The following is a 177,033-nucleotide window of genomic DNA, read 5'->3' on the forward strand; positions in this document are numbered from 1 at the left end:
GATCCTGGAGGACGTGCTGCGCAACGTCTCCACCGCGCACGGCTACGGAGACGCCAAGGGACTGCTCGCCGCCCGCCGCGCGGTCGTCATGCACAACCAGACGCTGGGCATCGAGACGGACGTCGAGCACGTCTTCATCGGCAACGGGGTCTCCGAGCTGATCGTCATGGCGATGCAGGGCCTGCTCGACGACGGCGACGAGGTCCTCGTCCCCTCCCCCGACTACCCGCTGTGGACGGCGGCCGTCTCGCTCTCCGGCGGGACCGCGGTGCACTACCGCTGCGACGAGCGGTCCGACTGGATGCCCGACCTCGCCGACATCGAACGCAAGGTCACCGACCGCACCAAGGCGATCGTCGTCATCAACCCGAACAACCCCACGGGCGCGGTCTACGACGTCGAGCTGCTCAAGGGCCTGACCGACATCGCCCGCCGGCACAACCTGCTGGTCTGCTCGGACGAGATCTACGACAAGATCCTGTACGACGGCGCCACCCACACCCCGACCGCCGCGGTCGCCCCCGACCTGCTGACGCTCACCTTCAACGGGATGTCGAAGGCGTACCGGGTCGCCGGCTACCGGGTCGGCTGGATGTCGATCTCCGGCCCGCGCGCACATGCCGACTCCTACATCGAGGGCCTGACGATCCTCGCGAACATGCGGCTGTGCGCGAACATGCCGGGCCAGCACGGCGTGGTGGCCGCGCTCAGCGGACGCCAGTCGATCAATGAACTCGTGCTGCCGGGCGGCCGGTTGAAGGACCAGATCGACACGGCGTACGAGCTGCTGACGCAGATCCCCGGGGTCAGCTGTGTCCGGCCGAAGGGCGCGCTGTATCTCTTCCCGCGCCTCGACCCGTCCGTCTACAAGATCAAGGACGACCGGCGGATGGTCCTCGATCTGCTGCGCCAGGAGAAGATCATGGTGGTGCAGGGGACCGGGTTCAACTGGCCGGAGCAGGACCACTTCCGGGTCGTCACGCTGCCGACCGTGACCGATCTGAAAGACGCGGTGACGCGGATCGGGCGGTTCCTGGACGGCTACGTACAGAAATGAGCGCGGGGCGGCTGACCGACCGTGATCGAACAAGGTCAGTTCTGCAACCTGGATAACTTTAGACGAAATCCAAGCTAGGATGGTTTCCTGTCAGAGCGCAGGAGGCCCTCCTATGTATGAGCCGATCCGCACCAAGTCGGTCCACAGCACCCCCGTGCACGCCTCCGACCTCCCCCACCGCACCCGCGAGGAGGAGCTGGACATCCAGCTCGCCGGACACCTCGCCGCGCTGCTCGCCGTCACCGACGAGCTGCGTACGCTGGCCCCGGCCGGCGACCTGGACCGGGCGGCCGACCAGCTGGCCCACCAGGTGACCCGCCTCAGGGGAGGCCGGCCGCCGCTGCGCATCGCCCGCCCCGCCCCCACGCACTCCCCCACCGCCCTGCACCGCCGCGCCCACGCGCTCGCGGGCCGGGCCCTGGTGGTCGCCGCCTCCCGCGCGGACACCACCTCGGCGATCCTCGCGGCCCAGCGGATGGACGCCCACACGGCGGCCCTCCCCACGGCCGCGGTCTAGATCCCCCCCCCACGGGGTCAAAAACGGCCCCGGCCCGCGCGCACCCGCAGCGACGCGCGGGCCGGGTGCCACCCCCGGCACCCTCGAGAACTCCGAGCACCTGAAAAGGCGAAGGCCCGCCGCGCCTCCCGTCGGGGCTGACGGAAGGTGGGTGCGACGGGCCCCGGCCCCGCACGCCGTTGTACGGGACCTCGCCGGCGGGTTCCGCGGCCGGCCGGTGACGACTGCGTCTGGTCAGGGACTGATCGGTTCGGCCGGCCGCGGGGTCTTCAAGGGGTGCCACCCAACTGGGCCGCACCCGAAGGGATTTACCCCAGGCGGCTCACCAGCGCCCGGTACTCGTCCCACAGTTCCTTCGGCGTGTGCTCCCCGAAGGTCTTCAGGTGGTCCGGCACCAGCGCGGCCTCCTCGCGCCAGATCTCCTTGTCGACCGTGAGGAGGAACTCCAGGTCGCCGTCGGAGAGTTCGAGGCCCTTGGTGTCGAGCGCCGAGCGCGTCGGGAGCACGCCGATCGGGGTCCGCACACCCTCGGCGGTGCCGTCGAGACGCTCCACGATCCACTTCAGGACGCGGGAGTTCTCCCCGAACCCGGGCCACACGAACCTGCCCCGGTCGTCCTTGCGGAACCAGTTGACGTAGTAGATCTTCGGCAGCTTCGCCTGGTCCCGGCCCTTGGCGACGTCGATCCAATGCCCCATGTAGTCGCCCATGTTGTAGCCGCAGAACGGCAGCATGGCGAACGGGTCGCGGCGCAGCTCGCCGACCTTGCCCTCGGCGGCGGCCGTCTTCTCGGAGGCCACGTTGGCGCCGAGGAAGACGCCGTGGTTCCAGTCGAAGGACTCCGTCACCAGCGGGACGGCGGTGGCGCGCCGGCCGCCGAAGAGGATCGCGGAGATCGGGACGCCCTTGGGGTCCTCCCACTCGGGCGCGATGATCGGGCACTGCGAGGCCGGCACGGTGAAGCGGGCGTTGGGGTGCGCGGCGGGCCGGTCGGCGCCCGGCGTCCAGTCGTCGCCCCGCCAGTCGGTGAGGTGGGCCGGGGTGTCCTCGGTCATGCCCTCCCACCAGATGTCGCCGTCGTCGGTGAGGGCGACGTTGGTGAAGACGGAGTTGCCCCACAGCGTCTTCATCGCGTTGGCGTTGGTGTGCTCGCCGGTGCCGGGGGCGACGCCGAAGAAGCCGGCCTCGGGGTTGATCGCGTACAGCCGGCCGTCCGCGCCGAACCGCATCCACGCGATGTCGTCGCCGATCGTCTCGACGCTCCAGCCGGAGACCGTGGGCTCCAGCATCGCGAGGTTCGTCTTTCCGCAGGCGCTCGGGAAGGCGGCGGCGACGTACTTCGGCTCGCCGGCGGGCGGCGTCAGCTTGAGGATCAGCATGTGCTCGGCGAGCCAGCCCTCGTCGCGGGCCATGACGGAGGCGATGCGCAGCGCGTAGCACTTCTTGCCGAGCAGCGCGTTGCCGCCGTACCCGGAGCCGTAGGACCAGATCTCGCGGTCCTCGGGGAAGTGCGAGATGTACTTGGTGCTGTTGCAGGGCCAGGGAACGTCCTGCTCGCCCGGCGCGAGGGGGGCGCCGAGGGTGTGGACGGCCTTGACGTAGGCGCCGTCGTCGCCCAGCTCCTCGAGGACCGCGGCGCCCATCCGGGTCATCGTGCGCATGGAGACGGCGACGTAGGCCGAGTCGGTGATCTCGACGCCGATCGCGGAGAGTTCGGAGCCCAGCGGGCCCATGCAGAAGGGGACGACGTACATCGTGCGGCCCCGCATCGCGCCGCGGAACAGGCCCTGCTCACCGGCGAAGGTCTCCCGCATCTCCGCCGGGGCCTTCCAGTGGTTGGTCGGGCCCGCGTCCTGCTCGTCGGCGGAGCAGATGAACGTACGGTCCTCGACCCGGGCGACATCGGTCGGGTCGGAGGCGGCGTAGTACGAGTTGGGGCGCTTGACCGGGTCGAGCCGTTTGAACGTGCCCTTTTCGACCAGCTCCGCACAGAGCCGGTCGTACTCGGCCTCGGTTCCGTCACACCAGACCACGCTGTCCGGCTGGGTCAGTTCCGCGATCTCGTGCACCCACGAGATCAGCCCGGGGTGGGCGGTGGGGAGGGAGGAGGGAGCCGCGATGTCGCGCGCCACGATTGCTCCTTGATGAGGGTTTTGTTGATGTTCCGCCCCGTGGGGGCATCGGCCCGGACGCTTCGTAGCCGCTCATCCGGTGCCGACCGCACTCATATGATCATCCGCCGCGTCAGCACATCTGTCCAGAGGGCGTCACACATGAGCAAGGTGAGGCTCGCCACGCGTTCATGTGTTCGCCCTGATCGCCCAACCCCGCCCGCTCGCCCGGGAGCCCGTGAGACGATGGCCACTCTTCATCGGTCCAACCGGCCGTACTGATGCGTAACTTACGGTCCCGTAGGTACGATCACGCACATGACTGCGTCCGCCCATCTGGCCGAGCCCCTCAAGCCGAAGCTGCGCGGCTGGCTGCATCTGGGCATGTTTCCGGCCGTGCTGATCTCCGGTCTCGTCCTCACGGCCCTCGCGGACTCCTCGCGCGGCCGGATCGCCTGCGGGATCTACACCCTGACCGCCTGCCTGCTGTTCGGCGTGAGCGCGCTGTACCACCGGGGCAACTGGAACGCCCGGATGGACGGCATCCTGCGACGGCTGGATCACGCCAATATTTTCCTGATCATCGCGGGTACGTACACGCCCCTGACGATGCTGCTGCTGCCGGGCGCGAAGGGGCAGTGGCTGCTCTGGGGCATCTGGGCGGCGGCGGCGGCCGGCATCGTCTTCCGCGTCTTCTGGGTCGGCGCCCCGCGCTGGCTCTACACCCCCTGCTATCTCGCCATGGGCTGGGCGGCGGTCTTCTTCCTCCCCGACTTCCTCCAGACGGGCGGCATCGCGGTCCTCGTCCTGGTCATCGTCGGCGGACTGCTCTACAGCGCGGGCGGCGTCATCTACGGCATGAAGCGCCCGAACCCCTCCCCGCGCTGGTTCGGCTTCCACGAGGTGTTCCACTCGTTCACGCTGGCCGCGTTCGTCGTCCACTACGTGGGGATCTCGCTGGTGGCGTACCAGCACGGGTGACCCCCGGCAGGCAGTCACCCTTCGAGGCCACGGCATCGACGCCGGCGAGGACTCCCCTGACCTGGCCGTACCGCTCGCCGATGCCCGACAATGACCCTCATGGCACCCCCGCGTCCCGCGCTCCCCTCCGACCCGCCCCGGCTCGGCCTGCGTGAGCGCAAGAAGATCAAGACCCGCACGGCGATCCGCGACGCGACGTACGCGCTGGTCGAGGAGCAGGGGTACGACGCGACGACCGTCGAGCAGATCGCCGAGCGCGCCGAGGTGTCGCCGTCCACGGTGTTCCGGTACTTCCCCGCCAAGGAGGACATCGTCCTCACCGACGAGTTCGACCCGCTCCTGGCGGCGGAGCTGCGGGCGCGGCCGGCGGACGAGCCGTGGGAGGAGTCCCTGCGGCACGTCATGCGGACGGCCGTCCGCGCGGGGCTCGAGGACGAGCGGGCCACCCGGATGCGGGCCCATCTGCTGGTGCAGGTGCCCGCCGTGCGCTCGCGGATGATGGAGAGCATGTCGGTCACCAGCCGTATGCTCGCCGACGCCGTCGCCGCCCGCACCGGCCTCGCCCCGGGCGGCCTGGAGGCCCGGGTCTACTCGATGTCCCTGATCGGCGGGGTCGCGGAGATCCTGCTGTACTGGGCGGAGAACGGCTTCCAGGACGATCTGACGGAGCTGCTGGAGCGGGCGATGGACGTGCTGGCGAACGGGGTTCCGGGGAAGGGCTCGGGTCCTTAGGGGGCTCGTAGCAGGCCTGTCGGAAACCCTGGGGTCCCCGCGCCGCCGCCGTGCCATCCTGGCCCGGTGACGACCGCGATCCGTATCCGCCTCGCCCCGGAACTCTCCCTCTTCGTCCCGCACGCCCGCCGGGACGTCACCAGCCAGCTCGCCGTGGACGGCGTCTCCACGCTCGGCCATGTCGTCGAGTCGCTGGGGGTGCCGCTGACGGAGGTGGGCGCGCTGGTGGTGGACGGCCGGGTGCGGCCGGCCGCGCACATCCCGGCCGACGGCGAGTCCGTGGAGGTACGCCCGCACCCGCGCCCGCAGGAGGTCCCGGGGGCGCCGCTGCGGTTCCTCCTCGACGTCCATCTCGGCACGCTGGCAAGGCGGCTCCGGCTGCTCGGGGTCGACGCGGCCTACGAGTCCACCGACATCGGCGACCCGGCGCTCGCGGCCCGGTCGGCGGCCGAGCGGCGGGTGCTGCTCAGCCGGGACCGGGGGCTGCTGCGGCGGCGCGAGCTGTGGGCGGGCGCCTTCGTGTACAGCACCAGTCCCGACGACCAACTCCGGGACGTCCTCGACCGGTTCCGCCCGGCCCTCGTCCCCTGGAGCCGCTGCACCGCCTGCAACGGGCTGCTGCGCCCGGCCACCAAGGAGGAGGTGGCCGGGCAGCTGCGGGGCGGTACGGAGAAGTCGTACGACGTGTTCGCGCGGTGCGGGGAGTGCGGGCGGGCGTACTGGAAGGGGGCGCATCACCGGCAGTTGGAGGTGATCGTGGAGGGGGCGCTCAGCGAGTTCTCCTGAGCCCCCGCTCTCCCCGGCCGCCTAGAAGTCCCCCTTCCCGCAGGCGATCCCGTCCCGGTTGCGGTCCAACCCCAGTGGATCGTCGCGCCCGTTGACCTTCAGCGTCCCGTAGTCGTTCGTCTTCAGCCACGCGCACCGGGCCTTGGCCGTCCTCCTCACGTCCGGCGGGAAGGCCGTCGGTACGCAGACGTTGGCGGAGCCGTAGTGCCGGTCGCAGCCGGAGAGCGTGGAACTGACCTTCTGTGACGGGCGTTTGGCGCCGGGGCCGGTGACCTTGCCCCTCAACTGGCCGGCGAAGTCGTGCACATGAGGTGCCGCCTCCGTCTTGCTCAGCGCGGCGGGGCCGGTGAGGTGGACCCATTTCGCCACCGAGGGAACGCCGTTGGCGTCGACGGCGAAGAGCATGTACCAGCCGGGCGGGGCGAGGTTGGGGTTGCTGGTGACGTTGAGGTCGACGTTGTTGCCGTCGACGGACAGCGGCAGGTCCACGAACCGCTGGTTGGGGTCGGAGGAGTGGGTGACGGCGGCCGGGCGGATCAACTCGGCCTTGGCGATGGGCCGGTCGACGGTGATGCGCTGGGTGTCGCCGTACTTCCACTCGTTGTCGATGAGCGAAGTGATCGCCGGGCGGGGGCCCTTGAGGAGGTAGGGCGGGGTGTAGACGGACACGTTGTGGTTCCAGGTCCCGTTGCCCGGGTTGTCGCCGGTCGTCAGCACCCGCCCGTCGGGCAGGAGTACGGCCGAGGAGTGGTAGCCGCGGGCCTGGGGGTCGGCGGCGACGGGGTCGAAGGTGTTCGTCGCCGGGTCGTAGATCGACGACTCGTACACGGGGTTGGCGCGGTTGTGCAGGGCGCCGCCGGTCTCCAGGACCTTGCCGTCGGGCAGCAGGACCGCCGAGACGTACATCTTGCCCTGGGCGCCGGTCTGCTGGACGGGCCCGTTGCCGAGGTCGACGGTTCCTTGCGGGAGCGGGGGGCCGGCGACGTACGACGGGTTGGCGGCCTTCAGGTCGATGATGTCGGTGAGGCGGTTCGCCTCGGGGTTGGAGTCGATGTTGCCGCCGCCGAGGGTGAGGACCTTCTGGTCCTGCGCCGGGGGCAGCAGCACGGACGCCGACTGGTCCCGCTCGTCCTTGCGCTGCAAGCCGGGGATCTGCGTGACGGTGTTGGCGTCGTAGTCGTAGACGGCCGCGCCCGTGCCGGGGATGTTGTTGCCGAAGACGTGGCTGCCCGTGTAGAAGAGGCGGCCGTCCTGCATGAGGACCATCGCCGGGTACAGGCCCCAGTACGACCAGGTCTGGTGGACCCGGGACAGCGGCAGCCACTGCTGTTCGGCGTCCGACCAGCGCTCGGCGGTCACCGACCCGGAGGAGTCCTCGCGCAGCCCGCCGAAGGACAGCACGTCGCCGTCGCCGAGGACGGTCGCCGAGGGGTACCAGTGGCCGTCGTTCATGTCGTTGGTCTTGCTGTACGTCTCGGTGGCGGGGTCGAAGACGTACGCGTCCTTGAACCCCTCGTAGCCGTGCGAGCCGTCGGCCGCCGGATACGCCTTGTTGCCGCTCATCACCAGGACGCGGCCGTCCTGGAGCTGGACGTGTCCGGAGCAGAACATGTCCTTGGGGGTGGGGATGACCTTGTAGGTGCCGTTCTCCGGGTCGTACACGGCGGAGGTGAACGTGCCGGCCGCGAACTGCTCCTCGCTGTTGCCGGAGCCCGCGATCATCAGGACCTTGCCGTTGTGCAGGACGACGGAGTGCATGGAGCGCACCGGGTTCTGCGTGGGCAGGACGTCCCAGCGGCCGCCGGCGCACTCGGCGGGGGTGGATGTGCAGGTCGCGGGCGGGACGACGTCCGGGACCTGGTCCATCGTGTAGTCATCGGTCGTCGCCGAGCCCGTGCCGTAGACGGAGACGCCCCAGGTGATGCGGTCGGTGCCGGCCGGGATCTCCGGGGTGCGGACGCTCGCCTGCGTCCAACTCGGGGACAGGTCAAGGGTCTTGAGGTCGGTCCAGTACTGCCAGCCGGCGGTGGCGTCGTGCCGGAAGACGGTGACCGAGGTGTCGGGGGTCGTCGACTTGTACCAGAGGGACAGGTCGTACTGCTTGCCGGCGGTCACGGCGGGGGCGCAGGCGGCGGACTCGGTGATGAGGGCCTTGCGGTCGCCGTCGACGCGGCGGGTCAGCTCGACCTTCATGGCCTTGGCGCCGGAGTGGGCGTCGGAGGTGGTGGTGAACGTGAAGTCGTTGTCGCCCCAGCCGGACTTCTCCCAGCAGTACGGCATACCGTCCGGACCGGCCGTCTCGAAACCGGGGTTGAGGATCAGGTTGGCGGCGGAGGCGGGCTGCGGGGTGGTCAGGAGGAGGCCGGCGGTGAGGCCGGTGACCGACAACAGGGCTGTTCTTCTGCGGTACTTGGACGGGTTCTTCATGCGGCTCCCTTGGCTCGGCCGCGCTTCCCGCGCGGCAGGTACACCAGCGCCTCGGTCCCGGCGAAGCGCAGGAGGAACGTGGTCACGAGGGCGAGCGCGGTCGCGGTGAGCGCGCCCATGCCGAACCGGTGCACGAACAGCGCGATGAGCGGGATGCGCAGGACGAGGTCGGCGTTGGCGAGCAGCGCGAACCGGCCGAGCCGGTCCCACCAGCGGCGGTGCGCGCGCCGGTCGCGGAAGAGGAGGTGTTCGATGAGGACGAAGTTCCAGGCCACGCCCGCCTGGCCCGCGATGACCTCGGCCGGCAGGTAGTGCACCCCGGCGGCGGTCAGTGCCCACAGTCCGGCGAGGTTGGGCAGGAAGCCGCTGAGCCCGATCAGCCCGAAGCCCACCATGCGGGCGGCCGGGGAGGCGCTGCGCAGCCCGGCGAGGTGGCGCAGGAACCTGAGGCCCTCCTTCGCCGTGGACTTGGACTCCCCGGCGTGCCGCTCCTGGAAGACGAACGGCACCTCGGCGACCTTGCGGGGCCGGCTGCGCACCGCGAGTTCCATGAGGATCTTGTAGCCGAGCGGCTTGAGTTCATCGGCGGTGACGGCGCTGCGGCGGATCGCGAAGAAGCCGCTCATGGGGTCGCTGATGCCGTGCAGGCGGCGCGGGAAAAGGGACTTGGCGAGCCAGGTCGCGCCCCTGGACACCAACACCCGGTAGTTCCCGGCGAGTCCGGCGCGGCTGCCGCCCTTGAGGTACCGGGAGGCGACGACGAGCTCGGCCCGCTCCCGCTCCCCCGTGGCGACCAACTCCGGTACCAGGGACGGCGGATGCTGGCAGTCGCCGTCCATGACGACGACCCAGTCCGACCCGGCCGCCCTGATCCCCTCGACGACGGCCCCGCCGAGCCCGCCGGTGGCCTCCTCGCGATGGAGGACGGTCACCGGGAACGGGCAGTCCTTGGCGGCGTCCCGGATGACGTCGGGGGTGTCGTCGGTGGAGTCGTCGACGAAGACGACCTCACAGGGCAGCCGGCCTGGCACCGACTCCCTGATCTGGCCCAGGAGCCGGCGGATGTTCGCGGACTCGTTGAAGGTCGGTACGACGACGGTGACGGCGCCGGGTTCGGGGAGGTGGTCGGCGCTGACGCGGGGGACGGGCGCGATGTACTCGTGGGTCATCGGCCCGCTCCGATCCGCCGGATCTCGATACGGTCGTCGCCGATTCCGTAGACGGCGACGGGAGTTGAGTGGTCCAGGGCCGCCTTGACGGTCGGCAGGTCGCGGGCGTCGCGGCGGACCGTCGGGGAGGCGACCACGTAGTCGAGGTCCCGCCAGCCGCGCGGGAGGGTCTTGGTGACGGCCGGGTCGAGGTCGGCCTTGTAGAACCAGATGGCGCCCAGGCCCGGTTCATAGCCGGCGTGGACGAGGTCGAGCCAGAGCGCGTCGTCGACCAGCACCCGTGTGCGGGCGGGTTCTTGGACCTCGTCGGCGAGCCACTTCGCGGCCGACCGGTAGGGCCCGTTGGCGTCGGCGGTGACGGCCGTGCGGTCCCCGTCGTACCAGCGCGGTACGACGTAGGCGCCCGCCGCGAGGACCAGGACGCCGACGAGCGCGTACCGGCCGCCGGTGATCCAGCGCCGTTCCGCGTGGGAGCGGCGGCGGTTGAGGATCATGTGGACGACCGAGGCGGCGGCTCCGGCGAGGACCAGGGCGAGGAAGGGCAGGGCCTGGATGACGTACATCGCGGGGAGGTAGCCGGTGGGGCGCAGGGCGACGGCGGCGAGGATCGCGACGGCGAGGGAGGGTCCGGCGAGGGCGCGGGCGGTGACGGACCGGCGCCAGGTCAGCAGGAGGATGACGGCGCCCGCGAGGCCGCCGGTGATGAGGACGCGGTCGTAGTAGAGCCAGGACTGCAACACCCCGTGCGCGCCGCTGCCGTTGTCGAGGACGAAGCCCGAACCGGGCCTGGTCATCTGGTACTTGATGCCGTCCCACAGCGAGACGTGTCCGGCGCCGGGCAGCAACTCGCCTTTGAGGAGGGCGAAGAGGGGGTAGGCGGCGCCGATCACGACGCAGGCGGTGACGGCTCCGGTGAGGGCGAACTTGCGGGTGTCACGGTGGCTGTGGCGCCACATCGTGACGAGGACGGCGACGAGGACGAAGAGCATCGTCTCTTTGGTGAGGACCGCGGTCGCGGCGGCCACTCCGGCGGCGAAGTGGTGCCAGAGGTGCCGGCTCGGCGAGGCGGCGAGGGCGAACGCGAGGAGCGTCCACATCACGGCGAGGTTGTCGAGGAAGATCTCGCGCTGGAGGACGACCGCGAGCGGGGAGAGCCCGAAGAGGGCCATGGCGAGGGCGGCGGCCCAGCGGGGCAGGGCGAGGCGGCGGCCGACGACGTAGAGGAGGGTCGCGCTGGCCGCCGTGACCAGCAGCATCACGGCGCGCATCGAGCCGACGGTCATCGACTCGGGGCTCAGCAGCTTGGGGATCCAGGTGAGCAGGGCCAACTGGAGCCAGCCGAGCGGGGGGTGGTCGTACCAGTAGGTGTAGTGGGCGAGGCCCTTGCCCTCCTGGACGGCCCAGGCCTGGGCGAGGTAGGTGCCCTCGTCGTCGCTGAGCGCGGGGTAGGCGGCGATGTTCCAGCCCTGGACGACGAGGATGGCTATGAGGAGGGCGCCGCACAGGAGCAGGTCGGGGCGGCGGGAGGGGAGCTTGCGGCGGGCCGGGCGGGGGGCGGGCGCAGGGGTGGGCTGCGCGGGGACCGTGGGGGTGGTCGCCGCGGGGAGGGTGGAGGTCACGCGGGGAGGTCCTCTCGGGCGGCCGAGGGTGAGGGCGCTGGGATCGCGGAGGGCGCTCGGTCCGCGGCGGGCGCCCGGTCCGCGGCGGGCGCCGCGGAGAGGTGCGCTCCGGTGTGTTCGGTCAACTCCCATTCGTTGCGCCCGCGTTGCTCGCGCCAGACCGCGCGCAGGGCCGCTCCGGCGAGGAGGATCTGGTAGAAGGGGCCGCCCACGACGAGCTTGAGGTAGTGGGTGAGGCGGACGCGCAGCCCGTACTGCTTGCCGAAGTCGTGCAGTCCGACGAGTTCGAAGACGAAGGTCACGAGCGCGGTGACGGCCGGCAGGAAGGTGATGAAGGCGATGCCGACGGGCACGTCGAGCAGCAGCGCGACGGCCGCGTTGAGCGGGATGACGACGCCGGAGAAGGCTTGCAGGAACGGCGTCATGAGGGTGTAGCGGGCGAGCAGCCGCTGGCCGAATCCGGGGAGTTGCTTCCAGTCCTTCTTCCGGTAGACCTGAAGGAACCCCTGGTTCCACCGGGTTCGCTGTTTGAGCAGGGACATCAGCGAGCCCGGGGTCTCCTCGCGGGTGACCATGTCGGAGTCGTAGGCGACGACGACCTTCTTGCCGACGGAGGACAGCCGCACCCCCAAGTCGCAGTCCTCGGCGAGGCAGTCGGGGTCCCAGCCGCCCGCTTCGCGCAGGACGCCGGTGCGGACGAAGACGGTGTTGCCGCCGAGCGGGATGAACCCCTTCTGGGCGTGCAGGTGGAGCCGGGAGCGGAACCAGAAGAAGTACTCCAGGCAGTTGCGCAGGCTGTACCAGCTGGAGTGGAAGTTGATGAGCTGGACGCCGCCTTGGACAACATCAGCGCCGGTCTCGCGGAAGGCGTGGTCGACGTGGGCGAGGAGTTCGGGGTGGACCTGGTCCTCGGCGTCGAAGACCCCGACGACGTCGCCGCGGCAGTGCGGCAGCGCCGTGTTCATGGCCTTGGGCTTGTTCTTGGTGGCGTGGGTGTCAACGACGACCCGGACGCGCGGGTCGCGGGCGGCGGCGCGTTCGGCGACGGCGGTGGTGCCGGGGTCGTCATGGCCGACGATGACGATGATCTCGAAGTCGGTGTGGCTGGACTCCAGGAGCCGGCGGATGGTGTGGTCGAGGACGGCCTGTTCGTGCCGGGCGGGCAACAGCAGGGAGAACGAGGTGTGCTGGCCCCCGTCCGGGCGGCCGAAGCGGGTGGAGGCGAGCACTTCGGGTGTTCGCCACGCGTGCATCTGCCACCACAAGGTGAACGCGGCCATCCAGAACAGAGCCAGCGAGACGGCGGCGAGGAAGACGGACGTCAGCAAGGAAAGATCCCCCCAGATCTCATGAACCCCCGGGCGCGACGCAGGTCACCTGTGTCGCGTCACCCGATAGAGGCTAAGAGGAATCTGTGAACTGCGGTAGATCTTCCGATAAATGACGTGTTTCAGTTCTGGCCCGCCCCGAACTGGACCTATCTGAAAAGGAGTTGTTTTATTTGGCCGAAAACTTTCCTGGAACGATCAGTTCCCCTTGTGTTTCAGCTGCTCAGCGCGGCCTTGAGCCGCTCGGGGTCGGTCGTCGGCGCATCGCAGGTGAAGTTGCGGCAGACGTACGCCGTGGGTTCATCTCCTGAAAGCGGTCGCTGTGCGAGAAGCGGAAACTCGTCACTGTCCGTCACACCGTAGGCCACGACCGCGCCGGGTGCCGTCCCCAGCAGCGCCGTACGGTGCAGCGCCCGCGCCGCCGGATCGTCGAACTCAGCGCCCACCACGGCGACTTCACGCGGACCGTCCAGCAGCGCCTCCGCGACCGCGAGCCCCCACCCGACGAACCGCGGCACCCGCGGCCCCAGCGCCTTCACCACCCCCAGCGCCCGCTCGGCCGCCGTGCGGTGCGGTTCGGCGCCGGTGTGCGCGGCGTACGACAGCAGCGCGCCCGCCGCGGCCGTCCACCCCGACGGCGCCGCGTTGTCGGTCGGGTCCTGCGGCCGGCGGATCAGCCGCTCGGCGTCCGCCGCGGTGTCGTACAGCGCGCCCGACTCCGGGTCGGTGAAGCGGGCCAGCACATGGTCGAGGAGCAGCCCCGCGAACTCCAGCCACACGCCTTCGCCGGTCACCGCGGCGAGCGCGAGGAAGCCCTCGGCGACGTCGCCGTAGTCCTCCAGCACGCCCGCGTTGGCGCCGGCCCGGCCGTCCTTGCTGGTGCGGGCGAGGCGCGCGTGGTCGTCGAGGTGGACGCGGACCAGGAGGTCGGCAGCGACGACGGCGGCCTCGGTCAGGTCGGGGCGCTCGAAGTAGGCGCCGGTCTCGGCGAGCGCGGCGATGGCGAGGCCGTTCCAGGCGGCGACGACCTTGTCGTCCCGGCCGGGGGCGGGCCGCTCGGCGCGGGCGGCGAGCAGCCGGTGCCTGATGTCGCTGACCTTCTCGGCGTCGAACACGCCCTCGGTCTGCGGGAGTTGGAGGACGGAGGAGCCGTGCTCGAAGGTGCCCTCCTCGGTGACGCCGAAGTAGTGGGCGGCGAGGCGGGCGTCGTCGGGGCCGAGGACGTCGGCGAGCTGCCCGGGCGTCCAGACGTAGTAGGCGCCCTCGACGTGCTTCCCGCTGCCGTCGTCGCTGTCGGCGTCGAGCGCGGAGGCGAACCCGCCTTCAGGGGTGCGCAGTTCGCGGACCAGGAAGTCGGCGGTCTCCAGGGCGACGCGGCGGGCGAGGCCGGAGCCGGTGGAGCGCCAGAGGTGCGCGTAGGCGCGGCACAGCAGGGCGTTGTCGTACAGCATCTTCTCGAAGTGGGGGACGGTCCACTCCCGGTCGACGGAGTAGCGCGCGAACCCGCCGCCGAGCTGGTCGTAGATGCCTCCGCGCGCCATCCGCTCGCAGGTGTCCTGGGCCATCTGCAACGCGCCCTCGGAGCCGGTGCGGGCGTGGTGGCGCAGCAGGAACTCGATGACCATGGACGGCGGGAACTTGGGCGCGCCGCCGAATCCGCCGCGCGCGGGGTCGTACTCCCGGGTCAGCCCGAGCAGCGCGGCGGCCAGCTCCTCCTCGCCGGGCGGCTGGGCGTCCCCGTAAGAGATCTGCCGCTCGGCGAGATCTCCGACGATCTTCGCGGCGACCTCGGCGACCTCGTCCCGCCGCCCCTCCCACGCCTGCCGCACGCCTTCGAGGACCTGCTGGAAGGAGGGGGAGCCGTGCCGGGGCGCGGGCGGAAAATACGTCCCGAAGTAGAACGGCTCGGCATCAGGCGTGAGAAAAACGGTCATCGGCCACCCACCCTGCCCGGTGGCCGCCTGCACGGCCTCCATGTACACGGCATCAATATCGGGCCGCTCCTCGCGGTCCACTTTGACGCTGACGAAGTGGGAGTTGAGGTAGGCGGCGGTGGCGGGGTCCTCGAAGGATTCGTGGGCCATGACGTGGCACCAGTGACAGCTGGAGTACCCCACGCTGAGCAGCACCGGCCGGTCCGTCCGGCGGGCCTCCTCGAACGCCTCGGCCGACCACGGCCACCAGTCCACCGGGTTGTCCGCGTGCTGGAGGAGGTAGGGGGACGTCTCATGGGCCAGTCGGTTCGGCATGGGGTCCATCCTGCCGTAGCCGGGCCGGGACACCCCCGTGACCCGGCGCGGGAAGCGGTTACATGACTGTGCATCTCGGCGGGCGCTGGAAGCTCCCCCACGGGGTATCTGCTGTAAGCGGTCACGCGACGGCGGCACGGATTCGGCAATGTGGGTGGGGCGGACTCTTCCGGAACGCACCCCTCCCGTTCCCCCGTCCCGCCCCGCACACTTGCCTGACCGACAGACAGCTGCCACGGCCGGAGGGGGACGGACATGCGGGACGAGCACCGGGTGGAAGCGGACCGGCTGTTGATACGGGCCGTCGAGGAGGAGGTGCGGCGCACGGGGGGCCGTACGGACGGGAAGGTGCTGCTGGGGCGGGCGCGCGGGGCGCTGGACGCCATGGCGCGCACCGCGGACGCCGAATACGCCGCGTACGAGCGGGCGTTGGCGGAGGTCGAGGCGGCGACGATCAGCTTCGGACGCCGGTACGCGCGCGAGGGCGGCCGTACGCCGCTGCTGGTGGCCGGGGTCGCGGCGGTGACGACGGCGGTCGCGGACCTGGCCCTCGGGACCGGCACCGGCACCGCGCTCGGCGCCGGCGTCGCCGTGGGCGTCGTCGGGGCCGCCGCGACGGTCGTGAAGGTCGCCGGCACCCACCTCCCCGCCGCGCACCGCCGGGCCGGAGCCGCCGGACAGCCGGGCGGGGCCGAGCAGTTGCGGCTCCAGTGGCTGACGGCGCTCGAAGTCCGCGGTATCCGGCCCTTCCTGGACCAGCAGCGGGTGATGACCGCGTCGACGGGACCGAAGGCGGCGGGCCCGCAGCTGCGCGGCGCCGACAAGAGCGCGGCGGCGCGCGGCCGGACGCTGCTGGAGCAGTCGTACGCCCAACTCCCCTCGCCGGAAGGGGTGTTCGCGGGGCGGCGGCAGGAGATGGTGCGGATCAGGCAGTGGGTGCAGGCGGGGCGGGCCAGCACCCGGACCCGGCCGACCGTGGTGGTGCTGCGCGGCGAGCCGGGCAGCGGGCGCTCCACGCTCGCGGTGCGCGCGGCGCACGATCTGCGCGATCAGTTCCGGGGCGCGTGCGTCGTCGACCTGCGCGGCGCGAGCACGGAGGAGCCGCCGCTGTCGACGCGGGAGGCACTGCTGCACCTGCTGAACCGGCTGGGCGCGCCGCGCGAGCAACTCCTGTTCAGGGAACGGTCGTCGGCGGACCAGCAGGTGAAGCGGCTGAGCGAGCTGTACTACCAGCACCTGACGGGCGTGCCGGTGACGATCGTCCTCGACGACGCCCGCGACCCCGAGCAGGTCCGCGCCCTGGTCCCGGAGCGCTCCGACAGCCTCATCCTGGTCACGACCCGCGAACCGCTCACCCTCCCCGCCGAACTCAACGCGGACGTCCACGAGTTGACCGTCCAGCCGCTGGAGTCGGCCGGCGCGGAGGAGCTGCTCCAGACGGTCGCGCAGGACGAGACGGGCCCGTACGACGCGGAGGCCACCGACCGCATCCTGGAGCTGTGCGGCCGGCTGCCGCTCGCGCTGCGGGTCGCCGGTTCGGCGCTCGGCCCGCGCCCGCCGCGTCAACTCGCCGCGGATCTGGGGGCGTACGGCCCGGTGCACCCCGTCGAGCGGGCGCTGTGGCTGCGCTACACCGATCAGCCCGAGGCGGGCCGGCGGCTGCTGCGCAGGCTCGCGCTGGCGGGCCGCGCGTCCCTCGGCACGGCCGCAGCCTCCGCGCTGCTGGGGGCCGAACGGGCGGAAGCGGCACGGGTGTTGGGCGAGCTGGCGCGGGCCGGTCTGGTGGACCGGGTGCGCGGGGACCGCTACCGGCTGCACGACCTGGTGCGCGCCTTCGCACACGCCCGTCTCCTCGACGAGGAGGAGCCGGCCGAACGCACGGCCGCGCAGCAGCGGCTGATCGTCAGCTACGCCGAACTCGCCGACTCCGTCCTGCGGTTGGTCGACGGCAACATGTCGACCCGCTCCGACCGCTTCACCCCGCACGGCTTCACCTCGCTGGACGAGGCGCTGCGCTGGCTGGACGACGAGTCGAGCTTCATCACGGCGGCGCTGCGGCACGCGGAGGGCGTCGACCAGGGGGCCGTACTGAGTCTGCTGGGTGCGCTGTGCGACTACTGCCTGCTGCGCGGCGACCTCTACCGGCTGGGCGAGATCAGCGAGTTGGCGCAGTCGGTCGACCAGGGGCTGCTGGTGCGCTCGGTGCAGTGGCGCACCGGTATCGCGGCCCGCCAGCTCGGCGAGCTGGACAAGGCGCGCACGACGCTGAGTTCGGTCGTCGACCTGTACTTCCAGGCCCACCACGACGCGGGCGCCGCGCGGGCGCTGTGCTCGCTCGGCATCACCTTCCACCACCAGGGCAACCTGACCGAGGCCGCGGTGAAGCTCCACGAGGCCCTGGACCTGCAACAGGCACCGGAGTTGGCCACCGACCGGGCGTGGACGATGCACGCGCTGGCGGCCGTCGAGCGCGACCGGGGCCGCCTGTCGGAGGCGCTGGACCTCCTCACCCGCTCGCTGGTCCTGCACCGCGAGGGCGGCTCGGTGCACGGCGAGGCGTGGGCGCACTACCAGCTGGGCCAGCTGAACCTGCGGCGCGGCGAAGTCGGGCCCGCCGTCACCGAGTTGAGGCGGGCGATGGACCTGTACGGCCGTACCCGCGACGAGCGCGGCGCGGCCTGGGCGCTGACCCAGCTGGCCCGCGCCCGGCTCTTCTCCGGCGAGTCGGCGGCGGCGGTCGACGAGCTGCGCGCCGCCGCCGCCCGGCACCGGGACAACGAGGACGCGCGCGGCGAGGCCTGGACCGTCTACTACCTGGGCCTGGCCCTGGAGGAGTCGGGCTCCCTGGACCGCGCCGTACGCGAACTGGAGCGCTCACGCACGATGTTCTCGCGGATGCGTGACGTGTACGGGCTGGCCTGCGCCCGGCACCACTCGGCGCGCGTCACCCGCGACCAGCGCGCCGCGCAGACCGGTTCGCTGCGCAACTCCGGCTTCGCCCGCCAGCTGCTGGTCGACGCGCGCGCCGACTTCCAGCGCATCGGGGTCGCGCACGGCGAGGCGTGGACGTGCCTGGAACTGGCCATCGTGGACGCCGGCAACGCGCGTACCGCGCAGGCGCTCGCCCTGTGCGACGAGGCGGCGGCCCTGTTCGCCTCGTACGGCGACCGGCGCGGCGGGGACTGGGCGCGGTTCCTGCGCTGCACCCTGCTGCCGTACGCCTCGCCCGGCGGGGTCGACGTCGGCACGGCCGTCGCGCAGGAGGAGCTGGCCCAGCTGGACCGTGACGTACATCCCTTGCGCGACGGGAAGCTGGAGGAGTTCATCGGGGCCTACGGGCTGATCCTCGAACGGGGGGTGAGCCTGGAGGCGGGCTGGCCGGGGTGGCGGCTGCGGATGGTGCCGGGGCGGCATGCGCGGGAGGTCATGGGGGTGGCCGTGGCGGTGGGGTGAACCCCGCGCCCCGGGTACGCGTAGGGGGCCGACCGGTCGTACCCGGTCAGCCCCTGCCCTCCTGTCGCTCAGCCCTTGCCCGGCTTCGCCCCCGTCGTGCTGTCCTCCGGTGCGGCGGAGGCGTCAGCGGGTTCCTTGAAGTCGACCTTGTTCATGTGCTTGCTCATGGACCGCATCAGCCCCCACACCGCCAGTGCCATCACAGCGAAGACGATGAATCCGAGAACTCCGGGGGTGACCTTGTTCTCGTCGACCTCGGCGGCGAGGTGCGTCATTGCCAGGCTCACGCTTGCGCTCATGTCAGGCATTGTCGCGGATGCCCGCAAAGAGGTCGTCCTCGGGGATGGAGGTAGCGACGAGCGACTTCGCCAGCTCGTACTCCTCGGTCGGCCAGACCTCCCGCTGGAGCTCCATCGGGATGCGGAACCAGCCGCCGTCGGGGTCGATCTGGGTGGCGTGCGCGATGAGCGCCTTGTCGCGGATCTCGAAGAAGTCGGCGCACGGGACGTGCGTGGTCAGGACCCGCTCGACGCGCTCGATCTCGTCCCACCGCTTGAGCCAGTCCTCGTACGGGGACTCCATGCCGCGCGAGATCATCGCCTCGTGCAGCGCGACCGTACGCGCCTTGTTGAAGCCCTGGTTGTAGTAGAGCTTCTGCGGCTGGAAGGCCGGGCCGTACTCGGACTCGGGGTACTTCTCCGTGTCCGCCGCGTGCTCGAAGGCGATCATCGAGATCTTGTGGGTCATGATGTGGTCGGGATGGGGGTAGCCGCCGTTCTCGTCGTAGGTGGTGATCACCTGTGGACGGAACGAACGGATCTTGCGTACGAGTTCCCCGGCCGCCTTCTCCTCGTCCTCCAGGGCGAAGCAGCCCTCGGGGAGCGGGGGCAGCGGGTCGCCCTCGGGAAGCCCCGAGTCGACGAAGCCGAGCCACTCCTGCCCGACCCCGAGGATCTCGCGGGCCTCGTCCATCTCCTTCTTGCGCACCTCGTGGATGTGCTCCTCGATGTACGTGTCGCCCTGGAGCTTCGGGTTGAGGATGGAGCCGCGCTCCCCGCCCGTGCAGGTCACGACCAGCACGTCCACCCCCTCGGAGACATACTTCGCCATGGTGGCCGCGCCCTTGCTCGACTCGTCGTCGGGGTGGGCGTGGACGGCCATCAGTCGCAGCTGGTCAGTCAAGACTCATCCTCAGTCACTACGGCACCCCGGTGTCCCCGGGTGCGATCGGCGCCTTCTATAGTGACCGAACCGGGGGGTGATTTGTTCCGTGGTCCGGAGGGCGGTCATGAGTACGGCGAGTGCGCAGGTGCCCGAGGGCCGCTACGGCCGCAGCTCCGACGCCCGGGCCGATCACCGGCTGAAGATCATGGCCGTCGTCTGCGGGGCTCTTCTCCTGGCGCTGGTCGGCTGGCTCGGCTGGTACTACGTCGGCCAGAACAAGATCTCCGGCGAGCTGATCGCCTTCCAGACGGCCCCCGACTCGGTGCAGGTGCACCTGGAGGTCCGCAAGGACTCCGGCGTCAGCGGCTACTGCACGGTCCGCTCGCAGGCCGAGGACGGCTCCGAGGTCGGCCGCGCGGACTTCCACTTCTCCGGTGCGCAGACGCGCATCGACAAGGTGGTGACTTTGCGTACGACGTCCCGGGGCACGAGCGCCGAGCTGCTGGGCTGCCACCCCAGCTGAGGCCCGCCCGCCTGTTCGGGACGTCACTCGCAGGTAGGCGCTCTGACCTGCGTTGACGGTTTCCTGGTGACTTATGTCCTCCCCCTTCTGCCGTCGAATTGTTAGGCTCGTGGTTTCGCCCATCCCTGAAGGAACATGCTTCTGGGAGGGCGATGCTTTGTATTCCCAGTACCGACGAGGAGCACCTGTGACCCAGACCAGTGAGAGCGTCACCTGGCTGACCCAGGAGGCGTACGACCAGCTCAAGGCTGAGCTGGAGTACCTGTCTGGTCCCGCGCGCACGGAGATCGCCGCCAAGATCGCGGCCGCGCGCGAGGAGGGGGACCTGCGCGAGAACGGCGGGTACCACGCCGCCAAGGAGGAGCAGGGCAAGCAGGAGCTCCGCGTGCGCCAGCTGACCCAGCTCCTGGAGAACGCCAAGGTCGGTGAGACGCCGCAGTCCTCGGACGGCACGGTGGCGCCCGGCATGGTCGTGACGATCGCCTTCGACGGCGACGAGGACGACACCCTGGAGTTCCTGCTCGCCTCGCGCGAGTACGCCAGCTCCGACATCGAGACCTACTCGCCGCAGTCCCCGCTCGGCTCGGGTGTGATCGGCAAGAAGGTCGGCGAGGACGCGCAGTACGAACTGCCGAACGGCAAGAAGGCGTCGGTGCGGATTCTCGCGGCCACGCCTTACAACGGCTGAACCCTTTTTCCGGTCCCCGGTGCCCTCTTCGGCGGCGCCGGGGACTTCGCCATGTGCGGGTCGTCTCAGCTTCAGCCTCAGGTCTCAGGTCTCAGGTCTCAGGCGATGACCGTGTACCCCGCGTCCCGCAGCGCCCGCCCCACCTCGGCGCAGTGCGCAGGCCCCTTCGTCTCCAGGTGCAGCTCGACCTCCGCCTCGGACAGCCCGAGCCGCGGGTCGGTGCGGACATGGCTGACGTCGAGGACGTTGGCGTCGGCCGCCGACAGCACCCCCAGCAGCGTCGCGAGCGCCCCGGGCCGGTCGGTCAGCCGCAGCCGTACGGCGAGGTAGCGGCCCTGCGCCGACATGCCGTGCCGCAGGACGCGCTGCATCAGCAGCGGGTCGACGTTGCCGCCCGACAGCACCGCGACGACCGGTCCCCGGAAGGCGCCGGGGTCGCTCAGCAGCGCGGCGACCGGGCTCGCCCCGGCCGGCTCGACGACCAGCTTGGCCCGCTCCAGGCACAGCAGCAGCGCCGTGGACAGCTCGTCCTCGGAGACCGTGCGCACCTCGTCGACGAGGTCGCGGATGATGCCGAAGGGCACGTCCCCGGGCCGGCCGACCTTGATGCCGTCGGCCATGGTCAGCGGCGCGCGCACGGACACCGGGTGCCCGGCCGCCAGCGACGGCGGGTACGCGGCGGCGCCGGCCGCCTGGACGCCGACGATCCGCACGTCCGGGCGCAGCGCCTTGACGGCGACGGCGATCCCGGCCGCGAGGCCCCCGCCGCCGATGCCGACGACGATGGTGCGCACCTCGGGGCACTGCTCCAGGATCTCCAGGCCGACCGTGCCCTGGCCCGCGATGACGTCGGGGTGGTCGAAGGGGTGGATGAACACCGCGCCCGTGCGGGCGGCGTACTCCTCGGCGGCGGCCAGCGTCTCGTCGACGACCTGCCCGTGCAGCCGCACCTCGGCGCCGTACTCCCGGGTCGCGCTGATCTTCGGCAGCGGGGCGCCCTGGGGCATGAACACCGTCGCGCGCACCCCGAGGAGGGCCGAGGCGAGGGCGACGCCCTGCGCGTGGTTGCCCGCGCTCGCGGCGACGACGCCCGCGGCGCGCTCCTCGGGCAGCAGACCGGCGATGCGGACGTAGGCGCCGCGGAGTTTGAAGGAGCCGGTGCGCTGGAGGTTCTCGCACTTGAGGTGGACCGGGGCGCCGACGAGCTGGGTCAGATGCCGGCTGCCCTCCATGGCCGTCGTGCGGGCCACGCCCGAGAGCATCTTCTGGGCGCCCCGGACGTCGTCCAGGGTGACGGGCCGCAAGGAGTGGGCCGTGCTGTAGCTCATGTCTCCAGCATCGCAGTTCACAGGCGGGAACAGCGGGTGTGACCGAGGCGCGGGACGGGTTTGCGCAGCGCCGGTACGACCGGCCGCCGGGCCGCGTAACCTGTCCCCCAACCCAGCAGCCTTCATGAAGTGAGCCTCCGGCCATGCCCACTACACCTGAAATGTCGATGGACATGACGACCGTCGGGGACACCGGTCTCCTCGACGCACTCCAGCACGAGGTGGCGCTGTTCGCCCGCCGCGCGGAGCAGACCCGGCTCGGGGGCGTGGGCCAGGTCCGCAACTCCATGGACCGCGCCGCGTATCTGCTGCTCAACCGCCTCGACAAAGAGGGCCCGATGGGCGTCAAGGCGCTCGCGGCGAGCATGGGCATCGACTCCTCGACGGTCACCCGTCAGGTGGCGCCGCTGGTCGACACCGGTCTGGTGAAGCGCACCTCCCACCCCGAGGACGGCCGCGCGGTCGTCCTCCAGCTGTCGCCCCGGGGGCACTCCCGGCTGGAGGAAGTCCGCTCCTCCCGGCGGCAGTTGATGGCGGAGCTGACGGAGGAGTGGACGCCTGAGGACCGGGACGCGTTCTGTTCGCTGCTGACGCGGTTCAATACGGCGCTGTCGGAGCGGATGGCGCAGGGGGCGGAGGGGAACGGGGGGTCTTGAGGGGGCTACGGGTCCCTGAGGGGGCTACGGGTCCCTGAGGGGGCCGTGGGTTCCTGGAGGCCGGTTTCTTGAGGGGGCCGGCGGCTCACCGGCCGGAGGCTGTCGTCCGCGGCGGCGGCAGGACGGAGGCGGCCCGGGGGAGGTGGGCGCGTGCGGGACGGTCGTACCGGCCAAGACGCCCGGCGGCGGCGGGAGTTCGAGGCGTTCGCGGCGGGGGCGGGCGGGCGGCTGCTGCGGACGGCGACCCTGCTGACCGCCGAGGACGCGGCGGCGAACCCGCGCGCGCGGCGGCTGCTGACGCTGGCCCTGGCGCATACGTACGGCTGCTGGGACCGGCTGCGGGGCGAGGACCCCTACGCCTGTGCGCGCCGGTATCTGGCCATCCGGTTTGCGCACACGGCCTGGCGGCACCGGACGGCGTCCCCCGGCGCCCCACTGGCCGCGCTGAGCCCCCAGGAACGCCTCGTCCTGGTGCTGCGCCACCACGAGGGCATCGCGGAGGAGCAGATCGCCGCTCTCCTGGGCTGCTCGACCGACCGCGCGCGGGCGTTGTGCCACCGCGCGGGAACCCGTCTCCTGGAGGCGGCCCGGTGAGGCTCTCCGACCGGGAAGCCCTGGTGCGCCGGTTACTGGAAGGGACCCTGCCTGTTGTGCCCCGGGAGGTGGTCGACGAGGCGGTGCGGCTGGGCGAGCGCAAGGTGCGGTGGCGGCGGCGGGCGGGCCTGGTGGGGTGGTGGGCGTTCACCCTGGGGCTCGTCGCGCTGATCGTGTGGGCGCTGGTGGCGCACCCATGGGTGGAGCCGCCGTCGGAGACGACTCCACCTTGGTGAACGGCCTTAAGGGGGACGCCCTTTGTCGGACGCCCTCTGTCGGACGCCCCTTAAGGCTTCACGCAGCTCTTGCTAGCCGAGCGCCTGCTGAAGGTCCTCCAGCAGGTCCTCGACGTTCTCGATGCCGACGGACAGCCGGACCAGGTCGCCCGGGACCTCCAGGGCGGACCCGGCGACGGACGCGTGCGTCATGCGCCCGGGGTGCTCGATCAGCGACTCGACGCCGCCCAGGGACTCGCCCAGCGTGAAGACCTTCGCGCGGTCGCACACCTCGACGGCCGCCTCCTCGCCGCCCTCGACCTGGAAGGACACCATGCCGCCGAAGGACCGCATCTGCTTGGCGGCGACCTCGTGCCCGGGGTGCTCGGGCAGCCCCGGGTAGAGGACCTTCGTCACGCGCGCGTGGCGGGTCAGCATGTCGGCGACCTTGGTGGCGTTCTCGCTGTGCCGGTCCATGCGCACGGACAGCGTCTTGGCGCCGCGCAGCACCAGCCAGGAGTCGAAGGGCCCGGCGATCGCACCCATGGCGTTCTGGTGGTACGCCAGCTCCTCGCCCAGCGCCTCGTCGGCGACGACCAAGGCGCCGCCGACGACGTCCGAGTGCCCGCCCATGTACTTGGTCAGGGAGTGCACGACGACGTCGGCGCCCAGCGCGAGGGGCTGCTGGAGGTAGGGCGTGGCGAAGGTGTTGTCGACGACGAGCTTGGCGCCCGCGTCGTGCGCGATCTGCGCGACGGCGGCGATGTCGGTGATGCCGAGCAGCGGGTTGGAGGGGGTCTCCACCCACACGGCCTTGGTGTTCGGGTTGATCGCGGCGCGGACGGCGGCGGGGTCGCTGGTGTCGGCCACCGACCACTGCACGCCCCAGCGGGCGACGACCTTCGCGAACAGGCGGAACGTGCCGCCGTAGGCGTCGTTGGGGATGACCACGTGGTCGCCGGGGGTGAGCAGGGTGCGCAGCAGGCAGTCCTCGGCCGCCAGCCCGGACGCGAACGCGAGTCCCCGCCGGCCGCCTTCGAGGGCCGCGAGGTTCTCCTCCAGGGCGGTGCGGGTGGGGTTGGCGCTGCGGCTGTACTCGTAGCCGCCGCGCAGCCCGCCGACTCCGTCCTGCTTGTAGGTCGAGACCTGGTAGATCGGCGGTACGACCGCCCCGGTGAGGGGGTCCGCCGTGTTGCCCGCGTGGATGGCGAGCGTCTCGAAGTGCTGACTGATGTGCCTGTCGCTCATGGGCTCCGAGCGTAGTCGGCGCGTGGGGGTGCTGCCGTACGCGGCGGGGGGCGCCGGAGGCGGCGGGCGGTACGCGGACGTACGGCGGGGGCGGCGGGGTACGCCCGGGGGGCCTCTTCCGCTCCCCCGGTTGTCCACAAATGCGGAGTTATCCACAGGCAGGGGGGCGGGGTTGGCCAATTGTCGGCGGTGTCTGGTTCGCTTGGAGGCATGGAGATTCTCTGGGCCCTGATCGCGGCAGTGATGCTGAGCTTCGTGATGCTGCCCTGGCTGCGGCGCAGGCGGGGCGGGATCGAGCAGGTCCCGCCGGGGCATCCGGACGCGGCGGACCCGGCGGAGTACGGCTTCGTGCGCGAGGAGCAGCTGGACATCCGGATGCCGGGCCCGGACCAGGATCTGCTGGACGTGCTGGACGTCGTGCAGCGCTCGCAGGACTACCGCGCGGCCCAGCAGCTCCTCGCCGGCACCGACAAGGACGGCGAGTCCCGCTGGCAGCGCGTGCAGGCGTTCGCGGGCGCGGCGGCGCTGGAGCTCCAGCAGCGGCCCGGCGGGGTCAGCGAGACGCCGGGCGGGCAGTGGCTGCGGGTGTGGCGCTCGGAGCAGCCCAAGGACGCGGGCGGGGCGGCGGTGCACGCGGAGTTCCTGGTGCAGCAGGCGTGGCGGACATCGACGCCGGGGACGGACGACTTCCGGATCATCATGGAGGAGGCCAAGGACGCGTGCGGGCAGGCGGCGCTGCTGGCCCCCGGTGACCCGGTCCCGTACATCATCGAGCTGACCATCGCGCGCGGGATGGCGTATCCGCGCGAGGAGTTCGAGCAGGTCTGGCTGAAGATCCTGGACCGGGCGCCGAACCATATGGGCGCGCATCTGGCGGCGCTGCACTACTGGTGCGAGAAGTGGCACGGTTCGCGCGAGATCGCCCACTCCTTCGCCGAGGCCGCCGCGGCGCGTGCCCCGCAGGGTTCGCTGCTTTCGGCAATGCCCCTGTTCGCCGTCTTCGAGCACCTGCCGGAGATCAACCTGGTGCGCGGCTTCTACCAGAGCGAGGTCGTCACCAAGGCGGTGCACGGCGCGCTGCACGCGGTCCACTCCGCCCGCCCCGGCGACCCCATGCTGGCCCACGTCCGCCACCTCCTGGTCTTCTTCCTGGTCCGCTCCGAACGCTGGGGCGAGGCGATGACCCAGCTCGTCCACGTGGACGGCCACGTAGGAGCCCTCCCCTGGACCCTCTCCCCGGACCCGGCAGCGGAGTTCGCGGTGTACCGGGCGCTGGCGGTGGCGGGTTACGAGGCGAACGGGGGGAGCCCGGCGACCCTGCGCGGCTGACGCCCGGCGCTGTCGGGGCGGGAATCTCCGGGGTGTCCTGAACGTTGTGGGGGTACCGGGACCCCCGCTCCGCTCTCGGTGCGAGAAGGAACCCCGGTTTCGAGAAGGAAAGGGAGAGACCCCGATGCTCTTCGGCCGTACGCCCCAGCTGCCCACCCCCGAGCAGGCGCTTCCCGGCCGCTCCGCCCCGGCGTTCGAGGTGCCCGAGCGGCACACGGTGCTGGGGACGGCGCTTCAGGGCCCCTACCCCGAGGGCTTCGAGACCGCCGACTTCGCGCTGGGCTGCTTCTGGGGCGCCGAACGCAAGTTCTGGCAGCTTCCGGCGGGTGTGCACACCACGCTGGTCGGCTACCAGGGCGGCAGCACCGAGCACCCCACCTACGAGGAGGTCTGCTCGGGCCTGACGGGCCACACCGAGGTCGTCCGCGTGATCTACGACCCCGCCCTGATCTCCTACGAATCCCTCCTGCGCACCTTCTGGGAGTCCCACAACCCCACCCAGGGCTTCCGCCAGGGCAACGACGTGGGCACCCAGTACCGTTCCGCGATCTACACCCACTCCCCCGCCCAGGCGGAGACGGCCGAAACCTCCCGGGCCTCGTACCAAAAGGTCCTGACCGAGGCGGGCCACCCCGAAATCACCACGGAAATCCTCCCGGCGGGCCCCTTCTACCCGGCCGAGGCGTACCACCAGCAGTACCTGGACAAGAACCCGGCGGGGTACTGCGGAATCGGGGGCACCGGGGTGTCCTGCCCGATCGGAGTGGCTCCGACCCAGGGGTGAACGGCTCTCTGGACAGAGCCCGTCTGTCCGCGCTGTGGCAGCGCCAGTTCCCCAAGGGGCCTCCCGTCGCCCATGAGCTGCGCGCTGCCTACGGCGACCGTTGGGTGCGCTTCCACAGCCTGCCGGGCTCGAAGCGCCGCCCGGAGACCGGGAACGAGTACGCCACCGCCCTCCACCGGTACAACACGGTCCTGGACGAACTCTTCGCAGGCACCGATGTCTACGTCGTGACCACGGCCTGGTCCTGGGAACCGGAAGGGGCCGAACTTCCGGCGCGGCGGCGCGAGGTGCACCCCGAAGGCGCCCGTTGGACGACACTCGCCCGCGCAGACGACCCTGACCCCGAGTTCCACAGCTACACGCACCTCTACGCCGACCGCCGCCGCTGGCGACCGGGCGTACTGGACGGCATCCTCCGCGAGGTCGCGGACGACGTGCTCAGCGGAGTGATCGTCACCGACAGCGGACTCAGCCGCGTCCACCACCCCTACGACGGCGGAGCGGACGTCATCGCGGCGACTCCCGAAGAACGGAACCGGCTGCGCGACGGCCACCACGGCTGGCTGCCGCCGCGCCCATAATGACACCCCCAACTCCCCCAAGGAGGACGCGTGTTGTTCGGTCGCAGGGAAGTCAGGGACGTGCGGATGCCCGCCCCGGAAGAAGCTCCGGTGGGGCGGGGCTCGCTCGCGTACGAGGTGCCCGAGTCGCACGCCGTGCTGGGTACCGCGTTGCTGGGGCCCTATCCCGAGGGGTTCGAGGTCGCTGACTTCGCGTTGGGGTGTTTCTGGGGTGGGGAGCGGCGGTTCTGGCAGTTGCCCAGGGGGGTGCATACGACGCTCGTCGGGTTTCAAGGGGGGTACACGCCCTATCCCGTCGACGACGAGGTCCGTACCGGGCTGACCGGGCACGCCGAGACCGTCCGCGTCGTCCATGACCCGGCCGCCCTCCCCTACGACCGGCTCCTCGCCGTCTTCTGGGAGGGGCACGATCCGACGCAGGGGCTGCGGCAAGGCAACGACGTCGGTACACACGTCCGTTCACTGATCGTCACCCACACCCCGGCCCAGCAGAAGTCCGCCGAGGCGTCCCGCGCCGCCTACCAGCAGGCCCTGAGCGCGGCCGGCCACGGCACCATCACCACCGAGATCCTCCCCGCCGCCACCCACCCCTTCTACCCGGCGAGCGCCCTCCACCAGCAGTACCTGGCCCGAAACCCGGCGGGCTACTGCGGCCTGGGCGGAACGGGCATCACGTACCCCTTCAGCTGAAACCCCTCCGGAGCCTCCCGCACCTCACACCGAACCCCTCCGACAACCCCCCGCACCGCACCTCACCCCCTCAGCCGAAGCCCTCCCGGCGACCACTCACACCTCACCCCCTCAGCTGAACCCCCCTCCGGCAGCCGCCCGCACCTCGCCCCCTCGGCCAACCCCCACCCGACGGGCCAGGCGGGGGATCCGGGGCGACCCGATGTCCGCCGTCACCGAACGCCGACCCGCCCCGGACCCCTTGTCCCCGACCGCCCCGCCAGCCGACGCTCACCCCACCCCCCTCCGCTGCCCCCTCCCGACGACCGCTCACCCCACCCCCTCCGACACCCCCTCCCCCAAAACCACCCCACACCCACCCCCTCCCATGAGCCCACAAAAAGACGGGTTAAGGTAAGCCTTACCTGAGCAACCCTCTTGTCTCAGGAGACCCCTTTTGCACCACCACCCCGGAGCCCCACCGTGCGCAAGTCCAAGCCGATAGCCCTCCTGGCCGCCTCCCTGATCGGAGGCCTCCTGCTGTCCGGCTGCTCGAGCGACAGCGGCTCCGGCTCCGGCTCCGGCAGCTCCAAGAGCACCGCGAAAGAGCCCGGCGGCGTCAACAAGGTCGCCGGGGAGTCCGAGGGACCGACGGCGGCGCCCAGCCAACTGGCCGCCGGGATGGGCTCGGACGTCGACACCGACGGAACGTTCCCCCGTACCGTCAAGCACTACTCGGGCAGCACGACCATCTCCGCCGCCCCCAAGAAGATCGCCGTCCTCAGCACGGGCCAGCTCGACGACCTCCTCACCCTGGGCGTCGTCCCCACCGCCTCGACGCGCGCCGAGAACGCGGGGCTGGTGCCGGACTACCTGAACACCGCGTTCCCGCAGTACAAGAGCCAGCTGACGAAGATGACCGACGCGGGCACGCGGCAGGCGCCCAACCTGGAGTCGCTGGCGACCGCGAAGCCGGACCTCATCCTGGTCAACAAGTCGCTCGCGGACCTCTACCCGAAGCTGGAGAAGATCGCCCCGACGGTGGTCACCGCAGGCCAGGGCATCAACTGGAAGCGGGACCTGCTGCTGGTCGGCGACGCCGTCGGCAAGGGCCAGGCCGCCCAGAAGCTGCTCGACGGGATCGTCGGCGACGCGAAGACGAAGGGCGCGAACGTCAAGAACGCCCCCACCGTCTCCATGATCCGCTTCACCCCGGACCGCACCCGCATGTTCGGCATCTCCTCCTTCACCGGCTCGATCGCGGTCGATATGGGCCTGAGCCGCCCGGTCTCGCAGCAGTTCAAGGCCATCTCGCAGGACATCAGCAGCGAGAAGATCGACACGGCCGACGCGGACTGGATCTTCTACTCGGTGCAGGGCGACGCCTCGAAGACGGACGCGGCGAGCACGACCGCCGGCCCGCTGTGGAAGGGCATGAAGGGCGTCAAGGCCGGCCACGCGGTGCGGGTCGACGACGACCCGTGGTACCTGAACGCGGGCCCCACGGCCGCGCGTCTGGTGGTCGGCGAGCTCGCGGAGCACCTGGCCAAGTGACCTGGCGCCTGCTCGTCTGGCCGGCGGCCGCCCTCGGGGTGGCCGCCGCCGTCGTACTCAGCCTGGCGGTCGGCACCCGCGCGGTGCCGCCGTCGGCGGTGCTCGACGCGCTGCTGCGCGGCGGGAGTTCACCGGACGCGCTCGTCGTGCGGTCGCTGCGGCTGCCGCGCACGGAGATCGGGCTGACCGCCGGGGCCGCGCTCGGGCTCGCGGGGGCGGCGCTCCAGGCGGTGACCCGCAATCCGCTGGCCGACCCGGGCATCCTGGGCCTGAGCCAGGGCGCGGCGGCGGGCGTGGTGCTCGCGATCTCGCTCGGCCTCGCGGACGGTTTCAGCGGGTACGTGTGGTTCGCGTTCGCCGGCGCGGTCGCCGCCGCGTGTCTGGTGTACGCGATCGCCGCGCGCGGCAGAGGCGGCGCGTCCCCGGTCAAACTCGCCCTGGCGGGAACGGCGTTGGCGGCGATGACGGCCGGTGGTACGACCGTGGTGCTCACCTCGTCGGCCGCGACGCTGGACCAGTTCCGGTTCTGGCAGGTCGGCGCGCTCAGCGGACGGGACGCCGGGAGCGTCGTACGGATGCTGCCGTTCCTGCTGGTCGGGGCGGTGCTCGTGGTCGCGTGCGCGCGGGGGCTCGACGCGCTGGCGCTGGGGGACGAGACCGCGCGGGGGCTCGGTCACCATGTGCGGCGGGTACGGCTGGCCGCCGCGCTCGGCGCGACGCTGCTGACGGCGGCCGCGGTGGCGGCTGCGGGGCCGATCGTGTTCGTAGGTCTGGTGGTCCCCCACGTGGCGCGGCGGCTGGTGCGGGGCGGCTATCGCGTGATCCTGCCCCTGTCGGCGCTCCTGGGCGCCGCTCTCCTGGTCCTCGCCGACGTCGCGGGCCGCGTGGTGCGCGCCCCGGCGGAGGTCCCGGCCGGTGTGATGACGGCCCTGGTCGGCGTCCCGGTCCTGGTCGCGCTGGTCCGCCGGAAGGGGACGGCCGCATGAGCATGGTCGTACGACCGACCGCGCGCGTCTCCGTGGTGGTGCACCGGCGTTCGGTGGCCGTCGCCGGGGTGCTGGTGGTGCTGCTGGCGGGGGCGATGCTGGCGTCGGCCTGTCTGGGCCAGACGGTGGTGTCGCCCGGGGACGTGTGGCACACGCTGCGCGGTGAGCCGGGCCCCTATGACCTGGTCGTGGGGGAGCTGCGGGTGCCCCGGATCGTGGTCGGGGCGCTGGTGGGCCTCGCGCTGGGGATCTCGGGGGCGCTGATCCAGACGGTCACCCGCAATCCGCTGGCCAGCCCGGACGTGATCGGCGTCGGGCACGGCGCCGCCGCCGCGACGGTCGCCGCGCTGGCCACCGGTACGGTCTCGGCGCCCTCGGCCATGCCCGCGGTCTCCGTACTGGGCGGGCTCGCGGCGGCGGCGCTGGTGTACGTCCTCGCCTGGCGGCACGGGATGCAGCCGAACCGGTTCGTGCTGACCGGGGTGGGCATCGGGGTGGCGCTCTCGGCGATCGTCCAACTCTATCTGGCGGACAGCGAGTTGGACGCGGCCGAGCAGCTGAAGCTGTGGCTCACCGGGAGCCTCAACGGGCGCGGCTGGGAGCAGGCGCGGCCCCTCTCGATCGTCCTGCTGCTGTCCCTCCCGGCGCTGGTCTGGGCGAGCCGGGCGGCCCGCCCGATGGGCCTGGACCCGGAGACGGCGGCGGGTCTGGGCGTACGGGTCGACCGGGTACGCCTGGGCCTGACCTTCCTGGGCGTCGTCCTGGCCGCCGCCGCGACGGGCGCCGCCGGCCCGATCGGCTTCGTCGCCCTGACGTCCCCGCAGCTGGCGCGACGGCTGACCCGGACACCTCAGCTGCCGCTGGTGGCGTCGGGGCTGACGGGGGCGGTGGTCCTGGTCGCCGCGGACCTGGTCGCCCGCACGCTGGTACCGCCCCTGGAGATCCCGGTGGGCGCGCTGACGGCGCTGGTCGGGGGGCCTTATCTGCTGTGGCTGCTGGGGAGGCGGAACTGACGAACCCCCCTGCGCATTCTTCAGCGCAAGGGGGCTTGTTCGTACGACTCAGATGGTCGCCGCGTCGATCACGAACCGGTACCGCACATCACTGCCGATCACCCGGTCGTACGCCTGATTGATCTCCCCCGCCCCGATCAGCTCGATCTCCGCGCCCAGCCCGTGCTCGGCGCAGAAGTCCAGCATCTCCTGGGTCTCGGCGATGCCGCCGATCATGGAGCCGGCGAGGACCTTGTTGCCGGAGATGAGGGAGAAGAGGTTGATGGAGACGGGCTCCTCGGGGGCGCCGACGTTGACGAGCGCGCCGCCGGTCTTGAGGAGGCTGATGTACGCGCTGAGGTCCAGCGGCACGGACACCGTCGAGAGGATGAGGTCGAAGCTGCCGGCCAGCTCCTGGAAGGTCTCCGGGTCGCTGGTCGCGTAGTAGTGGTCGGCGCCCAGCTTCAGCCCGTCGTCCTTCTTGCGCAGCGACTGCGACAGGACGGTCACCTCGGCGCCGAGCGCGTGCGCGATCTTGACGCCCATGTGGCCGAGCCCGCCGAGGCCGAGGACGGCGACCTTCTTGCCGGGGCCCGTGCCCCAGTGCTTCAGCGGGGAGTAGGTGGTGATGCCGGCGCACAGCAGCGGCGCGGCGATGTCGAGGGCGAGCCCGTCGGGGATGCGGACGGTGTAGTTCTCGTCGACGACGACCGACTCGGAGTAGCCGCCGTAGGTGGGCTTGCCGTCCTTGCCGACGCCGTTGTACGTGGGGACGTTGCCCTGCACGCAGTGCTGCTCGTTACCGGCCTTGCAGTTGTCGCACTCGCGGCAGGAGTCGACCATGCAGCCGACGCCGACGCGGTCGCCGACCTGGAACTTGGTGACCCCGGACCCGACCTCGGCGACGACACCGGCGATCTCGTGCCCCGGGACCATCGGGAAGCTGGCCTGACCCCAGCCCTCGTTGACCTGGTGGATGTCGGAGTGACAGATTCCGGCGAACTTGATGTCGATCAGCACGTCGAACTCGCCGACCTCGCGGCGCTCGATGGTGGTGCGTTCGAGCGGCGCCTTGGGAGCGGGGGCGGCGTACGCGGCGACGATGGTCATGCCGTGGTTCTCCTAGTCGTGCAGTGGCGTCCCGGCCTGCCTTCCGGCCGGGCACCTCACCAGAGTGACACTCTGCGGCACTCCCACCCAGACCACGCTTATGCGTACGTATGCCGTGCGTACCACTGGCGGGGACAGGCTGCCGGACGTACGACGGCACGTGTCCGCCCATACTGGGTGTATGGAGGCTGAGAGCGCTGGTCTGGACCCCCGGGCCGAACTGAGCGAGTTCCTGCGCACCCGGCGGGCCCGGTTGCAGCCGGAGGACGTCGGGCTGCCGGCGTACGGGCACCGCCGCAGGGTGCCGGGGCTGCGGCGCGAGGAGCTGGCGCAGCTGGCCGGGGTGTCGGTGGCGTACTACACCCGGCTCGAACAGGGCAACGGCCGGAACGTGTCGGCGGAGATCCTCGACTCCATCGCCCGCGCGCTGCGCCTGAACGACGCCGAGCACGCGCATCTCACGCACCTCGCGAAGCCGAAGCAGCAGCGCAAGAAGAAGACGGCCGTGTGCGCCCCGCAGGCCCGCCCCTCGGTGCGGCAGCTGCTGCACGCGATGGAGAACGTGCCCGCGTACGTCGTCGGCCGCTGCACCGAGATCCTCGCCTGGAACCCGATGGCCGCCGCCGTCTTCGGCGACTGGTCCCGCGTCGAGCCCGCCGAGCGCACCTGGGCGCGGCTGGTCTTCCTCGACCCCGGCTACCGCAAGCTGTACGTCGACTGGGAGCAGAAGGCGATCGACATCGTGTGCACGCTGCGCATGGAGGCCGGCCGCTATCCCGACGACCCCCGGCTGGCCGCGCTGGTCGGTGAACTCTCCGTCAAGAGCGAGGAGTTCAGGCGGCTGTGGGCGACGCACGACGTGAAGGAGAAGACGTACGGGGTGAAGCGGCTGCGGCATCCGCTGGTGGGTGAACTCGCTCTGTCGTACGAGGGGTTCGTGCTGCCCGGGGACTGTGACCAGACGATGGTCGCGTATCACGCGGAGCCGGGTTCGGCGAGCGCGGAGGGGCTGCGGCTGCTGGCGAGCTGGGGGGTGGACGCGGCGCGGGTGAGAGCCGAGGCTCCTTGAGGAACCCCGGCGTCTCCATGACATGACTCAGGACGCCGCGTTCTCCTTCACCGTGATCCGTCCCTTGCGGATCGTCGCCACCCTCGGGGCCTTCTTCGCCAGTGCCGAGTCGTGGGTGACCATGATGAAGGTCAGCCCGTGTTCCTTCCAGAGGCTGTCGAGGACGTTCATGATCTCGTCGCGCATGCTCTCGTCGAGGTTGCCGGTGGGTTCGTCGGCGAGGAGGACCTTGGGCCGCTTCACCAACGCCCGTGCGATGGCGACGCGTTGCTGCTGGCCGCCGGACATCTCCGAGGGGAGGTGCCCCAACCGCTCGCCCAGCCCTACGGAGTCGAGCGCCTCGGCGGCCCGTTCGCGGCGCTCCTTCGGCTTGACGCCGAGCGGTACGAGGGCCGTCTCCACGTTCTCCTGGGCGGTCAGGGTCGGGATCAGGTTGAAGGACTGGAAGACGAAGCCGATGTTCTCGCTGCGGACCTTCGTCAGCCGGGACTCGGAGAGCTGCGCCAAGTCGGTGCCGTCCAGGACGACTTGGCCGCCGGTCGGCCGGTCGAGCCCGCCGAGCATCTGGAGCAGCGTGGACTTGCCGCCGCCCGTGGGGCCCTGGATGACCAGCCGGTCGCCGTCGGGGATGGTCAAGTCGACGCCGTCGAGGGCGAGTACGGCTTCCTTGCCGCGGGTGTAGCGCTTGGTGACGCCGGTGAGTTCGTACATCGGGGGCTCCTGGGAAGGGGGTTGCTCAACTTGATGTGCTGCTGGGTGAGTTGCCACGCGGTCGCATGAGGTGGCGTGCCGCGGGGGCAACCCGGGCGGGCTCGGCAGCGGCACGACGATCTGTCGCACGGCCCGACGCGCCGCCCGGCGACCTGACGCCGCCGCCTGTTCGGCTCGCCTGCCGCGAAGGCAGCCCGCTGGGGCGCCGCTAGGGGATTTGCCGCGCCGCCGCTCAACTTGCTGCACTGCCAGGGGATTTGCCGCGCCGCCGCTCGAATCGCCGTGCGGCGAAGGTGACTTGCCGCGCCGCTACTCCACCCGCCGCAGCGCGTCCGCGGGCCGCAGCCGCGACGCGCGCCACCCGCCGAACGCCCCCGCGATCAGCCCGCCGGCCACCGCGAGCCCCACCGCCAGCGCGACCGTCGACACGCTCACCGGCGCGGTCAGCGCGACCTCCAGCGTCCGGGCCGCACGGCCACCGCCGCCGCCACCGCCGCCGAAGCCACCCCCGCCGCCTCCGCCGCCGAAGCCGCCGCCCCCATTACCGCCGCCCACCTGGGCGTCCAGCGTGGGGCTGACGGCCGTCACCGCGTACGCGCCCGCGAGGCCGAGCGCGATGCCGAGGGCGCCGCCGAGCAGGCCGTTCACCATCGCCTCGCCGATGACCTGCCGGGTGACCCGGCCCGACTTCCAGCCCAGCGCCTTCAGCGTGCCGAACTCACGGACCCGGCGCGAGACGGCCGAGGAGGTGAGCAGTCCGGCGACGAGGAACGCGGCGATGAGGACCGCGACCGACAGCCACTTACCGACGTCGGTGGCGAGCGAAGAGGCCGTGGAGAGGGAGCCGGAGACGGTGTCCGCGAGGTCGGCGGAGGTCGTCACGGTCGTACCCGAGATGTTCTTCTGGATGGCCGACTTGACGGTGTCGATCTTCTGGGAGTCGGTCGCCTTGACGTAGATCGTGGTGACCTTGCCCTTGGCGTCGCCGAGGGTCTGGGCCTGGGTAAGCGGGATGTAGACGTTGGCGGCGGAGTCGCCGCTGTCGGCCGTGGCGATGCCGATGACCTCGAACTTGACCGTTTTGACGGTGAGTTCGGAGCCGACCTTGAGGGACTTCTCCTTGGCGTAGGCGGAGTCGACGACGGCGACCTTGGCGTCGGTCTCGGTCGTCTTGAAGGTCCGCCCGCTGGTGATCTTCGAGGAGGTCAGGGGGCCAAGTTCCGGCTGTGCGACGTCCGTTCCGAAGACGGAGTAGTTGTTGACGTCGAAGTCGGCGCCGCCGCCCCGGACTTCACCCTGCGGCTGGCCGCCCATGCCACCCCGGCCGCCGCCCTCACCCGTACCGCCGGTGCCGTTCTGCTGGAACTGCCCCCGCGTGAACTGCCCGTCCACCTTGACGACTTGGAGGCTGAGCCCGCCGACCGCCGCGGCGACCCCGCCCTGCTTGCCGACCTGCGTCACCGTCGAGGTCGCCAGCGTCTGGAAGCCGCGCACCATGACGATGTCGCTGCTCTGGGAGCCGGTGGAGCCGCTGTCCTGCGCGTCGAACTGGAAGCGGGGGCGCTGGGCGCCGGTCGAGTTCGCCTCGGCCGCCTTGGTGACGGTCATGTCGGTCCCGAGGCCGTAGAGCGACTGGAGGACCTTGTCCTGGGCCTTCCCCATGCCGGACGACACGGAGTTGACCACGATGACCAGCGCGATGCCCAGCGCGAGGCCGGAGGCGACGACGAGGGCCGCTTTTCTGCGGCGGCGCAGCTCGCGCCTCAGGTAGGTGAAGAACATGCGCCGCAAGCTAGGTACGGCTTGTGATGACTCGATAAGCCCTGCATAAGAGCAGCATGAGAAGGCTGTGCACGGGCCCGGAAACACCGGTGCCGCCCCTGGGGGCGGCACCGGAGAGCTGGGAGAAGCCTATGGATTCAGAAAGACTCAGACGGCCGAACCGGCCTTCCAGTCGGCCCAGTTGAGGTTCCAGCCATTGAGCCCGTTGTCGGCGGCGACGGTCTTGTCGCCGGTGTTCTGCACCACGACCACGTCACCGACGATCGAGTTGGTGTAGAACCAGTACCCGGCCGTCCCGGCGTCGTCCGCGCCCTTGGTGTCGGACAGGCCCACGCAGCCGTGGCTGGTGTTCACGCTGCCGAAGATGGACTTGGCGCCCCAGTAGTTGCCGTGGATGAACGTGCCGGAGCTGGTGAGGCGGATGGCGTGGGGGACGTCCTTGATGTCGTACTCGCCCTTGCCGTCGTCGTCGGTGAAGCCCACGGTCGCGCCGTTCATGCGCGTCTCCTTGAACTTCTCGGACATCACCATGATGCCCTCGTACGTCTTGTTGTCCGGGGAGCCGGCGGAGATCGGGATCGTCCGGATCGTCTTGCCGTCCTGCGTGACCTTCATCTGCTTGGTCTTCGCGTCGACGTAACTGACCTGGTTGCGGCCGACCTTGAACGTGACGGTCTTCTGCTGGACGCCGACGACCCCGGCCGCGCCCTCGACGCCGTCGAGGTTCAGCTTCAGCGTGACCGTCGAGTTCTCCGTCCAGTACTGCTCGGGGCGGAAGTCGATGCGGTTGGCGCTGAACCAGTGGCCGACGACCTCCTGGCCGGTGCTGGAGGAGACGCTGATGCCCTTCTGGACGGCCGCCTTGTTCGTGATCGCCTTGTTGAAGTTGATCGACACCGGCATGCCCACGCCGACCGTGGACCCGTTCTCGGGGGTGAAGTTGCCGATGAAGCTGTTGCTCGGCGAGACGGTCGTGAAGGAGGCGTTCTCGTGGGCGACCCGGCCGTCGGAGTCGGCGGCCTCGGCGGCGATCTTGTACGTCGTCGAGCGCTCCAGCTGCTCGCTGGGCTTCCACGTGGTCTTGTCGGCGGACAGCGCGCCCTTGACGGCCGCCCCGTCGGCCGTGGTGACCGTCACGGCGCTGAGGGTGCCCTTGGCGACGGTGACGATCCCGGAGTTGTTGATGGAGGCGTTGTCGGAGCCGTCCGCGGGGGTGATCTTGATGTCGGCGACCGACGCCTTCTGGGCCGCCGCCTCGTCGGCCTTGGCCTGCGAGGTGTCGTTCCCGCCGCCGGAGGCTTTGTCGTCGCCGCCGGAACACGCGGAGAGCACCAGCACCCCACCGAGCAGTGCGGACGCGGCCATGAGACCCCGGCGCCGCTTACTGTTCGCTATCACTCGCTTCTCCATACGTTGCCGAATTGCTCGCCCTACCCACCATCAACGCTACGGGCGCCCTGAGCCGTTCCACACCATGTTCATGTGTGGGCCACACCACGTCCCAATCGGAACAAACCACCTGCTTCCTCCGATGGTCACACTGCCCGGCCGGCTCCGCACGGCTCCCGTGACTTTCCCGTGACCCGCGCCTTCACTACCATCGGCGCACGGCCAACTCGTAAGCGCCACAAGGGGATCGATATTCCGTGTCATCCGCTCGCCGTCCACTGCTGACCGCCACCGCCGCCGGGACACTCCTGTGCGCCCTGTGGTTCGTCCCGTCCGCGAACGCGACACAGGCGGCGCCTACGACGTCCGTGCAGGCCAGGGCGGTGACCCTGGCCGATTCGACGGCCACCGTCACCGAGAGCGCCGCACTGGACGACACCCAGCTCGCCGACACCGGCAGCTTCGACACCACCCCCTATGTCATCGGCGGCAGCCTCTCACTGGCGCTGGGCGCGGGGTTTGTTTTGTACTCCATTCGCCGGGAACGTCTCGACTTTTGAAACAAATTGACTTTCCTTTGACGAAAACTTCATAGTTCCTGTCATGAACAGATCTTGGGGGGTGCGGCTGTCCCTGACGGCCGCCGCGAGCGCGCTGGCGCTCGGTTCGATCACGGGGTGCGGGTCCGAGTCCGGGTCCGACAGCACGAAGGCGTCCGACAAGGCGGCGCCGAGCGCCTCCGCGACGCCCGCGGCGAAGGCCGCGACCACCGCGGAGCTGAAGAAGCTGCTGGTGGCGACGGGGGACGTCCCGGGGTACAAGGCCACGGCCGACCCCGAGCTGATGCCGCAGAGCAAGTCCGAGGTGAAGGTCGACAAGGCCGTGTGCGAGCCGCTCGTCTGGGCCAGCGGCGGGCTGCCGCCGGGCGACACCACCGCGCACGCCAGCACCGGCTTCGGCGAGGAGAAGGCCCCGGCCGCCGGGAAGAGCCTCGACGACATCAGCGCCGAGGACATCATGAACATCACCCGCACCTTCGTGGGCCTGTCCTCCTACGACGGCGACGGCGCGCGGCAGGCCATGAAGGCGGTCTCCGACGGCATCGCCGCCTGCGCCACCGGCTACAGCGGGACCAGCGACGGCGAGACCACCAAGGTCACCAAGGTCGCGGCCGAGCAGGGCACCGGCGGCGGCGACGAGGCGCTCGCCTTCGTCGAGACCGTGGACCTGGACGGCGAGGGCACGGCCACCGTCCACGGCGAGGTGATCCGCAAGGGCAACACCGTCGCCACGTTCTACACGGTCAACTTCGCGGCGTTCGCGACCGACGGCAAGATGCCGGAGGTCCCGGCCGCGGTGATCCAGGCTCAGCTGGCCAAGCTCAAGTAACGCAAGAGGGCCCCTGGTTGACGTACAGGGGCCCTCTGCTTCTTCCGCGACGGCGTTTTATCGCAGCGGCCCGGTGACGCCCTCCACGGCGGCGAGCAGCGAGCCGTCCCGTACGAACGCGTCGGCCGCGGCGAGGTCGGGCGCGAGGAACCGGTCGGGCCCGGGACCCTCAACTCCCGCCGCGCGCAAGGAGTTGATGACGGCACGGGTCGCGGGCGCCGGGGTCAGCCCCTCGCGCAGCTCCACCCCCCGCGTGGCGGCGTACAGCTCAACTGCCAGCACCCGGTTGAGATTCGCGACGGCGGTGCGCAGCTTGCGCGCGGCCGACCAGCCCATCGACACGTGGTCCTCCTGCATCGCGGAGGACGGGATCGAGTCCACGGAGGCCGGCACGGCGAGCCGCTTCAACTCGCTGACCAGCGCGGCCTGCGTGTACTGGGCGATCATCAGGCCGGAGTCGACGCCGGCGTCGTCCGCGAGGAACGGCGGCAGCCCGTGGCTGCGGTTCTTGTCGAGGAGGCGGTCGGTGCGCCGCTCGGCGATGGAGGCGAGGTCGGCGGCGGCGATCGCGAGGAAGTCGAGGACGTAAGCGACGGGCGCGCCATGGAAGTTGCCGTTGGACTCGACCCGACCGTCCGGCAGCACAACCGGGTTGTCGACGGCGGCGGCCAACTCCCGTTCCGCGACCAGCCGGGCGTACGCGAGGGTGTCCCGTCCGGCGCCGGCGACCTGCGGGGCGCAGCGCACCGAGTAGGCGTCCTGGACGCGCGGCGCGTCGTCCTGGTGGTGCCCGGTCAGCCCCGAACCGGCCAGCACGGCAAGCATGTTGGCGGCCGACGCGGCCTGTCCCGGGTGCGGGCGGATCGCGTGCAGCTCGGGCGCGAGGACCTTGTCCGTGCCGAGCAGCGCCTCCAGCGAGAGGGCGGCGGTGACGTCGGCGGCCTTGTACAGCGCGTCGAGGTCGGCGAGCGCCATGAGCAGCATCCCGAGCATGCCGTCGGTCCCGTTGAGGAGGGCGAGCCCTTCCTTCTCGCGCAGCTCGACGGGGGCGATCCCGTGCGCGGCGAGCAGCTCACCGGCCGGCCGTACGACGCCGTCGGGGCCCTCCGCGTCGCCCTCGCCCATGAGGGTCAGGGCGCAGTGCGAGAGGGGGGCGAGGTCGCCGGAGCAGCCGAGGGAGCCGTACTCGTGCACGACGGGGGTGATGCCGGCGTTCAGGATGTCCGCCATGGTCCGCGCGACCTCGGGGCGGACTCCGGTGTGGCCCGAGCAGACCGTCTTCAGCCGCAGGAACATCAGCGCGCGGACGACCTCGCGCTCGACCCGGGGGCCCATGCCGGCGGCGTGCGAGCGGACGATGTTGCGCTGGAGCTGGGCGCGCAGTTCCTCGCTGATATGCCGGGTGGCGAGGGCGCCGAAGCCGGTGGAGACGCCGTAGACCGGCTCCGGTTTGGCGGCCAGCGCGTCCACGATCTCCCGCGCGGCGGCGAGCGCCGTGACCGCCTCCGCCGCGAGCTCGATCCGGGCTCCGCCGCGGGCGACGGCGAGGACGTCGGCAGCGGTGACTCCGGAGGTCCCCAACACCACAGTGTGCATATCCATATTCAGGAGCGTACGCAGTGAAGAGGTGGATGTCACTACCGGGGTGGGGGTGGGGGGCTTACCGGGGGGTGGGGGCCCTAAGGGATCTAGGGCCCCTAGGGGATCTGCGGGCCCTAGGGGACCCAGAGCACCTAGGGCACCTAGGGCACCTAAGGCACCTAAGGCACCTAAGGCACCTAAGGGTTCCGCCCCCTGAAGCTTCGCCGTTCTCCGCCGCCCTCCGCCTCCGCTGCCTCCCCTGCCTCCGCCGTCGCCGCCGTGTCGGCAAGCCGCACCACCGGGTCCTCCGGCCCCTCCCTCCCCGCGACCACCGGCAGCGCCGCCCGTACGGCCTTCGCCCGGTACTGGGCGGCGTCGGCCAGGCGGAAGAGGCGGCGGGCCGTGCGGATGGGGCCGATGGGGTCGGCGGTGGAGGCGACCCCGCAGGCCACCCCCTCCCCCAGCTCCAACTCGGCCGCCCGGCGGCACAGTTCGGCGGCGACCCCGACCACCTCGTCCGCCGCCGGCCCCACCGCCAGCAGACAGAACTCGTCCCCGCCCAGCCGCGCCGCCAGCGCCCCCGGCAGCATGGCGCCGCACAGCGACAGCACGGACCCGAACCGTTCCAGCAGCCGGTCCCCTACGGCATGTCCCCGAGTGTCGTTGACCCGCTTGAGCCCATTGAGATCGCACACGACGAGACTCACGACCACCCCCTCCAGCCGATGCCGCTCGATCGCCTCGTCGAGGCGTACGTCGACGGCACGCCGGTTGGCGAGCCCGGTCAGCGCGTCGGTGAAGGCCAGCCGCCGGGCCTCCTCCAGCCGCTCGGTCTGGGCGAGACCGGCGGCGACGACGGAGGCGAGTACGGTCGCGAAGTCGGCGTCGGCGCGTTCGAAGAGGGGCAGCCGGGCCGAGCGCGCGACGTACAGCTCGCCCCATGCCCGGCCGTGCAGCACGATGGGGGCGACCACGCAGGAGCCGCGCCCTCTGCGGCGCAGCGCGGCCACCCGCTGGTGGACGTACCCGGGGTGGCCGGTCGTGGGCCCCTCGGCGGTCTCCACCCAGGCGTTGGGCTCGCCGCCGGTGACCCAGCGCTCGTGCAGGAACTCGGCGATCTCCGGGAACTGGTGCACGGGATAGGCCTCCCGCTCGGGAAACTCCTCCTCATCGACGGCCCGCTCCCCCACATTGACCAGCACCTTCAGCCGCCCCAGCCCCCGCTCCCACACCGACAGCGCGGCAAAGGTCCCGTCCAACGCCCGACAGGCCCCCTGCGCCGCCGCCCGCCAGGACTCCCGAGGCGTACGCGCCGCCGCCATCCCCTGCGCCACCGCCACCACCGCCGCGAGCTGCCTGTCGTCGCCCATTACTTCAGGCTAGGGATATTTGGGGCGAAAGGGGGTGGGGGGCGGTCCGAGTGGGGGGTGAGGGGGGCGCCCCCTAGGGGCCTTACGGATACGCCGCCGACGCCGGGAGCCCGAGAGTCCTGCCCCTAGGGGGCTGATGGGTACGACTCCGTCGCCGGGGCTGGTGGCCGGTGGCCGCAAGCAAGGCTGCCCCCCCCGGGGCGACGAGGCTGGAGGGCACGCGCCCGAAGCGCAACGCCAGCGCGCGAGCCGCAAGCACTACCCTCCGACTCCGGACACCGCCCCTGGAAGTTCCGGGCACGGCGACGACCACCGCGAGCCCGCGAGCCCCGAGGCCGCTCCCCTAGGGGCCCTACGGGCAGTGTCCCGGCACCGCGAACCCCAGCTCAGCCCCGAAGCGCCACCCCCTCCCCAAAGCAGCCCCCCCTACTCCCCCGGCCACTCCGGCCGCCGCTTCTCGTTAAACGCCCGTACCCCCTCCGCCCGGTCCCCCGAGAACGCCACTGCCCGCCAAGCCGCGTCCTCCACCTCAAGACCCGCCCGCAGGTCCAGCCCCTGCCCCAGTCGCAGCGCCCGCTTGGCCGCGCGCAGGCCCACCGGGGAGTTCGTCGCGATCTGGGCCGCCAGTTCCAGTGCGGCCTCGCGTGCGTCGGCCCCCTCCGCCAGTACGTCCACCAGCCCCAACTCCCTTGCCTCGACGGCCTCCACGCGCCGTGCCGAGAAGACCAGCTCGGCCGCGCGGGCCGCGCCCACCCGGCGAGGGAGCAGCTGAGTCCCGCCGCCCCCGGGGATCACGCCCACCGACACCTCCGGCAGCCCCACGACAGCGGTCCCATCCGCGACGATCACGTCGCAGGACAGGGCCAGCTCGAAGCCCCCGCCGAGCGCGAAGCCGTGCACGGCGGCGACGGCCGGCATCGGGAGTTCGAGGACGCTCGTGTACGCGCCCCGCGCCACCGGCCGCTGCCGCAGCAGCTCCGCGTCGGTGAAGGAGTTCCGCTCCTTGAGGTCCGCGCCGACGCAGAACGCCCGCTCATGGGTCGAGGTCAGGACGGTCACCCGCACCCCGGGATCCGCGGCCAGCGCCGCGCAGGCCGCGGAGATCGCGCGGGCCATGTCCGTCGACACGGCGTTCATCGCCTTGGGCCGATCAAGCGCCAGCTCGGCAACACGCCCGCCCGCATGCCGCCGAACCACAACAAACCCATCCACCCCGAACCGCTCCTCACCGGCCGGCGCCTCGCCGGACGTCCCCTCATCGACCGCCCCCTCATCGACCGCCCCCCCGCCGGACACCCTCTCTCCAACCACCCCCTCGCCAGACGCCCCCTCGCCAACCATCCCCGCCCCCACCCTTCCCGCGCCCAACTTCCCCTCGCCGCTCACAGCACCCTCCAAGTTAACGTCGGTTAACAACCATCTGAGCCCGATCATCGCAGTACCTCCCCCTCCGGGAAAAGACCGGCGACACCCCACCCCCTGCACCCGTTCGAGTGACTTCCCGCCGGACTCCCCCTGCACCACCCCCACCGCCGCATAGCGTGCGTGCCGCCGCCACCGGGAGGGACATGAGCGGAGACATCGGGGACACGGACGACACCGGCACGCCGGCGGGACGCGGAGGCTACGGCCGCCCGCGCGGACGCCACCGCCGGCCCCGCCCCCGGAAACTGCTGTTCGCGGCGGGCGGCCTGGCCGTCGCGGCGGGGGTGCTGAGCCTCGTACGGCTGGCCCCCGACATGGGCAGCAACAGAGCGATCGCCGAGCCCCGCGCAGGCGCGAGCACACCGGAGGTGAGCGGCCTCGCGACGCAGGGGGCGGCGGGCGAGGCGACGGTGAGCGGCGGCGAGGGACACGGCACGACTGAGACGCATACGACGACGGCCCCTACGGGTACGCCCCTGACGACACCGACGTCCGGCAGCCCCCCTAGGGACGGCACCCCCACCTCACCCCCTCCAGGAGCCCGGACCTCCCCAAGCCCCGCCCCCACCTACGACACCCCCAAACCGCACACCCCGTCCCCGACCCCCGTACGCATACACCCCCGCCCCGCACCCTCCCCACCGGCCGCCACCCCGTCCACCCCCGACGCGGGCCTGTGCATACCGCTCATCGCCCTCTGCCTGGACACCCCCCTCGACAGCGACACCCCTTAAGGGACCGCCCCTTAAGGCCCCTCCCCCTAGGGCCCCATTCCCTTAAGGTCACGTCCCTTAGGGACCCGCCCCTTAAGGCCCCGTCCCCTAGGGCCATCTCCCCTAGCGCCCCTCCCCTTAAGGGACGCCCCCGAGAAACCCTCCCCCTAAGGGACCGCCCCTCAGGAACCCTCCCCTTAGGGGACCGCCCCTCAGGGACCCGCCCCCGAAAGCTCCACCCCCCACCCCCCTACTCCACCCCCTCCACCGGCTCCCGCCGAGTCAGCAACCAAGGCTCCACAACCCCCAACCCCCGCACCGGCCGCTGCCACATCGGCCGGAGTGCGAAGCGGTACACCGGCGGCTCCTCCCCCGCCTTCTCCGCAGCCGCCGCATCCTCCGCGGCCTGTGCCTCCGAGGCGGGCGCGTCGCCGGAGCGGATCAGGTCCTCCGCGAAGGCGCTGTCGACGAGGACCGCGTCCCGGGGCGCTATCGAGGTGAGGCGGGAGGCGAGGTTGACGGTCGTGCCGAACACGTCGCCCATCCGGGTGGTGACGGTCCCGAACGCCATGCCGACCCGGAGTTCCGGCATCGTCTCGTCGTTCGCCATCGTCTCGATGAGCCGCAGCCCGATCTCGGCGGCGGTGCCGGCGTCGTCGGCGGCGTAGAGGACCTCGTCGCCGAGGGTCTTGATGAGCCGGCCGCCGTGCGCGGCGACGAGGTCGGCGGCGGTGGTCTCGAAGGCCTCGACGAGTTCGCCGAGCTCCTCCTCCTCCATGCGGCGGGTGAGGCGGGTGAAGCCGACGAGGTCGGCGAAACCGACGGTGAGGCGGCGGTCGACCATCTCCTCGTCGTCGGCCGTCTGCACGACCCGGCCGGCGGAGGCGGCGAGCTGCCGGCGCCAGACGTAGACGAGGAACTCCTCCAGCTCGGGGAGGAGGAGTTCGACGATGGGATAGGTGACCTCGGTGCGGGTCATACCGGGCTCGGGCGGCTCGGTCAGGCCCTCCAGGAAAGAGTCGATCTGCCATTCGGCCAGCCGGGCGGTGGTCTGCCCGGTCGAGCGGGCGACCTGGACGGCCATGGCCTCGCTGAGCAGCCCGGACTCGACGAGACCGGCGAGCCGGCGCAGCGCGAGGACGTCCGCCTCGGTGAGCGCCCTGGCCTGCCCGATGTCGGCGAAGCCCATCGCGCGCCAGAACCGGGACGCCAGCTCCATGGAGACCCCGGCGCTGCGGGCCGCCTGGAAGGGGGTGTAGCGGCGCTCGGCGCCCAGGATCAGGCCTTCGAGGCGCAGGGCGAGGGGGTCCTCGCCGGAGTCGGCGGCGTCCGCGCCCACGCCTGAGCCGGTGTCGTCGACGGTCACGCCTGCTGCCTTTCCGGTCTGCCACGGTCAGGTATCGACCGGGGTCAACTTTACGGCAGATGTGCGGTAGCTCACTCCGAGAGCGGAACTCCGCCCCGGTCACCCCCTACGGGCCCCCGCGGATTCCGGTACGGGTCCCCTGGCGATTCCCTTAGGGGTCCCCTTACGGATTCACGCGGGCCGCAGATGGACGATGTCCCCGGCCCCTACGGGTTCCCTGACCCCCTCCGCCGTCGCCAGCACCAGCCGCCCGTCCCCGTCGACCGCGACCGCCTCCCCGACGACCGCCCGCTCCCCCGGCAGCTCGGCCCGCACGGTCCGCCCGAGCGTCGCGCACCCGGCCGCGTACGTCTCTTGCAGCCCGCTCCCCAGGGGATCGCCCTGAGCCTCGCGCCACCGCCCGTACCACTCCTCCAGCGAGCGCAGCACGGCCCGCAGCAGCGGATCGCGGTCGGTGCTGATCGCCCCCGCGAGCGCGAGCGATCCGGCCTGGGGGACGGGGAGTTCGTCCTCCTTGAGTGTGACGTTGATGCCGACGCCGATCACCACGGCGTCCGCACCCGCGCGCTCCGCGAGGATGCCGCCGGCCTTCCGCTCCTCGCCCTTGACCTGCACCAACAGGTCGTTCGGCCACTTCAGGGCGGTGTCGACGCCCGCCGCGCGGGAGAGGCCGGTCGCGACGGCGACGCCGGTGAGGAGGGGGAGCCAGCCCCAGCGGGCGACCGGCACGTCCGCCGGGCGCAGCAGGACGGAGAAGAACAGGCCCGAGCGCGGGGGCGCGGACCAGCGGCGGTCGAGGCGGCCCCGGCCGGCGGACTGCTCCTCGGCGACGAGGACGGTGCCCTCGGGGGTGCCCGGCTCGGCGGCGACGAGGTCGGAGTTGGTGGAGCCGGTGCGCTGCACCAGTCGTACGTCGCGCCAGAGGCCGCCTTCGCGCAGGAGGGCGCGGCGCAGGGCGCTCGCGTTGAGGGGCGGGCGGTCGAGGTCGGACCAGCGGCCTGCGTCTGAAGTCATACGCGCCACCCTAGATCCGGCGCGAGCCTCCCAAGGGGTGCCGGATGTGGCGCACGCCGCACTGCCGACCCCTACGCCCCCTACTACGCTACGGGCAAGTAACCGTCCCCCCTTTTGAGCAGGCAGGGAGCCGCATCCCGATGTCCGAGCCGGAAGAGCGTCACGAGACCGACGTACGCACCACCGCGGGGAAGCTGGCCGACCTCCAGCGCCGTGTCCAGGAGGCGACCCACGCGGGTTCCGAGCGCGCGGTCGAGAAGCAGCACGCCAAGGGGAAGCTGACGGCCCGTGAGCGGATCCAACTCCTGTTGGACGAGGGGTCGTTCGTGGAGCTGGACGAGTTCGCCCGGCACCGCTCCAGCAACTTCGGGCTGGAGCACAACCGGCCGTACGGGGACGGTGTGGTGACCGGTTACGGCACGGTCGACGGCCGTCCGGTCGCCGTGTTCTCGCAGGACTTCACCGTCTTCGGCGGGGCGCTCGGCGAGACGTACGGTCAGAAGATCGCCAAGGTCATGGACTTCGCCCTCAAGACGGGCTGCCCGGTGATCGGCATCAACGACTCCGGCGGCGCGCGCATCCAGGAGGGGGTCGCCTCGCTGGGCGCGTACGGGGAGATCTTCCGCCGCAACACCCATGCGTCCGGGGTGATTCCGCAGATCAGCCTGGTCGTCGGGCCCTGCGCGGGCGGCGCCGTCTACTCTCCGGCGATCACCGATTTCACGGTGATGGTCGACCAGACCTCGCACATGTTCATCACCGGTCCCGACGTCATCAAGACGGTCACCGGCGAGGACGTCGGTTTCGAGGAGCTGGGCGGCGCGCGCACCCACAACTCCGTTTCGGGCGTGGCCCATCACATGGCCGGGGACGAGAAGGACGCGGTCGAGTACGTCAAGCAGCTGCTGTCCTACCTCCCCTCCAACAACCTCTCCGAGCCGCCGAGTTACCCCGAGGAGGCCGAACTCTCGGTCACCGGCGAGGACTTGGAGCTGGACACCCTCGTCCCCGACAGCGCCAACCAGCCCTACGACATGCACACGGTCGTCGAACACGTCCTGGACGACGCCGAGTTCTTCGAGACGCAGGCTCTCTTCGCGCCGAACATCCTCACCGGGTTCGGCCGGGTCGAGGGGCGTGCGGTCGGGATCGTCGCCAACCAGCCGATGCAGTTCGCCGGTTGCCTCGACATCACCGCCAGCGAGAAGGCGGCGCGGTTCGTGCGCACGTGCGACGCGTTCAACGTCCCGGTCCTGACCTTCGTCGACGTCCCCGGTTTCCTCCCCGGCGTCGACCAGGAGCACGACGGCATCATCCGCCGCGGCGCCAAGCTGATCTACGCCTACGCCGAGGCGACGGTCCCGCTCATCACCGTCATCACCCGCAAGGCATTCGGCGGTGCGTACGACGTCATGGGTTCCAAGCATCTCGGCGCCGACCTCAACCTCGCCTGGCCCACCGCCCAGATCGCCGTCATGGGCGCGCAGGGGGCCGTCAACATCCTGCATCGCCGCACGCTCGCGGAGGCGGAGGCGAACGGGGAGGACCTGGAGGCGGTGCGCGCCCGGCTGATCCAGGAGTACGAGGACACGCTGCTCAACCCGTACATCGCCGCCGAGCGGGGATATATCGACTCCGTGATCATGCCGTCGGACACGCGGCGGCACATCGTCCGGGGTCTGCGCCAGTTGCGCACGAAACGGGAGAGTCTGCCGCCGAAGAAGCACGGGAACATCCCTCTGTAGCCCCGCCGCGAGGAGCCGTCATGAACATCAAGGTCGTACGGGGGAACCCGACCCCGGAGGAGTTGGCCGCCGCGTTGGCGGTGGTAAGAGCGAGGGCGCTGGCGGCGGGTTCACCGGAGGTGGGGGTCGAGCCGGAGAGGGCCGCGTGGGCGGATCCGGCGAGGCTCACGGGGGCGAGGCTGCCACAGCCGGGGCCGGAGGCGTGGACGCGGACGTATTGGCCGGGGTAGGGGTTCGGCTTGGCCGGGGTGAGGCCGGCTTGGCCGGGGGAGGGTTCGGCAGGGGGTGCCGGGATCTGCGGTGGCCCGGCTGCGGCACGGCTGTGGCTGGTCGCGCCCACGCGGCGGAGCCGCATATCAGATACAGCCCCGCGCCCCTAAAAGACCTCGGGTGTGCCCGGCGTCAACAACTAGTGCCCCCTGAAGAACGGCTGCTGCGCAGCCTTCTTGGGCGCGCGGCGCTGTCTGGTGCCGGGCCGGCCCAAGTTTTTAGGGGCGCGGGGAACTGCGCGGCCAGCCCCCGCCGGGCCGCAGCCGAAAGTCGACCCGGAGTTCTTCAGGGGCGCGGGGAACTGCGCACACCCCCCACCGGGCCCGCACCCGCAAACCTGAGTACCCATACTCATGCGACACCCCCCTCCCCCACCCCACGCTGGACATCATGCTGTGGTCGGACCCCGAGAACGAACCCCCCGAGGAACTCCGCGACATGCAGGCGATGTTGCGCAGACTCGGCGTTCTCATGGCGACGGCGATGGTCCTGGCGATGGTGATCATCGGGTTGAGATGAGCCCTCCTGTACGTCCCCACGGACACGCCCCCAGACTTCTCCCCGCACCCGGGATAAAGCCCCCTCGGACGCCCCCCGGCGCCGCCCCAGTCCCCAGCCTCGCCCCTGTCCCGGCCCCGCCCCAACCTCACCCCCCACCCCCGTCCCCACCACAAACCCCCCCACCCCCACCGCTACCCTGACCCCATGACCACCCCCCGCCGCCTCATCCTCGCCTCCCAATCCCCGGCCCGCCTCGGCCTCCTCCGAGCCGCCGGCTTCGCCCCCGAGGTGATTGTCAGCGGCGTCGATGAGGACGCGGTCTCCGCGCCCACCCCCGCCGAGCTGGCGCTCGCCCTCGCGGAGGCCAAGGCGTCCGTGGTGGCCGCGAAGGCGGAGGCCACGGGAGCCGTCGTCATCGGGTGTGACTCTGTGCTGGACCTTGACGGCGAGGCGCTCGGGAAGCCCGCCGGCGCCGAAGAGGCCGTCGCCCGGTGGAAGGCGATGCGAGGCCGCGCCGGCACGCTTCAGACCGGGCACTGCGTGTACGCGGACGGCCGGTACGCATCAGCCACCGCCTCGACGGTGGTCCGCTTCGGCGACCCCACCGACGAGGAGATCGCGGCGTACGTCGCGACAGGCGAACCCCTCTACGTGGCAGGCGCGTTCACGCTGGACGGCCGTTCGGCGCCGTTCATCGACGGGATCGACGGCGACCACGGGAACGTGATCGGCCTGAGCCTGCCGCTGCTGCGCCGCCTGCTCTCCCGCCTGGACATCGGCATCACCCAGCTGTGGGCGCCCCAGCAGGCGTGACCTCAGTGGCTTCGGGGTCGTAGGTCATCAGCAGGAGCACGATCAGCGCCAGGCCCCCGACCATGACGGCGAAGGCGGTCGTACCGACGAGCCCCCAGGCGACGGCCCCCAGCAGCCCGTGGACGACGGCGGCGCTGACGAGGAGGACGCGGCCGAGCCCGGCGGGGCGGTGGCCGCGTACGGCGACGAGGAGCGCGACGAGCCCGCAGAGGGCGAAGTAGGCGCCGAAGACGAAGCCGCCCGCTTTCGACGAGGCCGCCATGACGTCCGGGTCGAGCCCCGCCAGGGACATGTGCTGGCGGTCGACGAACGTCCCCAGGGTCCAGTTCAGAAGGACGACGGCGAAGGCCTCCCCGAAGAGGAGCACCGCCACGACCCACGCGACCGGCCGACGCACCACCGGCTTCACCCACCCACTCTTGCTGTTACCAGAAGTACGGTCCCTACATCCCGCACGCTACTGCCGGGTAAAGACGAGGACAAGGGTTCGGTCGGCTACCGAGATCCGTTGGGCCGTTCGTAGGGATTCCACAAAGAAACGGAGTGGGCCGCAGCACGCTCTCACAGAGACCTTGACCACATGGGAGGGCTAGGGTTTTCGAAGGAGTCCCGCGTACCGCCAGTACGACAAGGGATTTCACGGGTCGAGCGAGCCAGGCGTCACGCTCTGTGTGGGCAAGCTCACCTTTGGGGACGGGTCGATGCGCCGTGTCGGCAGTCCCTAAACTCGGCTTGTTTCCAGGAGGGAGCCTCAATCGTGCGCAAGGTGCTCATCGCCAACCGTGGCGAAATCGCTGTCCGCGTGGCCCGGGCGTGTCAGGACGCCGGGATCGCGAGCGTTGCCGTCTACGCCGACCCGGACCGGGACGCGCTGCATGTCCGGGCCGCGGATGAGGCGTTCGCCCTGGGCGGTGACACCCCGGCGACCAGTTATCTCGACATCGGGAAGGTGCTGAACGCGGCCCGCGAGTCCGGCGCCGACGCGATCCACCCCGGCTACGGCTTCCTCTCCGAGAACGCGGACTTCGCGCAGGCCGTCCTCGACGCGGGCCTCGTCTGGATCGGCCCGCCGCCGCAGGCGATCCGTGACCTCGGCGACAAGGTGGCCGCCCGGCACATCGCCCAGCGCGCCGGCGCCCCCCTGGTCGCGGGCACCCCCGACCCGGTCTCGGGCGCCGACGAGGTGGTGGCCTTCGCCGAGGAGCACGGCCTCCCCATCGCGATCAAGGCGGCCTTCGGCGGCGGCGGACGCGGCCTGAAGGTCGCCCGCACGCTGGAGGAGGTCCCCGAGCTGTACGAGTCCGCGGTGCGCGAGGCGGTCGCCGCCTTCGGCCGCGGCGAGTGCTTCGTGGAGCGCTACCTGGACAAGCCCCGGCACGTCGAGACCCAGTGCCTCGCCGACTCCTACGGCAACGTCGTCGTCGTCTCCACCCGCGACTGCTCGCTCCAGCGCCGCCACCAGAAGCTCGTCGAGGAGGCGCCCGCGCCGTTCCTCTCCGACGCCCAGGTCGCCGAGCTGTACAGCTCCTCGAAGGCCATCCTCAAGGAGGCCGGCTACGTCGGCGCCGGCACCGTCGAGTTCCTCGTCGGCAACGACGGCACGATCTCCTTCCTCGAGGTCAACACGCGGCTCCAGGTCGAGCACCCGGTCACCGAGGAGGTCGCCGGCATCGACCTCGTCCGCGAGATGTTCCGTATCGCCGACGGTGAGGAACTCGGGTACGGCGACCCGGATCTGCGCGGGCACTCCTTCGAGTTCCGGATCAACGGGGAGGACCCCGGACGGGGGTTCCTGCCGGCGCCGGGGACGGTGACGGCGTTCAACGGGCCGTCGGGTCCGGGGGTGCGCCTCGACGCGGGGGTCGAGTCCGGCAGCGTGATCGGTCCCGCGTGGGACTCGCTGCTCGCCAAGCTGATCGTGACCGGTCGGACCCGTAAGGAAGCGCTTGAGCGGGCGGCCCGTGCGCTGAACGAGTTCCAGGTGGAGGGGATGGCCACGGCGATCCCGTTCCACCGGGCCGTGGTGAAGGACTCGGCGTTCGCGCCCGAACTCACCGGTTCCGACGCGCCGTTCACTGTGCACACGCGGTGGATCGAGACCGAGTTCGTCAATGAGATCCCGGCGTTCGGGGCGGGTGGGGCGGATGCGGAGTCGGCCGAGGACGAGGGGGATCGCGAGACGATCGTCGTCGAGGTCGGGGGCAAGCGCCTCGAAGTCTCCCTCCCCGCGTCGCTGGGTATGACGCTGGCGCGTACGGGGCTCGCGGCCGGCGCCAAGCCGAAGCGGCGGGCGGCGAAGAAGTCGGGCCCGGTCGCGTCCGGCGACGCCCTCGCCTCTCCCATGCAGGGCACCATCGTGAAGGTGGCCGTGGAGGAGGGGCAGGAGGTCAAGGAGGGTGACCTGGTGGTCGTCCTGGAGGCCATGAAGATGGAGCAGCCGCTGAACGCCCACAAGGCGGGCGTGATCAAGGGTTTGTCGGCGGAGGTGGGGGCTTCGCTGACGTCCGGGGCTGTGATCTGCGAGATCAAGGAGTAGGGCGGGGCTCGGAAGGTGGGGGGCTGCGGACCGTACGAGGCTGCCGGTGGTCGGTGGCTGGTCGCGCCCACGCGGCGGAGCCGCATATAGATGCGGCCCCGCGCCCCTAAAAGACCTGGGCTGGCCCGGAGTTCGCAAGGGGCCCTTGAGATCGAGGCCGACTTGCGACTGGCCCGCCCCCACGCCCCTGAAGAACGGCTGCTGCGCAGCGTTCTCGGGGGCGCCGAGCCATTGAATGCCGGGCGCGCCCGAGACTTTCAGGCACGCGGGGCTGTCTGATCGCCGGGCGCGGGCGGGGCTTTTCAGGGCGCGCCGCACTGTCTGACGCCGGGCCAGCCCGAGGTTTTTAAGGGGCGCGGGGAACTGCGCGACCAGCCCCCACGGCGGGACAGTCGCAAACCCACCCAGATCCCAAGGGGCACCTCGCAACGCCGGGCCAGCCCGAGGTTTTTAAGGGGCGCGGGGAACTGCGCGACCAGCCCCCACGGCGGGACAGCCGCAAGACCACCCGCACCCACCCTCCCCTCGGCGCCCCCTCACCTCCTCCGCAAATCCGCCACCCTCCCCCTCTCCCCCCCCGGAGGACCCTGCTCCCCCATCACCGCAGCCGCCCTCAACCCCGCCCCCGGAGGCGGCAGTTGGCCTCTCCTCGGGGACGGCAGCGGGACATCCCTGCGTTGGCCGGGGTGCTGCCGCGCAGGGACCGCATCAGTCCCTGAGACCGAACCAGAGCCCGTACCCGAAGGGCCCCCCGCCGACGCCGAACCCCCGGCGACAGCGATCTGCACCCCCTGATCGGCCAGCGCCTGAAGTTCGGTCGCCGCGCGGTCGTCATGAGCCGGCGGCTCGTCGGTGACGAGCCGGGTGATGACATCGGTGGGCACGGTCTGGAACATGGTGTCGGTACCGAGCTTGGTGTGATCCGCGAGAACCACCACCTCGGACGCGGCCTGCACCAACGCCCGGTCCACGGACGCGGACAGCATGTTGGACGTGGACAGCCCCCGCTCGGCGGTGAGCCCGCTCCCGGAGAGGAACGCTCTGGAGACCCGCAGCCCCTGAAGGGACTGCTCCGCCCCGCTGCCGACGAGCGCGTAGTTGGATCCCCGCAGCGTGCCCCCGGTCATGACGACCTCGACACGATTCGCGTGGGCCAGCGCCTGGGCGACGAGAAGGGAGTTGGTGACCACGGTCAGCCCGGGAACCCGGGCGAGCCGGCGGGCCAGCTCCTGGGTGGTCGTACCGGCCCCGACGACGATGGCCTCGCCCTCCTGGACCAGCCCCGCGGCGAGATCGGCGATGGCCGTCTTCTCCGCGGTCGCGAGATGGGACTTCTGCGGAAAGCCGGACTCCCGCGTGAAACCGCCCGGCAGTACCGCACCGCCATGCCGGCGGTCGAGGAGTCCTTCGGCCTCCAGCGCGCGCACGTCCCGCCGTACGGTCACTTCGGAGGTCTGGACGACGCGGGCGAGCTCACGGAGCGACACGGCCCCGTTCGCTCGCACCATTTCGAGGATCAATTGGCGACGTTCAGCTGCGAACACGAAACTGACAGTAACGCGGGCGACCGCCTGCTTTCAGCTGTTTACACCGAATAACAGAAGTTGTTCGTACAGGAGTGGGGGAAGTGGTATAGGGGTCCAGCTACCCGGCGTATGCCACCTGCATGCCCGGCAACTCCCCGTGACGACAAGGGAGTTGATTCCGGCCGTCAGCCCCCGTCGGCGGTCTTCCGGGTGTGCAGCTGCCGTGCCACCTCGGCGATCGACCCCGACAAGGAGGGGTACACGGTGAACGCGTTCGCGATCTGTTCGACCGTCAGATTGTTGTCGACGGCGATCGAGATGGGGTGGATCAGTTCCGAGGCGCGCGGCGCGACGACCACTCCGCCCACGACGATCCCCGTACCCGGCCGGCAGAAGATCTTGACGAAGCCGTCCCGGATGCCCTGCATCTTCGCGCGCGGGTTGCGCAGCAGCGGCAGCTTGACGACCCGGGCGTCGATCTTGCCCCCGTCGACGTCGGCCTGCGTGTAGCCGACGGTCGCGATCTCGGGGTCGGTGAAGACGTTGGAGGAGACCGTCTTGAGGTTCAGCGGCGCGACCGCGTCCCCCAGGAAGTGGTACATGGCGATACGTCCCTGCATCGCGGCGACGGAGGCCAGCGCGAAGACGCCGGTCACGTCGCCGGCGGCGTACACGCCCGGGGCGGTCGTACGCGACACCTTGTCGGTCCAGATGTGACCCGACTCGCTCACCTTCACCCCGGCCTCGTCCAGGCCCAGCCCCGCGCTGTTGGGGATCGCGCCGACGGCCATCAGGCAGTGGCTGCCGCTGATGACGCGGCCGTCGGAGAGGGTGACCTCGACGCGGTTGCCGACCCGCTTCGCGGACTCGGCGCGGGAGCGGGCCATGACGTTCATGCCGCGGCGGCGGAAGACGTCCTCCAGGACGGCGGCGGCGTCCGGGTCCTCGCCGGGCAGCACGCGGTCGCGGGAGGAGACGAGGGTGACCTTGGAGCCGAGGGCCTGGTAGGCGCCGGCGAACTCGGCGCCCGTGACACCGGATCCGACGACGATCAGCTCGTCCGGCAGCTCGGTGAGGTCGTAGACCTGCGTCCAGTTGAGGATGCGCTCCCCGTCGGGCTGGGCGTCGGGCAGCTCGCGCGGGTAGGCGCCGGTGGCGAGCAGGACGGCGTCGGCGACCAGGGTCTCCTCGGTGCCGTCGGCCTTGCGGACGACGACCTTGCGCGACCCGTCGAGCGCCTGCATCCCCTCGAGGCGTCCGCGTCCGCGCAGCACCTTGGCGCCCGCGCGGGTGACGGAGGCGGTGATGTCGTGGGACTGGGCGAGGGCGAGCCGCTTGACGCGCCGGTTGACCTTCCCCAGGTCCACCCCGACGACCCGGGCCGCCTGCTCCAGCGGGGGCGTGTCGTCGGCGACGATGATGCCCAGCTCCTCGTACGAAGAGTCGAAGGTGGTCATCACCTCCGCCGTGGCGATGAGCGTCTTCGACGGCACGCAGTCGGTGAGCACCGACGCCCCGCCCAGACCGTCGCAGTCCACGACGGTCACCTCCGCACCGAGCTGCGCGGCCACGAGAGCCGCCTCATACCCGCCGGGTCCACCACCGATGATCACGATCCGAGTCACGTACTCCATTGTCCCGCACGCGCCAAGGTGCGGCTGCCCGGGGGTAGGGGGGAGATAAGGGGTGCCCCGGCCAGGGTTACGGATCAGGGTGCCCCGGCCCTGGAAGTGACCCTCCTCCGGCTGCCGTACCCTCTCCCCATGTCGCTCTACGCCGCGTACGCCGGCAATCTCGACGCGCGGCTGATGAGCCGCCGTGCCCCGCACTCCCCACTGCGCGCCACCGGCTGGCTGAACGGCTGGCGGCTGACCTTCGGTGGGGAGCAGATGGGCTGGGAGGGCGCGCTGGCGACGCTGGTCGAGGAGCCCGGTTCGCAGGTCTTCGTCGGCCTGTACGACCTCACCCCGCCGGACGAGGAGTCCCTGGACCGCTGGGAGGGCGTGGGCCTCGGCATCTACCGCCGCACCCGGATCCGCGTCCACACCCTGGACGGCGAGGAGGGTGCGTGGACGTACGTGCTGAACGCGTACGAGGGCGGCCTGCCGTCGGCCCGCTACCTGGGCGAGCTCGCGGACGCGGCGGAGTCGGCGGGGGCGCCGCACGACTATGTGATGGAGCTGAGGAAACGCCCCTGCTGACCTCGGTCCGAGCAGAACACGGCGGAGATTGATCGGAAACGACAAGACAACGATCGCACCCCCGTGAGGTCTGTCATCTACGCGCGTAGGCATAGACCGGCTACGCTCATCCGCGTGAACGCACAACTTCTCCCGGACGACATCCAGGGCGACCCCCACGCCGCCGCCGACGCCGCCGCCGCGCGCCTGCGTGAGCTGACGGGCGCCGAGACCCACGACGTCGCGCTGGTGATGGGCTCCGGCTGGGCCCCGGCCGTCGACGCGCTCGGCACCCCCGAGGCCGAGCTGCCCGTCACCGACCTGCCCGGTTTCCCGCCCCCGGCGGTCGAGGGCCACGGGGGCAAGGTCCGCTCCTACCGCATCGGCGAGAAGCGCGCGCTGGTCTTCCTGGGCCGCACGCACTTCTACGAGGGCCGGGGGGTGGCCGCCGTCGCGCACGGCGTCCGTACCGCCGTCGCCGCCGGCTGCAAGACGATCGTCCTGACCAACGGCTGCGGGGGCGTGCGCGAGGGTATGCGCCCCGGTCAGCCCGTCCTCATCAGCGACCACATCAACCTCACCGCCGCGTCCCCCATCATCGGCGCGAACTTCGTCGACCTGACGGACCTGTACTCCCCCCGCCTGCGCACCCTGTGCAAGGAGGTCGACGCCAGCCTGGAGGAGGGCGTCTACGCCCAGTTCACGGGCCCGCACTACGAGACCCCCGCGGAAATCCGCATGGCCCGGACGATCGGCGCGGACCTGGTAGGCATGTCCACGGTCCTCGAAGCGATCGCCGCACGGGAGGCGGGGGCGGAGGTCCTGGGCATCTCGCTGGTCACCAACTTGGCGGCGGGAATGACAGGCGAGCCTCTGAACCACGAGGAGGTCTTGCAGGCGGGCAGGGACAGCGCGACGAGGATGGGCGAGCTGCTGACAAAGGTACTGGCCCGCCTGTAAACCCCGGAGCAAGCGGCGACTCCCGGTCACCTGAACACCGGGATTCGCACGCCGGCCTGGCGCACGCCCTGAACAAGACACACCTCAGGGCAGCCTGTCCGGCGCCTGAGGGCAGGCGCCGCCTGTCAGCACAGGCCCGCGCAACTCAGCCCGTCCGGCGCCTGAGCGCAGGCGCCACTTCTCAGCACAGGCCCGCCAACTCCAGCCCGTCCGGCGCCCGAGGACAGGCCGGCACTTCTCCAGCGCACGCCCGCCAACTCCAGCCCGTCCGGCGCCTGAGGACAAGCCGGCACCTTTCAGCGCACGCCCGCACAACTCAGCCCGTCCGGCGCTTGAGGACAAGGCCCGTTCAGGGCCGACACCCCACCCACCCCGAGGCCCACCCACCCCCGACGCCCGCCGAATCCAGCCCGTCCGGCGCTTGAGGACAAGGCCCGTTCAGGGCCGGGCGGGGTCGAAGGGGCGGCAGCCCCTTCAAAGGACGGGAAGGGTAGGGGCGGCGGGGGCGAAAACCCCACGGCCCCGACACGACGACCACCGAGAGGCAGACCACCGTGCCCGACGACGACCTCATCGCCCGCGCCAAAACCTGGCTCACCGAGGACCCCGACCCGGAAACCAGAGCCGAACTCACAGCCCTCCTGGACACAGGAGACACGGAAGAACTGAAGACCCGCTTCACCGGCACCCTCCAGTTCGGCACAGCAGGCCTGAGAGGCGAACTGGGCGCAGGCCCCATGCGCATGAACCGCACGGTCGTCATCAGAGCAGCAGCCGGCCTGGCGGCCTACCTGAAGTCAAAGGGCCAGGACAACGCCCTGGTCGTCATCGGCTACGACGCCCGCCACAAGTCCGAGGACTTCGCGACAGACACAGCGGCGGTGATGACCGGCGCCGGACTAAGGGCAGCCCTCCTCCCCCGCCCCCTCCCCACCCCCGTACTGGCGTACGCCATAAGGCACTTGGGCGCAGCGGCAGGCATCGAGGTGACGGCAAGCCACAACCCCCCGAGGGACAACGGCTACAAGGTCTACTTGGGCGACGGCTCCCAGATCGTCCCCCCGGCGGACGCGGAGATCGCGGCGGAGATCGCGGCGGTAGGCAGCCTGACGACGGTCCCCCGCCCCACGGAGGGCTGGACCACCCTGAACGACGACGTCCTGAACGCCTACTTGAAGCGCACGGACGAGGTCCTGGACCCGAGGACCCCCCGCACGGCCCGCACGGTCTACACGGCGATGCACGGAGTCGGCAAGGAAACCCTCCTGGCGGCCTTCGCAAGAGCAGGCTTCCCGGAACCCATCCTGGTCGCCGAACAGGCGGACCCGGACCCGGAGTTCCCGACGATGGCCTTCCCGAACCCGGAGGAACCGGGAGCGATGGACCTGGCCTTCGCGAAGGCGCGCGAGTCGGCCCCCGACCTGATCATCGCGAACGACCCGGACGCGGACCGCTGCGCGGCGGCCGTGAGGGACGGCGAGGACTGGCGCATGCTGCGGGGCGACGAGGTGGGCGCGCTGCTGGCGGCCCACTTGGTGGCAAGAGGCGCCCGAGGAAAGTTCGCGGAGTCGATCGTCTCGTCGTCCCTCCTGGGCCGCATCGCGGAGAAGGCGGGCCTCCCCTACGAGGAGACCCTGACGGGCTTCAAGTGGATCGCGAGGGTGGAGGGCCTGCGCTACGGCTACGAGGAGGCCCTCGGCTACTGCGTGGACCCGGACGGCGTACGCGACAAGGACGGCATCACGGCGGCCCTCCTGATCACGGAACTGGCGTCGGTCCAGAAGGAGCAGGGCCGCACCCTGCTGGACGTGCTGGACGACCTGGCGGTCGTGCACGGACTGCACGCGACGGATCAACTGTCGGTGCGGGTCGAGGACTTGAGCCTGATCGCGGCGGCGATGCAAAGGCTCAGGGAGCACCCCCCGACAGAGCTGGCCGGCCTCCGGATCACCAGGTCGGAGGACCTGACCCAGGGCACGGAGACCCTGCCCCCCACGGACGGACTGCGCTACACCCTCGACGGCGCGCGGGTGATCGTACGCCCGAGCGGCACGGAGCCGAAGCTGAAGTGCTACCTGGAGGTCGTGATCCCGGTGGCGGACCACGCGGCGCTGCCCGGGGCCCGGACGAAGGCGGCGGATCTGCTGGCGCGGATCAAGCGGGACTTCGCGAAGGCGGCGGGGATCTGACGAAGGCGGCTCGCCGGGAACACCCCAACGGGTGATTTCCCGGCGACAGCTGACGAGAGCCCCGCCTCCGGGCGGATCTCCAGGAAACGGTGGACCCGAAAGCCCCCCACCCACCCCTGGAGCCGCCGCCGTGACCTCCGTAACCCAAGCCCCACCCACGCATCAGGCGGCACCCCCCAAAGACCAGCCCGCGCTACGCCACCTGCGCCACGCGGCCCCGGCCCTCGCGTCGTACCTCGCGGTACGCACAACGGCCCTCCTCTTCCTCACCCTCTGGTCCCACCGCCGCCACCACGGCATCCGCCCGATCCTGTCCCACCAGTGGGACGCGAAGTGGTACGCGGGCGTGGCGGCCCACGGCTACACCCACACCCTGGGCACCGCGTACGACGCCAACAACCTGGCGTTCTTCCCGCTGTACCCGTACACGGTGAAGGCGCTCTCGGCCCTGACGCACGTGTCGTTCGCGAGCACGGGCCTGGCGCTGGCCGTACTGGCGTCCTTCGCGGCGGCGTGGGGCGTCTTCGCGGTGGGCGACCACCTCTACGACCGCCGCACCGGAGTCCTCCTCACGGTCCTGTGGGCGGCGTGGCCGGTCGCGTCCGTGCAGTGGATGGCGTACACGGAGTCCCTGTTCACGGCGTTCGCGGCCTGGTCGTTGTACGCGGTACTGACCCAACGCTGGCTGCTGGCAGCGGTGTTGGCGTCCCTGGCCGGCCTGACCCGCCCAACTGGCGTGGCGGTGGCGGCGGCTGTGTCGGTGACGGCGCTGTGGTCGCTGCGGGGAGAGCGCCGGTACGACGCCGGGGTGGCCGTACTCCTGGCCCCGCTGGGGTGGTTGGCGTACGTGGTGTGGGTCGGCGCCCGTCTGCACCGCTGGGACGGTTACTTCGCGGTGCAGCGGCTCTGGCACAACGACTGGGACGCCGGGCGGGAGACGTTGCGGCGGTTCAGGGAGATCTTGGGGCAGGACTCGACGCCGGAACTGTTCTTGGTGGGGGTGACGTTGACGCTGCTGGGAGCGGCGCTGCTGTACGCGGCGTCACTGTGGGACCGACAGCCGCTCCCCCTCCTGATCTATACGGGGACGCTGCTGGCGATCGTGCTGGGCAGCGGCGGCGTGTACTTCCCGAGGGCACGCTTCTTGCTGCCGGCGTTCCCCCTGCTGCTCCCCGTGGCCGTCCATCTGACGCGCGCGTCGGGGCGGTTCAGGTGGGGGGTGGTGGGGTTGGCAGTAGGGGGGGCGGCGTATTTCGGGGCTTACATGGCGTTGGTGTGGCCGAGTGCGCCGTGAGGGGGGTGGATGAAGGAGGTCCAGGTGGCGGGGTGGAGGGTGAGATGGGGACGGGTGATGTCCTTGGAGTCCCGTACGCGGATGGCGTGTTGGGCGACGGAGACCTCGACGCAGCTGTCACCCTGGGTCCCGCTGTAGCTGGACTTGAACCAGGCGAGATCTTCGGTCGTGCTCATAGCTCTCCTCGCAGTCGCTCCAACAGGCCCCTCGATTCCTGGGGGTTGAGGGCCTGCGAGCGCAGTGTGTCATAGCCCTGGTAGAGGGAGCTCACTACTTTGGGATCACTGATGAGACGCCCGTTCTGCTGTCCTTCCGAGTACGCGAGCCGCTTGCGCGCAGGGGTCTCCAGCAGTTGCACAGGTCCGTCCAGACACGCATGGAACTCGGCTTCCAACGGCACGATCTGGAGCGTCACGTTGCGCAAAGCGCTCAGCTCCAGCGCGAGTTCGATCAGCCCCCGCGTCACCTCGACCCCGCCCAGCCGCCGCCGGTAGATGTGCTCCTCGACGATGAAGCTGAAGAGGACATTCGGCCGACCGTGGAGCAGCCGCTGCCGTTCGAGCCGGGCCGAGACCTGAACCTCGACCTGCTCGTCGGACAACGGCGGGATGCTGTTGCCGAAGACGACCCGCAGGTAAGGCTCCGACTGCAACAGCCCAGGCACCATCCGGCACTCGTACGTGTTCAGGACCGCAGCCTTCTTCTCCAGTCGAGCCCACTTCCGGAACCACACCGCGAGCCCCACGTCCCCCCGGGACAGATGCTTGGCGGCACGCCTCAACGCACCGGTGTCCCCCAGTACGGGTTCCGCCCGCTCGATGAAGGTGAGGTCGGGCATACGGCGCCCCAACTCGATGGACTCGATGGTGTGCTTGGAGTACCCGACGAGGACACCGAACGCCTCCCGACTGATTTCGGCGTTCTCCCGCAGAGCCTGGACGACGGCACCGAAGGTCCGCAGACTGTCGGAGGGATCGGGCTCACGTTCGTGGGATTCCTGGGAATCGTCCGCCAGTTCGTCGTCGTCGAAAAGCTCCAGACCGTCGTCGGTCATAAGGGGCCACCTCCAGCTGTACGGGGGAGATCAACCCGCCCAGAGTGACGGCACCACCCCCGTACCGTCTACGGATTGTCCCCGTACGCTGACGCACCGTACGGGGACACCCACTGGAACGCGCCCCCACGCGCCCTCCACGGTGGCCCCATGAACCCCACAACTCCCCACCCTCCCGGAACAGTACACACATTCGACCAACTCCTGAGCAGCACAAGAAGGGGAGCAAGGCTGGCCCGCCTCTTGGCAGCGGAACGCTTTACGGCATGGCAGCTGCCAAGGACCGTGGCGGAGCGAGCGGAACAGGTGGTAGCAGAACTGTCCTCAAACGCGGCACTACACGGAAGGGTAAAAGGAAGGGACTTCCGCCTGGGCCTGCTACTAAACGAACCAGCCCACCTCCTAAGAATCACAACAACAGACGCCCGAGGAACCCAGCGCCCCCAAGAACAAATGCCCACAGGAGCCCTGACAGAATCAGGAAGAGGCCTCCTACTGGTCTCAGCCCTATCCACCCGCTGGGGCACAACGGACTACCCACCGGGCGGCAAAACGGTGTGGTCAGAACTAACTTTCTGACCAGCCGAAACCGCCGCATAAATATAAAATCGACCCTCGTGGAGAATCGAAACTAACCGACCGGCCAAGGAGGCGGCTGCCTTTCCCAGCTCTCGGAATACAGAAAAGAAACCCCGCCAGACCTTCAGGCAGGCAGGGTTTCTAATTTCTCACACTACAGCACCATCAACGCCACCCTAAGACTTCCACTTGATTTCCTGCGGAAGAACCCCGTCTTCCCAGAGGCGATCAAGCCTGGCGAAGAACTTGGAAAAATTCTTGTCAAACTCCTCCCAAGCCTCCTGATCCAGCTCCCGCCACGGGTCAGAAATAACCAGACCGGGCGGTAGCGGACCAGTTGACCCAGCTGCTCTGCGACAAGCGGCACACCACGTATAACTGATCACCACAGGGCGATCCCCACGCCATGTGTTTCTGAGATAGGTACGCACCGCAACCTGCCCACACGCAGGGCAAGCCCACTCCGACTGATCCCGAATGAAATTTCTCTCCCGCCCGAGAACTTCGAGCTCTTCGGGAATGAAACGCTTCATCTGAGTCATGAACCGGTCCTTCGTTTGAAAATACCCAGCATGGCCCGCCCGAATTCCTCGGCAACGCCCTCTTTTCCACCGAAGGTGTCCGGCCAAGTGGCAAACATCCGGTGATGATAGACCTCATGGAAGACTGTCGTCACAGCTGTATCCATGTCAGCAAGACCCATATCCGATATTTGGATCATTGGACGCCCTCGCGGACCCAGATACGGATTCCCGCCAGCGTCATGAGGACTGTTTCCGTACGCAGGCAAACCATCACCAGCGGTCGCAAGCTCTGGCACATGCACGATGTCATACCGGGAAACACTCATTCCAGCCCTGCCCAGCGCCATTTTCAGTTTCTTGATACTGATGGCCGCGCCGCTCTTCCCCCCGGGCGCACTCTGGGGGTCCTCGTCATTGCAATTATGGACCAGGACCGGAGTGGCTCCCGCCAGCACATGGTACGTGTGCAGCCCTTCGACGCTCAGGTCATACGTGACCCGCTCCGCCGTGTACGCCCGGATCTCGTTGATCTGGGCCAGGCCGCCATCAGCGTTCTGGAGGGACTGACCCTTCTTGAGGTCCCCCGCCTGGGTCCACTCACCCCGGCCGGCCTCGTAGAACTGGTGATGCTCGGTCGTCTGGATCGTCTTCGGCCCAGACTTCGTGTCGACGACGACGTCGACGTAGTCACGGTCCGTCTTGGTGACGATCACTTCCTTGACCTTGTGCTTCTCCTTCTCCTTCTTGCCCGGCTCGGCCGTGAGGACGAAGTCGCCCGGCTTGACCTCGGAGATGGGCTTCACCGCGCCGTTGGCCATCAGGACACCGGTCAGGCCCGTGAAGCTGTGCGGAGTCTTGACGCGGCAGCCGGGGCTGGAGGAACCGCCCTCCTCGGCGGCCGGCTTCGACTTGGACTTCGGGCCGTACTTGCTCGCCGCAGCCCCGAACAGGCCCCCGACCACAGCCCCCGTGACCGTCGCCTTCGCCGCCCCGCTAGCACTGCACCCCTCCTCGCTAGCCGCGCAGGAAACGCCATAGCCCACGGCACCCTCGGCACCACCCCCGGCGGCCCCCATCGCCGCCCCCTGCGCGACCTTGCCGCCGACCCCCGCCAGCAGCCGCCCGACCGCACCGGCCGCCGCCCCCGCGACCGCCCCGCCGATCGCCCCCGTCGCCGCCCCGATCGCCGCCGAGCCCAAGAACCCGCCCAGCGACTTCGGACCGTCGCTCATCAGATACCCGACACCATTCGCCGCCGCCCCCGCGAGAGCCGCGCAGCCGATCGTGCCGGCGCCCGCGGTGGCCGCCGTGCAGCCCGCGAAGACCACGACCCCCACCGCCACCGCGGCAATGGTCGAGGCGTGCTGTTTCACATAATTGGCGGTGGCCTTCGCCGCCTTCTTCACCCCGCTGCCGATCTTCTTGGCAGCCTTCTTCCCGGTCGACACCACCTTCTTCGCCACGCTCTTCACAGCGCTTCCGGCGGCCTTGACGGTCTTCTTGACGTTCTGAACTACCTTATGCACCTTGCGTTTTGCGGCCTTGTACGTCCGTTTGACGTATCTCTTGGCCTTCTTCACGCTGTCCTGCACGTACCGAACCGTCTTCTTCGCCGCCCGATGCACCACCCGAGCGGCCTTCTTCACGGTCTTCTTCACATACTTGGCCGCCGTACCGACCTTCTTCGCCGCCTTCTTGACGACAGCCGGCGCCTTCTTCCACGCCGACTTGGCGACACTCTTCGCCTTCGAAGCGGCCTTCTTCACACCCTTCTTGATGCCGCTCTTGAGCTTGTCCAGAAAGCCGTGCCCCGTCGGGTCCGTCCGCGTCAGCGGATTCTCATTCGCGTACGCGTACCGGTTCGCGTTCACCGAATCCGGCAGCGGACTGTTCGCCACCGTGTCCCGGCTCAGGAACTGCCCCGCCTCCGGCGAATACCACCGCGCGGCCATGTTCACCTTGGCCGTCGACGGGTCCGTCCACCCGGACTGATAGCCCAAGTTGCCGACCAGGCCCGAAGAAGCCGTCACCTTCCCGAACGGCGCGTAGGTCGCGGAACCGGCCAACGCCTCGCCCGCCGCCGTGAATTGACCGATCACATCGTCGTGCAGGTCGGTCCAGACCAGCGCCGAGGACACCGGCGTCTTCACACCGAGCAGCGAACCGTCCGCGTTCCGGCTGTAGACCGCCGAGCCGTCGGAGACGACGTCGTTGCCTATGCCACTGTACTTGAAGGCATAGACCTCGGCCCCCGCCGCGCCCTTGGCGGACAGCACCCGGTCGAGACCGTCGTACGCGTACGTCCGGTCCCCCTCGTTGATCACCCGGTTGAAGGCGTCCGCCTTCACCGACGTCTGCGTCCCGTCCTCCGCGGTGGTCGAGCGCAGGGTCCCGCGCGCGGTGTACGTGTACGACGTGTGGCCGTCAGAGGTGAGGCGGCTGCGGGCGTCGTAGGTGTAGGTGTCGCCGCCCACCCGCGTGCGGTTGCCGGACGCGTCGTAGCCGTAGGTCTCCGTCGAACTCCCGTTGTTCCAGGAGGTCAGACGGTCCGCCCAGTCGTAGCCGTAGGTATTGGCCGACGCGCCCGCGACACCGGTCGTCGTCTTCGACGTCAGGTTGTCGTTGTCGTCCCAGCCGTACGCGACCGACGCGACCGTCTTCCCGGTCGCCGAGGTCAGCTTGTCGGAAGTCGGGCGGCCGAGGGCGTCGTAGCCGTAGTCCTCCTTGGCCTTGCCGCCGAAGTCGACCTGTTTCACACGGGAGTTGACGTCGTAGGTGTACGACAGGGTGGTGCCCGTCGCCGCGTCAGCGGTCGACCGCAGGCGGCCGGCCGTGTCGTACGCGTACGTCGACGTCCCCGACTCGTCGGTCCGCGACGTCAGCCCGCCGTCGCCGTCGTAGGCGAAGGACGAGCTGCCCGAGGGGCCGGCCGCCGAGAGCAGCAACCCCCGGTCGTCGTAGGTGAATTGGTTCGTGGCGGCGTCCGTCCCGGTGACCGACGTGACACGGTCGTCGGAGTCGTACGTGTAGGTGTGGTCGGCCGTCGAGGCCTCCGCGCCCGCGCCGGTCTGTCTCACCAGGCGGCTCTTCGCGTCGTACTCCTGGGTCACCGTCACGCCGCCCGGGGAGCGTTGCTCTGTCGGGCGGCCGGCCTTGTCGTACACCGTGGTGAACGTGCGGTCGGCCACGGCCGGTTGGGCGGGAGTCGACGGTTCGATCTGGGACTCCGGCAGGCCCCAGGAGTTGTAGGTGGTCACGAAGGAACCACCGCGCCCGTCCGTGTAGCGCGTCTGGTTGCCCGCCGCGTCGTAGCCGAAGGACGTCGTGATCGACTCGGTCGCCGAGACCGGCTCAACCGCCTTGGTCACCAGGCCAGTTGCGTCGTACGCGTACGACGCCGTGTGGCCCCGGGGGTCGGTCGTCGTGACCGGGTTGCCCGCGCGGTCGTACGTGGTGCGGGTCGTGCGCAGGACCGTCCCGGCCGTGTCGAGGTCGCTCGTCGCGGTCAACTGGCCATAGCCGTCATAGGTGTTGCGGGTGCTGGTGCCGTCCGGGGCGGTCGCCGTGAGGACCGCGCCGTCCTTGGTGTACGTGTACTTGGACACCCCGCCCGCGCCGTCGGTGACCTGCGTGGCCTCGCCGAGGGCGTTGTAGGCGTACGACTGGGTCACGCCCGTCGGGCTGGTCGTGCGGGAGAGGTCGCCGCCGGGGGCGTCGTACTCGTTGACCGTCGTGTACGCCTTCTGCGCGGGCTGGCGGACGACGTCCGTGCTGGTCAGTTCGCGGCCCAGGTAGTCCCAGGTGGACTCTTCGCGCGCCCCCCCAGGGCGAGTTGAGGCCAGGAGGTCGCCGCTCACGGAGTAGGTGAACGTGGACTTGCCGCCGGCCGGTTCGGTGAGCGACGCCACGTCGCCGAGCTGGGTGTAGGTGTACTCCGTGCGGTTGCCCAACGGGTCCACTTCGGCGGTGACTTGGCCGAGCTTGTTGTACTCGTTCCAGGAGGTCGCCGTCACCGCCGCGGAAGCTCCGGGCGGGGTGTAGCCCGGCAGAGTCGTCGACGTCTCCTGGCCGTCCGCGTCGTACGCCGTGGTGACCACATTGCCCAACGGGTCGGAGGTTTCCGTGGGTTCGCCGAAGGTGTTGTAGCCCGTCATCGAGATCGGGCGGACCGATGCCGGTGAAGCGCTACCTGACTCCGCGTCAACTGCCGGTTCGGTGACCGTCGTCTGCTGCGCCGCCTCGTCGTAGGCGTAGTCGGTGACGTTGCCCGCCGTGTCCGTCATGGAGACCGGCAGGCCTCGCCGGTCCAGCTTCCAGCTCGTCGTACGGACCGAACTGCCGGACGCGGGAAGGGTGTTGCCGTAGACGGACGAGATCTGGGCGGCGGTCAGGGCCTCGCCGTAGACCTGGACGTCGGCGATCTGGCCCTGCGCGTTCTCGCCGTACGCGCCCTGGTAGAGGCGGCGGCCGATCTGGAGCGGGCCCGTCGCCTCCCAGGGGCTCGTGAAGGCGGTCGTGGTGCCGGACTGGGCGCCGTTGACGTACAGCTTCAGCGTGCCGGCCGACTGGTCGTACACGCCCGTGAGATGGGTCCAGGTGCCCGTCGTCACGGCCGAAGTGCCGGAGTAGGTACGGACGATGGTGGGGCTGGTGACGTCGGCGGAGTGGCGGTTGAAGGTCCAGCCGAAGCCGGTCGCGTAGTACAGCTGGAAGCCGCTCGCGACGGCGCCGTCCTGGGCGACGAACGTGCTGTTCGCGACGGTCGAGCCGAGCTTGACCCACGCCGAGACGGTGAAGCTGCCGCTGGTGTTGACCGCCGGGCCCGCCGACTGGCCGTAGGCGTTGGCGGTCGCGTCGAGGACGGCCGCGCCGCCCTTCTCGGTGGAGCGGGTGACCGAACTGCCCAGCGTCACGCGGTTGTTGCCGCCGGAGGAGTCCTCGGCGGCGGTGCCGCTCGGCTCCGCCAGCTTCCAGCGGGCGACCGGCGCCGAGGTGCCGTCGTGGACGGTCGTGCCGGTGACGTTGCCGAGGTTGTCGTAGCGGGTGTCGGTGGTGTCGGTGTCGCCGGTCGCGGGGTCGTACTCGGACTCCGTCACGACGTTGTCGTCGGGGTCGTAGGCGACCTTGGTGGTGCGGTTCGCGCCGGTCGGGTCGAGGACCGAGGAGGTGACGCGGTCGGCGGCGTCCACGGCGAACGTGGTCGTGGTCCGGCCGTCGTTGCTGACCTGCCTGATCAGGTTGCCGGCGAGGTCGAAGGTGTTGTCCTGCTCGACGAACTGCTTGCCGTTCGCGGGGTCTTCGCGGGCGACGGACGCGGTGAGGCCGTCGTCGGTGTAGGTGTACGCCGTCACCCAGCCCATCGCGTCGGTCAGCGAGGCCAGCCGGCCCGCCGGGTCGTAGGCGCGCGACTCCTGGACCAACTCCCTTGCCGTGGAAGGGTTGTTGGGGTCGCCGGTGTAGTTGAGGAGGGTGCTGGTGAGCGGGCGGCCCTCGGCGTCGAAGGTGTAGGCGTTGACGTTGCCCGCGGCGTCGGTCTCCTTGACCTTGTTGCCGTAGGCGTCGTACTCGAACGACGTGACCCCGCCGCCCGGATCGGTGCGCGAGGCGAGGCGGTTGTAGGTGTCGTACGTCATCGTCGTCGTGCGCGCCGCGTCGCCGCCGGAGAGGTCGGCGACCGTCTGGGTGAGGACGTTGCCGTCGGCGTCGAACCCGGTGCTGGTGCGCGCCTGGTGGCTCGCGCCGGTGACCCGGTTGGTCACAACTGGGCTGGTTTCCGTGGTGACTTGGTCGTTCTTGTCGTACGTCCAGCTGGTGGTGAGGCCGGCCGGCTGGGCGTCGGTGAGCTCCGACCTGGCGGTCTGGCGGCCCAACTTGTCATAGCTGTAGGCCGCTTTGGCGCCGTTGGCGTCGGTCACGGAGGCGAGGTCGCCGTTGGCGTAGTAGACGTACTTGGTGCGCTTGCCGCCGGGGGTGGTCACCGTGTCGACCAGGCCGGCGGGGGCGACCGTCGTTCCGCCCTCCGCCGCCGCCGTGGACGAGGTGGTGTAACTCGTCGTCGCCGTACGGCCGCCCGGGTGGCCCGGGACCGGCGGGCTCGTCACCGACAGGAGGTTGCCGCCGGTGTCGTAGGCGTAGCTGGTCAGGTAGGTGGTGTCGGTCGCGGACGCCGAGCGGGCGTCGCGTTCGGTGAGGAGGAGGTCGTTGCGCGGGTCCATCGCCGGGAACGCCGTCGTGGAGTCCGGGTAGTACGTGTAGTACTCGGTGGCGCACTTGCCGGCGGCGGTGTCCTGGCAGTCGGTCTGGGAGACCGTGTTGCCGCGGATGTCGTGGCCGGTGATGCTGCGGTTGCCGTTGGCATCGGTGACCGTGCGCAGGAAGCCGGAGGTGTCGTAACCGTACGTCGTGCGCTTGCCGTTGGTGTCGACGGCGGCCAGCAGGCGGTTGCCCAGTTCGGCGTCGTAGACGTAGGTGAGGGTCTTGCCGGCGGGGTCGGTCAGGGTGACCGTGCGGACCGGGGCCACGCCGGAGGACGCCTTGTACGCCGACCAGTGCCGCTCGACCTCGTCCTCGGTCAACGCGTGGTCGTAGGCGGCGACTTCGGCGACCGAGCCCTTGAAGAAGGTGACGTCGCCGGGCGAGCTGTACCAGCTCTTGGCGAAGCCGGCGCCGATGAACGTGCGGGTGTTGGACTGGTCCCTGGCCTCGCCGGTGAAGTCGGCCTGCTTGACGCCGTCGAGGTACAGGGTCTGGGTGGCGCCGGAGGCGGTCAGGACGGCGTGGTGCCAGGTGTTGTCGGTGACGGTGCCGGTCGAGCCGAACGCGGTGCCGCCGGTGCCGGAGGCGCTCCACCAGTGCCCGTGCAGCTTGTTGTCGGCGCCGACGTAGAGGAGCGGGTTCCAAGTGCCGCTCGCCGCGCTGAGGTTGGGCGGCTGGGACTGGTCGGAGAGGATGACGCCGGGGTCGGCGGTCTTGAACCACAGCTCGACGGCGCGCTGGGTGGTGGCGGCGTGCCACGGCGTGAACGGGATCTCCGCGTACGACGAAGTCCCGTTGAAGGACACGGCAGTTGCGTCACCCGCGCCGAACGGACCGGCCACTCCCTGGGTCGCGGTGTTGTACGTGCCGAACCCGGTGTGGACCTCATTGGCGGCCTCGGGTGCGCCGAGGGTGTCGCCGAGCCGCCAGTACCCGGTGGGCGCCGAGCCCATCACGGCGGACCGGTACACCTGCGAAGAGCCGGTGACGGTAGGGGAGTTGAGCTTCCAGGTGCCGCCGTCGCCGTCGGTGACCTGCTGCACGAGGTCGTCGGTGGTGGCGTACTTGATCTGCGCCTGGACCTTGCCGCCGGGCGTCGTGATCTTGTCGAGGAGTCCGGAGGAGCGCTTGGCGGCCTGGTACTGGGCGGTGATGACGGCGGCGCTCAGCGGCTCGGAGTAGATCGCGACCTCGGCCAACTGGCCGGTGTAGTGGCCGAGTTTGTCGTTCGCGTTCATCGCGGGCCAGCCCTGCGTGTTCACGCCCGCGCCGAGCGAGATGTAGGGCTGCTCCCAGTCGTTGATGGTCCCGGTCAGCGAGCCCTGGGAGACGCCGTCGAGGTACAGGGTCTGGCTGCCGGCCTGCCCGGTGAGCACGGCGTTGTGCCACTGCCCGTCGGTAACGGTCGCTGTGGACACGGCGGTTGGGCTGCAACTGGGCGACATCGCGAGACAGCCGCGCAGCTTCCCGTCCGTGCCGACGTACACCGCCGGGGTGTTCTTGGTGGTGTTGCCCACCGGGTCGGAGTCGCTGAGCGGCTTGTCGCCGTAGTAGAAGAGGACGCCGCCGGCCGTGGTGGTCCTGAACCACAGGGAGACGGTCATGTACGACGGGGTCGCGCCGGGCGCGGCCGGCATCTCGACGTAGGACGTGGTGCCGTTGAAGGTGGCCGTGGTCTGCGTCGAACCGGCGAGGACGCTCGCGGAACCCAGCGTCACATTGCGGTAAAGCCCGTTGTAGCGGCCCTGATTGACGTCGACGGAGTCCTTCGCGACGGTCTGCCCGCTCGCCTCGCCGAGCCGCCAGTAGGCGTACGGGTCGGCGTCCAGGACGGTGGTGCGGTAGTGGTTGCCGGTCGTGTAGCCGTACGTCGTGCAGCGCGACCAGTCGGCGGGCGGGCAGACCGAGGTGAGCTGGTCGCCGGAGTAGCCGTACTTCCAGGTCTGGGCGCTGTTCGCGTCGCTCGCGTCCGAGGGGTCCGTATAGACGGTGTCGACGTGCGCGGTGGCGGCCCCGGTGGGCGTGGCCCACGTCAGCGACAGGGAACGGTTGGAGGTGTCGTTCTTGATCTTCGTGAGCTGCTTCGAGGAGTTGTAGGTGAACGTCTCGGTGCGGCCCGCGTAGTCCTTGATCGAGGAGATCGCGTACGTGCCGGTCTTGGCGGTCGCCTGCTTGAAGGCGTACTCGGTGAACTCCTTGTCGGTGAGCGTGTATCCGCCGGTCACCGCCAGCAGCCGGGCGTAGCGGCCGAGCGGCGGCTGGAAGGTGCCGTCGCTGTTGCGGCCGAACGCGACCTGTTCGCCGCCGGGGTAGGTGACGACGACGCTGACGACCGTGCCGGAGGCGTCCTTGTTCTCGGCGGCCTTCATGTCGGCGACGGAGGACCAGCCGGCGCCGAACGCGCCGTCGGTGCGCGGGTCGATGCTGTTGTAGGAGCGGTCGACCTGGAGGGAGGGGCCGACGACCTCGACGTCCGCGTCGGTGTCCTCGGTGGTGTAGTTGCCGTCCGAGGGGTCGAACTCGTGGCCGTCGGTGTTCTGCGCGAGCCCGGAGGTGACGGGCGGCTGCGGGACGGCGGTGGTGAAGCGGCTGGAGTACGTCACCTCCTCGTAGCCGTCCGAAACCCCCACGTACCAGGCGTAGTTCTTCGACCAGACGAGTTTCCCGGCCGGGATCTTCCAGTTGCTCTTGGTGAGCGCGCCGGAGGTGACGACCGGGGTCGTACTGGCGGAGTCGGCGTCGTACACCTCGTAGGTGTAAGTCAGCGTGGAATTGGGCCACTTGTCGGCGTCGCTCGCGTAGACCAGCAGCTCCGGCTGGAGCGTGTTGGCCTGGAAGTTCTCCGGCGGGTACTGGGCGTTGACCTGCGGCTTGGTGTTGGGCGCGTAGGTCAGGTCCAGCGAGGGGCGCCAGGCGGCGGTCGCGGAGTTGTCGGAGTGGAACCGCTTCCAGTGGTACGCGTCCCCGGTCGGCGCGGCCAGCGCGAGACCGTAGTCGGCGCCGCCCGTCGCGACCTGCGTGAACCACGAAGTGTCCAGCGTCACCGGCATCTTGACGCCGACGCTCGTGCTGCCGCCGCTGTTGTTGCAGGCGGCGCCGGGCGCGGGGGTCGTGGTGCCGATGGCGGAGCCGTACGAGGGGCCGGGGTAGGTCGTCGTGGTCGACGGGGTCCAGGACTGCGTCACCGGGTACACCGAGAACGCCATCGGGTCGCACGTCGAGGCCCACAGCGCCCACACGTTGAGGGTCGCGGCGGAGACCTTCTGCCCGGCGATCTTCGAGGTGAGCGAGGAGAACTGGAGGAAGGAGTTGGCCTTGTTGGTGCCGGAGTCGTACGAACCGACCTTGATCTGCACCTCAGTCGAGCGGTTGAGGGCGGCGTCGTTCTGGACGTACGTGCCCTCGCTCGCGGTGACGACGGTCGTCGGGTCGACGGTGACCGGGTAGACGCGCGCGGGGTCGTCGAGCCAGTCCCGGTCGGCGGTCATCCGCAGCGCCAAGTCGCCGTTCACGGTGGTGAGTTCGTACGTCACCTCGGCCGAGCGGGTGCCCTCGCCGGAGCGCGGGTCGATCGCGGAGTCGGCCATGAAGGCGTGCGGGACGGTCGCCGCGACCTTCCCGTCGGCGCCGGTGAACTCGACGTCGCCGTTGTCCGCGAGGCGCGGGGTGAGCCCCTTCGCGTCCAGCTTGAACAGCCAGGAGTTCGCGGCCGTCGGGCTGCGCAGGACGAGGTTCTCCTTGAACCCGTCGGCGATCGGGGTGAGTTGGACGTCGGTGCCGGCGAGGACACCGGCGTACAGCAGCGAGCCGTCGGCCTGCGGGGCGGCCGTGACCTGGGCGGCGCCGTCGAGGGTGTACGACAGGGCGCGGCCGTCGTCGAGGTCGACGGAGGCCAGCGCGTCGTCGGCGGCGCCGGCCGCGAACTCGACGCCGAGGGAGTTGGCGTCCTGCGTGTAGCGGCCGTCGTCCGCCTTGACCAGGCTGGTGTCGATCGGCTGCCAACTGCCGTCCGGCTCCTCGAAGTTGGCGCGTCCGCTGTAGTGGCGGACGGTCGTGGAGCCGTCGGCGTTGAGGTAATGGTCCGAGGTGGCCGTGGACTTGGCGGGGTCGCGTTCGCTGGTGGCGGCGTCGAAGCCGGCCTCGCCGGGGGCGGCCGTGCCGGTGGTGACCTGCTTGGTCTCGGTCACCGGCCGCTCGTAGGCGTCGAGTTGGCCTTCGGCCTCGCCGGTCTTCCCGCCGGTGCCGTCGTCGGCGCTGGTGGCCGCCGTGGACGCGGTGTGGCTCTTGCCGGCGGCGGTACCGCTCTCCTGGTCGGGTGTGTCGAGGGCGGCGGGATCTTCGAGCCACTCCCACAGCCCCGCCAGGGACAGCTTCGGCATGCTCAGCGCGGGGAGCGTGGCGCCGCTTGCCGCCGCCGTCTCCGTGGTGAGCATGAACGAGAAGAACACGAGTACAGAAAGCGCCGTGGCCCTCAGTCTGCGACGGCCGGTACGACCCGGCGGAAACAGACGAAGACCACGCCCCCCTTGATTGCGCATGGCCAGCCTTTACAAGATTCCTACAGAACCTCGAGAGGCTTGCCCAAGATGGAACAAACGTTCACCATGGGGTGGGTAATGTTATGCAAACTTTATGAATGGTCTGGAACCTGGGGGGTGTTGGGGGCATCAGGAGGTTCCCCGGTGGCCGGTGTGCGGGCGGGGGTGATTCACCGACGGCCTGTTTGCGGGTGAGTCGGTGTGCGGGCGGGCTCGGTTCGCGAGTGAACCGGTGTACGGGCGAGCGCGGTTCGCGAGTGAACCGGTGTGCGGGCGGGTGCCGTTCGTGTCAGCGCACCGCCGACCGCACCTCCCGCGCCACCGCCTCCGCCAACTCCCCGTCCCCCGGCCGTACAACAGCGACGCGGCCCTTCCCCGGCGTCACCCCGTCCGCCACCACCACGAACGGCAGCGAGGCATGCTCCCCGGCGACCGACAGCGCGGCCTGGACCTGGGGTTCGCCGACCGCGAGGACGACGTCGCACTGCCGCTGCACGAGCCCGTTCACGTACGGACGGGCGTTGGCGGCGGACTGTTCGCCGGCCACGGAGACGTACGACACCCTCGCCTTGGTGTCCTTCGAGGCGGCCTGCATTCCTTGCCAGACGGTCGCGGCCGTGCCCTTGGCGATGCCGTCCGCCCCGGTCAGCAGGCAGGCGTCGACGTCGCGGTAGGCGCGGGCGCGGGTGTCGGGGGCGGCGACGGCGGGTTTGTGGCCGCCGCCGAGCAGGAGGGTCGCCGTCGTACCGGCGATCAGCAGGGCGGCGGCGCCGGCGACCCAGCGCCAGCGGCCGGCGAGCCAATCCCGGCGCCGGAGCAGCGCGGCGAACGCCTGCGCGCCGCGCCCCGGTGCCGAGGCCTTCTTCCCCTCACGCCACGTCCGCCGCGTCTTCATCAAGCTCCCCCTCCGCCTTTCGGAACGGCGAAACGGTACCTCGTGGGGGAGAGGGGTTACAGGGGGTGCTGTGGGAGGGGGTACCGGGCGGAGCCGTCCAGCCGGGCGCCGGGCGGAGCCTCCGCCGGGTCCGAGCGACGCCGTCCCGGCAGGTGCCAGGCGCTGGGCGAAGCCGCCCCGCCGGGCACCAGACGCAGCCTCCGCCAGCCCCGGGCGTAGCCCTCCGCCGATACCGGGCAAGGCCCTCTACGAGTGCCGGACCGAGACCCCGCCGGACGCTGGCCGAAGCCGTCCTGCCCAGTGCCGGGCTCAGCCCTCCGCCAGGTCCGAGCAACGCCGTCCCGGCGAGTGCCAGGCTCAGCCCTCCGCCGGACCCGGGCGGAGCAAGACCCCCGCCCGATGCCGGCCGCAGCCCTCCCGAGTTCCGAACGCGACCCCCACGCCCCCCAACCTCACCCAGTCCCCAACAAAATCCCCAACACCACAGCCCCCGCCACCGCCGGCCCCACAACCTCCCAAGCCCACCGCACCCCGATCTCCCCCTGCGCAGCCCTCTCCCCCCGCCGCTGCTCGCACAGCTCCCGCAGATCCGCCATCACGCGGTCCCCGCTCGCCCGCCCGTCGTGGTCGTGCTCCCCCGGCGCCCGCCAGCCCCCGAGCCCCATCACCCCACGCCCCGGCTCCCCGGCGGCAGCCGCCCGTGCGGCCCGGCGGGCGGCCTTCTTGCGGCCCCGCAGGGACACCGGCACGGCCCAGATCTGGTACTTCGCGCCGCCTACGGTCAGCACCTCGTTCGAGTACGACGACCGCAGATCGGCGACCTCACCCCACGGCACGACGACCACCCGGAACGGATTGCGCAGCCGCAGCCGCTCGTCGTTGGCGTACACGGCGGGCCGCAGGGTGAACGCGACGACCAGCGGGACGACGAACAGCAGCGCGGCGAGCGCCAGCCAGGGGGCGCGCCCGTGCCCGGCGGTGATCGCGTCGACGCCGAGCCAGCCGCCGATGACCAGCAGCAGCACGCCGGAGGCGATCCCGGCGGGGGACCGGTGGACGCGGTCCGGGGAGGCGGTGGCCGGCCGGGGCGACTCGGGCCCGGGGTCCGACGCGGGCTCGGGGGCCGGCTCGGACTCGGGCGCCGACTCGTGCTCGGGGGTCGTCATGCGCCCGATTCTGCCCGAAGAGCCGGAACCGGGTCCGGCCGGGCACCCTCTCCAAACACCGCCAAGCACCTCCCCGACCCAGCGAACACCCCCCTCCGAACACCGCCAAGCCCCCTCACCGCCCCGCCGGGCACCCCTCCGAACACCAACGAGCACCTCCCCGACCCGGCGAACACCCCCGCCCCGCCCCGAACCAGCGAGCCCCACCAAGCCCCTCCCCACACCCCCCAACCCACCCCCTCCCCCACCCCTCCCCGCAAGCCCCCCAAGGCTGTACAGCCGCTACGCGCGTAGATATGCTCGGCTGGTGACCATGCCCACCTCAGCACCCCACACACTCTCGGACGTGACCGCGTCCGACAGCACGCTGCGCCGTTTCCTGCACGGCCTGCCCGGTGTCGACGCGGTCGGCCTGGAGGCGCGAGCCGCCTCGCTCGGGACCCGTTCGATCAAGACGACCGCGAAGGCGTACGCCATCGACCTGGCCATCTCGATGGTCGACCTGACGACGCTGGAAGGCGCGGACACCCCCGGCAAGGTCCGGGCGCTCGGCGCGAAGGCGGTCCACCCCGACCCGACCGACCGCACGACACCGACGACGGCCGCCGTCTGCGTGTACCCGGACATGGTCGCAGCCGCGAAGGAGGCGGTGGCCGGCTCCGCCGTCAAGGTCGCCTCGGTCGCCACCGCCTTCCCGGCCGGCCGCGCCGCCCTCCCCGTGAAACTCGCCGACGTCCGCGACGCGGTCGCGGCGGGGGCCGACGAGATCGACATGGTCATCGACCGCGGCGCGTTCCTCGCGGGCGACTTCATGAAGGTGTACGAGGAGATCACGGCCGTGAAGGCGGCCTGCGGGACCTCGGCCCGGCTGAAGGTCATCTTCGAGACCGGCGAGCTGTCGACGTACGACAACATCCGCCGCGCCAGCTGGCTCGGCATGCTCGCCGGCGCCGACTTCATCAAGACCTCCACCGGCAAGGTCGCCGTCAACGCGACCCCGGCGAACACGCTGCTGATGCTGGAGGCCGTACGGGACTTCCGCGCGCAGACCGGCGTCCAGGTGGGCGTGAAGCCCGCCGGCGGTATCCGGACCACCAAGGACGCGGTGAAGTTCCTGGTCCTGGTGAACGAGACGGCGGGCGTGGACTGGCTGGACAACCACTGGTTCCGCTTCGGCGCCTCCTCGCTCCTCAACGACCTGCTGATGCAGCGTCAGAAGCTGGCCACCGGCCGCTACTCCGGCCCCGACTACGTGACGGTGGACTGATCCCCCATGGTTTCCGCATCCGCTTTTGAGTACGCGCCCGCCCCCGAGTCCCGCTCGGTCGTCGACATCGCCCCGTCCTACGGCCTGTTCATCGACGGCGAGTTCACCGACGCGGCGGACGGCAAGGTCTTCAAGTCCGTCTCCCCCGCCACCGAAGAGGTGCTGAGCGAGGTCGCCCAGGCCGGTGAGGCCGACGTCGACCGCGCGGTCAAGGCCGCCCGCAAGGCGTTCGAGAAGTGGTCCGCGCTCCCCGGCTCCGAGCGTGCGAAGTACCTCTTCCGCATCGCCCGCATCATCCAGGAGCGCAGCCGCGAACTGGCCGTCCTGGAAACCCTGGACAACGGCAAGCCCATCAAGGAGACGAGGGACGCCGACCTCCCCCTGGTCGCCGCGCACTTCTTCTACTACGCCGGCTGGGCCGACAAGTTGGACCACGCGGGCTACGGCGCGAACCCGCAGCCCCTGGGCGTGGCCGGCCAGGTCATCCCGTGGAACTTCCCCCTCCTGATGCTGGCGTGGAAAGTCGCCCCGGCCCTGGCGACCGGCAACACGGTCGTCCTGAAGCCCGCGGAGACCACCCCCCTGTCCGCTCTGTTCTTCGCGGACATCTGCCGCCAGGCGGGCCTGCCGAGGGGCGTTGTCAACATCGTGACGGGCGACGGTCGCACAGGCGCCGCGCTCGTCGCGCACCCGGACGTCGACAAGGTCGCGTTCACCGGCTCCACGGCCGTGGGCAAGCAGATCGCGAAGACGGTCGCCGGCACCCGCAAGAAGCTGACCCTGGAACTCGGCGGCAAGGGCGCGAACATCGTCTTCGACGACGCCCCGATCGACCAGGCCGTCGAAGGCGTCGTGAACGGCATCTTCTTCAACCAGGGCCAAGTCTGCTGCGCCGGAAGCCGGTTGCTGGTCCAGGAGTCGATCCACGACGAGCTGCTGGACAGCCTCAAGCGCCGCCTGTCGACCCTGCGCCTGGGCGACCCGCTGGACAAGAACACCGACATCGGCGCCATCAACTCCGCCGAACAGCTCGCCAGGATCACGGAGTTGGCGGCGAAGGGCGAGGCGGAGGGCGCCGAGCGCTGGTCGCCGGCGTGCGAACTCCCCTCCTCCGGCTACTGGTTCGCCCCGACGCTCTTCACGAACGTCACCCAGGCCCACACCGTCGCCCGCGACGAGATCTTCGGCCCCGTCCTGTCGGTGCTCACCTTCCGCACCCCCGACGAGGCGGTCGCGAAGGCCAACAACACGCAGTACGGCCTCTCCGCGGGCATCTGGACCGAGAAGGGCTCCCGCATCCTCGCCGTCGCGGGCAAGCTGCGCGCGGGCGTCATCTGGTCCAACACGTTCAACAAGTTCGACCCGACCTCGCCGTTCGGCGGCTACAAGGAGTCGGGGTACGGCCGCGAGGGCGGTCGTCATGGTTTGGAGGCGTACCTCGCCCCGTCGAGCCCGAAGGGCGAGCGTTAAAAATGAGCACAGTTGATCGTCTGTCCGTCTTCAAGACCTACAAGCTGTACGTGGGCGGGAAGTTCCCGCGTTCCGAGAGCGGCCGGGTGTACGAGGTGACCGACGCAAAGGGCAACTGGCTCGCCAACGCCCCCCAGTCCAGCCGCAAGGACGCCCGCGACGCCGTCGTGGCCGCCCGCAAGGCCTTCGGCGGCTGGTCCGGCGCCACCGCCTACAACCGCGGCCAGATCCTCTACCGCGTCGCCGAGATGCTGGAGGGCCGCAAGGAGCAGTTCGTCCGCGAGGTCGCCGAGGCCGAGGGCCTGTCCAAGTCCAAGGCGGCGGCCCAGGTGGACGCCGCCGTCGACCGCTGGGTCTGGTACGCCGGCTGGACCGACAAGATCGCCCAGATCACCGGCGGCGCGAACCCGGTGGCGGGCCCGTACTTCAACCTCTCGACCCCGGAGCCGACCGGCGTCGTCGCCGTGCTGGCCCCCCAGGAGTCGTCCTTCCTGGGCCTGGTCTCGGTCCTGGCCCCGGTCATCGCGACCGGCAACACGGCCGTGGTCGTCACCTCGGAGAAGTCCCCGCTGCCGGCCCTGTCCCTGGGCGAGGTCCTGGCGACGTCGGACGTACCCGGCGGGGTGGTGAACATCCTCTCCGGCGCGGCGAAGGAGATCGCCCCCACCCTGGCGTCCCACCAGGACGTGAACGCGATCGACCTCGCGGGCGCGGGGGAGGAACTGGCGAAGGAGCTGGAGATCGCGGCGGCGGACAACTTGAAGAGGGTGCTGCGCCCGAGGGGTGAGGACTGGGCGGAGCCGCAGGGGACGGATCGCCTGACGGCGTTCCTGGAGACGAAGACGGTGTGGCACACGACGGGTTCGCTCGGAGCCTCCGGCTCGGCGTACTGAGTTAAGGGGCGTGGGGCTGTGCTCGATTCGCGGCTTCCGCCGCGCGGGCGCGACCAGCCACGACGGACAGCAAGCCGCCGACGCTGAGCAGCCCCCCGCCCCTTAGGCACCCGCGACTCACCCCTTGAGCAGCCCAGAAACCTGCCCCACCACAGGCATGCTCCCGATCGACTGGGCCTGAGCCACCGGCCCGGTGAGCGCCTGAGTGGCCACCGGCTGGAAGTCGGCCACCTGGGTCGCCGCCCCGTTGTCGAGCGGATCCACCCCCGTCCCGGCCAGCGGATTCGGCTTGAGCGCGGTCACCGCCCCCGTCACATACGGCAGCGCCCCGAGCGTCCCCTGCAACCCCGCCTGAGGATCGACCTGCCCGAGACTGGACGGATTGGCCCGGACGGCGTCGATGACGGGCGCGGAGTCGGCGGCGGCGGCAGCCCCCGCCCCGGCGCCGAGCGCCACCCCGGCCGAAGCCAGCGCGGCGAAACCGCGCACGGCTGAAGAGTGGGAGAAGTTTTCGTGCTGAGGCATCTCGCTGCCACCTTTTCGCTGCATGGAGTAACCGGGTCGACGCAGAGGGTAGTTGAAGTGTGACGCGCGCTTCAAAGACGACCCGCGGACTCGTTGGCCGGCGCACTCATGCCGCACACTGGTGTCCCGTGAGTTCCCATCCGCCCATACCCACGAGAGTCGTGCTGCTCTGCGGCCCTTCCGGCTCCGGCAAGTCCCTCCTCGCGGCCCGCTCCGGCCTCCCGGTGCTGCGGCTCGACGACTTCTACAAGGAGGGTGACGACCCGACGCTGCCGCTGGTGACGGGCAGCGCGGACATCGACTGGGACCACCCCGGTTCCTGGGACGCGGAGACCGCGCTGACGGCGATCGGGGAGCTGTGCCGCTCCGGTCGTACGGATGTGCCCGTGTACGACATCGCGCGCAGCGCGCGGACCGGCGCCGAGGCGGTCGAGATCGGGCGGACGCCGCTGTTCATCGCGGAGGGCATCTTCGCCGCCGAGATCGTGGAGCGCTGCCGGGAGGCCGGGGTGCTCGCGGACGCGCTGTGCCTGAGCCGGGGCCCGGTGAAGACGTTCCGCCGCCGTTTCCTGCGGGACCTGAAGGAGGGCCGCAAGTCGGTGCCGTTCCTGCTGCGGCGGGGCTGGCGGCTGATGCGGACGGAACGCTCGATCGTGGCGCGGCAGACGGCGCTGGGCGCGTACGCGTGCGACCGGGACGAGGCGATGGGCCGCCTGGCGACGGCGGCGGCGGGGCGGGGCGTGCAGCAGCGGACGGCGACGACGACGCCGTAGCGGTCGTCCGGATACGGCGAAGCGGGACTGGACGGACCCCCCGGCCCCCCAGTCCCGCTCTTTTCCCCCGTGATCCCCCGTTCTCCCCCGTGTTTCCCCCCAGCGGCACCGCTCCCCGCGACGCTCCCCCGAACGCCGTCCCCCGTGGAGTCCCCCCGGTACCGCTCCCCCGTTCCCCCTGTTTCCCCCCGTGGCACCGGCTGCCCTGAACGGAGCCGGCGCCGTGCCTTCAGGCGACGAGCTCCCCGAAGGCGTCCTCCTCGTCACGGCCGAGGCTGAGGACCTGGTCCTCGCGCAGCCGGCGGAGCGACCGCCAGATGCTGGACTTGACCGTGCCGACACTGATGTCGAGGATCTCCGCGATCTCCGGGTCGGTGCGGCCCTCGTAGTAGCGCAGGACCAGCATCGTGCGCTGGAGTTCGGGGAGGCGGGAGAGCGCCTGCCACAGGACCGCGCGCAGTTCGGTGCCGCGCATCGCGTCCGTGTCGCCGGGCGTCTCCGGCAGTTCCTCGGTGGGGTATTCGTTGAGCTTGCGCCGGCGCCACGCGCTGATGTGCAGGTTCGTCATCGTGCGGCGCAGGTAGCCGCCGACGGCGGCCTTGTCGCTGATCCGGTCCCAGGCCCGGTAGGTCGAGAACAGGGCGCTCTGGAGCAGGTCCTCGGCCTCGAAGCGGTCGCCGGTGAGGTGGTACGCGGTGGCGTACAGGGAGGCGCGGCGCTCCTGGACGTAGGCGGTGAACTCCGCCTCCGTCAGCGAGTGCCGTTCCCCCGTGTCCGCCCTGTACGAGGCTCCCCCCAGAGCCTGTTCCACCGCGGGCGCGTCAACGACCGACATGTACGCCGGATGCTGACGCCCGGTGCCGCGGGAGCACCCCCGCCCTCCCACGGCACCGGACTTCTCGGAGCTCCGGCGGACGTCGTGCAGGCGCGTGACCACTGCGCTGGTGCTCAAGCCGTGCAGCGTGTTCATGTCGCGCCCCCCGTCGTGGACTTCCGGTGCTTTTCGCTTCTCGTACCGGCCGTTTCTCCCTGCCGATGCGGAAAAGCTTGCCGGGGGCACTTCATCGCCATGTCCGCCGACTGTCACAGACCTGTCACAGGGCCCTTCGAGAACGACACCACAGGGGGCGCACAGGTGTCGGGGGTAGGGGTTGTCGAGCTGGGGTGATTTGGGGTGCCGTACACCGGCATGGGGCTCTGGCCGGCATGGCGCTTACGACCTCCAGCAGTGCCGCACGCCTCCGCTGCACGGCGACTACGTCAACGCCCGCCGGCTGCTGGGCGCGTTGGCCCGTCGTATCCCTGACTCACCTGCGGGGAAGGGGAGTTCGCCGGCCGAGATCTTCCGGGACCGGCGCCGGACTCGCGCCCACCGGGCCCAGTTGCTCAACCGCCTCCTGGTGGAGCTGGACTCGGCCCACCGGCTGGCCCTGCGCCGCGCCCCCGACGTACAGGAGGCCTGCGCCGCCGCCTACGGCCCTCCGTGCGGCCCCCGCCTGGTCCCCCTCCGGGAACTGCTCGGCGTCCTGAGCGCCCACCAGTGGCGGACGAGGGGCGTCGAAGTCCCTGCCCTGGGCGCCCGCGTGCACCCGCACTACGGCGTCTTCGCCCCCACCCGCGCGGAGTACGTCGACCTGATCGCGACCGCCCCCCTCCCCACCCCCTGCACCACCGCCTTCGACCTGGGCACCGGCACCGGCGTCCTCGCGGCGCTGCTGGCCCGGCGCGGAGTGTCCCGGATCATCGCCACCGACATCAGCGAGCGGGCGTTGACCTGCGCCGAGGAGAACGCGCGGCGGCTCGGCTACGGCGACCGGATCACCGTCCAGGGACCGGGGCTGTTCCCCTCCCCGGACGGCCGCGCCGATCTGATCGTGTGCAACCCCCCATGGCTCCCGGGCCGCCCTTCCGCCGAGCTGGAGCTGGGGGTGTACGACCGGGACGGGCGGATGCTGCGGGAGTTTCTGGGCGGGGTGCTGGAGGTCGTAGGAAAAGCCGACACCCGGGCCCGGCACCCGCGCGCCCGCGACCGGAGTGACCCCCTCTACCCCGTGCGCGCCGTCGAAGTCACCTCTCTGTGGCGGCTGGCCGTCGGAAAGTAGCCGAGGGGGCGGGGATTTGCTGTGAACCCCGGGGGATAAAGGTCTTATAAGCCCCCACCTGTCGTACCCCGCCCCCCTCATGGGCCAGAATGAGCCTGTGCCTTCCCTGTTGCTGATCGAGGACGACGACGCCATCCGTACGGCCCTGGAGCTCTCGCTGACGCGCCAGGGACACCGGGTGGCGACCGCTGCCAGCGGAGAGGACGGTCTGAAGCTGCTGCGGGAGCAGCGGCCGGATCTGATCGTGCTGGACGTGATGCTGCCCGGCATCGACGGATTCGAGGTGTGCCGCCGCATCCGCCGCACCGACCAGCTGCCGATCATCCTGCTCACCGCGCGCAACGACGACATCGACGTGGTCGTCGGCCTGGAGTCCGGCGCCGACGACTACGTGGTCAAGCCGGTCCAGGGCCGGGTGCTGGACGCCCGTATCCGGGCCGTGCTGCGCCGCGGCGAGCGCGAGTCGAACGACGCGGCGACCTTCGGCAGCCTGGTCATCGACCGGGCGGCGATGACGGTCACGAAGAACGGCCAGGACCTCCAGCTCACCCCGACCGAACTGCGGCTGCTGCTGGAGCTGAGCCGCCGCCCGGGCCAGGCCCTGTCGCGCCAGCAGCTGCTGCGGCTGGTGTGGGAGCACGACTACCTGGGCGACTCCCGGCTGGTGGACGCGTGCGTCCAGCGGCTGCGCGCGAAGGTCGAGGACGTGCCGTCGTCCCCGACGCTGATCCGTACGGTCCGGGGCGTCGGCTACCGCCTGGACGCGCCTCAGTGACCCAGCCGCACGTCGCCGAGCCGGAAGCACCCCGGCCGCCGGAAGGTCCCCGCCGCGCCGCCGCACTGCTGCGCAAGGGGTTCCTGTCCCGGCTGCGCTTCACCAGTCTGCGGCTGCGCCTGGTCGTCGTGTTCGGCGCGGTCGCGCTGGCGACGGCCGTCTCGGCGTCCGGCATCGCCTACTGGCTCAACCGCGAGGCGGTCCTCACGCGCGCGCAGGACGCGGTCCTGAAGGACTTCCGTACGGAGATGCAGAACCGCGCCGGCGCGCTGCCGGAGCACCCTTCGCAGGACGAACTCCAGCGCACCGCCGGCCAGATGGCCAACAGCAGTCAGCGTTTCAGCGTGCTGCTGATCGGGACGGACGGCTCGGGCAAGACGGTGTACGGCAACTCCGGTGGCCTGAGCGGCTTTTCGCTGGAGGACGTGCCCAAGTCGCTCCAGCGGGCGGTGGACCGGCAGCAGAGTGTCAGCGGCGCCAACTCCTCGCCGTACCACCTGTATTGGCAGCGGGTCGTCGATCAGGGGACGCCGTTCCTGGTGGCGGGGACGCGGGTGAACGGGGGCGGGCCGACCGGGTACATCCGCAAGTCGCTGGAGCCGGAGGCCAAGGACCTCAACTCCCTCGGCTGGTCCCTGGGGATCGCGACGGGGCTCGCTCTCATCGGCGCCGCGCTGATCGCGCAGGCCGCCTCCACGACCGTGCTGAAACCCGTGCACCGCCTGGGAATCGCCGCCCGGCGGCTCGGCGAGGGCAAGCTCGACACCCGGCTCCAGGTCTCGGGGACCGATGAACTCGCCGATCTGTCACGGACGTTCAACCGTGCGGCGGAGGCGCTGGAGAAGCGGGTCGCGGACATGGCGGCGCGTGACGAGGCGTCCCGCCGGTTCGTCGCCGACATGAGCCATGAGCTGCGCACCCCGCTCACCGCGATCACCGCCGTCACGGAGGTGCTGGAGGACGAGCTCGGCACCGACAGCATGGACCCGATGATCGAGCCCGCCGTACGGCTCGTGGTGAGCGAGACGCGGCGGCTGAACAGCCTCGTCGAGAACCTGATGGAGGTCACCCGCTTCGACGCCGGGACCGCCCGGCTCGTCCTCGACGACGTCGACGTCGCCGATCAGATCACCGCCTGCATCGACGCGCGGGCCTGGCTCGACGCGGTGGAGCTGGACGCCGAGCGCGGGATCTACGTCCGCCTCGACCCGCGCCGCCTCGACGTCATCCTCGCCAACCTCATCGGCAACGCGCTCAAGCACGGCGGGTCACCGGTGCGGGTGTCGGTGCGCGAGGCTCCCACCGAGGTCGTGATCGCCGTCCGCGACCACGGCCCCGGCATCCCCGAGGACGTCCTCCCCCACGTCTTCGACCGCTTCTACAAAGCCAGCGCCTCCCGCCCCCGCTCCGACGGCAGCGGCCTGGGCCTGTCCATCGCCATGGAGAACGCCCACATCCACGGCGGCGAACTGAGCGCCGCCAACTCCCCGGAGGGGGGCGCGGTGTTCACCCTGCGCCTGCCACGAGAGGCACCGGAGGAGCCGGAGCAGGCTGAAGAGGGAGTGGGGGGTGCGACGTCGTGAGGGGTGCGGGGAGCAGGGGAACTGGCGGCGAGGGGGAGGGTGTTGTGGTGCGGGGTGGCGGAAGGGGCGGTGGGGGTAAGGGGGTTGCGCTGCGGGCCGGCGGCGGGGCGGGCGAGCGTGCCGAGACTCCGGGCGGCGGCGAGGGCAGGCGTGCCGTAGCTCCGGGCGGCGGCAGCGGCGGGCGTGCCGTGGCTCCGGGTGGCGGCAGCGGCGGGCGTGCCGTGGCTCCGGGTGGCGGCGGGCTGCGTGTGGGCCTCTTTCCGCGCGCCGGAGGCACGGGTGCGCGGGTCGGTCGTAGGCGGCAGTTGCTGCTTCTTCCTGCGCTCGGGCTTCTCCTCGCCGGGTGCGGTATCCGTCCTACCGAGGTGCCCACCGACTTCGGGGCGGCGCCCTCTCGGGTGCGTTGTTCGCTGTCGGACGCGGATTCCGTGACGGCGCAGAGTGCGGGCGGGGTCGCCGTGCGGGTGTTCCTGCTGTGCGGTTCCTCGCTGGTCGCGGTGGACCGTACGGTTCCGGTGCCGGACGGTGCGACGGGGCCGAAGCGGCGGGTGCTGGTGGCCCAAGGGCTGCTGGACCAGCTGGCGCGGACGCCGTCGGCGCCGGAGAAGGAGGCCGGTTACACGACGGACGTCCGTACCGGTACGACGGTCCTGCCGTCCCGCCTCGCCGACGACCCCGACGACGCCCTCCGCCTCAACACCGCCCCCGACGCCCTGTCCGCCTACGCCCTCGCCCAGATCGTCTGCACCCTCTCCGACTCCACCGCGACCGAGGGCAACGGCTCGACGGTCCTCGGCGGCCCGGGAACGGGGGACCTGCGCCGCTACGAGTGCACGGACGAGGTCAGGGCAAGACCGGGCAACGAGATGCCGCCTTCGTCGGCGGTGTCCGGCTGAAGTGGGCGGTGGCGCGGGCGAGTTGAGGCCGGCCGCGGTGACCGGGGGCTGAAGGGGGCGGCGGGGCGGGGTCGGCCCCACCCCCGCTTGTGTCCATGTGGTGAAGACCTCACCCACACCCCCCACACCCCCGGAACCGTTCCCGCCGGGAGCCGCGTCTTGGGTCTCGTGCAGCGTCAAGGCTTCATCGGCGGCAACGCCGCGATCCGTATCCGTGTGGCGGGAGTCGTCCTCCTGGCCGCACACCTCGCGTTCGTCGCCTGGTACTCGCTGCGCCCCCTGGACGTCCCCTGGGTCCTGCCGGCCAACCTCCACCCGCTCGCCGGCATCCGCCACGACCTGGCGCTGGGCTGGCCGGAGGCGGCCCGCCGGCTCGGGCGGGGCCTCGCACTGCTGGCCCCGCTGGGAGTACTGCTCCCGATGGCCCACGGCCGCCTACAGGTCTCCCCGCTGTCCTCCCTGACGCGTACGACGGCGGCGGGCGCGCTGATCTCGCTGTCCGTGGAGCTGCTCCAGACCGGCGTCCCGGGCCAGGTCACGGACGTGGACGCGATCCTGCTCAACACGGCCGGCGTGGCTCTGGCACACGCGCTGATCGTCCCGGCGGCCCGGCACCGGCTGCGCCGCAGGAGTACGCGGGGGCGTCGGGTAGCGGTACGTCAGGAGGAGCCGTCTCAGGGTCGGACCCCGACGATTCCCAGGGTCGGTATCGCTCCATAGAGTGACGTTTTTCGTGGCCCGGCTCCGTAGCGTTGTGGTCAGTAGGGCAACCGGCCCACCCGACCAGAAGGAGCCCGCAATGGCCCGCCTCGCCCGCCCCGCCCAAGGCCGCATGATCGGCGGTGTCTGCGCCGCCCTGGCCCAGCGCTTCGGCACCTCAGCGACCACGATGCGGGTGCTGTTCCTGCTCTCCTGCCTCCTGCCGGGCCCGCAGTTCCTGCTCTACATAGCCCTGTGGATCCTCTTCCCCTCGGAGGAGAAGACCAGCACGGCCTGGTGAGCATCCCCTAGACGCCGGGTGCCATCCCCTAGGGGATACCCCGAGACACCGAAGCCCCCAAGCCCCCGAACCTCTACGACCCCCACGGCCCCTCCCTCAACGGTCACTCAGAGTCGCCCCAGTTCCCCGGCCGGTATCCCGGCGGCCCCGGACAAGCCGCCGGGGCGCACCGGAACTCTCCGGACGCGCCCCGACAGGGTTGCTGTGACGGCTCAGCCCAAGGGGATCCCGTTGACGGGGAGGCCGTGGGTCGGCAGGGCGCCGGCGACCGGAAGGCCGCCGAGCAGACCGGCCACGGGCTTGGTGGGTCCGTCGGCGAGCGCGGCACCGACGGCGGGGGTGGCGGCGGCGAGGCTGGTGCCGAGCGCGGGCTGGGCCTGCTCCAGCGCCTGCCCGGCGCCCGGGAGGGCCGAGGCGAGCTTGCCGGCGGGCAGGGTCTGGGCGACACCGCCCACGTTCTGGAGGTCGGGCAGAGCGGCGGCGTTCGCGGCACCGGCGCCGGCGGCGGCGATGGCGGCACCGAGGGCGGCGACCCCGAGGGTCTTGGCGGCAGTCTGCTTCATGAAATTGCGTCCTCGAAATTCTGATCGCGGGGAGTTCACGGAAAGGTACGCGGAACCGAGCGGTTCATGACCGTAAACACGCGAGGGCTCCCACCGCAAACATCGAAATGCGGACGAATGGTGAACACCCGTCCGCTTTCCGAGGCCCGTCCTGTCCGCTAGTCAGCTTTCCGGTGTGACAGAACCGCTGATGGAGGCGGTCTGCTGGAACAGCCATTCGGATTTCAGCTCGGCATATCCGGGCTTGATCACGTCATTGATCATCGCCAGCCGTTCGTCGAAAGGGATGAACGCTGACTTCATAGCATTGACGGAAAACCATTGCATGTCGTCGAGCCCGTAACCGAACGCGTCGACCAGGTGCTCGAATTCCCGGCTCATGCTGGTCCCCGACATCAGCCGGTTGTCGGTATTGACGGTGGCCCGGAAATGCAGCCGCCGCAGCAGCCCGATCGGGTGCTCGGCGTAGGAGGCGGCGGCGCCGGTCTGGAGGTTGGAGCTCGGGCACAGCTCCAGCGGGACGCGCTTGTCGCGGACGTAGGAGGCGAGCCGGCCGAGCTTCACCGTCCCGTCGGCGCCGACCTCGATGTCGTCGATGATCCGCACCCCGTGCCCGAGCCGGTCGGCGCCGCACCACTGGAGGGCCTGCCAGATCGACGGCAGCCCGAAGGCCTCCCCGGCGTGGATCGTGAAGTGGTTGTTCTCGCGCTTCAGGTACTCGAACGCGTCGAGGTGCCGGGTCGGCGGATGGCCGGCCTCGGCGCCCGCGATGTCGAAGCCGACGACGCCCGAGTCCCGGTGCCCGTTGGCGAGTTCGGCGATCTCCAGGGAGCGCGCCGCGTGCCGCATCGCGGTGAGCAGCGCGCCGACGCGGATGCGGTGCCCGCTCTCCCGCGCCCGCCGCTCCCCCTCCCGGAACCCCTCGTTGACCGCCTCGACGACCTCTTCGAGGGACAGCCCGCCGTCGAGGTGCTGCTCGGGCGCGTACCGCACCTCCGCGTAGACGACGCCGTCCTCGGCGAGGTCCTCGGCGCACTCGGCGGCGACCCGCGCCAGCGCCTCGCGGGTCTGCATGACCGCGACCGTGTGCGAGAACGTCTCCAGATACCGCTCCAGGGACCCGGAGTCGGCGGCCTCCCGGAACCAGAGGCCGAGCTTGTCGGGGTCGGACTCGGGGAGCCTCGTGTAGCCGCTCTCCCGGGCGAGGTCGACGATCGTGCCGGGCCGCAGCCCGCCGTCGAGATGGTCGTGCAGCAGAACCTTGGGCGCCCGCCTGATCTGGTCCGCGGTGACGCCCCCATGGATGCTCTGGCTCGTCATCCGGGCACTGTAACTCCTACGCGCGTAGACGACCGGGCGGACCGCGCCGCCGATACGCAACGGTGACCCCACCGCAGGGTGGAGTACACCGGCGCTTCTGACACTGTTCTGCCATGGCACAGCATGTGACGCCGCTGCGAACCCCCCACCTCGGCAAGGCGATCGGCCCCGGCCCCGCCGCCGTCAGCGGGGCCGTCCTGCTCCTTCCCGCCGGCGAGGAGACCTCCGACCGCCGGCCGTCCCCCCTGTGGGCGACGGCCTCCGTACGCGCCCTCGGCCGCCGCCTCGCCCGCGCGGGCCGCGAGGACGGCCTCGCCGTGCACGTCGTGCACTACCGCTACCGGGGCTGGAACGGCACCCAGGCCCAGCTCGCCGCCGACGCGACCTGGGCCGCCGACGAGGTCGTACGGCGCTACGGCGACGTCCCCGTCTGTCTCGCCGGCACCGGCATGGGCGGCCGGGCCGCGCTGCGCTCCGCCGGGCACGACGCGGTCAACTCCGTTCTGGCCCTCGCCCCTTGGCTCCCCGAGGACGACGTCGCCGCGCCCGCCGAACCGGTCCGGCAGCTCGCCGGGAAACAGGTCCTGATCGTCCACGGCACCAACGACGAGCGCACCGACCCCGAGCTGTCCTTCCGGCTCGCGACCCGCGCGAAGAAGGCGAACCGGCACGTCTGCCGCTTCGAGGTGCACGCCGACGGGCACGGGCTGCACCAGTACCGCTCCGAAGTCCAGGCCCTCGCCGAGGACTTCGTGATGGGCGCGCTCTTCGGGAGGACGTTCGCGAGACCGCTGGAGGACGCCTTGGCCGCGCCGCCGCCGCTGGGGCTGCGGATGCCGCTGGCGGCGGGGTTCGGGGCGTCGCTACGGAAGTAGGGTGCCGCGAGAGCGAGTTGGCCAAGGTGGCGTTCTTACAGGCGAGTTGGCCAGGACGGCATCCGTACGGGCGAGTTGGCCAAGTAGCCCGCCGATCCGGCGAGTTTCCGCACCGCCCGCCGATCCGGCAAGTTGCCGCACATCCCGCCAACCCCCCTCCTACGCCAGCAGGTTCCCCCTCCTCGACAGCAGGAACTTCTTGAACGCGGCCACCGGCGGGGTGTCCTGGCTGCCCGCCAGCCACGCCACCCCGATCTCGCGGGCCGCCCTGGGCGCCGTCACCGTCAGCTCGGCCACGCCCGGCCGGGCGAAGACGGGCGGCGGCAGGAGGGCGACCCCGAGTCCGGCGGCGACCAGCCCCCGCAGGGTCTCCGCCTCCTCCCCCTCGAATGCGATCCGGGGCCGGAACCCGGCCTGCGCGCAGAGGTCGTCGGTGATCCGGCGCAGCCCGTACCCCGGTTCCAGCGTCACGAACGTCTCCTCGGCGGCCTCCGAGAGCCGGACCCGGCGGCGGGCCGCCAGCCGGTGGTCGGCGGGGACGACCAGCCGCAGCTTCTGCTCGTCGAGCCGCCGGGCCACGAGGTCGGGCGCGTCCGGCACCGGCGAGGTCAGGCACAGGTCCAGCTCGCCCGCGCGCAGCCGCTCGATCATGGCCTCGCCGTAGTTCTGGACGAGGCTGAAGCGCACGCGCGGATGGTCGGCGCGGAAGGCGTGCAGCAGTGCGGGGACCGTCTCCGCGCCCATGGTGTGCAGGAACCCGAACGCGACTTTGCCGGTGGCCGCGTCGGCGTCCGCGCGGACCTCGTCGGCGGCCTTCTGGATCTCCGCGAGGGCCCGTTCGACCGATCCGAGGAAGGTCCTCCCGGCCGGGGTGAGCGCGACCGTGCGGCCCCGGCGGGCGAAGAGGTCGACCCCGAGGTCCTCCTCCAGCCGGACCATCGCCCGCGACAGCGTCGACTGCGGGACCTGCATCTCCTGCGCGGCCCGGGTGACGTGTTCGGTACGGGCGACCCCGGCGAAGTAGGCGAGCCGGGGCGCGAGCGCCATCGTCATGTCCGCCAGGTCTTCTGTGTCACCGGACGGTGACAGGCGACGCTCTGACCTCTGCTGATGCACCATGGGATCGATTATCGCGTTTTCGTGCATTGGACGGATGAATACAAGGGTCCTACGGTCGAGGCATGTCTCCCGCCAGTACCGGGGCGTCCACGTCGGTGGCCGCCGCAGCAGCCCTCAGTGTTCCCGACTCCCGTATGACCCCCGGTGGCCCCGGCTACCGCCGGATGAGCTTCGCGCTGTTCCTCGCGGGCGTCGCCACCTTCGCGCTGCTGTACTCCACGCAGGCCCTACTGCCCCTGATCTCGGGGGAGTTCGGGGTCGCGGCGAGCGACGCGAGCTGGACGGTGGCGGCGGCGACCGGCGGCCTCGCCCTCTTCGTCCTCCCCATGAGCGCGCTGTCGGAGGCGTACGGCCGCCGTACGGTCATGACGGCGTCGCTGGCCGTCGCGGTGACCGTCGGGCTGCTGGTGCCGTTCGCGCCGTCGCTGGGGGCGCTGGTCGTGCTGCGGGGCGTGCAGGGCGCGGCGCTGGCCGGGCTCCCCGCCTCCGCGACCGCGTATCTCGCGGAGGAGGTCCGGCCGAAGGCGCTGGTCACGGCGATCGGGCTGTTCGTCGCGGGCAACAGTGTCGGCGGGATGAGCGGGCGGGTCATCACCGGGTGGGTCGCGCAGGAGTGGGGCTGGCGGGTCGCCGTAGGGGTGATCGGGGGGCTCGCGGTGGTGTGCGCGGTCGCGTTCCGCGCGCTGCTGCCCGCTCCGCGCCACTTCACGCCGGGGTCCCTGCGCCCCCGCGTGCTGCTGGGCACCGTACGCACCCACCTGGCGAACCCCCTGCTGCGGCGGCTGTACGCGATCGGCGCGCTGTTCATGACCGTTTTCGGCGGCGTGTACACGGTCATCGGCTACCGCCTCACCGAGGCCCCCTTCTCCCTCCCCCAGGGCATCATCGGCTCGATCTTCCTGGTCTACCTGGTCGGCACGGTCTCCGCGTCGACGGCCGGCCGCCTGGTCGCCCGGGTGGGCCGCCGGGGCGCCCTGTACCTGGCGGGCGGCACGACGACGACGGGCCTGCTGCTGTCCCTCGCGGACTGGCTCCCCTCGGTCCTGCTGGGCCTGGTCCTGATCACGGCGGGTTTCTTCGCGGGCCACGCGGTGGCGTCGTCGTCGGTCAGCAAGACGGCCCAGGAGGGCCGCGCCCAGGCCTCCGCCCTCTACCAGTCGGCGTACTACATAGGCTCCAGCGCGGGTTCGACCCTCGGCGCCCTGGCGTTCCACTCGGGCGGCTGGTCGGGGACGGTCGGGGTGGGCCTGCTGGCGGTCCTGGGAGTCGTAGGCATCACCCTGGCGGGAACCCGAGCGGCCCGCCGCCACCCGGCCCCCGCACCGGCCTGACTCTTGGCCGAGCGGCCGTTTCCCCTGGTCAGCCCGATTGTCAGTGGCAGGGTCTAACGTCATTGCCACGTGAACGAGCGGGCGAGACCGGGGGTTTGGCGTATGCGGGTCGGTGCGGAGAGTTGTCAACTCGGGGGGTGCCGCGCGGTGGGGTGCGGTAGCTTCCGGAGGGGGGCGCGAAGGGGCGTGGCCCGAGGTCGACAGGGGTGGGTGGACCAGGATGAGTGACGGTAGTGCGGTGGCCGAGCTCGATGTGCGGCTGGAGCGGCATCGGGTCGAGCTGACGGGTTACTGCTATCGGATGCTGGGGTCGTCCTTCGAGGCGGAGGACGCGGTCCAGGACACGCTGGTGCGGGCCTGGCGCGGTTACGACAAGTTCGAGGGGCGGGCCAGTCTGCGGTCGTGGCTGTACCGGATCGCGACGAACGTGTGCCTGGACATGCTGGCCGCGGGGAACAAGCGGGCTCGCCCGGTCGACCTCAGCGAGTCGACGCCGCTGGCGCAGGCGGCGCTGAGTCCGCGCCCGGACCATACGTGGCTGGAGCCGGTGCCGGACGCGCGGGTGCTGCCGTCCGTCGAGGATCCCGCGGAGGCGGCGGTGGCCAAGGAGTCGATCCGGCTGGCGTTCATGGCGGCGCTCCAGCAGCTGCCGCCCAAGCAGCGGGCGGTGCTGATCCTGCGCGAGGTGCTGGCCTGGAAGGCGGGTGAGGTCGCCGAGCTGCTCGACACCTCGGTCGCCTCCGTCAACAGCGCCCTCCAGCGCGCCCGCGCGACGCTCACCGAACGGGCCGCCTCCGACAAGGCCTCGGCGGCGGAGATCTTCGACTCGCTGGACGAGGAGCAGAAGAAACTCCTGGAGCGCTATGTCGCCGCGTTCGAGGGGTACGACATGACGGCGCTGACGGCGCTGCTCCATGAAGACGCGATCATGACGATGCCGCCGTTCGACCTGTGGCTCACCGGCCACGCGGACATCACCGGCTTCATGCTCACGATCGGCCGGGGCTGCGAGGGTTCCCGGCTCTTCCCGGTCCAGGTCAACGGGCTGCCCGGCTTCGCCCACTACAAGCCGGACCCGGAGAAGGGCGGGCACTCCCCCTGGTCGGTGCAGGTCCTGGAGATCTCAGAGGGCCGCCTCACCGGTTTCCACTTCTTCCTCGACACGGCCCGCTGGTTCCCCCTCTTCGGCCTCCCCCTCCACCTCGAGGACGAGACCGAGAAGCCCGAGCAGACCGAGTAGCTCCGCCGGGGGGCGGCGCAGCCGCACCCGCCCCCCGCCCCGCCGGGCGGCCAGCTGAAGCCGCGCGACCACCTCGACGTCCCCCAGCCCACCGCCCCCGGCCCGGCTCACATCGACGACGACCACCCCGCCCCCGGCCACCCCCCGCCGCACAACCTCACAGAGCCCCGCCACCTCATCAGAGGCGACGGGGCCACCGGGCAGAACAAGTACAGGGAGTGCTTCGGGATCCACATCCGGTAGACCCCGGGGACGGGCTCAACTCATCGGTTCGGGAAGTCCGAGGTGTCCAGGGTGAGCTTGAAGGGCTCCGGCAGGTCGACCGGATCGCCGAACTTGCCCGCCTTCAGAGTCCGGTAGACCCCGTCGCGGGGTTCTCCGTACAAGGTGACCGTCGGGCCTTCCGGAGCCACCCGGTCGATGAGGAGGTAGAGGGGGACACCGGCCTCGGCGTATCCAGCGGCCTTGCACGTCCGGTCGTTCTCCGCCGTGACCTCTGAGGTGACCTCCCCGACGAGCGCGGCTGCGGCGGCGGGGAGGTAGGCGCCGTCCTTCCGGAGCGCGCCCTCCGGGATGACGGCGATGTCCGGCACGTACAGCTCCAGCCGGGAAGGCACGGCCATGCCCTGCTGGTGAGAGACCAGCCAGTGCGGCGGGATCGCTGAGCAGAGAGACCGGTTCGTCCCGGCGACGGTCATCTGGTGCCGGAAGGTCTGCAAGGGAGTCACACTGATCGCCCCCTTGATGATCTCCGTCTTGCAGCCTTTGGGGGCGTCCGTGTGCAGCCAGATCCAGACCAGCTCGTCCCACTTGCTGCCGGTCAGGATGTAGTCGCCGTCGACTTCTCTCATGGGTGCATCGAACACGCCGAACGGGACCGGCTCAGGTCCACCGGTCCCGTTCACCCGAAAGGGGAAAGTGCAGGTCAGGCGATCCGCTCCAGTACCACCGGTGACGTCGAGAACTCCGTCCCCGGGGCCCCGATGTCGTACGAACCCTCCACCGCCTCCAGCGCGTACGCGAAGCGGTCCGGGGTGTCGGTGTGGAGGGTCAGGAGGGGCTGGCCCTCGGTCACCTTGTCGCCGGGCTTGGCGTGGAGTTCGACGCCGGCGCCCGCCTGGACCGGGTCCTCCTTGCGGGCGCGGCCCGCGCCGAGGCGCCAGGCGGCGAGGCCGATGTCGTAGGCGTCGAGGCGGGTCAGTACACCCGTCGCGCCCGCCTTGATCACGTGCTGCTCGCGCGCCACCGGCAGGGCCGCGTCCGGGTCGCCGCCCTGGGCCGCGATCATGCGGCGCCAGACGTCCATCGCGGTGCCGTCGGCGAGGGCCTTCGCCGGGTCGGCGTCGCGGACGCCCGCCGCGTCGAGCATCTCGCGGGCCAGCGCGATCGTCAGCTCGACGACGTCCGCCGGGCCGCCGCCCGCCAGGACCTCCACCGACTCGCGGACCTCCAGCGCGTTGCCGGCGGTGAGGCCGAGGGGGGTGGACATGTCGGTGAGGAGGGCGACCGTCTTCACGCCGTGGTCCGTGCCGAGGCCGACCATCGTGGACGCCAGCTCACGGGCGTCGTCGAGGGTCTTCATGAAGGCGCCGGTGCCGACCTTGACGTCCAGGACCAGGGAACCCGTGCCCTCGGCGATCTTCTTCGACATGATCGAGGAGGCGATCAGCGGGATGGCCTCGACCGTGCCGGTGACGTCGCGCAGCGCGTACAGCTTCTTGTCGGCCGGGGCGAGGCCGTCGCCCGCCGCGCAGATCACCGCGCCGGTGCCGTCCAGGACGTTCAGCATCTCCTCGTTGGACAGCAGCGCCCGCCAGCCGGGGATCGACTCCAGCTTGTCGAGGGTGCCGCCGGTGTGGCCGAGGCCGCGGCCGGAGAGCTGCGGGACGGCCGCGCCGCAGGCCGCGACCAGGGGGGCCAGCGGGAGCGTGATCTTGTCGCCGACGCCGCCGGTGGAGTGCTTGTCGGCCGTCGGGCGCGACAGCGACGAGAAGTCCATGCGCTCGCCGGACGCGATCATCGCCGCCGTCCAGCGGGCGATCTCGCGGCGGTTCATGCCGTTGAGGAGGATGGCCATGGCGAGCGACGACATCTGCTCGTCGGCGACCACGCCGTGGGTGTACGCGTCGATGACCCAGTCGATCTGCTCGTCGGTGAGTTCGCCGCGGTCCCGCTTGGTGCGGATGACGGAGATGACGTCCATGGCCATGGAACGGGTGTCCTTCCGGTGGTTCACAACGTGCGGGTGGTTCAAAAAAGCGCGGAAAGTGCGCGGGCCCCCCTGAAGTCAGAGGGGCCGCACGGGAGTTACTTCGTCAGATGGCCGGGGCCGAACGCCTGCGGCAGCATCTCCGCCAGCGTCAGCACCCCCGCCGGCGTCTCCAGCAGCAGCTCGGGCCCGCCGTGCTCGTACAGCAGCTGCCGGCAGCGACCGCACGGGACGAGGACGTCGCCGGCCCCGTCGACGCAGGTGAAGTGGGTCAGCCGGCCGCCGCCGGTGCGGTGCAGCTCCGAGACGAGCCCGCACTCGGCGCACAGGCCGAGACCGTACGAGGCGTTCTCGACGTTGCAGCCGGAGATCGTGCGGCCGTCGTCGACGAGGGCGGCGACGCCGACCGGGTAGCCGGAGTAGGGGGCGTACGCCCGTCCCATCGCCTCCCGCGCGACCGAACGCAGCGCCTCCCAGTCCACGCCGACGGTCCCGGAAACACCGGCCCCAGAAGGCCCGCTCACTTCCCCTGCCCCTTCCGGTACGGCAGCCCGTCCGCCTTAGGCATCCGCAACCGCTGCGCCGAGAACGACAGCACCAGCAGCGTCACCAGGTACGGCGCGGCGGACACCAGCTGGCGCGGCACCTCGTTGGTGTCCCCGTACCAGACGAACATCACCACGGAGACCACGGCCGCGATGCCCGCGCTGATGTACTTCTTCCTCCACACCAGGTACGCCGCCCCGACCACCAGCAGCATCCCGATCAGCAGCAGCAGCGCGTGCACGTTCGTCGTGCCGCCGCGCAGGTTGAGGCTGTCGGTGTAGCCGAAGAGCCCGGCGCCGAGGGCGAGCCCGCCCGGCATCCAGTTGCCGAAGATCATGGCCGCGAGGCCGATGTACCCGCGCCCGGCGGTCTGCCCGTCGAGGTACACGTTGGACGCGACGATCGACAGGAACGCCCCGCCGAGCCCGGCGAACCCGCCGGAGATGATGACGGCGATGTACTTGTACTTGTAGACGTTGACGCCCAGCGACTCGGCGGCGACCGGGTTCTCGCCGCAGGACCGCAGCCGCAGCCCGAAGGCCGTGCGCCACAGCACCCACCAGGTCGCCGGCACCAGCGCGACCGCGATGACGGTCAGCGGGGAGAGGTCGGTGACGAGGCCGCCGACGAGGCCGGCGAGGTCGGAGACCAGGAACCAGTGCTTGCCGTTGAGGGTGTCCAGCCAACTGGAGAGCCCTGGGATGTCGAAGGTGCCGAGCGAGTCGATCGGCGGGGACTGCTTGGAGGAGCCCTGCGGGGCGTTCTCGAAGGTGAACTTCGACAGATAGCGGGTCAGGCCGAGGGCGAGGATGTTGAGGGCCACACCGGAGACGATGTGGTTGACGTTGAAGGTGACGGTCGCGATGGCGTGCAGGACGGCGCCGAGCGCGCCGCCGATGATGCCGAAGACGACACCCGTCCAGGGCCCCCACTGGTAGCCGGCCCACGCGCCGAACCAGGTGCCGAGGATCATCATGCCCTCGAGGCCGATGTTGACGACGCCCGCGCGCTCGGCCCACAGGCCGCCGAGCCCGGCGAGCCCGATCGGCACCGCGAGCCGCAGCGCCGTGGACATCTGGCCGGTGGAGGTGACGCCGTCGGCGCCGGAGATGAGGCGCGCGAGCGAGACCAGGATCAGCAGGCCCGCGACGATCAGCAGGAGTACGGGAAGAGAGATACGGCGGCTGCCCTTGCCGGGCTGCTTCGCCTGGGGCTTGGCGACGGTCGCGGTGGACATCAGGCGGCCACCTCCTTCTTGACGTTCTGAGCGGCTTCGGCGGCGAGCTGCGCGCCGACCTGCTTCTGCTGGCGGCGCAGCCCCCACTGCCGTACGGCCTCGTAACTGATGACGACGGCGAAGACGATCAGGCCCTGCATGATCGTCGCGATCTCCTTCTCGTACGCGACGGGCACGGCGTAGTCGAGGGCCGGGGACGCCTTGTCGAGGAAGGCCCACAGCAGGGCGGCGAGCGCGATGCCGCCGGGGTTGTTGCGGCCGAGGAGGGCGATGCCGATGGCGGTGAAGCCGAGGCCGGCCGGGAAGCTCAGGCTGTAGGTGTGGACGTCGCCGAGCAGCAGCGGCAGTCCGGAGATGCCGGCGACGGCGCCGGAGACGAGCATCGCGGTGATGACCATCTTCTTGGCGTCGACGCCGGAGGCCGCGGCGGCGGTCTCGGACTCGCCGGTGGCGCGCAGGTCGAAGCCGAAGCGGGTGCGGTTGAGGACGAGCCAGTAGGCGACGCCGAGGGCGGCGGCGAGGAAGACGAGTCCGTAGATCTCGCCGACGTCCGAGCCCAGGTTGATGCCGGGGACCCAGCCGGAGGACTTCATGACGCCGGTGGTGACGTTGTCGCCGACCAGGACGCCGAAGTTGCCGGTCAGGGTGAGGTAGCCGATGAGGCTGGTCGCGATCGAGTTCAGCATGATCGTGGCGACGACCTCGGAGACGCCCCGGGTGACCTTGAGGACGCCCGCGATGCCGGCCCACATGGCGCCGGTGCAGGCGCCGACCAGGAGCAGCAGCGGGACCTGGAGGAAGCCGGGCAGGGCGACGTGGGCGCCGACGATCGCCGTCATCACGGCGCCGAGGCGGTACTGGCCGTCGACGCCGATGTTGAAGAGGTTCATGCGGAAGCCGAGGGCGACCGCGAGGGCGGCGATGTAGTACAGGGAGGCCTGGTTGATGATCAGGACCTGGATGTCCGAGTAGCCGATCTGCTCCAGCATCAGCCGGTAGGGCTCGAACGGGTTCTTGCCGGAGGCGACCAGCACGACCGAGGTCAGCAGGACCGCCGCGACGAGCGCGATGACCGGTCCGGCCACCGCGAGGAGCACACGCTCCTTGTCGAACTTCTTCATCGGGCGTCGCTCTCCCCTTCGGTGTGTTCCAGGTGTCCGCTGGCGGCGCCGGTCATCGCCGACCCCAGCTCCTCCGGCGTGATCGTCGCCGGGTCCGCGTCGGCGACCAGCTTCCCGTCGTAGATGACGCGCAGCGTGTCCGACAGGCCGATCAGCTCGTCGAGGTCGGCGGAGATCAGCAGGACGGCGAGGCCCTCGCGGCGGGCCTCCCGGATGCGGTCCCAGATCTGGGCCTGCGCGCCGACGTCCACGCCCCGGGTGGGGTGGGCGGCGATCAGGAACTTGGGGTCGTGGCTCATCTCGCGGCCGACGATCAGCTTCTGCTGGTTGCCGCCGGAGAGGGAGGCGGCGGTGACGTCGATGCCGGGGGTGCGGACGTCGTACTCCTCGACGATCCGGCGGGTGTCGGCCTGGGCGCCCTTGGGGTCGAGCCAGAAGCCCTTGGCGTTGGGCTTCTCGGTGACGTGGCCGAGGATGCGGTTCTCCCACAGCGGGGACTCCAGCAGCAGGCCCTGGCGGTGGCGGTCCTCGGGGATGTAGCCGATGCCGGACTCGCGGCGCTTGCGGGTCGCCCAGGGGGTGATGTCCTGGTCGAGGAAGCCGATGGTCCCGGAGTCGGCGTGCTTGGTGCCGATCAGCGCGTCGATCAGCTCGGTCTGCCCGTTGCCCTCGACGCCCGCGATGCCCATGACCTCGCCGGCGTGGATGGTGAAGGTGACGTCGTCGAGGACCTTCTTGACCTCGCCGCCGGCGGGCTGGCCCTCGGCCCCGACGGAGGTGCCGAGGGAGGCGCCGCCGGCCGCGTACACGGTGAGGTGCTCGACCGTGACGACGGCGCGGTCGGTGACCGTGGACTCGGAGGTCTCCGGGGTGGGCAGCTCGCTGCCGACCATCAGCTCGGCGAGCTGGCGCGGGGTGGTCTCCGACGGGATCGCGGTGCCGACGGTGGTGCCGCGGCGGATGACGGTGATGTCGTCGGCGACCGAGAGGACCTCGCCGAGCTTGTGGCTGATGAAGATGACCGACAGGCCCTCGGACTTCAGCTCGCGCAGGTTGCCGAAGAGGGCGTCGACCTCTTGGGGGACGAGGACGGCGGTCGGCTCGTCGAGGATCAGGATGCGGGCGCCGCGGAAGAGGACCTTGAGGATCTCGACGCGCTGGCGTTCGGCGACCCCGAGGTCTTCGACGAGGGCGTCGGGGCGGACGCCGAGGCCGTAGCGGTCGGAGATCTCCTGGATCTTCCGGCGGGCGCCGGCGCCGATGCCGTACAGCTTCTCGCTGCCGAGGACGACGTTCTCCAGGACGGTCAGGTTGTCGGCCAGCATGAAGTGCTGGTGGACCATGCCGATGCCGCGGGCGATGGCCTCGCCGGGGCTGGAGAAGCTCACCTGTTCGCCGTCGACCGCGATGGTGCCCTCGTCCGGCTTCTGCATGCCGTAGAGGATCTTCATCAGGGTCGACTTGCCGGCGCCGTTCTCGCCGACCAGGGCGTGGACGGTGCCCTTGCGGACGGTGAGGTGGATGTCGTGGTTGGCGACGACCCCCGGGAACCGCTTGGTGATCCCCGCCAGCTCTACCGCGATCGTCGACTGTGCGGTGAGCGGAGGGCTGCTGGACGCGTCGATGGCGCACTCTCCTCGGGAAAGGGGCCGCTCTACGCGCGTAGCGCCCCTGCTTTAAATAGAGCCCGGACCTGATCGGACTTTTCCGGTCCTGATCCGTTCCGAGCATTCTGCCGCGCGAACGGGGCACGGGGAGGACATCGTCCCCGCACCCCGTCGCTAGGGCGTAACGGTGTCATTACGGCGATTAGATCATCGCGCCGGACACCGGCAGGTCCTGGGGTCAGACCGTCGTCTTGACCGTGATCGTCCCGGCCTTGATGCCTTCCTCGGCCTTCTTCACCGCGTCCTGGATCGCGGTGTCGGACGCGAACTTCGGGTTCGAGTCGGACAGGCTGACGCCGCCGTTGGAGAGGGAGCCGCGGATCTCGCCGGTCTGGGGCTTGCCGTCCTTGACGGACTTGGCCAGGTCGTAGACCGCGCCCTCGACGTTCTTCATGGCCGAGGTGAGGATGTAGTCCTTGTACGCGGCCAGCGCGGTCTGCTTGTACTGGTCGGAGTCGACGCCGATCGCCCAGATCTTCTTGGCGGCGGCGGCCTTGATGACACCCTGGCCGGACAGACCCGCGGCGGCGTAGACGACGTCGGCGCCCGCGTCGATCTGGCCGTCGGCCGCGCTCTCGCCCTTGTCGGGGCTGGAGAAGCCGCCCTCGGCCGCCGTCTCGGTCAGGTACTGCGACTTGACCTTGACGCTCTTGTCGGTGTCGGTGACACCCTGGCGGAAGCCCGCCTCGAACTTCTGGATCAGCGGCACGTTGACGCCGCCGATGAAGCCGACGGTCTTGGTCTTGGTGGCCTTGGCCGCCGCGACGCCCGCGAGGTAGGACGCCTGCTCCTCGTGGAAGACGAGGTCGGCGACGTTGGCCGCCTTGATGGTGTTGTCGTCGACGATGCCGAAGGAGGTCTTCGGGTACTTCGCGGCGACCTCCTTGACGGCCGGCGCGTACGCGTAGCCGACGCCGATCACCGGGTTGTAGCCCTGCTTGGCCAGGGTCTCCAGGCGCTGCGCCTTGTCCGCGTCGGACTCGCCGTCCTGCGGCTCGACGGCGGTCGACTTGTAGCCGAACTCCTTGTCGGCCTTGTCCAGGCCGGCCGTGGCGGCGTCGTTGAAGGACTGGTCGCCCTTGCCGCCGACGTCGTACGCCAGCGCGAGGCCGAGGTTCTTGCCGGCGCTGGAGGAGGACGAGGAGGTGGAGGAGCTTCCGCAGGCGGAAGCGGTCACGGCGAGGGCTGCGGTACAGACACCCGCGAGCGTGAGACGAGACACCCGGCGCATGGTGCGAGACTCCTTTGTGCATGCGCCCTAATACCAGGCGCTGGTTCCGCGGCAGCGTAACGCGCGTAGACCGGGAGGAAAAACCCTTCTGTCCGGTCCGTTACCGAGCTGTGGCCACATTCTCCCGCCAGATTACGGACAGCAATACGCCCCTCGCTTCGTGCGAGGGGCGTACGGGTGAGAAAGGCCGGGAAGAGTAAGAGATTTACCCCCGCCTACTTCGTGGTCTTCACCACGACCTTGCCGTCGATGATGTCCTGCTTCGCCTTGTTCACGGCCGCGACGACGTCCGTCATCGCCTTGTACTTCGGGTTGGAGTCGGCGAATCCGACCCCGTCGTTGGAGAGCGAGCCGCGGATCTCCCCGTTCAGCGGCTTGCCGTCGACGACCGACTTGACCAGGTCGTAGACCGCGCCGCCGACGTTCTTGGTGGCCGAGCCGAGGATGTAGTCCTTGTACGCCGCCAGCGCCGACTGGCTGTACTGGTCGGAGTCGACGCCGATCGCCCAGACCTTGCGGGCCGCGGCCTCGCTGATGATGCCCTGGTTGGACAGGCCCGCCGCGCCGTAGACGACGTCGGCGCCCGCGTCGATCTGCCCGCCCGCGCCCGCCTTGCCCTTGTCGGGGCTGGAGAAGCCGCCCTCGGCCGGGGTCTCGGTCAGATACTGCGACTCGATCTTGATGCTCTTGTCGACCGACTGCACGCCCTGGACGAAGCCGGCCTCGAACTTCTGGATCAGCGGGATGTTGACGCCGCCGATGAACCCGACGTGCTTCTTCTTGCTCGCCTTGGCGGCGGCGACGCCCGCGAGGTACGAGCCCTGCTCCTCGTGGAAGACCAGGTCGGCGACGTTGCCCGCGGTGACCGTCGCGTCGTCGATGATCCCGAACGTCGTCTTCGGGAACTTCGCGGCGACCTCCTTGACCGCGGGGGCGTAGATGTAACCGACGCCGATGACCGGGTCGTACCCGGCCTGCGCGAGCTGGGTCAGGCGCTGGACCTTGTCGGCGTCCGACTCGCCGTCCTGCGGCTCGACGTCCCGGCCGGGGATCTTGAACTCGGCCATCGCCTTCTGCATCCCGGCGTACGCGGCGTCGTTGAAGGACTGGTCGCCCTTGCCGCCGATGTCGTACGCGAGCCCGATGCCCTTGCCGGAGTAGGCGCCCGACGACGAGGATGCGGTCGTCTTGGAACTCGAACTGCTGCTGGACTCACCGCAGGCGGCGAGCGCGAGGGCGAACACGGCGACGGTGGCGGCGACTTGACCGCTCCGGGCGATTCGGCGAGGCAGGACTGACATGGCGACGCTCCCCACAGTGGGCCTTTCCGTGACGGCTCCCCCAACGCGGCCGTCCCCGGTGGCGATTTCGGCGCACAGTAACGCGCGTAGAAGGGCAGGGGAACGGGGTTGTTCACGGCCGTTACCGATTCGTGCCGCGCGCTCGTTACGAACGCTCGCCGGGGATTACGGCGGGGTGACACAAGGGGATGAAGGGGCGCTTTACGGTCGTTTCCGCAAATGCTTTGCCGAACCGCTGGGCGCCCCTTCTCCTATTCCTTTTCTCTTACGACACCCGCGTCGCGGCGTCCAGCAGCGCGGCGGCGGTGAACAGCTCCACGCCGACGGTGATGGCGTGCTCGTCGGCGTCGAAGTCCCCCTGGTGCAGATCGCGGACGGCGCGCTCGCCCGGGGTGCGCACCCCGAGGCGGGCCATCGCGCCGGGGACGTGCTCCAGGTACCAGGAGAAGTCCTCGCCGCCCAGGCTCTGCTCGGTGGACTCGACGGAGTCGGCGCCGCGCCGGGCGGTCATGGCCTCGCGGATCAGATCGGTGACGGCCGGGTCGTTGACGACGGGCGGCACGCCGCGGACGTAGTTGATCTCGGACTTGGCCCGGTGCAGGTTCGCCACCTCGTCGATCGCGGCGACGACGATGTCCGGGGCCTGCCGCCAGGCCGCCAGGTCGAGGCAGCGGACCGTGCCGGACAGCTCGGCGTGCTGCGGGATCACGTTCGGGGCGTGTCCGCACTCGATCCGGCCCCAGGTGACGGCGAGCCCGGAGCGGGTGTCGACGCGGCGGCCGACCAGCGCGGGGACGTCGGTGACGACGCGGGCGGCGGCGGTGACCAGGTCGGTGGTCAGATGCGGGCGGGCGGTGTGGCCGCCGGGCCCGTCCAGGGAGATCTCCAGCCGGTCGCAGGCGGAGGTGATGGGTCCGGCCCGCAGCCCGATCCGGCCGGCGTCGACGCGGGGGTCGCAGTGCACGGCGATGATCCGCCCGACCCCGTCCAGCGCGCCCCCCTCAATGGCGTCGGCGGCGCCGCCGGGGAGGATCTCCTCGGCGGGCTGGAAGATGAGCCGGACGGGCCGGGGCAGGAGGCCTTTGCGGTGCAGGTCGGCGAGGACGAGGCCGGCGCCGAGGACGACGGTGGTGTGCACGTCGTGCCCGCAGGCGTGCGCCCGGCCGGGGTTGGTGGAGCGGTAGGCGCACTCCGACTTGGTGTCGGGGATGGGGAGGGCGTCGATGTCGGCGCGGAAGGCGAAGATGCCGGGGTCGGCGTTCTTCTGGGCGGGGCCGGCGTTCTTCTGGGCGGGGCCGCTCAAGTGGGCGGGGCCGCTCAAGGCGGGGCCGGTGTTTTTGGCGGGGTCGCTTTGAGCGGCGGGGCCGGCGTTTCTGCTGTGGTCGCCCGGGATGCCGATGTCCCCGATGTCGCAGACGAGTCCGGTGCCCGCGGGCAGGACGCGCGGGGTGAGGCCCGCTTTCTCCAGGCGGGCCTTGATGGCGGCCGTCGTGCGGAACTCCTGGTTGCCGAGCTCGGGGTGCATGTGCAGGTCGCGGCGGAAGGCGACGAGCTCGGCGAACAGGGCCTCCGGAAGGACGCCGGGGAGCAGCGCTTTCCCGGCGGGGTCGGCCTCGGACTCTCGGGACATCAGTTGCTTCACCCTCTGAAGGGTAGGACGCCAGGACGGTCAACTGCCCCGGGAACCAGAAAACTTCAGCCCCTTAGGCGAAGAAAGTTGGCCGCGCGGCGCATGGCCGGCAGGTCGGATGGGTAAACTCGCCCGCTCGTACGAGGGGTGCCGCCGAGAACGATCGCGATACCCGCCCGGGGTTCCCCCGGCCCCCAACCCTTATCACGCCCCGCTTGCGACCCGCTTGCCCTGTCCATCAGACGGAACCTGTGGTTGGGGGGTGGCTTTGGGTGACGGGTGGGGTGTGCGGGCCCAGAGGAGGGCGGCGGCCAGCAGGGCGCAGATCGGGAGCAGCCAGGGGGCGGGCCCGGTGTGCGGGAGCGCGCCGACGATCAGCCCCGTGACGGCGGCGGTGAGCTGGAGGGCGAGGGACTGGAGGGAGAGGGCCGTGGCGCGGGTGTGGTCGGGGACGCGGTGGTGGAGGAGGTCGTTGAGGTGGGGGGAGGCGAGGCCGAGGGCGAGGTAGAAGAGGGCGTAGCCGAGGACGGCGACGGCGCCCGGGAGGGTGAGCAGGGTGAGGGCGAGGGCGGTGCAGGCGAGGCCGGCCGCGATGGCGCGGGGGCCGCTCTTCTTCATACGGGCGGCGACGGTGCTGCCGAGGGCGGAGCAGAGGAATCCGGCGGTGGCGAGGCCCGCGTAGACGACGGCGCCGGATTCGGAGGTGCCGGTGAGTTCGGCGGCCCGGCCGGGGGTGAGCAGCTCGATCACCGCGAGCCCGGCGCCCGCGGCGGCGGCGCTGAGCAGCACTTTCCGTACCGGTACGTCCCGTGCGGCGAGCCGTAGTCCGCCGCTGACGGTGCCGGGGATGCCCCGCAGCACCACGCGCGGTGAGACGCGCGGCCGGGACGGCTCCCGCAGGGCGGTCAGCGAGTGGGCGGTGAAGGCGAGGGCGAGGAGGGCGCCGAGGAGGAGCGGCAGGGCGAGGGGGACGACGAGTCCGCCGGTGGCCGCGCCGACGCGGGGGCTGTCGAACAGCCAGGGCAGCGCGCCGCCCAGCAGGGTGCCGGCGGCGAGGGCGGCCGAGGAGGCGGCGGCGCCCCGGGCGATACCGGTACGCAGCTCGGCGCCCGCTCCCTGACGAGCGCGGACGGCGTCGACGTACCAGGCTTCGGCGGGCCCGCTGGAGAGCGCGCGGGCGGAGCCCATGAGGGCCATGCCGGCGGCGAGAAGAAGGGGGTCGGTGCCGAGGGCCACGAGGAGGAGCGCCGCACACAGCAGCGCCCCGGCGACACCGAGCACCCCTCGCCGCCCCAGCACGTCGGAGAGCCCACCGGTGGGCAGCTCCAGAGCGGCGGCGGTGAGGGAGTGCGCGGCGAAGGCGGCGGAGATCGCGGCGGGGGTGAGTCCGCGCTCGGTGAGAAGGAGGATGAGGGGAGCGGTGGAGAGGCCCAGGGGGAGCCAGAAGAGGGTGGTGTTGGTGACGTAGGCGCGGCGGACGGCGAGGGGCGTTGTCGCTGCGCCGCTCATCCCTCCTCCCCCTCAGCCCGAGGCAAGCCCGCCAGGATCACGGCGACCGCGCGAGCCCGGGGGTCGGTCGCGTCACGGGTCGTCAGTTCGGTCAGTTTCCGCTCGAAGGCCCGGGTCAGTTCCGTCAGGGACTCGGGGGTGAGGCGGGGCATCAGGTCCAGGACCCCGGCGCCCTCGATCCACTCCTCGCCCAACAGGCCTGCGGCCAGGTCGCTTTCGTAGCGGCGGACCGAGGCCGCGAGGTGTTCGGCCTGGAGCCTGCGGGACATGCCGACGAACGCCTGGCCCGCCGGATCGCCCTCCATGGCCTCGTTGTCCCAGGACGTGACCAGGTGCGCCGCCTTCCAGCGTCGCTCACGGCCGTCCCGGTGCGTGGCCTCCTCGATGAACGCGTGCTTGGCGAGCACCCGCAGGTGATAGCTGGCGGACGCGGACGACTCCCCCGTCCGCAGGGCCAGTTCACTGGCGGTCGCCGGGCCGAACTGCCGCAGCAGGCCCAGGAGTCGGATACGCAGGGGATGCGTGAGTGCCTTCAGTGCCTCGGCGTCCCGGCCGGGATCGAGGACACGCCGCTGTTCGTCGCTGACCATGCGGGGAGCGTAGGCGAACAGACCCACTCTGCAAAATAGTTTTTGGAAAACTTCTTCGGGAAAGCCCGCACCGATAAGGTCGCGGCGTGACGGAAGCGGACTTCATACGCAGTACCCGGGACTCGTACGACGCGATCGCCGAGGCCTACACCGCGCAGCTGCCGAGCGGGCTCGGGGAGCGGGTCGTGGATCGTGGGCTGGTGGGTGCCTTCGCGGAGTTGGTGAGAGGCAGGGGGACCGAGCCGGTCGCGGACGTCGGGAGCGGGCCGGGGGACGTGACCGCGCACCTCGCCTCGCTCGGCCTCCCCGTGTTCGGCGTCGACCTCTCCCCCGTGATGGTCGGCATCGCCCGCCGGCGCCACCCCGGACTCCGGTTCCACGTAGGGTCGATGACCGGACTGGGGCTGCCGGACCGCACCCTCGGGGGCGTCTTCTCCCTGTTCAGCATCATGCACGTACCGGACGATCAACTGCCCGTCGTCTTCGGGGAGTTCGAGCGCGTACTGGCCCCCGGCGGCTATCTGCTCCTCGGGTTCCCGCTCGACCACACCAGCCCCCGGCTGCGGGTCACCGAACGTTTCGGGCAGCAGATCGCGCTGGACTACCACTGGCGCACCCCGGGCCTGGTCTCCGGCCTCCTGACCAAGGCGGGCCTGACCATCCAGGCGCACGCCGTCCTGGCCCCGCCGGAGGGCTCCCACCGTGAGTGCGCCTACCTGCTGGCCCGCAAGGCGCCGGAGGAACAGGAAAGGGAGGGTACGGCGACGTAGATCGCGCGCACCCTCCCCTCAACCGTTTTACGCGGCCGGCTTGGTCGGCCTCCGCCGCGGACGCCCCGTGGAACCGGCCGCCGAACCCGTACCCTTCACCGGATTCTGCGCCCGCCCCTTGCCACCGCCGGAGCCGCCGGCCCCTTCACCCCGGGCCGGAGCGGCTCCCGTACGCCGCCCTCCGCGCCCACCGGCCGGAGCGGCGCCGCCCTCCGCGGGCCGCCTGCTCCTCGTACCCCGCCCGGAGCCCGAGCCGGTGCCGGAAGCGGAGCCGGTGCCCGCCGCGGTCTCCGTACCGCCCCCGCCGCCGCCCCGGCGCCGCGACGGACGCCGGCCGGAGCCGCCGTTGCCGGTGCCCCGCCCGGTGCGGGGCGCCTGTGCCTGCTGGGGCACCTCGATGACCACGGCCTCCCCGGACGGCTCGCGCGCCCCGGTCAGCGTCGTCAGCTCCGCGTCCCCGGACGTCATCCGCGCCGTGCGCGGCCGGATCCCGGCGTCCGACATCAGCCGGCTGACCTCGCGCTTCTGCTCGGGCAGCACCAGCGTGACCACCCGGCCCGAGCTGCCGGCGCGGGCGGTGCGGCCACCCCGGTGGAGGTAGTCCTTGTGGTCGGTCGGCGGATCGACGTTGACGACGAGGTCGAGGTCGTCGATGTGCAGTCCGCGCGCCGCGACGTTCGTCGCCACCAGCGCCGTGACCTGCCCGTTCTTGAACTGCTCCAGCGTGCGGGTGCGCTGCGGCTGGGAGCGTCCGCCGTGCAGGGCCGCCGCGCGGACGCCGACGGCGAGGAGCCGCTTGGCGAGGCGGTCGGCGGAGCGCTTGGTGTCGAGGAAGAGGATCACGCGGCCGTCACGGGCGGCGATCTTCGTCGTGACGGCCTTCTTGTCGGTGTCGTCCGCGAGGTGCAGGACGTGGTGCTCCATGGTGGTGACCGCGCCGGCCGACGGGTCGACGGAGTGCACGACCGGGTCGTCGAGGAACCGCTCGACGAGGCGGTCGATGTTGCGGTCCAGGGTCGCCGAGAAGAGCAGCCGCTGACCGTCGGGGCGCACCTGCTGGATCAGCTTGGTGATCTGCGGCATGAAGCCCATGTCGGTCATCTGGTCGGCCTCGTCGAGGACCGTGATCGCGACGTCGCCCAGCACGCAGTCCCCGCGCTCCACGAGGTCGTTGAGGCGGCCGGGGCTCGCTACGACGATCTCCGCGCCGCGCCGCAGCACGTCGGCCTGGCGGGTGATGGAGAGGCCGCCCACGACGGTGGCGAGGCGGAGGTTGACGGCGGTCGCGTAGGGCGTGAGCGCGTCGGTGACCTGCTGGGCCAGTTCGCGGGTCGGGACCAGGACGAGCGCGAGGGGCGCCTTGGGCTGGGCCCGCTTGCCCGCCGTACGGGCCAGCATCGCGAGGCCGAAGGCGAGGGTCTTGCCGGAGCCGGTGCGGCCCCGGCCGAGGAGGTCGCGGCCGGCGAGGGAGTTCGGGAGGGTCGCGGCCTGGATCGGGAAGGGAGTGGTCACGCCCTGCGCGGTGAGGGTCTTCAGCAGTCCGGAGGGCAGGTCCAGGGAGGCGAAGTCGTCCACGGCGGGGAGGGCGGGGGTCTTGCTCTCCGGCAGGCGGAACTCACCTGAAGGAGCAGTGGACTTGGGGGACGACGGGGTACGCCGGCTTGCCCTCTGGGGTCTGCGGGACATGACGATCAGCCTTCCTGGGAACAGCACAAACCGGGGTCCACACCGTGACGGTGTGGACCCCGGTGAGTGGATGACGCGTCCGGCGATCAGGCGGGGACGATGTTCTCCGCCTGCGGGCCCTTCTGGCCCTGCGTGACGTCGAAGGAGACCCGCTGGCCCTCCTGGAGCTCACGGAAGCCCTGCGTCGCGATGTTCGAGTAGTGGGCGAAGACGTCAGGGCCGCCGCCGTCCTGCTCGATGAAGCCGAAGCCCTTTTCCGAGTTGAACCACTTCACGGTTCCCTGTGCCATGACTTTCTCCTTCTGTAGGCATATGGGCCCCATCCGGAGATGCCGGAAAACAAAATATGCGCCAGCAGGAGGAACATTCCCGTCAGGCGCACATAGGTTCATGGGTACCACAACTGCAACGTGGAAACCTTAACACGGCTTCCGGGGGGTTGGGAAACGCAGCCCCGGCCTGGTCCGGCCGGGTACCGCCCTTCGATGTGCCCGGTGTTCTATGTGCGGGTCAGGTGCCGGTCGGCGCCGGCTTCCACGGTCTTCAGGCAGACCGTGAACGCCTCGGCGGGCTGCTGCCAGGGGTCGGGGACGTCCTGGCCGTCGAGGTAGAGCCGCAGTTTCGCCGTGCTGGTGCCGTCAGTGAGGTCGCGCAGGGCGTCCAGAACGGCGGTGTCCATGGCGAGGACAGTGTCCGCCCAGGTGAGGAGACCGGGGCTGACCTGGATGCCGCGGTGGCCGCTCAGGTCGTAGCCGTGCCGGGCGGCGACCTCAGCCATGAGCGGGTGGGCGCCTTCGCCGATGTGCCAGGCACGGACGGCGGCGGCCCGGGTCCGGACCGCGGGGCCGCCTCGACGGGCGAGGACGGCGGCAGCGAGCGGGGCTCGGCAGTGGCCGCCTTTGCAGACCGTCAGTATCCGGTGCGGGCGCGGGCCCGTCGGGGTCAGATCTTCTCGATCTCGATGGCCAGGCATCCCAAGGCTTCCTTCTCCGGGGGGAAGATCTCGCGGATGGCCCGCAGCTGCTCGGCGGGGGTGACAGCCGGGTTGATCGCGGCGGGGTTCTCGCGGGTGAACATCACGTCGAAGTCGTCGTAGCGGGTGACCCGCTTGACCTGGGTGAGGGTGGCTTCGTCGCGGCAGGTGAAGCGGATCCGGTCGCCCGCCTTGATGCGGAGCATGGAGGAGTAGGCGACACGGACCTCGATCGTCTTGGAGCCGTCGGCGATCAGGTCGTAGTAGCGCTTGTAGATCGGCATGTCGCGGGTGCGTGTGGTGGTGGCGAGGTCGGCTGGACGGGCGGCCATGAGACGTCCTGACTCGTGAGCGGTAAAGGACCGGAAGAAGTGTTTGGGATCGGTCAGCAGGAGGCCGGCCAACCACAGCAGGGCGTCGACGTACTGGTCGGTGGTGCCGGGCCAGTCAGTGGTGGCGAGCATCCACGGCTCGACGCCGGGGTCGGTGCCGGCGGTGCCGGCCTGGCGTATGAGGGACTTGGAGAGCTTGCCACCGGTGGCGGAGAGGACCTGCGGGGTGAAGATCCGCAGCGGCATGACGCCGGCCGGGGTGCCCAGTGCGGCCAGCACCCCGTCGACCAGCTGGCAGCCGAACGCCCAGTCGCCGCCCTTGAGCATCACGTGCAGGGTGCCGGTGTCCCGGGTGAACGCGCGCTCCTTGACGACGTTGCGGTACAGGGTGGCGAGGTCGAGATAGCCACCGCTGTCGACGGGATCGACGCACAGCTCGTAGTCGCCGTGGTCGTGGCAGACCGCGGTGAAGATCGCGCCATCGTCGTCCAGGCGGACCAGTCGAGTGCGTTCGGCACGTTTCTCCGCCCATCCGCACATCGGGCAGGGCAGGCGGGTGTGGACGACGCCGGTGGACGGGTTGAGCCACCAGCGCAGGTCGTCCAGGACCTCCAGGGTGCGCAGACTCGAAGAAGGGCTGGTAGTAGCCGCTCACCAGGTCGGCGATGCCGTCCTTGCCGAGGGCGTGGAAGTAGGTCTGCTGGTAGGCGTGGTGGGTCTCCGGGTCGAGGGTGATGTCGTAGGGGGCGTTGTCCAGGGCCGAGAAGCGGACCGCGGTGTCGAGGCGGAAGACGCGGCGGGCCTGCCGGGCGAGGAGGAAGGCGGAGGTCTGGACGAAGTTGGTGCCAAGGTGCGGTGCGCCGTTGATCTGCGTGCCGACGACGAACTCGATCCGGGCCGGGCGCATGGCCTTGACCCGGGGACGGATCATGTCGACGGTCCGCAGCAGAGCGTTCGCGAGGACGCTGTTCGGTGAGACCAGGGCCGGTGCTGTGTGCTCGGGCATCGCGATGCTTCTCCTTGCATGTCCCTACATGGCCGGCAGGCGGAGGTTGGCGCGGATGAAGTCCAGGCGGGCGGCGGCGTCGTCGGCGGGGACGAAGACGGGCTCGTAGCCGGCGTCGTAGTAACCCTGGACGATCAGTTCATGGACCCGGCGGATCTCGCGGTCCTTGGCGAAGACGACGTCCGACTCGTCCTCGAACGTGGACAGGGGGTCCAGGACGAATACGGTGTCGTAGCGGTAGATGCGGGTGGCCTCCTCCAGCTCCGGGTACGGGGAGAGGCCGAAGAAGGCGTCCCAGCCATAGCCGTCGGGAATGCCCCGGTTGTAGAACCGCACCCCGGCCTTGTGCATGCTGTACTCGTCCACGAAAGCGTGCAGAACCTCGCGGGAGTACTCCCGGCGGTCGCCCACCTCCAGGTGCCGGCCGAGCCGCTCGCGGTGGCGGCGGTAGATCTCCCGGGCCGGTTCGCCCCGCGTCGCGGGAAGACCGGCCCGCCGGAGGGCTTCGAAGACGGCTTCTTTACCGGCGGACGGGCCGCCGGTGATGACGTGGCGCCGGGCCGGGCCCGTCGCGGCAGGGCTGTCGTGCGGCGTGCTCATAAGGTCTTCTCCTTCTCTCCGGGTCCGCTGATCAGCGCGGACCGCCAGGCGGCCAGCAGTTCACCACCGTCGGCCGCGTCCACGGCGCGCAGGAACGGGGAAACACCGGCTGCCTGTGCGGCGTCCGCGACCAGCACCGTCCAGGCGGCCGGCAGCCTCGGGCTCCAGCCCGCCAGCCCCGCCAGATCCGCCGGGGCGGCGGTGCCGTCCGGCAACAGGGCTCCGCCGTACGCGGCGCGGTAGCGGCGCACCTGCGCCTGCAACTGCCCGTACCGCCACAGCGCGGCGTCCGCGGCGGCACCCGCCCCGCTCTTGTCGCCCATCGACACCAGCCGCTCCACCGCGAGGAGTTCGGCCCGCAGCGCGTACACACCCGCCCACAGCCGCGTCAGGGCCTCCTCGTGCTCGACCGCCTCCCACGCGAACGGATCGCTGGGCAGCAGCCGACGCCGGGTGCCGGGACGGACCGGCGGCGGGCTCGCCCACGGGCGGACCTGCGCGGCGGCGTCCCGCACCAGGGCCTGCGCGAGGACGGCGAGGATCTGCGGCTCGATCCGCTTGCGGAAGTGGTGCGCCTCCTTGCCCGCCAGCCGGGCCGCGACCGCCCGCCTGCCGGTCAGGTTCTCCCCCGGCGGAGCGGGCGGCAGGCCGAACAGCGCCTGCGCCGCCGCACGCAGCGGCTCCGGCTCCAACCGGGCCAGCACCCGCCGCAGCACCCGGTCCAGGGCCTCCACCCGGACGGCCGGCCCGCTCTCACCACCGGCCTGCGCGGTGACGCTCGCCAGCGCGGACAGCCGGGGCACCTCCAGACCCACGTCCAGCGGCAGACCCTTGCGGACCCCCGCCTTCAGCTCCCCGGCCAGCTCCGCGATGTCACGCGCCGCCAGGAGCGCGGACCGCTGCTGCGCAACCGTCGTCATGGTCGGTGACCACCCCGTTCCTCGGCGTGAGGAACCCAGTGAAGCACCGGCACCCAGAGCTTGCCCACTCAAGTGCCCAGAAAATACCCAGCTTTGTCGGCTGCAACTGCTCTTCCGCACGACAGAGCCCCGACCGCATCGTTCCAAGCGGTCGGGGCTCCGGCGAGAAGGGGATCAGGCGGACGGGAGTTCGTTCCGCCTCACCGCGGCGACGAGAGACGTCCAGGATGCGGCGGGGAAGACGAAGGCACCCCGGGAACGGTCCTTGGAGTCGCCCACGGCCACGCGCGCGCCGCCTACTCGCTGGTATTCGACGCACTGCCCGTTGGTGTCACCGCTGTACGACGACTTCGTCCACCGGTCTGCCGGGAGGTTGTGCCGCATCATCAGAAAGTGCCTCTTACTTCGCCTCAAGGTCCCGCGCGAGCTGCGAGATCAGGTCCAGGGACTGTCGAGACGATAGAGCGGCCGCGCGCACTTGGTCAAAGGCCCTGTGGTATCGCTCGACAGAGTCATCTTCCTCAAGGTAGAGGGCCCCGTCGAGGTAATCGACGCCTACGACGTCCAACGCCATCTGGTCCGGGTACGAATAGATCGTGAACGACCCTTCCAGACCCACATAGCCGCCTTGCACGTACGGAACCACCTGTACAGAGATTCCAGGGTGCTCCGACACTTCAATCAGCTTCCGGAGCTGCCCCGCCATGACTTGGGGGCCGCCGACCTCGTGATGAAGCACCGCCTCGTCGAGTATGCACAGGTACTGCGGTGGTTCAGGTCGCTCGAAGATGCCCTGCCGTTCCATCCTGACCGGGACTTCGGACTGAATCCCCTCTTCCGCCCCGTGCTTGCTGGTGCTGCGGATGATCGCTTCCGCGTACGCGTTCGTCTGGAGAAGCCCAGGGACGACCAGGGCCTGGAACGCGTAAATCCGTACGGCGTCCCACTCCAGCGCCAACCGCTCCTGCAAGTCCGGCCGCAGAAAGTCCCCGTACTGCTGCCACCACCCCTTCCGCTTGGCCTCGCGGGCCAGCGTCAGCAGTGCCGTCTTGAGCTTCTCGTCCTCCACACCGAACAGATCGAGCAACGCCTTGATCTCCAGCGGCCGGACGCCCTGACGGCCGTTCTCGATCCGCGAGATCTTGGTCTTGTCGCCGTCGATGTGCTCTCCGGCGTCGTCCATGCCGACGCCGGCCGCCTCACGCAGGCGTTTCAGCTCTGCTCCAAGCCGGCGCCGCCGCACTGTTGGCCTTAGGTGTGCTGACATTTCCACCCCTCTGCCGCGTATGACGGCGCCAGTATGCCGCACATCACCCACTCCAAGTCCCCGCATATGCCAGATCAATTTTCCAACCTCCTTTAGCTCCAACATTGCAGCAGAATGGGTTGCACTCCGTCTGTGACTTGGGGCAGCCTGTTGCGCACGACAAGGTCGGGTCAACTCAACTCACCTTCACGCAACGCACGTTCGACGTGCCTGAGCTGCGGCGAGTGGTCTGGAGGCGGCATGGCAAGGTCCGCACGACAAGAGGTGCACCGGGTGCGGCGGGCCGTCGGATGAGCGGGGTCGTGCCGTACATCACCGCCCGCTCGGGAGAAGCCGGCATCCCGCTCTCCGCCCTCCGCGTCGCCCCCGGCCCGGACGACGGCCGGCCCCGGCTCGGACGACGGCCGGCCCCGGCTCGGTTACCGGGCCGAGGTCGAGGGCGACCGTGATCTGCGGGGTGTGCTGTGGGCGCGGTACAGCCAGTCGCTCGGGGCGGACGGGCTGCCGTCCGGCGATCCGCTGTGGCGGATGGTCCACCCGGCCCGGCAACGGGAGTGCATGCAACGGATGTTGTGCCAGGTCTGCGCCGGACCGGCGCGTACGGACGGCGGGTTCGTCTTCCTCACCCGCCCCGGCGAGCTGCGGCCGGACGGCACCTCGACTCTCACCGCCCAGCCCCCGGTCTGCCCCCGGCACGCCCGCACGGCCGCGGCGCTCTGCCCGCACCTCCAAGGCCGCCCCGACTTCCTCCTCGTACGCAGCGCACGGCTGTACGGAGTCATCGGTACGTCGTACCGGTACGGCGAGGACGGCATCCGAGCCGCCGTGTACAGCCCCGACTCACTGTCGTACGGGCATCCCGGCCTGCGCTGGTATCTCGCCTCGCAGCTGGTGCGGCGGCTGAGTTCGTTCCGGGTGGTCGGGCCGGCGGAGCTGTAGGGCTCGTACGCCTATACGGCACTCACCGCCGCCAGCCGGTGCACGTCCCGCGCGGTCCCCGTGACCCCCGAGAGGAAGCCCTGGGCGCGCGGCGAGGCATGGGTGGTGAGCCAGTCGGGGTCGATGTCGCAGACGGTGACGCGGACGCCCGTCCCGGCCAGCGCCAGGGGCAGGGTGTGGACGACCGTCGAGGGGAAGCTGAGGATCGTCCCGCCGATCGGGCCCCTGCGGGCGATCAGCTCCAGGGGGAGTTCGGGGCGGACGATCTCCAGGCCCGTCTCGGTCGCGAGGCGGTGGAGTTTGTCGGTGCTCTCGCGGCGGTGGGCGAAGTAGCGGGCCACGCCGTGGGCCTTGGCGAGGGTGCGGACGGCCTCCAGGTAGCGGTCCGCGTCGACGACGCCCGTCTCCACCAGGGAGGTGCCGACGAGGTCGGCGCCCTTGGTGACGCGGGGCGGCCCGAAGCGCTCGCGGGTCCAGGCGAAGCCGTTCGCCGTGACCTCCACGGCGTCGGGGGCGTCCTCGATGGGCATCGCGGAGAACACCTCGACGCGGCGGCCCTTGGCGGGGGTCAGCCGGCGGCGGGCGGCGGAGGACACCGGGGCGAACAGCAGGTCCCGGGGGCCCGGCCGGCCGCCCTTGCGGTGCCAGCGCACGAGGCGCTCGCCGCGCGCCAGCTGGCCGACGAACTCCATGGTCGCGGTGCCGTCGTCGACGACGACCAGCTCGGGCGCCTTGGTGATCGTCAGCAGCAGCTGGACGTAGCGGGAGAAGGGGTCGCCCATGACGACCCTGCCCGCGCGGTGCAGCAGTCCGGTGAGGCCGCCTATGGTGCGGAAGGGCGCCGCCGTCCCGCCCCGCGCCTCCTCCCAGCGGACCGTGTGGCCTTCCTCACGGGCTAGCTCGGCCATGCGGCGCAGCTGGCCGCGGGTCATGGGGTCGGTGGGGGCGAGGACGACGAGGGTGAGCCCGGCGCCGGGCTCCTCGGCCGGCCTGAGGCCGTGGGCGTGCGCCCACTCCAGTACGTTCAGCAGCTGTACCGGGCTCTCGACGAACGCGAGCGTGGGCGGCGTCCCGGGGGCGGGGCCGGCGGCGCGGGGGCTCATCCTCGTACGACCTATCCCTCGTGGTGGGGCTTCGGGCTCAGACGGAGACCGGCTCGCCCGCCGCGGCGGCGATCTCCGCCTCGGCGACGACGCCGGTGACGCGGCGCAGCTTCTTCATGGGGCCGAGCTCGGAGTCGTAGACCTTCTTGACGCCGTCGCCGAGGGAGGCCTCGATGGTGCGGATGTCGCGGACGAGGCGCGTGAGGCCCTGGGGCTCGACGGAGGCAGCCTGGTCGGAGCCCCACATGGCGCGGTCGAGGGTGATGTGGCGTTCGATGAAGGTGGCGCCGAGGGCGACGGCGGCCAGGGTGGTCTGGAGGCCCGTCTCGTGGCCGGAGTAGCCGATCGGGACGTTCGGGTACTCGTCCTGGAGGGTGTTGATGACGCGGAGGTTCAGCTCGTCCGCCTTCGCCGGGTAGGTCGAAGTGGCGTGGCAGAGAAGGATGTTGTCGGAGCCGAGGACCTCGACGGCGTGGCGGATCTGCTTCGGCGTCGACATGCCGGAGGACAGGATGACGGTGCGGCCGGTGGAGCGCAGGGCGCGCAGCAGCTCGTCGTCGGTGAGGGAGGCGGAGGCGACCTTGTGGGCGGGGACGTCGAACTTCTCCAGGAAGGCGACGGCCTCGGTGTCCCACGGGGAGGCGAACCAGTCGATCCCCTTCTCCTTGCAGTGCTCGTCGATCTGGCGGTACTCGTCCTCGCCGAACTCCACGCGGTGGCGGTAGTCGATGTACGTCATGCGGCCCCAGGGGGTGTCGCGCTCGATGTCCCACTGGTCGCGCGGGGTGCAGATCTCCGGCGTGCGCTTCTGGAACTTCACGGCGTCGCAGCCGGCCTCGGCGGCCACGTCGATCAGCTTGAAGGCGTTGTCGAGGTCGCCGTTGTGGTTGATGCCGATCTCGCCGCAGATGTAGACGGGCCGACCGGGCCCGGCCTCACGCGAACCAAAGCTACGCAGACGGGAGTTGGTGCTCATTGCGGGGAACTTCCTTACTGGGTGAGGGGGTGGGCGGTCTCGGGGGAGCGGGGTGCGTTCCCGCGTCGTCGGGTGCGGCGGCTCGGCGTGCTGCCGGATCGCCCTAGTACTGGACGTACGTGGGTGATTCGGCAGTGCGGCGAGGGGGCGTGCCGGGCGGCGCGGGGGCGTGCCCCGCTTCTCCGGGACCGCCCAGCGAGGGGCCGAGGAGCCAGCCGGCGATCTCGCGGATCGCGCCCTCGCCCCCGGGTACGGTCGTGACGGCGCGGGCCGAACCGCGCACCGTGTCATGGGCGTTGGCGACGGCGACGGGCCAGCCGACGAGGGCGAAGCAGGGGAGGTCGTTGACGTCGTTGCCGGCGTACAGGACGCGCTCGGGGGCGACGCCCTGTTCCTCGCACCACTGTTTGAGGGCGAGGTCCTTGCGGTCGATGCCGTGCAGGACGGGGATCTTCAGCTTGCGGGCGCGGGCGGCGACGACGGGGTTCTGCTCGGTGGACAGGATCAGCAGCTTCTTGCCGCTGCGGCGCAGCGCGGCGACCCCGAGCCCGTCGCCGCGGTGCACGGAGACGAACTCCCGCCCGTCCTGGTCGATCATGACCCGGTCGTCGGTCTGGGTGCCGTCGAAGTCGAGGACGACGGCGTCGACCTCGGCGCCGGTCGGCAGTCCGCCGGGCCGGTCGGCGTCGAAGAGGGGGGCCAGCGCGCGGGCGCGGGCGAGGTCATGGGGGTCGTCGACCTCCAGCACCCGCGCGGGGTCGGTGCGCACGAGTTCGGTGCGGCCGAAGAAGCGGTGGCTGTGGGTGCGGAAGCCGGCCGCGTCCATCGCGTAGGCGGCGCCGGTCTCCAGGAAGTCCTGGGGGCGGTCCTGCCGGCGCGGCCGGTACGCCTTGTCGTGGTTGACGCCGGTGCCGCTGCCGCTGTCCTCGCGCCACACGAACCCGTGGAAGGCGGCGACGGTGACGGCCGTGTCGGCGCCCTTGTCGACGACCGCCGAGGCGACCCCTTCGACGTCCTCGCGGGTGAGGAACGGGCTGGTGCACTGCACGAGGAGGACGACGTCGACGGGCGCGCCGTGGGTGGCCTCGTGGGCGTCCATGGCGTGCAGCACGGCCGCCTCGGAGGTGGCGGTGTCCCCGGCGATGACGGCGGGCCTCAGCACGGTCTCGGCGCCGGCCGCACGGGCGGCGGCGGCGATCGCCTGGTCGTCGGTGGAGACCACGACGTGCGTGACGCCGCGGGCGGCGAGGCATTCGCGCACGGCCCGGGCGACGAGGGGGACGCCGCCGACGGGCGCGAGGTTCTTGGCGGGCACGCCCTTGGAGCCGCCCCGCGCGGGGATCACAGCAAGCACGCGACGGGGCGAACTGCCGGTGTTCTCCTGGGGGTTGGTCATGGGGTGGGCTCCTTGGAGGGGGGCGTCGGGGGGAAGTCGGGGCGGGCGGCGACGGTGGCTCCCAGACGGGCGGCCTCTGCGGCGGCCCTTCCGGGGCGGGCGGCTGCGGTGGCTCCCGGGCGGGCGGTCTCTGCGGCAGCGCCTCCGGGGCGGGCGGTCTCTGCGGCAGCGCCTCCGGGGCGGGCGGTCTCTGCGGCAGCTCCTCCGGGGCGGGCGGCCTCTGCGGCAGCTCCCCGCCCACCCGCCGCACCCTCAACTCGGCTGCCACCGGAGGCCGTTCTCACAGTTCCCCCATCCGCCGGATGACCGGCGCCACCCGCTGCACCCCGTGCCGGTACGCCCCCCGGGCCGCCCGTCGCACGATCTGCCGGACCGGGCCCGGTGCCTTGTCGGCGGCCGGGGCTCCGGGCAGGGGGCTGCCGTCGGGGGCGAGGTGGTGGCGGGCGAGGATGCCGGGGAGGTAGCCGGGGGCCGTGGCCGGCGTGTAGTAGGGGGCCAGCGGCGGGAGTTGGGGCTGGTCGAGCAGCTTCGTGATGCGCTCGCGCGCCGCGTCGAACGCGCTCTCGTACGCCCCGCCGACGGCGACACCCTGCCGGGACACCCACTCCTCGTCCGGCACCGGCCGGTGCCCCTCGTCGAGCTGGTCCCAGGAGGCGAGGCAGCCGGAGCCGACGAAGTGGTGGTTGCCGAGGGACTCGCGGATGCCGAGGTCGGTGAGGACGACGGTCGGGACCCGGCGGTGCAGGGACTCAAGCGCGGCGGTGGAGCTGACCGTGACCAACAGGTCGGTGCGGTCGAGGACTTCGCCCATGTTCCCGTACACGAGCCGGAAGTTGGGCGGCAGGTCCTGGCGCTGGGCCAGCTTCTGGTAGGGCAACTCCTCGATGTGCGTGGTGTGTTCGCCAGGCTTGGAGCGCAGCTTCAGCAACACCTCGCGGTCGGGGTGGAGTTGGGCGTGCTGGACGAGGCGGTCCAGCAGGTACGTGCGGTCCTTGCGGGTCTCCGGGACCGAGGGCTGGGCGGCGAACACCACGGTGTACGGGGTGTGTTCGGCCGTGTAAGGGGTGCCGCCCAGGAAGGGGAGGGCGACTTCGGTCACCGAGGAGGAGTCGGCGCCGACGCCGTCGTAGACCTCTTTGAAACGGTCCGCGTCCTGGCGGGAGTTGGCGAGGACGAGGTCCGCGCCGTGGCGCAGGAGGAGGCCGTCGGCGAGCTTCTCGTAGACGACGCCCACGTAGCCGGTGACCACGACGGGGCGCTTTCCGGTGCCCCAGACGTGCCGCAGGCCGTGCAGCATGGCCTGGACGCCGCCGCCGACGAGGGAGAGGACGAGGAGGTCGTAGGGCCGCTCGCCCATCGTGCGCAGGAACTCGGCGGCGGTGACCTCGCGCAGGGAGTCCGCGGGGATGCCGACCTCGTCGAGCTGGCGGGCGGTGGGGGTGGCGCGGCCCCGCAGCAGGAAGCCGTCCAGAATGGGCTCGGTGGCGGGGGCGATCCTGCGCGCGGTCCGGGCGCCCCATTTCCATCGGGTGTCCGAGTCCGCGAGCACGGCGATCCGGAGCGGGGTCGTAGTACTTGCTGGCACGACGACGAGGCTAGGAAGGTAAATCCAGCCTCTCGCGAACCAAGAATCAACAAAAGGTGAACAGGAACCAGCCAAGGCGATAACCGGGCCCGGGAGCCACAGAAAGCAGACAGGATGCACTGCTTCGACACATCGAGTTCACCGCCTGGTCAACTACCGGAAAGAACTGCCGCCGGACAAGCTCCTACTGTTATCCGGGTGCCCAAGCTTTCCGTGATCGTGCCCTGCTACAACGTGCGGCAATACGCGCCGGACACGCTGCGAAGCCTTCATAGGAACGCGCGTGACGACTTCGAGTTCGTCCTGGTCGACGACAAATCGAAGGACGAGACTCCCGCGATTCTCGAACGCGCCGCGACAAGTCTCTCGAAGGTCGCCGACGTCCAGGTGATCCGCCACGAGGAGAACGGCGGTCTCGCCACCGCGCGCAACACCGGTCTGGACGCCGCGAAGGGCGAGTACCTGACCTTCCTGGACGGCGACGACTGGCTGGCGCCCGGCTATCTGGCCCAGCTGGTGGACTCGCTGGAGGCGCTGGGCTGCGATTTCGTCCGGGTCGACCACGTCCAGACGACGGCCCGCGCCCGCAGCCTCTTCCGCCACCCGCACGGGCTGCGGAACGTGGTGCTGAACCCGCGCGACTCGATCCTGCCGGCGGACCGCTCCACGTCGGTGGACTACCCGTACGCGTGGGCCGGCGCCTACCACCGCCGGCTGGTCGACAAGGGGCTGCTGCACTTCACGCACGGGCTGCGCACCGCCGAGGACCGGCCCTGGATCTGGAAGCTGCACCGCGAAGCGGAATCGTTTGCGGTCCTTAATCTGCACGGCGTGTTCTACCGCCGGGGCGTGGCCTCCTCGCTCACCCAGATCGGCGATGTCCGCCAGCTCGACTTCATCCGCGCCTTCGACCAGGTCATAGCGGAGACCGGGCAGGACCCGGACGCCGATCAGCTGCTGCCGAAGGCGGTGCGCACGTACTGCGCGATCATCGCCCACCACCTGTCGGAGACCGAGAAGTTCGAGCCCGCGGTGGCCCGGCAGCTGCGCGCGATGAGCGCCGCCGCGATCCAGCGGATGCCGCAGGACCTGCTGACGGACGTCCTGGACACGATGGACCTCCAACGCTCGGCGAAAATCAGGCGGTTGCGCCGCCGGCTCACCGCGAAGAACCCGGAGGCGGCAGCCTGATGTCCCGCACGACCCAGCTCTTCTGCGCCTCAACTCTGTACGGGGTGGCGACACTTGCCGCCGCGCTGGACGCGGGCGCCTTCGGGCCCGCCGACCGCCGGCTGCTGGTGGTCTGCAACAACGCGGCGATCCCCGAGACGGCGACGGCCCTGGACGACATGCCGGGCTTCGCGCCGCTGCGCGGCCGGTTCGACGGCGTCGTCTCCTGGAACGACGCCATCAGCCCCTTCCACCCGGGCACTTGGGCCCCGCGCCCCGACGACACCCCTTTGTTCGAGCGGTACTTCAGGCTGCTGTGGGACCTCGGCGACGACCGGGTCGAGATCGCCCTGGAGTCCATCCAGGTCAACCCGGCCCAGGCGATCGCCTCCGTCTTCACGGGCGCGCCCGTCGAGGTGTACGCGGACGGCCTGATGAGCTACGGCCCGACCCGCAACAAGATCGACCCGCTGACCGGCACCCGGGTGCGCCGCCTCCTGCACCTCGACCTCGTGCCGGGCCTGAAGCCGGTCCTGCTCACCGAGTTCGGCGTCCCGGCGGAGACGGTCCCCACGGCCGCGTTCCTGAAGGTGCTGGCCGAAGTCGCGGACACCGACGAGGAGTTGCCGACCCTGCCGCCCGACTCGGCGCTGCTGCTCGGCCAGTACCTCTCGGCGCTGGAGATCCTGACCCCGGACGAGGAGGAGCGCCTCCACGTCCGGATGCTGCGCGGCGCCGCCGCCAAGGGCCACCGCTCGGTCGTCTTCAAACCGCACCCCTCCGCCCCCGCGAGCTACGGCACCGCGCTCCAGGCCGAGGCGGCGGAGCTGGACGTCGAACTCACCGTCCTCGACACCCCCGTACTCGCCGAGGCACTGTTCGCGACCGCACATCCGGCACTGGTCGTCGGCTGCTTCTCGACGGCGCTGTTCACGGCGAAGGAGTTCTACGGCGTCCCCGTGGCCCGGGTCGGCACCGATCTGCTCCTGGAGCGGCTGATCCCGTACCAGAACAGCAACCGGGTCCCGGTGGTCCTCGCGGACGCGCTGCTGCCCGACCTGGAGGGCAAGGACACGGCCGTCGCGGTGGCCGAGCTGCTGCCGACGCTCGGATTCGTCATGCAGGCGCAGATCTATCCGCAGCTCAGGGGCGCGGCGGAGGAATACCTGAGGGGCAACCTGACCTCGCGTACGCAGCGGTATTTCCGGCGGCGCAGGCTCACCGCGCTCGGTCTTCCGGGCGGTATCCCGGCGCGGCTGGCATTCCTCCCGCACAATTCGACGGCCCGCCGGATGGTGCGGCGGGCGCGGGCGCTGAAGAAAGCCGTACAGCGCTGACCGTTTTCCCGGCGGCGGACCGGTTCGGTAAAGCAGTACCAAAGAGACCGATTTTCCCGGACATAAACAAAAGGTCACGGAACCATAAAGGGGATGGGGTGACGGTGTGACCGAGACGGTCGCGCCCACGGCGCAGACGGAACGGCCCGCGGGCGTGCGGCCGCCGCCGGGGAAGCAGCGGGCCGGCGGCCGGCTGCGCGCCCTCGACGGGCTGCGGCTGGTCGCCGCGCTGATGGTCGCCTGCTACCACTACGGGGGCCGCGGCGGCGACATCTCGAAGGCGTGGGGGACGTCCGCCGCGAAGCTGTTCCCGTCCCTGCACACGCCGTTCGCGTACGGCTGCCTCGGCGTCCAGATCTTCTTCGTGATCAGCGGTTTCGTGATCTGCATGAGCGGCTGGGGCCGCCCGCTGCGCGCGTTCTTCGCCTCCCGCACGGCCCGGCTGATGCCGGCGTACTGGGTCGCGGTGTTCCTGGTGACGGCCGTGTTCGCGCTGCCCGCGGTGGCGTACAAGCCGGTGTCGGTGAGCGACGCGCTGGTCAACATGACCCTGCTGCAACAGCCGCTCGGCGTGGACCGGGTGCTGGGCGTCGACTGGACGCTGTGGGCGGAGATCCGCTTCTACGCGCTGTTCGCGCTGTGCGTCGTCCTGCCCGGGGTGACCCGGCGCCGGGTCATCCTGTTCAGCTCCTGCTGGGCGCTGGCGGCGGCGATCGCGCAGGGCGCGAGGATGCCGCTGCTGGAGATCACGCTGATGCCCGAGTACGCGCCGTTCTTCATCGGCGGCATGGGCCTGTACCTGCTGCACCGCGACCGGCGGGACTCCTACGCGTGGGGCATCGTCGGCGTCAGCTTCCTCATCGGGCAGCACTACGCGGTGAAGTCCCTGGAGAACGTGGGCGATCCGCACGCGTTCGCGCACCGCACCTCGGCCGGCATCATCCTCGTCGTCGCGCTCGGCTACCTCGCCGTCCTCGCGATCGCGCTGGGCTGGCTGCGGTGGGCCAACTGGCGGTGGCTGACGGTCGCGGGGGCGCTGACGTATCCGTTCTACCTGGTGCACGAGCATCTGGGATGGGTCGTGGTGGAGGTGCTGCACCGGCGGCTGGGGGTGCCGGCGTACGGGACGTTCGCGCTGACCGTCGTGGGGATGCTGGGGCTGGCGTGGGTGATCAACAAGGGGGTCGAGGAGCGGGTGACGCCGAGGCTGCGGAAGGCGTTGAGTTAGGGAAGGTCTTGAGCGGGGCGCGCCTCTTCCGGGGGCGCGCCCCTTCTTTTTCGCCCGGTCTAGGCGACCCCGTACCGCGCCGCCACCCCCGCGATGACCAGTTCGAGCCCCTCCAGGAAGTGGGCGTCGTAGTCGGTGAACATCTCGGCGCCCGCCGCCGCCGCGAGCGGGAAGTCGGCGACGCGGCGGGCGCGTTCCTCGATGTCGTAGCCCTCGCGGCGCTCGCCCGGCAGCGGCTGGACGCCCTGTTCCTCGACGACGAAGCCGATCGTGTAGACGTACGAGGTGGTGTACGCCCGGACGGCCTGGGGGAGGGTGAAGCCAGCCGCGGTGAAGAGGCGGAGGTTCTCCTCCATCATCGGGGCGTGCCCGGTGCCGGTGAAGCGGGTGCCGCTGAAGACGCGGGCGCCGTCGCGGTGGGCGAGCAGGGCGGTGCGCAGGGCGAGGTTGCGCAGGCGCAGCCGGTCCTGCCAGCTCTCGGCGGGGTCGATGGTGAGGCCGGCCTCCATGCGCCGGTACATGACCGTCGCCATCTCGTCGAGCAGCTCCTGCTTGTCCTTGAAGTGCCAGTACAGCGCGGGCGCCTTGACGTCCAGCTCCTTGGCGATGAGGCGCAGGGTGAGCCCGTCCAGGCCCGTGTCGTTCAGGAGGTCCAGGGCGGTCTCCGCGACGCGGGTGCGGTCGAGGGGGGCGCGGCGTTCGGTGGTCACGGCAGACAGCTTGACACCTTAACGCTGTTAAGTGCACCCTCATAGGGAGCGGCACTTAACGCCGTTAAGGACTCTCTGGAGGCAGCCATGCACACGGACGTACTGATCATCGGGGCCGGCCCCACCGGCCTGACCCTCGCCATCGACCTGGCCCGGCGCGGCGTACCGGCGCTGGTCGTCGAACGCGGCCCGGCCCTCTCCCCCGGCTCCCGGGGCAAGGGCCTCCAGCCCCGGACGATGGAGGTCTTCGAGGACCTGGGCGTCCTGGACGAGATCCTCGCGGCCGGCGCCGAGTACCCCCCGACCATGACCTGGGAGAACGGCCGCCAGCTGGGCACGGGCACGATGTTCGACCCGTCCGGCCCCGCCGAGGAGGCCTCCCGCTTCACCCTCCCCTGGATGGTCCCGCAGTGGCGGACCCAGAAGATCCTCTACGACCGCCTGCTGGCCCTGGGCGGGCGAGTGCTGTTCGGCAAGGAGGCGGCGACGCTGACGCAGGACTCTTACGTAGAGGTGGGCTTCACGGACGGTACGACGATCCGCGCGCAGTACGCCGTCGCCGCCGACGGGGGCCGCTCGACCGTACGCCGCGCCCTGGGCGTCGCCATGAACGGCGGCGAGGCCCTGACCCCGGACCCGGTCCTGGTCGCCGACGTCCACGTCCCCGAACTCTCCCGCTCCCACTGGCACTTCTTCCAGTTCGAGGGCTGGCGCCCCGGCTTCCTCGCGCTCTGCCCGCTGGCCGGGACGGAGGAGTTCCAGCTGGTCACGTCGTACGACGAGGCGGAGGTCACGCTGGAGCGAGTGGGCGAACTCGTCGCGGAGCGTACGCATTTGAGCGCCTCGGACGTCACGGCGCTGTCCTGGTCGTCGGTCTTCCGGCCGCGCACGGGGCTCGCGGAGCGGTTCCGGGTGGGCCGGGTGTTCCTGGCCGGGGACGCGGCCCACGTCCACTCACCGGCCGGTGGGCAGGGCCTCAACACCAGTGTCCAGGACGCCTATAACCTCGGCTGGAAGCTGGGGGCTGTGCTGGCGGGGGCGGCCACGGATTCTCTGCTGGACACGTATGAGGAGGAGCGGCGGGCCAACGCGGCGCGGATGCTGGAGCTTTCGACGGCGATCCATCGGGGTGGGGCGCGGCGTGGGGGGTCCACTCGGCAACTCGGGGTGAATTACCGGGAGTCGACGCTGAGTGAGGAGACGCGGGCGGGGGAAGAGGGGCTGCGGGCCGGGGATCGGGTGCCGGAGATGGAGGTGGGTGGGGTGCGGGTGATGGAGCTGATCCAGGGGCCTGGGTGGACTGAACTCGTGCTGGAGGAGGGGGTGTTCCTTGTGCGGCCTGATGGGTATGTGGGGTGGGCGGGGACGGGGGAGCGGGTGGGGATGGCGGGGTATGTGGAGCGGGTGGGGGTGGGGCAGGTTGGGGTGGTGCAGGGGGTGTCGTATCGCTAGGTGACTGGGCGGCGCTCGGGGGGTCGTGTCGCTGGCGGTGCTCGCGGGTGTCGTACCGCTGAGTGTCTGGGCGGTGCTCGCGGGGTCGTGTCGCTAGGCGGCGCTCGCCAGGGAGAGTTTCAGGGCGAAGCCGAGGAACAGGGCGCCGGCGGCCGAAGTCGCGCCTGCGGCAAGGCGTTTGCGGCGGCGGAAGGCTGCCGCGAGCTTTGTGCCGCTGAAGATGAGGGCGCTGAGGTAGAGGAAGCTGGCGAGCTGGGCGAAGGTGCCCAGGACGACGAAGGAGAGCGCCGGGTAGGCGTAGGCCCGGTCCACGAACTGGACGAAGAAGGCGACGAAGAACAGGATCGCCTTGGGGTTGAAGAGGCTGACGACGAAGGCCCGCCGGAAGGGCCGTTCCTCGGCGGGCCCTTCGGCGGCACTCTGCACCGCAGCGTCCTCGCGCCGCGACCTCCACATCCCCCACGCCGCGCGCAGCATCCCGATCGCGAGCCAGCTCAGATATCCGGCGCCCGCGTATTTCACGATCCCGAACAGCACCGCGTTGCCCTGAAGCAGGGAGGCTACGCCGGCTGCGGAGAGGGTCATCAGCAACGTGTCACCACACCAGACGCCGGCGGCGGCCGTGTACCCGGCGCGTATCCCTCGGCGGGCGGCGACCGAGAGGACGTACAGGGAGTTGGGTCCGGGCAGGAGGACGATCAGGATGAGGCCGGTCAGGTAGGTGGGGAGGTCTATGACTCCGAACATGGGGTGAGTTTGTCATGGGGGGGGTGGGGGGGGGTCGCGGGATTGGGGGTGGGTGCGGGGGGCTGGGTTGGGCGGCTTGTACGGCTGGTGCGGTGGGCAGGGTTGGGCGGCTCGTACGGCTGGCGCGGCTCGCTGGGTTGCTGCGGCTGACGGGGCCAGCGCGGCTGACAGGGCCGGGCGGCTCGCTGGGCTGGTGCGGCTTACAGAGCTGCGCGGCTGGCAGGGCTGGGCGGCTCGTACGGCTGGCGCGGCTTGCTGGGTTGCTGCGGCGGACGGGGCCCGGTGGCTCGCAGGGGCTGCGGCTGCTGACAGAGCTGCGCGGCTGGCAGGGCTGACGCCGTTCGCTGGGCTGGCGCGGCTCGTGCGGCTCGCGTGGGGGGGGTGGGGATGCGGCGCGGGCGGGACCGGGGGAACGTGTCCCACCCGCGCCGGGTGCACGGAGCCGTAGGTACGGGGGGAACCCCGGCTCTGTGCGAGGGCCGATGACCAGTCGGCTCACTTGTTACTGCGTACGGCTTCCCGAAAATGTCACACCTGGGTGGGGGAGGGGGGAGGGGGCAGGTCAGAGGAGGTGCGTGCCGCAGCTACTTCGCCGTGAGAGGGGTCTCAGCCACCTGCTGCGTACGTTGCCCCTGGCCCCCGGACCCGCCGCCGTTCCCGCCGCCGGATCCCTGCCCTCCACCGGACCCGCCGGAGCCGGAGCCAGACCCGCCGGAGCCGGACCCGCTGCCCTGGCCGCCGCCCCAGGACCCCTTGTCCGCGCCGCCCCCGCTCCCATTGCCGCCGCCCCCGCCGGACCCCCCGCCCTGCTGGCCGCCCTTCCACCCCTCCTGATCGCCGCGCCCTCCGCCGGAGGACCCGCCGGACCCGTTGGACCCCCCGCCGGACCCGCCCGAGTTTCCGCCCCAACTCCCCCCGGAACCCCAGCCGTTGCCGCCCTTCCCGCCCCCCTTGCCCGGCGTCCCCGCACCGTCGCCCTTCCCCCCGGCGCCCCCCTTGAGCACCTCGGCGCAGTACGCGCCGACCTTCCCCGCTCCCCCGGCAACCCCCTCCAGCGCCCGCTGAAGATCCGCGTCCAGCACCCGCCCCTGGGCCAGCTGACGGCACGCGGAGAACGCTCCGCCCGCGACGTCCTGCCCACCGTCCCCCGCACTCCCGGCCACCCCGGCCCCTCCGTCCACCCCGGAACCGGGCACGGAAGCATCCCCGGACCCCTCCCCGACACCCCCGGTGCCCCCGACCCCACCCCGCCCCTGCCCGTCCCCGGACGGCGAGGGCACGGCCGGCGCCAGCCCCTCCTCAGGCGTCGGAGTCACATCGGCGGACACACTCGCCCCCGGCACAGGAGCCCCGTTCCCCCCGGAGAACACCCCGGCGGAAAAGGCGACACCCCCGGCCATCCCGACAGCAACAACAGCGGCAAGCGCGAACCGGACAGTTCTGGATCTGGACCTACGCCGACCGGCAGCGGCCGTCGCAAGGCGAGCACCGGAGACGACACTGGGCACACCGATCTGTACGAGCCCGGCATCACCGACGTCACCGGGAGCCAACGCCCGTTCACCGGACGGAACTTCAGCCGGAAGCGACACCCCGCGAGCCGCACGAAACGCCCCCAGAGCCGCAGCCTCCCCCGCCAACTCCCGCTCCCCCGGCGCAACTTCAGCGGGAAGCGGCACACCGAGCCCCGTACTGGAAGCCCCCGGGGCAACGGCGTCACCCGCCACCGCACTGCCCACCGAACCCGACTCCCCATCGCCAGGCACCACTTCAGCAGAACCCGGCGCCCCCAAAACAGCGCCCTCCCCCGCCGGGACTTCAGCCGAACCCGGCACGCCCGAAGCCACACGAAACGCACCCAAGGCAGCAGCCTCCCCCGCCAACTCCCGCTCCCCTGGCGCAACTTCAGCCGGAAGCGGCACCCCCCGAGCCGCACGGAACGCCCCCAGAGCCGCAGCCTCACCCGCCAGCTCCCCGGCAGCCCCCCGCACCTCTTGAGCAGCACGGAACGCCCCCAAAGCCGCCCCCTCCCCCACAACCCCCCGAGCCTCCCGCCCCTTCCGAAACGCGGCCACCGCAGACGCCTCCCCCGCCAACTCCTCCCCCTCAGCCCCCACACCCCCCGGCACCATCGCCGACAACACCCGAGCAAGCCGCAGCACCCGCTCACGCTCCTCGGCCGCAAGGCCGACCGCATCGGGCGACTCCCCGTTCAGCAGACGTTCCGCCATGTCACGGTCCAGCCACCTGTACTGCTCGTCGGCCATCACATGTCCTTCTGCGTCCGCACGCACGCATGCGTCACACCCGAGCCCGCAGCCCCCTCGCCCCGCGGCCCCGCCTGGGTAGGCAGCCCGTCGAGCGCCCCGGAATCCACCCGATCCACCTCAGCCCCCACCCCGGCAGCGGCACAGCCCACTCCCTCAACACCGGAATCCACCCGATCCACCCCACCCCCACCGGCACCCACCCCGACCACTCCAGCGTCCGCTCCGCCCACCTCAGCCTCCACCCCACCCCCACCAGCACCCGCTCCAGCCACCCCAGCCTCCTTTCCGCCCACTCCAGAACCCACCCCGGCAACAGCACAGCCCTCTCCCGCACCCCCGACCCCGCCACCCACTCCAGAACCCACCCCAGCCCGACCGGACCCCACTCCAGAATCCACTCCAGAACCCACCCCAGCCCCCTCCCCCACGCCCACACTCATCCCAACCCCCTCAGGATCCTCCCCGATCAACTCCGCCAACTTCTTCAACCCCCGATGCGCAGCAGTCCGCACCGCCCCCGGCCGCTTCCCCAACGTCTCCGCCGCGGTCTTCGCATCAAGCCCGACCACGACCCGCAGCACAACCGCCTCGGCCTGATCCTGCGGCAGCCGCGCGATGAGAGAGAGCGTACGTCCGGTGGCGAGCGCCTCCATCGCCTCGCCGGCGGTGTCCGAGGCGGCGGCGCGGCCGGTCAGTTCGGTCTCGTCGCCCCCGATGGCGGGCCGCCGCCCCCGCATCCGGATGTGATCGAGAGAACGGTTGCGCGCGATCCGGGCCGCCCACCCCCGGAACCGGTCCGCGTCCCCCTCGAACCGCTCCAGATCCCGCGCGATCTGAAGCCACGCCTCCGAGGTCACGTCCTCCGCGTCGGCGTCCCCGACCAGTGTGCGGACGTATCCGAGCAGCCGCGGATGCACAGCGCGGTACACGGCGCGGAACGCGTCCTCGTCCCCGCCCCGCGCGGCGCGCACCGCGGCGGTCAGCTCCGCGTCGTCCCCCAGCACCCCAGTACCCGGTCTCCAAGATCAGTGGCTTGCGGCCGGTCGTCCCCGCGGGGCCCGGTCGCGGGCCTGGTCCGGCGGTGGTCCAGCCGCCGCGCGGTCCGGCGCGAAAGGCACGTTACGACCTGAAACCGCTCCCCGTCCACGCGCGTCCGCCATGCGACCGATCTGTGACACCGCCCGCTGTGACAGAAACAGACCGCCCGGCGCTGTACTAGATACGGGCCGCCGCGCGACCCGTACGTGCGACGACCGGGGCCTCTCCTGTGGGGGGTGGCGGCCTCGGTCGTCGCCTTTTCCCCAGCCGGACACCCGGCCTGACACCCAGCCGGACACCGGCCTGACACCGGCCTGACACCCGCCCGGACACCCGGCCTGACACCCGGCCAGCCGCCCGCCCGGACGGCCCACATGCACATGTCTACGACGCCCCCGGCCGCCAGTCGTCCCCCGCACGCGTAGGCGCCCGCAGCGCACCGGAGTCCCGGGCCGCCCGGAACGCCTCAAGCGCCCGCAACTCCCCCTCACAGCAGACGCCGGATTCAGCACCGGAAGCGGATTCAGGCACCCCCAACGCCTCCGCGAGCAACCCCTCGACCCCCCGCACACCCTCATCCATCGATCCCCAACTCCCGCGCCAGCCGCCTGAGTCCACGATGCGCGGCGGACCGCACGGCCCCGGCCCGCTTCCCGAGCACCCGCGCCGCCGCGGGCCCGTCGAGCCCGACGACGACCCGCAGCAGCACCGCTTCCGCCTGATCCGGCGGCAGCCGCCGTACGAGCGCGAGGGCGCGGTCGGTGGACATGGCCTCCACCGCCTGGTCGTAGGTGTCGTAGGGGGCGGCCGGTTCGACGGCTTCCAGTGAACCCCCGTGCGTGGGACGGGACTTGGCCCGGCGCAGCTGGTCGAGGGCGCGGTTGCGGGCGATCGTCGCCGACCAGCCCCGGAAGCCGGCGCCGTCGCCGCGGAAGCGTCCGAGGTCGCGGGCGATCTCCAGCCAGGCGTCGGAGGCGACGTCCTCGGCCTCGTCCCCGACGATCCCGCGGAGATACCCGAGCAGTCCGGGCTGCACGATCCGGTAGACCACGGCGAACGCCACCTCGTCGCCCTCCTGGGCCCGCGCCACGGCGGCGCCCAACTCCTCGTCCAGACGCGGCGGAAGCCCTCCTTGCTGCGGCAAAACCAGCCCCCGTAGCTGCCGGTGTCACAAGGGTGACGGCCGCCGCGATCCACCCCCGTGGGACCGCGCCGGCCGCCGTCCGCAACGCGGCCCTCACTGATCCCAGCGGACGACGGACGGAATTCATCACGCCATGGGAGTGTGCGACGGGTCACATCAACACGGGCCGCGCGCAGGCGAGTTGCCCAGATCACCCCACAACACCCGACTCCACCTTCTCCCCCTCCCCGACCGCCCCCAGCACCGCCGCCCGCCGGGCGTCGATCACCGTCCCCGCGACCAGCGCGGCCAGCAGCAGCGCCCCGAGCGCCCACCAGGTGGCGACGTTGAAGCCGTGCACGCTCGCCTTCGCGACCAGCGCCCCCCGGTCCGCCGCAGCGGCGGCGGCGTGCGCGGCGAGGTAATGGCTCGTGACGCTCGCGGCGATCGTGTTCAGCAGCGCCGTCCCGATCGAACCCCCCACCTGCTGGGCGGTGTTGAAGGTCGCGGAGGCCGCGCCGGAGTCGCTGGGGGCGACCCCGCCGGTGGCCAGGGACAGGGACGTCATGAAGGCGGAGCCCATGCCGAGGCCGAGGAGGAACAGGCCGGGCAGGATGTGCGAGGCGTAGGCCTGCTCGACGCCGACCTGGGCGATGAGGACGAGCCCGCCGGCCGCGACCAGCAGCCCGGGGACGATGACCGCGCGCGGCGCCGCCCGGTGCAGCAGCCGCGCCGCGATCTGCGTGGACCCGATGATCATGCCGACGGTGATCGGCAGGTACGACACCCCGGTCCGCACCGGCGACCAGCCCAGCACCCCTTGCAGGTAGTAGGTGAGGAACAGGAACACCCCGAACATGCCGATCGTGACGAGCAGCACGGTCAGGAACGCCCCCACCCGCTGCCGGTCCCGCACGATCCGCATCGGCAGCAGCGGCACCCGCGCCCGCGTCTGCCACACCCCGAAGACCCCGAGCAGGACGACGCCCAGCGCGAGCATCGTCAGCACCAGCCCGTCGCCCCAGCCCCGGGGCTGGGCCTCGGAGAAGCCGTAGACGAGGGCCAGCATGCCGCCGGAGCCGAGCAGCGCGCCCGGCACGTCGAGGCGGGCCTGCGGGTGCCGGCCGCCGGACGGCAGCAGCGGCATCGCCGCCGCGAAGGCGACCAGCGCGATCGGCACGTTGACGTACAGGCACCAGCGCCAGTCCAGGTACTCCGTGAGGAAGCCCCCCGCGAGCATCCCGATCGCGGACCCGGCGCCGACGATCGCGCCGAACACCCCGAACGCCCGGCCGCGCTCCCGGGGGTCGGTGAACGTCGTGTTGAGCAGCGCGAGGGCGGCCGGCGCGAGCAGCGCCGCGAAGACGCCCTGAAGCGCCCGCGCCCCGAACAGCATCCCGGAACTGACGGCCGCCCCGCCCAGCGCGGACGCCCCGGCGAACCCCAGCAGGCCCGTCATGAACGTCGTACGGCGTCCGACGAGATCGCCGACCCGCCCGCCGAGCAGCAGCAGGCCGCCGAAGGCGAGGGTGTAGGCGGTGATGACCCACTGCCGGTTGCCGTCCGACATGTGCAGCGCGGTCTGGGCGGAGGGGAGAGCGATGTTGACGATGGTCATGTCCAGTACGACCATCAGCTGGGCGAGCGCTATGACGACCAGCGCCCACCATCGACGACTGTCGGCCATGCCGGCCTCCCGAGTCGGGGACGGTCCCGAGGTCGCTTTCCATGCTGACCCCGCGCCCGAGCCGTTGGGAACGGCGGCGTCTCTTATTACGGGGATTTTGCCTTGGCCGCCGACAGATGCGCCCTGTGTTCCCTCACTGAAACCTCAAGCGCCCCCGCCCATCAAGCCACCCGCTCCCGCCGCGACACCACCGCCTGCACCACCCTCCGCCCCTCCGCCGACACGTCCAGCGCCCGCCGCAGCCCGCTCGCCGCGTGCCCCGCGATCGCCTCCAGCACGGTCACCTGCCGCCGCAGCTCCGCCGCGACCAGCGGCGGCAGCCCCGCGTCGAGGCCGTCCCCGCGCGGATCGCCGGAGTCGTCGCGCGCCGAGGGGTCGAGCAGCCGGTGCACCCGCAGCGCGCCGAGCGAGCAGCGGTCGGCCCACACCCGTACGTCCGCCCCGGTCCGCGTGTCCGGCGCCGCGTCCAGGAGCTGCCGTACGAGCAGCGCGCCCGGGTCCTCGGGGGCGGGCCCGAACTCCCCGCGCACGGACTCCACGAGCGCGCCCCACTCGTCCGGATCGGCGCCCGGCGAGAGGTTGCCCCACAGGGGCCGCAGCACCTCGTCACCCCCGCCCGCGAGCGACACGCACCGCTCCAAACAAGCCACCCCGCTGACCGCGCACTCCCACTCGTCGGCCCGCTCCATGAGCCCCAGCAGACCCATCCCCGCCTCCCTCTCCCGCAGTTCGAGCGACAGCGGCCCAGTCAAACAGGGGTGCGCGGCGACACGCCAGGGTTACCGGGTGCCGAAGATTTCCGGCCACCTCAACTCACCTTCGCCGCCAACGCCTTGAACTCCGCCCACCCCATCCCCGGCGTCCGCGCGTCCCACAGCTTCTGCGCCACCGCCCGCAACGGCATCCGCACCCCCGCCGCGACCTGCGCCTGCGTCTGCGCCCCGGACAGGTCGCACCACACCGCGAACACCCCGCCCAGGATCTGGGAGTCGTACGAGGAATCCACCGCCGTCGTCCCCCGCAGCACCCTCGGGGTCCACTGCTCGTAGATCCGCCGGCCCGTCGGATAGACGAAGGTCTGCGGCTCGCCGAGGACGTAATACAGGTACTCGTCGTTGTAGTTGACGACCTTGCGGCCCGCCGCCAGATACTCGGCCGGCTTGCGCGCGCCCAGCTCCTTGCCGGTCCAGTAGGCGACTTGGAGGTCCTTGGCCGCCTGGACGGTGCTCCCCTTGTAGAACCCGTCGTTCCAGGCCCGCATCGTCCGGTCGTGTGAACGCACCACGTCCGCACGGCCGTTGAGCCAGCCGGTCGCGAGGTCGGAGACGCCGGCGCCGGAGCCGTACGCGGTCCGCGCGGCGGCGGCGAGCTGGGGGTAGGAGGCGGCGGGGTCGGCGACGGTCAGCGCCTGGTACTCGTCGCCGCCCAGGTGCCAGGACCTGCCGGGGAACAACTCGACGTACTCGCCCAGCAGTTCGTCGACGATCGTCGCGGACGCGCTCTTGGAGATGTCGATGGCGCCCTTGGTCGCGACGCCCTGGGCGTTGCGCAGTTGGAGGTCGGGGTGGGCGGCGATGACCGCGCCGAGGTGTCCGGGCGAGTCGATCTCGGGGACGACGTCGATGTGCCGGGCGGCGGCCAGCTCGACGATCTGCTTGACCTGCGCCTTGGTCAGATGCTCCTTGGACACCACCTCGGGGTGGGTGTCGGAGGCGATCCGGAACCCCTGGTCGTCCGAGAAGTGCAGCCCCAGCTCGTTGAACTTCAGATCCCCCAGCTCACGTATCCGGTCCTCGATCCACCCGGCGGAGAAGTTCTTGCGCGCGATGTCGAGCATGAACCCGCGCACCGCCTTGGCGGGCCGGTCCTTCACCACCCCCTCGGGCGCGCTCCCGCCCCCGCGGACCTCCTGCTTCAGCGTGCGCGTCCCGTAGAACACCCCGGCGCCGGAAGGCGCCGATATGACGACCCGCCCCGCCGCGACGGTCATGGTGTACGACTCCGCGCCCCCGCTCCCGCCCGTCTCCAGACGCAGATCCCCGTCCTTCTGGTCGGCGGCCTGCCCGGCGTACGCCATCCCCAGCTCCCCGGCTATCAGCCGCCCCTCGGCGGCGAGCGAGGCGCTCCCCACGACCACCCGGGATTTGGCGGCCGGCTTCCACCCCGGCCCGCGCGCGGCGGTGTGCGAGAGGACGGCGGGGATGGTGCGGGGCGCGGTGGACAGGGGGTACGAGGAGGCGGGCGGCCGGGAGGAGGCGGTGAGGGAGGACGCCTGCTCCGAACGGGAGGCGGCGGAACCGGACCCGGAGCCGGAGGAGGCCCAGACCCCCACCCCCGTCCCGAGCCCCACGGTCGCCAGGAAAACCCCGCCGACCACGACACCCCGCCGGTTACCGCGCGGCTTACGACGCCTGCCTCTCCTCCTGTGCCCGCTCACGCCGTCAACCCAGATCCCGGCCGTCGACCGCCTTTGTCCACCGCATGTTTCAAAACTCTCCCGTTTGAGTGAAATTCGGGCAACTGTCGTACAGGCCACGACCGCTCTGGATACGGTGACGCCACATCCGCACCCCTTGCCACATCACACTCGTGACACGAGGACCGAAGCTGTCCGCGCACCGCCTGGCCATACCGGCCCTGCCAGAACAATCCTCTCCGACGACTTCTACGCACCCCCCGTTGACGGCGTTCAACACAGCCCCGCCAACAGAGGCACACCACATTCTCCTGTCTTGCCTGCACAGCCGCATCTGGACCCAGAGGGTGGCGGAGCACAGGCCGTACCCGACGCTGGACGCGCTGCTGGCGGCGTCGGAAGAGGCCGCGTACGACTTGACCAGGGCGGACCTGGCGGAGGCCCTGGCGGCCGAGCCCACACCGGTCCTGCCTCCCGAGAGCTACGCGGCAGCCCACATGGCCCTGAGCGCGGCACAAGCCGCCTACGAGGCCAAGTTCGGCCACACCTTCGTCATCTGCCTGGCGGACACCCCGCCCCAGGAGACCCTGGACCGCGTCCTGGAGGAAATCCGATCACGATTGACAAACGATCGGGAGGACGAGTGGGTGGTAGTGGCAGACGAACTAAGGGGATTGGCAAAGCAACGGCTCGGAGAGCAACTCAGGGGCGCGGGGAACTGCGCGACCAGCCACAACGGCGCCGCACCCGGCATCTAAACGGGACACCCCATCCCAGATGCCGCATCGCTCACCCATACGCGTGCCACTTTGATCACACAGGTAGGCCCCCTGTAAGCCTGACCCCACGGCGTAGCTACGATGCTGGGGGCCGGTGGACCGTACCCGGCCGGGCCGACCGACACTAGAGCCGGCAGGCCCCAATCCCCGCTCCCGGAGGGACTTCCGTGCCGGCTGGAACGCTGTACCGCGGCCGGGAAGGAATGTGGTCCTGGGTGGCTCACCGAGTCACCGGCGTCCTCATCTTCTTCTTCCTGTTCGTTCACGTGCTGGACACCGCTCTCGTCCGTGTCTCGCCCGAGGACTACGACAAGGTCGTAGCCACGTACAAGACCCCGATCGTCGCGTGCCTGGAGTACGGCCTCGTCGCCGCCATCCTGTTCCACGCGCTCAACGGCCTGCGCGTCATCGCCGTCGACTTCTGGTCGAAGGGCCCGCGCTACCAGAAGCAGATGCTCTGGACGGTCGTCGGGCTGTGGGTCGTGCTGATGATCGGCGCGATCTACCCCGTCCTCGGCCACGCCGCCCGCGAACTCTTCGGGAGCTGAGACACCGATGGCCACCACTGAAACCCCCGCGTCCGGCATCGGCCCCGTCGAGGGCGGCTCGCTGTACGACGTCGACCACCCGGCCCCGCTGATCGAGGCCCCGCGCAAGCGCACCACGAAGACGCCCCGCTCCACGCGCGGCAACTTCGAGATGGTCGCGTGGCTGTTCATGCGGCTGTCCGGCATCGTGCTGGTCGTCCTGGTCCTCGGCCACCTGCTGATCCAGCTGGTGCTGGACGGCGGTGTCTCGAAGATCGGCTTCGCGTTCGTCGCGGGCCGCTGGGCGTCCCCGTTCTGGCAGGTCTGGGACCTGCTGATGCTGTGGCTCGCGATGCTGCACGGCGCGAACGGCCTGCGCACGGTCATCAACGACTACGCGGAGCGCCCGAACACCCGGCTGTGGCTGAAGGGCCTGCTCTACACCGCCACGGTGTTCACGATCCTGCTGGGCACGCTGGTGATCTTCACCTTCGACCCGAACATCCGCTAGGCACGGGGCTGCGACCAACATGAAGATCCACAAGTACGACACCGTCATCGTCGGCGCGGGTGGCGCCGGTATGCGCGCGGCCATCGAGTCGACGAAGCGCAGCCGCACCGCCGTGCTGACCAAGCTCTACCCGACCCGCTCCCACACGGGCGCCGCGCAGGGCGGTATGGCCGCCGCGCTCGCCAACGTGGAGGAGGACAACTGGGAGTGGCACACCTTCGACACGGTCAAGGGCGGTGACTACCTGGTCGACCAGGACGCCGCCGAGATCCTGGCGAAGGAGGCCATCGACGCGGTCCTCGACCTGGAGAAGATGGGCCTGCCGTTCAACCGGACGCCCGACGGGACGATCGACCAGCGCCGCTTCGGCGGGCACTCCCGCAACCACGGTGAGGCGCCGGTGCGCCGCTCCTGCTACGCGGCCGACCGCACCGGTCACATGATCCTCCAGACGCTGTACCAGAACTGCGTGAAGGAGGGCGTGGAGTTCTTCAACGAGTTCTACGTCCTGGACCAGCTGATCACCGAGGTCGACGGGGTCAAGAAGTCGGCCGGTGTCGTCGCGTACGAGCTGGCGACCGGTGAGATCCACGTCTTCCAGGCGAAGGCCGTGATCTACGCCTCCGGCGGTACCGGCAAGTTCTTCAAGGTGACGTCGAACGCGCACACGCTGACCGGTGACGGGCAGGCCGCCTGCTACCGGCGCGGGCTGCCGCTGGAGGACATGGAGTTCTTCCAGTTCCACCCGACCGGCATCTGGCGCATGGGCATCCTGCTGACGGAGGGCGCCCGCGGTGAGGGCGGCATCCTGCGCAACAAGGACGGCGAGCGCTTCATGGAGAAGTACGCGCCGGTGATGAAGGACCTGGCGTCGCGTGACGTCGTGTCCCGCTCGATCTACACGGAGATCCGTGAGGGCCGCGGCTGCGGTCCCGAGGGCGACCACGTCTACCTCGACCTCACCCACCTCCCGCCGGAGCAGCTGGACGCGAAGCTCCCGGACATCACCGAGTTCGCGCGCACCTACCTGGGCATCGAGCCGTACACGGACCCGATCCCGATCCAGCCCACCGCGCACTACGCGATGGGCGGCATCCCGACGAACGTCGAGGGTGAGGTCCTCATCGACAACACCACCGTGGTTCCGGGTCTGTACGCGGCCGGCGAGGTCGCCTGTGTCTCCGTGCACGGCGCCAACCGGCTCGGCACCAACAGCCTCCTCGACATCAACGTCTTCGGGCGCCGCGCCGGCCTCGCCGCCGCCGCGTACGCGCAGACGGCGGACTTCGTCGAACTGCCGGAGGACCCGGCGCGGTTGGTCGTCGACCAGGTCGAGCGGCTGCGCGCGTCGACGGGCACCGAGCGGGTGGCGACGCTGCGCAAGGAGCTCCAGGAGACCATGGACGCGAACGTCATGGTCTTCCGCACCGAGCAGACGATCAAGACGGCCGTCGAGAAGATCGCCGAGCTGCGCGAGCGGTACCGGAACGTCTCGGTGCAGGACAAGGGCAAGCGGTTCAACACCGATCTGCTGGAGGCGATCGAGCTGGGCAACCTGCTCGACCTGGCCGAGGTCATGGCGGTGTCGGCGCTGGCCCGCAAGGAGTCGCGCGGCGGTCACTACCGCGAGGACTACCCCAACCGCGACGACGTCAACTTCATGCGCCACACCATGGCGTACCGCGAGGTGGGCGACGACGGCACGGACTCGATTCGTCTCGACTACAAGCCGGTCGTCCAGACCCGCTACCAGCCGATGGAGCGTAAGTACTGATGGCAACTCCCGTTCTGGACAAGGCGGACGCGGCCCCCGAGCCCGGTTTCGCCGACTCCCCGTACATCACGGTCACGTTCCGCGTCCGCCGCTTCAACTCCGAGGTCTCGGCGGAGGCGGTCTGGGAAGACTTCCAGCTGGAGATCGACCCGAAGGAGCGCGTCCTCGACGGCCTCCACAAGATCAAGTGGGACCTGGACGGCACGCTGACGTTCCGGCGTTCCTGCGCGCACGGCATCTGCGGCTCCGACGCGATGCGGATCAACGGCAAGAACCGCCTGGCGTGCAAGACGCTGATCAAGGACATCAACCCCGAGAAGCCGATCACGGTCGAGCCCATCAAGGGCCTGACGGTCCTGAAGGACCTGGTCGTCGACATGGACCCGTTCTTCCAGGCGTACCGGGACGTGATGCCCTTCCTGATCACGAAGGACACCAACGAGCCGACGCGTGAGCGCCTCCAGTCGGCCGAGGACCGCGAGCGGTTCGACGACACCACCAAGTGCATCCTGTGCGCGGCGTGCACGTCGTCCTGCCCGGTGTTCTGGAACGACGGGCAGTACTTCGGCCCGGCGGCCATCGTCAACGCCCACCGCTTCATCTTCGACTCGCGCGACGAGGCCGGCGAGCAGCGGCTGGAGATCCTCAACGACCGTGACGGCGTGTGGCGTTGCCGGACGACGTTCAACTGCACGGACGCCTGTCCGCGCGGTATCGAGGTCACGAAGGCGATCCAGGAGGTGAAGCGCGCGCTCATCACGCGGCGCTTCTGATCCCCTGCCTTCCTCGGCATCCGACCCCGTTCTTCCCGTCAACTCGTGGAGGAACGGGGTCAGTTGTGTGATGATCTTGGCTTGAAGACTCGTTGATTTACTTGAGAGTTCAAGACAAACTCAGGGCCATGGCACTTCTGAGACGCGCGTTGACGGGCGCTCTGGCGACAGCCGCCCTCCTCCTCGCACTTCCCCCCACCACCGCCTCCGCTTCTCCCGCGGTGGCCCAAGAGACCTTCGACCGGCTCCCGTTGGGCCCGGTCTCCGCGGGCAAGGGCTGGACGGCGGAGACGTCGAACGGCACCCTGACCGTCGTACCGAGCACAACAGGACGTCCCGGCAGGGAAGTTCTGCTGCACACCGAGGGCAACGGCAAGGCGTTCCTGTCGTTCCCGCTCAAGTCCCTTCCCGGCAACAGTCTTTGGGCGCGGCTGCGGGTGAAGGTCGACGCCTTCCCGACCGCTCCCGACTGGGCGCACTGGACCCTCGCCGAAGCCTCCGGCCCGGACTCCCCCACCTTGGTCCGGCCGCTCGGCGGTCAGTACGCACCTACCGACAACGGCAATTTCTGGGGCGTGGGCTCCGACCTGGGAGTGACGGGTGACTGGACGAACTGGCGGACCTCGGCCCCTGCGACGGCGGGGAAGTGGAGTTGCGTGGAATTCCACCTCGACGCGGACGACAACAAGGTGACCGTGTACTTCGACGGAGCCGAGCGGTCCGCGCTGACGGTCTCCACGAAGAACCACGGCGGCACGTCCGACGACTTCGCCTTCCCCTCCTTCGACAAGCTGAAGCTGGGCTGGCAGCTGTACCAGGGCAACCCCTCGCCGGCGTCGTACGACGTACGGATGGACGACATCGCGCTGGCCACGAGCCGCGTGGGCGGCTGCTGAGACCGGCCGGACGCCCATCGGACGGACGCTGACCGCAGCCGACGCACGTCAGCGCTCCACCAGCAGGCCCCCGCCCCCGGGAGAACTCGGGAGTGGGGGCTTCGTGGTTGTTCCCTGGTTGTTCTGTGATCGATTTCCGGCCAGATGAGCGGCAGGGCGCTCAGACGGTGTTGCGTACGACGGTCCAGGCGACGGCGAGGCCGAGGACGGCGGCCTGGGCGCGCGGGCTCAACTCCGGCCGCCAGCGCCTGCGGTGACGTATCCCCTCCCACATCCAGCGGCCGAGGACGGCGAGGGCGAAGGGGGCGGCGAGGAGGAGGGCGCGGTTGTCGAGCCAGGCCTCGGCCGGGCGGCCGTGCATGAGGTCGTACACCATGCGGGTGCCGCCGCAGGCCGGGCAGAGCAGGCCGGTGAGGGCGCGGAAGGGGCACTGGGGGAGCAGGTGGCCGGGCTGGTGCGGGTCGGTGCCGTAGAGGTAGGCGGCGCCGGCCGCGCCGGCGGCGAGCACCGCGAGGGGGGCCGCCGCCGGGTGGCGGAGCGGGTGGCGGTCAGCCACTGCGCAGGACCCGCCCGTCGGAGTCGGTGGTGGTGCTGCCGGTCAGCAGGATGATCCCGTCGATCAGCGCCCAGATCCCGAAGCCGCCGCAGGTGAACAGCTGGGCGAGGCCCAGGCCGACGTGCCCGATGTAGAAGCGGCCGACGCCGAAGGTGCCGAGGAAGAGCTGGAGGATGCCGGCGACGATCTTCGACTTCTCGGAGTACGGGCGGCCGTAGGGGTCGAAGCCGTAGGGGGCGTACGGGTCGCCGGTGTAGGTGCCGGGCGGCGGCGGGTAGGCGTAGCCCGGGGGCGGCGGATAACCGGGCGCTCCCGGCCCCCCGGGGCCCGGCGGCGGGTATCCGGGGCCCGGCTGCTGGTACGCCCCGGGAGGCGGCCCGTACGGCCCGGGAGCGGCGCCGGGGTAGCCGTACCCGGGCGGTGGCTGCTGGGGCTGCTGAGGCTGTTCGGTCACGGTGAATGCTCCCCCGGGGTTCTTCCGACTGTCTGATGTGCGGTCCATCTTGCCGGACGTGCGCGCCGCGAGGCGACGCCCTTGAAAATGACCCGATCCAGGCGGTTATGTGCCTATGGTGACGGCATGTCAGATGACGAGTCGTACGAGCTGCTCGGGTTCGACAACGTGCTGTTGCCCGTGGGGGATCTCGGGGAGGCGGTGGCGTTCTACGAACGGGCCGGGTTCGCGGTCGGGTTCCGGTTCGACGAGGCCGGGATCGTGTTGCTGAAGGTGGGCAGCGAGACCCCGGGGCTGCTGCTCCAGCTGGAGGCGGCGCTGCCGCGCCGGGCCGCTCCCTGGGCCTGTCCCCGGGTGTGGATCGAGGTCCCGGACGCGCGCGCCGCCGCGCTGCGGCTCGGGGAGGCGGGGATCGCGGCCGTCGACGAGCCGTTCTCCACGGCCACCGGGTGGACGGTCGAGGCGGCCGACCCCTGGGGCAACGTCATCGGGTTCACGGACTACAGCAAACGCCCGGAGCTGGGGCGGCGGTGACCTGGGCGGACGCGGCTGGTTAGGCTCCGTCCGTGTCCGCGAAGAACGACGGCCCCGGCGGGGCCGGTACGACCAGCAAGGCCGAGCTGACCCGTGCGCTCATCCTGGAGACGGCCATGCGGCTGTTCCGGGAGCGGGGGTACGACAAGACGACGATGCGGGCCATCGCGCAGGAGGCCGGTGTCTCGGTCGGCAACGCCTACTACTACTTCGAGGGCAAGGAACACCTCGTCCAGGGGTTCTACGACCGGCTCGCCGCCGAACACCGCGCGGCGATCCGCCCGTTGCTCGACTCGGACGGTGACTTCGAGGAGCGGCTGGCCGGGGTGCTGCGGATCTGGCTGGACGTGGCCGCGCCCTACCACGAGTTCGCGGTGCAGTTCTTCAAGAGCGCGGCCGATCCCGACAGCCCCCTCAGCCCCTTCTCGCCGGAGTCGGCGGAGGCCCGCGCGGAGGCGATCGGGGTGCACCGGGAGATCCTGGCGGGCGCGGCGAGGACGAAGGTCCCTGAGGAACTGCGGGATCTGCTGCCGGAGTTGATGTGGCTGGCGCAGATGGGGCTCGCCCTGTACTGGATCTTCGACCGCTCGGCGGGGCGGGAGCGCAGCTATCTGCTGGCCGAGCGCGGGGCGAGGCTGGCCGCGCGCGGAGTCTCGCTGGCCCGCTTCCGGGTGCTGCGGCCGCTGCTGCGGGAGGTGCATGAGCTGTTCACGGAGTTCTTGCCGGGGATGACAAGGATGCTGCCGGGTCCGCAGGGGCTGGCGTCTTCTGAAGGGTGACGGGGCCGGGGGCGGCGTCTTCTGAAGGGTGACGGGCCGGGGCGGCGTCTTCTGAAGGCTGACGGGGCCCGTTGCGTTGACGCCTCCTCAGCACCGCCCGTCCGGCGGGATCAGTGCCCATACGGTCTTGCCGTGCCGCCCCCTGCTCCAGACGCCCCAGGCGGCCGTCAGATGGTCCACGAGCCGCAGGCCCCTGCCGTGCTCGGCGCTGTCGCCGACGAGCCGCAGGCGGGGCTCCTGGTGGTTCTCGTCGGACACCTCCAGCAGACAGGAGCCGTCGGCCAGCGCGGTCACGGCGATCTCGAACTCGCGCTCCTGGGCGGGGCCGTGGCGCACCGCGTTGGTGGCCAGCTCGGAGACGACCAGGAGGGCGTCGCGCAGGGCGGGGGCGTCCGGGGGGTGGCCCCAGGCGGTGAGGTGGTCGCGGACCCGGTGCCGGGCGAGCCCCACGGACGCCGGGTGCCGGGGCAGCCGGAAGGAGTTGCGTCTCAGCACATCGGCTCCTCGGTCCCGCGCCCGCCTGCCGTCGCCCGCCTGCCGCCGAAAAGGACCGGCGTGGGGTGACTGCCCGGTCCCACCGCAGGTCATGCCCGCGATGGGACCGCCTTGACGCGATCCGACCAGCTCCGACCGGAACTGATCGGAACCGGCCGGACAACTGACCGGGACCGGCTAGATCCAGTCCAGGCTCCACAGGCGGAAGACGCCGTTGCCGTCGTTGAGGTACTGGCCGCCGCCGACGTCCTGGGTGGTGACGACGTAGTCCTTGCGCTGCCACAGGGGGATCACCGGGGAGTCCTCGGCGACGGCCTCCTGGACGCGGCGGAAGTCGTCGGCGACGCGGCTGCGGTCGGCGTACTGCTGGCTGTCCTTGATGAGGTCGTCGACGGCCTTGTTGCTGTAGCCGGTGTTCATGGTGGCGTCGGTGCCGATGAGCGGGCCGGCGAAGTTGTCGGCGTCGGGGAAGTCGGCGACCCAGCCGACGGCGTACGCGTCGAGCTTGCCGGTGGCCCACTGCTTCTGGAAGTCGGACCACTCGTAGCCCTTGACGTTCACCTTGAACAGGCCGGTGGACTCCAGCTGCCGCTTGAGCTCCTGGGCCTCCTCCTGGGCGGTGTCGCCGACCTGGCCGTAGCCGTAGGTGAAGGTCACCGGGGTGGAGACGCCGGCCGCCTTCAGCAGGGCGCGCGCCTTCTCGGCGTTGACCTTGGGGTAGGCGTCGAAGTAGGAGGTGGTGTGGCCGGTGATGCCGGTCGGGATCAGCGAGTACAGCGGGTCGACCGTGCCGTCGTAGACGGTGTTGGCCAGGGTCTGGCGGTCGATCAGCCAGGCGATGGCGCGGCGCACGCTCGCGTTGTGCAGGGGCGAGCCCGCGCGGGTGTTGAAGTACAGGTTGCGCGTCTCGGAGCTGTCGGCCTCGCTGACCCGCTGGCCGGGGTCGCTGGCGTTGAGGGACGAGAGCGTCTTGGGCGGCAGCTGGCGGGTGGCGACGGAGATGTCGCGGGCCTTCCAGGCGGCCTCCAGCTTGTCGGGGTCCGCGTACTGGCGCAGCTCGATGGCCTTGCCGGGGGTCACGGCGCCCTTGTAGCGGCCGCTGGGCTCGAGGTCGGCCTTCTTGCCCTTGGTGTAGGCGCTGAGCGTGTACGGGCCCGTTCCGTCGACACCGTTGTCGGTGCGCAGCTTGTCGGCCGGGTACTTGGTGCTGTCGACGATCGAGCCGACGCCGGTGGCGACCTTGAACGGGAAGGTCGCGTCGCCGGACGACAGCTTGAACGTGACCATGCTGCCGTCGGCCTCGACCGACTTCAGCGTGGACAGCAGCGACGCGGGCCCGACCGGCGAGTTGATCTTCTTGATCCGGTCGAAGGAGAACTTCACGTCCTTGGCGGTGACCTTGCGCCCGCTGGGGAACGTCAGGTCGCCGCGCAGCTCGCACTGGTACGTCGTCAGCCCGCCGCCCACGAAACCGCAGCTCTTGGCCGCGTCCGGGACGGGTGAGACGCCTCCGGGGGCGTAGGTGAGCAGCGACTGGAAGACGTTGCTGTACAGCGCCCAGGAGCCCGCGTCGTACGCGCCTGCCGGGTCGAGTGAGGTGATCGAGTCGGTGGTGCCGACCACGATCGCCTTGTCATTGGCCTTGTCCGACGGCAGCAATTGCCAGCCGCCCACGCCGGCGGCCGCGAGTACGACGACGCCCGCGATGATCCGCATGCGAACTGATCGCATGGTGGTGCCCTGCCTCCCCAGGCCCTCAGAGGGACCCAGTCCTACGAAGAAAAAAAGCCACTCCCCTTAACAGCCGGCTCACCCAATCACACGGGGTTTCGGCTGGGGAAGGGAATCTGGCGAGATGAGAGAGAACTTACCCGAACAGTTGTTTACGCCGGGTTTCACAGGGCTCCCACAGTGTGACGGGACCCCTGCTGATCAGGCCTGACGGGACGCCAGCTGGATCACCGTCACATCGGAGGGCGCGCCCACGCGCGTGGGCGGCCCCCAGGCTCCGGCGCCCCGGGAGACGTACAGCTGGGTGTCCCCGTAGCGCTCGAGTCCGGCCACGGTCGGATTCGCCAGCTCCGCGAGGTAGTTGCCGGGCCACAGCTGGCCGCCGTGGGTGTGGCCGGAGAGCTGGAGGTCGACTCCGTGCCCGACGGCGTCGTGGATCTGCACGGGCTGGTGGGCGAGGAGTACGCACGCGCGCGTGGTGTCGCGGTCGCCCAGCGCGCGCGTGAAGTCGGGGCCCTCGCCCTCGCTCTCGCCCGCGAGGTCGTTGACCCCGGCGAGGTCGAACCAGGGCAGTTCGGTCCGGGCGTTCTCCAGCGGGCGCAGCCCGAGCCGCCGTACTTCCTCGACCCACTGGTCGGCGCCGGAGAAGTACTCGTGGTTGCCGGTGACGAAGAAGTTGCCGTGCCGCGCCTTGAGTTGGGTGAGCGGGGCGGCGGCCGGGCCGAGGTCCTTGACGCTGCCGTCGACCAGGTCGCCGACGACCGCGATCAGGTCGGGCTGCGTGCCGTTGATCGTGTCGACGACTTTTTGCGCGAAGCCCCGGCCGAGGACCGGACTGAGATGGATGTCACTGACGACGGCGATCCGGTAGCCGTGCGCGGCGCGCGGGAGTTTGGCCAGCGGGACGGTGACACGTTTCACGGTCGGGCCGCGCAGGACGCCGTAGGTGCCGTACCCGACGGTCCCGACGGCGGCGGCAGCGGCGGCGCCCGCGACGACTCGGGAGACGAAGAGGCGGCGGGAGGGGGTGGAAGCCTCAGCCGCCTGCGAGACGGCCGGTGAAGGCTCCGTGGCGGCCGGGAGTCCGCCGGAGGCCTGCGCGGGCTCCAGCGGGGCGCTGACGGGCTCCTGCGGGGTCTGCCGGGCGGCCCGGCGGTCCAGGAAGCGGCGCAGCAGCGGGCGTACGGCCTCGCCCGCGACGACGGCCAGCAGCAGGTAGATCGACACGGCCAGCCACAGGAAGCCGGGCCAGGCCAGGACGCGCTGGAGCCAGAAGGGGGCGCCGGTGCGCTCGGCGACGAACGCGGAGACGGCGAGGGCCCAGGCGGCGGCGAGACCGACCGCGCCCGCCCGCCGCACCCACCCGGGACCGGCGGTGGTGTCCCGGAACAGGCGGCGCCAGAGGTACCAGTTGGCGGCGGCCAGCACTCCGATGACGAGCACGCCGAAGACGATCACCATGACTGTGGCGTTCCCCTGCCTATGAAGTGGCGCGCAGTGCGCGCAGGCCGCGCAACCCGATGAGCCCGATGGCCGTCCCCAATACGAAGGACACGACGGCCAAGGTGAGATGCACCCAGAAGTACGCCGTGGGATGTCCGTCGTCGAACGCCAGTCCGCTGCCGTCCTTGATCAGGTTTTTTACGAAAGTGATCCAGATGAACCAGCTCCACACCCCGAAGGTGAGCAGGAACCAGGAGAGCCGGCGGCTGAGCGTCATGCGTTCAGTATCACCGGCCGGTGTCCGGTTCCTGCGGCGGGGTGCGGCCGGTGGTGGGCCCGGCCGCCGTGCGGCGGGTACGTTCTGGACCGTGCCCGCTCCCATGAAGCCGGCCGGCAGGCGGTCCCTGCTGGTCACCGCAGCCGTGCTCGCGTCCACCGCGCTGACCGCGCCCCCCGTCCTGGCGGCCCCGAGCCCCTCGCCCTCGCCCTCTGTGGTCCCGCCCGCGAACATGTCGACGGTCGGCGGCGCCCGGCTGGGGCTCGCCGGGACACAGGCGGATCTGGCCAATGGCGCGCCCGTGGTGCCCAAGGACATCACCGCGCGGTCCTGGATCGTCGCGGACGCCGAGTCGGGCGAGGTCCTGGGCGCGCACAACGCGCACTGGCGGCTGCCGCCGGCGAGCACCATGAAGATGCTGTTCGCCGACACCGTGCTGCCGCGGTTCCCGAGCACGGCGCAGCACAAGGTGACCGCGGCCGAACTCGCCGGCATGGGCGCCGGTTCGAGCCTGGTCGGGATAAAGGAGAACGAGACCTACAGCGTGCGCGACCTGTGGCTGGGGGTGTTCCTGCGCTCGGGGAACGACGCGGTGCGCGTCCTGTCGGCGATGAACGGCGGCGTCCCGGCGACGGTGAAGGACATGAACACCCACGCGGAGGACCTCCAGGCCCTGGACACCCATGTGGTCTCCCCCGACGGGTACGACGCCCCGGGGCAGGTGTCCTCGGCGTACGACCTGACGCTGATCGCCCGTTCGGGGCTCCAGAAGAAGGACTTCCGGGACTACTGCTCGACCGTGCGGGCGAGCTTCCCCGGGGAGACCGAGAAGGACAAGGACGGCAAGGTCACCCGGAAGTCCTTCGAGATCCAGAACACCAACCGGCTGCTGAGCGGTGACTCGGACCTGTCGCAGTACCAGGGCATCGCGGGCGTCAAGAACGGCAACACCACCAACGCGGGCGCGACCTTCACGGGTGTCGCCGAGCGGGGCGGGCGGGTGCTCCTGGTGACGGTGATGAACCCGGCGAAGACCGAGCACAACGAGGTCTACAAGGAGACCGCGGCGCTCTTGGACTGGGGGTTCCAGTCGGTCGGGAAGGTGCGGCCCGTAGGGGAGTTGGTGGCCCCTAGGAGCGCGGTTCCGACCGCGCGGCCCGGGTCGACGAGTTCGGCTCCGGCGGACGGGTCGGCGAGTCCTTCGCGGACCCCGGTGACGTCGGCGTCGGCGACGAACGGCGGGTCCGGGGGCATCGGGACCGCCCTGGGGATCGCGGGCGGGGCGCTGGTGGTGCTGGGGGCGGGCGCGTTCCTGGTGAACCGGAAGTGGCCCAGGCGGCGCGCGGCGGCGGCCGAGGAGACTTCCTGAGCTGACCGGCGCTCCCTAAGGAGCCTCGGTCTCCGTACCGGCGTCCCCGCGCGCGGGTCGTCTCTCCGTCGCCGTCCAGGCCGCGCAGTACAGGACCAGCTTCGCCGTGAGGTTGATCCACAGCAGGAGGGCGACGGGGACGCCGAAGGCGCCGTACATGCTCTTGGTGGCGACGCCCTGGAGGTAGCCGCTGAGGAGGAGCTTCAGGAGTTCGAAGCCGAGGGCTCCCATGAGGGCCGCTTCGAGGAGGGGGCGGCGTTCGGGGTCGGCGCCGGGGAGCAGGGTCAGGACGTAGAGCAGCAGCAGGAAGTCGGCGAGGACGGCGACGGCGAACGCGGCGACGCGCAGCAGGACGCTGCTCCAGCCGCGCTCGTCGAGCCCCAGGGTGTCCGCGCCCCGGCCGACGGCCCAGGAGGCGACGGTGGAGGCGGCGAAGGTCACCAGGACGGCCCCGCCGAAGCCGACGAGGACGCCCGCGTCCTTGGCCTTGACGAGGACGGGGTTGCCGCTGTCGTCGGGGAGTTCCCACACCGCGCGCAGGCAGTCCCGTATCTGGCCGACCCAGTTGAGCCCGGTGAACAGCAGCACCGCGCCCGCGATGAGCCCGACGGTCCCGGCGTTCTGGACCAGCGAGGCGACGTCCAACTGGTCGGAGATGCCGGGCACTTGGTCGGCGATCCGGGTCTCCAGGCGCTGCTGCTGGTCCTGGCTGAGGGTGGCGGCGGCGACGGCCGCGGCGAGGGTGAGCAGCGGGAACAGCGAGACGAAGCTGACGAACGTCATGGCCGCCGCGAGCCGCGACCACTTGGCCTGGTCGAGCCGTTCGTACGACCGCCACGCGTGCGTGCGCGTGAGGCGGTCGATCCACGGCCCGATCCAGGGGAGCTGCTTCAGCCAGTCCATGATCCGAACTCTGCCTCACCCGGCGCCGGACGAACCCACTTGGTACTTGAACACCCAGGTGCGGGTCCCCCAGAACCGCAGGACCGTCGCGAGCGCCATACCGACGCCCGCCCCGGAGACGGTGTCCGCGCGCTGGGAGGTGAGGTCGAGGGCGTAGTGGCTGACGGTGAGGCACAGGAGTTGTACGGCGGCGCCGGCGAGGTTGACGGCGAGGAAGACGGCGACGGGGCGCAGCCCGCGCGCGGGGGTGTGGCGGTAGGTCGTCAGGGCGTTGCCCGTGTAGGCGACCGCGCAGCCGGCGAGGAAGGACAGGGCTTTCGCGGTGAGCGGGTCGAGTCCGGCGGGGCCGCGCAGGGCGGTGAACAGGGCGAGGTCGGCGGCGTAGGCGAGGAGTCCCACGGCGGCGAAGCCGAGGAGTTCCGTGCGCTGCGGGGCGCTCACCAATGGGCCACCGCCAGCCCGTACATGGCGAGCCAGGCGAGGCCGATGACGGCGAGGGCGCGGTCCCCGAGGACGACCTCTTCGGGTTCTCCGGCGCTGCCCCGGTCGGCGAAGACGGCGTAGCGCAGGATCGCGAGGATGAAGGCGACCATGGACAGCTGCCGCCAGGGCAGGAGGCTGGGTCCGGGGTCGCCTTCGAGGGCCCACAGGCAGTAGCCGAGGACGGCGACCCCGGCGGCGAGCTGCCAGACGAAGCGGAGGTAGCCGGTGGTGTATTCGGTGAGCAGCGCGCGCGTGGCGCCGGCGGTGGCGGTGCCGGACATCTGGACGGCTTCGGAGTAGCGCTTGGCGGCGACCATGAACAGGGCGCCGAACCCGGTGGTGATGAGGAACCAGCGCGACAGCGGGATGCCGAGGGCGAGGCCGCCGACGCCGGCGCGCATGAGGAAGCCGGTGGCGACGACGGCGAGGTCGACGACGAGGACGTGCTTGAGGCGGACGCAGTACGCCAGCTGGAGGCCCGTGTAGGCGGCCAGGACGCCCGCGACGGCCGGGGAGGCCAGCCAGGCCGCCAGCAGCGGCGCCAGGGCCGCCAGGGCGCCTCCGGCGGCGTAGGCGAGGGGGACGGGGACCTGTCCGGCGGCGACGGGGCGGTGGCGTTTGGTGGGGTGGGCGCGGTCGGCGTCGGCGTCGCGGGCGTCGTTGACGAGGTAGACGGCCGCCGCGCAGGCGGTGAACAGGGCGAAGACCAGGGCGAGTTGGGCGGCGGCGTGCCAGGACAGGAGGCGTCCGGCGGCGGCGGGGGCGGCGACGACCAGGAGGTTCTTGACCCACTGCTTGGGGCGGGCGGTGCGCAGCAGGCCGGACAGGAGGGCGCCGGGGGTGCGTTTGGGAAGGGGGCGGGTGTGGGTGCGCGGTTCGCGCAGTTCCGTCAGGGGCGCGGCCTCGGTCATGCGGGGCTCTTCCGGGTGCCGTGCCGCATCCAGCGCGTGCCCGCGCGGGCGGTGAGCGCGCCGAGGGCGGCTCCGGCGGCGACGTCGGTGGGGTGGTGGACGCCGGCGACGAGCCGGGAGGCGCACATCGCGGCGGCCACCGGGAGGGCGGCCCGCACGCCCAGGGCGGCGAAGGCGACGGCCGCCGCGGTCGCGGAGGCGGCGTGGGAGCTGGGGAAGGAGTGCCGGCCCGCCGTGCGCACCAGGGGGGTGACCCCGGCCGGGCGGGGCCGTCTGACGAGGTGTTTGACGCCCGAACTGGCCGCGTGCGCGCCCGCGGTGAGGGCGGTCGCGCGCAGCCAGGCGGTGCGCCGGGGGGTGTCGGCGGCTGCTGCGGTGAGTCCTGCGGCGAGCCAGAGGGCCGCGTGTTCGCCGGTCCACGACAGCACGCGCGCGCAGGCGGCGATACGGGGGTCGGCCGCGCGCGCGTGGAGTGCGGTCAGGACGCGGCGGTCGTACTGTCTCCAGTTGCCCATGGGGACCCACTGTTCACTCCGGAGGGGTCCTGGCGTTGGCAATATTGAGCGACATCCCACTAATCACCCGTTTCGGCGAGAGTCATTACTTTTGACCAGCTTTCACGAGTTTTCAGGGGTTTTGCCCTTATCGGGCGGCTACGGTCACCGACATGCCTGCCGAGACCGTCTCCGTCACCGGTTGGGGCCGCACCGCCCCCTCCACGGCCCGTCTGATCCGCCCAGGGACGTACGAGGAGGCCGTCGCGGCCGTCCGGGAGTGCGGGGTCCGGGGCGGTATCCCCAGGGGCCTGGGGCGGGCGTACGGGGACGCTGCGCAGAACGCGGGGGGCTCGGTCATCGACATGACCGGTCTGGACCGGGTGCACGCGATCGACGCCGCCGAGGGGGTCGTCCTGTGCGACGCGGGCGTCTCCCTGCACCGGCTGATGGAGGTCCTGCTGCCGCTGGGCTGGTTCGTGCCGGTCACGCCGGGGACCCGGCAGGTCACCGTGGGCGGGGCGATCGGGGCGGACATCCACGGCAAGAACCATCACGCGTGCGGGTCGTTCGCCCGCCATGTGCCCTCTCTTGAGCTGCTGACGGCCGACGGCACGATCCGCACCGTCCGCCAGGGCACCGACCTCTTCGACGCGACCGCCGGGGGCATGGGCCTGACCGGGATGATCCTCACCGCGCGCGTGCGGCTGCTGCCCGTGGAGACGTCCCTGATGTCGGTCGACACCGAACGCGCCGCCGACCTCGACGACCTGATGGACCGTATGGCGGCGACGGACCATCACTACCGTTACTCGGTCGCCTGGATCGACCTCCTCGCGCGCGGGAAGGCCACCGGCCGCGCGGTCCTCACGCGCGGGGACCACGCTCCCCTGGACGTCCTCCCCGCCCGCGCGCGCAGGTCCCCGCTCGCCTTCCGCCCCCGCCGGCTGCCGGCTCCCCCGGCGTACGTCCCCGGGGGACTGCTGACCCGTACCACCGTCGGATTGTTCAACGAAGCCTGGTACCGCCACGCCCCCCGCGCGCGGGCCGGTCAACTCCAGTCCCTGTCGGCCTTCTTCCACCCCCTGGACGGCGTCCCGCACTGGAACCGCATCTATGGGCGCGGCGGTTTCGTGCAGTACCAGTTCGTCGTCGAGCACGGCCAGGAGGAGGCGCTGCGGCGGATCGTGCGGCGCATCTCCGAGCGGCGCTGCCCGTCCTTCCTCGCCGTCCTCAAGCGGTTCGGGGAGGGCGACCCGGGCTGGCTGTCGTTCCCCCGCGCGGGATGGACCCTCGCCCTGGACATCCCGGCCGCCCTGCCCGGCCTCGCGGACTTCCTGGACGGCCTCGACGAGGAGGTCGCCGCAGCCGGCGGGCGCGTCTACCTCGCGAAGGACTCCCGGCTGCGGCCGGAGCTGCTGACGGCGATGTACCCGCGCGCGGACGAATTCCGGGAGCTGCGCGGGAAGTTGGACCCGCGCGGGGTGTTCATGTCGGACCTGGCACGCCGTCTCAACCTCTGAGCGAGGCCCCCTGTAGACCACCGGCCCGCCGGACGAAGCCCCCTCCAGAGCCCGCCCAAGCCCTCAGACCTCCGCACGCCTTAAGGAGCCCCCATGAAGGACGCCTTCGGTCTCCCCCAGTCCCTCCTCGTCCTCGGCGGCACCTCCGAGATCGCCCTCGCGACCGCCCGCCGCCTCGTCGCCCGCCGCACCCGCACGGTCTGGCTCGCGGGCCGCCCCTCCCCCGCCCTGGACCAGGCCGCAGAGAGCCTGCGCAAGCTCGGCGCGGACGTCCGTACGGTCGCCTTCGACGCGCTGGACAGCGAGGGCCACGAGGCGGCGCTGGGCAAGGTGTTCGCGGAGGGGGACGTCGACGTCGTGCTGCTGGCGTTCGGTGTCCTCGGCGACCAGGCCCACGACGAACGCGAGCCCCTCGCCGCCGCGCGGGTCGCGCAGACCAACTACACCGGTGCCGTCTCCTCCGGGCTGGTCGCCGCCCGCGCGCTCCAGGCGCAGGGCCACGGCTCCCTGGTCGTCCTCTCCTCCGTCGCCGGTGAGCGGGCCCGCCGCGCGAACTTCATCTACGGCTCCAGCAAGGCCGGCCTCGACGCGTTCGCCCAGGGCCTCGGGGACGCGCTGCACGGCACCGGGGTGCACGTGATGGTCGTGCGGCCGGGGTTCGTGCGGACGAAGATGACCGACGGGCTGCCCGAGGCGCCGCTCGCGACGACCCCGGAGGCGGTCGCGCTGGCCATCGAGACGGGGCTGCGGCGGCGGGCGGAGACGGTGTGGGTGCCGGGGGTGCTGCGGGTGGTGATGTCGGCGGTACGGCACGTCCCGCGCGCGGTGTTCCGCAGGCTGCCGATCTAGCCGACGGCGATTTAAAGCGCTTTAAGCCGACCTAAAGCGCTTTAAGAAAGTTAAAGCGCTTTAAATCGCCCCCCCCTACAGCGTGACCGAATCCTCCGCCGCCGGCGCCGACGCCTGCGGCGGCACCACCGGGCTGCCGAACGGATACTCCTGGAGCTTGCGCCACACCTCGTCCGCCCCCTGCTCGTACAGGGCGAAGCCCGCGCAGGTCCACTCGGCGGTGAAGGCGGACAGCTCCTCGTAGGCGCGGTCCATGGCGGTCTCGTCGATGCCGTGGGCGACCGTCACGTGCGGGTGGTAGGGGAACTGGAGCTCGCGGGCGACCGGGCCGGACGCGTCGCGGACCTGCTGCTGGAGGCGGGCGCAGTCGTCGGCGCCGGACGTGACCCGGACGAAGACGACCGGGGAGAGCGGGCGGAAGGTGCCCGTACCGGACAGCCGCATCGGGAAGGGCCGCCCCGCGCGGGCGACCTCCGTCAGATGCGCCGCCACCGCGGGCAGCGCGTCCGCGCCCACCTCGGTCGGCGGGAGCAGGGTGACGTGCGTGGGGATGCCGTGCGCGGCGGCGTCCCCGAAGCCCGCGCGCAGCTCCTGGAGCAGGCTGCCGTGGGGCTCCGGGACCGCGATCGAGACGCCGATCACTACGGTCCCCACTTCGTCTCCTGTCGTCGTGCCGGTGTTCTTCACGCCTGTGCCGGTCTGTGCCGTACGGCTATCGACTGTACGGCCCGCGCCGGGCTGTGGGCAGGCGCGGCCGGAGTGATGTGCAGCGCTCTGCCGGTACCCGCACGCGCCTTGTGCGGGCCGCTCCCGCCGGTCGTCCGGTCAGTGTTTGGCGGGCAGGAAGCCGATCCGGTCGTACGTCGTGGCCAGCGTCTCGGCGGCGACCGAGCGGGCCTTCTCCGCGCCCTTCGCGAGGATCGCGTCCAGCGACTCCGGGTCGTCCAGGTACTGCTGGGTGCGCTCGCGGAAAGGGGTGACGAAATCTACGACGACCTCGGCGAGGTCCGTCTTGAGGGCGCCGTACATCTTGCCCTCGTACTCCTTCTCCAGCTCGGCGATCGTCTTGCCGGTGAGGGTGGAGTAGATCGTGAGCAGGTTGCTGACGCCGGGCTTGGCCTCCGCGTCGTAGCGGATCACCGTGTCCGTGTCGGTGACCGCGCTCTTGACCTTCTTCGCCGTCGCCTTCGGGTCGTCCAGCAGGTTGATGAGGCCCTTCGGCGTCGACGCCGACTTGCTCATCTTGACCGTCGGGTCCTGGAGGTCGTAGATCTTCGCCGTCTCCTTCAGGATGTACGGCTTCGGGACCGTGTACGTCGCTCCGTAGCGGCCGTTGAAGCGTTCCGCCAGGTCGCGGGTCAGTTCCACGTGCTGGCGCTGGTCCTCGCCGACCGGGACCTCGTTCGCCTGGTACAGCAGGATGTCGGCGACCTGGAGGATCGGGTACGTGAACAGGCCCACCGTCGTGCTCTCGCTGCCCTGGCGGGCGGACTTGTCCTTGAACTGGGTCATGCGGCTCGCCTCGCCGAAGCCGGTGAAGCAGTTCATGACCCACGCGAGCTGGGCGTGCTCGGGGACGTGGCTCTGGACGAAGAGGGTGCAGCGGTCCGCGTCCAGTCCGGCCGCCAGCAGCTGGGCCGCCGCCAGCCGGGTGTTCGCCCGCAGTTCGGCCGGGTCCTGCGGGACCGTGATCGCGTGCAGGTCGACGACCATGTAGAAGGCGTCGTGGGACTCCTGGAGGTTCACCCACTGGCGGACGGCGCCGAGGTAGTTGCCGAGGTGGAACGAGCCGGCGGTGGGCTGGATGCCGGAGAGCACGCGGGGTCGGTCTGTGGCCATGGGTCCCATTCTCGCAGAGGGGGAGAGTGGGGTTTGCCGGGGAGGTGGGGGGTGGTTCAGGGGGTGGGGAACTGCTGCGCCGTTGTGGCTGAGCGCGCAGTTCCCCGCGCCCCTTAGGTCAGCTGCCGCTGAGGGCGTTCATCAGCTCGCCCCCCTCCAGATCGACAAGCAACCCTCAGCCCAAGTCGATCTCCGGATACAACGGGAACCCCGACACCAGCTCCGACGCCCTCCCCGCGACCTCCTCCGCCACCTTCCCCTCCAGCACGTGCCCCGCCTTCGACACCGCCCCCGACTTCGTCCGGCCCGGCTCCGTCGCCGTCAGGACTCGGTCGATCAGGCCCGCCACCTCGTCCATCTCCCCCGTCCCCAGCCCCCGAGTCGTCAGCGCCGGGGTCCCCACCCGGATCCCGGACGTGTACCACGCCCCGTTCGGGTCCGCCGGGATCGCGTTGCGATTCGTGACGATGCCGGAGTCCAGCAGGGCCGACTCCGCCTGCCGCCCGGTGAGGCCGTACGAGGACTCGACGTCGATCAGGTTCAGGTGGTTGTCCGTGCCGCCGGTCACCAGCGTCGCGCCCCTCCGCATCAGGCCCTCCGCCAGGGCCCGCGCGTTGTCGACGACCTGCTGGGCGTACGTCTGGAAGGACGGGCGGCGGGCCTCCGCCAGGGCCACCGCCTTGGCCGCCATCACGTGGGGCAGGGGGCCGCCGAGGACCATCGGGCAGCCTCGGTCGACCTGGTCCTTGAGGGAGTCGTCGCACAGGACCATGCCACCGCGCGGGCCGCGCAAGGACTTGTGGGTGGTCGTCGTGACGATCTGGGCGTGCGGGACGGGGTCGAAGTCGCCGGTCAGGACCTTGCCCGCGACGAGACCCGCGAAGTGCGCCATGTCGACCATCAGCGTCGCGCCGACCTCGTCCGCGATCTCGCGCATGACGCGGAAGTTCACCAGGCGGGGGTACGCGGAGTACCCGGCGACCAGGATGAGCGGCTTGAACTCGCGGGCCTGGGCGCGCAGGGCCTCGTAGTCGATGAGGCCGGTCGCCGGGTCGGTGCCGTAGGAGCGCTGGTGGAACATTTTGCCGGAGATATTGGGACGAAAGCCGTGGGTGAGGTGGCCGCCGGCGTCGAGGGACATGCCGAGCATCCGCTGGTTGCCGAAGGCCTGGCGGAGTTCCGCCCAGTCGGCGTCGGTGAGGTCGTTGATCTGGCGGACGCCGGTCTTCGCGAGGAAGGGGACCTCGACGCGGTCGGCGAGGACGGCCCAGAAGGCGACGAGGTTGGCGTCGATCCCGGAGTGCGGCTGGACGTACGCGTGCCGCGCGCCGAACAGCTCGCGCGCGTGCTCGGCCGCCAGCGACTCGACCGTGTCGACGTTGCGGCACCCCGCGTAGAAGCGGCGGCCGATCGTCCCCTCGGCGTACTTGTCGCTGAACCAGTTGCCCATCGCGAGGAGCGTCGCCGGGGAGGCGTAGTTCTCGGAGGCGATCAGCTTCAGCATCTCGCGCTGGTCGTGGACCTCCTGCCCGATCGCGTCGGCGACCCGGGGCTCGACCGCGCGGATGACGTCGAGCGCGGCCCGGTAGGCGACGGACTCGGGGGAGAGGGGGCTGGACTCGGACATGAGACCTCCGGACGTGGATGTACGGCGTTCAGGTTCGGCCCAGGCGCACGGCACACGTTCACACGCGGACCGCTCCCCGATGGTCGTTCCCATCCCAGCGCGCCAGTCACGGCCCACCGCCCAGCCTACCGGCCCCCGCTCAGCGGATCACGTGCGGAACGAACCGCGCGTACTCGTCGGTGACCAGCCCCGCCGACTCCCGTATCCCCAGCCCGGCGGCCTCGTCCCCGACGGTCCAGGCGCCCAGGACGACGTGATTCCCGCCGAAGGAGGGGAGGGGGCAGAGCGCCTGGTAGCAGAGGGGGTCGCGGTCGGGGGTGCGGGGTACGAGGCCGCCGGCGGCCTTTTCTACGATCCCGGCAACGCCCTCCGCTTCCACGGCCCCGGCGGCGTCCCCCGCTTCCGCGACCCCGGCCGCCCCCTCCGCCGAGTGCACCACCACCCCCGCCCCCTCCCTCCCCAGCAGCGGCTTCGACACGTACCCCGTCTCCGCCAGCTCCCTCGGCCCCTCCAGATACGCCGGCAGCAGGTTCGGATGCCCCGGATACAACTCCCAAAGCACCGCCAGCAGCGCCTTGTTGCTGAGCAGCATCTTCCAGGCGGGCTCTATCCAGAGGGTCGTTCCCGTGCCGCCCCCGTTGTCGAGGGTGTCCAGCACATGGCCCCCGAACCGGTCGGCGACCAGCCACTCCCACGGGTACAGCTTGAAGCAGCTGCGGATGAACTTGAGCCGGTGGTCGACGAAGCGGCCGGAGAGGCGGTCCCAGCCGATGTCCTCCATCGGTATCCAGTCGGTCTCGATGCCTGCCTGCTCGGCGGTCTCCTTCAAGTAGGCGACGGTCATGAGGTCTTCGCCGAGTTCGTCGGCGGTGGAGTGGGCGAAGTAGAGGGGGCCGCCCGGCGGAAGCAGGCCCGCTTGCTTCCGCCACGCCCCAACCAGCCTCTCGTGCAAGGAGTTCCACTGATCCGCCCCCGGGAAGCGGTCCTCCATCCAGAACCACTGCGCGGAGGCGGCCTCGACGAGGGAGGTCGGGGTGTCGGCGTTGTACTCCAGCAGCTTGGCGGGCCCGGTGCCGTCGTAGCGAAGGTCGAACCGGCCGTAGAGGGAAGGGAGTTCGGCGCGCCGCTCCCAGGCCTCGGTCACCGCCCGCACCACAGCAGGGTCGTTGATGCCGAGCGCGGCGAACTTCCCTTCGCTGACGATGTACTGAGCCGCCGTCAGACACATCTGATGCAGCTCCTCGACGGTCTCCTCCAGTTCCTCGACCTCTTCGAGGGTGAAGGAGTAGTACGCCGACTCGTCCCAGTAGGGCCGGAGTTGGCCGTCGGGGTGGCGGGTGAGCGGGTGGACGAGGCCCTGTTCCTCCACGGTCCGCTGCCAGTGGGGGCGGGGTTCGATGGTGTGCCGGCGCATGGTTCAGCCGCCGGAGCTGCCGGAGCCGCCGGAAGAGCAGCCGAAGCCGCCCCGGTCGACGGCCTCGCTGCGGCTGAAGGTGCCGGAGTCGGCGTACCCGTTGCGCACGTCGGCGTCGTAGTACCAGGACCCCTTGGACACCTTCCGGGCCGAACTCCCGCTGCCGGACGTGGACTTGCAGCTGCTGTCGGTGACGACCTTGTACCCGTACAGGGCGCTGTAGCCGGCGCGGTCCACGCAGCGGCGGTCCGGGTCGGAGCCGCAGGAGGTGAGGGTCGCGGCGACGGCCGCCATGCCGCCGAGCACGACCGTGCTGGAACGGAGTCTTCTGCGGGTGCCCGCCATGTTCTGCTCTCCCCGTTGTGTATAGCCAGTTTTGGCGGCCAGCCTAGAGATCGGTGTGAGTCGGCGTACAGGTACCCCCCGGGGCCCGACCTCGCCTACAGTCCGTTTGTGATGTTTGGGATGGTGTGCGCGCTCGGTGCGGCGGTCTGTTTCGGTACGGCGACGGTGTGGCAGGCGGTGGCGACGCGGGAAGCGGTGCCCGAAGGGGGCGGCGGGGGCGCTGCGGCGCTGCTGCTGCGGGCGGTCCGGCAGTGGCGTTACGTCGCCGGGCTCGCCCTCGACGGACTCGGTTTCGTCTTCCAGGTGCTCGCCCTGCGCTCGGTGCCGATCTACGCGGTGGGCGCGGCGCTGGCGGCGAGTCTCGCGGTGACGGCGGTGGTCGCGGCGCGGATGCTGGGGGTGCGGTTGAGCCGTGCGGAGTGGTCGGCGGTCGCCGTCGTCTGCGCGGGCCTCGGTCTGCTGGGGCTGGCGTCCGGGGCGGAGGGTTCGTCGGGCGGGTCGGCGGCGTTCCGCTGGGCGGTGCTCGGCTGGGCGGCCGGGGTGCTGCTGCTGGGGCTGGCCGGGGGGCGGTTGCCCGAGCGGGGCCGGGCACCGGCGATGGGCCTCGGCGCCGGGCTCGGGTTCGGGGTGGTCGAGGTGGCGGTGCGGCTGGTGGACGAGGTCACGCCGGTGGCGCTGCTGACGAACCCTGCCGTGTACGCGGTGGTGGTGGGCGGAGGTGCGGCGTTCCTGCTGCTGACGTCCGCGCTGCAACGGGGTTCGGTGACGGCGGCGACGGCCGGCATGGTCATCGGCGAGACGGTCGGCCCGGCGGCGGTGGGCGTGATCTGGCTGGGCGACCGGACGAGGGAGGGGCTGGGGTGGCTGGCGGTGCTGGGGTTCGGGGTGGCGGTGGCGGGGGCGCTGGCGTTGGCGAGGTTCGGGGAGGCGCCGGGGACTGAGGGGGAGAGCTAACTCCTACCCCAACACCCTGCACAGCACCTCCAACGCCCCCGCCCACCCATGATCCGACGGCGTCCCGTACCCCACCACCAGTGCGTCCATCGCCGCCGCCCCCGCCCCCTCGTGCCGGAACCGGGTGATCCCGTACAGCGCGAGACCGTGCCACGCCGCCGTGCGCAGTACCGCCCCCTCCGTCCCCGCCGGCAGCCGTACCAGCGCGTGCAGTCCGGCCGCGATGCCCGTCACCTCCGCCTCCGGTGACGCCGACCGCACCGCCCGCACCAACTCGTCCCGGCGCCTGCGATACCGCGCCCGCGACGCCCGGACGTGGCGGTCGTACGCGCCGGAGTCGATGAACTCGGCGAGGGTCAGCTGGTCCAGGACGCTTGTGGGGGACGAGTCGATCAGGGGCGTCAACTGAGCCGTCAGCGTGGGTGGGAGGGCCAGCCACGCCAAACGGAGGCCCGGGGCAAGGGACTTGCTCGCCGTGCCCATGTAGATCACTCGGTCCGGGGCCAAGTCCTGTAGCGCGCCCACGGATTGGCGGTCGTAGCGGAACTCGCCGTCGTAGTCGTCCTCCAGGATCAGCCCGCCGGTGCGCCGCGACCAGTCGACAACTGCCGAGCGGCGTTCGGGGTGGAGGGAGAGGCCGAGGGGGAACTGGTGGGAGGGGGTGAGGTGTACGGCGCCCTCTGAGGCCAACTCGCTGGTACGGGTGCCCTGTTCGTCGAAGGGGAGGGGGGTGGTGCGCAGGCCCGCCCGCTCCAGGATGCGCCAGTGCGGGGGCAGCCCGTAGGAGTCGACGGCGAGGGTCCGTACGCCCCGCCCGTGCAGCAACTCCCCCAGCAGGCGCAGCCCGTGGGCGACTCCGGGGACGACGACGATGTGCTCGGGGTCCGTGCGGACGCCCCGCGCGCGGGAGAGGTACGTCGCGAGGGCCGCGCGGAGTTCGGGGCGGCCCCGGGGGTCGCCGTAGCCGAGGGCGTCGCCGGGCGCGGCGGCGAGGGCGCGGCGGGTCGCTTTCAGCCATTCCGCGCGGGGGAAGGCGGAGAGGTCGGGGCTGCCGGGGAGGAGGTTGTGCCGGGGCGGGCCGGGGGTGCGGGGGTGGGTAGGGGGACGGGTGGGCGCGCTGGGTACGGCCCGGTCGGCGACCCGCGTCCCGGACCCCTGCCGCGCGGTGAGCCACCCCTCGGCGACGAGGTCGGCGTACGCGTCGGCGACGGTGTTGCGGGCGATGCCGAGATCGGCGGCGAGGGTACGGGAGGAGGGCAGCCGCGTCCCAGGCGCGAGCCTCCCCCCGCGCACGGCTTCCCGGAGGGCGTCGGTGAGTCCGCGCCGGAGGTGGGGGCCGGAGGGGGTGAGGTGGAGGTCGATGCCGAGGGAAGTGTTTTTCATCGGCTCCCCTTTCCTGAAGTGGCCCAAGATTTCCCCGGCGGAATGGACCAGATCCGTGGGCAGCTTCGATCCTAGGGTCGAGCTATGACTACGACCACCGACACCGACCTGTACGCGGCGGAGCACTCCCCCCGGATGGTGCTCGCCGATCTCGCGCCCGAGTTCTACAAGGCCATGCGGCAGGTGGACGGCGCCGCGCGGCGTGGGGTCGATCCTGTGCTGCTCGAACTCGTGAAGATCCGCGCCTCCCAGCTCAACCACTGCGCGTTCTGCCTCGACATGCACTCCAAGGACGCGCTGGCCGCCGGGGAGAGCGTCGAGCGGATCGTGCAGCTGGCGGCGTGGCAGGAGTCGCGGCACTTCTACACGGAACGCGAACTCGCCGCCCTCGAACTCACCGAAGCCATCACGCTGTTGACGGAAGGGTTCGTCCCGGACGACGTGTACGACTCCGCCGCCCGGCACTTCGACGAACCCGAACTCGCCCACCTCATCGCCGCCGTCACCGTCATCAACGCCTGGAACCGCATCGCCGTCTCGACCCGTATGGTCCCCGGCCGCTACCAGCCGGGCGCCCCCCGGTGAGCAAGTCCGGCTTCTTCCGCGCGCTGCACGTGCGCCCCTCCCCCGACCAGCCCCTGGTCCTCGCGGGCGCCTGGGACGCGCTGAGCGCCCAACTCTTCGTGGAGGCCGGGTTTCCCGCGATCGCCACCCCCAGCGCGGGCATCGCCGCAGCGCTCGGGTACGCCGACGGCGAGACCCCCGCCGACGAGATGTTCGGCGCCGTCGCCCGCGTCGCCCGCTCGGTCGGCGTCCCCGTGTCCGCCGACGTCGAGGACGGATACGGGCTCCCGCCCAAGGAGTTGGTGGAGCGGCTGCTTGTTGCAGGTGTCGTCGGCTGCAACCTGGAGGACTCCCGGCACGGCGTCCTCAAGGAGCCGCGCGCGCACGCGGACTGGCTGGCGGAGGTGTGCGCCGCCGCCGGGGGCGAACTGTTCGTCAACGCGCGGGTCGACACGTATGTACGGGGGCTGCGGTCCGCCGAACTCGCCATCGAGCGGGCCGCGTTGTACGTCAGTGCGGGCGCGGACTGTGTGTACCCCATCTTGGCCCCGATCGAGCAACTGCCTTTGTTGCGCGCGGGGATTAAGGGGCCGCTCAACGTATTCGCGCAGCCCACACAGGGTCCGGCCCCGGCGGAGTTGGGTGAACTCGGGGCCACGCGGATCACGTTCGGGCCGGGGATGCAGCGGTGTGCGGTGGCCGCGCTGCGGGAGATCGCCGGGGACCTCGCGCCGTAAATTCCACACCGGGTCGCCATGTGCAACAAAGTAGGGGTCATCTTCTTTAAACAGCCGCCGCGCTGACCCTTTGCTGCACTACCTTCCGTAGTCCAGCAACTACGGGAAGGGGAGCCCCCCATGCCTGCGCGGCGATTGAAAACCGACCGCAGTATCAACCCAAGGGACCGGTTTGCGGAGGAGGTGAAAGCCCTTCGGACCGAGAACAAGTACACCCTTCGGTATGTGGCACAGAAGGTCGGCTGGGACTCGTCCCTGCTCAGCAGGCTCGAGAACGGCCACACCCTGGGCGGCCCGGAGGTCGTCGAAGCCCTCGACACCTTCTACGGGACAGGGAAGTTCCTGAAGACGCTGTGGGAACTCGCCATGGCGGACCCCACGCAGTTCAAGGAGCAGTACCAGGAGTACATGAAGCTTGAGTCCGAGACGCTGGCTTTCTGGCACTACGCCCCGAACATGCTGCCGGGTCTGCTCCAGACCGCCGGGTACGCGCGCGAGGCCCTGACGGCGGGCGGTCTGACGGGCGAGAAGCTTGAGCAGCAGGTCGAGGCCCGCATCAACCGGCAGCGGATCCTGGAAGGAGTGGACCCGGCGACGGCCTTCCGCTCGATCCTCTCGGAGGCGGTGCTGCGCATACTGCTGAAGGATCGAGCCGCCTGGCAGGAGCAGCTGGCCCATCTGGTCGAGATGGCTCAAAAACCGAACATCACCATTCAGGTGGTGCCGTTCAGCGCCGGATTCCACCCCTTGGCGAACACCGACGTGATGTTCCTCCGGCAGCCGGACAACCAAGTCGTCGCCTACACGGAGAACGACCAACGGGGGTATCTCTACAAGGAGAACTCGGAGGTTGAGCGCCTTCAACGTCGGTACGATGCGATGCGTGACGAGGCAATGACACCCGCCAAGTCACTTGAGTTCATCATGCGGATCTTGGAGGAAGTCTCGTGCGAGCCCTCGACCTGAACCACGCGACCTGGCGCGCGTCCAGCTACAGCAACGACAACGGCGGCCAGTGCCTCGAAGTCGGCGAGTGGCGCAAGTCCAGCTACAGCAACACTGACGGCGGTCAGTGCCTTGAGGTCTGCGACTGCACCCCGGGCGTCGTCCCGGTCCGCGACAGCAAGAACCCCTCCTACGGCACCCTCACCTTCGCCGGTGCCGCCTGGTCCGCCTTCACCGACTCCGTGAAGCTCGGCTGACCCCCTGCCGCCGTACACAGCGACTCCCGCACTCCCCAGTTTCAAACCTGGAGCGTGCGGGAGTCGCTGTTTCTGTTGCTTTTAGAGGAGGCCGAGCGCGCGGACCGCGTCCCGCTCCTCGGACAGCTCCTGGACCGACGCGTCGATGCGCGCACGCGAGAACTCGTTGATCTCCAGGCCCTGGACGATCTCGTACTTGCCGTCCTTGACGGTGACGGGGAAGGAGGAGATCAGGCCCTCGGGAACGTCGTACGAACCGTCCGACGGGATGCCCATGGAGACCCAGTCGCCCTCGGCCGTGCCGTTGACCCACGTGTAGATGTGGTCGATCGCGGCGTTGGCGGCGGAGGCGGCGGAGGAGGCGCCGCGCGCTTCGATGATGGCGGCGCCGCGCTTGGCGACGGTGGGGATGAAGGTGTCGGCCAGCCACGCCTCGTCGTTCACGACCTCGGCCGCGTTCTTGCCCGCGATCGTCGCGTGGAAGATGTCGGGGTACTGGGTCGCGGAGTGGTTGCCCCAGATGGTGAGGCGCTTGATGTCGGAGACCGTCGTACCCGTCTTCTTCGCGAGCTGGGTCAGCGCGCGGTTGTGGTCGAGGCGGGTCATCGCGGTGAAGCGCTCGGCGGGGACGTCCGGGGCGGCGGCCTGGGCGATGAGGGCGTTGGTGTTCGCCGGGTTGCCCACGACGAGGACCTTGATGTCGTCGGCCGCGTGGTCGTTGATCGCCTTGCCCTGGGGCTTGAAGATGCCGCCGTTGGCGGAGAGGAGGTCGCCGCGCTCCATACCGGCGGTGCGGGGGCGGGCGCCGACGAGGAGGGCGACGTTGGCGCCGTCGAAGGCCACGTTCGCGTCGTCGGTGATCGTGATGCTGTTGAGGAGCGGGAAGGCGCAGTCGTCCAGCTCCATCGCCGTGCCCTCGGCGGCCTTCAGGGCCGGGGTGATCTCAAGGAGGCGCAGGTTGACCGGCACGTCCGCGCCGAGCAGCTGGCCGGAGGCGATGCGGAAGAGCAGGGCGTAACCGATCTGGCCGGCCGCGCCGGTGACGGTGACGTTCACGGGAGTGCGGGTCATGGCGTTCTCCGTTATGACAGCGGGCGTGGGGTGAACCCTGTGCCGGACGTTTGATCGATCTCTTGGCGTCAAGAGAATCTTGCGGTCAGGCTATCGCGGGTTGGGAGGTGGGGGGTGCGGTGGGGTTGTGTGCGGTGGGGCACAGGGTGGGGGTGGGGGTGGCTGGGCGGTCTGAGGGGGGCGGGGTGTTGTGCGGCGGGGGGGGTGCGGGGGGCGCGGCTGGGTGGCGCAGGGGGCAGGGGTTTTGCGCGGCGGGGTTTTGCGCGGCGGGCATAAAGGGGCGGCCACCGGCTCAGGGAGAGGGGGAGCGGTGGCCGCCGGGGCGGGCGTACGGGGCTGGGGGGTCGTACGTCCGCCGGGTAGGGGTCGGGTGCCCGGGGTTGGCGGGGGTAAACGGGGTTAGTTGGTGCAGGCCCGTTCGCCCGATGCCAAGGTCACGCATGCCTTGACCCCGTCCGGGGACGTGACCGCCGTCATCGCGGTGTACGCGATCGTGTCGCCCGGGGTCGTGACGGTGTCCTTGCTGTGCACCCTCGCCGTCTCCATCTGGACCTCGTCGCCGGGGTTGGCCCGGGTGATGCGGGCCCATGCCGTGCCGCAGGTCTTGCTGTAGCGGACCTCCACGAGGGTGGTCCGGACGGTCACGCTGGTCACGGTCGTCGCCAACACCCCCGTACAGCCCATCTCTTCGGCGTCCTTGCCCTCGCAGCCCGAGTCGACGCACTTGACTCCGTCGGGGAGGGGGCGGGTCTGGACCGGAGAGGGGCTCTCGGGACCGGCGGCACGGGCGGTGTTGCCGGGCCCGCTGTCGGTGAGGAGGAAAGCGACGGTGGCGAGGAGGGCCGCGCCGAGGGCGCCGGCGGTGAAGGAGAGCCAGCGGGAGCGGCGGTGGCGGGTGGGGGTGTGGGGTGCGCCCGGGATTCCAGGGGGGCCGGGAGTGTTGGGGGTGCCGGGAGTGCCCGACGGGCCGGGGATTCCGGGCACCCCGAGCGTCCCGAGCGTCCCGGGGGTCCCGAGCGTCCCGGAGAGTCCGGAGATTCGGGGGGTCCCGGAGGTGCGGCCCGGGGGCGCGGCGGCGGATGCCCCAGCGCTCTCCCTACGCCCAGCGCTCACCTTGCGCCCTGCGCTCCCTTTGCGTGCAGCGAGCCTCATGCGTCCGACGAGCCCCGGTCGCCCGACTGCCTCCCCGCGCGCCGCGCTCTCCGCGCGCCCCTCAATTCCAGCGTGCTTCAACGCCTTTGTCGCGTCATCGGCGCCCGAGTCTCCTGCGGTCCCCGGGGCCCCGGCAGCCGCACTCGGCGAACCAGCGCCCGCGTTCGGCGAACCGGCACCCGGCCTCGCCCAGCCGGCGCCCACGTTCGGCCACCCAGCCCCTTCCTTCGCCGAACCGGCACCCGGCGCAGCCGACTTGGGATCAGCCGACGCCGGTCCACCCGGCGCTGGGCCGCCCGACCTCGGCTCGGCCGCCCCCGGCGCACCAGCACCTGCCCTCGCCCAACTGGCAGCCGCCTTCGCCGGACCGGTGTCCAAGGCAGCCGAATCGGGTGAGCCGGCGCCCGTCTTCGCCCAGCCGGCGCCCGCGTTCTGTGAGCCGGCCCGTTCCTTCGCCGAACCAGTGCCCGGCGCAGCCGAATCAGGGGAACCGGCACCCGGCCTCGCCCAGCCGGCGCCCACGTTCGGCCACCCAGCCCCTTCCTTCGGCGAACCGGCGTCCGGCGCAGCCGGCTTGGGGTCGGCCGGCGCCTGTCCATCCACCCCCGGCGTGCCCTGCCCCGGCATACCCGCCCCGGGCTCCCCCGACCTCGGCGACGGCCCCCGGTACCCCGCCAACCCCCACGAGTTCCCCTCCGTCGGTCCCCCCACCACCCTTCCCGGCAGCGCCCTCTCCGACTCCGTCCTCGTCCACGCCCGTTCCGCCGTCTCCCAGTGGGATATCAGTTCCGCGGCCGGGGTGTCCGTCGCCTCCGCCAGGGCTATCACCGCTCGTTTCGGGGCCAGGACGCGGCCGTCCAGGAAGCGTTCCCACGACGTCCTGCTGTAACCCGTGCGATCCGCCAGCGCGGTCAGGCTGAGGCCCGCCTGGTCGGTCAGGTCTCTCAAGTGGCTCGTGAACTCGACGACTTGGGCGTCCAGATCATGCGGCAACGGCCGCCAGCGAGGCATCTTTCCCCTCCGTACAGAAACGAGCGGCGGTCAGTTGCCGCTGCTCACCGTGAAGTGCAGCGTGTCCTTGAGGAACGGGATCTGGAGCCACGGATGCGGCTGGGCCATCAGCGCCAGCAGGACGATCGCGAGGCCCAGCACCCCGTACGTGAGGATGTCGGTGAAGCGTGAGCGGACGGCGAGCATGCCGACCCTCGGCAACGCGAACCGCAACGCCGCCCCACCCAACAACGCGACCCCGATCAGAATCGTCCCCGCCCTGAACTGGTCCAACGCCGTGATCAGCAGCCCGAGTCCGACCGTACCGAGCACGGCGAGCATGGGCCACTGCCGGGCGGGGGCGGGGGCCCCACCGGGGGCGGCGCGGCCACCGCCTTCGGGGCGCGCGGTGTCTTTGGTGAAGCGGGGGAAGCGGCGGGGGGTGCGGGTACGGGAGGTGCGGGTGGCGCCCGTGCGGGGGGTGCCCATATCGGGGGTGCTCATACCGGGGGTGCCGGGCGCGCTCTCGGCGAGGCCTTCGGACCCGGCCGATCCGGGCGCCTCGGAAGACGGCTCAGCCGAACCTGCGGACCCGGGCACGCCGGAAAACGGCGCCGCCGGACCTGCGAACCCAGCCGACCCGGATACCCCGGAGGACGGCACCGCCGGACCTGCGGACCCAGGCACCCCGGCAGACGGCTTCGCCGGACCGGCCTGCCCAGCCTCCTCAGCCGAACCGGACAGCCCAGCCGCAGACGCCCGTTCAGCCGCAGACGCCGGCCCAGCCAGAGCCCCCCGTTCAGCCGGAGTCTCCGCAGGCTCCAGCCCCGTCCCCCCCGAACTCCCCTTCTCCGCCCGCATCTCCATCTCCTCCCCCGCCCCCTTCTTCTCGTCCTCAGTCAACACTGCGCTCCGCCGCCTCGACCACGTTGACGAGGAGCTGGGCCCGGGTCATGGGGCCGACCCCGCCGGGGTTCGGGGAGAGCCAGCCGGCGACCTCGCGGACGTCCGGGTGGACATCGCCGACGATCTTGCCGTCCGCCGACCTGGAAACGCCTACGTCCAGGACAGCCGCCCCCGGCTTCACATCCTCCGCCCGGATCAGGTGCGCCGCCCCGGCCGCCGCAACAACGATGTCGGCCCTCCTGAGATGCGCCCCCAAGTCCCGCGTACCGGTGTGACATTGGGTGACCGTCGCGTTCTCGGAACGCCGGGTCAGCAGCAGCGGCATGGGCCGTCCGATCGTAACTCCCCTGCCCACGACGACCACTTCGGCGCCCTTCAGCTCAACTCCGTACCGGTGCAGGAGAGTCAGGATGCCGTTGGGCGTACAGGGCAGCGGGCCGGGCTCGTTGAGGACCAGCCGGCCGAGGTTCATGGGGTGCAGCCCGTCGGCGTCCTTCGCGGGGTCCATCAGCGAGAGGACCCGGTTCTCGTCGATGCCGGGCGGGAGCGGCAGCTGGACCAGGTAGCCGGTGCAGCCGTCGTCCGCGTTGAGTTCGCGGACGACCGCCTCGACGTCGGCCTGCGTCGCCGTCGCGGGCAGCTCGCGGCGGACCGAGGCGATGCCGACCTCCGCGCAGTCGCGGTGCTTGCCGGCGACGTACTTGCGGCTGGCCGGATCGTCCCCGACGAGGAGGGTGCCGAGGCCGGGCACGACGCCCTTCGCCCGCAGCGCCGCGACACGGACGGTCAGATCCGATCTGATCTCGGCTGCGGTGGCCTTGCCATCGAGAATCTGGGCGGTCATGGGGACATCTTTCCGGAAGACCCGCTCCTGGTTCCAATCCGGACAGGGCCGTCCGGCGGGGGTCTTGTGCGAACCAGGTTGCAGGTGCACAACACCGTGCGAATCGAACTGGACAAGAACTCACTCAACCAATAACGATGAAATCCGCAGCAATGCGGTCCGGTCGGGGGGCAAAACCGCTCAAATCTTGACGTTCCTCCGGCATGCCCGCGTCCCCACCGCATGACCCACGGAGGAAACCAGCCATGAGTTACGGCTCGCCCAACCCCTATGGCCAGCCCCAGGACCCGAACAACCCTTACGGGCAGCCGCAGCAGCAGCCGGGATACGGCCAGCCGCAGCAGAACCCCTACGGGGCGGCGCCGCAGGGCCAGCCCGGGGTCCCGCCCCAGGGTTACCCCGCCTACCCCCAGCAGGGGTACCCGCAGCAGGGCTACCCGCAGCAGCCGGGGTACGGGGTACCGCAGTACGCGAACTGGGGCCAGCGGTTCGCGGCGAAGCTGATCGACAGCCTGATCATGCTGATCCCGTACTGGATCCTCGCCGGTATCGGCGGTTACAACGACATCCCGGCGCTGGCGCTGCTCGGCTTCGCCTACGTGATCGGCGTGTTCGTCTACTTCGTCATCAGCGAGGGCAAGACCGGCCAGACCGTCGGCAAGAAGGTCCTCAACATCCGTACCGTCCGCGAGGCCGACGGCCAGGTGCTCGGCGGCGGCATGGCCTTCGTCCGCCAGCTCGCGCACATCCTGGACAGCCTGGCCTGCTACATCGGCTGGCTGTGGCCCGCCTGGGACGCCAAGCGCCAGACGTTCGCCGACAAGGTCTGCTCCACGATCGTCATCCGCTCCAGCTGACGCCCAAGAGCGCGAAGTCCCCGTTCTGATACAGGCCGGCGACGTCTTCTCGCCATTCCTCCCCGGGGCCGTGTCCGCGCGTGACACGGCCCCGCCCCGTCGCCCACCCTGATCCCGTGTACAGCATCATCGTCGTACCGCCGCAGGACTCCGGGGCCGGCTCCCAGCTGCGGCTCGCGCCCGGCGAGCGGCTGGCGTTCGGGCGGGCGGCCGGCGCGAACGACCTGGAGATCCCGCACGAAGGGGTGTCCCGGCAGGCCGGGGAGATCGTCGCGCACGGCGCCTACTGGACGCTGAGCAACTTCAGCCGCTCCCAGACGTACCTAGTGGAAAACCCTGAGGGCGCGGGCGAGCACATAAAGGTGTCGCCGGGGCGGCTGGACGCGCCCGTGCCGTTCGAGTTCGCGCGGCTCGTCCTCCCGGCGGCGGGCGACCTGCTGCCGGTCGAGGTGTGGGCGCCGCGCCACGACTACCGGGGCGGCCCGTCGGGCCCCGACGGCGCGACGACCGCGCCCGCGTTCTCCCTGGACCGCACGAAACGCTACTTCGCCGTCCTGACGGCCCTGTGCGAACCCCGGCTGCGCGGCACACCGCACGCCCCGCTGCCCACCGTCGACCAGGTGGTCACCCGGCTGCGCCCCGCCTGGCCCGCCGCCTCGCGGGCCACCGTGCAGTGGAACATCGACTACCTCGCCGTGAAACTCCGCCTCAAACCCGGCCCCGACACGGCAGACCCCGGCCCGCGCCTCAACGGCAAGAAGGAGTCCCTCGTCTCCCTCGCCCTGCGCTTCGACCTGGTCAGGGAAGCGGACCTGAACCTCCTGGGACCCCGGCCGTGACCCGCGACCCGTACGCCGTCCAGGTCCCCGAGGGCTACCGGACGGGCCGCTGGAAGGTCCAACGCCCCATCGCCACGGGCGCGTTCGGCAGCGTGTACGAGGCCCAGCGCACCGACCAGGACGACACGTTCCCGAGAACGGCCGCCCTGAAGTTCCTCCCCACCGGCACCAGCACCCCCCGCTCCCTCGCCCACCTCCGCGAACTCGCGGACCGGGAAGTCGAGTTGCTGGAACGCATCAGCAGCCCCCGGCTGATCCGGATGTACGAGAGTCTGGTGGTCGACGATCCGGCGCACCCGGGGTTGGACGGCGCCACCGTCCTCGTCCTCGAAAAAGCGGCCAACTCCCTTTCCGCGCTGCTGAAGAGGTCCCCCCGGCCGCCGAACGGCCCGGCGCTGCTCGCCCAAGTATGCGCGGGGCTCGATCAGTTGCACCGCGCCGGCTGGGTGCACGGCGATCTGAAACCGGCCAACGTCCTGCTGATGAAGGACGGTTCGGCGAAGCTGGCCGACTTCAACATGGCCGGCGAGCTGGAGGGCACCCACGCCTACACGCCCGCGTTCTCCACGCCCGACTACACCCCGCCGGAGCTGCTGTGGGCGGAGATCGGCGAACGCGGGCGCAGGATCAGGCCGTCGGCGGACGTCTGGGCGTTCGGCGTCCTCGCCCACCTGGTCCTGACCGGCGCGCTCCCCCTGCCCGGCGGAACTCCAACGGCCCGAAGAGACGCGGCGGTTGCCTACGCGCGCGGCACCGACGTCCTGCGCCTGTCCCCCGAACTCCCGGACGCCTGGCGGGAGATCGTCCAGTCCTGCCTCACCCGCACCCACGGCGACCGCATCGCGACCGGCACTCTGCTGCGCCGCGTGGAGTCGGCGGCCACGAACACCCGCCGCCGCCTGCCCCGCCGAACGGCCGTACTGGCGGCGGCCGTTGGGACGGCGGCGGCCATCGGGATCGGGTACGGGGTAAGCACGTGGACCGGCAACGGCGTCTCCTCGGGGACCCCCGTCGGGAGCACGCACAGCACCGCCGCAGCGGCCTACGGCTCGGCCGAACTCCGTACCGGGCAGGGCGTACCCGCCGCCTACCGGCTGCTGATCGTGGAGACCGCGCACGACTGCGCCGACCCCAACGTCACGCCCCCGCTGATCGCGGCCATGCTGAAGGTGGAGAGCGACTTCGATCCGCAGCTGTCGGATCCGGCCAAGGACGAGTACGGCATCGCCCGTTGGACGCCGAGCGTGCTGCGCTGGTGGATGAACGCCGACGGCACCCCCGGCGAGACCGTGCCCAAACCCCCTTTCCCGCCCGCCGAGTCGATCCCGGCGATGGGCCGCTACCTGTGCTGGATCGCACCCCGGCTGAAGCCCGAACTGCGCGGCGACAGACGGGTGTTCGTCGCCGCCGCGTACCGCACCTCGTGGAGCCGGGTGAACGAGTCCGGCGGGGTCCCGGCCAAGTACGCGGACTACGCGGCGCGGGTCGGGCACTACCTCAAGGTGTATACGCCGGCCGGGCGTTGGTGACCCTAGGACTTCTGAGGTACCGCGTGAAGAAGGGGTGCCGCAGAGTTGTCGTCGAGGGGTCGTCGTGACGGGGGAACAACGGGGGAGCGACTCCTCAGGGCACAGCGCATCCGCTGTGTACGGCGGGCGGCCCGACGTCGCAACGGGCCGCCCGCCTACAGGAGTTGCTCAGTGTCAGTGGAAGAAGTGCCGGGTGCCGGTGAAGTACATCGTGACGCCGGCCTTCTTCGCCGCCGCCACGACCTGCTCGTCCCGCACCGAACCCCCGGGCTGCACAACGGCCTTGACCCCGGCGTCGATGAGAATCTCAAGCCCGTCCGGGAACGGGAAGAACGCGTCGGAGGCCGCGTACGACCCCTGCGCCCGCTCCTCCCCGGCCCGCTCGACGGCGAGCTTCGCGGAGTCGACCCGGTTGACCTGGCCCATCCCGACGCCCACCGAGGCACCGTTCTTCGCCAGCAGGATCGCGTTGGACTTGACCGCCCGGCACGCCCGCCAGGCGAACGCCAGCTCCGCCAACTCGTCGGCGCTCAGGGCTTCTCCGGTCGCGAGCGTCCAGTTGGCGGGGTCGTCGCCGTCGGCCTGGAGCCGGTCGGTGACCTGGAGGAGAGCACCGCCGTCGATGGGCTTCAGCTCGACCGAACTGCCGGGCGCACCAGGGGCCTTGAGCACCCGGATGTTCTTCTTCTTGGCGAGGGCTTCGAGGGCGCCGTCCTCGTAGCCGGGCGCCACGATGACCTCGGTGAAGATCTCCGCGACCTGCTCCGCCATCTCCTTGCTCACCGGCCGGTTCACGGCGATGACCCCGCCGAACGCCGAGAGCGGGTCGCACTCATGAGCCTTGCGGTGCGCCTCGGCGACGTCCGAACCGACCGCGATACCGCAGGGGTTGGCGTGCTTGATGATCGCGACGGCGGGCTCGGAGTGGTCGTACGCGGCACGGCGCGCGGCGTCCGTGTCCGTGTAGTTGTTGTACGACATCTCCTTGCCGTGCAGCTGCTCGGCCTCGGCGAGACCACCGCCACTGCCGTCGACGTAGAGGGCGGCGGGCTGGTGCGGGTTCTCGCCGTAGCGGAGGGTGTTCTTGCGCTCATAGGCGGCGCCGAGGAAGTCCGGGAACTGTGAATCGTCCACCGGGGCATAGGAGTTGGCGAACCAGCCGGCGACGGCGAGGTCGTACTCGGCGGTGTGCCGGAAGGCTTCGGCGGCGAGGCGCTTGCGGGCGGGGAGGTCGAAGCCGTTCTCCTGGGCCGCCGCGATGACATCGGCGTACCGCGAGGGGCTCACGACGACCGCGACCGAGGGGTGGTTCTTCGCGGCGGCGCGGACCATGGAGGGCCCGCCGATGTCGATCTGCTCGACGCACTCGTCCGGGGTGGCGCCGGAGGCGACCGTCGCGCGGAACGGGTAGAGGTTGACGACGACCAGGTCGAACGGCTCGACGCCCAGGTCCTTCAGCTGCTGCTGGTGGTCCTCCAGCCGCAGGTCGGCGAGGATGCCCGCGTGCACCTTGGGGTGCAGGGTCTTGACCCGGCCGTCGAGGCACTCGGGGAAGCCGGTCAGCTCCTCGACCTTGGTGACGGGGACGCCCGCGGCGGCGATCTTCGCCGCGGTCGATCCGGTGGAGACGAGCGCGACGCCCGCCCCGTGCAGCCCGCGCGCGAGGTCTTCGAGGCCGGTCTTGTCATAGACGCTGATGAGCGCGCGGCGGATGGGCCGCTGGGTGCTCGCGGTCTCGGCGGTCACTGGATAACTACCTTTCGTCCCTCAATACGGTGGCCGTTGCGGGCGATCCGCCCCACGACCTCGACGAGCAGCCTGCGCTCGACTTCCTTGATGCGCTCGTGCAGCGTGCCCTCGTCGTCCTCGTCCCGGATCTCGACGGCGCCCTGCGCGATGACCGGTCCGGTGTCGACGCCGTCGTCGACGAAGTGGACCGTGCAGCCGGTGACCTTCGCGCCGTACGCCAGCGCGTCCCGGACGCCGTGGGCGCCGGGGAAGCTGGGCAGCAGGGCCGGGTGCGTGTTGATGAAACGGCCGCCGAAGCGGGCCAGGAACTCCTTACCGACGATCTTCATGAAGCCGGCGGAGATGATGAGGTCGGGGTGGTGAGCGGTGACCTGCTCGGCGAGGGCCGCGTCCCATTCGTCCCGGGTGCCGTGGTCGGCGGTGCGGACCACGAAGGTGGGGATGCCGGCTCGTTCGGCTCGCTTCAGTCCTTCGATACCGGGGCGGTCCGCGCCGACCGCGACGATCTCTGCGCCGTAGGTGTGGGGGCCCGTCGTCTCGATGTGGTCGAGGAGGGCTTGGAGGTTGGTGCCGGAGCCGGAGACGAGGATTACTAGGCGTTTGGGGGTGGGGGGGCTGAGGGGGGTGGCCGGGTCGGCGTCGGGGGCTGCGGTTGCTCCGGGGATGGCGGCGGGGCCGGGGGCGCTGTGGGTGGTGGCCGCCGGTTCGGCGGCGGGGCCGGGGGTGGCGGCTGCGGCGGGGCCTGGGGTGACGGCTGCGGCGGGGCCGGGGGTGACGGCTGCTCCGGCGCCCGGGGCGGGGACTGCGGCTGCTCCGGAGGCGGTTGTTCCGGCAGCGGGGCCCGGGGGGACGGCCGGTTCGGCGTCAGGGACGGCCGCCGGGCCGGGGGCGCTGTGGGTGGTGGCCGGTTGGGCGGCAGCAGAGGCTGCGGGGCCGGGGGGCGCGTCGGCTGTGGTGGACTCGGTGGCCTGGGGCCGGGTGGGCGTGGCGGCCACGGTGGGGGCCTTTCTTGCGGACCAGCGTTTGTACGGTCGTACGAATGCTTCGTGTCCTTGGATACGGGGAAGTGTACGAAGCGGCCGACCGTCAGCAACGATACCGGCACATCGGGCGGCCTCCACGGGACGGGGGCGGGGGTGGGGGGTAGCGTCTGGCGGGAGTGGGTGCGTGTATCTGCGGGGAGTGGGTGTGCGTGTCTGCTGTTCTGCCGTTTTGTCGTTTTCCGTTTGCCGTTGCCGTTGCCGTTGCCGTTGCCGTTGGCCGTTTGCTGCGGGCGGGGTGTGCGTCTGCTGGGGCGGGTGCGTGTCCGTCGGGGTGGGCGGTGTGCTTCTGCTGGGGGCGGGGGTGCGTGTCTGTCTGGGGCGGGGGCGTCCGTCGTCTTGACGGGGGTGCGCGTTCGCCATGGGCGGGGGCGTCCGTCGTTCTGGCGGGGGTGCGTGTCCGCCTTCGGGCGGGTGCGTTCGTCGTCCTGACGAGGGGTGCGTGTCCGCCGTCGGTGGGGGCGTCCGTCGTTCTGGCGGGGGTGCGCGTCTGCCTTCGGGCGGGTGCGTTCGTCGTCCTGACGAGGGGTGCGTGTCCGCCGCCGGTGGGGGCGTCCGTCGTTCTGGCCGGGGTGTTCGAACTCGGATGGGCGGGAGCGGGAACGCGGCGGTGGTGTGGTGCGTTGCCGTGGTAACAGCTCGTGCCATGTAGGACATACGCCGTATCCGTTGCTCACCTGCCGTATCCGTCGCTCACCTAGGGAAGACGCTCACTTGATGCCGGACCGCAGCCTGCGAACCATCCCGCCTGCCTCGCAGCCGACGCCCGAAGCTGTCTCGGGGGTCGGTTCGGGGGGAGTCCGCGGGGTCAGTTTGTCTTTCTCCGCCGCCGCTGTTGCTGGGAGGGGTGGGTTTGTGTTGGGGCGGGAGCGGGGGGGTTCTTCTGGTGGGGGGTTTTCTGTGGAGGGGCGGGACGGTTCTTTGAGGGGGGTCGACTCCTCGGGGGGTGCGGGTTCTTCTGGGGGGGCGGGTTCTTCGGGGGGAGGTTCCTCGGAGGGAGCGGGCTCTTCTGGGGCTGCGGGCTCTTCTGGGGAGGGCGGCTCCTTGGGGTCTTCGGGTTCCTCTAGGGGGGCGGGGGTTTCTGGAGGGGCGGGTTCTTCTGGGAGTGCAGGCTCTTCGGGGGGCGTCGGTTCCTCTGGGGGGACGGGTTCCTCTGGGAGCGCGGGTTCCTCTGGGAGCGCAGGCTCTTCGGGGGGCGCGGGTTCCTCTGGAGGTTCGACGGGTTCTTCTGGGGGCGCCGGTTCCTCTGGAAGCGCGGGCTCCTCTGGAAGCGCCGGTTCCTCTGGGGCACCGAAGTCCTCGAAGTCGCCGTCCGCCGAGGACAATCCGTTCGCGCCGCCGCCCGAGGGCACGCCTGATCGGCCGTGGGAGCCTCGGCAGCCCGTGCAGGGTGGTGGCAACGGCGGCGGTGGTGACGGTGGTTCGCCGTGGGGACGGCAGTGGAGTGACCGGCAGCCTGGGCGGGCTTCCGGTGGTGGGTTCGGGGAGCGGCCCGGTGGGGCCGGCGGTCCCGAGGGGTCCGGAGGGTCCGGGGGTGGGCCGCAGTCGTCCGGTCCACGCTGGGACCCGACCGACCCGGTCCAGCGGCGGGCCCGATACGCGCTGCTCGGCGGAATGTGGTCCTTCTTCTTCGCCCTGTTCGGCTGGCCGTACGTCGCGCTGCTGCTCGGTTCGCTCTCCATCTATTGGGGGGTCAGCGCGCTGAGGGGGAAGCCGGGGGGAGAGGGCGAGGGGAAGGAAAGGGGACGGGGACGAAGGGGGTCGCGGGCTTCGGGAGACGGTCCCGAGTCGCGGTCCGGGGTCGGGACAGGCACCGGGGTTGGGACAGGGACCGGCGTCGGGACAGGGGTCGGAACTGGGACCGGGGTCGGGGCAGGGAACGGGATCGGGGCAGGGGTCGGATCCAGCCCCGGAACCGCCCCCAGACCCGGCTCCACTTCAAGGCCGGGTCCCGCTCCCCGCCCCGGCTCCACCCCCGCCCGCCCCCAAACCACCGCCGCAATCAGCGGCCTCGTCACAGCATCCCTAGCCCTGGGCCTCGTCGCCGCCGGATTCACGGCGCAGCTGGTCTACCGGGACTACTACACCTGCGTGACAGACGCCCTGACCAACGAGGCAAAGGCATCCTGCGACAACTTGCTGCCAAAGGATCTGCGAACACTGCTGGGGACGAACAGCTGAGGGGGTTGATGAGCAGGAGTTTGTGATCGGGCTGGGCAGGGGCGTAGGCAGACAGTTGGGCCGAAGCTGAGGGCGCGGGCAGGCAATTTGGCTGAGGCCAAGGGCTGGGGACCGAGAGCCCGGGGCCGAGGGGTCGGTGATCGGGCTGCTGGCAGGGGCCAGGACCGGGTAGCGGAATCCTGGCTCCGGCTTACCGATCGGACTGCGGTCAGGGGCCGGCAGGTGAGGGCGGCTGCCGAGAGGGCGCGGGGCGATGACTCAAGGCAGTTGCCGCAGGCTGAGGGGCGCAAGAGGCGCTAAAGCCGTGCATCCCGAGCAGTACATCTCTAAGGGAGCATCTGGGCGGTACATCCCGGGAGACGTCCGGAGCAGATGCCGTACGGGGCTGCCCGTCCCGAACGGATATGCCCTGCGCAGATGCGTCCCGAGCGGATGCGCCTGAAGCTGTCCGTCCCGAGAAGGTGCCTCCGAGCCGCGTGTCCTCAGCAAGCGCGCCCAAAGCGAGGGACGCCCCGAGCGGATACGCCTGAAGCTGTCCGTCCCGAGAAGGTGCCTCCGAGC

At 71.0% G+C, this 177,033-nt stretch carries 156 protein-coding genes, 2 pseudogenes and 1 riboswitch (1 of these 159 running past the window's edge); of the genes and pseudogenes, 71 read left to right on the top strand and 87 right to left on the bottom strand.

Going from position 1 to position 177,033, the window contains the following annotated elements:
* A protein-coding gene (locus ACYUD3_RS14850; RefSeq protein WP_470969196.1) for a pyridoxal phosphate-dependent aminotransferase crosses the window boundary here: on the top strand, positions 1-1,057 show its 3' portion. The gene continues 155 nt to the left of window position 1, outside the view; only the last 1,057 of its 1,212 coding nucleotides appear in the window; its start codon lies beyond the left edge, outside the window; its stop codon occupies positions 1,055-1,057.
* 112 nt (positions 1,058-1,169) lie between these two features.
* Positions 1,170-1,574, top strand: a complete 405-nt coding sequence (locus ACYUD3_RS14855; RefSeq protein WP_470969198.1) for an SCO4983 family protein — start codon at positions 1,170-1,172, stop codon at positions 1,572-1,574.
* 308 nt (positions 1,575-1,882) lie between these two features.
* Here ACYUD3_RS14855 and ACYUD3_RS14860 read toward each other — a convergent pair whose 3' ends face one another.
* Positions 1,883-3,706 carry a phosphoenolpyruvate carboxykinase (GTP) gene (locus tag ACYUD3_RS14860; protein WP_470969200.1) on the bottom strand — a complete coding sequence of 608 codons (1,824 nt, stop codon included), beginning with the start codon at positions 3,704-3,706 and terminating at the stop codon, positions 1,883-1,885.
* 297 nt (positions 3,707-4,003) lie between these two features.
* On the opposite strand from ACYUD3_RS14860, the gene trhA reads away from it, so the two are divergent.
* The 3 genes from trhA (at position 4,004) to ACYUD3_RS14875 (ending at position 6,184) form a co-directional block, all read left to right on the top strand.
* On the top strand, positions 4,004-4,666 hold the full coding sequence (gene trhA, locus ACYUD3_RS14865; protein ID WP_470969203.1) for a PAQR family membrane homeostasis protein TrhA: 663 nt from the start codon (positions 4,004-4,006) through the stop codon (positions 4,664-4,666).
* A 99-nt stretch (positions 4,667-4,765) separates the two neighbouring features.
* Positions 4,766-5,398, top strand: coding sequence for a TetR/AcrR family transcriptional regulator (locus ACYUD3_RS14870; RefSeq protein WP_470969205.1), 633 nt, complete (start codon positions 4,766-4,768; stop codon positions 5,396-5,398).
* Between the two features lie 66 nt (positions 5,399-5,464).
* Positions 5,465-6,184, top strand: a complete 720-nt coding sequence (locus ACYUD3_RS14875) for a Mut7-C RNAse domain-containing protein (RefSeq protein ID WP_470969207.1) — start codon at positions 5,465-5,467, stop codon at positions 6,182-6,184.
* Positions 6,185-6,205: 21 nt separating this feature from the next.
* Here the strand turns inward: ACYUD3_RS14875 and ACYUD3_RS14880 are convergent, their stop codons facing one another.
* The 5 genes from ACYUD3_RS14880 to ACYUD3_RS14900 form a co-directional block, all read right to left on the bottom strand.
* Positions 6,206-8,611, bottom strand: coding sequence for a galactose oxidase-like domain-containing protein (locus ACYUD3_RS14880; RefSeq protein ID WP_470969209.1), 2,406 nt, complete (start codon positions 8,609-8,611; stop codon positions 6,206-6,208).
* The gene (locus ACYUD3_RS14885) at positions 8,608-9,780 is read right to left on the bottom strand and encodes a glycosyltransferase (protein ID WP_470969211.1); all 1,173 of its coding nucleotides are present in this window, start codon (positions 9,778-9,780) and stop codon (positions 8,608-8,610) included. The genes ACYUD3_RS14880 and ACYUD3_RS14885 overlap by 4 nt, the downstream gene beginning before the upstream one ends.
* A complete protein-coding gene (locus ACYUD3_RS14890; protein ID WP_470969214.1) occupies positions 9,777-11,399 on the bottom strand; it encodes an ArnT family glycosyltransferase in 1,623 nt (540 codons plus the stop codon). Before ACYUD3_RS14890 ends, ACYUD3_RS14885 begins: the two co-directional genes overlap by 4 nt.
* Positions 11,396-12,727 carry a glycosyltransferase gene (locus tag ACYUD3_RS14895; protein WP_470969216.1) on the bottom strand — a complete coding sequence of 444 codons (1,332 nt, stop codon included), beginning with the start codon at positions 12,725-12,727 and terminating at the stop codon, positions 11,396-11,398. Before ACYUD3_RS14895 ends, ACYUD3_RS14890 begins: the two co-directional genes overlap by 4 nt.
* A 215-nt stretch (positions 12,728-12,942) precedes the next feature.
* Positions 12,943-14,976: a thioredoxin domain-containing protein gene (locus tag ACYUD3_RS14900; RefSeq protein WP_470969218.1), complete on the bottom strand. Its 2,034-nt coding sequence runs from the start codon at positions 14,974-14,976 to the stop codon at positions 12,943-12,945.
* A gap of 255 nt (positions 14,977-15,231) precedes the next feature.
* Between ACYUD3_RS14900 and ACYUD3_RS14905 the strand changes: the two genes are divergently transcribed.
* Positions 15,232-18,429, top strand: coding sequence for a tetratricopeptide repeat protein (locus ACYUD3_RS14905; protein WP_470969221.1), 3,198 nt, complete (start codon positions 15,232-15,234; stop codon positions 18,427-18,429).
* Positions 18,430-18,497: 68 nt separating this feature from the next.
* Here the strand turns inward: ACYUD3_RS14905 and ACYUD3_RS14910 are convergent, their stop codons facing one another.
* Together ACYUD3_RS14910 and mca are read right to left on the bottom strand one after the other, a co-directional pair.
* Complete coding sequence (locus ACYUD3_RS14910; RefSeq protein WP_470969223.1) at positions 18,498-18,737, bottom strand: hypothetical protein; 240 nt, start codon at positions 18,735-18,737, stop codon at positions 18,498-18,500.
* Positions 18,730-19,611, bottom strand: coding sequence for a mycothiol conjugate amidase Mca (mca, locus tag ACYUD3_RS14915; protein WP_470969225.1), 882 nt, complete (start codon positions 19,609-19,611; stop codon positions 18,730-18,732). The genes ACYUD3_RS14910 and mca overlap by 8 nt, the downstream gene beginning before the upstream one ends.
* A gap of 106 nt (positions 19,612-19,717) precedes the next feature.
* On the opposite strand from mca, the gene ACYUD3_RS14920 reads away from it, so the two are divergent.
* The gene (locus tag ACYUD3_RS14920) at positions 19,718-20,116 is read left to right on the top strand and encodes a DUF4307 domain-containing protein (RefSeq protein WP_470969228.1); all 399 of its coding nucleotides are present in this window, start codon (positions 19,718-19,720) and stop codon (positions 20,114-20,116) included.
* A 187-nt stretch (positions 20,117-20,303) separates the two neighbouring features.
* Positions 20,304-20,804 carry a transcription elongation factor GreA gene (gene greA, locus ACYUD3_RS14925; RefSeq protein WP_470969230.1) on the top strand — a complete coding sequence of 167 codons (501 nt, stop codon included), beginning with the start codon at positions 20,304-20,306 and terminating at the stop codon, positions 20,802-20,804.
* 98 nt (positions 20,805-20,902) lie between these two features.
* Here greA and ilvA read toward each other — a convergent pair whose 3' ends face one another.
* Positions 20,903-22,132 carry a threonine ammonia-lyase gene (gene ilvA, locus ACYUD3_RS14930; RefSeq protein WP_470969233.1) on the bottom strand — a complete coding sequence of 410 codons (1,230 nt, stop codon included), beginning with the start codon at positions 22,130-22,132 and terminating at the stop codon, positions 20,903-20,905.
* A 161-nt stretch (positions 22,133-22,293) separates the two neighbouring features.
* On the opposite strand from ilvA, the gene ACYUD3_RS14935 reads away from it, so the two are divergent.
* From ACYUD3_RS14935 to ACYUD3_RS14945, 3 genes are all read left to right on the top strand, one after another.
* Positions 22,294-22,788, top strand: coding sequence for a MarR family winged helix-turn-helix transcriptional regulator (locus tag ACYUD3_RS14935; protein WP_470969800.1), 495 nt, complete (start codon positions 22,294-22,296; stop codon positions 22,786-22,788).
* 150 nt (positions 22,789-22,938) lie between these two features.
* On the top strand, positions 22,939-23,382 hold the full coding sequence (locus ACYUD3_RS14940) for a sigma factor-like helix-turn-helix DNA-binding protein (protein ID WP_470969235.1): 444 nt from the start codon (positions 22,939-22,941) through the stop codon (positions 23,380-23,382).
* 56 nt (positions 23,383-23,438) lie between these two features.
* Positions 23,439-23,618 carry a hypothetical protein gene (locus tag ACYUD3_RS14945; RefSeq protein WP_470969238.1) on the top strand — a complete coding sequence of 60 codons (180 nt, stop codon included), beginning with the start codon at positions 23,439-23,441 and terminating at the stop codon, positions 23,616-23,618.
* Between the two features lie 72 nt (positions 23,619-23,690).
* On the opposite strand, the gene ACYUD3_RS14950 is transcribed toward ACYUD3_RS14945, so the two are convergent.
* On the bottom strand, positions 23,691-24,845 hold the full coding sequence (locus ACYUD3_RS14950; RefSeq protein WP_470969240.1) for a cystathionine gamma-synthase: 1,155 nt from the start codon (positions 24,843-24,845) through the stop codon (positions 23,691-23,693).
* Positions 24,846-25,055: 210 nt separating this feature from the next.
* Here ACYUD3_RS14950 and ACYUD3_RS14955 point away from each other — a divergent pair, with 210 nt between their 5' ends.
* The 7 genes from ACYUD3_RS14955 (at position 25,056) to ACYUD3_RS14985 (ending at position 31,761) form a co-directional block, all read left to right on the top strand.
* Positions 25,056-26,174: a hypothetical protein gene (locus ACYUD3_RS14955; RefSeq protein WP_470969243.1), complete on the top strand. Its 1,119-nt coding sequence runs from the start codon at positions 25,056-25,058 to the stop codon at positions 26,172-26,174.
* A gap of 124 nt (positions 26,175-26,298) precedes the next feature.
* Entirely contained in the window at positions 26,299-26,958 is a 660-nt protein-coding gene (gene msrA / locus ACYUD3_RS14960) for a peptide-methionine (S)-S-oxide reductase MsrA (protein ID WP_470969245.1), read from the top strand.
* Positions 26,955-27,539 (top strand): DUF3885 domain-containing protein, encoded by a 585-nt coding sequence (locus ACYUD3_RS14965; protein ID WP_470969248.1) that lies wholly within the window; start codon positions 26,955-26,957, stop codon positions 27,537-27,539. The genes msrA (ACYUD3_RS14960) and ACYUD3_RS14965 overlap by 4 nt, the downstream gene beginning before the upstream one ends.
* A 30-nt stretch (positions 27,540-27,569) precedes the next feature.
* Positions 27,570-28,229 carry a peptide-methionine (S)-S-oxide reductase MsrA gene (gene msrA / locus ACYUD3_RS14970; RefSeq protein ID WP_470969250.1) on the top strand — a complete coding sequence of 220 codons (660 nt, stop codon included), beginning with the start codon at positions 27,570-27,572 and terminating at the stop codon, positions 28,227-28,229.
* Positions 28,230-28,691: 462 nt separating this feature from the next.
* Complete coding sequence (locus tag ACYUD3_RS14975; protein ID WP_470969253.1) at positions 28,692-29,762, top strand: ABC transporter substrate-binding protein; 1,071 nt, start codon at positions 28,692-28,694, stop codon at positions 29,760-29,762.
* The gene (locus ACYUD3_RS14980) at positions 29,759-30,748 is read left to right on the top strand and encodes a FecCD family ABC transporter permease (RefSeq protein WP_470969255.1); all 990 of its coding nucleotides are present in this window, start codon (positions 29,759-29,761) and stop codon (positions 30,746-30,748) included. The genes ACYUD3_RS14975 and ACYUD3_RS14980 overlap by 4 nt, the downstream gene beginning before the upstream one ends.
* The gene (locus ACYUD3_RS14985; RefSeq protein WP_470969258.1) at positions 30,745-31,761 is read left to right on the top strand and encodes a FecCD family ABC transporter permease; all 1,017 of its coding nucleotides are present in this window, start codon (positions 30,745-30,747) and stop codon (positions 31,759-31,761) included. The genes ACYUD3_RS14980 and ACYUD3_RS14985 overlap by 4 nt, the downstream gene beginning before the upstream one ends.
* 48 nt (positions 31,762-31,809) lie before the next feature.
* Here ACYUD3_RS14985 and ACYUD3_RS14990 read toward each other — a convergent pair whose 3' ends face one another.
* A complete protein-coding gene (locus tag ACYUD3_RS14990; RefSeq protein WP_470969260.1) occupies positions 31,810-32,850 on the bottom strand; it encodes an NAD(P)-dependent alcohol dehydrogenase in 1,041 nt (346 codons plus the stop codon).
* 181 nt (positions 32,851-33,031) lie between these two features.
* On the opposite strand from ACYUD3_RS14990, the gene ACYUD3_RS14995 reads away from it, so the two are divergent.
* Entirely contained in the window at positions 33,032-33,919 is an 888-nt protein-coding gene (locus ACYUD3_RS14995) for a helix-turn-helix domain-containing protein (protein WP_470969263.1), read from the top strand.
* A gap of 27 nt (positions 33,920-33,946) precedes the next feature.
* On the opposite strand, the gene ACYUD3_RS15000 is transcribed toward ACYUD3_RS14995, so the two are convergent.
* The 3 genes from ACYUD3_RS15000 to ACYUD3_RS15010 form a co-directional block, all read right to left on the bottom strand.
* Positions 33,947-34,630: an ABC transporter ATP-binding protein gene (locus tag ACYUD3_RS15000; protein ID WP_470969265.1), complete on the bottom strand. Its 684-nt coding sequence runs from the start codon at positions 34,628-34,630 to the stop codon at positions 33,947-33,949.
* Between the two features lie 309 nt (positions 34,631-34,939).
* Entirely contained in the window at positions 34,940-36,412 is a 1,473-nt protein-coding gene (locus ACYUD3_RS15005) for an ABC transporter permease (RefSeq protein WP_470969269.1), read from the bottom strand.
* A gap of 147 nt (positions 36,413-36,559) precedes the next feature.
* Positions 36,560-37,822, bottom strand: coding sequence for a L,D-transpeptidase (locus tag ACYUD3_RS15010; protein WP_470969272.1), 1,263 nt, complete (start codon positions 37,820-37,822; stop codon positions 36,560-36,562).
* Positions 37,823-38,058: 236 nt separating this feature from the next.
* On the opposite strand from ACYUD3_RS15010, the gene ACYUD3_RS15015 reads away from it, so the two are divergent.
* Together ACYUD3_RS15015 and ACYUD3_RS15020 are read left to right on the top strand one after the other, a co-directional pair.
* Positions 38,059-38,361 (top strand): LPXTG cell wall anchor domain-containing protein, encoded by a 303-nt coding sequence (locus ACYUD3_RS15015; RefSeq protein WP_470969275.1) that lies wholly within the window; start codon positions 38,059-38,061, stop codon positions 38,359-38,361.
* 43 nt (positions 38,362-38,404) lie between these two features.
* Positions 38,405-39,190, top strand: a complete 786-nt coding sequence (locus ACYUD3_RS15020) for a hypothetical protein (RefSeq protein WP_470969277.1) — start codon at positions 38,405-38,407, stop codon at positions 39,188-39,190.
* 57 nt (positions 39,191-39,247) lie between these two features.
* Here the strand turns inward: ACYUD3_RS15020 and hutH are convergent, their stop codons facing one another.
* The 3 genes from hutH to ACYUD3_RS15035 all read right to left on the bottom strand — a co-directional run bounded on the left by hutH (position 39,248) and on the right by ACYUD3_RS15035 (position 43,482).
* Positions 39,248-40,786, bottom strand: coding sequence for a histidine ammonia-lyase (gene hutH / locus ACYUD3_RS15025; protein WP_470969803.1), 1,539 nt, complete (start codon positions 40,784-40,786; stop codon positions 39,248-39,250).
* Between the two features lie 182 nt (positions 40,787-40,968).
* Entirely contained in the window at positions 40,969-42,141 is a 1,173-nt protein-coding gene (locus tag ACYUD3_RS15030; RefSeq protein ID WP_470969279.1) for a GGDEF domain-containing protein, read from the bottom strand.
* A 426-nt stretch (positions 42,142-42,567) separates the two neighbouring features.
* On the bottom strand, positions 42,568-43,482 hold the full coding sequence (locus tag ACYUD3_RS15035) for an enoyl-CoA hydratase/isomerase family protein (protein ID WP_470969282.1): 915 nt from the start codon (positions 43,480-43,482) through the stop codon (positions 42,568-42,570).
* Positions 43,483-43,709: 227 nt separating this feature from the next.
* On the opposite strand from ACYUD3_RS15035, the gene ACYUD3_RS15040 reads away from it, so the two are divergent.
* Complete coding sequence (locus ACYUD3_RS15040) at positions 43,710-44,300, top strand: hypothetical protein (protein WP_470969283.1); 591 nt, start codon at positions 43,710-43,712, stop codon at positions 44,298-44,300.
* Between the two features lie 229 nt (positions 44,301-44,529).
* Here ACYUD3_RS15040 and ACYUD3_RS15045 read toward each other — a convergent pair whose 3' ends face one another.
* Both ACYUD3_RS15045 and ACYUD3_RS15050 read right to left on the bottom strand, forming a co-directional pair.
* Positions 44,530-45,645 carry an adenylate/guanylate cyclase domain-containing protein gene (locus ACYUD3_RS15045; protein WP_470969286.1) on the bottom strand — a complete coding sequence of 372 codons (1,116 nt, stop codon included), beginning with the start codon at positions 45,643-45,645 and terminating at the stop codon, positions 44,530-44,532.
* 171 nt (positions 45,646-45,816) lie between these two features.
* Positions 45,817-46,659, bottom strand: a complete 843-nt coding sequence (locus ACYUD3_RS15050) for a biotin--[acetyl-CoA-carboxylase] ligase (protein WP_470969289.1) — start codon at positions 46,657-46,659, stop codon at positions 45,817-45,819.
* 140 nt (positions 46,660-46,799) lie between these two features.
* On the opposite strand from ACYUD3_RS15050, the gene ACYUD3_RS15055 reads away from it, so the two are divergent.
* The 4 genes from ACYUD3_RS15055 to ACYUD3_RS15070 all read left to right on the top strand — a co-directional run bounded on the left by ACYUD3_RS15055 (position 46,800) and on the right by ACYUD3_RS15070 (position 49,988).
* On the top strand, positions 46,800-48,404 hold the full coding sequence (locus tag ACYUD3_RS15055; protein ID WP_470969291.1) for an acyl-CoA carboxylase subunit beta: 1,605 nt from the start codon (positions 46,800-46,802) through the stop codon (positions 48,402-48,404).
* A 20-nt stretch (positions 48,405-48,424) separates the two neighbouring features.
* Entirely contained in the window at positions 48,425-48,634 is a 210-nt protein-coding gene (locus ACYUD3_RS15060) for an acyl-CoA carboxylase epsilon subunit (protein ID WP_470969294.1), read from the top strand.
* A gap of 430 nt (positions 48,635-49,064) precedes the next feature.
* Positions 49,065-49,193 (top strand): morphogenic membrane protein MmpB, encoded by a 129-nt coding sequence (gene mmpB, locus ACYUD3_RS15065; RefSeq protein ID WP_470969296.1) that lies wholly within the window; start codon positions 49,065-49,067, stop codon positions 49,191-49,193.
* Positions 49,194-49,379: 186 nt separating this feature from the next.
* The gene (locus ACYUD3_RS15070) at positions 49,380-49,988 is read left to right on the top strand and encodes a nucleoside triphosphate pyrophosphatase (RefSeq protein WP_470969298.1); all 609 of its coding nucleotides are present in this window, start codon (positions 49,380-49,382) and stop codon (positions 49,986-49,988) included.
* On the opposite strand, the gene ACYUD3_RS15075 is transcribed toward ACYUD3_RS15070, so the two are convergent.
* Complete coding sequence (locus ACYUD3_RS15075) at positions 49,957-50,397, bottom strand: hypothetical protein (RefSeq protein ID WP_470969301.1); 441 nt, start codon at positions 50,395-50,397, stop codon at positions 49,957-49,959. The genes ACYUD3_RS15070 and ACYUD3_RS15075 overlap by 32 nt on opposite strands.
* 348 nt (positions 50,398-50,745) lie before the next feature.
* Between ACYUD3_RS15075 and ACYUD3_RS15080 the strand changes: the two genes are divergently transcribed.
* On the top strand, positions 50,746-52,524 hold the full coding sequence (locus ACYUD3_RS15080) for an acetyl/propionyl/methylcrotonyl-CoA carboxylase subunit alpha (protein ID WP_470969303.1): 1,779 nt from the start codon (positions 50,746-50,748) through the stop codon (positions 52,522-52,524).
* Between the two features lie 536 nt (positions 52,525-53,060).
* Here ACYUD3_RS15080 and ACYUD3_RS15085 read toward each other — a convergent pair.
* A complete protein-coding gene (locus ACYUD3_RS15085; protein WP_470969305.1) occupies positions 53,061-54,068 on the bottom strand; it encodes a DeoR/GlpR family DNA-binding transcription regulator in 1,008 nt (335 codons plus the stop codon).
* Positions 54,069-54,235: 167 nt separating this feature from the next.
* Positions 54,236-55,684 carry an NAD(P)H-quinone dehydrogenase gene (locus ACYUD3_RS15090; RefSeq protein ID WP_470969308.1) on the bottom strand — a complete coding sequence of 483 codons (1,449 nt, stop codon included), beginning with the start codon at positions 55,682-55,684 and terminating at the stop codon, positions 54,236-54,238.
* 129 nt (positions 55,685-55,813) lie between these two features.
* On the opposite strand from ACYUD3_RS15090, the gene ACYUD3_RS15095 reads away from it, so the two are divergent.
* The 4 genes from ACYUD3_RS15095 to ACYUD3_RS15110 all read left to right on the top strand — a co-directional run bounded on the left by ACYUD3_RS15095 (position 55,814) and on the right by ACYUD3_RS15110 (position 60,673).
* Positions 55,814-56,251 carry a gamma-glutamylcyclotransferase family protein gene (locus ACYUD3_RS15095; protein ID WP_470969311.1) on the top strand — a complete coding sequence of 146 codons (438 nt, stop codon included), beginning with the start codon at positions 55,814-55,816 and terminating at the stop codon, positions 56,249-56,251.
* Positions 56,252-56,365: 114 nt separating this feature from the next.
* A complete protein-coding gene (locus tag ACYUD3_RS15100) occupies positions 56,366-57,190 on the top strand; it encodes a purine-nucleoside phosphorylase (RefSeq protein ID WP_470969313.1) in 825 nt (274 codons plus the stop codon).
* 554 nt (positions 57,191-57,744) lie between these two features.
* On the top strand, positions 57,745-59,379 hold the full coding sequence (locus tag ACYUD3_RS15105) for a phospho-sugar mutase (RefSeq protein ID WP_470969316.1): 1,635 nt from the start codon (positions 57,745-57,747) through the stop codon (positions 59,377-59,379).
* 130 nt (positions 59,380-59,509) lie between these two features.
* Positions 59,510-60,673: a hypothetical protein gene (locus ACYUD3_RS15110; RefSeq protein ID WP_470969319.1), complete on the top strand. Its 1,164-nt coding sequence runs from the start codon at positions 59,510-59,512 to the stop codon at positions 60,671-60,673.
* Here the strand turns inward: ACYUD3_RS15110 and ACYUD3_RS15115 are convergent.
* Complete coding sequence (locus ACYUD3_RS15115; protein WP_470969321.1) at positions 60,640-60,849, bottom strand: DUF397 domain-containing protein; 210 nt, start codon at positions 60,847-60,849, stop codon at positions 60,640-60,642. The two genes, ACYUD3_RS15110 and ACYUD3_RS15115, sit on opposite strands and share 34 nt — an antisense overlap.
* Entirely contained in the window at positions 60,846-61,727 is an 882-nt protein-coding gene (locus ACYUD3_RS15120; protein WP_470969324.1) for a helix-turn-helix domain-containing protein, read from the bottom strand. Before ACYUD3_RS15120 ends, ACYUD3_RS15115 begins: the two co-directional genes overlap by 4 nt.
* Positions 61,728-61,877: 150 nt before the next feature.
* On the opposite strand from ACYUD3_RS15120, the gene ACYUD3_RS15125 reads away from it, so the two are divergent.
* Entirely contained in the window at positions 61,878-62,306 is a 429-nt protein-coding gene (locus tag ACYUD3_RS15125) for an ATP-binding protein (protein ID WP_470969326.1), read from the top strand.
* A gap of 176 nt (positions 62,307-62,482) precedes the next feature.
* Here the strand turns inward: ACYUD3_RS15125 and ACYUD3_RS15130 are convergent, their stop codons facing one another.
* From ACYUD3_RS15130 to ACYUD3_RS15145, 4 genes are all read right to left on the bottom strand, one after another.
* Positions 62,483-62,848: a hypothetical protein gene (locus tag ACYUD3_RS15130; RefSeq protein ID WP_470969329.1), complete on the bottom strand. Its 366-nt coding sequence runs from the start codon at positions 62,846-62,848 to the stop codon at positions 62,483-62,485.
* A complete protein-coding gene (locus ACYUD3_RS15135) occupies positions 62,845-73,533 on the bottom strand; it encodes a LamG-like jellyroll fold domain-containing protein (protein ID WP_470969331.1) in 10,689 nt (3,562 codons plus the stop codon). The genes ACYUD3_RS15130 and ACYUD3_RS15135 overlap by 4 nt, the downstream gene beginning before the upstream one ends.
* Positions 73,534-73,912: 379 nt before the next feature.
* Entirely contained in the window at positions 73,913-74,518 is a 606-nt protein-coding gene (locus ACYUD3_RS15140; RefSeq protein WP_470969334.1) for a BMP family ABC transporter substrate-binding protein, read from the bottom strand.
* A gap of 452 nt (positions 74,519-74,970) precedes the next feature.
* Entirely contained in the window at positions 74,971-75,684 is a 714-nt protein-coding gene (locus ACYUD3_RS15145; RefSeq protein WP_470969337.1) for a PH domain-containing protein, read from the bottom strand.
* Positions 75,685-75,997: 313 nt separating this feature from the next.
* Here ACYUD3_RS15145 and deoC point away from each other — a divergent pair, with 313 nt between their 5' ends.
* The 3 genes from deoC to ACYUD3_RS15160 are packed head-to-tail and all read left to right on the top strand — an operon-like array spanning position 75,998 to position 79,314.
* On the top strand, positions 75,998-76,951 hold the full coding sequence (gene deoC, locus ACYUD3_RS15150) for a deoxyribose-phosphate aldolase (RefSeq protein ID WP_470969805.1): 954 nt from the start codon (positions 75,998-76,000) through the stop codon (positions 76,949-76,951).
* A gap of 6 nt (positions 76,952-76,957) precedes the next feature.
* The gene (locus tag ACYUD3_RS15155) at positions 76,958-78,421 is read left to right on the top strand and encodes an aldehyde dehydrogenase family protein (RefSeq protein WP_470969339.1); all 1,464 of its coding nucleotides are present in this window, start codon (positions 76,958-76,960) and stop codon (positions 78,419-78,421) included.
* A gap of 2 nt (positions 78,422-78,423) precedes the next feature.
* Entirely contained in the window at positions 78,424-79,314 is an 891-nt protein-coding gene (locus ACYUD3_RS15160; RefSeq protein WP_470969341.1) for an aldehyde dehydrogenase family protein, read from the top strand.
* Between the two features lie 117 nt (positions 79,315-79,431).
* On the opposite strand, the gene ACYUD3_RS15165 is transcribed toward ACYUD3_RS15160, so the two are convergent.
* Positions 79,432-79,839: a hypothetical protein gene (locus ACYUD3_RS15165; protein WP_470969343.1), complete on the bottom strand. Its 408-nt coding sequence runs from the start codon at positions 79,837-79,839 to the stop codon at positions 79,432-79,434.
* Between the two features lie 59 nt (positions 79,840-79,898).
* Here ACYUD3_RS15165 and ACYUD3_RS15170 point away from each other — a divergent pair, with 59 nt between their 5' ends.
* Entirely contained in the window at positions 79,899-80,612 is a 714-nt protein-coding gene (locus tag ACYUD3_RS15170) for a uridine kinase family protein (RefSeq protein ID WP_470969346.1), read from the top strand.
* 229 nt (positions 80,613-80,841) lie between these two features.
* On the opposite strand, the gene ACYUD3_RS15175 is transcribed toward ACYUD3_RS15170, so the two are convergent.
* Positions 80,842-81,582 carry a SigE family RNA polymerase sigma factor gene (locus ACYUD3_RS15175; protein ID WP_470969348.1) on the bottom strand — a complete coding sequence of 247 codons (741 nt, stop codon included), beginning with the start codon at positions 81,580-81,582 and terminating at the stop codon, positions 80,842-80,844.
* Positions 81,583-81,763: 181 nt separating this feature from the next.
* On the opposite strand from ACYUD3_RS15175, the gene ACYUD3_RS15180 reads away from it, so the two are divergent.
* The 6 genes from ACYUD3_RS15180 (at position 81,764) to ACYUD3_RS15205 (ending at position 86,968) form a co-directional block, all read left to right on the top strand.
* Entirely contained in the window at positions 81,764-82,714 is a 951-nt protein-coding gene (locus ACYUD3_RS15180; RefSeq protein WP_470969350.1) for a methyltransferase, read from the top strand.
* A 97-nt stretch (positions 82,715-82,811) separates the two neighbouring features.
* Positions 82,812-83,489, top strand: coding sequence for a two-component system response regulator AfsQ1 (gene afsQ1, locus ACYUD3_RS15185; protein WP_470969353.1), 678 nt, complete (start codon positions 82,812-82,814; stop codon positions 83,487-83,489).
* A 65-nt stretch (positions 83,490-83,554) separates the two neighbouring features.
* Positions 83,555-85,072 (top strand): ATP-binding protein, encoded by a 1,518-nt coding sequence (locus ACYUD3_RS15190; protein WP_470969808.1) that lies wholly within the window; start codon positions 83,555-83,557, stop codon positions 85,070-85,072.
* A gap of 248 nt (positions 85,073-85,320) precedes the next feature.
* Complete coding sequence (locus ACYUD3_RS15195; RefSeq protein ID WP_470969355.1) at positions 85,321-85,968, top strand: hypothetical protein; 648 nt, start codon at positions 85,321-85,323, stop codon at positions 85,966-85,968.
* A gap of 168 nt (positions 85,969-86,136) precedes the next feature.
* Positions 86,137-86,688 (top strand): VanZ family protein, encoded by a 552-nt coding sequence (locus ACYUD3_RS15200; protein ID WP_470969810.1) that lies wholly within the window; start codon positions 86,137-86,139, stop codon positions 86,686-86,688.
* Between the two features lie 79 nt (positions 86,689-86,767).
* Positions 86,768-86,968, top strand: coding sequence for a PspC domain-containing protein (locus ACYUD3_RS15205; RefSeq protein ID WP_470969357.1), 201 nt, complete (start codon positions 86,768-86,770; stop codon positions 86,966-86,968).
* A 212-nt stretch (positions 86,969-87,180) separates the two neighbouring features.
* On the opposite strand, the gene ACYUD3_RS15210 is transcribed toward ACYUD3_RS15205, so the two are convergent.
* Positions 87,181-87,531, bottom strand: coding sequence for an ATP-binding protein (locus tag ACYUD3_RS15210; RefSeq protein WP_470969359.1), 351 nt, complete (start codon positions 87,529-87,531; stop codon positions 87,181-87,183).
* Positions 87,532-87,693: 162 nt separating this feature from the next.
* Positions 87,694-88,851 carry an adenosine deaminase gene (locus tag ACYUD3_RS15215; protein WP_470969361.1) on the bottom strand — a complete coding sequence of 386 codons (1,158 nt, stop codon included), beginning with the start codon at positions 88,849-88,851 and terminating at the stop codon, positions 87,694-87,696.
* A gap of 113 nt (positions 88,852-88,964) precedes the next feature.
* Between ACYUD3_RS15215 and ACYUD3_RS15220 the strand changes: the two genes are divergently transcribed.
* On the top strand, positions 88,965-89,726 hold the full coding sequence (locus ACYUD3_RS15220; RefSeq protein WP_470969363.1) for a prolyl oligopeptidase family serine peptidase: 762 nt from the start codon (positions 88,965-88,967) through the stop codon (positions 89,724-89,726).
* A gap of 159 nt (positions 89,727-89,885) precedes the next feature.
* On the opposite strand, the gene ACYUD3_RS15225 is transcribed toward ACYUD3_RS15220, so the two are convergent.
* Positions 89,886-90,845, bottom strand: a complete 960-nt coding sequence (locus ACYUD3_RS15225; protein WP_470969366.1) for a LysR family transcriptional regulator — start codon at positions 90,843-90,845, stop codon at positions 89,886-89,888.
* A 62-nt stretch (positions 90,846-90,907) separates the two neighbouring features.
* Here ACYUD3_RS15225 and ACYUD3_RS15230 point away from each other — a divergent pair, with 62 nt between their 5' ends.
* Positions 90,908-92,176, top strand: a complete 1,269-nt coding sequence (locus ACYUD3_RS15230; RefSeq protein WP_470969368.1) for an MFS transporter — start codon at positions 90,908-90,910, stop codon at positions 92,174-92,176.
* 220 nt (positions 92,177-92,396) lie between these two features.
* The gene (locus ACYUD3_RS15235; RefSeq protein ID WP_470969370.1) at positions 92,397-93,416 is read left to right on the top strand and encodes a sigma-70 family RNA polymerase sigma factor; all 1,020 of its coding nucleotides are present in this window, start codon (positions 92,397-92,399) and stop codon (positions 93,414-93,416) included.
* A gap of 263 nt (positions 93,417-93,679) precedes the next feature.
* On the opposite strand, the gene ACYUD3_RS15240 is transcribed toward ACYUD3_RS15235, so the two are convergent.
* The 11 genes from ACYUD3_RS15240 to ACYUD3_RS15290 form a co-directional block, all read right to left on the bottom strand.
* Entirely contained in the window at positions 93,680-94,267 is a 588-nt protein-coding gene (locus ACYUD3_RS15240) for a Uma2 family endonuclease (RefSeq protein ID WP_470969373.1), read from the bottom strand.
* Positions 94,268-94,341: 74 nt separating this feature from the next.
* The gene (locus ACYUD3_RS15245; RefSeq protein WP_470969375.1) at positions 94,342-95,625 is read right to left on the bottom strand and encodes a thymidine phosphorylase; all 1,284 of its coding nucleotides are present in this window, start codon (positions 95,623-95,625) and stop codon (positions 94,342-94,344) included.
* A 98-nt stretch (positions 95,626-95,723) separates the two neighbouring features.
* Complete coding sequence (locus ACYUD3_RS15250) at positions 95,724-96,149, bottom strand: cytidine deaminase (RefSeq protein ID WP_470969378.1); 426 nt, start codon at positions 96,147-96,149, stop codon at positions 95,724-95,726.
* The gene (locus tag ACYUD3_RS15255) at positions 96,146-97,408 is read right to left on the bottom strand and encodes an ABC transporter permease (RefSeq protein WP_470969380.1); all 1,263 of its coding nucleotides are present in this window, start codon (positions 97,406-97,408) and stop codon (positions 96,146-96,148) included. Before ACYUD3_RS15255 ends, ACYUD3_RS15250 begins: the two co-directional genes overlap by 4 nt.
* Complete coding sequence (locus ACYUD3_RS15260) at positions 97,408-98,529, bottom strand: ABC transporter permease (protein WP_470969382.1); 1,122 nt, start codon at positions 98,527-98,529, stop codon at positions 97,408-97,410. The genes ACYUD3_RS15255 and ACYUD3_RS15260 overlap by 1 nt, the downstream gene beginning before the upstream one ends.
* A complete protein-coding gene (locus ACYUD3_RS15265; RefSeq protein ID WP_470969813.1) occupies positions 98,526-100,154 on the bottom strand; it encodes an ABC transporter ATP-binding protein in 1,629 nt (542 codons plus the stop codon). The genes ACYUD3_RS15260 and ACYUD3_RS15265 overlap by 4 nt, the downstream gene beginning before the upstream one ends.
* A 220-nt stretch (positions 100,155-100,374) precedes the next feature.
* Positions 100,375-101,427: a BMP family lipoprotein gene (locus ACYUD3_RS15270; RefSeq protein WP_470969385.1), complete on the bottom strand. Its 1,053-nt coding sequence runs from the start codon at positions 101,425-101,427 to the stop codon at positions 100,375-100,377.
* 215 nt (positions 101,428-101,642) lie between these two features.
* A complete protein-coding gene (locus ACYUD3_RS15275; RefSeq protein WP_470969388.1) occupies positions 101,643-102,728 on the bottom strand; it encodes a BMP family lipoprotein in 1,086 nt (361 codons plus the stop codon).
* Between the two features lie 265 nt (positions 102,729-102,993).
* On the bottom strand, positions 102,994-104,358 hold the full coding sequence (locus ACYUD3_RS15280) for an amidohydrolase (protein WP_470969390.1): 1,365 nt from the start codon (positions 104,356-104,358) through the stop codon (positions 102,994-102,996).
* 204 nt (positions 104,359-104,562) lie between these two features.
* Positions 104,563-105,867: an MFS transporter gene (locus tag ACYUD3_RS15285; protein WP_470969393.1), complete on the bottom strand. Its 1,305-nt coding sequence runs from the start codon at positions 105,865-105,867 to the stop codon at positions 104,563-104,565.
* Positions 105,864-106,457: a winged helix-turn-helix domain-containing protein gene (locus ACYUD3_RS15290; protein ID WP_470969395.1), complete on the bottom strand. Its 594-nt coding sequence runs from the start codon at positions 106,455-106,457 to the stop codon at positions 105,864-105,866. Before ACYUD3_RS15290 ends, ACYUD3_RS15285 begins: the two co-directional genes overlap by 4 nt.
* Positions 106,458-106,543: 86 nt before the next feature.
* On the opposite strand from ACYUD3_RS15290, the gene ACYUD3_RS15295 reads away from it, so the two are divergent.
* A complete protein-coding gene (locus ACYUD3_RS15295) occupies positions 106,544-107,227 on the top strand; it encodes a class I SAM-dependent methyltransferase (protein WP_470969398.1) in 684 nt (227 codons plus the stop codon).
* 27 nt (positions 107,228-107,254) lie between these two features.
* Here ACYUD3_RS15295 and ACYUD3_RS15300 read toward each other — a convergent pair whose 3' ends face one another.
* From ACYUD3_RS15300 to ACYUD3_RS15315, 4 genes are all read right to left on the bottom strand, one after another.
* Positions 107,255-108,913 carry a DEAD/DEAH box helicase gene (locus ACYUD3_RS15300; protein WP_470969400.1) on the bottom strand — a complete coding sequence of 553 codons (1,659 nt, stop codon included), beginning with the start codon at positions 108,911-108,913 and terminating at the stop codon, positions 107,255-107,257.
* A gap of 86 nt (positions 108,914-108,999) precedes the next feature.
* Positions 109,000-109,203: a cold-shock protein gene (locus ACYUD3_RS15305; protein ID WP_007502648.1), complete on the bottom strand. Its 204-nt coding sequence runs from the start codon at positions 109,201-109,203 to the stop codon at positions 109,000-109,002.
* A 209-nt stretch (positions 109,204-109,412) separates the two neighbouring features.
* Positions 109,413-109,886, bottom strand: a complete 474-nt coding sequence (locus tag ACYUD3_RS15310; protein WP_470969403.1) for a low molecular weight protein-tyrosine-phosphatase — start codon at positions 109,884-109,886, stop codon at positions 109,413-109,415.
* Entirely contained in the window at positions 109,856-110,758 is a 903-nt protein-coding gene (locus tag ACYUD3_RS15315; RefSeq protein WP_470969405.1) for an ASCH domain-containing protein, read from the bottom strand. Before ACYUD3_RS15315 ends, ACYUD3_RS15310 begins: the two co-directional genes overlap by 31 nt.
* A 76-nt stretch (positions 110,759-110,834) precedes the next feature.
* Here ACYUD3_RS15315 and ACYUD3_RS15320 point away from each other — a divergent pair, with 76 nt between their 5' ends.
* Entirely contained in the window at positions 110,835-111,194 is a 360-nt protein-coding gene (locus ACYUD3_RS15320) for a hypothetical protein (RefSeq protein ID WP_470969408.1), read from the top strand.
* Between the two features lie 54 nt (positions 111,195-111,248).
* On the opposite strand, the gene ACYUD3_RS15325 is transcribed toward ACYUD3_RS15320, so the two are convergent.
* From ACYUD3_RS15325 to ACYUD3_RS15340, 4 genes are all read right to left on the bottom strand, one after another.
* Positions 111,249-111,824, bottom strand: coding sequence for an AAA family ATPase (locus ACYUD3_RS15325; RefSeq protein ID WP_470969411.1), 576 nt, complete (start codon positions 111,822-111,824; stop codon positions 111,249-111,251).
* The gene (locus ACYUD3_RS15330; RefSeq protein ID WP_470969413.1) at positions 111,821-112,744 is read right to left on the bottom strand and encodes a hypothetical protein; all 924 of its coding nucleotides are present in this window, start codon (positions 112,742-112,744) and stop codon (positions 111,821-111,823) included. Before ACYUD3_RS15330 ends, ACYUD3_RS15325 begins: the two co-directional genes overlap by 4 nt.
* A gap of 174 nt (positions 112,745-112,918) precedes the next feature.
* Entirely contained in the window at positions 112,919-113,131 is a 213-nt protein-coding gene (locus ACYUD3_RS15335) for a DUF397 domain-containing protein (protein WP_470969416.1), read from the bottom strand.
* 13 nt (positions 113,132-113,144) lie between these two features.
* The gene (locus ACYUD3_RS15340; RefSeq protein WP_470969419.1) at positions 113,145-114,011 is read right to left on the bottom strand and encodes a helix-turn-helix domain-containing protein; all 867 of its coding nucleotides are present in this window, start codon (positions 114,009-114,011) and stop codon (positions 113,145-113,147) included.
* Positions 114,012-114,470: 459 nt separating this feature from the next.
* Here ACYUD3_RS15340 and ACYUD3_RS15345 point away from each other — a divergent pair, with 459 nt between their 5' ends.
* A complete protein-coding gene (locus ACYUD3_RS15345) occupies positions 114,471-114,950 on the top strand; it encodes a hypothetical protein (protein ID WP_470969422.1) in 480 nt (159 codons plus the stop codon).
* 11 nt (positions 114,951-114,961) lie between these two features.
* Here the strand turns inward: ACYUD3_RS15345 and ACYUD3_RS15350 are convergent, their stop codons facing one another.
* From ACYUD3_RS15350 to ACYUD3_RS15365, 4 genes are all read right to left on the bottom strand, one after another.
* Positions 114,962-116,053 (bottom strand): hypothetical protein, encoded by a 1,092-nt coding sequence (locus ACYUD3_RS15350; RefSeq protein ID WP_470969425.1) that lies wholly within the window; start codon positions 116,051-116,053, stop codon positions 114,962-114,964.
* Positions 116,054-116,090: 37 nt separating this feature from the next.
* Positions 116,091-117,029 carry an N-acetylneuraminate synthase family protein gene (locus ACYUD3_RS15355; RefSeq protein ID WP_470969427.1) on the bottom strand — a complete coding sequence of 313 codons (939 nt, stop codon included), beginning with the start codon at positions 117,027-117,029 and terminating at the stop codon, positions 116,091-116,093.
* A 103-nt stretch (positions 117,030-117,132) separates the two neighbouring features.
* Positions 117,133-118,425 (bottom strand): cytidylyltransferase domain-containing protein, encoded by a 1,293-nt coding sequence (locus ACYUD3_RS15360; RefSeq protein ID WP_470969430.1) that lies wholly within the window; start codon positions 118,423-118,425, stop codon positions 117,133-117,135.
* Positions 118,426-118,705: 280 nt separating this feature from the next.
* Positions 118,706-120,010, bottom strand: coding sequence for a DUF6716 putative glycosyltransferase (locus ACYUD3_RS15365; RefSeq protein ID WP_470969433.1), 1,305 nt, complete (start codon positions 120,008-120,010; stop codon positions 118,706-118,708).
* Positions 120,011-120,208: 198 nt separating this feature from the next.
* Here ACYUD3_RS15365 and ACYUD3_RS15370 point away from each other — a divergent pair, with 198 nt between their 5' ends.
* The 3 genes from ACYUD3_RS15370 (at position 120,209) to ACYUD3_RS15380 (ending at position 123,745) form a co-directional block, all read left to right on the top strand.
* Positions 120,209-121,201 carry a glycosyltransferase family 2 protein gene (locus ACYUD3_RS15370; RefSeq protein WP_470969436.1) on the top strand — a complete coding sequence of 331 codons (993 nt, stop codon included), beginning with the start codon at positions 120,209-120,211 and terminating at the stop codon, positions 121,199-121,201.
* The gene (locus tag ACYUD3_RS15375; protein WP_470969439.1) at positions 121,201-122,517 is read left to right on the top strand and encodes an alpha-2,8-polysialyltransferase family protein; all 1,317 of its coding nucleotides are present in this window, start codon (positions 121,201-121,203) and stop codon (positions 122,515-122,517) included. The genes ACYUD3_RS15370 and ACYUD3_RS15375 overlap by 1 nt, the downstream gene beginning before the upstream one ends.
* A 106-nt stretch (positions 122,518-122,623) precedes the next feature.
* A complete protein-coding gene (locus tag ACYUD3_RS15380) occupies positions 122,624-123,745 on the top strand; it encodes an acyltransferase family protein (RefSeq protein WP_470969442.1) in 1,122 nt (373 codons plus the stop codon).
* A 59-nt stretch (positions 123,746-123,804) separates the two neighbouring features.
* On the opposite strand, the gene ACYUD3_RS15385 is transcribed toward ACYUD3_RS15380, so the two are convergent.
* On the bottom strand, positions 123,805-124,455 hold the full coding sequence (locus ACYUD3_RS15385; protein WP_470969445.1) for a TetR/AcrR family transcriptional regulator C-terminal domain-containing protein: 651 nt from the start codon (positions 124,453-124,455) through the stop codon (positions 123,805-123,807).
* A gap of 87 nt (positions 124,456-124,542) precedes the next feature.
* Here ACYUD3_RS15385 and ACYUD3_RS15390 point away from each other — a divergent pair, with 87 nt between their 5' ends.
* The gene (locus ACYUD3_RS15390; RefSeq protein WP_470969448.1) at positions 124,543-125,907 is read left to right on the top strand and encodes an FAD-dependent oxidoreductase; all 1,365 of its coding nucleotides are present in this window, start codon (positions 124,543-124,545) and stop codon (positions 125,905-125,907) included.
* Between the two features lie 93 nt (positions 125,908-126,000).
* On the opposite strand, the gene leuE is transcribed toward ACYUD3_RS15390, so the two are convergent.
* The 7 genes and pseudogenes from leuE to ACYUD3_RS15425 all read right to left on the bottom strand — a co-directional run bounded on the left by leuE (position 126,001) and on the right by ACYUD3_RS15425 (position 135,131).
* The gene (leuE, locus tag ACYUD3_RS15395; protein WP_470969451.1) at positions 126,001-126,654 is read right to left on the bottom strand and encodes a leucine efflux protein LeuE; all 654 of its coding nucleotides are present in this window, start codon (positions 126,652-126,654) and stop codon (positions 126,001-126,003) included.
* Positions 126,655-129,379: 2,725 nt separating this feature from the next.
* A pseudogene (locus tag ACYUD3_RS15400) lies at positions 129,380-129,928 on the bottom strand (RNA polymerase sigma factor); the annotation flags it as partial.
* Between the two features lie 418 nt (positions 129,929-130,346).
* Positions 130,347-130,544, bottom strand: coding sequence for a hypothetical protein (locus ACYUD3_RS15405; protein ID WP_470969454.1), 198 nt, complete (start codon positions 130,542-130,544; stop codon positions 130,347-130,349).
* Positions 130,537-131,106 (bottom strand): RNA polymerase sigma factor, encoded by a 570-nt coding sequence (locus ACYUD3_RS15410; protein WP_470969456.1) that lies wholly within the window; start codon positions 131,104-131,106, stop codon positions 130,537-130,539. Before ACYUD3_RS15410 ends, ACYUD3_RS15405 begins: the two co-directional genes overlap by 8 nt.
* Positions 131,107-131,296: 190 nt before the next feature.
* Positions 131,297-132,772 carry a DHA2 family efflux MFS transporter permease subunit gene (locus tag ACYUD3_RS15415; RefSeq protein WP_470969459.1) on the bottom strand — a complete coding sequence of 492 codons (1,476 nt, stop codon included), beginning with the start codon at positions 132,770-132,772 and terminating at the stop codon, positions 131,297-131,299.
* Between the two features lie 161 nt (positions 132,773-132,933).
* Positions 132,934-133,479: a hypothetical protein gene (locus ACYUD3_RS15420; protein ID WP_470969462.1), complete on the bottom strand. Its 546-nt coding sequence runs from the start codon at positions 133,477-133,479 to the stop codon at positions 132,934-132,936.
* A 101-nt stretch (positions 133,480-133,580) separates the two neighbouring features.
* Positions 133,581-135,131, bottom strand: coding sequence for a beta-N-acetylhexosaminidase (locus ACYUD3_RS15425; protein WP_470969816.1), 1,551 nt, complete (start codon positions 135,129-135,131; stop codon positions 133,581-133,583).
* A gap of 230 nt (positions 135,132-135,361) precedes the next feature.
* Here ACYUD3_RS15425 and ACYUD3_RS15430 point away from each other — a divergent pair, with 230 nt between their 5' ends.
* The 6 genes from ACYUD3_RS15430 to ACYUD3_RS15455 all read left to right on the top strand — a co-directional run bounded on the left by ACYUD3_RS15430 (position 135,362) and on the right by ACYUD3_RS15455 (position 140,448).
* Positions 135,362-135,946 (top strand): 2-oxo-4-hydroxy-4-carboxy-5-ureidoimidazoline decarboxylase, encoded by a 585-nt coding sequence (locus tag ACYUD3_RS15430; RefSeq protein WP_470969465.1) that lies wholly within the window; start codon positions 135,362-135,364, stop codon positions 135,944-135,946.
* A 188-nt stretch (positions 135,947-136,134) separates the two neighbouring features.
* Positions 136,135-136,515, top strand: a complete 381-nt coding sequence (sdhC, locus tag ACYUD3_RS15435) for a succinate dehydrogenase, cytochrome b556 subunit (protein ID WP_010351863.1) — start codon at positions 136,135-136,137, stop codon at positions 136,513-136,515.
* A gap of 7 nt (positions 136,516-136,522) precedes the next feature.
* Positions 136,523-137,005: a succinate dehydrogenase hydrophobic membrane anchor subunit gene (locus tag ACYUD3_RS15440; protein ID WP_470969469.1), complete on the top strand. Its 483-nt coding sequence runs from the start codon at positions 136,523-136,525 to the stop codon at positions 137,003-137,005.
* Positions 137,006-137,024: 19 nt separating this feature from the next.
* Entirely contained in the window at positions 137,025-138,779 is a 1,755-nt protein-coding gene (gene sdhA / locus ACYUD3_RS15445) for a succinate dehydrogenase flavoprotein subunit (RefSeq protein ID WP_470969472.1), read from the top strand.
* Positions 138,779-139,552, top strand: a complete 774-nt coding sequence (locus ACYUD3_RS15450; protein WP_470969476.1) for a succinate dehydrogenase iron-sulfur subunit — start codon at positions 138,779-138,781, stop codon at positions 139,550-139,552. The genes sdhA and ACYUD3_RS15450 overlap by 1 nt, the downstream gene beginning before the upstream one ends.
* 128 nt (positions 139,553-139,680) lie before the next feature.
* Complete coding sequence (locus tag ACYUD3_RS15455; RefSeq protein WP_470969480.1) at positions 139,681-140,448, top strand: hypothetical protein; 768 nt, start codon at positions 139,681-139,683, stop codon at positions 140,446-140,448.
* 160 nt (positions 140,449-140,608) lie between these two features.
* Here ACYUD3_RS15455 and ACYUD3_RS15460 read toward each other — a convergent pair whose 3' ends face one another.
* Positions 140,609-141,004 (bottom strand): DUF2752 domain-containing protein, encoded by a 396-nt coding sequence (locus ACYUD3_RS15460; protein ID WP_470969482.1) that lies wholly within the window; start codon positions 141,002-141,004, stop codon positions 140,609-140,611.
* The gene (locus ACYUD3_RS15465) at positions 140,997-141,458 is read right to left on the bottom strand and encodes a TM2 domain-containing protein (protein ID WP_470969486.1); all 462 of its coding nucleotides are present in this window, start codon (positions 141,456-141,458) and stop codon (positions 140,997-140,999) included. The genes ACYUD3_RS15460 and ACYUD3_RS15465 overlap by 8 nt, the downstream gene beginning before the upstream one ends.
* Positions 141,459-141,584: 126 nt before the next feature.
* On the opposite strand from ACYUD3_RS15465, the gene ACYUD3_RS15470 reads away from it, so the two are divergent.
* Together ACYUD3_RS15470 and ACYUD3_RS15475 are read left to right on the top strand one after the other, a co-directional pair.
* A complete protein-coding gene (locus tag ACYUD3_RS15470; protein ID WP_470969490.1) occupies positions 141,585-141,992 on the top strand; it encodes a VOC family protein in 408 nt (135 codons plus the stop codon).
* A gap of 32 nt (positions 141,993-142,024) precedes the next feature.
* Positions 142,025-142,771 (top strand): TetR family transcriptional regulator, encoded by a 747-nt coding sequence (locus ACYUD3_RS15475; RefSeq protein WP_470969493.1) that lies wholly within the window; start codon positions 142,025-142,027, stop codon positions 142,769-142,771.
* An 87-nt stretch (positions 142,772-142,858) separates the two neighbouring features.
* Here ACYUD3_RS15475 and ACYUD3_RS15480 read toward each other — a convergent pair whose 3' ends face one another.
* The 4 genes from ACYUD3_RS15480 to ACYUD3_RS15495 all read right to left on the bottom strand — a co-directional run bounded on the left by ACYUD3_RS15480 (position 142,859) and on the right by ACYUD3_RS15495 (position 146,717).
* Positions 142,859-143,266, bottom strand: a complete 408-nt coding sequence (locus tag ACYUD3_RS15480) for an ATP-binding protein (protein WP_470969496.1) — start codon at positions 143,264-143,266, stop codon at positions 142,859-142,861.
* A 177-nt stretch (positions 143,267-143,443) separates the two neighbouring features.
* The gene (locus tag ACYUD3_RS15485; protein WP_470969497.1) at positions 143,444-144,997 is read right to left on the bottom strand and encodes an ABC transporter substrate-binding protein; all 1,554 of its coding nucleotides are present in this window, start codon (positions 144,995-144,997) and stop codon (positions 143,444-143,446) included.
* A gap of 201 nt (positions 144,998-145,198) precedes the next feature.
* Positions 145,199-146,458, bottom strand: a complete 1,260-nt coding sequence (locus tag ACYUD3_RS15490; protein WP_470969500.1) for a metallophosphoesterase — start codon at positions 146,456-146,458, stop codon at positions 145,199-145,201.
* Between the two features lie 19 nt (positions 146,459-146,477).
* A complete protein-coding gene (locus tag ACYUD3_RS15495) occupies positions 146,478-146,717 on the bottom strand; it encodes an SCO4848 family membrane protein (RefSeq protein WP_470969503.1) in 240 nt (79 codons plus the stop codon).
* Positions 146,718-146,808: 91 nt separating this feature from the next.
* Between ACYUD3_RS15495 and ACYUD3_RS15500 the strand changes: the two genes are divergently transcribed.
* Complete coding sequence (locus ACYUD3_RS15500; RefSeq protein WP_470969507.1) at positions 146,809-148,086, top strand: D-alanyl-D-alanine carboxypeptidase family protein; 1,278 nt, start codon at positions 146,809-146,811, stop codon at positions 148,084-148,086.
* A gap of 15 nt (positions 148,087-148,101) precedes the next feature.
* On the opposite strand, the gene ACYUD3_RS15505 is transcribed toward ACYUD3_RS15500, so the two are convergent.
* From ACYUD3_RS15505 to ACYUD3_RS15520, 4 genes are read right to left on the bottom strand one after another with little or no spacing between them, the layout of a single operon-like run.
* The gene (locus ACYUD3_RS15505; protein ID WP_470969510.1) at positions 148,102-148,989 is read right to left on the bottom strand and encodes a YihY/virulence factor BrkB family protein; all 888 of its coding nucleotides are present in this window, start codon (positions 148,987-148,989) and stop codon (positions 148,102-148,104) included.
* A 15-nt stretch (positions 148,990-149,004) separates the two neighbouring features.
* Positions 149,005-149,433: a GtrA family protein gene (locus tag ACYUD3_RS15510; RefSeq protein WP_470969514.1), complete on the bottom strand. Its 429-nt coding sequence runs from the start codon at positions 149,431-149,433 to the stop codon at positions 149,005-149,007.
* Positions 149,427-150,383 (bottom strand): decaprenyl-phosphate phosphoribosyltransferase, encoded by a 957-nt coding sequence (locus ACYUD3_RS15515; protein ID WP_470969518.1) that lies wholly within the window; start codon positions 150,381-150,383, stop codon positions 149,427-149,429. The genes ACYUD3_RS15510 and ACYUD3_RS15515 overlap by 7 nt, the downstream gene beginning before the upstream one ends.
* The gene (locus ACYUD3_RS15520) at positions 150,380-150,898 is read right to left on the bottom strand and encodes a phosphatase PAP2 family protein (RefSeq protein ID WP_470969520.1); all 519 of its coding nucleotides are present in this window, start codon (positions 150,896-150,898) and stop codon (positions 150,380-150,382) included. Before ACYUD3_RS15520 ends, ACYUD3_RS15515 begins: the two co-directional genes overlap by 4 nt.
* Before the next feature lie 152 nt (positions 150,899-151,050).
* Here ACYUD3_RS15520 and ACYUD3_RS15525 point away from each other — a divergent pair, with 152 nt between their 5' ends.
* Positions 151,051-152,400 carry an FAD-binding protein gene (locus ACYUD3_RS15525; RefSeq protein WP_470969522.1) on the top strand — a complete coding sequence of 450 codons (1,350 nt, stop codon included), beginning with the start codon at positions 151,051-151,053 and terminating at the stop codon, positions 152,398-152,400.
* Positions 152,401-152,493: 93 nt separating this feature from the next.
* Entirely contained in the window at positions 152,494-153,249 is a 756-nt protein-coding gene (locus tag ACYUD3_RS15530) for a decaprenylphospho-beta-D-erythro-pentofuranosid-2-ulose 2-reductase (protein ID WP_470969524.1), read from the top strand.
* Positions 153,250-153,324: 75 nt separating this feature from the next.
* Here ACYUD3_RS15530 and ACYUD3_RS15535 read toward each other — a convergent pair whose 3' ends face one another.
* From ACYUD3_RS15535 to ACYUD3_RS15555, 5 genes are all read right to left on the bottom strand, one after another.
* Positions 153,325-153,903 (bottom strand): 2'-5' RNA ligase family protein, encoded by a 579-nt coding sequence (locus tag ACYUD3_RS15535; RefSeq protein ID WP_470969526.1) that lies wholly within the window; start codon positions 153,901-153,903, stop codon positions 153,325-153,327.
* Positions 153,904-154,074: 171 nt separating this feature from the next.
* A complete protein-coding gene (trpS, locus tag ACYUD3_RS15540; protein WP_470969528.1) occupies positions 154,075-155,088 on the bottom strand; it encodes a tryptophan--tRNA ligase in 1,014 nt (337 codons plus the stop codon).
* A gap of 175 nt (positions 155,089-155,263) precedes the next feature.
* On the bottom strand, positions 155,264-156,715 hold the full coding sequence (locus tag ACYUD3_RS15545) for a glycine hydroxymethyltransferase (protein ID WP_470969531.1): 1,452 nt from the start codon (positions 156,713-156,715) through the stop codon (positions 155,264-155,266).
* Positions 156,716-156,745: 30 nt separating this feature from the next.
* Positions 156,746-156,835: riboswitch (ZMP/ZTP riboswitch) on the bottom strand.
* 19 nt (positions 156,836-156,854) lie between these two features.
* Positions 156,855-158,129 (bottom strand): glutathionylspermidine synthase family protein, encoded by a 1,275-nt coding sequence (locus tag ACYUD3_RS15550; protein ID WP_470969534.1) that lies wholly within the window; start codon positions 158,127-158,129, stop codon positions 156,855-156,857.
* Between the two features lie 3 nt (positions 158,130-158,132).
* Positions 158,133-158,474: a hypothetical protein gene (locus ACYUD3_RS15555; RefSeq protein WP_470969537.1), complete on the bottom strand. Its 342-nt coding sequence runs from the start codon at positions 158,472-158,474 to the stop codon at positions 158,133-158,135.
* 120 nt (positions 158,475-158,594) lie between these two features.
* Between ACYUD3_RS15555 and ACYUD3_RS15560 the strand changes: the two genes are divergently transcribed.
* The gene (locus ACYUD3_RS15560; protein WP_470969818.1) at positions 158,595-159,428 is read left to right on the top strand and encodes a hypothetical protein; all 834 of its coding nucleotides are present in this window, start codon (positions 158,595-158,597) and stop codon (positions 159,426-159,428) included.
* 3 nt (positions 159,429-159,431) lie between these two features.
* On the opposite strand, the gene pdxR is transcribed toward ACYUD3_RS15560, so the two are convergent.
* Positions 159,432-160,811 carry a MocR-like pyridoxine biosynthesis transcription factor PdxR gene (gene pdxR, locus ACYUD3_RS15565; RefSeq protein WP_470969539.1) on the bottom strand — a complete coding sequence of 460 codons (1,380 nt, stop codon included), beginning with the start codon at positions 160,809-160,811 and terminating at the stop codon, positions 159,432-159,434.
* An 84-nt stretch (positions 160,812-160,895) separates the two neighbouring features.
* Between pdxR and ACYUD3_RS15570 the strand changes: the two genes are divergently transcribed.
* The 4 genes from ACYUD3_RS15570 (at position 160,896) to ACYUD3_RS15585 (ending at position 163,314) form a co-directional block, all read left to right on the top strand.
* Positions 160,896-161,396: a carboxymuconolactone decarboxylase family protein gene (locus ACYUD3_RS15570; RefSeq protein ID WP_470969542.1), complete on the top strand. Its 501-nt coding sequence runs from the start codon at positions 160,896-160,898 to the stop codon at positions 161,394-161,396.
* Positions 161,393-162,112: an isocitrate lyase/PEP mutase family protein gene (locus tag ACYUD3_RS15575; RefSeq protein WP_470969545.1), complete on the top strand. Its 720-nt coding sequence runs from the start codon at positions 161,393-161,395 to the stop codon at positions 162,110-162,112. The genes ACYUD3_RS15570 and ACYUD3_RS15575 overlap by 4 nt, the downstream gene beginning before the upstream one ends.
* A gap of 120 nt (positions 162,113-162,232) precedes the next feature.
* The gene (locus ACYUD3_RS15580) at positions 162,233-163,078 is read left to right on the top strand and encodes a helix-turn-helix domain-containing protein (protein ID WP_470969546.1); all 846 of its coding nucleotides are present in this window, start codon (positions 162,233-162,235) and stop codon (positions 163,076-163,078) included.
* Positions 163,060-163,314 carry a DUF397 domain-containing protein gene (locus ACYUD3_RS15585; RefSeq protein ID WP_470969548.1) on the top strand — a complete coding sequence of 85 codons (255 nt, stop codon included), beginning with the start codon at positions 163,060-163,062 and terminating at the stop codon, positions 163,312-163,314. Before ACYUD3_RS15580 ends, ACYUD3_RS15585 begins: the two co-directional genes overlap by 19 nt.
* A gap of 81 nt (positions 163,315-163,395) precedes the next feature.
* Here the strand turns inward: ACYUD3_RS15585 and ACYUD3_RS15590 are convergent, their stop codons facing one another.
* The 5 genes and pseudogenes from ACYUD3_RS15590 to ACYUD3_RS15610 form a co-directional block, all read right to left on the bottom strand.
* Positions 163,396-164,385: a malate dehydrogenase gene (locus ACYUD3_RS15590; protein WP_470969551.1), complete on the bottom strand. Its 990-nt coding sequence runs from the start codon at positions 164,383-164,385 to the stop codon at positions 163,396-163,398.
* 399 nt (positions 164,386-164,784) lie between these two features.
* Positions 164,785-165,369 carry a DUF2690 domain-containing protein gene (locus ACYUD3_RS15595; protein ID WP_470969821.1) on the bottom strand — a complete coding sequence of 195 codons (585 nt, stop codon included), beginning with the start codon at positions 165,367-165,369 and terminating at the stop codon, positions 164,785-164,787.
* Positions 165,370-166,332: 963 nt separating this feature from the next.
* Positions 166,333-166,548: pseudogene (locus ACYUD3_RS15600) on the bottom strand (helix-turn-helix domain-containing protein); the annotation flags it as partial.
* A gap of 30 nt (positions 166,549-166,578) precedes the next feature.
* Positions 166,579-167,127: a DUF3017 domain-containing protein gene (locus ACYUD3_RS15605; protein ID WP_470969554.1), complete on the bottom strand. Its 549-nt coding sequence runs from the start codon at positions 167,125-167,127 to the stop codon at positions 166,579-166,581.
* Between the two features lie 295 nt (positions 167,128-167,422).
* The gene (locus ACYUD3_RS15610) at positions 167,423-168,277 is read right to left on the bottom strand and encodes a bifunctional methylenetetrahydrofolate dehydrogenase/methenyltetrahydrofolate cyclohydrolase (protein WP_470969557.1); all 855 of its coding nucleotides are present in this window, start codon (positions 168,275-168,277) and stop codon (positions 167,423-167,425) included.
* Positions 168,278-168,522: 245 nt separating this feature from the next.
* Between ACYUD3_RS15610 and ACYUD3_RS15615 the strand changes: the two genes are divergently transcribed.
* From ACYUD3_RS15615 to ACYUD3_RS15625, 3 genes are all read left to right on the top strand, one after another.
* Entirely contained in the window at positions 168,523-169,134 is a 612-nt protein-coding gene (locus ACYUD3_RS15615; protein ID WP_470969559.1) for an RDD family protein, read from the top strand.
* 116 nt (positions 169,135-169,250) lie between these two features.
* Positions 169,251-169,973 carry an FHA domain-containing protein gene (locus ACYUD3_RS15620; RefSeq protein ID WP_470969561.1) on the top strand — a complete coding sequence of 241 codons (723 nt, stop codon included), beginning with the start codon at positions 169,251-169,253 and terminating at the stop codon, positions 169,971-169,973.
* Positions 169,970-171,502, top strand: a complete 1,533-nt coding sequence (locus ACYUD3_RS15625; protein WP_470969563.1) for a protein kinase domain-containing protein — start codon at positions 169,970-169,972, stop codon at positions 171,500-171,502. The genes ACYUD3_RS15620 and ACYUD3_RS15625 overlap by 4 nt, the downstream gene beginning before the upstream one ends.
* Before the next feature lie 174 nt (positions 171,503-171,676).
* On the opposite strand, the gene purH is transcribed toward ACYUD3_RS15625, so the two are convergent.
* Both purH and purN read right to left on the bottom strand, forming a co-directional pair.
* Complete coding sequence (purH, locus tag ACYUD3_RS15630) at positions 171,677-173,248, bottom strand: bifunctional phosphoribosylaminoimidazolecarboxamide formyltransferase/IMP cyclohydrolase (protein WP_470969565.1); 1,572 nt, start codon at positions 173,246-173,248, stop codon at positions 171,677-171,679.
* A complete protein-coding gene (gene purN / locus ACYUD3_RS15635; RefSeq protein WP_470969823.1) occupies positions 173,245-173,841 on the bottom strand; it encodes a phosphoribosylglycinamide formyltransferase in 597 nt (198 codons plus the stop codon). The genes purH and purN overlap by 4 nt, the downstream gene beginning before the upstream one ends.
* Between the last annotated feature and the right edge of the window lie 3,192 nt (positions 173,842-177,033).

The sequence above is a fragment of the Streptomyces sp. AMJ-169 genome (assembly GCF_055597585.1).

Bases quoted from the DNA above. Each gene is read 5' to 3' on its own strand.
- ACYUD3_RS14855 (WP_470969198.1), top strand. From the start codon at position 1,170: ATGTATGAGCCGATCCGCACCAAGTCGGTCCACAGCACCCCCGTGCAC.
- trhA (WP_470969203.1), top strand. From the start codon at position 4,004: ATGACTGCGTCCGCCCATCTGGCCGAGCCCCTCAAGCCGAAGCTGCGC.
- ACYUD3_RS14870 (WP_470969205.1), top strand. From the start codon at position 4,766: ATGGCACCCCCGCGTCCCGCGCTCCCCTCCGACCCGCCCCGGCTCGGC.
- ACYUD3_RS14880 (WP_470969209.1), bottom strand. From the start codon at position 8,611: ATGAAGAACCCGTCCAAGTACCGCAGAAGAACAGCCCTGTTGTCGGTC.
- ACYUD3_RS14885 (WP_470969211.1), bottom strand. From the start codon at position 9,780: ATGACCCACGAGTACATCGCGCCCGTCCCCCGCGTCAGCGCCGACCAC.
- ACYUD3_RS14900 (WP_470969218.1), bottom strand. From the start codon at position 14,976: ATGCCGAACCGACTGGCCCATGAGACGTCCCCCTACCTCCTCCAGCAC.
- ACYUD3_RS14905 (WP_470969221.1), top strand. From the start codon at position 15,232: ATGCGGGACGAGCACCGGGTGGAAGCGGACCGGCTGTTGATACGGGCC.
- ACYUD3_RS14910 (WP_470969223.1), bottom strand. From the start codon at position 18,737: ATGCCTGACATGAGCGCAAGCGTGAGCCTGGCAATGACGCACCTCGCC.
- ACYUD3_RS14920 (WP_470969228.1), top strand. From the start codon at position 19,718: ATGAGTACGGCGAGTGCGCAGGTGCCCGAGGGCCGCTACGGCCGCAGC.
- ilvA (WP_470969233.1), bottom strand. From the start codon at position 22,132: ATGAGCTACAGCACGGCCCACTCCTTGCGGCCCGTCACCCTGGACGAC.
- ACYUD3_RS14935 (WP_470969800.1), top strand. From the start codon at position 22,294: ATGTCGATGGACATGACGACCGTCGGGGACACCGGTCTCCTCGACGCA.
- ACYUD3_RS14950 (WP_470969240.1), bottom strand. From the start codon at position 24,845: ATGAGCGACAGGCACATCAGTCAGCACTTCGAGACGCTCGCCATCCAC.
- ACYUD3_RS14955 (WP_470969243.1), top strand. From the start codon at position 25,056: ATGGAGATTCTCTGGGCCCTGATCGCGGCAGTGATGCTGAGCTTCGTG.
- msrA (WP_470969245.1), top strand. From the start codon at position 26,299: ATGCTCTTCGGCCGTACGCCCCAGCTGCCCACCCCCGAGCAGGCGCTT.
- ACYUD3_RS14985 (WP_470969258.1), top strand. From the start codon at position 30,745: ATGAGCATGGTCGTACGACCGACCGCGCGCGTCTCCGTGGTGGTGCAC.
- ACYUD3_RS14990 (WP_470969260.1), bottom strand. From the start codon at position 32,850: ATGACCATCGTCGCCGCGTACGCCGCCCCCGCTCCCAAGGCGCCGCTC.
- ACYUD3_RS14995 (WP_470969263.1), top strand. From the start codon at position 33,032: ATGGAGGCTGAGAGCGCTGGTCTGGACCCCCGGGCCGAACTGAGCGAG.
- ACYUD3_RS15000 (WP_470969265.1), bottom strand. From the start codon at position 34,630: ATGTACGAACTCACCGGCGTCACCAAGCGCTACACCCGCGGCAAGGAA.
- ACYUD3_RS15005 (WP_470969269.1), bottom strand. From the start codon at position 36,412: ATGTTCTTCACCTACCTGAGGCGCGAGCTGCGCCGCCGCAGAAAAGCG.
- ACYUD3_RS15010 (WP_470969272.1), bottom strand. From the start codon at position 37,822: ATGGAGAAGCGAGTGATAGCGAACAGTAAGCGGCGCCGGGGTCTCATG.
- ACYUD3_RS15020 (WP_470969277.1), top strand. From the start codon at position 38,405: ATGAACAGATCTTGGGGGGTGCGGCTGTCCCTGACGGCCGCCGCGAGC.
- hutH (WP_470969803.1), bottom strand. From the start codon at position 40,786: ATGCACACTGTGGTGTTGGGGACCTCCGGAGTCACCGCTGCCGACGTC.
- ACYUD3_RS15030 (WP_470969279.1), bottom strand. From the start codon at position 42,141: ATGGGCGACGACAGGCAGCTCGCGGCGGTGGTGGCGGTGGCGCAGGGG.
- ACYUD3_RS15035 (WP_470969282.1), bottom strand. From the start codon at position 43,482: ATGGTTGGCGAGGGGGCGTCTGGCGAGGGGGTGGTTGGAGAGAGGGTG.
- ACYUD3_RS15040 (WP_470969283.1), top strand. From the start codon at position 43,710: ATGAGCGGAGACATCGGGGACACGGACGACACCGGCACGCCGGCGGGA.
- ACYUD3_RS15050 (WP_470969289.1), bottom strand. From the start codon at position 46,659: ATGACTTCAGACGCAGGCCGCTGGTCCGACCTCGACCGCCCGCCCCTC.
- ACYUD3_RS15055 (WP_470969291.1), top strand. From the start codon at position 46,800: ATGTCCGAGCCGGAAGAGCGTCACGAGACCGACGTACGCACCACCGCG.
- ACYUD3_RS15060 (WP_470969294.1), top strand. From the start codon at position 48,425: ATGAACATCAAGGTCGTACGGGGGAACCCGACCCCGGAGGAGTTGGCC.
- mmpB (WP_470969296.1), top strand. From the start codon at position 49,065: ATGCTGTGGTCGGACCCCGAGAACGAACCCCCCGAGGAACTCCGCGAC.
- ACYUD3_RS15070 (WP_470969298.1), top strand. From the start codon at position 49,380: ATGACCACCCCCCGCCGCCTCATCCTCGCCTCCCAATCCCCGGCCCGC.
- ACYUD3_RS15090 (WP_470969308.1), bottom strand. From the start codon at position 55,684: ATGGAGTACGTGACTCGGATCGTGATCATCGGTGGTGGACCCGGCGGG.
- ACYUD3_RS15095 (WP_470969311.1), top strand. From the start codon at position 55,814: ATGTCGCTCTACGCCGCGTACGCCGGCAATCTCGACGCGCGGCTGATG.
- ACYUD3_RS15115 (WP_470969321.1), bottom strand. From the start codon at position 60,849: ATGAGCACGACCGAAGATCTCGCCTGGTTCAAGTCCAGCTACAGCGGG.
- ACYUD3_RS15120 (WP_470969324.1), bottom strand. From the start codon at position 61,727: ATGACCGACGACGGTCTGGAGCTTTTCGACGACGACGAACTGGCGGAC.
- ACYUD3_RS15125 (WP_470969326.1), top strand. From the start codon at position 61,878: ATGAACCCCACAACTCCCCACCCTCCCGGAACAGTACACACATTCGAC.
- ACYUD3_RS15130 (WP_470969329.1), bottom strand. From the start codon at position 62,848: ATGACTCAGATGAAGCGTTTCATTCCCGAAGAGCTCGAAGTTCTCGGG.
- ACYUD3_RS15140 (WP_470969334.1), bottom strand. From the start codon at position 74,518: ATGAAGACGCGGCGGACGTGGCGTGAGGGGAAGAAGGCCTCGGCACCG.
- ACYUD3_RS15145 (WP_470969337.1), bottom strand. From the start codon at position 75,684: ATGACGACCCCCGAGCACGAGTCGGCGCCCGAGTCCGAGCCGGCCCCC.
- deoC (WP_470969805.1), top strand. From the start codon at position 75,998: ATGCCCACCTCAGCACCCCACACACTCTCGGACGTGACCGCGTCCGAC.
- ACYUD3_RS15155 (WP_470969339.1), top strand. From the start codon at position 76,958: ATGGTTTCCGCATCCGCTTTTGAGTACGCGCCCGCCCCCGAGTCCCGC.
- ACYUD3_RS15160 (WP_470969341.1), top strand. From the start codon at position 78,424: ATGAGCACAGTTGATCGTCTGTCCGTCTTCAAGACCTACAAGCTGTAC.
- ACYUD3_RS15165 (WP_470969343.1), bottom strand. From the start codon at position 79,839: ATGCCTCAGCACGAAAACTTCTCCCACTCTTCAGCCGTGCGCGGTTTC.
- ACYUD3_RS15175 (WP_470969348.1), bottom strand. From the start codon at position 81,582: ATGAACACGCTGCACGGCTTGAGCACCAGCGCAGTGGTCACGCGCCTG.
- ACYUD3_RS15205 (WP_470969357.1), top strand. From the start codon at position 86,768: ATGGCCCGCCTCGCCCGCCCCGCCCAAGGCCGCATGATCGGCGGTGTC.
- ACYUD3_RS15210 (WP_470969359.1), bottom strand. From the start codon at position 87,531: ATGAAGCAGACTGCCGCCAAGACCCTCGGGGTCGCCGCCCTCGGTGCC.
- ACYUD3_RS15215 (WP_470969361.1), bottom strand. From the start codon at position 88,851: ATGACGAGCCAGAGCATCCATGGGGGCGTCACCGCGGACCAGATCAGG.
- ACYUD3_RS15220 (WP_470969363.1), top strand. From the start codon at position 88,965: ATGGCACAGCATGTGACGCCGCTGCGAACCCCCCACCTCGGCAAGGCG.
- ACYUD3_RS15225 (WP_470969366.1), bottom strand. From the start codon at position 90,845: ATGGTGCATCAGCAGAGGTCAGAGCGTCGCCTGTCACCGTCCGGTGAC.
- ACYUD3_RS15230 (WP_470969368.1), top strand. From the start codon at position 90,908: ATGTCTCCCGCCAGTACCGGGGCGTCCACGTCGGTGGCCGCCGCAGCA.
- ACYUD3_RS15235 (WP_470969370.1), top strand. From the start codon at position 92,397: ATGAGTGACGGTAGTGCGGTGGCCGAGCTCGATGTGCGGCTGGAGCGG.
- ACYUD3_RS15240 (WP_470969373.1), bottom strand. From the start codon at position 94,267: ATGAGAGAAGTCGACGGCGACTACATCCTGACCGGCAGCAAGTGGGAC.
- ACYUD3_RS15245 (WP_470969375.1), bottom strand. From the start codon at position 95,625: ATGGCCATGGACGTCATCTCCGTCATCCGCACCAAGCGGGACCGCGGC.
- ACYUD3_RS15255 (WP_470969380.1), bottom strand. From the start codon at position 97,408: ATGTCCACCGCGACCGTCGCCAAGCCCCAGGCGAAGCAGCCCGGCAAG.
- ACYUD3_RS15260 (WP_470969382.1), bottom strand. From the start codon at position 98,529: ATGAAGAAGTTCGACAAGGAGCGTGTGCTCCTCGCGGTGGCCGGACCG.
- ACYUD3_RS15270 (WP_470969385.1), bottom strand. From the start codon at position 101,427: ATGCGCCGGGTGTCTCGTCTCACGCTCGCGGGTGTCTGTACCGCAGCC.
- ACYUD3_RS15275 (WP_470969388.1), bottom strand. From the start codon at position 102,728: ATGTCAGTCCTGCCTCGCCGAATCGCCCGGAGCGGTCAAGTCGCCGCC.
- ACYUD3_RS15280 (WP_470969390.1), bottom strand. From the start codon at position 104,358: ATGTCCCGAGAGTCCGAGGCCGACCCCGCCGGGAAAGCGCTGCTCCCC.
- ACYUD3_RS15285 (WP_470969393.1), bottom strand. From the start codon at position 105,867: ATGAGCGGCGCAGCGACAACGCCCCTCGCCGTCCGCCGCGCCTACGTC.
- ACYUD3_RS15290 (WP_470969395.1), bottom strand. From the start codon at position 106,457: ATGGTCAGCGACGAACAGCGGCGTGTCCTCGATCCCGGCCGGGACGCC.
- ACYUD3_RS15300 (WP_470969400.1), bottom strand. From the start codon at position 108,913: ATGTCCCGCAGACCCCAGAGGGCAAGCCGGCGTACCCCGTCGTCCCCC.
- ACYUD3_RS15305 (WP_007502648.1), bottom strand. From the start codon at position 109,203: ATGGCACAGGGAACCGTGAAGTGGTTCAACTCGGAAAAGGGCTTCGGC.
- ACYUD3_RS15310 (WP_470969403.1), bottom strand. From the start codon at position 109,886: ATGCCTGGCCATCGAGATCGAGAAGATCTGACCCCGACGGGCCCGCGC.
- ACYUD3_RS15315 (WP_470969405.1), bottom strand. From the start codon at position 110,758: ATGTGCGGATGGGCGGAGAAACGTGCCGAACGCACTCGACTGGTCCGC.
- ACYUD3_RS15325 (WP_470969411.1), bottom strand. From the start codon at position 111,824: ATGAGCACGCCGCACGACAGCCCTGCCGCGACGGGCCCGGCCCGGCGC.
- ACYUD3_RS15330 (WP_470969413.1), bottom strand. From the start codon at position 112,744: ATGACGACGGTTGCGCAGCAGCGGTCCGCGCTCCTGGCGGCGCGTGAC.
- ACYUD3_RS15335 (WP_470969416.1), bottom strand. From the start codon at position 113,131: ATGATGCGGCACAACCTCCCGGCAGACCGGTGGACGAAGTCGTCGTAC.
- ACYUD3_RS15340 (WP_470969419.1), bottom strand. From the start codon at position 114,011: ATGTCAGCACACCTAAGGCCAACAGTGCGGCGGCGCCGGCTTGGAGCA.
- ACYUD3_RS15350 (WP_470969425.1), bottom strand. From the start codon at position 116,053: ATGAGCCCCCGCGCCGCCGGCCCCGCCCCCGGGACGCCGCCCACGCTC.
- ACYUD3_RS15355 (WP_470969427.1), bottom strand. From the start codon at position 117,029: ATGAGCACCAACTCCCGTCTGCGTAGCTTTGGTTCGCGTGAGGCCGGG.
- ACYUD3_RS15360 (WP_470969430.1), bottom strand. From the start codon at position 118,425: ATGACCAACCCCCAGGAGAACACCGGCAGTTCGCCCCGTCGCGTGCTT.
- ACYUD3_RS15375 (WP_470969439.1), top strand. From the start codon at position 121,201: ATGTCCCGCACGACCCAGCTCTTCTGCGCCTCAACTCTGTACGGGGTG.
- ACYUD3_RS15390 (WP_470969448.1), top strand. From the start codon at position 124,543: ATGCACACGGACGTACTGATCATCGGGGCCGGCCCCACCGGCCTGACC.
- leuE (WP_470969451.1), bottom strand. From the start codon at position 126,654: ATGTTCGGAGTCATAGACCTCCCCACCTACCTGACCGGCCTCATCCTG.
- ACYUD3_RS15405 (WP_470969454.1), bottom strand. From the start codon at position 130,544: ATGGATGAGGGTGTGCGGGGGGTCGAGGGGTTGCTCGCGGAGGCGTTG.
- ACYUD3_RS15415 (WP_470969459.1), bottom strand. From the start codon at position 132,772: ATGGCCGACAGTCGTCGATGGTGGGCGCTGGTCGTCATAGCGCTCGCC.
- ACYUD3_RS15420 (WP_470969462.1), bottom strand. From the start codon at position 133,479: ATGGGTCTGCTGGGGCTCATGGAGCGGGCCGACGAGTGGGAGTGCGCG.
- ACYUD3_RS15440 (WP_470969469.1), top strand. From the start codon at position 136,523: ATGGCCACCACTGAAACCCCCGCGTCCGGCATCGGCCCCGTCGAGGGC.
- sdhA (WP_470969472.1), top strand. From the start codon at position 137,025: ATGAAGATCCACAAGTACGACACCGTCATCGTCGGCGCGGGTGGCGCC.
- ACYUD3_RS15450 (WP_470969476.1), top strand. From the start codon at position 138,779: ATGGCAACTCCCGTTCTGGACAAGGCGGACGCGGCCCCCGAGCCCGGT.
- ACYUD3_RS15455 (WP_470969480.1), top strand. From the start codon at position 139,681: ATGGCACTTCTGAGACGCGCGTTGACGGGCGCTCTGGCGACAGCCGCC.
- ACYUD3_RS15470 (WP_470969490.1), top strand. From the start codon at position 141,585: ATGTCAGATGACGAGTCGTACGAGCTGCTCGGGTTCGACAACGTGCTG.
- ACYUD3_RS15485 (WP_470969497.1), bottom strand. From the start codon at position 144,997: ATGCGATCAGTTCGCATGCGGATCATCGCGGGCGTCGTCGTACTCGCG.
- ACYUD3_RS15490 (WP_470969500.1), bottom strand. From the start codon at position 146,458: ATGGTGATCGTCTTCGGCGTGCTCGTCATCGGAGTGCTGGCCGCCGCC.
- ACYUD3_RS15495 (WP_470969503.1), bottom strand. From the start codon at position 146,717: ATGACGCTCAGCCGCCGGCTCTCCTGGTTCCTGCTCACCTTCGGGGTG.
- ACYUD3_RS15505 (WP_470969510.1), bottom strand. From the start codon at position 148,989: ATGGACTGGCTGAAGCAGCTCCCCTGGATCGGGCCGTGGATCGACCGC.
- ACYUD3_RS15515 (WP_470969518.1), bottom strand. From the start codon at position 150,383: ATGACCGAGGCCGCGCCCCTGACGGAACTGCGCGAACCGCGCACCCAC.
- ACYUD3_RS15520 (WP_470969520.1), bottom strand. From the start codon at position 150,898: ATGGGCAACTGGAGACAGTACGACCGCCGCGTCCTGACCGCACTCCAC.
- ACYUD3_RS15525 (WP_470969522.1), top strand. From the start codon at position 151,051: ATGCCTGCCGAGACCGTCTCCGTCACCGGTTGGGGCCGCACCGCCCCC.
- ACYUD3_RS15530 (WP_470969524.1), top strand. From the start codon at position 152,494: ATGAAGGACGCCTTCGGTCTCCCCCAGTCCCTCCTCGTCCTCGGCGGC.
- trpS (WP_470969528.1), bottom strand. From the start codon at position 155,088: ATGGCCACAGACCGACCCCGCGTGCTCTCCGGCATCCAGCCCACCGCC.
- ACYUD3_RS15545 (WP_470969531.1), bottom strand. From the start codon at position 156,715: ATGTCCGAGTCCAGCCCCCTCTCCCCCGAGTCCGTCGCCTACCGGGCC.
- ACYUD3_RS15550 (WP_470969534.1), bottom strand. From the start codon at position 158,129: ATGCGCCGGCACACCATCGAACCCCGCCCCCACTGGCAGCGGACCGTG.
- ACYUD3_RS15555 (WP_470969537.1), bottom strand. From the start codon at position 158,474: ATGGCGGGCACCCGCAGAAGACTCCGTTCCAGCACGGTCGTGCTCGGC.
- ACYUD3_RS15560 (WP_470969818.1), top strand. From the start codon at position 158,595: ATGGTGTGCGCGCTCGGTGCGGCGGTCTGTTTCGGTACGGCGACGGTG.
- pdxR (WP_470969539.1), bottom strand. From the start codon at position 160,811: ATGAAAAACACTTCCCTCGGCATCGACCTCCACCTCACCCCCTCCGGC.
- ACYUD3_RS15570 (WP_470969542.1), top strand. From the start codon at position 160,896: ATGACTACGACCACCGACACCGACCTGTACGCGGCGGAGCACTCCCCC.
- ACYUD3_RS15580 (WP_470969546.1), top strand. From the start codon at position 162,233: ATGCCTGCGCGGCGATTGAAAACCGACCGCAGTATCAACCCAAGGGAC.
- ACYUD3_RS15590 (WP_470969551.1), bottom strand. From the start codon at position 164,385: ATGACCCGCACTCCCGTGAACGTCACCGTCACCGGCGCGGCCGGCCAG.
- ACYUD3_RS15610 (WP_470969557.1), bottom strand. From the start codon at position 168,277: ATGACCGCCCAGATTCTCGATGGCAAGGCCACCGCAGCCGAGATCAGA.
- ACYUD3_RS15615 (WP_470969559.1), top strand. From the start codon at position 168,523: ATGAGTTACGGCTCGCCCAACCCCTATGGCCAGCCCCAGGACCCGAAC.